The sequence below is a fragment of the Pseudomonas sp. IT-347P genome (assembly GCF_949768005.1).
Lineage (GTDB): Bacteria > Pseudomonadota > Gammaproteobacteria > Pseudomonadales > Pseudomonadaceae > Aquipseudomonas.
Genome location: NZ_CATKPQ010000011.1, coordinates 747907 through 978592, shown reverse-complemented (window position 1 = coordinate 978592; position 230686 = coordinate 747907). Strand labels below are relative to the sequence as shown.

At 59.7% G+C, this 230686-nt stretch carries 207 protein-coding genes, 2 tRNA genes and 6 pseudogenes (2 of these 215 running past the window's edge); 118 read left to right on the top strand and 97 right to left on the bottom strand.

Translation table 11 applies throughout. The features are described 5' to 3' along the window. From treZ to ACM6IV_RS08270, 12 genes are all read left to right on the top strand, one after another. Positions 1-868, top strand: partial view of a malto-oligosyltrehalose trehalohydrolase gene (treZ, locus tag ACM6IV_RS08325; protein WP_414869538.1) — the 3' end only. 932 nt of this gene lie to the left of the window's left edge; only the last 868 of its 1800 coding nucleotides appear in the window; its start codon lies off the left edge, out of view; its stop codon occupies positions 866-868. Next, a complete protein-coding gene (gene malQ / locus ACM6IV_RS08320; RefSeq protein WP_414869537.1) occupies positions 865-2943 on the top strand; it encodes a 4-alpha-glucanotransferase in 2079 nt (692 codons plus the stop codon). Before treZ ends, malQ begins: the two co-directional genes overlap by 4 nt. Next, a complete protein-coding gene (locus tag ACM6IV_RS08315; RefSeq protein ID WP_414869536.1) occupies positions 2940-5714 on the top strand; it encodes a malto-oligosyltrehalose synthase in 2775 nt (924 codons plus the stop codon). The genes malQ and ACM6IV_RS08315 overlap by 4 nt, the downstream gene beginning before the upstream one ends. 21 nt (positions 5715-5735) lie before the next feature. Then, positions 5736-6050, top strand: a complete 315-nt coding sequence (locus ACM6IV_RS08310) for a DUF2934 domain-containing protein (RefSeq protein WP_414869535.1) — start codon at positions 5736-5738, stop codon at positions 6048-6050. Positions 6051-6275: 225 nt separating this feature from the next. Continuing rightward, positions 6276-8435 (top strand): glycogen debranching protein GlgX, encoded by a 2160-nt coding sequence (gene glgX / locus ACM6IV_RS08305; protein ID WP_414869534.1) that lies wholly within the window; start codon positions 6276-6278, stop codon positions 8433-8435. A 1-nt stretch (position 8436) separates the two neighbouring features. Further along, positions 8437-9435, top strand: a complete 999-nt coding sequence (locus ACM6IV_RS08300) for an acyl-CoA dehydrogenase (protein ID WP_414869533.1) — start codon at positions 8437-8439, stop codon at positions 9433-9435. Next, positions 9432-10190 carry a PIG-L deacetylase family protein gene (locus ACM6IV_RS08295; RefSeq protein ID WP_414869532.1) on the top strand — a complete coding sequence of 253 codons (759 nt, stop codon included), beginning with the start codon at positions 9432-9434 and terminating at the stop codon, positions 10188-10190. The genes ACM6IV_RS08300 and ACM6IV_RS08295 overlap by 4 nt, the downstream gene beginning before the upstream one ends. Continuing rightward, positions 10187-10786 carry an SAM-dependent methyltransferase gene (locus ACM6IV_RS08290; RefSeq protein ID WP_414869531.1) on the top strand — a complete coding sequence of 200 codons (600 nt, stop codon included), beginning with the start codon at positions 10187-10189 and terminating at the stop codon, positions 10784-10786. Before ACM6IV_RS08295 ends, ACM6IV_RS08290 begins: the two co-directional genes overlap by 4 nt. Further along, complete coding sequence (locus ACM6IV_RS08285) at positions 10783-11469, top strand: glycosyltransferase (protein WP_414869530.1); 687 nt, start codon at positions 10783-10785, stop codon at positions 11467-11469. Before ACM6IV_RS08290 ends, ACM6IV_RS08285 begins: the two co-directional genes overlap by 4 nt. A 156-nt stretch (positions 11470-11625) precedes the next feature. Beyond that, complete coding sequence (locus ACM6IV_RS08280; RefSeq protein ID WP_414869529.1) at positions 11626-12384, top strand: PIG-L deacetylase family protein; 759 nt, start codon at positions 11626-11628, stop codon at positions 12382-12384. A gap of 198 nt (positions 12385-12582) precedes the next feature. Continuing rightward, a complete protein-coding gene (locus ACM6IV_RS08275; RefSeq protein WP_123450083.1) occupies positions 12583-13365 on the top strand; it encodes an endonuclease/exonuclease/phosphatase family protein in 783 nt (260 codons plus the stop codon). Positions 13366-13754: 389 nt separating this feature from the next. Beyond that, on the top strand, positions 13755-14822 hold the full coding sequence (locus tag ACM6IV_RS08270) for an autotransporter domain-containing protein (protein ID WP_414869528.1): 1068 nt from the start codon (positions 13755-13757) through the stop codon (positions 14820-14822). A gap of 129 nt (positions 14823-14951) precedes the next feature. On the opposite strand, the gene glgB is transcribed toward ACM6IV_RS08270, so the two are convergent. The 3 genes from glgB to ACM6IV_RS08255 all read right to left on the bottom strand — a co-directional run bounded on the left by glgB (position 14952) and on the right by ACM6IV_RS08255 (position 22691). Next, on the bottom strand, positions 14952-17183 hold the full coding sequence (glgB, locus tag ACM6IV_RS08265) for a 1,4-alpha-glucan branching protein GlgB (RefSeq protein ID WP_414869527.1): 2232 nt from the start codon (positions 17181-17183) through the stop codon (positions 14952-14954). Between the two features lie 2 nt (positions 17184-17185). Next, entirely contained in the window at positions 17186-20527 is a 3342-nt protein-coding gene (treS, locus tag ACM6IV_RS08260) for a maltose alpha-D-glucosyltransferase (RefSeq protein ID WP_414869526.1), read from the bottom strand. A 169-nt stretch (positions 20528-20696) separates the two neighbouring features. Continuing rightward, on the bottom strand, positions 20697-22691 hold the full coding sequence (locus tag ACM6IV_RS08255; RefSeq protein ID WP_414869525.1) for an alpha-1,4-glucan--maltose-1-phosphate maltosyltransferase: 1995 nt from the start codon (positions 22689-22691) through the stop codon (positions 20697-20699). Between the two features lie 217 nt (positions 22692-22908). On the opposite strand from ACM6IV_RS08255, the gene ACM6IV_RS08250 reads away from it, so the two are divergent. After that, the gene (locus ACM6IV_RS08250) at positions 22909-23067 is read left to right on the top strand and encodes a hypothetical protein (protein WP_414869524.1); all 159 of its coding nucleotides are present in this window, start codon (positions 22909-22911) and stop codon (positions 23065-23067) included. Between the two features lie 43 nt (positions 23068-23110). Here ACM6IV_RS08250 and ACM6IV_RS08245 read toward each other — a convergent pair whose 3' ends face one another. Beyond that, a complete protein-coding gene (locus ACM6IV_RS08245; protein WP_414869523.1) occupies positions 23111-23623 on the bottom strand; it encodes an MgtC/SapB family protein in 513 nt (170 codons plus the stop codon). A gap of 124 nt (positions 23624-23747) precedes the next feature. Between ACM6IV_RS08245 and ACM6IV_RS08240 the strand changes: the two genes are divergently transcribed. The 3 genes from ACM6IV_RS08240 (at position 23748) to mapR (ending at position 27285) form a co-directional block, all read left to right on the top strand. After that, positions 23748-23996, top strand: a complete 249-nt coding sequence (locus tag ACM6IV_RS08240; RefSeq protein ID WP_414869522.1) for a DUF3203 family protein — start codon at positions 23748-23750, stop codon at positions 23994-23996. Between the two features lie 195 nt (positions 23997-24191). Further along, positions 24192-25634 (top strand): cytochrome c oxidase accessory protein CcoG, encoded by a 1443-nt coding sequence (ccoG, locus tag ACM6IV_RS08235; RefSeq protein WP_414869521.1) that lies wholly within the window; start codon positions 24192-24194, stop codon positions 25632-25634. 241 nt (positions 25635-25875) lie between these two features. Continuing rightward, positions 25876-27285 (top strand): GntR family transcriptional regulator MpaR, encoded by a 1410-nt coding sequence (mapR, locus tag ACM6IV_RS08230; RefSeq protein ID WP_016985121.1) that lies wholly within the window; start codon positions 25876-25878, stop codon positions 27283-27285. Positions 27286-27419: 134 nt separating this feature from the next. Here the strand turns inward: mapR and ACM6IV_RS08225 are convergent, their stop codons facing one another. From ACM6IV_RS08225 to tpx, 7 genes are all read right to left on the bottom strand, one after another. Continuing rightward, positions 27420-28166 (bottom strand): SDR family oxidoreductase, encoded by a 747-nt coding sequence (locus tag ACM6IV_RS08225; protein ID WP_414869520.1) that lies wholly within the window; start codon positions 28164-28166, stop codon positions 27420-27422. 189 nt (positions 28167-28355) lie between these two features. Next, the gene (locus tag ACM6IV_RS08220) at positions 28356-30437 is read right to left on the bottom strand and encodes a putative bifunctional diguanylate cyclase/phosphodiesterase (RefSeq protein ID WP_414869519.1); all 2082 of its coding nucleotides are present in this window, start codon (positions 30435-30437) and stop codon (positions 28356-28358) included. 295 nt (positions 30438-30732) lie between these two features. Next, complete coding sequence (locus tag ACM6IV_RS08215) at positions 30733-32202, bottom strand: efflux transporter outer membrane subunit (protein ID WP_414869518.1); 1470 nt, start codon at positions 32200-32202, stop codon at positions 30733-30735. Continuing rightward, positions 32199-35306, bottom strand: a complete 3108-nt coding sequence (locus ACM6IV_RS08210) for an efflux RND transporter permease subunit (protein WP_414869517.1) — start codon at positions 35304-35306, stop codon at positions 32199-32201. Before ACM6IV_RS08210 ends, ACM6IV_RS08215 begins: the two co-directional genes overlap by 4 nt. 142 nt (positions 35307-35448) lie before the next feature. Then, positions 35449-38550, bottom strand: a complete 3102-nt coding sequence (locus tag ACM6IV_RS08205) for an MdtB/MuxB family multidrug efflux RND transporter permease subunit (protein WP_414869516.1) — start codon at positions 38548-38550, stop codon at positions 35449-35451. Continuing rightward, on the bottom strand, positions 38547-39854 hold the full coding sequence (locus ACM6IV_RS08200) for an MdtA/MuxA family multidrug efflux RND transporter periplasmic adaptor subunit (protein WP_414869515.1): 1308 nt from the start codon (positions 39852-39854) through the stop codon (positions 38547-38549). Before ACM6IV_RS08200 ends, ACM6IV_RS08205 begins: the two co-directional genes overlap by 4 nt. Positions 39855-40029: 175 nt before the next feature. Beyond that, complete coding sequence (gene tpx, locus ACM6IV_RS08195; RefSeq protein WP_414869514.1) at positions 40030-40530, bottom strand: thiol peroxidase; 501 nt, start codon at positions 40528-40530, stop codon at positions 40030-40032. 344 nt (positions 40531-40874) lie between these two features. On the opposite strand from tpx, the gene ACM6IV_RS08190 reads away from it, so the two are divergent. After that, positions 40875-41300, top strand: coding sequence for a YciI family protein (locus tag ACM6IV_RS08190; RefSeq protein ID WP_414869513.1), 426 nt, complete (start codon positions 40875-40877; stop codon positions 41298-41300). A 103-nt stretch (positions 41301-41403) separates the two neighbouring features. On the opposite strand, the gene ACM6IV_RS08185 is transcribed toward ACM6IV_RS08190, so the two are convergent. Together ACM6IV_RS08185 and ACM6IV_RS08180 are read right to left on the bottom strand one after the other, a co-directional pair. Next, the gene (locus ACM6IV_RS08185; RefSeq protein ID WP_414869512.1) at positions 41404-41880 is read right to left on the bottom strand and encodes a hypothetical protein; all 477 of its coding nucleotides are present in this window, start codon (positions 41878-41880) and stop codon (positions 41404-41406) included. Between the two features lie 136 nt (positions 41881-42016). Continuing rightward, the gene (locus ACM6IV_RS08180; RefSeq protein WP_414869511.1) at positions 42017-42385 is read right to left on the bottom strand and encodes a DUF6124 family protein; all 369 of its coding nucleotides are present in this window, start codon (positions 42383-42385) and stop codon (positions 42017-42019) included. 585 nt (positions 42386-42970) lie between these two features. On the opposite strand from ACM6IV_RS08180, the pseudogene ACM6IV_RS08175 reads away from it, so the two are divergent. From ACM6IV_RS08175 to ACM6IV_RS08110, 14 genes and pseudogenes are all read left to right on the top strand, one after another. Further along, positions 42971-43266, top strand: a pseudogene (locus ACM6IV_RS08175) (hypothetical protein); the annotation flags it as partial. A gap of 41 nt (positions 43267-43307) precedes the next feature. After that, the gene (locus ACM6IV_RS08170; protein ID WP_414869510.1) at positions 43308-43508 is read left to right on the top strand and encodes a hypothetical protein; all 201 of its coding nucleotides are present in this window, start codon (positions 43308-43310) and stop codon (positions 43506-43508) included. 12 nt (positions 43509-43520) lie between these two features. Next, positions 43521-44471 (top strand): transporter, encoded by a 951-nt coding sequence (locus ACM6IV_RS08165; protein WP_414869509.1) that lies wholly within the window; start codon positions 43521-43523, stop codon positions 44469-44471. A gap of 22 nt (positions 44472-44493) precedes the next feature. Further along, the gene (locus tag ACM6IV_RS08160) at positions 44494-45474 is read left to right on the top strand and encodes an AAA family ATPase (protein WP_414869508.1); all 981 of its coding nucleotides are present in this window, start codon (positions 44494-44496) and stop codon (positions 45472-45474) included. After that, positions 45471-46406, top strand: coding sequence for a DUF58 domain-containing protein (locus ACM6IV_RS08155; RefSeq protein ID WP_414869507.1), 936 nt, complete (start codon positions 45471-45473; stop codon positions 46404-46406). The genes ACM6IV_RS08160 and ACM6IV_RS08155 overlap by 4 nt, the downstream gene beginning before the upstream one ends. Next, a complete protein-coding gene (locus tag ACM6IV_RS08150) occupies positions 46403-47005 on the top strand; it encodes a DUF4381 domain-containing protein (protein WP_414869506.1) in 603 nt (200 codons plus the stop codon). The genes ACM6IV_RS08155 and ACM6IV_RS08150 overlap by 4 nt, the downstream gene beginning before the upstream one ends. Continuing rightward, positions 46992-47984, top strand: coding sequence for a vWA domain-containing protein (locus ACM6IV_RS08145; RefSeq protein ID WP_414869505.1), 993 nt, complete (start codon positions 46992-46994; stop codon positions 47982-47984). The genes ACM6IV_RS08150 and ACM6IV_RS08145 overlap by 14 nt, the downstream gene beginning before the upstream one ends. Position 47985: 1 nt before the next feature. After that, entirely contained in the window at positions 47986-49566 is a 1581-nt protein-coding gene (locus tag ACM6IV_RS08140; RefSeq protein ID WP_414869504.1) for a VWA domain-containing protein, read from the top strand. Next, complete coding sequence (locus ACM6IV_RS08135; RefSeq protein WP_414869503.1) at positions 49563-50987, top strand: hypothetical protein; 1425 nt, start codon at positions 49563-49565, stop codon at positions 50985-50987. Before ACM6IV_RS08140 ends, ACM6IV_RS08135 begins: the two co-directional genes overlap by 4 nt. Further along, positions 50984-52006: an HAD family hydrolase gene (locus ACM6IV_RS08130; protein ID WP_414869502.1), complete on the top strand. Its 1023-nt coding sequence runs from the start codon at positions 50984-50986 to the stop codon at positions 52004-52006. Before ACM6IV_RS08135 ends, ACM6IV_RS08130 begins: the two co-directional genes overlap by 4 nt. A gap of 69 nt (positions 52007-52075) precedes the next feature. Next, positions 52076-53650 (top strand): arylsulfatase, encoded by a 1575-nt coding sequence (locus tag ACM6IV_RS08125; protein ID WP_414869501.1) that lies wholly within the window; start codon positions 52076-52078, stop codon positions 53648-53650. A 191-nt stretch (positions 53651-53841) separates the two neighbouring features. After that, entirely contained in the window at positions 53842-56346 is a 2505-nt protein-coding gene (locus ACM6IV_RS08120; RefSeq protein ID WP_414869500.1) for a fused MFS/spermidine synthase, read from the top strand. 100 nt (positions 56347-56446) lie between these two features. Continuing rightward, positions 56447-58075, top strand: coding sequence for a J domain-containing protein (locus ACM6IV_RS08115; RefSeq protein ID WP_414869499.1), 1629 nt, complete (start codon positions 56447-56449; stop codon positions 58073-58075). After that, the gene (locus ACM6IV_RS08110; protein ID WP_414869498.1) at positions 58072-59067 is read left to right on the top strand and encodes a DUF3829 domain-containing protein; all 996 of its coding nucleotides are present in this window, start codon (positions 58072-58074) and stop codon (positions 59065-59067) included. Before ACM6IV_RS08115 ends, ACM6IV_RS08110 begins: the two co-directional genes overlap by 4 nt. Positions 59068-59116: 49 nt before the next feature. Here ACM6IV_RS08110 and ACM6IV_RS08105 read toward each other — a convergent pair whose 3' ends face one another. Beyond that, entirely contained in the window at positions 59117-59791 is a 675-nt protein-coding gene (locus ACM6IV_RS08105) for a DUF3313 domain-containing protein (protein ID WP_414869497.1), read from the bottom strand. 211 nt (positions 59792-60002) lie between these two features. Between ACM6IV_RS08105 and ACM6IV_RS08100 the strand changes: the two genes are divergently transcribed. Continuing rightward, positions 60003-62363 carry a tetratricopeptide repeat protein gene (locus tag ACM6IV_RS08100; protein ID WP_414869496.1) on the top strand — a complete coding sequence of 787 codons (2361 nt, stop codon included), beginning with the start codon at positions 60003-60005 and terminating at the stop codon, positions 62361-62363. A gap of 228 nt (positions 62364-62591) precedes the next feature. Here the strand turns inward: ACM6IV_RS08100 and ACM6IV_RS08095 are convergent, their stop codons facing one another. Continuing rightward, the gene (locus ACM6IV_RS08095) at positions 62592-63566 is read right to left on the bottom strand and encodes a hypothetical protein (protein WP_414869495.1); all 975 of its coding nucleotides are present in this window, start codon (positions 63564-63566) and stop codon (positions 62592-62594) included. 370 nt (positions 63567-63936) lie between these two features. On the opposite strand from ACM6IV_RS08095, the gene ccoN reads away from it, so the two are divergent. Both ccoN and ACM6IV_RS08085 read left to right on the top strand, forming a co-directional pair. Beyond that, positions 63937-65364, top strand: coding sequence for a cytochrome-c oxidase, cbb3-type subunit I (ccoN, locus tag ACM6IV_RS08090; protein WP_414869494.1), 1428 nt, complete (start codon positions 63937-63939; stop codon positions 65362-65364). Between the two features lie 18 nt (positions 65365-65382). Continuing rightward, positions 65383-65601 (top strand): cbb3-type cytochrome c oxidase subunit 3, encoded by a 219-nt coding sequence (locus ACM6IV_RS08085; RefSeq protein WP_414869493.1) that lies wholly within the window; start codon positions 65383-65385, stop codon positions 65599-65601. A gap of 192 nt (positions 65602-65793) precedes the next feature. Here the strand turns inward: ACM6IV_RS08085 and ACM6IV_RS08080 are convergent, their stop codons facing one another. Next, positions 65794-66285: a hypothetical protein gene (locus ACM6IV_RS08080; RefSeq protein ID WP_414869492.1), complete on the bottom strand. Its 492-nt coding sequence runs from the start codon at positions 66283-66285 to the stop codon at positions 65794-65796. Positions 66286-66497: 212 nt separating this feature from the next. Between ACM6IV_RS08080 and ACM6IV_RS08075 the strand changes: the two genes are divergently transcribed. Then, positions 66498-67190, top strand: a complete 693-nt coding sequence (locus ACM6IV_RS08075) for an aspartate/glutamate racemase family protein (protein ID WP_414869491.1) — start codon at positions 66498-66500, stop codon at positions 67188-67190. Position 67191: 1 nt separating this feature from the next. Here the strand turns inward: ACM6IV_RS08075 and ACM6IV_RS08070 are convergent, their stop codons facing one another. From ACM6IV_RS08070 to ACM6IV_RS08005, 14 genes are all read right to left on the bottom strand, one after another. Then, positions 67192-67710, bottom strand: a complete 519-nt coding sequence (locus ACM6IV_RS08070; RefSeq protein WP_414869490.1) for a GNAT family N-acetyltransferase — start codon at positions 67708-67710, stop codon at positions 67192-67194. A 194-nt stretch (positions 67711-67904) separates the two neighbouring features. After that, entirely contained in the window at positions 67905-68885 is a 981-nt protein-coding gene (locus ACM6IV_RS08065) for a substrate-binding domain-containing protein (protein WP_414869489.1), read from the bottom strand. Between the two features lie 162 nt (positions 68886-69047). After that, the gene (locus ACM6IV_RS08060; RefSeq protein ID WP_414869488.1) at positions 69048-69995 is read right to left on the bottom strand and encodes a peptidylprolyl isomerase; all 948 of its coding nucleotides are present in this window, start codon (positions 69993-69995) and stop codon (positions 69048-69050) included. Then, complete coding sequence (locus ACM6IV_RS08055; RefSeq protein WP_414869487.1) at positions 69992-70462, bottom strand: YbjN domain-containing protein; 471 nt, start codon at positions 70460-70462, stop codon at positions 69992-69994. The genes ACM6IV_RS08060 and ACM6IV_RS08055 overlap by 4 nt, the downstream gene beginning before the upstream one ends. Positions 70463-70479: 17 nt before the next feature. Continuing rightward, positions 70480-71109, bottom strand: coding sequence for a DNA repair protein (locus tag ACM6IV_RS08050; protein WP_414869486.1), 630 nt, complete (start codon positions 71107-71109; stop codon positions 70480-70482). Between the two features lie 17 nt (positions 71110-71126). Beyond that, positions 71127-72824 (bottom strand): putative porin, encoded by a 1698-nt coding sequence (locus ACM6IV_RS08045; RefSeq protein WP_414869485.1) that lies wholly within the window; start codon positions 72822-72824, stop codon positions 71127-71129. Between the two features lie 37 nt (positions 72825-72861). Further along, positions 72862-73566, bottom strand: a complete 705-nt coding sequence (locus ACM6IV_RS08040) for an energy transducer TonB family protein (RefSeq protein ID WP_414869484.1) — start codon at positions 73564-73566, stop codon at positions 72862-72864. Between the two features lie 3 nt (positions 73567-73569). After that, on the bottom strand, positions 73570-73995 hold the full coding sequence (locus tag ACM6IV_RS08035; RefSeq protein ID WP_053150914.1) for an ExbD/TolR family protein: 426 nt from the start codon (positions 73993-73995) through the stop codon (positions 73570-73572). Positions 73996-74006: 11 nt separating this feature from the next. After that, on the bottom strand, positions 74007-75803 hold the full coding sequence (locus ACM6IV_RS08030; protein ID WP_414869483.1) for a DUF2341 domain-containing protein: 1797 nt from the start codon (positions 75801-75803) through the stop codon (positions 74007-74009). 14 nt (positions 75804-75817) lie between these two features. Beyond that, positions 75818-77416, bottom strand: coding sequence for a ShlB/FhaC/HecB family hemolysin secretion/activation protein (locus tag ACM6IV_RS08025; RefSeq protein WP_414869482.1), 1599 nt, complete (start codon positions 77414-77416; stop codon positions 75818-75820). 59 nt (positions 77417-77475) lie between these two features. Beyond that, the gene (locus ACM6IV_RS08020) at positions 77476-78087 is read right to left on the bottom strand and encodes a transposase (RefSeq protein ID WP_414869481.1); all 612 of its coding nucleotides are present in this window, start codon (positions 78085-78087) and stop codon (positions 77476-77478) included. 271 nt (positions 78088-78358) lie between these two features. Further along, entirely contained in the window at positions 78359-79642 is a 1284-nt protein-coding gene (locus tag ACM6IV_RS08015) for a DSD1 family PLP-dependent enzyme (RefSeq protein WP_414869480.1), read from the bottom strand. Continuing rightward, positions 79642-80970, bottom strand: coding sequence for a D-arabinono-1,4-lactone oxidase (locus ACM6IV_RS08010; protein WP_414869614.1), 1329 nt, complete (start codon positions 80968-80970; stop codon positions 79642-79644). Before ACM6IV_RS08010 ends, ACM6IV_RS08015 begins: the two co-directional genes overlap by 1 nt. A gap of 76 nt (positions 80971-81046) precedes the next feature. Continuing rightward, positions 81047-81400, bottom strand: a complete 354-nt coding sequence (locus tag ACM6IV_RS08005) for a c-type cytochrome (RefSeq protein ID WP_414869479.1) — start codon at positions 81398-81400, stop codon at positions 81047-81049. A 359-nt stretch (positions 81401-81759) separates the two neighbouring features. Between ACM6IV_RS08005 and ACM6IV_RS08000 the strand changes: the two genes are divergently transcribed. The 4 genes from ACM6IV_RS08000 (at position 81760) to ACM6IV_RS07985 (ending at position 85933) form a co-directional block, all read left to right on the top strand. Next, positions 81760-83385: an NADP-dependent glyceraldehyde-3-phosphate dehydrogenase gene (locus ACM6IV_RS08000; RefSeq protein WP_414869478.1), complete on the top strand. Its 1626-nt coding sequence runs from the start codon at positions 81760-81762 to the stop codon at positions 83383-83385. A 130-nt stretch (positions 83386-83515) separates the two neighbouring features. Then, positions 83516-83866 carry a DUF3302 domain-containing protein gene (locus ACM6IV_RS07995; protein WP_414869477.1) on the top strand — a complete coding sequence of 117 codons (351 nt, stop codon included), beginning with the start codon at positions 83516-83518 and terminating at the stop codon, positions 83864-83866. Positions 83867-83871: 5 nt separating this feature from the next. Continuing rightward, on the top strand, positions 83872-84831 hold the full coding sequence (locus ACM6IV_RS07990; RefSeq protein ID WP_414869476.1) for an HlyD family secretion protein: 960 nt from the start codon (positions 83872-83874) through the stop codon (positions 84829-84831). Positions 84832-84892: 61 nt separating this feature from the next. Further along, entirely contained in the window at positions 84893-85933 is a 1041-nt protein-coding gene (locus ACM6IV_RS07985) for an FUSC family protein (RefSeq protein ID WP_414869475.1), read from the top strand. A 2-nt stretch (positions 85934-85935) separates the two neighbouring features. Here the strand turns inward: ACM6IV_RS07985 and ACM6IV_RS07980 are convergent, their stop codons facing one another. Next, positions 85936-86829, bottom strand: coding sequence for a DMT family transporter (locus ACM6IV_RS07980; protein ID WP_414869474.1), 894 nt, complete (start codon positions 86827-86829; stop codon positions 85936-85938). Between the two features lie 150 nt (positions 86830-86979). Here ACM6IV_RS07980 and ACM6IV_RS07975 point away from each other — a divergent pair, with 150 nt between their 5' ends. Continuing rightward, positions 86980-87417 (top strand): Lrp/AsnC family transcriptional regulator, encoded by a 438-nt coding sequence (locus tag ACM6IV_RS07975; RefSeq protein ID WP_414869473.1) that lies wholly within the window; start codon positions 86980-86982, stop codon positions 87415-87417. Positions 87418-87551: 134 nt separating this feature from the next. On the opposite strand, the gene ACM6IV_RS07970 is transcribed toward ACM6IV_RS07975, so the two are convergent. After that, positions 87552-88223: a Bax inhibitor-1/YccA family protein gene (locus ACM6IV_RS07970; protein ID WP_008081508.1), complete on the bottom strand. Its 672-nt coding sequence runs from the start codon at positions 88221-88223 to the stop codon at positions 87552-87554. 122 nt (positions 88224-88345) lie between these two features. On the opposite strand from ACM6IV_RS07970, the gene ACM6IV_RS07965 reads away from it, so the two are divergent. Then, positions 88346-88433, top strand: a tRNA-Ser gene (locus tag ACM6IV_RS07965). A 152-nt stretch (positions 88434-88585) separates the two neighbouring features. Here the strand turns inward: ACM6IV_RS07965 and ACM6IV_RS07960 are convergent. Further along, a complete protein-coding gene (locus tag ACM6IV_RS07960; protein ID WP_414869472.1) occupies positions 88586-88966 on the bottom strand; it encodes a hypothetical protein in 381 nt (126 codons plus the stop codon). A 509-nt stretch (positions 88967-89475) separates the two neighbouring features. Between ACM6IV_RS07960 and ACM6IV_RS07955 the strand changes: the two genes are divergently transcribed. From ACM6IV_RS07955 to ACM6IV_RS07925, 7 genes are read left to right on the top strand one after another with little or no spacing between them, the layout of a single operon-like run. Beyond that, positions 89476-90156, top strand: a complete 681-nt coding sequence (locus tag ACM6IV_RS07955; RefSeq protein WP_414869471.1) for a class I SAM-dependent methyltransferase — start codon at positions 89476-89478, stop codon at positions 90154-90156. 32 nt (positions 90157-90188) lie between these two features. After that, positions 90189-91730, top strand: a complete 1542-nt coding sequence (locus tag ACM6IV_RS07950) for a class I adenylate-forming enzyme family protein (protein WP_414869470.1) — start codon at positions 90189-90191, stop codon at positions 91728-91730. 15 nt (positions 91731-91745) lie between these two features. After that, on the top strand, positions 91746-92780 hold the full coding sequence (locus tag ACM6IV_RS07945) for a class I SAM-dependent methyltransferase (RefSeq protein WP_414869469.1): 1035 nt from the start codon (positions 91746-91748) through the stop codon (positions 92778-92780). Next, a complete protein-coding gene (locus tag ACM6IV_RS07940) occupies positions 92773-93933 on the top strand; it encodes an acyl-CoA dehydrogenase family protein (RefSeq protein WP_414869468.1) in 1161 nt (386 codons plus the stop codon). Before ACM6IV_RS07945 ends, ACM6IV_RS07940 begins: the two co-directional genes overlap by 8 nt. Before the next feature lie 35 nt (positions 93934-93968). Next, positions 93969-94355 (top strand): ectoine synthase, encoded by a 387-nt coding sequence (locus ACM6IV_RS07935; RefSeq protein ID WP_034155877.1) that lies wholly within the window; start codon positions 93969-93971, stop codon positions 94353-94355. Positions 94356-94402: 47 nt separating this feature from the next. Beyond that, positions 94403-95614, top strand: coding sequence for an MFS transporter (locus ACM6IV_RS07930; RefSeq protein ID WP_414869467.1), 1212 nt, complete (start codon positions 94403-94405; stop codon positions 95612-95614). Next, on the top strand, positions 95589-95798 hold the full coding sequence (locus tag ACM6IV_RS07925) for a hypothetical protein (RefSeq protein ID WP_414869466.1): 210 nt from the start codon (positions 95589-95591) through the stop codon (positions 95796-95798). The genes ACM6IV_RS07930 and ACM6IV_RS07925 overlap by 26 nt, the downstream gene beginning before the upstream one ends. Before the next feature lie 8 nt (positions 95799-95806). Here ACM6IV_RS07925 and ACM6IV_RS07920 read toward each other — a convergent pair whose 3' ends face one another. Together ACM6IV_RS07920 and ACM6IV_RS07915 are read right to left on the bottom strand one after the other, a co-directional pair. Next, complete coding sequence (locus ACM6IV_RS07920) at positions 95807-96220, bottom strand: cupin domain-containing protein (protein ID WP_414869465.1); 414 nt, start codon at positions 96218-96220, stop codon at positions 95807-95809. 123 nt (positions 96221-96343) lie between these two features. Further along, positions 96344-97243 carry a transcriptional regulator GcvA gene (locus ACM6IV_RS07915; RefSeq protein ID WP_414869464.1) on the bottom strand — a complete coding sequence of 300 codons (900 nt, stop codon included), beginning with the start codon at positions 97241-97243 and terminating at the stop codon, positions 96344-96346. Between the two features lie 107 nt (positions 97244-97350). Between ACM6IV_RS07915 and gstA the strand changes: the two genes are divergently transcribed. The 3 genes from gstA (at position 97351) to ACM6IV_RS07900 (ending at position 100629) form a co-directional block, all read left to right on the top strand. After that, positions 97351-97962, top strand: coding sequence for a glutathione transferase GstA (gene gstA / locus ACM6IV_RS07910; protein WP_414869613.1), 612 nt, complete (start codon positions 97351-97353; stop codon positions 97960-97962). Between the two features lie 86 nt (positions 97963-98048). Next, positions 98049-98429, top strand: coding sequence for a RidA family protein (locus ACM6IV_RS07905; protein WP_414869463.1), 381 nt, complete (start codon positions 98049-98051; stop codon positions 98427-98429). Between the two features lie 211 nt (positions 98430-98640). After that, a complete protein-coding gene (locus ACM6IV_RS07900; RefSeq protein ID WP_414869462.1) occupies positions 98641-100629 on the top strand; it encodes a peptidase U32 family protein in 1989 nt (662 codons plus the stop codon). Positions 100630-100742: 113 nt separating this feature from the next. Here the strand turns inward: ACM6IV_RS07900 and ACM6IV_RS07895 are convergent. Then, positions 100743-100817: transfer RNA gene (locus ACM6IV_RS07895), tRNA-Gln, on the bottom strand. Between the two features lie 317 nt (positions 100818-101134). Here ACM6IV_RS07895 and ACM6IV_RS07890 point away from each other — a divergent pair. Beyond that, positions 101135-102169, top strand: a complete 1035-nt coding sequence (locus ACM6IV_RS07890; RefSeq protein ID WP_414869461.1) for an alpha/beta fold hydrolase — start codon at positions 101135-101137, stop codon at positions 102167-102169. A gap of 55 nt (positions 102170-102224) precedes the next feature. Here the strand turns inward: ACM6IV_RS07890 and ACM6IV_RS07885 are convergent. The 4 genes and pseudogenes from ACM6IV_RS07885 to ACM6IV_RS07870 all read right to left on the bottom strand — a co-directional run. Continuing rightward, a pseudogene (locus ACM6IV_RS07885) lies at positions 102225-102476 on the bottom strand (DUF6124 family protein); the annotation flags it as partial. A 193-nt stretch (positions 102477-102669) separates the two neighbouring features. Next, on the bottom strand, positions 102670-103035 hold the full coding sequence (locus ACM6IV_RS07880; protein ID WP_414869612.1) for a DUF6124 family protein: 366 nt from the start codon (positions 103033-103035) through the stop codon (positions 102670-102672). A 594-nt stretch (positions 103036-103629) separates the two neighbouring features. Beyond that, a complete protein-coding gene (locus ACM6IV_RS07875) occupies positions 103630-104655 on the bottom strand; it encodes a GlxA family transcriptional regulator (RefSeq protein WP_414869460.1) in 1026 nt (341 codons plus the stop codon). Between the two features lie 44 nt (positions 104656-104699). After that, the gene (locus ACM6IV_RS07870; RefSeq protein WP_414869459.1) at positions 104700-105644 is read right to left on the bottom strand and encodes a LysR substrate-binding domain-containing protein; all 945 of its coding nucleotides are present in this window, start codon (positions 105642-105644) and stop codon (positions 104700-104702) included. A 114-nt stretch (positions 105645-105758) separates the two neighbouring features. On the opposite strand from ACM6IV_RS07870, the gene ACM6IV_RS07865 reads away from it, so the two are divergent. The 9 genes from ACM6IV_RS07865 to ACM6IV_RS07825 all read left to right on the top strand — a co-directional run bounded on the left by ACM6IV_RS07865 (position 105759) and on the right by ACM6IV_RS07825 (position 113074). After that, the gene (locus tag ACM6IV_RS07865) at positions 105759-106160 is read left to right on the top strand and encodes a RidA family protein (RefSeq protein ID WP_414869458.1); all 402 of its coding nucleotides are present in this window, start codon (positions 105759-105761) and stop codon (positions 106158-106160) included. A 72-nt stretch (positions 106161-106232) separates the two neighbouring features. Beyond that, positions 106233-106790, top strand: coding sequence for a helix-turn-helix domain-containing protein (locus ACM6IV_RS07860; protein ID WP_414869457.1), 558 nt, complete (start codon positions 106233-106235; stop codon positions 106788-106790). Positions 106791-106865: 75 nt separating this feature from the next. Beyond that, complete coding sequence (locus ACM6IV_RS07855; RefSeq protein ID WP_414869456.1) at positions 106866-107438, top strand: HD domain-containing protein; 573 nt, start codon at positions 106866-106868, stop codon at positions 107436-107438. A gap of 192 nt (positions 107439-107630) precedes the next feature. Next, on the top strand, positions 107631-108494 hold the full coding sequence (locus ACM6IV_RS07850) for a putative selenate ABC transporter substrate-binding protein (RefSeq protein ID WP_414869455.1): 864 nt from the start codon (positions 107631-107633) through the stop codon (positions 108492-108494). After that, positions 108491-109291 (top strand): phosphonate ABC transporter ATP-binding protein, encoded by an 801-nt coding sequence (locus ACM6IV_RS07845; RefSeq protein ID WP_414869454.1) that lies wholly within the window; start codon positions 108491-108493, stop codon positions 109289-109291. The genes ACM6IV_RS07850 and ACM6IV_RS07845 overlap by 4 nt, the downstream gene beginning before the upstream one ends. Continuing rightward, positions 109285-110109: a PhnE/PtxC family ABC transporter permease gene (locus tag ACM6IV_RS07840; protein WP_414869453.1), complete on the top strand. Its 825-nt coding sequence runs from the start codon at positions 109285-109287 to the stop codon at positions 110107-110109. Before ACM6IV_RS07845 ends, ACM6IV_RS07840 begins: the two co-directional genes overlap by 7 nt. Further along, on the top strand, positions 110106-110873 hold the full coding sequence (phnE, locus tag ACM6IV_RS07835) for a phosphonate ABC transporter, permease protein PhnE (protein WP_414869452.1): 768 nt from the start codon (positions 110106-110108) through the stop codon (positions 110871-110873). Before ACM6IV_RS07840 ends, phnE begins: the two co-directional genes overlap by 4 nt. A 188-nt stretch (positions 110874-111061) precedes the next feature. Beyond that, entirely contained in the window at positions 111062-112741 is a 1680-nt protein-coding gene (locus tag ACM6IV_RS07830; RefSeq protein ID WP_414869451.1) for an MFS transporter, read from the top strand. Between the two features lie 117 nt (positions 112742-112858). After that, complete coding sequence (locus ACM6IV_RS07825; protein WP_414869450.1) at positions 112859-113074, top strand: hypothetical protein; 216 nt, start codon at positions 112859-112861, stop codon at positions 113072-113074. A 394-nt stretch (positions 113075-113468) separates the two neighbouring features. Here the strand turns inward: ACM6IV_RS07825 and ACM6IV_RS07820 are convergent, their stop codons facing one another. Further along, positions 113469-114239, bottom strand: coding sequence for a DUF72 domain-containing protein (locus ACM6IV_RS07820; RefSeq protein ID WP_414869449.1), 771 nt, complete (start codon positions 114237-114239; stop codon positions 113469-113471). Between the two features lie 114 nt (positions 114240-114353). After that, the gene (locus ACM6IV_RS07815; protein WP_414869448.1) at positions 114354-116141 is read right to left on the bottom strand and encodes a thiamine pyrophosphate-requiring protein; all 1788 of its coding nucleotides are present in this window, start codon (positions 116139-116141) and stop codon (positions 114354-114356) included. Between the two features lie 184 nt (positions 116142-116325). Between ACM6IV_RS07815 and ACM6IV_RS07810 the strand changes: the two genes are divergently transcribed. Further along, the gene (locus ACM6IV_RS07810) at positions 116326-116550 is read left to right on the top strand and encodes a hypothetical protein (protein ID WP_414869447.1); all 225 of its coding nucleotides are present in this window, start codon (positions 116326-116328) and stop codon (positions 116548-116550) included. 124 nt (positions 116551-116674) lie between these two features. Then, positions 116675-117181, top strand: coding sequence for a cupin domain-containing protein (locus ACM6IV_RS07805; RefSeq protein ID WP_414869446.1), 507 nt, complete (start codon positions 116675-116677; stop codon positions 117179-117181). A gap of 3 nt (positions 117182-117184) precedes the next feature. Here ACM6IV_RS07805 and ACM6IV_RS07800 read toward each other — a convergent pair whose 3' ends face one another. Then, positions 117185-117460 carry a DUF2798 domain-containing protein gene (locus tag ACM6IV_RS07800; RefSeq protein ID WP_414869445.1) on the bottom strand — a complete coding sequence of 92 codons (276 nt, stop codon included), beginning with the start codon at positions 117458-117460 and terminating at the stop codon, positions 117185-117187. Between the two features lie 124 nt (positions 117461-117584). On the opposite strand from ACM6IV_RS07800, the gene ACM6IV_RS07795 reads away from it, so the two are divergent. From ACM6IV_RS07795 to ACM6IV_RS07770, 6 genes are all read left to right on the top strand, one after another. Further along, positions 117585-118511 carry a LysR family transcriptional regulator gene (locus ACM6IV_RS07795; protein ID WP_414869444.1) on the top strand — a complete coding sequence of 309 codons (927 nt, stop codon included), beginning with the start codon at positions 117585-117587 and terminating at the stop codon, positions 118509-118511. Positions 118512-118599: 88 nt separating this feature from the next. After that, positions 118600-119676, top strand: coding sequence for an alpha/beta hydrolase family protein (locus tag ACM6IV_RS07790; protein ID WP_414869443.1), 1077 nt, complete (start codon positions 118600-118602; stop codon positions 119674-119676). Between the two features lie 2 nt (positions 119677-119678). Beyond that, positions 119679-120089, top strand: coding sequence for a GFA family protein (locus ACM6IV_RS07785; protein ID WP_414869442.1), 411 nt, complete (start codon positions 119679-119681; stop codon positions 120087-120089). A gap of 77 nt (positions 120090-120166) precedes the next feature. Beyond that, positions 120167-121006 carry a glutathione-dependent disulfide-bond oxidoreductase gene (gene yghU, locus ACM6IV_RS07780; protein WP_414869441.1) on the top strand — a complete coding sequence of 280 codons (840 nt, stop codon included), beginning with the start codon at positions 120167-120169 and terminating at the stop codon, positions 121004-121006. 256 nt (positions 121007-121262) lie between these two features. After that, entirely contained in the window at positions 121263-123440 is a 2178-nt protein-coding gene (locus ACM6IV_RS07775; RefSeq protein WP_414869440.1) for a TonB-dependent siderophore receptor, read from the top strand. 138 nt (positions 123441-123578) lie between these two features. Then, positions 123579-124772: an ATP-binding protein gene (locus ACM6IV_RS07770; RefSeq protein ID WP_414869439.1), complete on the top strand. Its 1194-nt coding sequence runs from the start codon at positions 123579-123581 to the stop codon at positions 124770-124772. A 1431-nt stretch (positions 124773-126203) separates the two neighbouring features. On the opposite strand, the gene ACM6IV_RS07765 is transcribed toward ACM6IV_RS07770, so the two are convergent. After that, on the bottom strand, positions 126204-126545 hold the full coding sequence (locus tag ACM6IV_RS07765; protein WP_414869438.1) for a hypothetical protein: 342 nt from the start codon (positions 126543-126545) through the stop codon (positions 126204-126206). 86 nt (positions 126546-126631) lie between these two features. Continuing rightward, complete coding sequence (locus ACM6IV_RS07760) at positions 126632-127276, bottom strand: ATPase (protein ID WP_414869437.1); 645 nt, start codon at positions 127274-127276, stop codon at positions 126632-126634. Between the two features lie 169 nt (positions 127277-127445). Between ACM6IV_RS07760 and ACM6IV_RS07755 the strand changes: the two genes are divergently transcribed. The 3 genes from ACM6IV_RS07755 (at position 127446) to ACM6IV_RS07745 (ending at position 129523) form a co-directional block, all read left to right on the top strand. Next, entirely contained in the window at positions 127446-127694 is a 249-nt protein-coding gene (locus tag ACM6IV_RS07755; protein WP_414869436.1) for a hypothetical protein, read from the top strand. 147 nt (positions 127695-127841) lie between these two features. Further along, positions 127842-128999, top strand: a complete 1158-nt coding sequence (locus tag ACM6IV_RS07750; RefSeq protein ID WP_414869435.1) for a GGDEF domain-containing protein — start codon at positions 127842-127844, stop codon at positions 128997-128999. An 8-nt stretch (positions 129000-129007) separates the two neighbouring features. Beyond that, a complete protein-coding gene (locus tag ACM6IV_RS07745) occupies positions 129008-129523 on the top strand; it encodes a PaaI family thioesterase (protein ID WP_414869434.1) in 516 nt (171 codons plus the stop codon). Between the two features lie 154 nt (positions 129524-129677). On the opposite strand, the gene ACM6IV_RS07740 is transcribed toward ACM6IV_RS07745, so the two are convergent. Then, entirely contained in the window at positions 129678-131876 is a 2199-nt protein-coding gene (locus ACM6IV_RS07740; protein WP_414869433.1) for an OsmC domain/YcaO domain-containing protein, read from the bottom strand. A gap of 221 nt (positions 131877-132097) precedes the next feature. Between ACM6IV_RS07740 and ACM6IV_RS07735 the strand changes: the two genes are divergently transcribed. Then, positions 132098-134710: an EAL domain-containing protein gene (locus tag ACM6IV_RS07735; protein WP_414869432.1), complete on the top strand. Its 2613-nt coding sequence runs from the start codon at positions 132098-132100 to the stop codon at positions 134708-134710. Between the two features lie 44 nt (positions 134711-134754). On the opposite strand, the gene ACM6IV_RS07730 is transcribed toward ACM6IV_RS07735, so the two are convergent. Both ACM6IV_RS07730 and ppk2 read right to left on the bottom strand, forming a co-directional pair. Beyond that, positions 134755-134970, bottom strand: coding sequence for a hypothetical protein (locus ACM6IV_RS07730; RefSeq protein ID WP_414869431.1), 216 nt, complete (start codon positions 134968-134970; stop codon positions 134755-134757). A 268-nt stretch (positions 134971-135238) separates the two neighbouring features. Then, positions 135239-136054: a polyphosphate kinase 2 gene (gene ppk2, locus ACM6IV_RS07725; protein WP_414869430.1), complete on the bottom strand. Its 816-nt coding sequence runs from the start codon at positions 136052-136054 to the stop codon at positions 135239-135241. A 188-nt stretch (positions 136055-136242) separates the two neighbouring features. Here ppk2 and ACM6IV_RS07720 point away from each other — a divergent pair, with 188 nt between their 5' ends. From ACM6IV_RS07720 to ACM6IV_RS07710, 3 genes are all read left to right on the top strand, one after another. Continuing rightward, positions 136243-138369: a TonB-dependent receptor family protein gene (locus ACM6IV_RS07720; protein WP_414869429.1), complete on the top strand. Its 2127-nt coding sequence runs from the start codon at positions 136243-136245 to the stop codon at positions 138367-138369. Positions 138370-138428: 59 nt separating this feature from the next. Next, positions 138429-139220 (top strand): enhanced serine sensitivity protein SseB, encoded by a 792-nt coding sequence (sseB, locus tag ACM6IV_RS07715; protein WP_110718711.1) that lies wholly within the window; start codon positions 138429-138431, stop codon positions 139218-139220. Positions 139221-139324: 104 nt separating this feature from the next. After that, entirely contained in the window at positions 139325-139786 is a 462-nt protein-coding gene (locus ACM6IV_RS07710; protein WP_414869428.1) for a hypothetical protein, read from the top strand. Positions 139787-139913: 127 nt separating this feature from the next. Here ACM6IV_RS07710 and ACM6IV_RS07705 read toward each other — a convergent pair whose 3' ends face one another. Both ACM6IV_RS07705 and msrA read right to left on the bottom strand, forming a co-directional pair. Further along, the gene (locus ACM6IV_RS07705) at positions 139914-140144 is read right to left on the bottom strand and encodes a hypothetical protein (protein WP_414869427.1); all 231 of its coding nucleotides are present in this window, start codon (positions 140142-140144) and stop codon (positions 139914-139916) included. A 34-nt stretch (positions 140145-140178) separates the two neighbouring features. Beyond that, entirely contained in the window at positions 140179-140685 is a 507-nt protein-coding gene (msrA, locus tag ACM6IV_RS07700) for a peptide-methionine (S)-S-oxide reductase MsrA (protein WP_414869426.1), read from the bottom strand. Between the two features lie 92 nt (positions 140686-140777). Between msrA and ACM6IV_RS07695 the strand changes: the two genes are divergently transcribed. Together ACM6IV_RS07695 and ACM6IV_RS07690 are read left to right on the top strand one after the other, a co-directional pair. After that, positions 140778-141155, top strand: a complete 378-nt coding sequence (locus tag ACM6IV_RS07695) for a hypothetical protein (RefSeq protein ID WP_414869425.1) — start codon at positions 140778-140780, stop codon at positions 141153-141155. 145 nt (positions 141156-141300) lie between these two features. Then, positions 141301-141768: a hypothetical protein gene (locus ACM6IV_RS07690; RefSeq protein WP_414869424.1), complete on the top strand. Its 468-nt coding sequence runs from the start codon at positions 141301-141303 to the stop codon at positions 141766-141768. Positions 141769-141821: 53 nt separating this feature from the next. On the opposite strand, the gene ACM6IV_RS07685 is transcribed toward ACM6IV_RS07690, so the two are convergent. Then, entirely contained in the window at positions 141822-143039 is a 1218-nt protein-coding gene (locus tag ACM6IV_RS07685) for an MFS transporter (protein ID WP_414869423.1), read from the bottom strand. 131 nt (positions 143040-143170) lie between these two features. Here ACM6IV_RS07685 and ACM6IV_RS07680 point away from each other — a divergent pair, with 131 nt between their 5' ends. The 4 genes from ACM6IV_RS07680 (at position 143171) to ACM6IV_RS07665 (ending at position 146181) form a co-directional block, all read left to right on the top strand. Then, on the top strand, positions 143171-143785 hold the full coding sequence (locus tag ACM6IV_RS07680) for a TetR/AcrR family transcriptional regulator (RefSeq protein ID WP_414869422.1): 615 nt from the start codon (positions 143171-143173) through the stop codon (positions 143783-143785). A gap of 561 nt (positions 143786-144346) precedes the next feature. Further along, a complete protein-coding gene (locus ACM6IV_RS07675) occupies positions 144347-144709 on the top strand; it encodes a DUF6124 family protein (protein ID WP_414869421.1) in 363 nt (120 codons plus the stop codon). Between the two features lie 201 nt (positions 144710-144910). Continuing rightward, complete coding sequence (locus ACM6IV_RS07670; RefSeq protein ID WP_080762066.1) at positions 144911-145453, top strand: PAAR domain-containing protein; 543 nt, start codon at positions 144911-144913, stop codon at positions 145451-145453. Further along, positions 145453-146181, top strand: coding sequence for an N-acetylmuramoyl-L-alanine amidase (locus tag ACM6IV_RS07665; protein WP_414869420.1), 729 nt, complete (start codon positions 145453-145455; stop codon positions 146179-146181). The genes ACM6IV_RS07670 and ACM6IV_RS07665 overlap by 1 nt, the downstream gene beginning before the upstream one ends. A gap of 476 nt (positions 146182-146657) precedes the next feature. On the opposite strand, the gene ACM6IV_RS07660 is transcribed toward ACM6IV_RS07665, so the two are convergent. The 3 genes from ACM6IV_RS07660 to ACM6IV_RS07650 all read right to left on the bottom strand — a co-directional run bounded on the left by ACM6IV_RS07660 (position 146658) and on the right by ACM6IV_RS07650 (position 149029). After that, positions 146658-147185, bottom strand: coding sequence for a hypothetical protein (locus ACM6IV_RS07660; RefSeq protein WP_414869419.1), 528 nt, complete (start codon positions 147183-147185; stop codon positions 146658-146660). A gap of 155 nt (positions 147186-147340) precedes the next feature. Further along, entirely contained in the window at positions 147341-147979 is a 639-nt protein-coding gene (locus ACM6IV_RS07655) for a hypothetical protein (protein WP_414869418.1), read from the bottom strand. 246 nt (positions 147980-148225) lie between these two features. Further along, the gene (locus tag ACM6IV_RS07650) at positions 148226-149029 is read right to left on the bottom strand and encodes a 2OG-Fe(II) oxygenase (RefSeq protein WP_414869417.1); all 804 of its coding nucleotides are present in this window, start codon (positions 149027-149029) and stop codon (positions 148226-148228) included. Between the two features lie 206 nt (positions 149030-149235). Between ACM6IV_RS07650 and ACM6IV_RS07645 the strand changes: the two genes are divergently transcribed. Next, positions 149236-150207: a helix-turn-helix domain-containing protein gene (locus ACM6IV_RS07645; protein WP_414869416.1), complete on the top strand. Its 972-nt coding sequence runs from the start codon at positions 149236-149238 to the stop codon at positions 150205-150207. A gap of 128 nt (positions 150208-150335) precedes the next feature. Here ACM6IV_RS07645 and ACM6IV_RS07640 read toward each other — a convergent pair whose 3' ends face one another. Next, entirely contained in the window at positions 150336-152255 is a 1920-nt protein-coding gene (locus ACM6IV_RS07640) for a tyrosine-protein phosphatase (RefSeq protein ID WP_414869415.1), read from the bottom strand. Between the two features lie 247 nt (positions 152256-152502). Here ACM6IV_RS07640 and ACM6IV_RS07635 point away from each other — a divergent pair, with 247 nt between their 5' ends. Then, positions 152503-152979: a hypothetical protein gene (locus ACM6IV_RS07635; protein ID WP_414869414.1), complete on the top strand. Its 477-nt coding sequence runs from the start codon at positions 152503-152505 to the stop codon at positions 152977-152979. Between the two features lie 47 nt (positions 152980-153026). Here ACM6IV_RS07635 and ACM6IV_RS07630 read toward each other — a convergent pair whose 3' ends face one another. Beyond that, positions 153027-153263, bottom strand: a complete 237-nt coding sequence (locus tag ACM6IV_RS07630) for a hypothetical protein (RefSeq protein WP_414869413.1) — start codon at positions 153261-153263, stop codon at positions 153027-153029. Positions 153264-153437: 174 nt separating this feature from the next. Between ACM6IV_RS07630 and tspO the strand changes: the two genes are divergently transcribed. Together tspO and ACM6IV_RS07620 are read left to right on the top strand one after the other, a co-directional pair. Beyond that, on the top strand, positions 153438-153878 hold the full coding sequence (gene tspO / locus ACM6IV_RS07625) for a tryptophan-rich sensory protein TspO (RefSeq protein ID WP_414869412.1): 441 nt from the start codon (positions 153438-153440) through the stop codon (positions 153876-153878). Then, positions 153878-154879, top strand: coding sequence for an alpha/beta hydrolase (locus ACM6IV_RS07620; RefSeq protein ID WP_414869411.1), 1002 nt, complete (start codon positions 153878-153880; stop codon positions 154877-154879). The genes tspO and ACM6IV_RS07620 overlap by 1 nt, the downstream gene beginning before the upstream one ends. A gap of 299 nt (positions 154880-155178) precedes the next feature. Here the strand turns inward: ACM6IV_RS07620 and ACM6IV_RS07615 are convergent, their stop codons facing one another. Both ACM6IV_RS07615 and ACM6IV_RS07610 read right to left on the bottom strand, forming a co-directional pair. After that, on the bottom strand, positions 155179-155487 hold the full coding sequence (locus ACM6IV_RS07615; protein ID WP_414869410.1) for a hypothetical protein: 309 nt from the start codon (positions 155485-155487) through the stop codon (positions 155179-155181). 39 nt (positions 155488-155526) lie between these two features. After that, complete coding sequence (locus ACM6IV_RS07610) at positions 155527-155721, bottom strand: hypothetical protein (protein WP_414869409.1); 195 nt, start codon at positions 155719-155721, stop codon at positions 155527-155529. Between the two features lie 234 nt (positions 155722-155955). Between ACM6IV_RS07610 and ACM6IV_RS07605 the strand changes: the two genes are divergently transcribed. Continuing rightward, positions 155956-157815 (top strand): ABC transporter ATP-binding protein, encoded by a 1860-nt coding sequence (locus ACM6IV_RS07605; protein ID WP_414869408.1) that lies wholly within the window; start codon positions 155956-155958, stop codon positions 157813-157815. A gap of 432 nt (positions 157816-158247) precedes the next feature. After that, entirely contained in the window at positions 158248-159231 is a 984-nt protein-coding gene (locus ACM6IV_RS07600; RefSeq protein WP_043862986.1) for an LLM class oxidoreductase, read from the top strand. 38 nt (positions 159232-159269) lie between these two features. Here the strand turns inward: ACM6IV_RS07600 and ACM6IV_RS07595 are convergent. The 5 genes and pseudogenes from ACM6IV_RS07595 to ACM6IV_RS07575 form a co-directional block, all read right to left on the bottom strand. Further along, positions 159270-159452 (bottom strand): annotated as a pseudogene (locus tag ACM6IV_RS07595) (potassium transporter); the annotation flags it as partial. A 191-nt stretch (positions 159453-159643) separates the two neighbouring features. Next, complete coding sequence (locus ACM6IV_RS07590; protein WP_414869407.1) at positions 159644-159946, bottom strand: putative quinol monooxygenase; 303 nt, start codon at positions 159944-159946, stop codon at positions 159644-159646. A 226-nt stretch (positions 159947-160172) separates the two neighbouring features. Continuing rightward, on the bottom strand, positions 160173-161273 hold the full coding sequence (locus tag ACM6IV_RS07585) for a low temperature requirement protein A (protein ID WP_414869406.1): 1101 nt from the start codon (positions 161271-161273) through the stop codon (positions 160173-160175). 98 nt (positions 161274-161371) lie between these two features. Further along, complete coding sequence (locus ACM6IV_RS07580; protein ID WP_414869405.1) at positions 161372-161911, bottom strand: DsbA family protein; 540 nt, start codon at positions 161909-161911, stop codon at positions 161372-161374. Between the two features lie 11 nt (positions 161912-161922). Next, a complete protein-coding gene (locus ACM6IV_RS07575; RefSeq protein WP_414869404.1) occupies positions 161923-162465 on the bottom strand; it encodes a redoxin domain-containing protein in 543 nt (180 codons plus the stop codon). Positions 162466-162976: 511 nt separating this feature from the next. On the opposite strand from ACM6IV_RS07575, the pseudogene ACM6IV_RS07570 reads away from it, so the two are divergent. Beyond that, positions 162977-163096: pseudogene (locus ACM6IV_RS07570) on the top strand (FAD-dependent oxidoreductase); the annotation flags it as partial. A 266-nt stretch (positions 163097-163362) separates the two neighbouring features. On the opposite strand, the gene ACM6IV_RS07565 reads toward ACM6IV_RS07570, so the two are convergent. The 6 genes from ACM6IV_RS07565 to ACM6IV_RS07540 form a co-directional block, all read right to left on the bottom strand. Further along, entirely contained in the window at positions 163363-163776 is a 414-nt protein-coding gene (locus tag ACM6IV_RS07565) for a PaaI family thioesterase (protein ID WP_414869403.1), read from the bottom strand. Between the two features lie 128 nt (positions 163777-163904). Beyond that, entirely contained in the window at positions 163905-165005 is a 1101-nt protein-coding gene (locus ACM6IV_RS07560) for a GlxA family transcriptional regulator (protein WP_414869402.1), read from the bottom strand. An 87-nt stretch (positions 165006-165092) separates the two neighbouring features. Continuing rightward, positions 165093-166493 carry a GABA permease gene (gene gabP / locus ACM6IV_RS07555; protein ID WP_414869401.1) on the bottom strand — a complete coding sequence of 467 codons (1401 nt, stop codon included), beginning with the start codon at positions 166491-166493 and terminating at the stop codon, positions 165093-165095. A 418-nt stretch (positions 166494-166911) separates the two neighbouring features. Next, the gene (locus ACM6IV_RS07550; RefSeq protein WP_414869400.1) at positions 166912-172395 is read right to left on the bottom strand and encodes an AAA family ATPase; all 5484 of its coding nucleotides are present in this window, start codon (positions 172393-172395) and stop codon (positions 166912-166914) included. 47 nt (positions 172396-172442) lie between these two features. Further along, positions 172443-173114, bottom strand: coding sequence for a response regulator transcription factor (locus tag ACM6IV_RS07545; RefSeq protein ID WP_414869399.1), 672 nt, complete (start codon positions 173112-173114; stop codon positions 172443-172445). A 50-nt stretch (positions 173115-173164) separates the two neighbouring features. Beyond that, positions 173165-173326, bottom strand: coding sequence for a hypothetical protein (locus ACM6IV_RS07540; RefSeq protein WP_414869616.1), 162 nt, complete (start codon positions 173324-173326; stop codon positions 173165-173167). On the opposite strand from ACM6IV_RS07540, the gene ACM6IV_RS07535 reads away from it, so the two are divergent. The 5 genes from ACM6IV_RS07535 to ACM6IV_RS07515 all read left to right on the top strand — a co-directional run bounded on the left by ACM6IV_RS07535 (position 173314) and on the right by ACM6IV_RS07515 (position 177504). Beyond that, entirely contained in the window at positions 173314-174330 is a 1017-nt protein-coding gene (locus ACM6IV_RS07535; RefSeq protein ID WP_414869398.1) for a GlxA family transcriptional regulator, read from the top strand. The genes ACM6IV_RS07540 and ACM6IV_RS07535 overlap by 13 nt on opposite strands. Before the next feature lie 36 nt (positions 174331-174366). Next, positions 174367-174504, top strand: coding sequence for a hypothetical protein (locus tag ACM6IV_RS07530; RefSeq protein WP_414869397.1), 138 nt, complete (start codon positions 174367-174369; stop codon positions 174502-174504). A 177-nt stretch (positions 174505-174681) separates the two neighbouring features. After that, positions 174682-175884: an NAD(P)/FAD-dependent oxidoreductase gene (locus ACM6IV_RS07525; RefSeq protein ID WP_414869396.1), complete on the top strand. Its 1203-nt coding sequence runs from the start codon at positions 174682-174684 to the stop codon at positions 175882-175884. Positions 175885-175935: 51 nt separating this feature from the next. Continuing rightward, on the top strand, positions 175936-176865 hold the full coding sequence (locus ACM6IV_RS07520) for an MBL fold metallo-hydrolase (protein ID WP_414869395.1): 930 nt from the start codon (positions 175936-175938) through the stop codon (positions 176863-176865). A 6-nt stretch (positions 176866-176871) separates the two neighbouring features. Beyond that, the gene (locus ACM6IV_RS07515) at positions 176872-177504 is read left to right on the top strand and encodes a short chain dehydrogenase (protein WP_414869394.1); all 633 of its coding nucleotides are present in this window, start codon (positions 176872-176874) and stop codon (positions 177502-177504) included. Between the two features lie 77 nt (positions 177505-177581). On the opposite strand, the gene ACM6IV_RS07510 is transcribed toward ACM6IV_RS07515, so the two are convergent. From ACM6IV_RS07510 to ACM6IV_RS07495, 4 genes and pseudogenes are all read right to left on the bottom strand, one after another. Beyond that, the gene (locus ACM6IV_RS07510; protein ID WP_414869393.1) at positions 177582-177731 is read right to left on the bottom strand and encodes a hypothetical protein; all 150 of its coding nucleotides are present in this window, start codon (positions 177729-177731) and stop codon (positions 177582-177584) included. Between the two features lie 23 nt (positions 177732-177754). Continuing rightward, positions 177755-178186 (bottom strand): DNA methylase, encoded by a 432-nt coding sequence (locus ACM6IV_RS07505; protein WP_414869392.1) that lies wholly within the window; start codon positions 178184-178186, stop codon positions 177755-177757. A gap of 99 nt (positions 178187-178285) precedes the next feature. Further along, positions 178286-178366 (bottom strand): annotated as a pseudogene (locus ACM6IV_RS07500) (KGG domain-containing protein); the annotation flags it as partial. Between the two features lie 183 nt (positions 178367-178549). Then, positions 178550-178711: pseudogene (locus tag ACM6IV_RS07495) on the bottom strand (general stress protein); the annotation flags it as partial. 263 nt (positions 178712-178974) lie between these two features. Here ACM6IV_RS07495 and ACM6IV_RS07490 point away from each other — a divergent pair. After that, complete coding sequence (locus ACM6IV_RS07490) at positions 178975-179532, top strand: ATP-dependent Clp protease proteolytic subunit (protein ID WP_414869391.1); 558 nt, start codon at positions 178975-178977, stop codon at positions 179530-179532. 30 nt (positions 179533-179562) lie between these two features. On the opposite strand, the gene ACM6IV_RS07485 is transcribed toward ACM6IV_RS07490, so the two are convergent. Then, the gene (locus tag ACM6IV_RS07485) at positions 179563-180438 is read right to left on the bottom strand and encodes a ZIP family metal transporter (protein WP_414869390.1); all 876 of its coding nucleotides are present in this window, start codon (positions 180436-180438) and stop codon (positions 179563-179565) included. A gap of 216 nt (positions 180439-180654) precedes the next feature. Here ACM6IV_RS07485 and ACM6IV_RS07480 point away from each other — a divergent pair, with 216 nt between their 5' ends. Both ACM6IV_RS07480 and ACM6IV_RS07475 read left to right on the top strand, forming a co-directional pair. Next, on the top strand, positions 180655-180903 hold the full coding sequence (locus ACM6IV_RS07480) for a DUF6555 family protein (protein WP_414869389.1): 249 nt from the start codon (positions 180655-180657) through the stop codon (positions 180901-180903). Positions 180904-180905: 2 nt separating this feature from the next. Further along, a complete protein-coding gene (locus ACM6IV_RS07475) occupies positions 180906-181298 on the top strand; it encodes a GFA family protein (protein ID WP_414869388.1) in 393 nt (130 codons plus the stop codon). Positions 181299-181316: 18 nt separating this feature from the next. Here the strand turns inward: ACM6IV_RS07475 and ACM6IV_RS07470 are convergent, their stop codons facing one another. Continuing rightward, entirely contained in the window at positions 181317-182324 is a 1008-nt protein-coding gene (locus ACM6IV_RS07470) for an NAD(P)-dependent oxidoreductase (protein WP_414869387.1), read from the bottom strand. 495 nt (positions 182325-182819) lie between these two features. On the opposite strand from ACM6IV_RS07470, the gene ACM6IV_RS07465 reads away from it, so the two are divergent. The 5 genes from ACM6IV_RS07465 to ACM6IV_RS07445 all read left to right on the top strand — a co-directional run bounded on the left by ACM6IV_RS07465 (position 182820) and on the right by ACM6IV_RS07445 (position 186351). After that, complete coding sequence (locus ACM6IV_RS07465; RefSeq protein ID WP_414869386.1) at positions 182820-183182, top strand: DUF6124 family protein; 363 nt, start codon at positions 182820-182822, stop codon at positions 183180-183182. 245 nt (positions 183183-183427) lie between these two features. Beyond that, positions 183428-184561 (top strand): polymorphic toxin type 44 domain-containing protein, encoded by a 1134-nt coding sequence (locus ACM6IV_RS07460; RefSeq protein ID WP_414869385.1) that lies wholly within the window; start codon positions 183428-183430, stop codon positions 184559-184561. Next, entirely contained in the window at positions 184542-184934 is a 393-nt protein-coding gene (locus tag ACM6IV_RS07455; protein ID WP_414869384.1) for a hypothetical protein, read from the top strand. Before ACM6IV_RS07460 ends, ACM6IV_RS07455 begins: the two co-directional genes overlap by 20 nt. Before the next feature lie 508 nt (positions 184935-185442). Then, positions 185443-185805: a DUF6124 family protein gene (locus ACM6IV_RS07450; RefSeq protein WP_414869383.1), complete on the top strand. Its 363-nt coding sequence runs from the start codon at positions 185443-185445 to the stop codon at positions 185803-185805. A 231-nt stretch (positions 185806-186036) separates the two neighbouring features. Further along, positions 186037-186351 (top strand): DUF6966 domain-containing protein, encoded by a 315-nt coding sequence (locus tag ACM6IV_RS07445; protein ID WP_414869382.1) that lies wholly within the window; start codon positions 186037-186039, stop codon positions 186349-186351. A 632-nt stretch (positions 186352-186983) separates the two neighbouring features. Here the strand turns inward: ACM6IV_RS07445 and ACM6IV_RS07440 are convergent. Continuing rightward, positions 186984-187346, bottom strand: a complete 363-nt coding sequence (locus tag ACM6IV_RS07440) for a hypothetical protein (protein WP_414869381.1) — start codon at positions 187344-187346, stop codon at positions 186984-186986. A 164-nt stretch (positions 187347-187510) separates the two neighbouring features. Between ACM6IV_RS07440 and ACM6IV_RS07435 the strand changes: the two genes are divergently transcribed. Further along, on the top strand, positions 187511-187972 hold the full coding sequence (locus ACM6IV_RS07435; RefSeq protein WP_414869380.1) for a thiol-disulfide oxidoreductase DCC family protein: 462 nt from the start codon (positions 187511-187513) through the stop codon (positions 187970-187972). Here ACM6IV_RS07435 and ACM6IV_RS07430 read toward each other — a convergent pair. The 5 genes from ACM6IV_RS07430 to ACM6IV_RS07410 all read right to left on the bottom strand — a co-directional run bounded on the left by ACM6IV_RS07430 (position 187956) and on the right by ACM6IV_RS07410 (position 195281). Next, complete coding sequence (locus ACM6IV_RS07430) at positions 187956-188447, bottom strand: DUF2269 family protein (RefSeq protein ID WP_414869379.1); 492 nt, start codon at positions 188445-188447, stop codon at positions 187956-187958. The two genes, ACM6IV_RS07435 and ACM6IV_RS07430, sit on opposite strands and share 17 nt — an antisense overlap. Before the next feature lies 1 nt (position 188448). Further along, positions 188449-189576, bottom strand: a complete 1128-nt coding sequence (locus tag ACM6IV_RS07425) for a saccharopine dehydrogenase family protein (RefSeq protein WP_414869378.1) — start codon at positions 189574-189576, stop codon at positions 188449-188451. A 235-nt stretch (positions 189577-189811) separates the two neighbouring features. Beyond that, positions 189812-193666, bottom strand: a complete 3855-nt coding sequence (locus ACM6IV_RS07420) for an autotransporter outer membrane beta-barrel domain-containing protein (protein ID WP_414869377.1) — start codon at positions 193664-193666, stop codon at positions 189812-189814. Between the two features lie 182 nt (positions 193667-193848). Next, the gene (locus tag ACM6IV_RS07415) at positions 193849-194772 is read right to left on the bottom strand and encodes an NADP-dependent oxidoreductase (protein ID WP_414869376.1); all 924 of its coding nucleotides are present in this window, start codon (positions 194770-194772) and stop codon (positions 193849-193851) included. A 68-nt stretch (positions 194773-194840) separates the two neighbouring features. Next, on the bottom strand, positions 194841-195281 hold the full coding sequence (locus ACM6IV_RS07410) for a DoxX family protein (RefSeq protein WP_414869375.1): 441 nt from the start codon (positions 195279-195281) through the stop codon (positions 194841-194843). Positions 195282-195460: 179 nt separating this feature from the next. On the opposite strand from ACM6IV_RS07410, the gene ACM6IV_RS07405 reads away from it, so the two are divergent. Beyond that, positions 195461-196414 carry a LysR family transcriptional regulator gene (locus ACM6IV_RS07405; protein ID WP_414869374.1) on the top strand — a complete coding sequence of 318 codons (954 nt, stop codon included), beginning with the start codon at positions 195461-195463 and terminating at the stop codon, positions 196412-196414. 54 nt (positions 196415-196468) lie between these two features. Beyond that, positions 196469-196672, top strand: coding sequence for a PLD nuclease N-terminal domain-containing protein (locus ACM6IV_RS07400; RefSeq protein ID WP_007916127.1), 204 nt, complete (start codon positions 196469-196471; stop codon positions 196670-196672). Positions 196673-196733: 61 nt separating this feature from the next. Here the strand turns inward: ACM6IV_RS07400 and ACM6IV_RS07395 are convergent, their stop codons facing one another. From ACM6IV_RS07395 to ACM6IV_RS07385, 3 genes are all read right to left on the bottom strand, one after another. Further along, entirely contained in the window at positions 196734-197960 is a 1227-nt protein-coding gene (locus ACM6IV_RS07395) for a zinc-dependent alcohol dehydrogenase (protein WP_414869373.1), read from the bottom strand. Between the two features lie 96 nt (positions 197961-198056). Next, entirely contained in the window at positions 198057-199067 is a 1011-nt protein-coding gene (cydB, locus tag ACM6IV_RS07390; RefSeq protein ID WP_414869372.1) for a cytochrome d ubiquinol oxidase subunit II, read from the bottom strand. Beyond that, positions 199057-200454, bottom strand: coding sequence for a cytochrome ubiquinol oxidase subunit I (locus tag ACM6IV_RS07385; protein WP_414869371.1), 1398 nt, complete (start codon positions 200452-200454; stop codon positions 199057-199059). The genes cydB and ACM6IV_RS07385 overlap by 11 nt, the downstream gene beginning before the upstream one ends. 328 nt (positions 200455-200782) lie before the next feature. Between ACM6IV_RS07385 and ACM6IV_RS07380 the strand changes: the two genes are divergently transcribed. The 4 genes from ACM6IV_RS07380 (at position 200783) to ACM6IV_RS07365 (ending at position 204765) form a co-directional block, all read left to right on the top strand. Beyond that, the gene (locus ACM6IV_RS07380) at positions 200783-201259 is read left to right on the top strand and encodes a hemerythrin domain-containing protein (protein WP_414869370.1); all 477 of its coding nucleotides are present in this window, start codon (positions 200783-200785) and stop codon (positions 201257-201259) included. A 103-nt stretch (positions 201260-201362) separates the two neighbouring features. Beyond that, positions 201363-202427 (top strand): NAD(P)/FAD-dependent oxidoreductase, encoded by a 1065-nt coding sequence (locus tag ACM6IV_RS07375; RefSeq protein ID WP_414869369.1) that lies wholly within the window; start codon positions 201363-201365, stop codon positions 202425-202427. Positions 202428-202572: 145 nt separating this feature from the next. Next, positions 202573-203055 (top strand): GNAT family N-acetyltransferase, encoded by a 483-nt coding sequence (locus ACM6IV_RS07370; protein WP_414869368.1) that lies wholly within the window; start codon positions 202573-202575, stop codon positions 203053-203055. A gap of 168 nt (positions 203056-203223) precedes the next feature. Beyond that, complete coding sequence (locus tag ACM6IV_RS07365) at positions 203224-204765, top strand: class I SAM-dependent methyltransferase (RefSeq protein WP_414869367.1); 1542 nt, start codon at positions 203224-203226, stop codon at positions 204763-204765. A gap of 193 nt (positions 204766-204958) precedes the next feature. On the opposite strand, the gene ACM6IV_RS07360 is transcribed toward ACM6IV_RS07365, so the two are convergent. Next, positions 204959-205441, bottom strand: coding sequence for an anti-virulence regulator CigR family protein (locus ACM6IV_RS07360; RefSeq protein ID WP_414869611.1), 483 nt, complete (start codon positions 205439-205441; stop codon positions 204959-204961). A gap of 271 nt (positions 205442-205712) precedes the next feature. Here ACM6IV_RS07360 and ACM6IV_RS07355 point away from each other — a divergent pair, with 271 nt between their 5' ends. Then, a complete protein-coding gene (locus ACM6IV_RS07355; protein WP_414869366.1) occupies positions 205713-205871 on the top strand; it encodes a DUF2986 domain-containing protein in 159 nt (52 codons plus the stop codon). A gap of 115 nt (positions 205872-205986) precedes the next feature. On the opposite strand, the gene argG is transcribed toward ACM6IV_RS07355, so the two are convergent. Next, positions 205987-207318, bottom strand: a complete 1332-nt coding sequence (gene argG / locus ACM6IV_RS07350; RefSeq protein ID WP_414869365.1) for an argininosuccinate synthase — start codon at positions 207316-207318, stop codon at positions 205987-205989. A gap of 438 nt (positions 207319-207756) precedes the next feature. Between argG and ACM6IV_RS07345 the strand changes: the two genes are divergently transcribed. The 5 genes from ACM6IV_RS07345 (at position 207757) to ACM6IV_RS07325 (ending at position 214786) form a co-directional block, all read left to right on the top strand. Continuing rightward, positions 207757-209043, top strand: coding sequence for a lysine N(6)-hydroxylase/L-ornithine N(5)-oxygenase family protein (locus tag ACM6IV_RS07345; protein WP_414869364.1), 1287 nt, complete (start codon positions 207757-207759; stop codon positions 209041-209043). 53 nt (positions 209044-209096) lie between these two features. After that, positions 209097-210383, top strand: coding sequence for an ATP-grasp domain-containing protein (locus tag ACM6IV_RS07340; RefSeq protein WP_414869363.1), 1287 nt, complete (start codon positions 209097-209099; stop codon positions 210381-210383). Between the two features lie 108 nt (positions 210384-210491). Continuing rightward, on the top strand, positions 210492-212402 hold the full coding sequence (locus ACM6IV_RS07335; protein ID WP_414869362.1) for a class I tRNA ligase family protein: 1911 nt from the start codon (positions 210492-210494) through the stop codon (positions 212400-212402). Next, the gene (locus ACM6IV_RS07330; protein WP_414869361.1) at positions 212399-213565 is read left to right on the top strand and encodes a saccharopine dehydrogenase C-terminal domain-containing protein; all 1167 of its coding nucleotides are present in this window, start codon (positions 212399-212401) and stop codon (positions 213563-213565) included. The genes ACM6IV_RS07335 and ACM6IV_RS07330 overlap by 4 nt, the downstream gene beginning before the upstream one ends. Before the next feature lie 24 nt (positions 213566-213589). After that, positions 213590-214786, top strand: a complete 1197-nt coding sequence (locus ACM6IV_RS07325; protein ID WP_414869360.1) for a multidrug effflux MFS transporter — start codon at positions 213590-213592, stop codon at positions 214784-214786. Between the two features lie 39 nt (positions 214787-214825). Here ACM6IV_RS07325 and ACM6IV_RS07320 read toward each other — a convergent pair whose 3' ends face one another. Beyond that, the gene (locus tag ACM6IV_RS07320; RefSeq protein ID WP_414869359.1) at positions 214826-215533 is read right to left on the bottom strand and encodes a class I SAM-dependent methyltransferase; all 708 of its coding nucleotides are present in this window, start codon (positions 215531-215533) and stop codon (positions 214826-214828) included. 217 nt (positions 215534-215750) lie between these two features. Between ACM6IV_RS07320 and ACM6IV_RS07315 the strand changes: the two genes are divergently transcribed. From ACM6IV_RS07315 to ACM6IV_RS07305, 3 genes are all read left to right on the top strand, one after another. Next, on the top strand, positions 215751-216164 hold the full coding sequence (locus tag ACM6IV_RS07315; RefSeq protein WP_414869358.1) for a hypothetical protein: 414 nt from the start codon (positions 215751-215753) through the stop codon (positions 216162-216164). A gap of 166 nt (positions 216165-216330) precedes the next feature. Next, positions 216331-218715 (top strand): DUF3772 domain-containing protein, encoded by a 2385-nt coding sequence (locus ACM6IV_RS07310; RefSeq protein WP_414869357.1) that lies wholly within the window; start codon positions 216331-216333, stop codon positions 218713-218715. A 190-nt stretch (positions 218716-218905) separates the two neighbouring features. After that, the gene (locus ACM6IV_RS07305; protein WP_414869356.1) at positions 218906-219367 is read left to right on the top strand and encodes a DUF3574 domain-containing protein; all 462 of its coding nucleotides are present in this window, start codon (positions 218906-218908) and stop codon (positions 219365-219367) included. A gap of 162 nt (positions 219368-219529) precedes the next feature. On the opposite strand, the gene ACM6IV_RS07300 is transcribed toward ACM6IV_RS07305, so the two are convergent. From ACM6IV_RS07300 to ACM6IV_RS07255, 10 genes are all read right to left on the bottom strand, one after another. Next, positions 219530-220930: an APC family permease gene (locus ACM6IV_RS07300; RefSeq protein WP_414869355.1), complete on the bottom strand. Its 1401-nt coding sequence runs from the start codon at positions 220928-220930 to the stop codon at positions 219530-219532. Next, on the bottom strand, positions 220920-223307 hold the full coding sequence (locus tag ACM6IV_RS07295; RefSeq protein WP_414869354.1) for a TonB-dependent receptor plug domain-containing protein: 2388 nt from the start codon (positions 223305-223307) through the stop codon (positions 220920-220922). The genes ACM6IV_RS07300 and ACM6IV_RS07295 overlap by 11 nt, the downstream gene beginning before the upstream one ends. Before the next feature lie 452 nt (positions 223308-223759). Continuing rightward, a complete protein-coding gene (locus ACM6IV_RS07290; RefSeq protein ID WP_414869353.1) occupies positions 223760-224425 on the bottom strand; it encodes a sulfite oxidase-like oxidoreductase in 666 nt (221 codons plus the stop codon). 158 nt (positions 224426-224583) lie between these two features. Next, a complete protein-coding gene (locus ACM6IV_RS07285; protein ID WP_414869352.1) occupies positions 224584-225639 on the bottom strand; it encodes a substrate-binding domain-containing protein in 1056 nt (351 codons plus the stop codon). Positions 225640-225662: 23 nt separating this feature from the next. Further along, complete coding sequence (locus ACM6IV_RS07280) at positions 225663-226688, bottom strand: ABC transporter permease (RefSeq protein ID WP_414869351.1); 1026 nt, start codon at positions 226686-226688, stop codon at positions 225663-225665. Next, positions 226681-228237, bottom strand: a complete 1557-nt coding sequence (locus ACM6IV_RS07275) for a sugar ABC transporter ATP-binding protein (protein ID WP_414869350.1) — start codon at positions 228235-228237, stop codon at positions 226681-226683. Before ACM6IV_RS07275 ends, ACM6IV_RS07280 begins: the two co-directional genes overlap by 8 nt. 8 nt (positions 228238-228245) lie before the next feature. Continuing rightward, positions 228246-228917, bottom strand: coding sequence for a methionine ABC transporter permease (locus ACM6IV_RS07270; protein ID WP_316916576.1), 672 nt, complete (start codon positions 228915-228917; stop codon positions 228246-228248). After that, a complete protein-coding gene (locus ACM6IV_RS07265; RefSeq protein ID WP_116029694.1) occupies positions 228914-229714 on the bottom strand; it encodes a methionine ABC transporter ATP-binding protein in 801 nt (266 codons plus the stop codon). The genes ACM6IV_RS07270 and ACM6IV_RS07265 overlap by 4 nt, the downstream gene beginning before the upstream one ends. Next, positions 229711-230520 (bottom strand): MetQ/NlpA family ABC transporter substrate-binding protein, encoded by an 810-nt coding sequence (locus ACM6IV_RS07260; RefSeq protein ID WP_414869349.1) that lies wholly within the window; start codon positions 230518-230520, stop codon positions 229711-229713. The genes ACM6IV_RS07265 and ACM6IV_RS07260 overlap by 4 nt, the downstream gene beginning before the upstream one ends. A gap of 27 nt (positions 230521-230547) precedes the next feature. After that, on the bottom strand, positions 230548-230686 hold the final stretch of the coding sequence (locus ACM6IV_RS07255) for an isopenicillin N synthase family dioxygenase (RefSeq protein WP_414869348.1). The gene runs 908 nt beyond the window's last position; only the last 139 of its 1047 coding nucleotides appear in the window; its start codon lies off the right edge, out of view — the gene reads right to left on this strand; the stop codon is at positions 230548-230550.

Genomic DNA, 230686 nt, shown 5'->3' with positions numbered 1-230686 from the left:
CGATGGCCATAACGCCCTGCACGTGCTGCTGACCGGCGAAACCGATGCCTATTACGCCGATTACGCCCTGCAACCGACCGAGCAACTGGTGCGCTGCCTGAGCCAGGGCTTCGTGTTCCAGGGCCACATTACCCGCCACGGCGAGCCGCGTGGTGAACCGAGCGAACATCTACCGTCAACCGCGTTTGTGCTGTTCCTGCAGAACCATGATCAGATCGGCAATCGTGCTTTTGGTGAGCGCCTGCATCAACTCGCCGACCCGCGTGCGGTGCATGCGGCAACCGTGCTGTTGCTGCTGTCACCGATGATTCCGCTGATGTTCATGGGCGATGAGTTTGCCGCCGAGCAGCCGTTCCTGTTTTTCACCAGCCACCACGGCGAGCTGGCGGAGCTGGTGCGCGAAGGCCGACGCAACGAATTTGCCGCGTTCAGCGCCTTCACCGATCCGCACAAACGCGAACAGATTCCCGACCCGAATGCCGAGCAGACCTTCCACGCCTCGCAACCACGCTTGAGCGGCAGCGGCTCTGCGTTGCAACAGCAAACCCTGGCGCTATACCGGCAACTGCTGCAATTGCGCCATCAGTACATCATTCCAAACCTGTCCGGGACCCAAGCGCTCGGCGCGCACATGCTCGGCCAAGGCGCGGTCAGTGCACGCTGGCGCCTGGGCAATGGCAGTGAGCTGCGAATTGACCTGAACCTCAGCGACACGCCAGTGGTCAACCCTGCACAGACCGATGCCGTGTGGCTGTTTCAGCAGCCGCCCGCCGTCGCCTCGGATTCGGGCTTGTTGCCCGCGTATTGCGCGCTTGTCAGCCTCACGGCCGCAACCCCTTTGCAACCTCTGGATGGAGAGCGCCTATGAGCGATGCGCAACTGGAAATTCTTGCAAGCCGCGCCGGCCTGGCCGTCGACTGGATCGACGCCAACGGCCGCCCGCAAAAAGTCGCCCCGGCGGTACTGCGCAATGTTCTGATCGGACTCGGCCACCCCGCCAGCACCGCACAGGAAATCGACGCCAGCCTGTTGGAACTGCAAGCGGCACAACAAGACCGCCACTTGCCACCGCTACTGACCAGCGATGTTGGCGTCGGCCTCGATCTGGGGCGCTATTTCGCCCCTGAAACGCCGTGCGAAGTTCACCTTGAAGATGGCTCGCGGCTGAATCTCAAACTCGATTCCGAAGCGATATTGCCGGGGCTGATCCCGGTCGGCTATCAACAGGTGCATATCGGCGATCAGTATTTCACCCTGGCCGTGGCCCCGGAGCGCTGCTTCAGCGTCGGCGATGCGGTGGATAATCCGATTCCCCGCGCATGGGGTCTGAGTGCGCAGCTGTATTCGCTGCGCCGCCCCGGCGACGGCGGTTTCGGCGACACCCAAGCGCTGGAAGACCTGGTCCGCGTGGCCGGTGAACGCGGCGCCGATGCGCTGGCGATCAGCCCGCTGCACGCCATGTTCAGCGCCGATAACGGGCGTTACAGCCCTTATTCGCCGTCCAGTCGGCTGTTCCTCAATCCCCTGTACGCGGCACCCGGCGCAATTCTTGGGGAACGCGCCTTGCGTGATGCCATCGACACGACCGGCCTGGCCGAGCAGTTCGCGCAACTGGAAGACCTGACACTGATCGACTGGCCGAGCGCCGCCGAGGCCAAGCAAAAACTCCTGCAGGCGTTGTATGAAGGTTTCATCGCCGGTGAGCATCCACTGCACGCGGACTTCGCCAGTTTCCGCCACGCCGGTGGCGAGGCCCTGGAAAACCACTGCCGTTTCGAAGCAATTCAGGAAATGCGCGCCGCCCGTGGTGAAAACCTCGACTGGCGGCAGTGGCCGGAACACTGGCACGACCCACGCGGCGCGGCGCTCGAAGCGTTCGCCGAGGAATATGCCGAACGCATCGGCTACTTTGCCTTTTGCCAATGGCTGATCCATCGTTGTCTGGAGCGTGCGCAAACCGCCGCACGCAGTGCCGGCATGGGCATCGGCCTGATCGCCGATCTCGCGGTGGGTGCCGATGGCGCCGGCAGTCAGGCGTGGAGCTTTCAGGATGAACTGCTCGCCTCGCTGACCGTTGGCGCGCCGCCGGACATTCTCAATCGCTCGGGCCAGGGTTGGGGCATTTCCGCGTTTTCCCCGGAAGGTCTCATCCGTAATGGCTTCCGCGCCTTCATCGACATGCTGCGCGCCAACTTCGCCCACGCCGGCGGCTTGCGCATCGACCATGTCATGGGCCTGCAACGCTTGTGGGTGATCCCCAACGGCGCCGCCCCGGCCGATGGCGCGTACCTGTATTACCCGGTCGATGACTTGCTGCGCCTGCTGACCCTTGAGTCCCACCGCCACCAGGCCATTGTCCTCGGTGAAGACCTCGGCACCGTGCCCGATGGCTTGCGGGAAAAGCTTATCGCCCGTTCCATGCTTGGGATGCGCGTGCTGCTGTTCGAGCAGGACAACACCTTTTTCAAGCCGATTCTCGACTGGCCGGACAACGCATTGGCGACCACCAGCACCCACGATCTGCCGACGCTCAACGGTTGGTGGCATGGCCGCGATATCGACTGGAATGCCCGCTTGGGCTTTGTCGATGCCAACGGCGAAATCGAATGGCGCCATCACCGTCAGCGTGAGCGCGAAGGCTTGCGCAGCGCTTTGAGCCAGGACCCGCAAAACTTCCGCGAGGAATCCCACGAGGCCGATCAGGTGGTCGATGCCGCTGTGCGTTTCCTCGGCCACACCCGTGCACCGTTGGTGCTGTTGCCGCTGGAGGATGCCCTGGGCATAAACGAACAGGCCAATCTGCCCGGCACCGTCGACACCCATCCGAACTGGTCACGGCGCTTGCCCGGTACCAGTGAGGCGCTGCTCGATGGCGCGGACGCGGCGCGACGTCTGGAATTGCTCGCGTGCGCGCGTCTGCAGGCAGCCGAGCGTGACCAATGAACCAGACGCTCATCCAACCTCTGCGCGCGACATTGCGCCTGCAGTTTCATAAAGGTTTTACCCTCGAACACGCTGTGCCATTGGTGCCGTATTTTGCCCGGCTCGGTATCAGCCACATCTACGCCTCGCCGTTGCTTGCGGCGCGAGCCGGCTCCATGCACGGCTACGACGTGGTCGACCCGACTCAGGTCAACCCGGAACTTGGCGGCGAAGCGGCGTTACGGCGCCTGGTCAGCACCCTGCGCGAACACAACATGGGGTTGATCCTCGACATTGTCTCCAACCATATGGCGGTCGGTGGCAGCGACAATCCGTGGTGGCTGGATCTGCTGGAATGGGGCCGACTCAGCCCTTATGGCGAGTTCTTCGACATTCAGTGGCACTCGCCGGACCCGCTGATGGAAGGCCAGTTGCTCCTGCCGTTTCTCGGCAGCGATTACGGAGTGGCCTTGCAGGAAGGCACGCTGAAGCTGCATTTCAATGCGCAGACCGGCGGCTTCCATGTCGCGCATTACGACCACCACTTCCCGATCTGCCCGAATGATTACGGTGAGCTGCTGAAGTCCGAGGAAGCGCTCAAGCCGCTCGCCGATCGTTTCAGCGCCCTCAGTTATCAGACCGATGCCCATTCCTTGGCGATGCCGCTGAAACAAGAACTGCGGCAATTGGCGAGTGATCCGCAGATTCTCGAAGCGATCCGGAACAACCTGCAGCACTACGATTCGACCACGGAAGAAGGCTTCCACAAGCTGCATCAGTTGCTGGAGCGTCAGAGCTATCGCCTCGCGAGTTGGCGCACGGCAGCGGACGACATCAACTGGCGACGTTTTTTCGACATCAACGAACTCGGTGGGCTACGGGTCGAGCGCCCGGCAGTGTTCGAAGCCACCCACGGCAAAATCTTCCAGTTGATTGCCGAAGGGCTGATCGACGGCTTGCGCATCGACCACATCGACGGCCTCGCCGACCCGCGCGGCTACTGCCGCAAACTGCGGCGCCGGGTTGATCTGCTGGCACCGGGCAGGCATTTGCCGATCTACGTCGAGAAGATCTTCGGCGCCGGCGAAACCCTGCACCGCGACTGGGCGGTGGACGGCACCACCGGTTATGAATTCATGAACCAGTTGTCGCTGCTGCAACACGACCCGGACGGCGAACACGTGCTCGGTGACCTCTGGCAACGGCGCACCGAACGCCCGGCCGCGTTCATCGAGGAAGCGCAACTGGCGCGTCAGCAGATCCTCAACGGCTCGCTGGCCAGTGATTGCGAAAGCGTCGCCCAGGCCCTGCTGCAAGTCGCCCGCGATGACCTGATGACCCGCGACCTGACCCTCGGCGCGATCCGCCGCGTGTTGCAGGCGCTGATCGTGCACTTCCCGGTGTATCGCACTTATATCAGCGCGATGGGCCGCTCCGCGCAGGATGAAAAGTTCTTCCAGCACGCCATGGACGGCGCCCGGCAGAGCCTCAGCGAGGGCGATTGGCCGGTGCTCGACTGTGTCGCCGCCTGGCTTGGCGGCTCGCCGTGGCGGCATAAACCGCGCGGCCGCTCGCGCAAGATCCTCAAGCATGCCTGCGTGCGCTTTCAGCAACTGACCTCCCCGGCAGCGGCCAAAGCCGTGGAAGACACCGCGCTGTATCGCTCGGCGGTGCTGCTGTCGCGCAACGACGTGGGCTACAACACCGAGCAGTTCAGCGCCCCGCTCAGCGACTTCCATGCAGTCAATCAGCAACGGCTCAATGAGTTCCCCGACAACTTGCTGGCCACCGCGACCCACGATCACAAACGTGGTGAAGATACCCGCGCGCGCCTGGCCGTACTCAGTGAGCGCAGCCATTGGTACGCCGAGCAGATCGAGTTGTGGCGCGCCCTCGCCCGCCCGGTGCGCGTCGACGATCAAATGCCATCGACCGGTGACGAACTGATCCTCTATCAAGCGCTGCTCGGCAGTTGGCCGCTGCAACTGCGCGATGACGATCACGCCGGGTTCGCCGATTACGCCAAGCGTATCTGGCAATGGCAACAAAAAGCCCTGCGCGAGGCCAAGCTGCAAAGCAGTTGGAGCGCACCCAGCGAAAGCTACGAAAACGCCGCGCAGGCGTTCACCGAAAAACTCCTCACCGGCGAAGCAGGCGAACTGCTGCGCGCCGCGCTGAGCAAGACTGTCAACAGCATCGCCGCCGCCGGCGCGCTCAATGGCTTGGCGCAAACCTTGCTGCGCATGACCGTGCCGGGGGTGCCGGATCTGTATCAGGGCAATGAGTTCTGGGACTTCAGCCTGGTCGATCCGGACAATCGCCGGCCGGTGGATTACGCCGCTCGCGAACAGGCCTTGCAGGAGCCATTGCCCCCTGTGGAATTGCTGGCGAACTGGCGTGACGGGCGCATCAAGCAAGCCTTGATCGCCGAAGTGCTGAACCTGCGCGTCGAGCACGCCGAGCTGTTCCGCCGTGGCAGCTACCAGGCCCTGGAAGTGCTCGGCAGTCAGGCGCACAACGTGCTTGCGTTTGCCCGTGAGCACGAGGGCAAGCAGGCCATCGTGATTGTGCCGGTCCGTTGCGCGCCCCTGCTGGAAAACAGTGCTGTACCTCAGGTCGATGCGCTGCGCTGGGGCAACACGCGAGTGGTTTTACCGTTCGCCGCCTCTGAGACAAACCTGAAGGGACTTTTTTCAAGCCGCGCAGTCACAAAAAACAGGGAGCTGAATATCAGCGACGCGCTGGGGGATGTCCCGGTCAATCTCTTTATCCAACACTTAACACAAGCATGAGTTCAGTTCAGGAGCATTGCGATGAGTACCGACGATAAACGCATTCGCGAATTCGCCTATCAAATCTGGGAATCGGAAGGCAAGCCTGAAGGTCAGGAAGACCGCCACTGGGAAATGGCGCGCAAGCTCGCCGAAGCGGAAGCCCTGGCGCCGAAGAAACCGCCAAAGGCCAACGGTAGCAAAGCCGCAGGCAAGACTGCTGAGGCCAAGGCCCCGGCCGCCAAACCGAAACCGCCGGCCAAAGCCAAACCGGCCACCGCCGCAAAAGTGATTCCCCCGGGCGAAAAAGCCGCCGAGAAAAAGCCTCGGGCTCCGAAGAAGCCTTCGGCGATCTGACGCTAAACGGATTATTGAACTGAATGACTGTGTGGCGGGTTTGCTCGCCACCGTGGGCTGACTCGCCCTGAAGAAATACACAAATCCCTTGTGGGAGCGAGCTTGCTCGCGAATGCGATCTGCCATTCAACATTGAAGTCGACTGACACTCCGCCTTCGCGAGCAAGCTCGCTCCCACAGGGGATCAGTGTCAACTGAACCATCCCGTTTTTTGCAGGAGCAATCATGACCCGTCCAACGAAAGCCGAACCCACCGCGCACGCCGAGCCGTCGAGAATCCGTGAAGGTCTGCCCTTCCCGCTCGGTGCGACCTGGGACGGGCTGGGGGTGAACTTTGCCCTGTTCTCCGCCAACGCCACCAAGGTCGAACTGTGCATCTTCGACGATGCCGGCGAAGTCGAACTCGAACGCATCGAACTGCCGGAATACACCGATGAGATCTACCACGGCTACCTGCCCGATGCGCATCCGGGCCTGATCTACGGCTACCGCGTCTACGGCCCGTATGACCCGGCCAACGGTCACCGTTTCAACCACAACAAATTGCTCATCGACCCGTACGCCAAGCAACTGGTCGGCCAGCTGAAATGGTCGGAAGCGCTGTTCGGCTACACCATCGGCCATCCCGACGCCGACCTCAGTTTCGATGAGCGCGACAGCGCGCCGTTCGTGCCCAAGTGCAAAGTCATCGACCCGGCGCACACCTGGGGCAATGACCACCGCGTCAGCGTGCCGTGGGACAAGACCATCATTTATGAAACCCATGTGCGCGGCATCAGCATGCGTCACCCGTCGGTGCCGGAGAACGTGCGCGGCACCTTTGCCGGGCTGATGGTCGACGATGTGCTCGAGCACATTCGCAAGCTTGGCGTTTCCACCGTCGAGCTGTTGCCCATTCACGCCTTCGTCAACGATCAGCATCTGCTGCACAAGGGCATGACCAATTACTGGGGTTACAACAGCATCGCCTTCTTCGCCCCGGACCCGCGCTATCTGGCCAGCGGCAAGATTGCCGAGTTCAAGGAGATGGTCGCGCATCTGCACGAAGCCAACCTCGAAGTGATTCTCGACGTGGTCTACAACCACACCGCCGAGGGTAACGAGCAGGGTCCGACCCTGTCCATGCGTGGCATCGATAACGCCTCGTACTACCGCTTGATGCCCGATGACAAGCGCTACTACATCAACGATTCCGGCACCGGCAATACCCTCGACCTGAGCCACCCATGCGTGCTGCAAATGGTCACCGACTCGCTGCGTTATTGGGCCAGCGAGATGCACGTCGACGGTTTCCGTTTCGATCTGGCGACCATTCTCGGCCGCTATCACGATGGTTTTGACGAACGTCACAGCTTCCTCGTCGCCTGCCGCCAGGACCCGGTGCTGCGTCAGGTGAAAATGATTGCGGAGCCGTGGGACTGCGGCCCCGGCGGCTATCAGGTGGGTAACTTCCCACCGGGCTGGGTCGAATGGAACGATAAGTTCCGCGACACCGTTCGTGCGTTCTGGAAAGGTGACGACAGCCAGGTCGCCGATTTCGCCGCCCGCATGACCGCGTCCGGTGAGATGTTCAACCAGCGCGGGCGACGTCCGTACTCGTCGGTGAACTTCATCACCGCCCATGACGGTTTCACCCTCAACGATCTGGTGTCGTACAACGACAAGCACAACGAAGCCAACGACGAGAACAATCAGGACGGCAGCAACAACAACCTGTCGTGGAACCACGGCGTCGAAGGCCCGACCGACGATCCCGAGATCAACGCCCTGCGTCATCGGCAGATGCGCAATTTCTTCGCCACCCTGCTGCTTGCCCAAGGCACGCCGATGATCGTCGCCGGTGATGAATTCGCCCGCACCCAGGACGGCAACAACAACGCTTATTGCCAGGACAGCGAAATCGGCTGGGTCAACTGGGACTTGAGCGAGGACGGCAAGGCGCTGCTGAAATTCGTCAAACGCCTGATCAAGCTGCGCCTGGCTTATCCGATCCTGCGACGCGGACGCTTTCTGGTTGGCGAGTACAACGAGGACATCGGCGTCAAGGACGTCACCTGGCTGGCCCCGGATGCCACCGAGATGACCACCGAGCACTGGCATGATGCGCACAACCGCTGCCTGGGCATGTTGCTCGACGGCCGTGCGCAGGAAACCGGGATTCGCCGCAAGGGCGCGGATGCGACGCTGCTGCTGGTGGTCAACGCCCATCATGACATCGTCAATTTCACCTTGCCGGAAGTGCCGGAAGGCAGCTTCTGGACCTGCATGATCGACACCAATCAGCCGTCGATCCGCGGTCAGGAGCGCTTCGATTTCGGTCATGAATACTCGGTCACCGGTCGCTCGCTGCTGCTGTTCGAACTGCAACGTGATGAAGAAGACTGATATGGATCTGCACTGTTATCTGAGCCGGCGCCCAGCGGATTATCCGCACACCGTAGCCCTCGGCGATTGCCTGCGGGCACTGGTCGAGGCCGGACTGGATCGCCTGCCGTTGCCGGGCAGTGGCCGCACACTGGAGCGTTTTCAGCGGCTGGCGGAAGTCGGTGGGCATGACTTGGGTTTGTGCAAATTGTTCGAAGGCCACACCGACGCACTGGCGATCATTGAGCAACTGGGCGGCTCGCCGACACCGGGCAGTACCTGGGGCATGTGGGCAGCGGAACCGCCGCAGGCACGAGTGAAAGTCAGCCCGGCCGGGCACATGGTCGCACTGCACGGACGCAAAGCATGGTGCTCCGGCGCCGCGGTGCTCAGCCATGCCTTGCTCACCGCGTGGGATGCCGATGATCAGCAACAACTGGTCGCCGTCGCCCTCGACCAACCGGGCGTCACCGTGACCGGGCAAGGCTGGCAAGCGGTCGGCATGGCCGCCACCGGTAGCGTCGAAGTGCTGTTTGACGGCGCCGAAGCACAAGCCATCGGCAACCCCGGTGACTATCTGCAACGTCCGGGTTTCTGGCAGGGCGGGATCGGTATCGCGGCATGCTGGTACGGTGCCGCGCGGCAAATCGCCGAAGCGTTACGCAACCACTGTGAGCAACGTCCGGAACCGCACGCCCTCGCTCATCTCGGCGCGGTCGACAGCGCTTTGCAGGCGGCGGCGGATGTGTTGCGTTTCAGCGCGCTGCACATCGATGCCCATCCCGAGGACCACGCCGAACTGCTCGCCCGGCGTGCCCGTGCGGTGGTCGAGCAGTCGGCCGAACAGGTGATGCGTGAGGTCGGTCGCGCGCTCGGTGCGGGACCGTTTTGCAAGGATCGGCACTTTGCCCGGCTCTCTGCCGATCTGCCGGTGTTCCTGCGCCAGAGTCACGCCGAACGGGATCTGGCGGCGCTCGGGCAATTAGTCGCCGGGCAGTCTGCGGAGGCATGGGCACTATGAAAACCAATCCGATTGTGGGCCAAGGCACGACCCTGCATCAGTGGCAGGCCTCGCGGCACCTGGCGGAGCTGGATAGCATCGACATCCTCAGTCTTGTGCCTCCGAGCGCGCGAGCGGTGATTGTCGCGCCGCACCCGGACGACGAAGTGCTTGGTTGTGGTGGTTTGCTGCAACTGCTCGCCGCTGCCGGTCGACCTCTGCAATTGATTTCGGTCACCGACGGCAGCGCCAGTCACCCCGGCTCCAATCGGTGGCCGGTGGAACGTCTGAGCGTGGTGCGTCCGCAAGAGTCGGCTGAAGCGCTGCGCCGCCTCGGTCTGCCGATGCATCGGGTGAAGTGGCTGCGCGGCGGTTTCACCGACACGCAGGTCGCCGCTCAGGAAGCTGAGCTGGTGGATTTCATCGAGCGTCATCTGCGTCCCGATGATGTGCTCTTCACCACCTGGAGCGAGGACGGACATTGCGACCATGAGGCCGTCGGCCGCGCCAGTGCCGAGGCGGCGCGCCGGGTCGGTGCTACTTGCCATGAGCTGCCGGTGTGGACCTGGCACTGGGCGACGCCGGAAGATGCCTTCGTACCGTGGCAACGAGCGCGCAAGATTCTTCTGACGCCAGCGCAAGTCGCGCGCAAACGTCACGCGGTGCACGCCTTTGCCAGTCAGCTGGAGGGCGATCCTGACGCAGGCCTCGGCCCGGTGCTCGCGCCGTATGTGCTCGATCGCCTGCTGCAGCCCTTCGAGGTGGTGTTTCTATGAGTGTCGAGGATCGCTATTTCGACGGTTTGTTTGCTGGCAACGACGACCCGTGGGCGTTCCGCGAGCGTTGGTACGAGCAGCGCAAACGCGCGATCACCCTCGCCGCCCTGCCACGTCCGCACTATCGGGCCATCTTCGAACCGGGTTGCGCCAACGGCGAGCTGAGCGCCGAACTGGCCGCACGTTGCGACCGCTTGTTGTGTTGTGACACGGCCAGTGCAGCGGTGACATTGGCGCGCACCCGGCTGAGCCTGTTCGATCACGCTGAAGTGCGGCAAAACCGTCTTCCCGGCGACTGGCCGGAGGAAAAATTCGACCTGATCGTATTTAGCGAGATCGGCTACTACCTCGATGGCGCAGATCTGACAGAAGTGATCCGGCGGGCCAGTGATTGCCTGACTGCCGACGGCCAGTTCCTCGCCTGTCACTGGCGTCCGCCCATCGACGGCTGCCCGCTGAATGCGCGACAGGTTCACGACTTGATTCACGAAAAACTGCATCTGCCCCGACTGGTCCTGCATCAGGAAGCGGACTTCATCCTTGAGGTGTGGAGCCGTGAACCACGCTCGGTGGCGGCACTGGAGGGCTTGCGATGATCGGCATACTGATCCCGGCACACAACGAGGAAGACCTGCTCGACGACTGCCTGAGTGCAGCCATGCGCGCCAGCCGCCACAGTTTGCTGGCCGGCGAACGGGTTGAAGTGTTGGTGGTGCTCGACAGTTGCACCGACCGCTCGGCGCAAATTGTCAGCCGTTATCCGGTGCTCAGCCTGCACATCGACGCACGCAATGTCGGTCAGGCCCGGGCGGCCGGCGCCCGTCTATTGCTGGAGCGTGGAGCGCGCTGGATATCCTGCTCCGACGCCGACAGCCGCGTGGCCGACGACTGGCTGGTGGCGCAACTGGGGTTGGGCGCGGACGCCGTATGCGGTACCGTCACCGTCGAACGCTGGCACGAGTCGTTCGATGAGGCGGCGCAAATCCGCTATCACCGACATTACCGTGCCTGCGATGGCCACCGGCATATCCACGGCGCCAACCTCGGCATCAGCGCCGACGCCTATCGCTGGGCCGGCGGCTTTAAACCGCTGGCCTGCGATGAGGATGTGCAGTTGGTACGCGAGCTGGAACTGGACGGCGCCAACATCGCCTGGAGCCATCGCCCGCAAGTGCTCACCAGTGCGCGGTTCGACAGCCGTGCACGCGGTGGTTTTGGTGACTATCTGCGAAATCTGGCACAGATGGAGCAAAAAAAAGCGGATCAGATTGATCTGTGACGCGACGAATTTCGCTTCATGAGCAATACTCAGCTGCGCGGCAATCCAGGGTTCGGAGCGTCGCGGGGCATTCAACCAGCCTTCACGGGTGGCTAGCGACTGGCAATCACCGCCATACGCGCCACTGAGGGCGAAACAACACAAGGACGTCACACCATGAAACCGTTATCCCTCAGTGACAGCAGTCTGCCGGCGCAAATCTGGAACAGCGCCCCGCAACTGGACAACATTCCCGTCATCAATACCCTGAGCCTCGTTCCAGCCGGCGCCCGCGCCGTGGTCATCGCGCCACACCCAGGCGATGAAGTGGTCACCTGCGGCGGCCTGCTGCAACTGCTCTCCGGTCTCGGTCATCCACTGCAATTGCTCTCGATCACCGATGGCAGCGCCAGTCATCCGGGATCCCGACAATGGTCGGAAAAACGCCTCAGCGTGTTCCGCCCGCAGGAAAGCGTCGAAGCCCTGCGCCGCCTCGGCCTGCCGATGCACAGCCTGAAATGGGTGCGCGGCGGATTTACCGACAACGCCCTGTGCGATCAGCAAGCGCAAGTCACCGCATTCATCAGCCGTTACCTGCGCCCCGGCGATGTGGTGTTCAGTACCTGGCGCGGTGATGGCAACGATGATCACGAAGCGGTGGGCCGGGCCAGCGCCCAGGCGGCGGAACAAGCCGGGGCCATTTTTCACGATGTACCGGTCTGGGCCTGGCACTGGCACGAGCGCGATCAGCAACTGATCCCTTGGGAGCGCGCCCGCAAATTGCGCCTCGACACCTGGACCGTGGCACGCAAGAGCCACGCCACCCATGCCTACGCCACCCAGCTCAAGGGCGAACCGGCGATCGGCATTGCGCCGATGCTGCCGCCGGTGATCCTCGAAAGAATGCGCCTGCCCTACGAAATCGTGTTTGTCTGAATCTCTACGACACTGCCTTGCTCTTTGTAGGAGTGAGCCTGCTCGCGATAGCGGTGTGTCATTTGCGCAAATGTTGATTGATCCACCGCAATCGCGAGCAGGCTCACGCCTACAGGGTTTTGTGGATTGATCAAAAGGAACTGCCGCCCCTTCCTATCAGTCGCATGAATAAGCGGCCCGCAATCCAGAGGAGTGAACGTGTCCAGCGATCCCAAGCGTCATGTTGTCGACGCGCCCGTCATCCATCGTTTAAGGGTGCTGACGGTCAACACCCACAAGGGCTTTACCGCGCTCAATCGGCGATTCATCCTGCCGGAACTGCGCGAAGCCGTACGCAGCACGGCGGCTGACCTGGTGTTTCTGCAAGAAGTGGTGGGTGAACACGAGCGACATTCGAACCGTTACAACGAATGGCCGCAGACCTCGCAATACGAATTTCTCGCCGACAGCATGTGGAGCGATTTCGCCTACGGGCGCAACGCCGTCTATCCGGACGGGCATCACGGCAACGCCCTGTTGTCGAAATACCCGATCCGTGAATACCGCAACCTCGATGTGTCGATCACCGGCCCCGAACGCCGAGGCCTGCTGCACTGCGTACTCGATGTGCCCGGTCACGCCGAGGTGCATGCGATCTGCGTGCATCTGAGTCTGCTGGAAAGCCATCGACAATTGCAGCTGCAACTGCTCTGCCAGCTGCTCGAATCCTTGCCCGACGACGCGCCGGTGATCATTGCCGGCGACTTTAACGACTGGCAGTTACAGGGTAACGCCGCCCTCGCCCGTCGTGACTACCTGCACGAAGCCTTTGAGCGCCATCACGGGCGCCCGGCCAAGACCTACCCGGCGCGGTTTCCGTTGCTGCGGCTGGACCGGATCTATCTGCGCAATGCCAGCAGCCATGACCCACAGATCCTCGGCAACAAGCCGTGGACGCATTTGTCCGACCATCTACCGTTGGCGGTAGAGGTGCATCTTTAGCCGCATTATTGACAGCAATGCTATACGCGGCAGTCTCACAACCCTCATACCGTTTCAGTGCCGGCAGACCTTCTGTCGGTAACTGAATGCCTCTGGGACGAACCTTTTGCTGCGTTTTTCCATGCAAACAACCACTTAGTTATGTACAGAAAAACAAACGCTTGCAAAGTCTGTTTTGCCACTACCGCTCATCGTTCAATTTCTTGACGGGCAGGCTCGACTCTTCTTATCTCTACCTTACTACCCCCGGAATCACTACCCGGGACGAACCTTCGGCCACTCGCGAAATCGAGCGGTCGCGGTTCGCCCCGCTCCATTCGGTCGCCCCTCGTTCGGGGTAGGAGAGACGCCACACAGAGAGAATGCATGCGCCTGCAAGGTAGACCTCCATGAAAACTTCAAAAACCTCACGCGAGATCAAAATCACTTTATGCACAGTGTCGAGTTCAATCTTGCTGTGCTCGTCCATGGAGGCGCAGGCCGGTTCTGCGGCGGATGAAATCACCCCGTGGTATCGCGCGGACGTGCCGGTGCTGACGTTGCCAGCCACTGTCATCACTCCCGGTCCGCAACGCTTCAGCCCACGGCCCGACCTGCAGGGCACACGCTTGATGACCGAAGACCTCGCACCGTCTGCCTGGGATGAGCTGTACGGCCGAAGCGCGCGGCAGGCGCAAACCGATGTGCTGTCATCAGGCTATGCGGTGCCCGGCAGCGGCGACTTCAAAGGGCCGGCCGTGCTCACCGTGAAAGGCAGCGGGCATACCCAGACCGTAGGCCTCATCGGCGGCGTCAACCAGATTCAAGCCAATGGCAACGGCGTACTCACCAGTCGCGCTTTGGCCGACCCGAACAGCGCTACCCTGAATCTGCAAGGCCAGAGCCTGGGTGCTTATTACAGCCTTACCGGCGCCCAAGGCTGGCACGTGGATTTATCGGCCAGCGGTGGCCGCGTCAGCGGCTTCAGTCGCAACGGCCAGGGCGCCCGCCAAGCCACCGAAGGCAGCGCCATGACGTTCTCGGTGGAAGGCGGTTATCCAATTGGCTTGAGCGACAACTGGGTTGTGGAACCGCAAGCGCAATTGATCAACCAGCGCATCACCCTCGATACCCCGTACGCCGGCTCGGGCAATGCGTCATCCACTGATCTGACGGCCTGGAGCGGTCGCGTCGGCGCACGTTTGAAAGGCAGTTACGATTTGAATGGTCTGCCGGTGGAACCCTACGTGCGCACCAACCTCTGGCACACCGTTTACACCGGCAATACGGTGACGCTGGATCAAGTCGACAAGATCAGCAGCAGCCGCAAGTCCTCCACCGTTGAGTTGGGTCTGGGCCTGGTGGCCCGGGTGACGCCAGCGGTGAGTCTGTATGTCAGTGCCGATTACAGCAGTGATGTGGATGACAATGATTTGAATGGGATAATCGGCAGCCTTGGGGTGCGGATGCGTTGGTGATCTTCAGGCTACCGAAGGTCCCTGTGGGAGCGAGCTTGCTCGCGAAGCGGTGTAACGTTCAACATCATTGTTGATTGACACATCGCCTTCGCGAGCAAGCTCGCTCCCACAGGTTTTGCGGTGCCTGGATCAACCCTCCGGTTTGAGGATCAACACCGCCAACGGCGGCAGATTCAGCTCCAGTGACAACGACTGGCCATGGCTCGGCACGTCTTCGGTAAACGCCTCGCCGCCATTGCCGTAATTGGAACCGGCATAGGTGTCGGCATCGCTGTTGAGCAATTCGCTCCAGCGCCCGGCAAACGGCACACCCACGCGATAGGCCTGACGCGGCACCGGCGTGAAGTTGGCCACCACCAGTACCGGTTTGCCTTCCTTGCTCCAGCGCAGCCAGGCATAAACACTGTTGATCGCATCGTCACCGATCAGCCACTGGAAGCCTTGCGGTGCGTCATCCTGATCGTGTAGCGCCGGTTCTTCGCGATACAGCCGATTAAGATCGCCGACCAGTTTCTGCACGCCTTTGTGCTCGGAATATTGCAGCAGATACCAATCCAGCTGTTGATCATGATTCCACTCGCGCCACTGGCCAAATTCGCAGCCCATGAACAACAGCTTCTTGCCAGGATGCGTCCACATGAAACTCAGATACGCGCGCAGGTTGGCAAACTTCTGCCAGCGATCGCCGGGCATCTTGTCGATCAGCGAATGTTTGCCGTGCACCACTTCATCGTGGGAGATCGGCAGGATGAACCGCTCGGACCAGGCGTAAACCAGACCAAAACTCAATTCGTTGTGATGGTGTGCGCGGTACACCGGATCCTGCTGGATGTAATGCAGCGAATCGTGCATCCAGCCCATGTTCCATTTGTAGGCGAAACCCAGACCGCCCTGCTGCGTGCTCTGGCTGACACCCGGCCACGCGGTGGACTCTTCGGCGATCACCAGCGCACCCGGTGCTTCCAGTTCGACCACGTCATTCAAATGACGGAGGAAGTCGATGGCTTCCAGATTCTCCCGGCCGCCATGGCGGTTAGGCACCCATTCACCGGCCTTGCGCGAATAATCGCGATAGAGCATCGACGCCACCGCATCGACGCGCAAACCGTCGACATGGAAATGCTTCAGCCAGTGCAGCCCCGAAGCCAGCATGTAGCCGTGCACTTCGGTGCGGCCGAGGTTGTAGATCAGCGTGTCCCAATCCTGATGGAAACCTTCCAGCGGGTTGCCATATTCATACAGCGCCGTGCCGTCGAATTGCGCCAGACCATGGGTGTCGGTGGGAAAATGCGCCGGCACCCAGTCGAGAATCACGCCGATCTCCGCACGGTGGCAGGCGTCGACGAATTCGGCAAATTGCGCCGGCGAGCCGTAGCGCGCACTCGGGGCGAACTGCGACAACAATTGATAACCCCAGGAGCCGCCAAACGGGTGCTCCATGATCGGCATCAGTTCGATGTGGGTGAAACCCAGTTCCTTGACGTAGGGAATCAAGCGTTCGGCCAGTTCCGGCCAGGTGTACTGGCGCGCGACTTCGCCGAGATCATCCAGTTCGCATTGCCATGAACCGGCGTGCAGTTCGTAGATCGACAGCGGCGCCGAATGTTTCTGGCGGTCACGGCGGCTGCTCATCCAGTCGTGATCCTGCCAGTCGATTTGCAGCGGCTCGGCGACTTTCGACGCGGTATCCGGTGGCAGGCTGGTGGCCAGTGCCATCGGGTCCGCCTTGAGCGGCAGAATGCCGTGGGCACCGAGAATTTCGTATTTGTACAACTCGCCCGCTTGCAGGCGCGGGATGAACAACTCCCAGACCCCGGAAGGATGACGCAGGCGCATCGGATGGCGGCGCCCGTCCCAGACGTTGAAATCACCGACTACCGACACGCGTCGGGCATTTGGCGCCCACACGGCGAAACGCACACCGTCAACGCCATCGACGGTTTTCAGTTGCGCGCCGAGACAGGCACTGAGGTCGCGGTGGTTACCCTCGGCAAACAGATAAAGATCCATTTCGCCGAGCAACTGACCGAAGCTGTAGGGATCCTCCGCAACCTGCTCGCCACCGGCCCAACGCGTGCGCAGCAGATAAGGCCGCGCGTGATCGAAGTGGCCGACAAACAGCCCCGGCGTGTCAGCCTGCTCCAGCGGACCAAGTTCTTCGCCGGAATTCTTGTCCAGCACGACAACGCTCAGTGCACCGGGTAAATAGGCGCGGATGAATTGCCCGCCGACACCATCGCCGTGCGGGCCAAGAATGGAAAACGGATCTTGATGTTCCGCTCGCACCAACGCGTCGATGTCCTTCGGCGTCGGCAGTAGCGCTTCTTTAACCGCACCCTGTTCCTTGTTCGAGAAACTCATGACTACTCTCCACCAAGATCGGAAAAGGGTTTAAGCCCCGTCAATAACCCATACAAACCGTGCAACGGCACGGGCAGCCACGTCGGGCGATTTTCGGCCTCATAGGCCACTTCATAGGCCGCCTTCTCCAGGCCGAACAACGCCAGCGCGGCGTCGGCACCTTCAGGACCTTGCCAGGCATGATCAAGACTAGCTGCCGCACGGCGATATGCCTGAACAAATGCCTCGCGAGCCTCACGCAGATAGCGCTGAGCTACCAGACGTCGCGCGGTTTCAGACTCGGCGCTGTGATCAACGTTGTGCACGTTGATCGTCATCGCCGCCGCGTAATCGAAGGAGCGCAGCACCCCGCTGACATCCTTGTACGGACTGTGTTTGCCACGGCGTTCGGCCAATGGCCGCGCCGGTTCACCCTCGAAGTCGATCAGATAGGCATCGCCCTTGATCACCAGCACCTGGCCCAAATGCAGATCGCCGTGGACACGAATGCGCAAACCGCCGATGGCTTTTTTCGCCAGATCCTGCACGTGCGTGAGGATGGTTTTCTTCTCGTCGATCAGGCGCTTGACCAGTTTCTGATCCGCCGCATTGAGTTCGCCCTGATGCTGCTTGAGCAGTTTCAAGGCGTGCTCGACCTGTGCCACGACATCCTTGCCGGTGGCCTGCATATCCTTGGCCGTCGACACCTGCGGCGCGAAGTCGGCATTGTCGGTGGGCGCGGCAAGCACCTTGTGCATCTCGCCCAGACGCTGACCGAGCATGCCGGCAAAATCCCTCAACTCACCGAGGGCGTTGTAATGCTGCTCCTGCTCGGACATGGCATCGGCCAGTTCATCGCGCAACGCCCGCTCGAGGTTGTTCTGCGTCCATTCCCAGGCATCGCCCTGATTGCTCAAATAACCCTGAGCGATCATCAACAGATTGTCTTCGCCCTGAACATCGCGGCGAATCACCGAGCCGAGCAGCGGAGAGATATTGGCAAATCCGGCCTCGGTCAGGTAAGCGCTCATCTCCAGTTCCGGGTGTACGCCAGAAGCGACTTTGCGTATCAGCTTGAGCACCAGACTATTGCCGATCACCACCGAACTGTTCGATTGCTCGGCAGACAGATAACGCACTTCGGATTCGGCACCCAGGCCGAGTTTTTCCAGATGCGGCGTCGGTGTGAAGCGGATTTCACCCTCGCTCGACTCCAGCACCGTACCGTTCTGCATGCCTTGCAGCACCGCACGCACAAACGCTTCAAGGCTGAACGCGTCAGTGATCAAACCGACTTGTCGTACACGGCGTACACGGGACAAAGCCAATTGCTGCGGCAATGCCGGGCCGACCTGGTCTTCGGAAATAAAGCCGAACGGCAGTTGATAGCGACTGGTCTGCCCGCCGCTGGTGACTTCGATTTCGCTGAGCAGCACCGGATGCTGGGCGTCGCCGAAACGCACGCCGTAGGCCAGATGCACCTTGTCGATGGCCGTGTCCTTGCCGGCGAACCAGCGCCGGTTCTGCAGCCAGCTCGGCAGAATGCTTTGCTCCAGCGTCGTGCGCGACGGCGCTTCGAGCAGTTCTTCCATGCGCTTTTTCAGCACCAGCGTGGTGAAGTCCGGCAGGCTTTGCGCCGGTTCCACGTGCCAACTCGGCATCTGGTTTTCCGCGGCCAGAGCGAACCAATAGAAACCGTATGGCGCGAGAGTCAGGAGGAAATTCAACTGGCCGATCGGCGGGAATGCATTACCGCCGAGCATCTCTACCGGCACCATGCCGACGTAGGCCGACAGGTCCAGCTCCACCGCTTGCGCACTGCGTGAAACGTTGGCCACACACAGAATGATTTCGTGCTTGCCATCGGCATCGGTGAATTCGCGGGTGTAAGCCAGCACGCGACGGTTATTCGGCGAGAGCATTTTCAATGTGCCACGGCCAAACGCCTTGGACTGTTTGCGCACGGCGAGCAAGCGTCGGGTCCAGTTCAACAGCGAATGCGGATCGCCGGATTGGGTTTCGACGTTGACCGACAGATAGCCGTACTGCGGATCCATGATCGGCGGCAGCACCAGACTCGCCGGATCGGCGCGGGAGAAGCCGCCATTACGGTCGATCGACCACTGCATCGGCGTCCGCACACCATCGCGGTCACCGAGGTAGATGTTGTCGCCCATGCCGATCTCATCGCCGTAATACAAGGTCGGCGTACCGGGCATCGACAGCAGCAGACTGTTGAGCAATTCGATGCGGCGACGATCACGCTCCATCAACGGTGCCAAACGCCGGCGAATGCCAAGGTTGATCCGCGCGCGACGGTCGGCGGCGTAGTAATTCCACAGATAGTCACGCTCTTTGTCGGTGACCATTTCCAGAGTCAGTTCATCGTGGTTGCGCAGGAAGATCGCCCACTGGCAGTTGGCGGGAATTTCCGGGGTCTGGCGCAGAATATCGGTGATCGGGAAGCGATCCTCCTGCGCGAGTGCCATGTACATGCGCGGCATCAGCGGGAAGTGAAAGGCCATGTGGCATTCGTCACCGTTGACGCCCTCAGCATCGGTGTCACCGAAGTACAACTGCGTGTCCTCAGGCCATTGGTTGGCCTCGGCGAGCAGCATGCGATCCGGGTAATTGGCGTCGATCTCGGCGCGGATCTGCTTGAGGACGTCGTGGGTTTCCGGCAGGTTTTCGTTGTTGGTGCCGTCGCGCTCGATCAGATAAGGGATCGCATCAAGGCGCAGGCCGTCGATGCCCATGTCCAGCCAGTAGCGCATCACCGACAACACGGCTTTCATCACCTGCGGGTTGTCAAAATTCAGATCCGGCTGGTGCGAATAGAAGCGGTGCCAGAAGTATTGGCCGGCAACCGGGTCCCAGGTCCAGTTGGATTTTTCCGTGTCGAGAAAAATGATCCGCGTGCCGTCGTATTTCTGGTCGTCATCCGACCACACATAAAAGTCTCGCGCCGCTGAGCCGGGCTTGGCCTTGCGTGCACGCTGAAACCACGGGTGCTGGTCAGAGGTGTGGTTGATGACCAACTCGGTGATCACTCGCAAGCCGCGCTTGTGCGCTTCGGCGATAAAGCGCTTGGCGTCGGCCATGGTCCCGTAATCGCTGTGCACGCCACGGTATTCGGCAATGTCGTAGCCGTCATCGCGGCGTGGCGAGGGATAGAACGGCAACAGCCAGATGGTATTGACGCCGAGGTCGGCGATGTAATCTAGTTTGGCGATCAGGCCGGGAAAGTCGCCGATCCCGTCATTGTTGGAGTCGAAAAACGATTTGACGTGAACTTGATAGATCACCGCATCCTTGTACCAGAGCGGGTCTTTGATAAAGGTGGCTGCCTTGGGTTTCTTCGCCATGTGAAACTCCTGTTCAATTCTAGAAAAGCCGTGAGTCGATCACCTGACTCCAACTCAATGAGCAACCTGTGGGAGCGAGCCTGCTCGCGAATGCGGATTAACATTCAGCAAAAATGTCGCCTGCAAAATTGCTTTCGCGAGCAGGCTCGCTCCCACATTGCATCTGTGTTCAGGCAGTGATTCTCCAGATGCCAAACGGCTGATACGCCGGGTCTATGCGCATGAACTGATACTTGCCATGCCAGTCCCAGCGATGCCCGTTCATCAAGTCCTCGCCGTGGGTCGTCGCATCATCGGGCAGGCCCATTTCCCACAGCGGCAGTTCGAAATTCGCTTCCTGCACGTTATGCGGATCAAGGCTGACCGCCACCAGAATGAAATTGCTGCCGTCGAAGCTGCGCTTGCCGAAATACAGAATGTTGTCGTTCCAGGCGTTGTAGACCTTCAGGCCCAGATGCGTGTGCAGCGCCGGGTTCTGCCGGCGGATGCGGTTGAGCTGGGCGATCTCGGCGATGATATTGCCCGGCGCGGTGAAGTCGCGGACACGGATCTCGTACTTCTCCGAATCCAGGTATTCCTCTTTGCCCGGCGCCGGCGCCGACTCGCACAACTCGAACCCGGAATACATGCCCCACAGGCCCGAACCCATGGTCGCCAGCGCTGCACGGATCAGAAATCCCGGACGCCCGGATTCGTGGAGGAACGCCGGGTTGATGTCCGGGGTGTTGACGAAGAAGTTCGGCCGGTAGCATTCGCGCCACGGCGATTCATTCAGCTCAGTGAAATACGTTGCCAGTTCAGCCTTGGTATTGCGCCAGGTGAAATAGGTGTAGCTCTGGGTGTAACCGACCTTGCCCAGCCGCGCCATCATTGCCGGCGTGGTAAAGGCCTCAGCAAGGAAGATCACTTCCGGATACAGAGCGCGAACATCAGCGATCAGCCATTGCCAGAACGGCAGCGGTTTGGTGTGTGGATTGTCGACACGGAAGATCTTCACGCCCTCCTCGACCCAACCGATGACGATGTCGCGCAACTCGACCCACAGGCTCGGAATCGCATCCGGCGCGTAGAAATCGACGTTGACGATGTCCTGATATTTTTTCGGTGGATTCTCGGCGTATTTGATCGTGCCGTCGGGGCGCCAGTTGAACCAGCCCGGATGCTGCTTGAGCCACGGGTGATCCTGGGAACACTGAATGGCGAAGTCGAGGGCGATTTCCAGACCGTGATCGGCAGCAGCGGCCACCAGTCGGCGGAAGTCTTCGCGGGTGCCAAGCTGCGAGTGGATCGCCTCATGACCGCCCTCCTCACTGCCTATGGCATAAGGGCTGCCCGGATCATCCGGGCTGGCGGTCAGGGAATTGTTGCGTCCCTTGCGATGCGCGCGGCCGATCGGGTGGATCGGCGTGAAGTACAGCACGTCGAAGCCCATGTCCTGAATCATCGGCAGACGTGAGTGCACGTCATTAAAGGTGCCGTGGCGCCGTGGATCATCAGTGATCGAGCGCGGAAACAGTTCGTACCAACTGGCAAACTCGGCCAGTTGCCGCTCGACGTCCACCGGGAATTCAGGACTGACACTCAGGTAGGCACGGTGATCGGCTTCCGCCATCAATTGCGCGCTGCGCGAGTGCAGAAACAGCGCGACCTGCTCGGTTTCGAGCAGCCCGGACAATTCGTGATGCAAAGCGGCAAGCTGTTCGCTGAGCTGACCTTCGCTGCGTTCGGCGGCCTGTTGCACCATGGTCCGGCCTTCCTGCAACTCCAGCGAAACGGGAACAGCGGCGTTGTGTTTCTTCTCCAGCTCATACTGAAAACTGGCGAACTGGTCGATCCACGCCTCGATGCAATACACAAAGCGCCCCTGATGCTCAGGGCGGAACTGGCCTTGCCAGCCATTATTGCCCTGATCGGACATGACTTCAGTCTGCCAGGTTTCCTCACCTTCCTCGCGCCAGCGGATGCGCACCGCGAGTTTGTCGTGGCCGTCGGCAAACACCTTGCTGGTAACCACCACTTCACGGCCGGCAATCGACTTCACGGCGAATTGCCCGCCCTCCAGAGTCGGCATGGTGCTTTCGATGGCAATGCGCGGCAGCAGCAACGCCTGCGACAGCGGCATGTGCGGGTTGTAGCTCAGTTCAGAAGGTCTTTCAGCAGTCATTGAGCATCTCTCCTTAACGCCCCAAGGACGCTCTTGTGCCGGATCAGTATTCACAACGAAGCACCTGCCCCGAAATGAACTCACTTAGGTTCCGAGCGACCGGCGCCGGGAAAAGTTCAGATGAAATTGCCGTGTCAGAAAAGCGGATCGAATTGCGTGCAGGGTGGTCAATCCACTTAAGCACGTCTCACGCCATGTGCCACACGGAGGTCATCAGATGAACATCCCGATCCCGGCCGAAACGCCTGATCCGAATATCGACAAACCCACGCTACCCGAGACCGAGCCAGAGCCGATTCCGGAGCAGGAACCGCCCGGCACTACGCCACCGCCCAAAGAAGAACCGCCGAGCACGATGCCCCCAGTGATCGTCTGAGTTCCCTTGTTGATCGTTCTCACGCTCTGCGCGGGGACGATCATTAGTGATCATCCGTTTTCTGCTCGTCTGTTTCGAAAAACTTCACGATGCGCGGCATCACGCTGAAGATGCCTAGCGCGAGAAAAGTGCTGAGCACCGCAGTTGCCTCTTTGCCCAACCCCGCCGCGACACCAATGGCCGCAGTCATCCACAGCCCTGCAGCGGTTGTCAGGCCTTTGACATGCCCCTCATCGCCTTCATGGTTTTTCAGAATCGTCCCGGCACCGAGAAAGCCGATCCCGGCAATCACCCCCTGCACCACGCGACTCATCGCGTCCGACTCTGCCCCTGACGTCTGCGGCACCAGCACAAACAGCGCGGCACCCAGCGCCACCAGCATATGCGTACGCACCCCGGCAGCCTTGCCCTTGTGTTCGCGCTCAAAACCGAGAATCCCGCCCAGCACCGCTGCCATCACCAGGCGCACGGTAATACGCGTCAGTTGCGATGCATCGCCGATATCAGCGAATTCCGTCTGCAGGGCTTCCCACACTTCATGCCACCACGCGTTCATCGTGCAGTCCTTATCATTGGCTCGATAGACGATGGACAGCGGCGACCATTAATCAGTTGCGCAGAACGATCGGCCAAGCGTGCGCCCTAACCTTTAAGACCCCCCCTGAAAAAGGACTGCCCTCATGCCCGTTCGAGTCGATGAATCCAATCCCGAACACAAAGTGTGTTTTTTCACCGTCGAGAATGGCGAGGAAATCCGCATTTGCGACACGCTGGAAGTGCGCACGGATAGCGACAAAGCCATGTCGTTCGTGGAAATAGAAGGCAAGCGCGTTTACGTTACCGAAGCAGAAGCCGATGCGTTGACCGTTGCAGGCGCCCGTGACGGTCGTAAACATCTGAAGGCCGACGACAGTGATTCGGTGGTTTGACTGACCTTGATCAACACCCCGCGCAAACGCCTGTTATAGGCGTTTGCGCCTTTGTTCACGGGCTGCTTCAAGTTGTCGCAGACGCTGTGCAAAATCGCATCTGATCCGCTTTTTATTGAAATAGCTGAGTCTGTTATGCAAACAGATCGGCGCTCATAGTGCTCTGGCCTGATGGAGGCTGATGAGCGAATGACCATGAGCGAACAAATCCCCGTCCGAACCGTAGAAGCATCCCCGACCATAGCGCCTCATATAAAGAAGGTGCCCGCACGCCCAATGAAGGCGACGACCAGATCCAGCGACAATCAGATCCACACCCGCAGTTTCACTGGCCTGTTCCGCACTTTGCGCATGAGCGGCGCGGGTTTTCTGTTTCTGCTGTTTTTCGGCACCGTGTGGCTGAATTGGGGCGGACGTCAGGCGGTGCTCTGGGACCTATCAGAAAGCAAATTTCATATCTTCGGCGCGACGTTCTGGCCGCAGGATTTCATTCTGCTGTCCGCGCTGCTGATCATCGCCGCGTTCGGCCTGTTCGCCATCACCGTGTTCGCCGGCCGGGTCTGGTGCGGCTACACCTGCCCGCAGAGTTCGTGGACATGGATCTTCATGTGGTGCGAGAAGATCACCGAAGGCGAGCGCAACCAGCGCATCAGGCTGCAAGCCGCGCCATGGAGCCTGAACAAACTGGCGCGGCGCGCGGCCAAGCACACCCTGTGGCTGGCGATCAGTGTGCTGACCGGTCTGACCTTCGTCGGCTACTTCACGCCGATCCGGCCGCTGGCCGAAGAACTGCTGACCCTGCAAATCGGCGGCGTCAGCCTGTTCTGGGTGCTGTTTTTCACCGCTGCCACGTACATCAACGCCGGTTGGCTGCGTGAAGCCGTTTGCATGCACATGTGCCCGTATGCGCGATTCCAGAGTGTGATGTTCGACAAGGACACCCTGACCATCGCCTATGACGTCGCCCGTGGCGAAAACCGTGGCCCGCGCAAGCGCGATGTGAAACCGCTTGAAGCCGGCCTGGGCGATTGCATCGATTGCCAGTTGTGCGTGCAGGTCTGCCCGACCGGCATCGACATCCGCGACGGCTTGCAGATGGAATGCATTGGCTGCGCGGCGTGCATCGACGCCTGTGACTCGATCATGGACAAGATGAATTATCCGCGCGGCTTGATCCGCTACAGTTCCGAGCGTGAATTGCAGGGTGGCAAAACCCACCTGCTGCGCCCGCGCCTCATCGGCTACACCGTGGTACTGGTGGCGATGATCGGCGCATTGGCACTGGCGCTGGTCGAACGGCCAATGGTCTCGCTGGACGTGACCAAGGACCGCGGTCTTTTCCGCGAAAATGGTCAGGGCCAGATTGAAAACATCTACACCCTCAAAGTCATCAACAAGACTCAACAGCAGCAGGACTACATTCTGAGCCTGGTCGACGGCGACGGCTTCCTGTTGCAAGGCAAGACCGCGCTGAGCCTGGCGCCGGGCGAGATTGTCGATGTACCGGTGTCGGTGGCGCTGACCACGGAGCGCCCGGCCAGCAGCTCGCAAACCTTGAGTTTCAAGATTGCCGACAGCGATGAACCAGAAGTTTACAGCGTGGCGAACAGCAGGTTTGTCGCGCCGATGAATCGCTGAGCCGTTAGAATCGTCCCCCCTCACCCCAGCCCTCCCGAAACGTCGGACCGCCCCCGAGGGGGCGAGGGGGAAAGGGAGCCGATCTCCAGGCTGTTCAGATCCGGAGTTCGACACTGAAATTTCAAGTCGGCGTACTTCAAACATGCAACTCGGTCAGTCCCCTCTCCCTCTGGGAGAGGGTTAGGGTGAGGGCTTTTTCCTCGCTGACACAACTCATCATCAACCAGCACCAAGGCACTCGATGAAACGCTACGAAAAATTCGCCGACGACATCGCTGAACTGATCCGCTCCGGCGTCCTGGGCCCCGGCCAGCGCGTGCCTTCGGTGCGTTACGCCAGCCAGACCTACGGCGTCAGCCCATCCACGGTGTTCCAGGCCTATTACCTGCTCGAACGCCGTGGCCTGATCCGCGCCCGACCGCGCTCCGGCTACTTCGTCAACACGCACGCGCCGAGCCCGTTTTCCGAGCCAGTGATCAGCAGCCACGTCAACGATTCCACCGAGGTCGACGTCAGCGAACTGGTGTTCTCGGTCCTGGATTCGATCAAGGACCCTAGCACCGTGCCGTTCGGTTCGGCGTTTCCCAGTCCGACCCTGTTCCCGCTGCAACGCCTGTCGCGCTCGCTGGCCAGCGCCGCCCGCGAGATGGATCCGCGCATGGTCGTCACCGACATGTCGCCGGGCAACCCGCAACTGCGCCGGCAAATCGCCCTGCGCTACATGGTCGGCGGCCTGATGCTGCCGATGGAAGAGTTGTTGATCACCAACGGCGCTCTCGAAGCGCTGAACCTGTGCCTGCAAGCAGTGACCGAACCGGGCGATCTGGTGGCCATCGAAGCCCCGGCGTTCTATGCGAGCCTGCAAGTGCTCGAACGGCTGAAGCTCAAAGCCGTGGAAATCCCCGTGCATCCACGCGACGGCATTGATCTGGGTGTACTCGCGCAAACCCTGGAACGTCATCCGATCAAGGCTTGCTGGTGCATGACCAGTTTTCAGAACCCGATGGGCGCGACCATGCCCGAGGCGAAGAAGCAGGAATTGGTGGAACTACTGCGTCACCATCAGGTGCCGCTGATCGAAGACGACGTCTACGCCGAACTCTATTACGGTCAACAGGCGCCGAAACCGGCCAAAGCGTTCGACACTGAAGGTCTGGTCATGCACTGCGGCTCATTCGCCAAGAGCCTGGCCCCCGGCTACCGCATCGGCTGGGTTGCTGCCGGGCGTTATGCGCAGAAAATCGAACGGCTGAAACTGATGACTTCGCTGTGCGCTTCGATGCCGGCGCAAGCGGCGATCGCCGACTATCTGCAACACGGTGGTTACGACCGGCACCTGCGCAAATTGCGCTACGCACTGGAAGAACAGCAAAGTGCGATGCTTGCGGCGATCGCCCGATACTTCCCGGCACAGACCCGGGTCAGCCAACCGGCGGGCGGCTATTTTTTGTGGCTGGAACTGCCGCCGCAGATGGATTCGCTGAAATTGTTTCAAATGGCATTGGCGCAGGGCATCAGCATTGCGCCGGGACCGATTTTTTCGCCGACACAGCGGTTCAGGAATTGTATTCGGTTGAACTATGGCAGCCCTTGGACCGAGGATTCGGAAAAGGCCATGGAGACGTTGGGGCGGATCGTGCGGTCGTTCTGACAGATAGATGGCGTTTATTTTGGCCTCTTCGCGAGCAAGCTCGCTCCCACATGGGTTCTGTGTCATTCACACATCCAATGTGGGAGCGAGCTTGCTCGCGAAGGGGGCGGTACTATCGAAGCAAATCCGAGCGATTAGCGCCCGCCCCCTAAATCAACAAACGTACCCGTCGCATACGAAGCCTTGTCCGACAACAGCCAGACAATCGCCTCAGCCACCTCATCCGGGCGGCCGCCGCGGGCCATCGGGATTGCCGACTCGAGCTTGCTGACCCGATCCGGGTCGCCGCTCAACGCGTGGAAATCGGTGTAGATGTAACCCGGTCGCACCGCGTTGACCCGAATCCCCTCGCCCGCCACTTCCTTGGACAAGCCGATGGTGAAGGTGTCGAGCGCGCCTTTCGACGCGGCGTAATCGACGTATTCGTTCGGCGAGCCAAGACGCGCGGCCACCGACGAGACATTGACGATGCTGCCGCCCTGCCCGCCGTGCTTGGGCGACATGCGCAGGATCGCGTGCTTGGCGCAGAGAATCGGCGCCAGGACATTGGTTTTCATGATTTTGAGGATACGGAATTCGGACATTTCGTCGACCCGCGACTTTTGCCCGACGGTGCCGGCGTTGTTCACCAGCGCGGTGACCCGGCCCAACTCGGTGTCGACGCGATGGAATAATGCAATCACTTCGTCTTCGATACTGACGTCGGCACGCACCGCGATGGCCTGAGCGCCCAATGCGCGGACTTGCTCCAGCACGCTTTGTGCGGCCTGTTCATCCGACTGATAGTTGATGCAGATCCGATAGCCCTGCTCGGCAGCCAACAGCGCCGTAGCGGCGCCAATCCCGCGCCCGCCACCGGTGATCACAATGACTTTATCCATGCTGGCCTTTCCCCCAAATGCACACGTAACAGTCGGGGGGAAGAATAACTGCCATTCACGGGTTTTGCATGGAGTCTGTGGTGTCTGGGCAGACGCCTTCGCGAGCAAGCTCGCTCCCACAGCGTTCTGCGTCGTTCACACCGTCAATGTGGGAGCGAGCTTGCTCGCAAAGAACGATAACGCGGTCGATCAGAACGCCGCCGCCTGCTGACTCCGCGCAATATCCTGCATGAACTTCTCCGCCGGCATCGGATGCCCCAACAGATACCCCTGCAACGAATCGCACCCCAGTTCAGTCAGAAACGCCTGCTGCACCCCGGTTTCCACGCCTTCGGCAACAATGCGCAAACCGAGCGCCTGTCCCAACGCGACAATCGCCGAGACAATCGCCGCGTCGTCGCTGTCATGCTCCAGATCGCGCACAAAACCACGATCAATCTTCAGTTCGTTGGCCGGCAGCCGCTTGAGGTACATCAGGCTGGAATAACCGGTGCCGAAGTCATCGATCGACAGATCGACGCCCATGTCCGACAGTTCCTGCAACACCGTCATGCTCGCATCGGCATCGCTCATCGCCGTGGTTTCGGTGATTTCCAGGGTCAGGCTGTTGGCCGGCAAGTGGTGAGTGGCCAACGCCTTGGCCACGCTGCGCACCAAACCGGTGTGGCAGAACTGCAGCGCCGACAGGTTCACGGCGATGCGCCAATCGGTGTAACCGAGCACGTACCATTCGCGCATCTGGCGGCAGGCTTCGTTGAGGACCCAGTCACCGATCGGGATGATCAGACCGGATTTCTCGGCCAGGTCGATGAATTTGTCCGGCATCAGCATGCCGTGGCTCGGATGTTGCCAGCGCAACAGCGCTTCGGCACCGACCGGGCGGCCGTTGGCGGCGTCGAACTTGGGTTGGTAATGCAAGCTGAACTGACGGTGTTCCAGCGCCGCGCGCAGGTCCTGCAACAACTGCAGTTGCTTGCGCGCATTGTTGTTCATTGATGCATCGAAAAAGCTGTAACCGTTCTTGCCGCCGCCCTTGGCGTGGTACATCGCCGCGTCGGCGTTCATCAGCAGTTCCTGCGCGGTCAGGCCATTGCCCGGGTACAGGGCGATGCCAACGCTGGCGGAAATCTGCAAGTCATGCTCGGCGACACGGAACGACTGTGCGATCAGGCCGACCTGACGTGCCGCCAAGCCCAGCGCATCATTGGGTTCGCTCAGACGCACAAGCAGCACGAATTCATCGCCGCCGATCCGCGCCAATGTGTCCTGGCCGCGCAAATCTTCCCGCAAACGCACGCCCACTTCGCGCAACAACTGATCGCCCATGTGGTGACCGAACGCGTCGTTGACCGGTTTGAAACCGTCCAGATCGATGAACATCAAGGCAAAGCAGCCGCCCTGCTCCTGGACCTTTTTCATCGCCTGATTGATCCGGTCGTCGAGCAACATGCGGTTCGGCAGACCGGTCAGGGTGTCGTGCAGGGCCAGTTGCGTAAGTTCACGGTTGGCGACGGTCAACGAATGCGCCAGATCGGCGGTGCGTGCTTCAAGCCGTGCGTCGAGGATCGAGGTGAGCAAGGCAATCGACAGCACTGCCAATGTGGTGATCAACACCAGACTGTCGAGGCCGTTACCCTTCAGACCGTTGACGGTGGCACCGCAGAAACTGCCATCAGGAAAGTGCGCGGCAGCCATGCCGGTGTAGTGCATGCCGACGATGGCGATGCCCATGATGATCGCCGCGCCGGCACGGATCAGGCGCACGTACGGCGAGTGCTGACGCAGGCGGAAGGCGATCCACAGCGCCGCCGCCGACGCGCCGACCGCAATCAGCAATGACGCACCAAACAGCGTCGGGTCGTAGTCGATCCCCGGTGTCATGCGCATCGCCGCCATGCCGGTATAGTGCATGGCGCTGATTCCGGCGCCCATGATCAGCGCACCAAAAGCCAGTTGCAGAATCGGCAGTTTCGGCTGACTGACCAGCCACAAGGCGAAGCCGCAGGACAACACGGCGATAAACAGCGACAGCGCGGTCAGGGCGATGTCGTAGCCCAGATCGATCGGCAGTTTGAAGGCGAGCATGCCGATGAAATGCATCGACCAGACGCCAATGCCCATGGCAAACGCGCCACCGGCGGTCCAGAAATGCACCGCACGGCCCTTGGCCGTGGCAATACGACCGGTCAGGTCGAGCGCGGTGTAGGAAGCGAGAATCGCCACGCACAACGAAATGAAAACCAGGGTGGAGGAATAACTACCGATGAGCATGGGATTTCTCGTGGCCACCCAACGCGGATCGCGTCCATTCTCGGTCGGGCAAATGCGGCGATTGTACTGATTACGCAGAAGAACGCACTGACAAAGTAATCAATTGGCCATCAAGCCGATGAAACGCTTGTTTGATCATCCGGGATACCTCTGGAATGGGGCTTTCTGCACCTTGCACGATCATTGTGGGAGCGAGCCTGCTCGCGAATAGGCTCCCTGATTCAAAACAATCAGTGACTGCATTGACGCCTTCGCGAGCAGGTTCGCCCCCACAGGTTCTCGACCATGGCGAGATTTATTGGGCGTCACCGACATCCAGTTGCCCATCCCAACCGCCACCCAGCGCCGCAATCAGTTGCACGCTGGCAATCAAGCGGCTTTGCAGAATGTTCAGCACGCTGCGCTCGTTGCTCAATGCCGTCGCTTGCACCACCACCACATCGATGTAAGCAATCAACCCGGCCTTGTACTGGTTCTCCGTCAAACGCAGGGAATCACGCGCCGCATCGAGCGCTTCCTGGCGCACCGCCGCTTCGTCTTCATACACCTTGAGCTGCACCAGATAGTTTTCCACCTCACGGAAACCGTCGAGCACGGTCTGGCGGTATTTGGCCACGGTCTGGTCATACACCGCCTCGGTACGGTCGACTTCTGCCGAACGAATGCCACCGTCAAACAGCGGCAGCGCCAGCTTCGGCCCGACCGACCAGAAACGGTTCGGCAGGCTAACCAGATTCTGCGAAGTGCTGCTGCTGTAGCCACCGCTCAGGCTCAAAGTCAGATCCGGGTAATACGCCGCTTTGGCCACGCCGATATTGGCGTTGGCGGCAATCACCGAGCGCTCGGCCGAGGCGATGTCCGGTCGCCGTTCCAGCAGCTGCGAGGGCAGGCTCAACGGCACCTGCGGCAACGTTGGAATGGTCTGCACTTCGGCAATGTTGAAGTCCGCCGGCGCTTGCCCGGTCAACACGGCAATCGCGTTTTCGAACTGCGCACGCTGCCAGATCAGATCGACCAGATCGGCCTGGGTGCTTTTCAGCTGGGTCTGCGCCTGCGCCACCGCATCGCGCCCGGAAACCCCGGCGCGGTATTGGTTCTGGGTCATTTTCAGCGAACGTTCGTAAGCGGCGACCGTGGCTTCGAGCAGGCGTTTCTGCTGATCGATCACCCGCAGCTGAAGGTAGTTCTGCACCAGCTCCGACTGCTGACTCAGACGCATGGCGGCCAAGTCGGCAAAACTGGCCTGAGCGCTGGCCTCATCGGCTTCCAGTCCACGGCGCAGCTTGCCCCACACGTCCGCTTCCCAACTGACGCCCAGTTCGGCGTTATAGGTGTCGCGGATACCGCTGGAAGAACTGCTCAGACTCGAACTGCTGCTGCCAGTGCCCTGACTGGAGCGGGTCTTGCCGAGGCTCAAGTCTACTTTGGGATAAAACGCGCCACGGGCACTGCGCACCAACGCCTGAGCCTGACGGTACTGGGCTTCCGACTGCGCGACGGTCTGGTTGGAATTGTTGAGTTTCTCGATCAAGCCGTTGAGCTGCTGATCGCCATACAACTCCCACCAGGCCCCACGGGCCAGTGAATCGCTCGGGTTGGCCTGGGTCCAGCCCTCGGCCTCCTTGTACTGGGCGATTTCCGCAGTTTGCGGCCGTTGGTAGTCCGGGCCGACGGCGCAGGCACTGAGCATCGCCACGCACAGCGACAGGCTCAGCAGACGCGAGCCGCGAACGGTGGCCAGATTGAAAAGCGAACGGTCAGTCATAGCGGAGTTTCCAGAGCGGCGTCAGTACGCACGCCACGCCACTTGTTGAAACGATGGCGCAGCTTGTCGAGATAGAGGTAAACCACAGGCGTGGTGTAAAGCGTCAGCACCTGGCTGAAAACCAGCCCGCCGATGATGGTCAGGCCCAGCGGCTGGCGCATTTCCGCGCCTTCGGCCCGGCCGAGCAGCAACGGCAAGGCACCGAGAATCGCCGCCAACGTGGTCATCAGAATCGGCCGTAGCCGTTGCAGACAAGCGCTGCGGATCGACTCCAGCGGCGACAGGCCCTGATGACGTTCCAGTTGCAGCGCAAGGTCGATCATCAGAATGGCGTTTTTCTTCACCACGCCAATCAGCAGGAACAATCCGAGCAACGAAATAAGGCTGAACTCACCGCCCAGCGCATAGATCGACAGCAACGCGCCGACCCCGGCCGACGGCAGCGTCGACAGAATCGTCAGTGGATGGATGTAACTTTCATACAGCACGCCCAGCACCAGATACACCGCCAGCAGCGCGCCGAGAATCATGAACGGTTGACTCTTCTGCGTCGCCGCGAAGGCGTCGGCAGTACCGGCCATTTTCGCGATTACGTCTTCCGGCAGTCCGACCTTGGCAATCGCCCGCTCGATGGCTGCACCGCCTTGCTCCACCGTCACGCCTTCGGCCATGTCAAAAGCGATGCTTTCGGAGGCGAACTGCCCCTCGTGGCTGACGCGGTCGTCTTCCAGGCTGTTTTCATAATGAGCGAACGTCGACAGCGGCACCCGAGCACCGTCAGCGGTGATCACCTGCACTTGCTTGAGCGTCACCGGATCCTGAGCGTATTTCGGATTGACTTCCATCACCACCTGATACTGGTTGAGGCTATCGTAGATCGTCGAAATCTGCCGCTGGCTGTAGGCGTTGTTGAGCACCGCCGTGACCATGTCCATGTCGACACCGAGGCGCTTGGCCTGATCGCGGTCGACAATCAGCGTCACTTGTTGCGCCCCGGCGCCTTCGCGGGCATCGATGGCGGTCAGTTCGGGCAAGGCTCGCAATGCCGCAACCACTTTCGGGAACCATTTACGCAACTCGCCGAGGTCGCCGCTTTGCAGGATGTAGCTGTATTGCGAACTGGTCTGTTCGCGACCGCCGCCAAACTGCAGATCCTGGTCGGCCATCAGCATCAACTGCGCACCGGGTACCTTGGGCATTTCCTTGCGCAGGCGTTCGATGACTTTCTGCGCCGACAGTTGACGTTCCTTGATCGGCTTCAGACGCACGATCATGAACGCGTTGTTGGTACCGTTACTGCCGCCAATGAACCCGGCCACGCTTTCCACCGCATCGTCCTTGAGCACGGCGCGGCGGAAGGTTTCCATTTTCGGCTGCATCACGCTGAACGACAGGCCGTCGTCGCCGCGCACAAAACCGATCAACTGGCCGGTGTCCTGTTGCGGCATAAAGGTTTTTGGCACCACGACGTACAACGCAATGTTGACGCCCACGGTGATCAGCAGGCTGAGCAAGGTCAGACGGCGGTGACGCAGGACCCAATCGAGACTGGTAGCGTACTTACCGACCATCCAGTCGTTGGTGCGCCGACTCCAGCGTTGCAGGCGGTTTTCCTGCCCCGGTGTGTGCGGCTTTAACCAACGGGCGCAAAGCATCGGCGTCAATGTCAGCGAGACCACCAGCGATACGACAATGGCCGCCGCCAGGGTGATGGAAAATTCGCGGAACAGGCTTTCGACAATCCCGCCCATGAACAGGATCGAGAGGAACACCGCCACCAGCGAGACGTTCATCGACAACAAAGTGAAACCGACTTCCTTGGCCCCAAGGTACGCGGCCTGCATCGGTTTGACGCCTTCGTCGATGTGCCGCGAGATGTTCTCCAGCACCACGATGGCATCGTCCACCACCAGGCCCGTGGCCAGAATCAGCGCCATCAGCGACAGGTTGTTCAGCGAGAAACCGTAGAGGTACATCACCGCAAAAGTGCCGACCAGCGACACCGGCACGGCCAAGGTCGGAATCAGCGAGGCGCGGAAGTTACCGAGGAACAGGAACACCACCAGAATCACCAGCGCCACGGCAATCAGCAGGGTCATCTCCGCTTCGTGCAACGTCGCTTTGATCACCGGCGAGCGGTCCATGGCCAGATTCAGCTTCACGCTGGCCGGCAACACCGCTTGCAAGGCCGGCAGTTGCGCCTTGATCTCGTTGACCGTCTCAATGATGTTGGCGCCGGCCTGGCGGTTGATCACCAGCAGCACGGCGGCGTCATCGTTGAAGAAGCCGCTGTTGTAGCGGTCTTCAACGCCGTCGCTGACCCTGGCCACATCCTTGAGGCGCAGCGCGGCGCCATCGGCGTAGTGGATGATCAGTGATTCGTAGTCCTTGGCTTTTTCCAGCTGGTCATTGGCCTGGATCTGCCACAGGCGTTGATCGTCCTCGACCGAACCCTTCGGCCGGCGCACGTTGGCATCGGCGATGGTCTTGCGCACATCGTCGAGCGCCACGCCGTACTGGTTCAGCGCCTGCGGTTCGAGTTCGATGCGCACCGCCGGCAGCGAACTGCCGCCGATCTGCACTTCACCAACACCCTGCACTTGCGACAGGCTCTGGGAAAGAATGGTCGAGGCCAAATCGTAGAGCTGGCCTTTTTCCAGCACATCGGAGGTCAGCGACAGCACCATGATCGGCGCCTGCGACGGATTGACCTTCTTGTAGGTCGGCATGCTGCGCATACCGCTCGGCAACAGGTTGCGCGAAGCGTTGATCGCCGCCTGCACTTCCCGCGCGGCGCCATTGATGTCGCGGTCCAGGTCGAATTGCAGGATGACCCGCGTCGAACCCTGACTGGAACGGCTGCTCATGGTGTTGACGCCGGCGATCGCGCCGAATGAGCGCTCCAGCGGCGTGGCCACGGTGGACGCCATGACCTCCGGGCTGGCACCGGGCAGACTGGCCTGCACGACGATCACCGGGAAGTCCATCTGCGGCAACGGCGACACCGGCAACAGACCGAAGCTGACACCGCCGAGCAACATGATCGCCAGGCTCAGCAGCATGGTCGCGACCGGGCGCTTGATGAAAGGACCGGAGAGGTTCATCGAACGCAATCCCCGCCTTCACCGCAGATCCCTGTGGGAGCGGGCTTGCTCGCGAAGAGGCCGGCACATCCAACATGTGTAGCGGCTGACACGCCGCTTTCGCGAGCGAGCCCGCTCCCACAAGGGGAATGTGTCCGGACAGTCATACCGACACCTCTTCGCTATCGGTATCGGTCTTGCCAAAGCGCCGACCGAGGCGGTCGAAGTACAGGTAAATCACCGGCGTGGTGAACAGCGTCAGCACCTGACTCACCAGCAGGCCGCCGACCATCACCAGACCCAGCGGCTGACGCAACTCAGCCCCGGAACCGGTGGCGAGCATCAACGGCACCGCACCAAACAGCGCCGCCAGCGTGGTCATCAGAATCGGCCGGAAGCGCAGCAGCGCCGCCTGATAGATCGCCTGCTCCGGCGCCATGCCTTGCGTGCGTTCAGCATCTAGGGCGAAGTCGATCATCATGATCGCGTTCTTTTTCACGATACCGATCAACAGGATGATGCCGATGATCGCGATCATGCCCAGGTCATTGCCGCTGAGCAGCAACGCCAGCAACGCGCCGACCGCCGCAGACGGCAGGGTCGAGAGGATGGTGATCGGGTGGATGTAGCTCTCGTACAGCACGCCGAGCACGATGTACATGGTCACCACCGCCGCCAGAATCAGCAGCAAGGTGCTCGACAGCGACGCCTGGAACGCTTCGGCCGCGCCCTGGAACTGGGTCTGCACGCCGACCGGCATGCCGATGTCCTTCTGCACTTGTTCGATAATGTCGACCGCATGCCCCAGCGCCACGCCGGGCGCGAGGTTGAACGACATCATCACCGCCGGGAACTGGCCGATATGGGTGATCGCCAGTTGCGCCTGCCGCTCTTCGACATGGGCCAGACTCGACAGACGCACCTGCGCGCCGTCGGTGGTCTTCACGTGAATCTGGTCCAGCGCCTGCGGGCCGATCTTCTCTCCGGCCTGCGCCTGCAGCACCACGCGGTACTGGCTGGCCTGGGTGTAGATGGTCGAAATCTGCCGCTGGCCGAAGGCGTCGTACAGCGCATCGGTGATGTTCGCCACCGAGACGCCAAGGCGTGAAGCGGCATCGCGGTCGATCACCAGATAGACCTGCAAGCCCTTGTCCTGCAAATCACTCGCGACGTCGGTCAGTTCGGGCTGCCGGGCCAACGCTTCGACCAGACGGCTGCTCCACTGGCTGAGCAGTTCGGCGTCCGGCGAGGACATGCTGAATTGATACTGCGTGCGACTGACGCGGTCCTCGATGGTCAGATCCTGCACCGGCTGCATGAACAGACGGATGCCGACCAGTTTGTCCAGTTGCGGTTGCAGGCGCGCAATCACTTCAGTGGCGCTGAGATCGCGCTCACCATGGGGTTTGAGATTGATCAGCAAGCGACCGCTGTTGAGCGTGGCGTTGTCGCCGTCGACACCGATATAGGACGACAGGCTCTGCACCGCCGGATCTTCCAGAATGATCTTCGCCAGTTGCTGCTGGCGCTCGCCCATTGCCGCGAAGGAAATCGACTGCGGCGCCTCGGAAATGCCCTGAATCACCCCGGTGTCCTGCACCGGGAAGAAGCCTTTCGGCACAACCATATAGAGGAACACGGTCAACGCCAGGGTGCCGACGGCCACCAGCAGCGTCAGCGGCTGGTGCTTGAGCACCCACTGCAACTTGCGCCCGTAGGCGGCGATCATCCAGTCGATGACTGCCCCACTGGCGCGGTAGAAACGGCCCTGCTCATGCTCTTCCGGCTCACGCTTGAGCAGTCGCGCGCACATCATCGGCGTCAGGGTCAGCGAGACCACCAGCGAAATCAGGATCGCCACCGCCAGGGTGATGGCGAATTCACGGAACAAGCGCCCGACCACGTCGGCCATGAACAACAGCGGAATCAGCACTGCGATCAGCGACAGGGTCAGGGAAATCAGGGTGAAGCCGATCTGCTTCGCGCCTTTGAGCGCGGCCTGCATCGGGCTGTCGCCCTCTTCGATGAAACGCGCGATGTTCTCGAGCATGACGATGGCGTCATCGACCACAAAACCGGTGGCAATGGTCAGCGCCATCAGGGTCAGGTTATTCACCGAAAAACCGGCCAGGTACATCACGCCGAAGGTGCCGATCAGCGACAGCGGCACGGCCACCGACGGAATGATCGTGGCACTGGCGCGGCGCAGGAACAGGAACGTCACCATCACCACCAGGGCGATGGCGATGAGCAATTCGTGCTGCACATCGGTGACCGAGGCGCGAATGGTCTGCGTGCGATCCGTCAGTACCGTGACATCTAGGCCGGCCGGCAGGTTGTCGGTGATGCTCGGCAGCAATGCCTTGATACGGTCGACCACCTCGATCACGTTGGCGCCTGGCTGACGCTGGATGTTCAGCAACACGGCCTGATTCTGGTTGGCCCATGCAGCGAGGCGTTCGTTCTCGGCGCCATCGACGATTTCCGCCACGTCCTTGAGCCGCAACGGTGCGCCGTTCTTGTAGGCGAGGATCAGGTTGGCGTAGTCCTTGGGCGAGGTCAGCTGGTCGTTGGCGTCGAGCATCGACACTCGCGTCGGGCCGTCGAAGTTACCTTTTGGCTGGTTGACGTTGGAGGCGCCGATCAAGGTGCGCACGTCCGCCAGGTTCAGGCTGTTGGCCGCCAGCGCTTCAGGATTGACCTTGATGCGCACGGCCTGACGCTGCCCGCCGGCAATGCTGACCATGCCGACGCCGCTGATCTGAGCGATTTTCTGCGCCATGCGCGTATCGACCAGGTCATTGAGCTTGGGCAACAGCATGGTTTTTGAAGTAATAGCCAGGGTCAGCACCGGGGTGTCCGCCGGGTTGACCTTGTTGTACACCGGGGGCGCCGGCAAATCGCTCGGCAGCAGGTTGGTCGCGGCGTTAATCGCGGCTTGCACCTGCTGTTCGGCGACGTCCATGTTGATGTCGAGGCTGAAACGCAGGGTCAGTACCGACGCACCGCCGGAACTGGTCGAGGCCATTTGCGTCAGGCCCGGCATCTGCCCGAACTGGCGCTCGAGCGGCGCCGTCACGGCACTGGTCATCACATCCGGACTGGCGCCGGGATACAGCGTCATGACGCGGATGGTCGGGTAATCGACCTGTGGCAGCGCCGACACCGGCAGCAGGCGATAAGCAATCAGGCCGGCCAGCACGATGGCCAGCATGCTCAGAGTGGTGGCTACCGGTCGGAGGATGAACAGCCGCGAAATGTTCATGCGCCCTTCTTGGCCTTGTCAGTGACAGCAGCGTCTGGGGTCTGGGCGGCGGACTTGCCTTGCAGGTGTTCGGTCGGTGTGGTCGGGACTTGATTGCTGTCGTTGACCACTTCCACTTCGCTGCCTTCCTTCAGTCGGTCGGTGCCTTCCAGCACCACGCGGTCGCCGGCAGCCAGGCCTTCGGTGACCACGGTGTTTTCGCCATCACTGGCGCCGATCTTCAACTGGCGAATGGTGACTTTCTTGTCGCCGTCCAGCGCATAGACGAAGGTACCGTTGGTGCCGAACTGAATCGCTGCCGACGGTGCCAGCACCACACCTTTCAGTGTGTCAGCCAGCAAGTGCACGTTGACGAACTGATTGGGGAACAGCGCCTGATCGCGGTTTTCGTAGCGGGCCTTGAACTTCAGGGTGCCGGTGGCGACGTCGATCTGGTTGTCGAGGCTTTGCAGAACGCCGGTGGCTTGCAGCTTGGTGTCGCCGCGATCCCACGCTTCAGCCGGTAGTTTGGCCCCACTGCGATAACGGGCGAGCACGGTTTCCAGGCTGTTTTCCGGCAAGGTGAAAGCGACGCTGATCGGTTGCGTCTGAGTGATCACTGCGAGGAAGGTGGTGTCATTGGCGGTGACGAGGTTACCCACGTCGACCTGGCGCAGACCAACACGGCCGGCAATCGGCGCGCGGATCTTGGTGAATTCGAGATTGAGTTTGGCGTCGTTGACCGCCGCCTGATTGGTCTTGACCGTGCCCAGATACTGACCGACCAGCGCTTCGGCGGTGTCGAGCGTCTGTTTGGCGATGCTGTCCTCTTTGTACAGGCCGCGATAACGCTCGACGTCGACCTGAGCATTCTTCAGTTGCGCCTGATTCTGCAGCAAGGTGCCTTCAGCCTGCAGCAAGGCGTTCTGGTACGGGCGCGGGTCGATTTCGGCCAACAGGTCACCGGCCTTGACCATCTGCCCTTCTTCGAAATTGATCTTGACCAGCTCGCCACCCACCCGGCTGCGCACGTTGATGGTGTTGAGCGCGGTCACCGTACCCAGCGCCTTGTAGTACAGCGGGAAATCGCCGGTGACCGCCGGCGCCACGCGCACTGGAATCGGCCCGGTGCCGCCGCCGAAGCCCGGCCGCATCATCCCCGAACGCCCGGTGTGTCCGGCCGCAGCCTTGTCGGCCCCCTCTTTGTGGGCTGAACCGGCGGGCCAGAATTTCCAGCACAGGACGGCAATGACCAACAAAACAAGCAGGCTGATCAGCCAGCGGCGGGCAGTACGGGGGGACGATTGCATGGAGTGATTAACCATTGGGCGCGTGGGCTTCTTTTACGGGAGGCTGAACGATAAGCACTGGTGGGGATTTAGCAAAGCAGCTTTACCGGCAATTTACCTTCAACTTACGTTTCAAGGTGTGAGGCAAAACACTGATACACAAATGAAAACGGCCTGGACAGGGCCAGGCCGTTAACAATTGTAAAAGCGCTTACTTGAGAACGGACAGTGCCGCTTCGTAGTTAGGCTCTTCGGCAATTTCCTTGACCAGTTCGCTGTGCAGCACGTTGTCGTTTTCATCCAGTACCACGACGGCGCGAGCGGTCAGGCCTTTCAGCGGGCCGTCAGCGATCGCCACACCGTAGTTCTCGATGAATTCGCTACCGCGCAGGGTCGACAGGTTCTGTACGTTTTCCAGACCTTCGGCGCCGCAGAAACGTGCCTGGGCGAACGGCAAGTCAGCGGAAATGCACAGCACTACGGTGTTGGCGATGTCATTGGCCTGGGCGTTGAACTTGCGCACCGAAGTGGCGCAGGTCGGGGTGTCGACGCTTGGGAAGATGTTGAGGATTTTGCGCTTGCCGGCAAAGTCTTTCAGGGTGACGTCGGACAGATTGCCGGCAACCAGAGAAAAGGCTGGCGCCTTGGAACCGGCTTGTGGCAACTGGCCGTTGACTTGAACCGGATTGCCTTTGAGGGTGACTTGAGCCATGACTTGAGTCCTTCTGATGTTTTGATTGGAAAGCATGCAAGAGGCCGAAGTTAACCACGAAATTGGCCGACGACCTATGCCCTGACTGAAATTGTTAGGTGCCAGCGCGAAAAGTTGTATACAAAACCACACCCGCTCGCCTGTAGGAGTGAGCCTGCTCGCGATAGCGGTCTGTCAGTCAATATCTGCGCATATGACCCACCGCCATCGCGAGCAGGCGAAGGCCTACAATTAGATCTGCGGTGTGACAGATTCTCCGCATCTTTTACCAGAGACCCTGTCGATTCAAGCCCGGCCCGTTCGACTAAGCAGTGAATCCGCCCACACTCCACGGAGTCACCGCCATGCGCTTCATGATCCTTGTAAAAGCCACTGCCGACTCGGAAGCCGGCATCATGCCCAGCGAAGAACTTATCACCGCAATGGGCAACTTCAACGAAGAACTGGTCAAGGCCGGCATTCTCATCGACTGCGACGGCCTGCACCCCAGCAGCAAAGGCGCCCGCGTGCGCTTTTCCGGCAACCAGCGCACGGTGATCGACGGACCGTTTATCGAGACCAAAGAATTGGTGGCGGGTTACTGGATCTGGGAAGTGCAGTCGAAAGAAGAAGCCATCGAATGGGTCAAGCGCTGCCCTAACCCGATGCCCGGCGAGTCTGAAATCGAAATCCGCCAGATATTCTCCGCCGAAGACTTCGGCGCCGAATTCACCCCCGAAGCACGTGCGCAGGAAGAACGCGTTCGCGAACAGGCCAAGAAAAACGGCTAAATCGGATATCACCTGTAAGAGCTGCCGAAGGCTGCGATCTTTTGATCTTGAAAAGCAATGTCGAAGGATCGCAGCCTTGTTTAATTCACATCTGCAGAATCGGTCAGTCGGGCATCGATCGGAGGATGTCGGCCAGATCATCCTTGGTTATTTCATTGGCCTTGATCGCAGCGGCGACATCTGTTTTGGAAAGCGGAAAACGTTTGAAGATTTCTTTCAAGGTTTCCTCATTTACATTGGCCAGCCAGAGCGGATCGATAAATGAGCCGCCATACTCAGGCTTCATGGCCACGTCTTCGTGTGCAATTGCACCTTTATGGTTGAGATACACCACATAACGGTCATGCCCTTCAGGAAAACGTTTATCGAGATAAAGCGTGGTTCCCAAAGGCAGGACATAGTTGTTCTCGTCGCTATTTGGCCCTTCAATCAGTAACGGCTCTTTGGTTTTGATCATTTTTCTGTCGTGCCCTTTCCCGAAATCACCAAAAATCAGAAAAGCCAAAAAAACCGCATTGACGGATAAAACTGCCGCCAGCCATAGGCTCAGTCGCCTATTTGTAAATGTTTTTCCTATCAAGCCTTGCTCCTGCAATTGTCACGGTTATTCCCAACCGTCTTTCAAGGGATGCTCTGCGTTCCAGCTTGCGGATCAGACGCAGAGCATCAAGGGCTGCATTCCCACGCAGAGCGTGGGACCGATCATTCAAGAGCGATCAGTTCTTGAGTTCGACGTGATCCAAGGCCTGGTTGACGGCCAGCTCACCCAGCATGACGACCTGTGCGATCCCCAGTGCAGTCTTGCGCTGAGAGGTTTCCAGCGAGGCGGCGAAGTTCATCAGCATTTCGCTGGCCGAACCGAGGGTTTCGCTGGCGTTGGCGAGCAGGGATTCGGTGTTGTAGCTGGGGTTGGCGAGGTACATGGGTTCCGGCTCGTTAACGCTGGACATGATGCCGACGGCGGGATTGAGGTAGTAGTCGAGCGCGCGGTCGGCGGCTTCGTGAAGTTTCTTAATGTCGACTGAGGCGTAGGGGGATGTGCTGTCGGCGTCTGATTCTGGGGGATTGGGTGTTGGCTTTTTCATAGTGTTTTCTCTATCCAAGCGGTGAAGCTGGTCCATTCGGCTTCCGGTCGAATGGGTGGCAGCTGTACGCAGGCTGGAAACCCGGGGGATAGAGAAACCCGGACGACCCGAAGGTCCCCCACGCACAGCCGCCATAACAAAGTACGCACCAAAAAAGGTGCGCAAGCATACGTCATGAACGGTGCTGTTGCGTTCAGTTTTCCCCCGGGGTTTCCAGTCCCGGTCGCTGATTTGGCAGCGACGAACACAGGCTAGAGACCCGACGTCCGACGGACAACCTGAAAACCTTGTGGGAACGTTCCGCAAAATCAAAACAACCTTTAAACATCCCGAATTGAAATACGCACAGGCAGGAGCAGCCTCGTTTGACTCGACAGCTCCTACACCATGAGCAATGAAATAGTTATTACACAATCACCTGCGAACCCGTACACAAAACCAAAGAATTAATCCCTTCGGCTGGCTAACTCCTGATTAGCTGCTAGCGTCATTCAGACGTGTCCTACAGGCTTGATAAGAAAGGGATTACGCAGTAACGGCCGCGAAGTGCCAAGTTATCCAGAAGCCACCAGGGAATCGGGGATGATGGTCAATCGAGTGGGGAAGACTCTTTTTCTGGCGAGTTCGCTGGCGGCTGCGTGTGGCGCGCAGGCGGATAACGCCGAAGATTCGAACAAAAACAACAACCCGCTCAACGTCGCGCCCGGCGCGAATCTGCAGGACTACTACCCCCCAGACTCTACGACAGCAACGCGCACACCCATGACGTGTGCACCTTGCCGATTGCGCCCAACGAGTTCATCGGTGTGCCGCAACTGGTTCGCGCAACGCTCCCGATCAGCACCCGCCCCGATCCACACAACGCCGCAGTTCGTGGTGTACACCGGAATCAATGTGACATTCGGCAAATAAGGAAAACGCCATGCACGCTGCTTTCAGAGTCACGGCATACGGCCTGATGATCATGTTTGTCAGCTGTGGCGTTGGCGCCCGGCAGCCCAACTGCCCGCCGACACCAAACGGCTCGGCACAGGGGATTTTTCGCCTTGATATGCCAAAAACGGAAGTCGCCAGTGGTGAATGGAAAATGCCGTTGCTCAACCCGACCCTTTCAAAACAATAAGCGGAGTTTTTGATGATCAAGCCCAATGTAGTGCGCCCGCTGTTGGCGCTGTGCATGATCGGCAGTCCGCTGCTGTATGCCGCTGAAGGCGGGGTCGGTCGACCGATCACCGGCCAGCAGGTTTTTTCCAATGCCGGGATCGTCCCACCCGAGCCGGGGTGGATCATGTCGCTGACCAGTATCTGGTACGACGGCTCGCTGAAGGGCAGCAAGGGTGCACCGATTTCCGGCGCAGTCAGCGGCGGGATCGACATGAAAGTTTCCTACACCATGGGCAACTTCACCCATGTGTGGGACACCGGCAAAGGCCCGTGGAATTATGCCTCGGCGATCGGCGTGCCGGTGCAATACACCGACATCAAGGCCAGCATCACCGGCCCGCGCGGACGCACCTTGGGTGACAGCGATTCCGGCACGCAATTCGCCGACGCCTTGATCACGCCGATTGCCGCCGGCTACCACTTCGATGAGCTGAACCACATCTCGTTTTCGCTACCGATCTACGTGCCCACCGGCGCTTACAACAAGGATCGTCTGGCCAACCCGGGGCAGAACAACTACACCTTCATACCCACGGTGGCGTTCACACATCTTGACGGCAAGGGTGGCGAACTCAGCCTGATGAGTGCGTTCGAGCGCTATACCGAAAACGATGCCACTGATTACCGCAACGGCAATATCTTCCGCCTCGACGCGCTCTGGACCTTCGGTTTCGGTGACGGCTGGAACGCGGGTGTTGCCGCCGGCTACATCCAGCAACTGACCGACGACAAAGGCCAGACCGCCGACACTTTCAATGGGTATCGCGGGCGCTCGGTAGGCGCCGGCCCCGTTGTGGGCTGGATCGGCAAATTTGCCGACGCCCAAGCCAACATCAGCGCGCGCTGGGTCCCGGAGTTCGACACCAAAAACCGCCCTGAAGGCAACGGCTTCAGCGTCAACCTGACCCTGGCCTTTTTCTAGACCGGACACAAAGGACTGCCCCATGACTGCGCTTACCGACCTCAACGCCCTGCAAGCCAGCATTGCCGAAGCCGTACTCGGCCAGGATCAGGTGATCCGCCAGATTCTCCTTGGCCTGTTGGCTAACGGTCACTTGTTGCTGGAAAGCCTGCCGGGGCTGGCCAAGACGCGCACGGTCAAGGCGCTGGCCAAACATCTGGACGCGAAGATGAGCCGCATCCAGTTCACCCCGGATCTGCTGCCCTCGGACATCACCGGCGCCGAGGTGCTGCATCAGGTCGAAGGCAAAAACGAAATCCGCTTTCAGCCGGGGCCGTTGTTCGGCAATCTGATTCTTGCCGACGAGATCAACCGCGCCCCTGCGAAAGTGCAAGCGGCGTTGCTTGAGGCAATGGAAGAACGGCAGATCACGGTAGCCGGCAACAGCCATGCCCTGCCCGATCTGTTTATTGTGGTAGCGACACAAAACCCGATCGAACAGGAAGGCACCTATCCGCTGCCGGAAGCGCAGATGGACCGTTTTCTGATGAAGGTATTGCTCGACTACCCGAGCGCGGAAAACGAAAGCCAGGTCCTGCGCCTGCTGCGCAACGAAGAATTCGCCCAAGGCGCCAGCACTACGTCTGCCAAGGGTTTCAGCATGCCGCAGGACGTGATCTTCGCCGCACGCAAGGAAGTCAGCGCAGTACACGTGTCGCCGGCGATCGACAGCTACCTGATCGACCTGATCAACGCTACCCGCCACCCCGCCGATTACGACGAAGACCTTGCGCGCTGGATTGCCATCGGCGCCAGTCCGCGTGGCGGCATCGGCCTGGATCGTTGCGCGCGCGCCGATGCCTGGTTGCAGGGTCAGGACTTCGTTTCGCCGGACAACGTGCGCGCAGTGGTGCACCCGGTACTGCGCCATCGCCTGCAATTAAGCTACGACGCGGTGGCCGACGGCGTCAGCGCCGATCAGGTGCTCGACCGCATTCTCGATAAAGTGGCGATTCCGGCATGAACGATGAAGGCCTGGTCTACGTCTCTCTCGCGCAATTGATGGCGTTGGAGTTCAAGGCCCGTGACCTGAGTTTTCTGGCGCGACAGCCCCGGGGCAGCATCCTCGCGGGCAACCATGCTTCACGCTTGCGCGGACGTGGCTTGAATTTCGATGAATTGCGCCGCTATCAGCCGGGCGACGATTTGCGCCACCTCGACTGGCGCGCCTCGCTGCGCACCGGCAAACCGGTGGTGCGTACCTTCACCGAAGAGCGCGACCGCCCGGCGTTGATCGTGGTCGATCAGCGCATGTCGATGTTCTTCGGCTCGCAACGCAGCTTCAAATCCGCCCTCGGCGCTGAACTCGCAGCACTGGCGGCATGGATGGTGTTCAACGCTGGCGATCGGGTCGGCGGGCTGGTGTTCAATGATCAGCGGATCGACAGCATTGCGCCGCTGCGCAGCCGCAAACGCGTGGAAGCCTTGCTCAGTCGTATCGCCGAGCAGAACCAGGCACTGAGTGCAGCCAACCCGGACGCCGAAGACGAAGATCAACTGGACAAGGTCCTGCAGCGCTGCCTGGCCCTGGCGGGTCACGACCATTTGATCTGCATCGTCAGCGACTTTGCCGGGGCTGGCGAACGGACCTTGCAACGGATGCGACAACTGTCGGCGCACAACGACGTGATTGCGCTGCAGGTCTATGACCCGCTGGCGATGAAGCTGCCAAGCAATGGTCGCCTGCTGGTCACTCAGGGCGAGTTGCAAGTGGAGCTGGCGGTGGAAAAACGCAACGTGCACCAACCGCTGGGGGATTTTCTCAGCGGCCGGCTGAAAGATGTCGCCACCCTGCTGCGTCGCAGTCAGGTGCCGTTGATGATGTTCAGCACCGCCGAAGAAGCCCATGCACAACTGCGCGCCGAACTGGGTAAAAGCGCCGGAGCACAGCGGTGAATCCGAATATTCCCAGCATCGAACAGCTTAAAGAGCTGGGCTTGCCCGCGCCGGTCAGCTATGCACCGCAGACGTGGGGGTGGTGGGTCTTGCTCGCCATTCTGATATTGGCCGCGCTGTTGATCGGCATTCGGCGCTATGTGCAATGGCGCAGGAATGCTTATCGACGTGAAGGCCTGGCGCGTCTGGCGCAGTTGCGTGGTCGCAGCGATGACCTCAATGCGTTGCGCGAACTGCCGGAACTGCTCAAACGTGTGGCGCTCTCGATGCCCATGCACAAACCTCTTCGGTGGAATGCAAACCCTGTGGGAGCGAGCTTGCTCGCGAAGAGGCCGGCACATTCAACATCTGTGGTGTCTGACACACCGCTTTCGCGAGCAAGCTCGCTCCCACAGGGGGTTGCAGCGCTTGGGCGGGAGGATTGGCAAGTCTTTTTGCAACAACACTGTAGGCAACAGCTGCCGGCAGACTTCAGTACGCAACTCGCACAACTCGCCTACGCCCCCGACGACACCCTGCGTGCCCTCCCCGCGCCGCAACGTCGGGCACTGTTCGAGACCTGCCAATACTGGATGGAACATCACCATGTGGCAGCTTGATTACCCCTGGCTGTTGCTCCTGCTGCCATTACCTTGGCTGGCTTACCGCTATCTGCCTGCCTACAACGAGGCCCGCAGCGCCGTGCGCGTGCCGTTTTTCGCAGCGATGAGCCGCGCCGTCGGTGAAGCACCCGGCATCATCGGCAACCGCCGCAATCATTGGCAACTGCTGCTGAACTTCCTTGTCTGGACGCTGATTCTGTTGGCGGCCGCACGCCCGGTATTCGTGGAAAAACCCATCGAGCGGCAGCAACCGGTACGCGACCTGATGCTCGCCATCGACCTCTCGCAGTCTATGGAAACCGAAGACTTCACCAACGCCAACGGCGAAAAGATCAATCGCCTCGCCGCCGTCAAAGAGGTGGTGCAAGGCTTTATCGACAAGCGCAAGGACGACCGCCTCGGCCTGATCGTGTTCGGCACCGGCGCCTACCCGCAGGCGCCGCTGACCCTCGATCACGCCAGCCTCACTCTGTTGCTGGTCGACACGGGTATCGGCATGGCCGGCCCCAACACGGCGATCGGTGACGCGATCGGTTTGAGCCTGAAGCTGCTGGACAAGGCTCACGAACAGGAAAAAGTGCTGATCCTGCTCACCGACGGCAACGACACCAGCAGCGCGATCACCCCGGATCACGCGGCAGAAATGGCCGCCAACAAAGGTGTGATCATTCACACCATCGGCATCGGCGATCCGAATGCGTCCGGTGAAGCCAAAGTCAACCTGTCGACGCTGCAACAGATCGCCAAAACCACCGGTGGGCAATTCTTCCGCGCCGAAGATCGCAACGCACTGGATCAGGTCTACGCCACCCTCGATCGCCTCACGCCGCACCAGGTGAAAACCCTCAGTCATCAACCGCAGCGGGAGTTGTTCTTCTGGCCGCTGAGCGCGGCGATTGCCCTGCTGGCCCTGTATCACTTCGGCGCGATGCTGCGCGTGCGCCTGGCCTTTGCACGTCAGCGGCAGGAGGCTTGAGATGGAAATCAACCTCAGCGATTTCCATTTTCTTCGCCCTCTTTGGCTGCTGCTCGCACTGTTCGGTGCCGTGCTGCCGTTGCTCTGGCGACGTGGTCGCGACCTGCAACGACGGCTGCGCGGCAATATTGCCGAGCACCTGTTACCGCACCTGCTGGTAACCCCGCAGGATCATCAGCGCCTGCTTCCGGTGCATCTGCTGTGCGCACTGTTGATCCTCGGCGCCGTCGCCGCAGCCGGGCCAACCTGGGAACAGGATCGACCGGACTTCCTCGAAAATCGTGCGCCGCTGATTGTCGCCGTGGATCTATCGCCGTCAATGGACGCCAGCGATGTGCAGCCGAGCCGACTGGAAGCGGCGAAACACAAACTGCACGACCTGATCCAGCGCCGCGCCGGTGCCCGTACCGCGTTGATCGCCTACGCCGGCAGCGCCCATCTGGTGTTGCCGCCGACCGATGATCCCGCGTTGCTCGACACGTTCATTCAAGCCTTGGGCAGCGGGTTGATCGACAAACCGGGCAAAGACGTCGGCGCCGTGATCGATCAGGCAAAACGCTTGCTCAACGCTGAAAAAACGCCCGGCAGCCTGCTGCTGATCACCGACGGCGCTGACACCACACAACTCGACGGCCTCGCTAAACGTGTGGGCGACAGCTCATTGCAAGTGTTGGTGCTGGCGGTCGGCAGTGTAGACGGCGGCATCATTCACGATGCCAACGGCCAACCGCGCAGCGATGCCAACGGGCGTCCGGCACTCGGCCGTTTCGATCCGGCAGCAATCAAGCAACTAGCCTCCGCTGTCGATGCGCCACTGGGCAGCCTGACTGTCAATGACGATGACCTGGACTGGATCGAACTGCACGCGCAACAGCACTTCCAGAGCGCCAGTGCCGAGCAGCGCGAATTGCACTGGAAAGACGCCGGTTACTGGCTGTGCTGGCCGCTGTTGCTGTTGGCGCTGTTCAACGTGCGCAAGGGCTGGAGCGTCAACTGGATGCCCGCGCTGGCTCTGGCGATTGGTTTGGGCTGGCCGGCGGCACCGGCGCAGGCCAACGCGCTGACCGATGCCTTTTTCACCCGCGATCAGCAAGGTCGCTGGGCCTTTGAACATGAACACCTGCCGCAGGCCGCCGCGCTGTTTGTCGACCCGTACTGGAAAGGTATTGCGGCGTATCACGCGGCCGATTACGACCTTGCGCTGGCAACCTTTGCGCGGCTGGACACGCCGCAGGCGTATTTCTATCTGGGCAATATTTATGTGCGTCGCTTCAAGTTCGATGAAGCCATCGCCGCGTATACCCAGGCCTTGAAGCTGCAACCGCAATTCCCCGAAGCCACGGCCAATCTGGCGCTCGCGCAAGCGTTGCTCAAGGACACCGAAAGCGCCGAGAAAAACGCCCCGGAGACCAAACCCGACGAGGTGAAATTCGACAAGGCGCCGGGCAAGGGTCAGAGCAAAAAGGTCGAGACCGAGCAGGCTGCGTCCGATGCCTTGTGGCTGCAGAACCTGACCACCTCGCCGGCGAAGTTTCTCAAGCAGAAGTTCAGCTTGCAGGATCAGGTAGGGGCCAAGCCATGAAGCTTCCAAACCCTCCTGCCGCCTTCGCGAGCAAGCTCGCTCCCACAGTGGACTTGTGTACACCGCAGCCCCCCTGTGGGAGCGAGCTTGCTCGCGAAGGGGCCCGCCGGATCACCACAGCTCTGCTGATAGGTCTAGCTAGTGGCCTGTTCACACTTCAGGCCTTTGCCGCTGACCCCCAACTCAAAGTCCAGGCCCACCTGCAACCCGCCGAAGGCGCCATGGTCGGCGGCCTGGTTGAACTGCAAATCGACGTCCTCACCGACACCTGGTTCACCAGCGCCGCCACCCTGCCCGACCTGAAGCTCGACGGCGCCCTGATCATGCCGCCAGACGGTCAGGCGCAGCACCTCAATCAGACCCTCGACGGCCAGGCCTTCAGCGGTTTGCGCTACAGCTATCTGATTACCCCGAACGTCGCCCGTACGTTCGATATCCCGGCGCTGACCGTGCGCGCCACACCCGGTCAGGCCACCGCTGAAATCAGTGCGCAGAGCCAACCGCTGCAATTCAGCGCCGCCCAGCCACCGGGCTTCCAGCCTGGAGAAACACCGTTGGTGGCCAGCGGTTTGCGTTTCACCCAAACCCTCATCAACTCGTCGACGCCATTGAAAACCGGCGACAGCATCACCCGCCAACTGACCCTGCAAGCGGATGGTGCACTGGCGATGGCCCTGCCGATTCCGACGCTGAGTGATGTCCCCGGTCTGAGCCGCTACGCAAAAACCCCGCAAGTCACCGCGCTTGACGACGGACGTGGAGACATCCTCGGCGGTCAGCGCATCGACAGTGTCACCTACCGCATCGACAAGGCCGGTTCATACACCCTGCCCGCTATCGAAGTGAAATGGTGGGACGCCAGCACTCGAGAATCACGCATCGCGCAAGTGCCGGCGGTGACATTCGACGCAGCCGCTGGCAGCGCCTACAAACCGGTGTTTTCGATCAGCGAAGACCTCAAGCAGTTGGGCCAGAATCGCCTGCATTTCTCCACCCGCTGGCTGGGGTGGCTGACCTTGCTCATGGTTGTCGTCGGTGCCGCTTACTTGCTGCGCCCTGCACTCATCCGCGCCAGAAAAAACTGGCAAGCACGTAGGCAAGCGCAACAACGAGCATGGCAGCAATCACCTGATTTCGCCTGGCAGCAAGTCAACGCGCAACTGCAGGCGAGACCGGCGCAATTGAGCGCGCTGTACCTGTGGCTGCGCCGCAGTCGGCTGGGCTTGAAACTGGTGGATGCCGGTCCGCGCCTGCAAGGCCTGTTACGCGGGCTTTACGGTCGTCAGCCCAGTACCGAGCAAACACTCGTTCAACTGCGCGAATCATTGACTACGCTTCACAGTCAGGCCGCACAGCAGCGGGCAAAACCGGCCTCGGCCCTGCGCCCGCTCAACCCCGTTCACGAGAAGGATTGCCCATGACGACCGCGCTATGGCACCGCCAACGTTTCGGAATCGCCCTGTTGTTTGGCCTCGCCCTGCCGCTGCTGGCTCAGGCCAACGAGCCGCTGCCGTCGTGGAATGACGGCCCGGCGAAGAAGAGCATTATCGAATTCGTGCAAACGGTGACTGACCAGACCAGCAAGGACTTCGTCAGACCGGCCGACCGCATCGCCGTGTTCGACAACGACGGCACCTTGTGGAGCGAGCAACCGGCCTATTTCGAATTGCTGTTCGCCTTTGAAGAGGTCAAGCGCACCGCTGCACAGCATCCGGAATGGAAAACCACCCAGCCGTTCAAAGCCGTACTGGAAAACGATCACAAAGCGTTGGCCGCTTCCGGCATGGACGGCCTGCTGAAAATCGTCGGCGCGACCCACACCGGCATGACCACCGAGGCTTTCGATGACTACGCCAAGACCTGGCTCAGTCAGGCGCGCCATCCGAAAACCGGCAAGCCGTACACCGAGATGATCTTTCAGCCGATGCTGGAAATGCTCGACTACCTGCGCAGCCAGGACTTCAAGACCTACATCGTCTCCGGTGGCGACACCGGGTTCATGCGCGCCTTCGCCGAAAAGGTCTATGGCATCCCTCCGGAACAGGTGATCGGCACCACGTTCATCACTTCATTTCAATACAAGGACGGCAAGGCCTCGATCGTACGCACGCCAAAACTGGCGCACAACGACGATGGCCCCGGCAAACCGGAAAGCATCGACGCGGTGATCGGCAAACGGCCGATCCTCGCCTTCGGCAACTCCGACGGCGACCTGCAGATGCTGCAGTGGACAGCCGCCGGTTCCGGCAAGCGTTTCATGGGCCTGGTGCACCACACCGACGCCAAACGCGAGTGGGCCTATGACCGCCAATCCGATATCGGCCGGCTCGACAAGGCCCTCGACGAAGCCAATTCCCGTGGCTGGACCGTGGTCGACATGGCGTCGGAGTGGCGCCGGATCTACCCGTTCGAGCCACCGGTCACCGGGCAGGTGCAATAAGAAAGCGTGATGCAGGACTGCAATAAACGTTAGTCGCAAAAACGACCCCCGCGAAAAGGAGCAAGTCAGATGACTCGCATACGCAAATGGCTACCGAAACTCGCCCTCGTGGCGACTTCGGTCATGGCGCTGTCGGCAACGGCCACGGCGGCTGAAAAACCCAACATTCTGGTGATCTTCGGCGATGACATCGGCCAGACCAATATCAGCGCCTATTCGATGGGGGTGGTTGGCTACAAGACCCCGAACATCGACCGCATCGCCAAAGAAGGCATGATGTTCACCGACTACTATGCGGAGAACAGTTGCACGGCTGGACGATCTTCGTTCATCACCGGCCAGACACCGCTGCGTACCGGTTTGTCGAAAGTCGGCATGCCTGGCGTGCCAGTCGGCTTGCAGCCCCGCGATATAACCATCGCCCAAGCATTGAAAGCACAAGGCTACGCAACGGGCCAGTTCGGTAAAAACCACCTCGGTGATAAAGACGAATATCTGCCGACCAACCATGGTTTCGACGAGTTCTTCGGCAACCTCTATCACCTCAATGCCGAAGAAGAACCGGAGCGTCCGTACTGGCCCAAGAATGATGCCGAGTTCGTCAAGGCAGCCTCTCCGCGTGGGGTGATCCACAGTTTTGCCGATGGCAAGATCGAAGACACCGGCGCGTTGACCAAAAAACGCATGGAGACCATCGACGACGAAACCACTGCGGCAGCTCAGGCATTCATCGAGAAGCAATCGAAGGCGAACAAACCGTTCTTCGTCTGGATGAACACCACCCGCATGCACGCGTTCACTCACGTGCGCGAATCGATGCAGGGTCAAAGCGGCATGATCGGCAACGAGTATGCCGATGGCATGATCGAGCACGACGGCGATGTCGGCAAATTGCTCAAGACGCTCGATGACCTGAAGCTGACCGACAACACCATCGTGGTCTACACCACCGATAACGGCCCTAACCAATGGTCATGGCCGGATGCGGCAACCACGCCGTTCCGCAACGAGAAGAACTCCAACTGGGAGGGTGCGTATCGTGTGCCTGCGATGATTCGCTGGCCGGGTAAAGTCAAGGCGGGTGAAGTTTCGACGCAAATGTTCTCAGGTCTGGACTGGTTCCCGACGCTGTTGGCTGCGGTCGGCGACACCGATATCAAGGATCGCCTGCTCAAAGGCGCCGACGTCGGCGGCAAGAACTTCAAGGTGCATCTGGACGGTTACAACCAACTGGATTACCTGACCGGTAAAACCGACAAGAGTGCGCGTGACGAGTTCTATTACTTCAACGATGACGGCGTGCTGGTTGGCATGCGCTTCAACGATTGGAAAATCGTCTTCTGCGAACAACGTGCCCCTGGCGGCCTGCAGGTGTGGAGCGAACCATTCGTGTGTCTGCGTGTGCCGAAAATGTTCAACCTGCGCATGGACCCGTATGAACGTGCCGATGTCGTGTCAGACCAGTACTACGATTGGCTGACCAAAAACGACTACCTGATCTTCGACGGTACTCGTCGTTCTGCGAAGTTCCTGCAGACCTTCGTCGACTATCCACCGAGTCAACGTCCGGCGAGCTTCAGCATCGACCAGATCCGTGAGGACGTGGATCGCCGCATCGAAGAGAAAATGAAGAAAGCCCAGTAATACCGCTCGACTGCCGCTCGCCTTCACCGGCGGGCGGCTCTTTTTTTGACGTGGGACCGTGTCGGCCCCATTCGCGAGCAGGCTCGCTCCCACAGTTTTATGTTGTAAACGCAATCCCTGTAGGAGTGAGCCTGCTCGCGATGAGAGCCTCACGGCCGCCAATCTATTTGAACTGGAACAAGGCATCCGCAATGTCCTCACGTATCGCCAGCAAGCCGTCGGCCATACCCGCCTCGCACACCGCCGCTCCCGCGCTGCTGATCCCCGCCCTGCTGCTGTGCATCTCCGGCGCGGCGGCGCTGGTCTATCAGGTACTGTGGATCAAACAACTGTCGCTGGTGGTTGGCGTCGAGGTCTATGCAATCACCACCGGCATCAGTGCGTTTTTCGCCGGTCTGGCTATCGGTGGCTGGCTGTTCGGGCGCTGGGCCGATCGCTTGCAGCAACCGGTGTTGCTGTATGCCGGGCTGGAAGTGCTGGTGGCGCTATTGGCGGTCGGTGCGACGGTGGCCATGAGTCTGGCGGCCAGCCCGTTTGCCTGGTTGCAGGAACACGTCGGCCTGTTGGCGTGGCTGCTGCCCTTCGCTCTGGTTGGCCTGCCGGCGGTGTTGATGGGCGGCACGCTGCCGGTGCTGGTGCGCTCGCTGGCCGCTGATCCTGGCAAGGCCGGTGGTCAGTTGTATGCCGCCAATACACTGGGCGCGATTGTCGGCACGTTGCTCGCCGCGTTTGTGTTGGTCGCCACCCTTGGCGTACGCGGCAGCGCGCTGTTTGCAGCCATGCTCAATCTGCTGGCCGCCGTCGGCGCGTTGTGGTTCGCCCGTCAGTATCCCGCACCGCTTGCCGCGCCGGTGAAGCATCACGCAGACAAGGTCCCGGATAGAACCGCGCTGTGGCTGTATTCCATCGCCGGTGGCGTAGCACTGGGTTATGAAGTGGTCTGGTCGCAGTCGATCGTGCAGTTCATGAGCACCCGCACCTACGCATTTGCCGTGGTGCTGGCGACGTATCTGAGCGGGCTGTTTATCGGCAGCGCCCTGCTCGCGCGCCGGGTCGAGCGCATCCGTGACCCGTGGGGCGTGTTCGGTTTGCTGATTGCCGGCGCCGGGCTGGTCGCGCTGCTGGAAATCGCCATGCTCGGGCGCTGGCTGGTGATCGCGCAGAGTCAGGCGGAAATGTGGCTGTTGAGCCTCGGTGCCAGTGAGCTGGCCGGCATGAGCGCACGCTTTGCAGTGGCAGCATTGAGCATCGTGTTTGTGCCGACGCTGTTGCTCGGTGCCGCGTTTCCACTGGCACTGCGCTTGAGCGTTGGTCCAGAGCGCGTCGGCCGTGATGTCGGCGCCGTGGTGGCGTTCAACACTCTCGGCGGGATTGTCGGGGTGATGTTCTGCGGCTTTCTGCTGATCCCGCTGCTGGGGTTGGTGCGCACCTTGGGCCTGCTGGCGATCATCGCCGCCGGCATCGGTTACTTCGCGGTGCGCAAGGGTCATCACGTGAAGAAAGGCCGGCGTCAGGCGGTGGTCGCTCTCGCTCTGGCCTCGGTTGTCGTGGCCGTGTTCACCCCGGTCGACAAACTCGCCAGCCTGTTACCCGGCGCGCGCAACGGCAGTCTGTCGTTCTACGAAGAAGGCCGGGGCGGTACGGTGGCGGTGGTTGCGCAAGGGCGTGGCGAGAACACCTTCCACCGTTTGTACATTCAAGGCGTGTCGAACACCGGCGATGCCATGCCATCGCTGCGCTACATGCGCGTACAGGCACTGTTGCCGCTGCTGATTCACAACGGCGAACCGCGTTCGACCCTGGTCATCGGTTTTGGCACCGGCATTACCGCTGGCGCGATGTTGCGCTATCCGGGGCTGGACCATCGAGTGGTCGCCGAGCTGCTGCCGTCGGTGGTCAAAGCCGCGCCGCTGTTCAAAGGCAACTTCAATGCCGCCAGCGATCCCGGCGTCGATGTGCGTCTGCGCGATGGTCGCCAGGAACTGCTGCGCAGTGCGCAAACCTATGACGTGATTACCCTCGAACCGCCACCGCCCTCTGCCGCTGGTGTGGTCAATCTATACTCGCGGAACTTTTACCAGTTGGCGGCAAGTCGCTTGGAAAACCACGGCATCGTCGCGCAGTGGCTGCCGTTGCCGACGCAGAACATCGACGACTCGCGTTCACTGGTGCGCAGCTTCCTAGACGTGTTTCCGTATGCCTCGCTGTGGACCAGCGAGCTCCATGAGATGTTGCTGGTCGGCTCCATGCAGCCAATGGAACTGGACGCCGCGAAAATCACCGCGCGTTTCCAGCAGGACAGCGTGCGCAGCACCTTGCAGGATGTCGGCATCGGCTCGGCCGCTGCCCTGCTCGCGACTTGGGTCACCGATCGCGCGGGGCTTGAACGCTTTGCTGCCGACGCACCGGCAGTAACCGACGATCAACCGCGCATCGAATATGCGCCATGGGTGCGCAGCAAGGAGATCACCCGCGTACTGCCGGCGCTGCTCGACCTGTATCAGGCGCCGCAGCTGTTGAATGCCGATGCCGGGTTCATTGAGCGCATGGATGCCCATCGCCAGCGCCTGATGCAGTTCTATCGCGCCAGCCTGCATGCCTATGACGGCGACCGCGATGCCTGGGCGCGGGACATCGGTGACGTGCTGCGCGGCGACGGAGGCAACCCGTATTTCCGCTGGTTCGTCGGCAAATAAGCCGCGGCTGAGGACTTTTCGACGCGAAACAGGTAGGGTGCGCAAAATCAAAGTGCCATCACTGGGCCGCGTCGCAGGTTTTCATGGAGTTGTACACGCAATGAGTTGCTGGACCGTCCTTGGCCTCACGGCCGACGCCGATACGCGCAGTATCAAACGCCAATACGCCGCCCTGCTCAAACAGACCCGCCCTGACGAAGATCCTGAGGGATTTCAGCGTCTGCGTGACGCCTATGAACAAGCTCTGCATTACAAGGAATGGGCGCAGGCCAGCGAGGACCACCAGGTTGATGAAGAAGCCTGGGACTTGACCGGGCTGACCGTGGTCGAAGTCGATGCCTTGCAGCAGGCAACCCGCTCGCTGGCCGACACCAGCCTTGCGCAATTGCAACAGCGCCACGCCCTCGCCGTTGAACAGGGTTGCGCGCATATACTCGAAGAGACTCTGCTGCAGCATTGCATCGAACACCCGCAAACATCAGCGCCGATGGTCGATTGGGCGGTGCAGACCTATCACTGGTTCAGCGCCTGGCAACGGCTGGAACTGGATGAGGAATCGATCGAGCATTTGCTGACGCAACAACGCCAGCGCATCACTCGACCGCTGGCTGACGCTCTCGAACACGAAGACAGCGAGGCCTTTTTCCAGGCCTACGCCCAATGCGGCCAATGCCGATGGCTCGACGCTGAAGTGCACCAGCAGTGGTTCAACCTGTTCCTGAGCCGCTTGCTGCTGGACAGCGATTACTGGTCATCCGAACTTTTCGCACAGGTGTGTGCTGGCCAAGGCTGGCATTCCGGGCTGTCCAACCGCTGCCCTGGCGATGAATGGAAGCGTCTGACCGCTCGCCATGAGGCACCGCTTTTTCTCGCGCAGCAGCGCCAGCTCGCCGAAGAGTCGCCCGCCTCTGCCGAACACCGTGCTGCGCGCCTGTTGCTCGGTAGCGGCCCGTTCAGCCAGCGCCGCGCACTGGCCCGGCGGCTGCGCGAAAAGGATTGGGCGCAATGCCGCCAATTGAGTTCGGCGCTGTATGCCAATCATCCGAAGGTCTGCGCAGAGTTGCCCGGTGGCACCGCGTTTTTCTGGCGCGACTGGGAGCTGAGCCGTGGCGAGTGGCCGACGTACCTTGGCGTGGTGCTGGCTTGCCTGATCGGTGCGTTTACTCATTTTATCCCGCTGGGGCTGCGCGTCACCGGCCTGATCAATATCGTCATGACCGCAACGATCGTGTTTGGCGTGATCGCTGCGGGCATCAACTGGCTGACTCACCAACTGGCGCACACCCATTGGCTGCTGGATGACCGCCTCAGCGCACGGTTGTGGCCGGGTTTCGCCAAGGACGCTGCACCGTTCGGCATACTGCGTGACGTGATTCCATGCGCATTGATGATGGCCGGGCTGAGCTGGTTTTTCGGCCCCATCGCTGGCGGCGTCTATGCCGCCACACTGGCCTGCGTGGGTTTGATCCGTCGCCGTCAGGTCAAGCCACACATGTCCTGGGAAAAGACCAACCTGCCGGTGAAAATCGGCGTGACGCTACTCGGGGTTGTCGCCCTGGTGCTGGTGCTGGGCGTGTTCAAAGTGGCCGCCAGCCAAGGCACGGTCAATCGCAATCAGGGTTTGCAACCCTGGGCCGAGCGCTTGTGCAGTCGGCTGCCGGCAAGTTCTTTCGACTGTGGCGCGCCCGCCACCCGTGAACAGTGGTATCCGGCGGAGGCACGACCATGACCTCAAGATTCATGTTTGTCAGCGGCGTAGTGGTCGTTCTGGTGGTGATGGGGCTGTCGAGCGCGACCCGGCCGTTCCTGAAACTCGACCTGTGGCTTGATCAGCGCGAATCCCCCGTGACCGCGCAGGCGAACGCGTTGAGCCCGATCATCGCCTGCGTCAACCGCGTCGATGTGCACTGGCGCAACGCCTACGACAAAATCGAGAGTCCGCGACCATCAAGTGATGCATTCGGGAAGTATATTGCTGAGGCACGAGATTTCGACAACACGGATGCGTACACCGTACATGACATCCAAAAGGATCTCTGCCTCAGTCATATCAACGAAAAACTGGAACTCCTGGGCTACCAGCCAGTGCTTTCGCAAAAAGTTCGTGACTACGCGCAAGCGCTGCAGGAGGCAGCGGTGATCTTTACCCCGACACGACTCGATAGAAGCGCGAATTTTTATGCCACGCCGCTCGCCCGGTTGCCCCAGGTCGCGGGGCAAATCCAGGCTGCCAGCAATGCCTACATCAACGCATCGACAGCCTTGAGAAAGGAACTCCTGCCAATGGATGTGGCGCAGCGCCCCGCACAGCTCGAACGGCTGGAAGCGCGTGTCGGCAAGGAGATCCACTGGTCGTTGCTGGCGTACATGATTCAAGCCCGAGCGACACTGGAATTGCTGGAAGACGGGATGAAGCAGCGCACGCTGACCCCACAAGCAGTGGCCGACACCACCGCTGATCTACAGCAGGCGTGGAATCGCCGTCAGTCTTTCATCGGGCTACGCGAGGGTGGATTTCGAAACAAGGACGATGACGCGCGGGAGCTGTGGCAACACATCAGTGAGCCATCGAAAAACTACCTCGACGCGCTGAACACCCTGCACAAGGACTGGCAGAACCACGCCGAACCGCAACGTTTGAGCGACGACTACTACGCCGTCACCCGTGGTTATGACGTCCTGCTCAGCCACTACAACCGTCAGGCACGCGCCAACTTCTGATGAGCAGCACCGGCCGGACCGTCCTCGCGGACACTCCGGCCGGCTGCGTTTATTTGCCTGCCTTGAGCTTCAGATACGACTGACGCAGGTCTGAGGCCCAGCCGTCGATCACCGGTTTGACGTCATTGGCCGTCATCGCCTGCGAATCATTTGCCAATGGCTTACCGGTGCCTTTGCGCACCACTTGCGCGACGACCTTGTTGCTCGCGCCATCGAGAAACACCGCTTCAGTGGCCAGGGTGGTTTCCTGATCGCGGATACCGCTGGCGGTGCTGACCGCAGCCGCGACCAGGGCGATCGGAATCACTTCATACGCATGCAGGCCTTCGGTCTTGCTGCTCACGGCGGTGATCGCCGCACGTACCACCACCACGCCCGGGCCGGGGCCGGTGGCCAACGGCAAGTCTTTGCCAATCTCGCGTTTAAGCGCCTGATCGTAGTAGGAGGTAATGCCGTTGAGGGTCTGCTGGGAGATCTTTGCGGTCGGTTGCGGTTGCGGGTAGAGCTGGGTCGGTTCGATGTACACACTGGTGAATTTCTTGAAGTCCACCTTCGGATCGATCCAGCGCATCACCTCGGCACCGGACGGCGACTTGGCCTCCTTGAGCTGGCTGTAGTCCTGGAGGAAGCCTGAGTACTCTTTGGGGTCGACGGTTTTGCTGGAACAACCCACCACTGCGAGGGTGGCAAAACACAGTGTGCCCATCATCACTGCTAGCTTCATGCTGTAACTCCTGTCAGAAGGCCAAAACTTTGCCTGGGGGAGTTACAGGTATAGCTAAAACCTCAGTAATTGCGATTGCAAAGCACAATATTCACGCAAGGCTGCGCGGCGGATCACAGCCGTCATTTGACAGACGCCGAGCATCCGGCAAAGCTGCATCGAGCTTGAACGCACGCCAGACGGCAAATGCACCTGGACTACGGAAGTCGCAATGCCCAAGCATAAAAATAAAACAGCACGACCTGACCCTGATTCGCCGCAACCTTCCATTTCAAAATATCTGTTCCCGATCACCATCGCTGTGCTGCTCGCAGCCGTGGCGGGCATCGGCTGGTTTCTGTTCAGCCCTGCACCGCCGCCCGTGAAACCGGCACCGATCAGCGCGCCTGTCGCATCGCCCGCCAAGCCGCAACCCGTGCTGGCGAGCAAACCGGCAACGATGGTCGATGAGCAACAATGCCAGGGCTGCCACACCACGCAGGTCAAGGACTGGCAAGGTTCGCATCACCAATTGGCGATGCAACCGGCGAACGCCGAAACCATGCTCGGCGACTTCAACAACATCACCTTCAAAGCCGAAAACGAGATCACCCGTTTTGCGCGCAAGGGTGATGAGTTCTGGGTCAATACGCCCGGCATCGACGGCAAGAACGCCGACTTCAAAGTCGCCTACACCTTCGGTATCGCGCCGCTGCAGCAGTACCTGATCGAAGTCGGCGAGGGTCGCTTGCAAGCGCTCGGCGTGGCTTGGGATACCGAGAAACATCGCTGGTTCCACCTCTACCCCGGCCAAGGCGTGAACTTCAAGAATCCGCTGCACTGGAGCAAGCCGAGCCAGAACGCCAACTTCATGTGCGTCGAGTGCCACACCACCGGCTTCAAGCGCCATTTCGATGCGGCCAGCAACACTTTCAACAGTCACTGGAACAGCCTCGGGGTCGGCTGTCAGGCGTGCCACGGCCCGGCCTCGAATCACCTGGAATGGACGCAGAAAAAAACCGATCTGCTCCATCAGGGCTTTGACGTCGATCTCAAGGACAAGAATGCCACCGTCGAAATCGAAACCTGCGCCCGCTGCCACGCGCGTCGAGCGCCGTTGGGCGATGGCTACACCGTCGGCAAACGTCTGATGGACGATTACCTGCCAAGCACCCTCACCCGCGAACTGTATGCGCTGGACGGCAAGATCAAGGACGAGGTGTTCGAACACGGCTCGTTCCTGCAAAGCAAAATGTTCGACAAGGGCGTGCGTTGCAGCAATTGCCACAACCCCCACAGCACCGAATTGAAAGCGCCGGGCAACGCGGTGTGCCTGCAATGCCACAACACGGCCGGCAAGACCTCTATCGAGGGTGTCGACGGCAAGGGCTTGCAAGCGAAGAACTACGACTCCATCGAACACACCCGCCACACCATGGGCCAACCCGGCTCGCAATGCGTGGATTGCCACATGCCCGGCAAGTTCTACATGGGCAACGACTTCCGGCATGACCACAGCTTCAGCATTCCCAACCCGGAGCGGGCACAAAAGCTGGGTACGCCGGACGCCTGTCTGACCTGCCATCAAGGCAAGGCTGGGGACAAGGTCACTGCACAGTTCAAGTTGTGGAACGCCGCCGCCACACCGCAGGCACCGCGTTATGACGAAAGCCTGTGGCTGATCCGCAATGGCCAGCCGGGTGCCGCTGATGCGCTGTATGAGCAGTTGCAGCGCAGTAACCTGCCAGCGATTCAACGGGCGACCTTACTTGCGGAGCTGCCGCTGTATCCGAGTGAGCAAGCATTGAAGCTAGCGACGCAGGATCTGCACAACCCGGCGCCGCAAGTGCGTGAAAGTGCGGTGCGTGCGATCAGCGCGTTCCTGCCGCCGCCAGAGCGTGCGCCGTTGTTGGCGCCGTTGCTGGGCGATCCGGTGAAAGCCGTGCGCATCGTTGCCGCGCGGGATCTTCTCAGTGTGGCGCGCAACAACGGTCTCAGCGCGGCGCAAGCCAATTGGGACGCGGCGATTGCCGAATACGAAGCGGTGCAGAAGAGTCTGCTGGAACGTGCCGAGGCCAATCTGAATCTGGCGATGTTGTATCAGGCCAGCGGCCGTGGTTCGGAAGTCGAAGGCCTGCTGCGCTCGGCACTCAAACGCGACCCGGATTTCTACCCGGCGCTGGTGACGCTGGTGCAATGGCTGGAGGCCAATGGTCGTGTTGCCGAAGCGCGAACGTTGTTGGATGACAGTCTCAAGCAACACCCGGACGCGGCGCTGTTGCAGCACACCCGAGGTCTGTCGCTGATTCGTGCCGGCAAAGCGGCCGAAGCCATGGCCCCCCTGAAGAAAGCCGCACAACTGGAGCCAGAGAACGCGCAGTACGGTTATGTGCTGGCGGTGGCGTTGCATGAGCGCGGCAAGGTCGATGACGCCTGCGCAGTGCTGGAGGGTTTGCTCAAGGTGCAACCGGCGAACCGCAATGCGCGGTTGTCGCTGATTCAGTGGTATCTCGACAGCGGGCAGGAGCCGAAGGCGCAGGTGCTGTTGCAGGGGTGGAAGAAGATGAACATGGGCGATCCGGCGCTTAAGTGATTGGCTGGAGATTGTTGGCCCTCACCCTAGCCCTCCCGAGACGTCGGACCGCCCAGAGGTAGAGGGGACCGATTGGGGGATATTCAAGAAATACACCGACTTGAGCGATTGGCGTTGAATCCATAATCGACTCGGTTTTTCACGTCGGTGTCACTCGCCAGACAACTCGGTCAGTCCCCTCTCCCTCTGGGAGAGGGTTAGGGTGAGGGGCTTTTCAGGGTTCACCCATTACCAGGACGAAGTCTCGCCACTGCGCAGCGCCATCTCCCGCCGGCTATTGATGTGCATCGCCTTGATCAACGACACCGTGCCCACCAGCAAAATCGCCGCCCCCAACAGAAAATCGATGTTGTACAACTGGAAGTCCTGCACCGGCCCGATCAGCAATACCCGCACGATCGCCGCGCCCAACAGGGTGGCGAGGAAGTCGATACCCGGCTCATTACGGTAAAACACCAGCAGCAGCGGCAGGCACAACACCAACAGCAGCAACAACACCACCACCTTGAACGAACCTTTGCGCTCAACGCTGAAGGCACATTCGTGCGGCCCGTAAGCCTTGTAATCCTCGTCGCGAATCATCGAGGTTTTCTCGTTGATGTAATCGACGCGGTTGTACTTCTGGACCGGTGTGAAGGTGTTGGACATCTCCATCAGTGTGGTGATGTTCTTGAAGCGCAGGTCGACGCGTTCGCTGCCCTTGAGGTAATAGAGCACCGGTTTATAGCCGTAGCGATAGGTGTCGAACGGGAACTCAGTGACCTGACCCTGCACGCCGATCGGACGCGGTTCAAGCTCGGCGTAGGCACTTTTGTTGGTGGCCGAAAGATTGCGGCTCAGCGGCTGCACTTTGACCTGCTCAAGGAAAATCGGCGTGACGCCGTAGGACCACTGCAACGGTTCCAGACGCAGGCGCAGTTCGTTGCGGCTCAGGTCGTAGCGGTTGAAGGTGCGTTCCGAAATCACCAGGGAACCGCTGAGCATGAACTCGCCGCGCAGGTTGTTGGTAACGCGCAGGGTCAGTTGATCCTTGCCCAGCAACGCCGCTTCCGTGGACGGCGGCGTGCCGCACCATGCAGTGCTTTCGCCGACACTGCCGAGCTGACCGCTGCGGTTTTCCTTGAATACGTAAAAGTAGCTGGCCCACAGCGTTACCATTAAAAGCAACGCTGTGAGGCCGAGGATTTTTTTGCCCGGACTCACTGATCAGACTCCCTTCTTCGGTTCCATCGTCCAGCCGAAAACCCGCTGGCGACGGCGACTCTACCAAAAGGCCACCATCGACCCAAGGGAAAATGCCTGATTGGCCAAGGTTCTAAGGGTTTCCCCGGTAGCAGGCTCACTCCTATAGGAATTGCCAGCACTATGGCCTTACGACGCAGCACGTTACAGATTCACCTGAACGCTTAAAAACCATATCAGGGCGCGGCAGAACGCCGCAGCTAGTTACTTAATCTGATCCGCACAAATGAAAGATTCCTGAGCCTGTTTTGGTTCTGGCGAGGTTTCTACAGTGCAGCTCATGCCGGACCGGGTGGCCTGGCAAGACTTTGCAACCGTGGATGAACTGACCATGAGCACAGCAACAATCGGACAGGCTTACAACTACAAGGTCGTCCGCCAATTCGTCATTGCGACGATTTTCTGGGGTGTGGTGGGCATGGCGATGGGTGTTTTTATCGCCTCCCAACTGGTGTGGCCAGAGATGAACCTGGACCTGCCATGGACCACCTTCGGCCGTCTGAGACCGCTGCACACCAGCCTGGTGATTTTCGGTTTCGCCGGCAGCGCGCAATTCGCCGCCAGTTACTACGCGGTGCAGCGTACCTGCCAGGTGCGGCTGTACTCGGACACCCTCGCCGCCTTTACCTTCTGGGGCTGGCAATCGGTGATCGTGATCATGCTGATCACCCTGCCGCTGGGCTACACCACCACCAAGGAATACGCCGAGATCGAGTTCTCCGGCGCGGTGTGGATGGCCGTCGTCTGGGTCGCTTACGCCGTGGTGTTTTTTACCACCGTGGTGCAGCGCAAGACCAAACACATTTATGTCGGCAACTGGTTTTTCGGCGCGTTCATTCTGGTGATCGCCATGCTGCACGTGGTCAATCACTTGTCGATCCCGGTGGACTGGTTCAAATCCTATCCGGTGTATTCCGGCGCTACCGACGCGATGGTGCAATGGTGGTACGGGCACAACGCGGTGGGTTTCTTCCTGACGACGGGCTTCCTCGGGATGATGTATTACTTTGTGCCGAAACAGGTCAATCGGCCGGTGTATTCGTATCGCTTGTCGATTGTGCATTTCTGGGCGCTGATTACCTTGTATATCTGGGCCGGCCCGCACCATTTGCATTACACCGCGCTGCCGGACTGGGCGCAGTCGCTGGGCATGGCGATGTCGCTGATCCTGCTGGCGCCAAGCTGGGGCGGGATGATCAACGGCATGATGACCCTGTCCGGTGCCTGGCATAAGTTGCGCACCGACCCGATTCTGCGCTTCCTCGTGCTGTCGCTGGCGTTCTACGGCATGTCGACGTTCGAAGGGCCGATGATGGCGATCAAAACTGTCAATGCCCTCTCCCATTACACCGACTGGACCATCGGCCATGTCCACGCCGGGGCGTTGGGCTGGGTGGCGATGATTACCTTCGGCGCGACCTATCACATGGTGCCGAAAGTCTTTGGCCGCGAGCAGATGTACAGCACGCCGCTGATCAACCTGCACTTCTGGCTGGCGACCATCGGCACGGTGCTCTACATCGCTTCGATGTGGGTCAACGGCATCACCCAGGGCCTGATGTGGCGGGCGATCAACGAGGACGGCACGCTGACCTATTCGTTCGTCGAGGCGCTGCAGGCCAGCCATCCGGGATTCATCGTGCGCTTCGCCGGCGGGGTGTTCTTCCTCACCGGGATGTTGCTGATGGCTTACAACGTGTGGCGCACGGTACGGGTGGCCGACGTCGCGCTGGCGCGCCGCGAAGCGCAGATCGCCTGAGGCAGGGAGCCGCTCGTGATGGAGATTTTCTTTGATGTGTTGGGCGTGGTGTTTCTGTGGCTGGCGGTGGAGTACTGCTTGCGGCCGGAGGCGACGGACAGTCTGGATGAAGCGAGCATGGTGCCGTTTGCCGACGACCCGGAGGTGGCGCGGCGGGTGGAGCTGGCCACTGGCAAGACTGTGAAAGCGGTGGCGCCGGAGGTGACGAAGCCGGGGTGGGTCAATCTCGATATGTGAGGGGTGACAGTCGGGCTGCCCTCACCCTAGCCCTCTCCCAGAGGGAGAGGGGACTGACCGAGTGGTTTATTCGAGTTACGCCGACCTGAAGTATCGAAAGTGAATGCAATCTTAAATACAACGAAGATCGGCTCCCTTTCCCCCTCGCCCCCTTGGGGGAGAGGGCTGGGGTGAGGGGGTAAGCCCTTGATCTTAACCGCGGTCGCGCGGAATCAAACTCTGCAACTGCTGAGCAAGGAAGTTGGCGTCGAAAGCAAACGTATCCGGATCCTTCAACCCATTGGTCTTGCGCCACTGCCACGCGCCGTCCGGCAATCCGACCAGCGAAATGCTGCCGTAACGCGCCGCTGTCAGCCCCATCACCGCCAGGGAAATCTGCCCGCCACTGCCCATCACATCCGGCACGAACTCCACCGGTTTGCCGGCAATCACGATGCTCAACTTCTCCGTCTTGAAGGTCGAGGTTTCCACCGGCGTACTCGGCCCGAACGCGACATACGCCTCGCGACTCACTTCCAGCAGATTCGGCGCCTGCACCGGTTCCAGCCATTGCTGAATATCACCGAACAATGCGGTAATCCGTGCGGCCCACGCCACTGATTGCGTCTCGAACAATTGCTTCTTGTGCGCTTCGCTTTCGGCGTAGTGACGAAGCATCTCGCCCAATTGTTGTACGTCGTCCATAGCGGTGTTCCTCGGAAAGGACTTGCAATGCTCGATAGTGGCAGATACCAGCCGCTGCGTACGATTAAGCTACAGCCAGCCCGATGAAGCACCATGACACTTGCGCAAAAGATCAGCGGTACAGTCACTTGTTGCTGGCATCGGACCGTGAACAGCAGGACACTCCGGGCAAACCTGAACCTTTGAAACTGCCATTTGCCTGAGGACATCCAATGCGCACCATCGGCCTGATCGGCGGCATGAGCTGGGAATCCAGCGCTGAATACTATCGACTCATCAATCAGCAAGTCCGTGATCGTCTCGGCCCGCTGCGTTCGGCGCAGTTGCTGATGCACAGCGTCGACTTCGGCCCGGTCGAACAGGCCCAGCACGCCGGGCGCTGGGACGATGCGGCGGCAATTCTGGTGGATGCGGCGCGCCGGCTCGAAGCCGGCGGCGCCGAATGCGTGGTGCTGTGTACCAACACCATGCACAAGGTCGCCGAGCAGATTCAGGCAGCGATCAACATTCCGTTTTTGCACATTGCCGAGCCGGCGGCGCGGGCCGCGCTGGAGATCGATGCGCGCACGGTCGGGTTGCTCGGCACGGCGTTCACCATGGAGCAGGACTTCCTCAAGCAACGCCTGATTGCCCAGGGTTTGACGGTGCTGGTGCCGAATGACGCCGAGCGCAAGGACGTGCACCGGATCATCTATGACGAACTCTGTGTTGGCGTGATCAGCGACTCATCGCGCCAAACCTACCAGCGGGTGATCGAATCCCTGACCGCACGCGGCGCCCAGGCGATCATCCTCGGCTGCACGGAAATCGGCATGTTGGTCAAACCCGAACACAGCGCCCTGCCCCTGCTCGACACCACCGAGCTGCATGCACAGTCGGCGGTGGCGTTCGCCCTGGGCGACTGAGTCAGGTTTTCGATGTGTTGCGCAGGCGGGCCATGCTCAGGGTGTCGACCCATTGCCCGTCGCGCACGGCGTAGTCGCGGAACAGGCCTTCGGTCTCGAAACCGAATTTGCGGTAGAGCGCGATGGCGGCCTCGTTGTCGGCGTAAACCGAGAGTTCGACGCGGTGCAGATTCATCCAGTTGTCGGCGACGTCGAGTGCTGCCGCCAACAGTTTTGAACCGACGCCTTTGCCCTGCCACGCGACCGCGACTGCCATACCGACGCTGCCGGCGTGGCTGCGACGAATCCGCGAATAGTTTTCCAGCCCCAAATGGCCGATGACCACGCCCTGATGCAGTGCTACCAGCTTCAACACCCGTTCATTTTCCGCCAGCAGCCGTTGGCGCCAGACGTCGACGGACTGGAACGGCATCTGCAACACCTGCCGGGTGACAGCCCGCTCGTTGTAGAGCGCAGTGACAGCCTCGAGGTGCGACTCGCTGAAGCGTTCGATGTGAATGGCGGCGTTGTGGTCGGGCATGGCGGATCCTTCCTGGATCGATGTGTGGCTGATCACTCTAAACCGATAAACACGACATCAGCCATAGGTAAATACTTGTAGGAGTGAGCCTGCTCGCGATAGCGGTGTGTCAGTCAACATTGATCAATCTGACACACCGCTATCGCGATCAGGCTCACTCCTACAAGGGGAATGTGGGGTGCAGAGGGAAGAGGTCAGCCCTGGAACCACTCCTGGCGTTCGTTGAAGGTGTGGTGGATAAGGTCGACCAGGGTTTGCACCTCGGCCAGCGCTTGGGAATCGGCGTTGACCGCCAGCCACGCCTGCAATTGCATCGGTTCCTCGAACAGCCCCGGCAGTGCGATCAGGCCACGGTCGAAGCGGCTCATGTACGCCGGCAATAAACCGATGCACGCACTGCAACGGATCATCTCCAGCATCAGTTCATAGGACTGCATCTGTACCACCCCGGCCAGACGCTGCTCGACCAGCTCATTCCACGGTCGGAAGCTGTCGATCTGCCGGTCGTGCTGCCATTGCACCAGCATGAAATCCGCGAGGTCATCGGGGCTGTCCGGGCGGGCGGTGACGCGGGAATAGCGTTTGGCGATGTGTGGCAGGTAGTCGAGGCGCGCCAGCGGTTGCGGTTCGCTGGTGGCAAAGGTCGGGCCGGGGTGCGGGGTTTCGCCGTGGGCGAGCCAGAGGACGATGTCGGCGCTGACCGCACGCAGGGACAGTTCACTGTCCAGCGCGATGATTTCCAGGCGCACGCTGGCGTTGCGGCGCAGCAGTGCGATGAGGTCGCGGCCGAGAATGTCGTGGAGAATCGATTCGGCGACGGCGAGGCGAATCAGCGGTTGTTCGATGACCGGGAGTTTGCGTTCGTTGGCCAGCACGACCAGTCTGGCCTGCAGTTGCTGGCCTTCGCGGGTAAGGCTCAGGGCGCTGCCCTGGAAGCTGAACAGGGTGTGTTGCAGTTGTTGTTCAAGCTGTGCCAGTTGTTTGCGCAGCAGGGTCGAACGCACGTTGAGGCTGCGCGCCGCTTGCATGAAGCAACCGCAGCGGGCACTGACCAGGAAGTACTGCGCGACGTCGCTATCGATGGTGGCGGCATGCGCGAGCCACGGTTCGCTGTTGTCGTGTGGCCAATGGTAATCGGTATTGCCCGGTCGTCCTGCGGGTTCGGTGAATGACATCGATGACTCCCTGTCGATCTTTGTATTTGTCTTGAGTGCACCATAGATCTCTGTGGGAGCGAGCTTGCTCGCGAAAGCGGAGTGTCAGTCAGCAAATATGTTGAATGTGCTGACGCTTTCGCGAGCAAGCTCGCTCCCACAGGGTTAGCGGTGGAACTGGGACTAGTGTTTTTCCTCGAGGACTTTGTTGAGTTCGGCACCGTCGATGCTCAGTGTTGCGGTGTTGAGCATGCCGTCCAGATACGCCTGGGCAATCTGCTCCTGCCGTTGCGCACGCAAGGCCTGAGTCAGTTGATCACGCAGTTCATCAAGCGTCGCGGCGCGCGCCGGTTGTTGCTCGGTGAGTTTGATCACGTGGAACCCGGCGGCGCTTTGGACGGGATCGGAAACGGCACCAACCTTGAGCCGCGCCACGGCGCCACGCACCTCTGGCACCAGTTGCTGCAACGGTTGCAGACCGGTATCGCCGCCGCGTTCAGCGCTGACGCGATCCTGTGAATATTGAGTCGCCAGCGCGGCAAATTCTGCCGGCGTCGCTTGGGCTTTTTTGCTCAGTTCGAGCGCCTGCTTGCGCACCGATTCAAGATTCTGCGGATCATTCACCCCAAGGAAAATCTGACTGACCCGATACAACGCCGGTGTCTGCCAACTCGCCTTCCCAGCGTCATAGGCCTGCTGCAACTCGGCCGCACTCGGGTAATCCGCCGGCACTTGGCTGACCGAACGCAAATAATCGCGGAAGACAATCTGCTCAGTCGCCGCACGAGTCTGCCGCGCAACTTCCGGACGCTGCGCCCAACCCTGCGCATCAGCCTGCTCCAGCACCGCTTTCTCGGCCAGGCGCGTGCGAAGCCAGCGCTCCAGCGCCTCACGATTGCCGCGTAATTGTTCGCGGCTCTCTGGCGGAACCGTCGCCAGCAACGCCTGCAATTCCTCCGCAGACACCTGCTGATTACCCAACCGCGCCACTGCCAGCCCTGCAGCAACCGTCGCCACCGACGACGATTGCTGGGCGGCGACCGGATCACTGCCCGGCCGCACCACCAGCGCCACGGCCACCACCAGCAGCGCCACTGCCGCAGCGCTGATCACCATGGCAGGCTTTTTCACAGCGCGACTTCCTCTTGTTCAGCGACTGCTACTTTCCCGGTAGAGGCCTGTGCGGCTTGGGTGAAATCGCGCAGATAAACGATGAACTCCTGCAGCAGGCGATCCCACAATTCCAGGTTGCCGCGCAGGTGATCGTTGCTCACGCCCGCCGCCACGACCACGTCCATCTCCATCACCAGAAACTCGCCCTGCAACGACAACCGCGCAAAACGACGGCTGGCATTCCACTGCTCGGCCACACCCTGCGGCAACTCACCCTGCACGCGCAGCGCACAGCTGAAGGTGAAGTCGACGTAGCTGCCCTGCTCCACCGCCGGGTTGCCGAAACGCACAGCGTAACCAATGCCCTGGCTGGCGCTGAGCAACTGGACGATACCGTTCTGCTCGGTTTCGTTGACGCGATAACCCGCAGCTTGCAGGACTTCGGTCAGAGATTTTGGCGATACGTGGCTGATCAATTGAGTCATTACTTCTTCCTTGTCTATCAGTGCGTGAGCGCGGCTTGCGGCGCGTCGAATTGAGTCTTGTAAAGCTCGTCACCGAACCCCTGGGCCAGTTCATCGAACTTGACCCGGGCGCTGCCCGCGAAGGGCTGACGGATCTTCATCACCTCGGCCACGTCGATGTTTTCGTAGGCGCTGAGGATCTGCTTGGCGACGCCGTACATCTGCTGATTCTTGACTGAACATTGCTGCACTTGTGTGTCACGTTCAGTCAATTGCGCTTGAAGCTTAGACCGTTCTGCCTCTTTGGCACGGGCCATGACCAGCAACTCGTCATAGGCCTTTTTGAACTTGCCGGTCTGCTCGGCGCTGGCCGCCACTTGTGCCTGCGCCTGGCTGTGCAGGCTCTGTTGCTGCCCGGCCAGTTGCTCGGCAACGCCTTTGGCCTTGGCCAGTTCAGCGCTCAATTGCTTGATTTGCGCCTGCGCAGCCTTGGCTTCGTTCTGCGCCGCCAGTTGCGCGGCGCTGGCCTGGGCCTGCTGAATTTGCAGGGCCTGCAACTGTTGCGTAGTGCTGCGCAATTGCGTGCGCAGGCGTTCTTCCATGCCTTCAGCACTGGCCCCAGTGGCGATTAACAGCCCGAGCCCGAGCCACACAAATCGCGTTTTCATAACCCTCTCCCGGCGCCTTAGAAGCGCGTGTTGATCTCGAGCTGCAAGACGTCGATGTCGAACGGCGCGCCGTACACCGCTTCGGTGCTCATCCAGCGACCGGTGGCGTAAACGTTTTTCGCCAGACCGTAATTGCCACCGAGGAAATAACCCTTGGCGTTGGTGCCACCGAGGTGGAACGACGAGTCGTTGAAGCCGTCCGGCAAGGCATCCGGCTGGATGTACTTGTAGCCGGCGAACATGTTCCAGTCGCCCTGCTTTTTCAGGTCCAGTGCGCTGCCGAGGGTGAACTGCACCATCCACGCATTGGCGCCGCTTTCGATGTCGCCGTTGCTGTCGAGGTTGTTGACGATCTGCCCGGCCGAGCGCTTGCGCATGTCGCCTTCGTCGTACGCGAGGTTGTGGATGTAGTTGCCCTGACTGCGCAGTTTGAAATCTTCTGGCAGGTCGGCGTCCCACACCACGTTCAGATCAAGCAGGTTGAATTCCGAAGCAAGGCCAACAAACTGCGGCTGTGGTGTGGTGGTCGGGTTGAGCGGATTCGGCGTGATGTCGCGCAGCAGGAACACGCTGTTGCCCTTCTGCATGAACGCCGCGCGGCTGCCGTCGCTGTCGCAGCCCGGTGCGCCGGCCCACGGTTCGCAAGGGCTGGAGCGCTGGCCTTGAATGTCATCGAAGCGGTAGTAAGCCAGTGCACCTTTCAAGCGGTTGTTGCTGTTGATCGCCCATTTGGCGCCGATCTGCGCGCCGTACAGCCACTTGTTGTCGCTCTCTTCCTTGTCGAAGCCGTTGCTGCTGGCGGTGTCGTTGGTGTAATCCACCGGAAACGCGCCGACGGTGCCGAACACGCCCCAATCGCGGTTGAGCTTATGGTCGAAAATCGCTGCCACGCCGTCGAAATTCAGGTCGTTGGAATAGAGCATGTCTGTGGACATGAACGGGTTGGCGAAGCGCCCACCGGTCAGGGTCAATTCATCCGTAGGCTTCCAGTTCAGGTAACCCTGATCGAGCCAGATGTCCTTCTTGGCGAAACCGCCGCCGAGGTTTTGCGTGGTCGACACCGGGTTGTTGTCCGAACCGGTGCCGATACGAATGCCGGCGCTCCATTGCGGCGAGATCTCCGCTTTCATGCCCAGTCGAGCACGGATGCGGAACTGGTTGGTGCGGTCTTCGCGGGTGTTGAGCAGCGGTGGCAGACTGGTGCTGCTGTTCGGGTTTACGTCATACGGGCCGTTGTTGTTGAGCTTGGCGAAGTCGACGATCTCGTTGCTGTTGCTGTCCGAGTAGTAGCGCGACTCGTTGCGCAAGCGAATGTCGCCGTCGAAACTGATGCGCGCCGCCCATTCCGGGAAGCTGTTGGGCGCCGCCCAGTTTTCCTGTTTGGCGGTGGCCATGACTTCGGCTTTGACCTGATCACGGATCTGGTCCCGCACTGCGGCCGGCACGTATTGCACGCGGACATCACCCGGCGCCGCCACTGGCCCGGCGGCGACGGCGGTGGATGCCGCAGCCTGTTTGGCCTGCGCCGCTTCGTTCTGCGCCTGAGCGATCAGTGCGTCGGCCTTGTCCTGCTTCAGAATGCCTTGCTCGACCAGCAAGCGGATCAGATTGATCGTGGCGTTCTCCGAGGGCGCAGGCGCTGCCGCGGCCTGACCGACCAGGGTCGCAATGACCATGCCGACCGCCAGAGACAATCGATTCACGTTGGAAATCATCTGCACACAACTCCTTTTGCCGAAGCTTGAAAATGGGTTAGCCCGGACGCCGCCCTTGCAGGGACAGGCGCACAGGTAAAGTGATAGAGGCCGGAGGCCGTTCGCTGAGGGCCGGCGCACCGCGTAAAGCGGCCAGCACCTGGGTATCGATTTGCGGGTTGCCGCTGGACTTGATCAGCTCGACACGGGTGATCTCGCCGACGCTGCTCAGCCAGACATCGGCCTGCAGCGAGAACGCGAGGTTGCGCAGGTCGGGGTTCTCACGCAGCAAACGCTGGAAGGTGAACGCCAGAAACTGGCTGTACGTCCCCGTACCCAACCGCCCGCCGCCGGCACCGGCCATACCGCCGCCCTTGCCTGCGCCGATGTTGAAGGCGTCGCTGCCGGACTGCGCATCGCCGTCCATTTGCATCGGGTTGGCCAGATCGTCCGCCGGCGATGGCGGCGCTTCTTCCTCGGGCTTGACCTCTTCCGGTTCCGGCGCTGGCTCAGGCTCGACGACTTTTTCTTCCACCGGGGTTTCCGGCTCCGGTGGTTTTTCCGGCGGCGGAGGTGGCGGTGGCGGCAACGGAATGATCGTCGGCACCTTCGGCGCTTCGCGGCGGATGCCGCTCATGTCGTTGGCCCACTGCCAGAGAAACCAAGCGGCGAGCGCGCCGATCAGCAATCCGGCGCCCCACTTCGCATAACGCAGCGCGGGCTTTTTCACCGGCAGCGGCTCGATCGGGAGTTGTGCGGTCATGACTCAGCCCTGACTCGGTTTGCCGGTGACGAGACCGACCTGGGACAGTTCGAGCCGGCGCAACAGATCCAGCACTTCGATGACTTTCTGGTACTGCACCGTGGCGTCACCGCGCACGATCACCGGGAAATCCGGGTTTTGCGCTTTCTCGATGCGCAGGCGTTCTTCCAGTTCGGCCAGGGTCACCGGGTAGGCATCGAGAAACACCTGGCCGCCGTCGTTGACCGAAATCGCCTTGGTCTTGGCCTCGGACAGCGACACCGAAGCGCTGGCCTTGGGCAGGTTGATCTGGATCCCGGAGACCTGCGCGGTGGCGGTGAGGATGAACATCACCAGCACCACCATCAGCACGTCGACCAGCGGGGTGATGTTGATGCTGTCCACCGCGGCATCGTCGTCATCGTCGTGGGAGGCATTTACAGACGCCATGTCAGTGCTCCTCAGGCCGGTACGGAGTGGTTGGCGTGATGGCCGCGATGCGCCGACTCACTGAACTGACTCTCGCCGTGCATTTCCGCCAGACGGGTGATGAACTCGTCGACGAACACGCGCATGTCGGCGCTGACTTCCTTGTTGCGGGTAATCAGGCGGTTGTAACCAAACAGCGCCGGGATCGCGACGAACAGGCCCATGGCGGTGGCGAGCAACGCGGCAGCCATACCCGGAGCGATGGCATTGATGTTGACGTCGCCGGCCATCGCCGTGCCGAGGAACACCACCATGATCCCCAATACCGTGCCGAGCAGGCCGATGTACGGGCCGCCGGCGATGGCGTTGGACAAGGTCGAGAGTTTCGAACTCAGTTGCTGGTTTTCCCGGGTGCGCACGCCGTCCATCGAGCAGCGGATCGCTTCAATGGTTGCCGCCGAAACGGACGAGGTGTCGGCGCCCTGCTCGCGCCGGGTGCGGATCTCTTTGACCGCCACCAGGTACAGGCGCCACAGCGACGAGTGCTGCAATCGCTGGGCGAGTTGCGCGTCGTCGGCGAACATCTCCAGACGTGTGCCGACCTTGGCGAACTGCATGCGGAAGTCTTCGTTGGCAGCCGTCACGCGGCTGAGGGTGCGGTTCTTACGCAGCATGATGATCCACGACTGGAACATCATCAGCACCAGCACGGCAATGATCACCCAGGCGTCGATCGGCACCGCATTGAGCAGGAAACCGAGACTGCCGAAACCGAAACCGGATTGTTCTTCATCGACGCCGTAAGCCACCAGTTTCGACTCGGCACCTTGTGAAGTCGCGTCGGCCAGCAACAGCGGCGCGGGACGGGCGACTTTCGACAGACGCAGTTCGTCGATGGCGCCCACGAATGGCTGGAATGGGCCTTCATGCAGATCGGCACCGATGGCCATGACCGAGTTGAAGGCCGGCATCGCCTGAGCGAGCGTCGCGCCTTCGCGGCCATTGATGTACAGCGTGACTTTGGAACCCTCAGCGGTCAGCGCAAGGTGCTGCCATTGGCCGGGATTCAGTGCTTGCGTGGCGACAGCACGTTGACCATCGATCTCAACGAATGGCACACCTTGGTTTGCACCGATCAGCAGACTGTTGGCGCCGTCACGACGGGCGAGAATCAGTTGCTCGCCACTGGCCTGATCCAGACGCAGCCAGGCACTGAAGGTGAACGCACTGCCGGCGTTGTGTTGCAACGAGGGGCTGGCCGGCAGCAACAACGGCTGGCCGCTGAACTGCAAAGCGCGCCCTACTACACCGTCAGTCGCCGCGCCGGTCGCGCTCTGCGCGGTATTGCCGTAGGCCGTGGTGTCTTTGGCCGGGGTGCCGGTGGCGCCGTCGAAGTGATAGAGCGCGGTGTAATTCGGGTCGAAGGTCAGTTGGCCGTTGCCGGTCGCCGGCGCCTTCTCATTGCCGTAGTACATCCAGATGTCCTGACGCTGTCCGCCCTCGACATTCGGCACATCGACCCAGATCAGCGCCATGCCCATCAGTGCATCAAAACTTTCGATCTGGTGGTTGAGCACGGTTTTGTCATCGGCGGCGACAAAGCGCAGGTCCGAGCCGTCCTCTTTCACACCGTCGAAGGTGAAGTTGCCGGTGTGCAGACGCACCAACAACGCAGTGCGGCCGAGGGCCTGATTGATCGCCGCGCCTTGTGGCGTGGTGTCGACGGCAATCTGTTTGCGGTAGTGCCAGTCGTCCTGCCACCAGGCCTGAGCCGTGGCCGGGAGCACGAAGCCCAGGCAGATCAACAACGAAAGAAAGAGGCGCTGCATGAACGTGCTCCTTGTCAGAAAGTGGCTTGAAGGTTGAAGTGCAGGCGCGATTCCTGCTTCGAGGTGTTCGGCCCTTCGAGTAGCGGATAGCCCCAGTCGAGGCTGCCGGACAGCCATTTGCTCAGGCTGGCGCGGGTGCCGAGGCCGACGCTGGCCAGGGCGTAATTGGCGTCCTGATCCGGCAGTTCGTCGCGCAGATACAGTTGCGCGCCCTCGGCGAAGGCGTAGAAACGCCAGTCCTGCATCCATGTGCCGGCGTACTTGGCCAGCGACGGCGTGCGCAGTTCCTGGCTGAGCAGCAAGCCGTCATCGCCGGTGCGTTCGGCAGCCAGATAGCCGCGCACCGAAGTGGCGCCGCCGGCGGAGAACTGTTCGTTGGAAACCAGTGGCCCCGAGGCCAACTGGAACGCGGCTTTGCTTGCGCTCTGCCAGTCGCTGTCGAAGGTCCAGGTGTAATGGGTATCGCCCTTGAGCACGGCGAAACTCGGTTTGGCGCGGTAGCGTTTGTAGTCGAAATCTTCGTCGGAACTGCCGTAGCCGAAAATGCTACGGGTGGCGGCGACCAGACTCAGGCCGAGGCCGAGCTGGCTCTTCTCGCTGTAGCGATAGCCGTTGTAGGCGAAGGTGAACGGCGCGTATTGCAGGGGGACTTTGTCGCTTTCGCCGGAGAGGGTCAGGCGTTCATCGAAGTCCTTGAAGTCGATGCCGGCCGACAGCGAATTCGACCAATTACCGCTGGAGGGCAGCGTGTAGATCGCCGACACACCGTAGCTGTGGCCCTTGCCGAGCACGTTACTGCCGCCGATGGTGGCGACATTGCTGTCGGACTGGTAACCGGAAAACTGCACGCTCCAGCGCTCCGTCAGTGGCGCGGTGTAGGAGCCCGACCAGACCTTGGCGTTGTCGGTTTCCTGCGGTGCGGTGAAAAACGTCAGGTTGACGCTATGGCCGAGCTGCCAGAGGTTGTTGTAGCCGAGGCTGGTGACGGTGCGCAGCTTTTCCGTGTCGGCGCTGTAGTCGTTGTTGAGGCCAACGCTGGCGGTCCACGGGTTCTGGTCTTCGACCTGCAAATCGACGTCCATGGTGCCGGGGCGCTGACCCTCGCGCACCAGCGGCATCACCTGGCGGCCCGGGGTCTTGTTGAGCTGTGCCAGTTCGCCCTGGACCTTGGCGAAGTCCGGTACCTCGCCTTCCTTCAGCGCCGGGACGTTGTCGCGGATATCCAGCGGCGAATAGTGTTTGGCGCCGACCACACGCACCCGGCCGACCTTGGTTTCGCTGACTTGCAGATAAACAATGCCGTCGGCCACCGCCTGCTCCGGCAGTTCGACAAATACCGATTGATAGCCGCGTTCCTGATAGGCCTTCTGCAAGGCGTCGCGCGCACCTTCGATGTCGCTCAGGGCTTTTTGCGGGCCGAGAAACGGGTACACCGCTTCTTCGATCGCCCGCGCATCGAGCACAGTGTTACCGCGCACGAAGTATTCGTTGACGTCGACCAGACGCTGGGACGCTGCGTTCTCGGCGACCTCCTCGGCCAATGCCGGCTGCGCGCCCGCCGTCACCAGCAGCCAGCCCCACAGCGCCAGCCGTGACTTGAAAATCGGTTCCACACTACCCCCTGAATTCGCGATGACCTGTTGGCGCCTCGGCGCCTTGTGTGTTGCCGCTGTCAATTGCCGACGTGCGGGGCGCAGGCGTGTTTGCCCAGCCACGTGTGCAAAAGCGCGAAGTTCAAGGAGAACTCGGGCATTTGCAGCAACGCGCCGCAGAACACTTCGCCGATGATTTTTTGAATGAGCAGCACCGCCCGTGGCTCGTTGAGCAGTGTGGCGATGTCGCGACTGAGGGCGTTGAAGCTCCAGACTTTCTGGTTCAGGCCCAGACCGACGAACCAGCGGAACAGCAAGTTGTAATTGAGCTGTTCATACAGCTGTTGCTCGCTGGGCACCGAATAGAGCAGTTGCAGGAGCAGGATGTGCATGACCGTTTGCGCGGGAATCAGCATGCCCGGCTCGCCATTGAGGTCGTGCAGGAGGTCGCGGTGGGCATCAAGCAAGTCGTCGATCTGCGGGCGCAGCAACACCAGCGAATGGCCCGGCGGAATGTAGCTGGAGACCTCTTTCAAGGCGCCCTGCCAGTCATCCTGCGAGACGATCCAGACCCACGGCGCACCGTAGCGATACACCGAAACCGGTTTCTTGCGCGCGGCTTCGACGATCTTCGACAGGCGTTGATCGAGTTCCTGCATGCCCACTTTCGAGTAGCGTTCCATAGTCCCCATTGCCTCACTCCCGGCGTCCCGCCTCGGCTTGTGAAAAGCGCCCCGTTGGGCCCCTCAAGCGCGTTACATAGGCATGACCGGACTGGCGATGTGCTACCGAACTTTTGTCATAAAAGCTTCATTACAGAATTGATCGGGATTTAACAGACACCACAAAAACCTGTGGGAGCGAGCTTGCTCGCGAAAGCGGTGTGCCAGTCAATTAGAAGGTGACTGACCGGACGCCTTCGCGAGCAAGCTCGCTCCCACAGGGGATTGGTGGTGATGCGGGTCAGGAGTAGACGGGCCAAGTCTCGACGATTTTGCCGCCGCGCACCGCCAGCAAATCGCCGAACTGCAGGAGCACGGCCTCGGTCTGGGTCGGGCGCAGGAAGACTTGATCTTCTATCGTCAGGCCGACGACGTTGGAGCCATTGACCATCTCTTGATTGGAGCTGCGTCCGTAGACGCTGTTGCTCTGTAAACCCTGGGGCGATTCGAACTCGGCCATCCAGTTACCGCCGTAGATGAAATAGGTCTGGCGCTGATTCTGATCCCACCACGAAAACAACTTCGACTTGCCATCCAGCGCCGGAATATTCGCCGCACCAGTACTTTTCAACACGGGCGTAGCGATGTAGGTCGCGGACAAATGCTCACTCAGCGAAGGCAAATCATAGTGCGTCGGTTTGAGCATCGCCGTCCCCACCGAAACTTCAGTGCTGAGCTTTTCGTTTTCATGAATGCGATAACTCGGACTGCCTGCGGTATTCAGGCACAAACCGTCATGCCACAACGCGGGAAACTGCTGGCGGGTGAAGTCGACACAGCGCTGATAAATCACCATGACCTTGGCGAACAGTTCTTCCGGCGAGCCGAGAATCCCCGGCACGCCCATGCCCACGAACGGGTCGTAACCCATGAACCCGGCGAACTCCAGATGCTGCGGGTTGGCGCTGATCAGCGCGAGCATTTGCCCCAGCGTATTCACATCACTGACGCCGCCGCGATGCAGACCGACGTCCAGCTCAATGTTGATGCGCATCCGTGTGCCCAGTCCTTGAGCCAGCGCAAGGTATTGCTGCAAACGTTCAGGACCGTCGAGCAGCCATTGCAGTTGCTTCGCGGGATCGAACGAGCCTTTGTGGGATTGATAAAACAGCTCTGCCGAGCGCACTGGCAATGGTTTGCCCAGCAGAATGTCGGACTGCGCAAATACCTGCGCATCGTGATTGAGAAACGGCTGATGGAACGACATCAATTTTTGCGTCCCGGCACGTTGGGCGATGTAGCTCAACAGTCCCGGTGACGGCAGCGACTTCTCTACCAGCCGCAGGTGTTTGCCGCCGCGCTTGACCGATTGCATCACCACGTCGATGTTGTGATCGAGACGATCAAGGTCGATCAGCAGCACCGGGCGCATCGGACCGTTTTCCTTCAGTTCTTTATTCAGTGCGCGGAAATAATCGCTGTACGGCGCGCCATGATCGCCCGGTCGTAGCCATGCTCCAGCCCCCACCAGCAAAGCGCCAACCCCCAACGCACCAAACAGAAAATTGCGTCGATTGACTGCCATCAGCTCACCCCCAGAATCGACGACAAATGCGCATTGAGAAACCGCCCGCTGGGGTCCAGCGCCTGACGCACGTCGACAAATTCGCGCCATCGCGGGTACAGCGGTTGCAGGGTTCGCGCATTCAGCGTGTGCAACTTGCCCCAATGCGGCCGGCCGTTGTACTTCCAGAAAATCGGCTCCACCGCCGCAAAGAAATTGTGATGATCCATCTGATAATGCTGATGCACCGAGATCGAACAGCTGTCGCGGCCCTCGAACATGCTCAGCGGAATATCGTCGGCCTTGACGTAGCGGTACTCGATGGGAAACCAGGTGCGCAGATCCTTATCCTGAATCAGCTTGAGGATTTCGCGCAGGCACGCCGGGCCGTGCTCAGCCGGCACCGAGTATTCCATCTCGTTGAAACGCACGGTACGTACATTGGCATAGATGTCGAACGAGTCGCCCACGCGGTCATCGAAACTGGCCAGATGGCGCAGGTTATTGAGCAGCGTGCGACGCAGGTCGGGGAAGTCGCTGCCGTACTTGTCGATCTTTTCGATCAGGGTGACGAACTCGTTGCCGCCCTCTTCTTCCGGGCTGATCGGCGGTGTGGCCGGGTCGTCGGTTTCATTGAGGGCGATGGACAAAGCGTAGTCGGAATGGGTGACGACGAGCATTTCCCAGTGCTGGTTTTCACGGGTGTTGTTGTCGATATCTTCCAGCAGCTCTTCAGTCTTGGCGATCCATTGGCGTTCGCGCAAGCGGTATGCCGGGCGGTTTTGCAGGCGAATTTTCGTGGCGACGCCGAGCGCACCAAGGGAGACGCGTGCGGCGTTGAATACTTCCGGATGGCGTTGGCTGTCGCAGTCCAACACTTCGCCATTGGCCGTCACCAGTTGCAGGCCGCAGACATGCGCCGAGCAGGACTGGAAGTTTTTGCCGGTGCCGTGGGTCGACGTGGCAATGGCACCGGCCAGAGTCTGGTAATCGATATCAGCCATGTTCTGCAGGGCCTGCCCGATGTCTTTGAGCGGCACGCCCATGCGCGACATCGGTGTGCCGGCGGCGAATTCGGCTTGCAGGGTTTTCGCGTCATGGTCGAGCAGACCGTTGAAGTAGCTCAGCGACAACAACGTGCCGTCGGTGGGCACCAACGCGCTGAAGGAATGCGCCGAGCCGACCGGTCGTATCTTGCCTTGCGCCTGCTGGATAACCGTCACCAGTTCATCGAGAGTCTTCGGTGCCAGTCGCGCTGCCGGCACGCAACTCTGCCCGCCCGACCAGTTGCGCCAGGGAATCAGCCGTGGCGCACGCATCAATTGGCCCAATGCCGGATGACTCGCCAATGCGCTGAAAGCGCCGACGATGCTTGCCCGTTGCAACAACTGACGCCGTGTCAGATCCATGGTCATGACAGGCCCCTTATTGTTGGAGCGGCTGGTCGGCCATGAAGCCGATCAGTTGCAGGAATTGTTCTTCGCTGCACTCGACGCACTGGCCCATCGGCGGCATGCCGTTGTAGCCGTTGATGGCGTGGTCGAGCAGCGTGTCCGCGCCCTGCTGGAGGCGCGGTTCCCAGGCTTTGCGATCACCGGTCAGCGGCGCGTTGGCGGCCGGATTGGCGTGGCAGAGCTGGCAGCTGTTGGCATAAATCTGCGCCAGTGCCGGGTCTTTGGGGGTGGCGTTATGGGTGGTGGCCGGGGGTTTGGGATCATCGCCGCAGCCAGACAGCGCCATGACCAAGGCCAGCAGTAAAGAGAGTCGGGTTACCCGCATGACAGCCTCGCTTGTTGTTATGACCACACCTTAAGGCAGCGACACCCGCGGGTTGAGGGCATTGCGGGACAGTGAGGGGGGCAAACGGGGCCAGGCAGGATCTACCTTGGCATCGGCTACAAATTGTGGGAGCTGGCTTGCCAGCGATAGCGGCGTGTCAGGCAATGAACGTATTGAAAGTACCGGCCACATCGCTGGCAAGCCAGCTCCCACAAAGTTTGCGGTGTTGCGGCCCGCTCTGCTGTGCGCCTTTACGTGACATTCGCGTGACATTTGCGGGTTTAAATTCCGGCGCATTCAGGCGTATAACCTGTGAAGACTTTTTGATTTGCATATGGACATCAACTCGGGGTAGCGACATGACCACAGCAAACATCCTTGGCAATCTGTTCCCTTCTGTCAGCGACATCCCGGAAAAATACCGCCTCGAAGGTCAGGTCGAGCAACGCGAATACCTCGTCGACGGCCAGTTGCGCCGTTGGGACGGCCCGCTCGCTACCGTGCGCAGCCCGGTCTATCTGAAAGGTGATAACGGCGACGAACAAGTGATACTCGGCAGCACGCCGCTGCTCGATGCCGAGACCGCCCTCACCGCCCTTGACGCCGCCGTGCGTGCCTATGATCGCGGCCAGGGCCTGTGGCCGACCATGCGCGTGGCCGAACGCATCCAGCACGTCGAAGCTTTCCTCGGTCGCATGCGCCAGCAGCGCGACGCGGTGGTGAAATTGCTGATGTGGGAAATCGGCAAGAACCTCAAGGACTCGGAAAAAGAGTTCGACCGCACCTGCGACTACATCGTCGACACCATCAATGCGCTCAAGGAACTCGACCGCCGCTCCAGCCGTTTTGAGCTGGAACAGGACACCCTCGGGCAGATCCGCCGCGTACCGCTCGGCGTCGCCCTGTGCATGGGCCCTTACAACTATCCGCTGAATGAAACCTTCACCACGCTGATTCCGGCGCTGATCATGGGCAACACCGTGGTGTTCAAACCGGCCAAACTCGGCGTGCTGCTGATCCGTCCGTTGCTCGAAGCGTTCCGCGACAGCTTCCCCACCGGCGTGATCAACGTGATCTATGGCAGCGGTCGTGAAACCGTCAGCGCGCTGATGGCCAGCGGCAAGATCGACATTTTCGCCTTCATCGGCACCAACAAAGCCGCCAGCGACCTGAAGAAACTGCATCCCAAACCGCATCGTTTGCGTGCTGCGCTGGGGCTGGATGCGAAAAACCCCGGCATCGTCTTGCCGGAAGTCGATCTCGACAATGCTGTCAGTGAAGCGGTCACCGGTTCGCTGTCGTTCAATGGTCAGCGCTGCACCGCGCTGAAAATCCTTTTCGTCCACGAAGATGTGGTCGACAGCTTTATCGAAAAATTCAACGCCAGACTGGCCACGCTGAAACCCGGCATGCCATGGGACAGCGGCGTGTCGCTGACGCCGCTGCCGGAGTCGGGCAAGGTTGATTATCTGCACGGACTGGTGGCGGATGCGCGCAGCAAGGGCGCCGAAGTGGTCAACCCCAATGGCGGTGAATCCCGCGAGTCGTTCTTCTACCCGGCAGTGCTGTACCCGGTGAATCCGCAGATGCGCGTCTATCAGGAAGAGCAATTCGGCCCGGTTGTGCCGATCGTCCCGTACCGCCATCTCGATACCGTCATCGACTACGTGCTGGAGTCGGACTTCGGCCAGCAGTTGAGCATCTTCGGCACCAACCCGGTGGCGGTCGGCCGTCTGGTCGACACCTTTGCCAACCAGGTCGGGCGGATCAACCTCAACGCGCAATGCCAGCGCGGGCCGGACACTTACCCGTTCAACGGCCGCAAGAATTCCGCCGAAGGTACGCTGTCGGTGCACGATGCATTGCGGGTGTTCTCGATCCGTACGCTGGTGGCGACCAAGTTCCAGGACAGCAACAAGGACCTGATCAGCGAGATCATTCGCGGCCGTGATTCGAGCTTCCTGACCACCGATTACATCTTCTGAGCAACTGTCACCCGGATCGTGAATAAGCAAGAAAGCGGGCGCGTGCGGTTCTGATCCAAAGTCGTCAGGCGCCCGGCAAATCAGTGTCTACACTGATGCCAGCACTGTGCTGGATGCCGGGAGCTTGCTCATGCTCGATTACTTCGCTTTAGGCGTGTTGGTGTTTGTCGGGCTCGTGCTGTTTTACGGGATCATCGTGTTGCACGACATTCCCTACGAAATTGCCGTCCATCGTAACCACCCGCATCAGGATGCGATCCATGCCACGGGCTGGGTCAGTCTGTTCACGCTGCATGCGCTCTGGCCTTTTTTGTGGATCTGGGCGATGGCCTATCGAGAAGATCGCGGCTGGGGCTTCGGTGATGGCAAATCCGTGCAAAACCACGTCGTTCGCCTGGAGCAACAGGTGGTCGAACTGCAAGGTCGCCTCGAGCGACTCGAAGCGCTGAACACCACTGCCCCCCACAACAGGGAGGGCTGAACGCCATGGATCTGCTGCTAATCCTGACTTACGCCGCGTTCTGCGTCGCACTGTTCAAGATCTTTCGCATCCCGTTGAACAAATGGACGGTGCCCACAGCCGTGCTCGGCGGCATCCTGCTGATTGGCGCCTTGATTTTCACCATGAACTACAACCACCCCTACTCCGAGGTGGCGCGCACTTACTTCGTTTCAGTGCCGGTGATTCCCGTCGTCAGCGGTCAGGTGATCGAAGTACCGGTGAAGGGTAACGAGCCGCTGGAAAAAGGTGATGTGCTGTTTCGCATCGACCCCACGCCGTTTGAAAACCGGGTGAAATCGCTGAAAGCGCAACTGGTAGCAGCCAAGGGTGATCGCTATCGCATCACCGAGTTGATCCGCCGCAACTTCGGTACCCAACGTGAACTGGATGCCGCCATTGCCCGCACCGATGATCTGCAGGCGCAACTGGATAACGCCCAGTTCGAACTGGACAACACCACCGTCCGCGCGCCGAGCAAAGGCTTCGTCACCCATGTTTCGTTGCGGCCGGGGATGATGGCGAGCAAGTTACCATTGCGTCCGTCAATGGTGTTCATTCCCGAGGAGGGTCAATACTTTGCCGCGTGGATGCGCCAGAACAGCCTGCTGCGCCTGACCGTCGGCGATGAGGCGGAAGTTGCGTTCGACGGTATTCCCGGCAAGGTCTTCGCCGGTCGGGTGAAGAATGTCATCGGTGTGATTGCCGAAGGTCAGGTGCAACCTTCCGGCACCCTGATCGGCTATACCGGTTCACCGCCGGCCGGGCGCGTGCCGGTGATCATTGAAATCACCGATCCGGACTTTGCCCGGTACAGCAAGCTGATGCCCGGCGGTGCCTACGGGCAGGCCGCTTTGTACAGTCAGCACTTTCACCATATCGGCGCGATGCGCAAAATTCTTCTGCGCATGGCAGCCTGGATGAATTACATTTTTCCTTTCCATTGACCTGATCCGCCATCACGAGAGGCCCGCACTGAGTACTTACAGCACCCATCGACTTCCGCCCTTGCTGCGCCGCGTCCTGCGACCATTGCTTGATCCCTATCGACGCTACCGGCACGCGCGCCTGATTCATGCGGTGCGCGTGGCTCTTGGGCTGCTGGCAACCATCCTGCTGACCACCGGCATCAACCTGCCACACGGCGAATGGGCTTCGGTGACCATGCTGGTGGTGATTGGCGGTTTGCAGCACCACGGCAACATTGGCAAAAAAGCCGCCGAACGCGCCATCGGTACCTTGATCGGTGCAGGCGTCGGCTTGTTGCTGGTGGCACAGCAGGCGTGGCTCGGCATGCCGTGGCTGACGTATTTTGCGATGGCGGTGGTCTGCGGTTTTTTCTCTTATCACGCGATCGGCAAAGGGGGTTATACCGCCCTGCTCTCGGCGATCACCGTGTTCATTGTCGCCGGGCATGGCGACAATCCGATCACCGACGGCTTGTGGCGCGGGGTCGATATTCTCATCGGCATCGCCCTCGCGCTGGCCTTCTCGTTCGCCCTGCCGCTCTACGCGGTGTATTCGTGGCGCTACAACCTCGCCGATGCCCTGCGCGATTGCGCCACGGTGTACGGACGGATCATCAGCGGCCAGCCGGTCAGCGCCGATGAGCACTTGAAATTGATGGGCCGACTCGGCGCGGTGATGGTGCAACTGCGCTCATTGATGCCGTCGGTGTCCAAGGAAGTGAAGGTGTCCATGACCGAGCTCGATGCGATCCAGCGCAATTTGCGCATGTGCATCAGCACCCTGGAGATCCTCGGCAACACGCGACCGGATGCCAACAACCCCGAGGCCATGGCGCATTTGCAAACGGCGCTGAAAGCCGAGCACCGGCAGATTCGCGTGCAGCTGATCGGCATGGCCCGGGCATTGAAAACCGGCGCCTCGCAACGCCTGGAGCGGCCCCTGGAGTTGTCTGAAGGCAGCCTCGATGCGCCGGTTTACAGCGCGCTGGATGGCTACCGTTTGTTGACCCGACAACTGGCGGCGAACATCAGCGAGATGCGCCAGCGCCTGGCAAAAACCGCCCCGCGCTGGAACATCTGAGATTACTGTGTGGCCAGCCGCCGAGCCTTCAGACCCCAGCCCTGTTGCATACCGGCGGCGGCCAGCAGGATAGCGGCCACGCCGACCCATTGCAGGGTCTCCAGACGATGGCCGAACGCGAACCAGTCAACGAAGATCGCGGCAATCGGGTAGATGAACGACAGCGCGCCGGTCAACGCGGTCGGCAATTTCTGTATCGCGCCGTACAGCAACACATACATCAGACCGGTGTGGACGATGCCCAGCGTGATCAGACTGGCCCAGGCGCTCGGCGCTTGCGGCAACGCACTGAAATGCGCAAATGGCGCCAGCAGCAGAACCCCGGTGCAGACCTGGATCAGCGCGATCAGATGCGGTGGCGTGCCGGTCAGGCGCTTGATGATCAGCGCTGCAATCGCATACAGAAACGCCGCACCCAACGCCAGCGCGATGCCCATCAGATAGTCGTTGCCGCTCTCACCCTGAGTGCCGTGAGCACTGACGATGGCCAACATGCCCATGAACGAAATCGCCAGCCAGAACAGCTTTTGCAGGGTGATTTTCTCGCCAAGAAACAACGCCGCCAGGCCGACCAGCATGAACGGTTGCACGTTATACACCGCCGTACCGATGGCAATCGACGCCCTTGAATAAGAGGCAAACAACAGCACCCAGTTACCGACAATCGCCATTCCGCTCAGCACCGCGAGCAGGAAGGTCGTGCGGGTCAGGATGCCCGGCCGGAGAAAGCCGAAAGCCGCGCAAATCAGCAGCAAGGTGCCGGCACCGAACACGCAGCGCCAGAACACCACGTCCAGCACTGGCTGCCCGGACACCAGCACGAACCAGCCGATCGTCCCGGATATCAGCATGGCGGCGGTCATTTCAAATGTGCCGCGACGCAGTGTGTTGTCCATCATCTATCTCCCTGAGCATTTGGCGAAAGCGTGGCAAAAGTATGCCAAGTCGACCGCACACCTCTCCAGCGCAAAAAGCAGGCTAAAATCGATAAATGCCTTTTTTATCGAGGGTGATCATTTGAAATCGCCTAATTCAGGAGTTGCCGCATGACCGACGATATTGATCAGATCCTGATCAGCGCCTTGATGGAAGATTCACGGCGATCACTCAAGGCCTTGGCGCAAATCAGTGGTTTGTCCTCGCCGAGCGTGGCCGAACGCTTGCGTCGGCTCGAAGAGCGCGGCGTTCTCAAGGGTTACACAGTGGAGATCGACCCGAAGTGTTTCGGCTATCAATTGCAGGCAATCGTCCGCGTGCGCCCGCTGCCGGGGCAGTTGCAGGAGGTGGAGCGGCAGATCCTGGCGATTCCCGAGTTTACCGAGTGCGACAAGGTGACCGGTGAGGATTGTTTTATCGCGCGCCTGCATGTGCGCTCGATGGAACAGCTGGACACCCTGCTCGACCGGCTCAATATCCTGGCGGAAACCAACACGGCCATCGTCAAGAAGACCCCGGTCAAACGTCGGTTGCCGCCCATGGCTTGAATAGTTTTTGTGCGGATTCGGCGTAAACACTGCCATTTGCATCGTGTTGATCGACGCAGCCGACTATGGCGCGCTTTCCTGCAGGCAACAAAAAACCCGCCGAAGCGGGTTTTTCGTTATTTCACCAATCGTTATCAGTCGTCGCGGCTCATGATGCCGAAGATCTGCAACAAGCTGATGAACAGGTTGTAGATCGATACATACAGGCTGATGGTCGCCATGATGTAGTTGCGCTCGCCGCCGTGGATGATGGCGCTGGTCTGGAACAGGATGCACACCGACGAGAACAGCACGAAACCTGCGCTGATCGCCAGTTGCAGGCCGCTGATCTGGAAGAAGAAGCTCGCCAGCGTTGCACCCAGCAGGACGAAGAAGCCAGCGGTGATGAAGCCACCGAGGAAGCTCATGTCCTTGCGGGTGATCAACACGTAGGCCGACAGACCACCGAACACCAGCGCGGTCATCGCGAACGCCGAGCTGACCACTTCAGCGCCGCCCTGCATGCCCAGGTAACGGTTGAGGATCGGGCCGAGCAGGAAACCCATGAAACCGGTCAGCGCAAAAGCGGACACCAGGCCCCACGCGGAGTCACGGAGTTTGTTGGTGAGGAAGAACAGCCCGTAGAAGCCGATCAGCACCACGAAAATGTTCGGGTAGCCAACGCGCATCTGCTGAGCGACGAAAGCCATGACGCCGCTGAATGCGAGGGTCAGAGCCAGTAGGCCGTAAGTGTTGCGCAGGACGCGGCTAACCTCTAGCTGCTCAGCCTGCACGCTGTTATTAACTGCGTAATCCTGTTCGCGCATGGCGACACTCCTGTTGGTTTGAAACGTTCAGTCGCAAAGATCATAACAGACGCTCTGTAACAAGCCATGCAGAGAGTTTGACAGTGTGTTTCATTCAGGTATTATGGCGCCCGCAACGCAACGGAGGTGTGGCCGAGTGGTTTAAGGCAACGGTCTTGAAAACCGTCGACTGTAACAGGTCCATGAGTTCGAATCCCATCGCCTCCGCCATATTCTGTACCGACAAAGCCCTGATTATTCAGGGCTTTGTCGTTTCCGGGGTTCGCGAAAGTTTCTGCCCTGCTCAAGGTGCTCCCTGCGCTTGATGGACGAACAGAAGATCCCACGGAGCACCCAACGAGTTTTCTTCTCAGAACCGGCTATCACTGCGCCGAACGCCGCATCTCCTCCCGAGTAGGCATGCTCCAGTCCGAGGCGCGCCTTTCATAAATAGAGTCGGGCTTTTGCTCTTCGTAGCCAAACATCAACAGGTAAAGCCCCAGCGCCAGCGCTGCCAATAGTGCCCTGCCGACCGGATCTGCATCCTTCGGCAGTCCACCGGGCCCGATTGCGACCCAGCCACCGCGAAGGTACGCAAACACGGCTTGGGTGAACCATGCCTGCGCCCCTACACAGGTCCAAAACTGACTCCACCCGCCTGTAAAGCGCCAAAAAGCGCTGACCAGGGAGGCGATGACCATGACAGCCAGGATCAAGTAACGAAAACGCTTGAGAATCCTCAGCGCACGGCTTTCCTGCTCCATATTTGCCCTGATTTCACTTAATAATTAACCGTCGATACTCCAGGTATCGGCCGATGTGGACCCAACATTAATACCAGCAAATCTTCCTCCTCTCCCGTCAGAATCAGTGGTTACTCAGGACTGGCGTACAATCGAAATAATTTCACGAGCAAAATTCAGCCCTGATACTTCTCAACCTCCACAACTACAACAAATTCTTTTTACCTGAACAATGTAACTACACCGTGACAAAAAACATACATCCCTCGCCCTGTTTCGCCTTGACAGGGTAAACCGCGCGATGGAAATATCCCTCCGCTATCGAGTCATTCGAAGTCTCGACAGTCATGGATAACTCGCAAAAATAAAAAATGAAAAGGAGTTTCATTATGTCTTGCCCTCGCCTGCACTCTCTTCTCCCCCTCTCTACCTTTTCATTTCTTCCAGGATATTTCTGATCGCACTCGACCGCACATTTTCAACTGCGCGAATTCCCGTGTGCTCACGTATATCGATGGCAGAGAATAACTATGAGAGTAGTCAACAGTTCCGTCCTGAAAGAATGGTATGACAGGGAATACAGCGCCAGCGACAACGGCGCCCTCTTCGGTGAATTGCGCGGTGAACTGAAACAGTTTCTGGATGACCTGCCCGCGGGTCCCGGCCAGGCTCTGGAGCTGGGCTGCGGCGACGGACGCAACCTTACCGCCCTGGCCCGCAAAGGCTACAGCGTGAGCGGCGTCGACATGGTCGACAGCACGGTGCAGAGTCGCAAGCACAATCCCTGGTTGCGCGAGTTGAAGTTCGAGCAGGCCGACATTCTCGATTACCTTCCGGCCGCCGATGCTTACGATGTACTGGTGTGTTCCGAAGTCCTGCACTTTTTCACTCCGGTCGAACTTCAACAGGTAATGCCGAAAATAATCGGTGCAGTCAAACCGGGCGGCTTTATATTCCTCGATCTACTGTCCGACTTGACGCGTTATTTCCAGGCAACGGGCGAACCGTTTATCTGGGACAAGGAAGCCGGATTATCCATTCTGCAAAGCGAAGGCTTCTTTGATCTCTGGCTTAGCGATTTCGAGATCTTTGCGTTCAATCATTTCTTCGACAAACAAAGTTGGCCATTGAGCAACTCGGATAACTTGCCAATTGACCCTTACACCTGGCAAGGCACCTATGTTTCGGTGTGCGCAAGAAAACGCAAGTAACCCTCAGGTCGTGCTTGAAAGGATATTGAGCGATGCAACTTTTTCATCAGGTTATCGCGAACAACGCGAGCTTATACCCGACAAAACCGGCGATCGTCCTGGATGGGGTGGCGACAACTTATCAGCAACTGCAGCAGCGAGCGGATGACCTCGCTGCCCTGCTGCCAACGCTGGGCGTCGAACCGGGTGATCGCGTAGGTTTTTACGCCCCCATCAGCGTTGACCTGACCGCCGCTTATCTGGGCGTACTGCAAGCCGGGGCGATCACTGCCGCTACCCATCACACCCTTAGCCGCGCCAAACTGATTCATCAACTCAAACATTCGGGTGCACGGCTATTGATCACCGACTGCACCGACGACCTGCCAGGTCTGATGGAAGCGGCCGGTCTGGATCTGATCCTGCTCACCGTCGCCGGGCCAAGGCTCTCAGCGCGTATTCGCCTCCTGGCCGAAGCCATCGCCACGAACCGCAAACACAACACGCGTGCCGCGCCAACACTGGCCGCCGACCCCGAGCGCAGCACTTCGATCTTTTACACCTCAGGCTCGACGTTCAATCCCAAGGGCGTGCTGGTCAATCACCGGATCATGGTGGCGGCCTCCAGCCGAGTCACCGCTTACCTGCAGAATACCCCCGACGACCGCGTCCTCAGCTACTCGACGCTGGCGTCCGACTATGGTGTCTATAACGTGATGATGCCGTTGTTCGTCGGCGCTACCAGTGTCATCGAGAGCCGGCCCGCCAGCAGCGCCGACGATGTGCTGGCGGTGGTCGAGCGCGAAGCGGTAACCGCCATGCATGTGTTTCCCCCGGTGTTTTTCCTGCTGGCCAATACCGACCCGCACTGGCAGGCACGGATCCCCAGCCTGCGCTACATCTCGAGCAGCGGCCAGGCCCTGCACACCCGGCATATCCGGCAAATCCGCCAGGCGTTGCCTCAGGTGCGAATCTTCTCCAATTACGGGCTCACCGAATGTAAACGCGTCAGTTACCTGCCGCCCGAGGAGATTGACCAGCGCCCGACCTCGGTGGGCAAACCCCTGCCCGGCGTGAGCGTTTATCTGGTGGACGACCAGGGACGGGCCATCGACCAGCCTGACCAGGTCGGTGAACTGCTGGTGACCAGTGATTACCTGATGCTGGAGTACTGGGACATGCCCGAGGCCAATGCCAAGGCGTTCGTCTACGAGGCCTTCGGTCATTCGCGGCTGTACCGCACCGGGGATTTGTTCAAACGCGACGCCGAGGGCTATCTGTATTACGTCGCCCGCAAGGACGATGTCTTCGCGCGCAACATCTGGAACGTCAATCCACGGGAAATCGAGCAATGCCTGGCCTCGCATCCGGCGGTCGCCGAAGTGCTGGTGGTGCCGGTCGCCGACGAATCGGCCGGTCATGTGCCCAAGGCCTGCATCGTCCTTGCGCCACGCCATGAGCAGACCAGCGAACAGGCCCTGCTCGATTACTGCAAGACGCGTCTGGACTGGCACATGGTGCCGGCTCATTGCGTATTCCTCGACGCCTTGCCGAAAACCGACTCGGGCAAGTTCACCACCAAAGGACTGATCTGACAGCAGGAGCTACCCATGAATAGTTGCCAGCCACCGCTACAGGATGACGCCAGCCTGGACCACGACCTGCAACAAAGCGCGATGCTGAAACTGGCCGGGCATTTCCACAGCCTCGCCACTGGTGCCAGTCAGGTGCCCCTGCAGTCGTTGCACAGCCACCTGCGGTCGCAGATCGCCGACCCGCGGATGCTCGATTACCACGATCGGCTGATCGAGGGAGCAGGCCCGTTGTTTTCCCACTTTCTGGCAAGCGTGCCCTACATACTGGAAGAACTGTCCAGAGTCGGCGTGGCTTTGACCCGGCTGTCTCAGGCCAGTGTCCGCGAGCCCGGCCAGACGTTCAGTCTGTTTGAAGTGGATGCCTTCGACGGCAGCAACGGCCGCGCCCTGGCCGGCCATTCGGAAGGCCTGATACGCAGCTTCACTTCATCACCCAATCAGGCTAATCAGATGGCCTTCGACCGGCACGCCAACCGGACTCTGTCACGCTTTTTTCCGCAATCGGTGTTCAAGGTCAGCCCCGCCGTTTTGCAAAGCGACGAATACCGGGACTTCGAGCAAGGCTTCGATTACATCTATGAAATGGCCGCGTTCCAGTTCTATAGCCGCGACCGCGAGCGCCAGATCGCGCATCTCCAGCAGTTCCTCAAGCCGGGGGGACTGGTGTTTTTCCTTGAGAAGCTCAATCACCCCGAACCCCAGGAATACTTGCGACGCGAGCGCGTCAAGGACGAAGTGTTCAAGACCCGCTACTTCAGCGAAGAAGAAATCAGTTGGAAACGCCAGCAAATGCTTGAGCAAATGCAAAACGGGCAGGTCACTCTGGAAGAGTTGGCAAGCGCCCTGTCGGCTCGCTTCAAGCACGTTCACCTGCTCTGGAACAGCAGTAATTTCTGCGAGTTCGTTGCCTCGGATGATCCTGCACAGCTTGAGCGCTTTCTTGGGTTTTTGGGGCCAGTGGTGCAACCCGCAGAATTCTGTTTCGAGGGTTCGCGACTGGGCGCGTTGTCACCCGTGCCTCAAGGTGTCAAGGAACCCGCCAATGTCTGACACTCTGGAACAGCTGTACCATCCTGCCGCCCTGCCCGCCTACTGCGAGCGCGCTTTGCAGCACATTGCGGATTGGCGGGACCGGGCCAGTGCCGCAGAAAAAAACCGTCGTTTGAGCGGCAGTACTTTTGACGAGCTGTTTGCTGGCGGCTGGCTGGATCTGCTGGCACCGCGCGCGCCGGTCACTCGCAACGGACACTGGCCGACCCTGGTGGAAAGTGCACGCATCGCGGCCAGGGCGTGCGCCTCCACCGGCTGGATGATGGCGCTGGTGGGCGGTCACGGTTGCATCGCCCGGCGCCTGCCACCTTCCTTTCAGGATCGGCTGTACGCAGAGGGTTCCCGGCAACTGTTCGCTTCAGCCTCCAGCAGCGCCGACAGCCAGCTATCTCTGGAAGCCGCGGGCATGCGCGTGAATGGGCGCTGGCGCTTCAGCTCCGGTATCGAGGACGCCACGTGGCTGATGCTCAATGCGCCCTGCCCCAACCATCCGGACGCAGCGCGCACGCCACGCTTCCTCGTGCTGATGGCCGCGCAGGAGGTTCACAGGCTCGACAGCTGGGACAGTTGCGGCATGGCTGCGACCGGCTCCCACGATGTATTGACCCGGAACGTGTTGGTCCCCCACGAACATGTTTTCGCACTGCAGGAAGTGTTTGCCGAGTCGCCTGCCATGACCGGCACCGACTACATCGACCGGTTGCCGCTGGTGCCCTATCTCACGACCTCGATCATCGGCCCGCTGCTGGGTTGTGCCGAGGGAGCCCATGCGGAGTATCTGCGGTCGCTGGCCGGTTCGCCACTGAGCAGCGAGCCCAGGATCATCGAACAGATTGCTCATTCGGCTGCGCAGTTGTACAGCGCACGGCTGCTGTATGAATCGCTGATTTCGCGGCTGCACGACGCCGGCGTGCAAGCGCGCGCCCTCGACGCTCGGCAGTTGCTCCAGCTCAAGCGTGACCGCGCCTATCTGGCACAGCAATGCGTGCAAGTGGTCCATCGCCTGGTGGAGCGACTCGGCGCCTCTTCGCTGGTGGCAGCCAACTCACTTCAGCGTCACTGGCGTGATGTCCAGGCCATGGCCGCACACCGCGACCTGGTCTGGCACGACGCGATGCAGTCCTACGGCGAGGCGGTCCTGAGACCGCTCTGAGATTTTCCAACCAGCACTTTTGTAGAGAGGTTCATATGTTCATTCGCAACAAATCCGACGTTGAACAAACACCGTACTTCGTCGAATGGGGTGCGGGCACCAGCCATCGCCTGCTCACCGAGCGCGATGCCATGGGTTTTACGTTGTGTCACACCGTCGTGCGTGCCGGTACCGAATCGTTGTTGCACTATCGCAATCACCTGGAGGCATGCTATTGCATTGCCGGAGAAGGCGAAGTCGAAGACATGCAGGGCAATGTGTTCCCGATTCGGCCCGGCGACGTGTATGTACTCGACCAGCATGACCGTCATTACCTGCGCGGCGGCAAGGAGCAGGACCTGATCCTGGTCAGCGTATTCAACCCGCCGCTGCGCGGAGACGAGCGGCATAATCTCAACGACAGCCAGGGATCGGCGTACTGAAGCACGGCTGGCCACGCGGCCAGACCGTCGACAAAAAGGAGCTTATTTTGCGCAAGGACTACCTGGCATTTTTCACCTCGTTGTTTCTGTCACGGCTGGCAGATCAGATCCTGCTGTTCATCGTCCCGCTGGTGGTGTTCCAGACTACCAACAGTGCGTCCTGGGCCGGTTTGGCGTTTTTCGTCGAATCGCTGCCGCGTTTTCTGGCTTTTCCATTGTGCGGCGCCTTGTGCGACAAGTTTTCGCCCATCCGCATCCTGCACATCAGTCAGGTCTACCGCGCGCTGCTGTGTCTGCTGGCGGTGGGCCTGTTTGCCCTCTTCGGTGGCATCGCCTGGGTCGTGGTGTTGTCGGCGTTGTGCGGCGTGCTGACCACCCAGGGCATCATGGCCCGCGAGGTGCTGATGCCCCACATTTTCCAGCACTACAGTTACACCAAGACCTTGTCCTATTCGCAGATCGCCGATCAGACCGGGCTGGTGCTCGGGCCACTGGTGGCTGCACTGCTGCTGGAAATCTGGGCTTGGCATTGGGTGGTGCTGTGGGTCGCCGGTCTCTTCCTGCTGGCGGACCTGAGCATGCTGGTCTGGCAACGTTTCAGTCGTATCACGCTGGAGGTATTCGAACAGCATCAGGACATCTGGCTGCAACCGCTGCGTATCGCTTTCAAGCATATAAGCGAGCTGGCGGAGCTGAAAAAAATCATCCTGTTAGCCGTCGGCGTCAATCTGATCGTCGGCGTCACCCTGGCGACATCGGCGGCGATGGTGATCGGCGAGTACAGTGCCGGCAAAGATGCGTATGCCGGCCTGCAGGCGGCAGGCGCGGTTACCACCATCGTGATTCTGTTCTTCCTCGCCCGGGTCGAAATCCCGCAGCGGTTATTGGGCGGGGTCGCTTACTCGATGATCGCTGCCGGCGCCCTTATCAGTGCCCTGAGTCCGAACCTGACCGGCTACGTGGTGGGTTTCCTGCTGATCGTCGGCTTCGACAAAATGTTCAACATCTACATGCGCAGCATCCGCCAGCGGGTGATTCCGGCCAAGGATTTCGGCAAGACCGTGGGCGTGATCACGTTGCTCAACAACCTGTCGCAACCGTTGGCGGGTTTGCTGGTGGCGCTGCTGGCCACGAGCGTGGGTACGCAAGGCGTGATCCTGATTCTGGCCGTGCTGACTATGCTGCTGGGCGCCGCAGCGGTATGGTGGTTTGCCGTCAGCAGAGGAACCCTGAATGCCGAAGAAACCACCGGCCCCTGAGAAGAACGCCAGCGCCGCAGACATCGAGCGCTCGATCCAGGCCTTGAACAAAATGGCCGAGCGCCTCTGGGGTGAAGGTCGAGAAGCAGAGGCCAAAGCGCTGCTCGATGCGCTCGACGCGTTGAACCGGGCGCTGGACAGGATCAGGATTGGCGAGAGTCGCCGAGCGGCGACTCTTCACTGACCTGCGCACTATGGCTTGAGAATCAGCACCGGCTCACCCTTCTTGACGATGTAAGTCGCCAGTTCCGACCCCTTCTCCGCACCGACGTTTTTGGCGACATGCGCCACACCCTCAGGGATGAACAACGACTCCCCGGCTTTCAATGTCACGGGCGCCCGGCCTTCCAGTTGATATTCGAAGGTGCCACTGATCACGTAGGCGACTTCGACGCCGGGATGCGCATGCCGGGGCGAGGTCACGCCCGGTTCGAAATCGACGCGCGCCTGAATCACTTCGCGCTCGGCAGCACCAAGATCCTGGCGAACCAGATCGGTGCGGCTCAAGCCTTGTTGCCAGCTCTTGGCCGGTGCTTCAGCCGCGTGGGCAATACCAATCATTGAAGCGAGTAGCGCAGCGCTGGCCAGTAACAGTGGACGATGCATGATGTTGCCCTCTCAAACACAGTGGTGGTGTGACCGCTACTTTGAGAGCTGCGTGTATGGCTGATGTGTCGTAAACCCCGGGTTTATTGTTCGCGTGTGTCTGCGCGGCAACTTGATACACGCTTATACAAAGGTGTCTTGGCCGGGTGGCAGTGCCAACAGCCATGTCCTGAGCGCCACGATCTTCTTTGATTGCGCCGTTTCATGGGGCATGACCAGATAAAAGCCCTGCTCATCTTTCAAGCGCAGATCGAACGGCACCACCAGACGGCCGGCCTGCAGATCGTCCTCGACATAGGTCGATCGGCCAATGCACACACCCTGCCCGTCAACGGCGGCTTGTACCGCCATCATCGCCAGGTCAAAGGTCAGGCGCGGGCCTTCTGCCAATTGCGCGGGTTGACCGGCAGCATGCAGCCAGGCGCTCCAGTCACCGGCCGTTGCGCCACTGACTTGCAGCAATGTGTGACTGGCCAGGTCGGCGGGCGTGCTCAACGTCCTCGCCAGTGCCGGACTGCAAACCGGAAAAATTTCGTCGGACTTCAAAAAATCGGCACGCAAGCCCTTCCAGTCGCCGCGCCCGTAGCGAATGGCCGCATCGACAGTGCCCTTGCGAAAATCGACCAGCTCAGTCGACGCGCTGATTCGCACATCGATAGCGGGAAACGCCTGCTGAAAGGACGGCAACCGCGGCAACAGCCACTTCGATGCGACGGACACCAAGGTACTGATGGTCAGCACGCTGTTATCGCGAGACTCGAGCAACTGTTCAGTCGAATACCGCAGTTCCTGAAACGCCGCACGCACACCGGGCAAGTAAGCCTGGCCGTCTTCACTCAGTGCCAAACCCTCGTTGAGCCGCAGAAACAGCGGCACGCCCAGCTCCGCTTCGAGTCGGCGGATCTGGTGGCTGACAGCGGTCTGGGTAACGTTGAGCTCTTCGGCAGCCTTGGTGAAGCTCATGTGTCGGGCGACCGTTTCAAAAGCACGCAATCCATTAAGCGAGGGAAGCCGGACGGGCATGATGGTTATGACTCATGAGATTTTGTCATACGCTAACACCGCAAATGACCTTTGCGAAAGCTGCTTGGGCAATGGAATCTGGCGCCTTCTCTCAGCAAGGAAAAGCCATGAAACTGTATTTTGCCCCCATGACCTGCTCGCTTTCCCCGCACATTGTGCTGCGGGAACTGGGCTTGCCTTTCGAACTGGTTCGCGTCAACAACCAGAGCAAACGCACCGCCGACGGCCATGACTTTCGTGAGATCAATCCGAAGGGATACGTGGCGGCTCTGGTTCTGGACAACGGCGAAGTACTGACGGAAGGGCCAGCGATCCTGCAGTTTCTGGTTGATCAGGCGCCGGGCAACACATTGGCGCCACCACCAGGTTCATGGGCGCGGGTGCGTCTGCAGGAACATCTGAACTTCATCAGTGCGGAAATTCACGGCGGCAGTGCACCGCTCTTCAATGCGCAGATTCCGGAATCGGTCAAAACGATTTTCCGCCACACACTGTTCAAGCGCCTCGATTACCTGAATCAGCGACTGTCGGCTGAGGACTACCTGATGGGCCACTTCGGCGTCGCCGATGCTTATCTGTTTACGGTACTGAGGTGGCTGCCGACCTTTGCCATCGACATACAAGACTGGCCGGCACTTGCCAGCTACCTGCAGCGCATCGGCGCCCGCCCCAGCGTTGTTGCAGCCCTTGCGACGGAGGCGGCGACGCAGCCTGTCTGACCGACCGCTGTCGCCATGGAACGGGCCATGTCGACGCTGTATCTGTAAACTGCGGCCATCTTCACTCGATCAATCAAAGGATCAGCATGGCTAACCACGACATCACCTTCACTCCAGATCCGGACGCCGACTCGATTTCCTCGGACGTCACCACGTTCAACGGCATCATGATGTCCACGCAAATCCCGACCCGTGCCGACGGCAGCCTGGAACTGGGCGATATTACCGCGCAAAGCGAATGCACCCTGCAAGCGCTGAAAGTTGCGCTGGAACGCGCCGGCAGCTCGATGGATCGGGTGATGCACCTGACGATCTACCTCACCGACATGGCGGATCGCGCGGCATTCAACGAGGTTTACAAACGCTTCTTCGCCAAGCCGTGGCCAGTGCGTGCCGCCGTCGGCGTCGCATCCCTCGCCGTTGAAGGCATGCGTGTAGAAGTGACCGCGATGGCCGCCAAGGCCTGAGACTCACTGCACAACCCATTGTGGGAGCCAGCTTGCTCGCGAAGGCGGCAGGGCATTCAACATCAATGGAGACTGAACTGACGCTTTCGCGAGCAAGCTCGCTCCCACAGGGTTGTGCAGTCTCAGCTGCCATCGGGCAGCACGGGCGTGCCGGGCGCGCGTTTCACGGGTAGAATGCGCGCCTAACCGTGACAGCCTGACTAAAAAAACTATGTCCTTGCCCAAGCATCACCTGGAATTGCTCAGCCCTGCCCGCGATGTCGCCATCGCCCGTGAGGCGATCCTGCACGGCGCCGACGCCGTGTACATCGGCGGCCCGAGCTTCGGTGCCCGCCACAACGCCTGCAACGAAGTCAGCGAAATCGCCGAACTGGTGGAATTCGCCCGCAAGTATCACGCGCGCATCTTCACCACCATCAACACCATCCTGCACGACAACGAACTGGAGCCGGCACGCAAGCTGATCCATCAGTTGTACGACGCCGGTGTCGACGCGCTGATCGTTCAGGATCTGGGCGTGATGGAGCTGGACATTCCGCCGATCGAGCTGCACGCCTCGACCCAGACCGACATTCGGACGCTGGAGCGGGCCAAGTTCCTCGATCAGGCCGGTTTCTCGCAGCTGGTCTTGGCCCGCGAGCTGAACCTGCAGGAAATCCGCGCAATCGCCGACGAAACCGACGCTGCCATCGAATTCTTCATTCATGGCGCGTTGTGCGTGGCCTTCTCCGGCCAGTGCAATATTTCCCATGCGCAAACCGGGCGCAGTGCCAACCGTGGTGACTGCTCCCAGGCTTGCCGCTTGCCGTACACCCTTAAAGATGAAAAGGGTGGCGTGATCGCCTACGAAAAACACCTGCTGTCGATGAAAGACAACAACCAGAGCGCCAACATTCGCGCCTTGGTTGAAGCCGGGGTGCGTTCGTTCAAGATCGAAGGTCGCTACAAGGACATGGGCTATGTGAAGAACATCACCGCCTATTACCGCCAGCGCCTCGACGACGTGCTCGAGGATCGCCCGGACCTGGCCCGCGCTTCCAGCGGCCGCACCGCGCACTTCTTCCTGCCTGACCCGGAAAAAACCTTCCACCGTGGCAGCACCGATTACTTCGTCACCGATCGCAAGATCGACATCGGCGCGTTCGACTCGCCGACCTTCACCGGTTTGCCGGTGGGTACGGTGGAGAAAGTCGGCAAGCGTGACATGCAGGTTGTCACCCACGAACCGCTGTCCAACGGTGATGGCCTCAACGTGCTGGTCAAACGCGAAGTGGTCGGTTTCCGCGCCAACATCGCCGAAGCCAAAGGCGAGTTCGAAGAAGACGGCGAGAAGCGCTATCGCTACCGCGTCGAGCCGAACGAAATGCCGGAAGGCCTGTACAAGCTGCGCCCGAACCATCCGCTCAATCGCAACCTCGATCACAACTGGCAACAGGCGCTGCAGAAGACCTCGTCCGAGCGTCGCGTGGCCTTGAGTTGGGTCGCACGTCTGCGTGAAGAACAGCTGGAAGTGACCGCTACCAGTGAAGAAGGCATCAGTGCCAGCGTCACCCTGAACGGCCCGTTCGGTGTGGCCAACAAGCCTGAGCAAGCACTGGAACAGTTGCGCGATCTGCTCGGCCAGCTCGGCACCACGCAGTACCACGCCACCGACATCAAGCTGGATGCGCCACAGGCGTTCTTCATTCCGAACTCGCAGCTCAAGTCCCTGCGCCGTGAAGTGATCGAGGCCCTGACCGCCGCCCGTGTCGCCGCGCACCCGCGTGGCAGCCGCAAGGCCGAAACCAGTCCGCCGCCGGTGTACCCGGATTCGCACCTGACGTTCCTCGCCAATGTCTACAACCAGAAGGCCCGCGACTTCTACCACCGTCACGGCGTCAAGCTGATCGACGCGGCGTATGAAGCCCACGAAGAGCCGGGCGAAGTGCCGGTGATGATCACCAAGCACTGCCTGCGCTTCTCCTTCAACCTGTGCCCGAAACAGGCCAAAGGCGTGACCGGTGTGCGCACCAAAGTCGCGCCGATGCAGTTGATTCATGGCGATGAAGTGCTGACGCTGAAGTTCGACTGCAAGCCGTGCGAGATGCACATCATCGGCAAGATGAAAGGCCACATCCTCAACCTGCCGCAGCCGGGCAGCGTGGTCGGCCACATCAGCCCCGAAGACCTGATGAAAACCATCCCGCGCGCACCGCACTGAGTGGACGGCGTGCGCGGTGCTTCGGCGCCGCGCACGCCTGCCCTGCTTTGCCTGGTCAAATCGCAGGCATAAAAAAACGCCAACTTCTTGCGAAGTTGGCGTTTTCTCGAATATGGCAGGGGCGGCTGGATTCGAACCAACGCATGGCAGGATCAAAACCTGCTGCCTTACCGCTTGGCGACGCCCCTATTGCTCTTTCCAGCTACTCCGTTAGGTTCGCTGTGAGAACGGGGCGCAATTTACCAAGGTTTTTTTGCTTTGGGAAGCGCGAAGTGAAATATTTTTTGTTTTAAAACAGCGACTTATTATTTTGGCTTGAATCCAGCCAATGTTCGCTGGATTTATCGCTGTGTATCACAGTGTGTACGAACCCCGCCGCGACACATCGCCTTGCAACAAAGCCGTTCTTCGACACAGCCCGGATACGTCCCGACGCTCAAATGCACTCAAGGTTTCACGGGTTCATTCAGACCCTTGACCAAAGGCTCGCACAGGAGACGTTCCCATGAAGATGGCACTGCACACCCGCAAAACCGCTACCACACTCGGCTTGTCGATGATGGCTGTGGCGCTGCTCGGCGCCTTTGGCAGCGCTCAGGCGCAAACCGCTGAACCGGCCGCTGTCAGCCATTCCGCACCCTCGCCTTTCGGCCCACTCAAACATGTGAAGGCTGGCGTGCTCGACGTTGCCTACGCCGAAACCGGCCCCGCCGGTGGCCCGGTGGTGATCCTGCTGCACGGCTGGCCCTACGACATTCAAAGCTACGACGAAGTCGCGCCGTTGCTGGCCGCCAAGGGTTATCGGGTGTTGATGCCGTATGCGCGGGGTTATGGCGACACGCAGTTCCTCTCCAAAGACACCCTGCGCAATGGCCAACCGGCGGCGCTGGCCAGTGATGTGATCGACTTCATGGATGCGCTGAAGATCAAGCAAGCCGTGCTCGGTGGCTATGACTGGGGCGCACGTTCGGCGGACATCGTTTCGGCATTGTGGCCGGAACGGGTGAAAGCGCTGGTGTCGGTCAGTGGCTATTTGATCGGCAATCAGGCCGCCGGGCAGAACCCGCTGCCGCCCAAAGCTGAATTGCAGTGGTGGTATCAGTTCTACTTCGCCACCGACCGTGGCCGCGCGGGTTATGAGAAAAACACCCACGATTTCGCCAAATTGATCTGGCAACTGGCCTCACCGCAGTGGAAATTCGACGACGCTACGTTCGACCGCAGTGCCAAGGCACTGGAGAACCCGGATCACGTCAATATCACCGTGTTCAACTACCGCTGGCGTCTGGGCCTGGTACAGGGCGAAGCGAAGTACGCCGCGCTGGAGCAGAAGCTCGCCACCGCGCCGTCGATCAGCGTGCCGACCATTACCCTTGAGGGCGACGCCAACGGTGCACCGCACCCGGCGCCGGAGGATTACGCCAAACGTTTTACCGGCAAGTATCAGTTCCGCTTGATCAACGGCGGGATCGGGCACAACCTGCCGCAAGAAGATCCGCAGGCGTTTGCCAAGGCTGTGATTGATGCTGACCACCTGTAAAAACAAAAAAGCAGCCAGCCGTTAAGGCTGACTGCTTGATTATCAACGGCTGCGACTACTCGGTTGGCGCAACCAGATCCAACGCCTTGTTCACCGCCAACTCCCCCAACATGACCACTTGCGCAATGCCCAGCAGCGTGTGGCGGTCTGCACCTTGCAGCACCCCGGCAAAATTACCGAGCATGACCGACGCGGACGCCAACGACCCGCAAGCATTGGTCAGCAACGCCTCGGTGTCGGCTTGCGGGTTGGTCATGAACAGCGCGTTGGGCGTATAGGCTGTGGCCATGATCGCGGCAGGCGCGACGCCCATGAGCACCGACGATCAAGGGTGGGAGTGGGCTTGCTCACGAAGGGGCCGGTACATCCAGCATGGATATCGGCTGACCTGACGCCTTCGCGAGCAAGCCCGCTCCCACAGGGGATGGTCGGTGGATGAAGAACATGGAGTGGGGCTTTGCATTGGGGGGGCAAATGCCCCTCACCTATCTGCTCCGCAACTAGTGCGGCAAGCGCTGGTTATCCAGGACTCGTCCGACCACCAGCTCACTGAGCATGATCACCTGTTGCAGGATCAGCATCTTTTTGCGCTGTGAAGGGTCGATCGAATCGGCGAGTTCACGGGCCATGTCATTGGCTGAGGACAAGGTTTCAGTCGCTTCGACGAGCAGCGTTTCGTTATCCACCGTGGGGTCGATGAGGTAGATTTTGCCGGTCTTGCGGGTGGGTATTGAAGTCTTCAGCGCGGAGGGATTGAGGTAGAAATTGATCGCGCGGTCGGTGGCCTCTTTGATGTTTTGAGGTTCGAGCGCAGCGTCGTAGGGGATTGGATCGGTTTCAGGCGGGTTTGGCGTAATTTTGAACATAGATGACACTCGCTTAACAAAAAAATAAGGAGTCATCACTCACGCTACCAAACGAGGGTGGTGACCATTGCGCAGGTTGGTAGACCGGTCTAAGCGAGTAAACCCCGGCGCTCCCGAAGGAGCCCCACGCATGGCCACCATATAAAACCGAGCCCCGAAAAGAGACTGCATATAGCGGCGCATTACGCTTAGAGGACGGGCTACCAAACCCGATCACTGTTTTGCAGTGACAGGGAAACGATACAGCCCGCCTCAAGACGCGTAAGCCGGCGGATTCTGGCGTACGCGTAGGTAACGGCGCAAGGTGTTGTAGCCGTTATGGCGTAACAGTGCGTGTAAGTTACACGTGTGTGGGTGCTGGTGTTTAAAAGCCCCTCACCCTAGCCCTCTCCCCGAGGGAGAGGGAACTGACCGGGGTGTTTGGGGGAGGTACGCCGACGTGGGATATCGAGGTGAACTCTGGTGAGGAAGCGGTTGGTGCCGCCTGCAAATTCCCTCACCCCAGCCCTCTCCCAGAGGGAGAGGGCTGGGGTGTTTGGGCGAGGTACGCCGACGTGGGATACCGAGGTGAACTCAGGTGGGAAACGGCTGGTGCTATTTGACCAGCCGTTTTTCTTTGGAAGGTCTGTAGCCGAAATATGAGCTGTAGCACTTGCTGAAATGGCTCGGCGAGACGAACCCGCAGGCCACCAGCACTTCCACCTGCGACAGTTCGGTGTGTTGCAACAAGCGTCGCGCTTCGGTGATGCGCAGTTCCAGGTAATAGCGCTGCGGCGTCGTGCCCAGCTGTTCCTTGAACAAGCGCTCCAACTGCCGACGAGAACGACCGGCATACACCGCCAGTTGCTCCAGCTCCAGCGGTTCCTCCAGATTGGCATCCATCAGCTTCACCACCTCACGCAGCGGTGCACTGACGCAGAGGTTTTCATCCGGTTTGATTCGCCGGTAGCGCGATTCCTCGAACGCCAGAATGTCTTCAATGCCCTCGACCAACGCTTTGCCGTGCAAGCCCTTGATCCAGTCCAGCGCCATATGGAAAGCCCCGGACGGGCTCGATGCGGTGAGGCGATCACGATCAATTACATAGGGTTCGCTGCTGACGTGGGTAGTTTTGGCAATTTCGGTCAGCGCCGGACGATGTTCCGGGTGGATGGCGCAACGGTAGCCATCGAGCAGCCCGGCACGGCCGAGAAACCACGAGCCATTCCACAGCCCGGCGAGAGTGATACCGCGCTCCGCTGCAGATTTCAGCAAGCCGATAAACTCGTCACTCGCCCGCAGCTCGGTGCGATAACCACCGCACACCACCAGCAAATCCAGCTGCTGAAGCGCGGCCAAATCCAGACGTGCATCAGGCCGGATGACCAGGCCCAGATCACTGATCACCTCGCCATCGCCCAGCCCGAAGGTGCGCGAGGAAAACAATCCAGGGCGCAACAGGTTGGTGGTGACAACGGTGTCCAGCGCCTGGGTGAAGGCCGGCAATGAAAAGTGTTCGAGCAGCAGAAAACCGGTGCGGGTCAGGCGCGTGTCATCCGTGCCTTGCTCATTCAGATAGCGGAGGTTTTTCCCCTTCATGCCTCCGCTGAATTGGCGTCGTTCGATCAAGTTATGGTCCATCGGTCGTTGTTATGCGCCGATAGTTGGCTCGAATGGCGTCAGAGTCAATCACCTGTCGTTGCTCGCAATCGCGGCCGATCGATCACCGGGTCATGCTGCGCCATTACCTCGACAACCCAGTCGATGAACACCCGCAGTTTGAGACTCACATGCCGGTTCGGCGGATACGCAATATAGAGCGGCATCGGGTCGAGCTGCCAGCCTTCGAACAGCTGAACCAATTCTCCAGACTTTTCGTGTTTTTTTGACATGTACTTGGGTAACCACAGCACGCCCATGCCCGCTAAACCTGCCGCGAGGTAGGCGTTGCCGTCGTCGACCGCAAGCACATGGCGGCCCTTGATGTGCAACTGCTCGACATCGTTGTGCAAGGCGTAGGGCACTGGTTTGCCAGTGCGCGCCCAGAGGAAGGCGACCACGCGATGCCGAGAGTTTTCCAGTTCGCGCGGATGGGCAGGCCTCCCTTCGCGAGCCAAATAGGCAGGCGCGGCAAATACACCTAATGGCAGATCGGCGATCTTGCGCGCCATCAACGACTGGTCGAGCAACTCGCCGCCGCGCACCACGCAATCAACATTCTCATCGATGATGTCGACGATGCGATCGCTGACGCCCATGTCGATCTGGATGTCCGGGTAACGCGCATGAAACTGCGGCAATGCCGGCACCAGAATCAGCCGAGCGAACGGGCTCGGTACGTCAATGCGTAAACGCCCGCGTGGCATTGAAGCCGCGCCGGGCAAGCTGGTTTCCGCATCGTCCATGTCGGCCAACAGTTTGATCACCCGCTCGTAATAAACCGCGCCGTCGGCGGTGACGTTGACCTTGCGCGTGGTGCGGTTGAGCAGCTTGACCCGCAGCCGCGCCTCCAGTTGTTGCACGAGTTGGGTGACGGTGGTCTTGCTCATGTGCAGGGTTTCGGCGGCTTTGGTGAAACTCCCGGCCTCGACCACCCGGGCGAATGCCTGCATTGCATCAAATCGGTCCACGATTGAGCCTCTGATTGTTTGGGATTCGCAAACAGTGAACGCCAAGCTTGCGCGTTTATCGCCCGGCTGCAAATACCTAAAGTGGCTTCATCAACTCACTGATGGAGACACCCCATGACCCAGCGCGATGTTGTTTTCCCGCCTGCCCGCCGCGCCCTTTACGAGCGTCATCGTTATTCGCCGGCGGTGCGTTCCAACGGCTTTCTGTTTGTCTCGGGACAAGTCGGCAGTACCGAGGACGGCACGCCTGAGCCGGACCTGCAAACCCAGGTGCGCCAGGCGTTCAGCAACCTCAATGCAATCCTCCATGAGGCCGGTTGCACGTTCGACGACGTGGTCGACGTCACCGTGTTCATCGTGGATCCGCAATCGACGTTCGAAACGATCTGGAATCTGGTGCTGACCGAATTCTGGGGTGAGGCGCCGCATCCGACCGCCACCGCGGTGGGTGTGACGTGGCTGTATGGCTTTGATTTCGAGATCAAGGTGATCGCCAGACTGCCCGAAGCGGCCTGATCGTCAGGTGGATTTGCAGCGTGGGCCGACTGTCTTCAGACTGTCGGCCCTTCAGTCTTTGCGGCATCCGTCATGCCTGAGTCATTGCTCAAACCTGCCCTGCCCGGCATCGCCCTGCGTCGTTGGCGCCTGTTGCATCGCGTCAAGCAAAGCCATGCCGCCGAGATGTTCAACGTCACCCAATCGACCATTTCCCGCTGGGAAAGCGGCGTGCTGGCGCTGGATCCGGCTGCGCATTTACAGCTTGAGCAACTGTTGGCCGCGCGTCTGGATACAGCGGCCGATCATGCCCTCGCCCGCCTGGTGCGCGAAAATGCACGACCGGTGCATCTGGTCTGTGACCTCAGCCACCGCTTGCTGGCCTGCTCCCCGGCCCGCGCCGCGCAGTTCGCCAGTCCGCTGAGCGAATGGCTCGGGCAATCGCTATGGCGTTTCGTGACGCCGGAAATTGCCAGCAAAGAACGGGCGCTCGACACCCTCGGCTGGCGCGAACTGCAGGCGCCACCGGCGCTGGAATTTGTCACCGGCAATAACGACTCCGACCTTGTGCCGATCCGCCAGAGTCTGTGCCGCTGGACACGTATTGCGCTGTCCGACGGCACGGCCGCCCGGCTGGTCGAGACGCTCTGAACGCATATTTTATGCGTGGACGCTTTGTCGCCTCGGCTCTAGGCTTGCTCCTCGGTTCCACCACCGGGCAAGTTTATGGACCTCGAAAAAATCAGCGGACGCCTTGAATTCCTCCGCGAAGCAGAAAGGCTAAAGGACGTTCTCAGAAGCGCACACACCTCAAATGGCCGCAACGAAAGCACCGCCGAACACAGCTGGCGCCTGTGCCTGATGGCGATGGTCTTCGCCGATGAACTGGTCGGGCTCGATCTGCTGAAAGTGCTGAAGATGTGCGTGATTCACGACTTGGGCGAAGCGCTCAATGGTGACATCCCTGCGGTCGATCAGGCTGCTTTTCCGGACAAGAGCAAGCAGGAGCGCCACGACCTTTTGCTGCTGACCCGCACACTCGATGACGCCCTGAGCAACGAGATTCTTGCGTTGTGGGACGATTACGAAAATGCCCGGTCTGCCGAAGCCAAAGCGGTCAAGGCACTGGATAAGCTGGAGACCCTGTTGCAACACACTCAGGGCCAGAATCCGGCGGATTTTGACTACCGCTTCAATCTGACCTACGGCAAAAAGCACACCAGTGCCGCACCGATTTTCGCCGCCCTGCGCGCGCTCATCGATCAGGACACTCAGGCAAAAATGGAACAAGCGAAGTGAACTCGTCGCGTCCGCCATCGCTCGCGCCCAGGCGAACAATGTGATCAACGCTTGGCTGGCTTACAAATCCACATCTGTTGATGCTGGTCTTTGATGCCTTGAATGCGTATAACCTCGCCGTTTCGTCTACCCTGAGTTTGCGCCTCACGTCGCCACTTCAGCCCTTTTGATGCTCACGAAACGGAGAATTCCATGCTCAAACGAACCCTGGCACTGACCGCCGGCCTGGCGCTGTCCTTTTCTACCTTGATGGTACAAGCCGCTGACGTGTTGCGCGTCAGCGCGATTCCTGATGAAGCGCCGACCGAACTGCTGCGCAAATTCGAACCGCTGGGTGCTTATCTGGAACAGCAACTGGGTATGAAAGTGCAGTTCGTGCCAGTGGCTGACTACCCGGCCGTGGTGGAAGCACTGGCGACAGATCGTCTTGATATGGCTTGGCTCGGCGGCTTCACTTTTGTGCAGGCACGCTTGAAGACTGACGCGACGACGCCGGTGATCCCGTTGGTACAACGCGAACAGGATGCGCAGTTCACCAGCAAATTCATCACCGCTGACCCGAACGTGAAGAGCCTCGCCGACTTGAAGGGCAAGACCTTCGCTTTCGGTTCGGTGTCGTCGACCTCCGGCAGCCTGATGCCGCGTTACTTCATGCTGAAGAACGACGGCATCAAGCCTGAAGCCTATTTCAGCCGAGTCGCCTACTCCGGCGCGCACGATGCCACCGTCGCCTGGGTGCAGGCCGGCAAGGTCGACGCCGGTGTGCTGAACGCCAGCGTCTGGCAGAAACTGGTCGACGCCGGCAAGGTCGACACCAATAAGGTCAAAGTCTTCGCCACCACCCCGACCTACTTTGATTACAACTGGACGGTGCGCGGCACCCTCGACCCGGCACTGGCAGCGAAGATCAAAAAAGCCTTCCTCGATCTAGACCCGGCCAACCCTGAGCAGAAGAAGATCCTCGATCTGCAAGCCGCCAGCCGCTTCATCGACACCAAGCCCGAGAACTACAAGGGCATCGAGGAAGCCGCCCGCGCTGCCGAACTGCTGAAATGATCCTACGCCTCAGCCAGGGCAGCCTGCGCCACGCCAATGGAGTCGACGCCCTGCGCGGTGTCGACTTGCAGATTGGCGTCGGCGAACAGGTCGCCATCATTGGCCCGTCCGGGGCCGGTAAATCGAGTTTGCTCAACCTGCTGGTCACCGCACTGCGGCCCAGCAGCGGCGAGATCGAAGTGCTCGGCGAACGTGCCTGGCACTTGTCCGCCCGTCAACGCCAGCGTTTGCGCGCGCGCATTGGCCTGGTGCATCAGGCCCCGCCGCTGCCACCGCGTCAGCGCGTAATTACAGCCGTGCTGGCCGGCAAACTCGGTCAGTGGAGTCTGGGTAAAAGTCTTCTGAACCTGTTGCATCCACTGGATGTGGCCGGTGCGCGAGCAGCGTTGGCGCGGCTGGACCTGGGCGACAAACTGTTCGCGCATTGTCAGCAATTGTCGGGCGGGCAGTTGCAGCGCGTCGGCATTGCCCGTGTGTTGTATCAGGCGCCGGAAATTCTCCTGGCCGATGAACCCGTATCAGCCATGGACCCGGTGATGGCCGGGCACACGTTGTCGATCCTCTCGCGGCATGCCCGCGAGCATAACGTCACGCTGGTGGCGAGCCTGCATGCTGTGGATCTGGCGCTGTCGCACTTCCCACGGATCATCGGTCTGCGCGACGGGCAGATTCTGTTCGACAGCCCTTCCGGTCAAGTCAGCCACGAGATGCTCGACGCACTGTACGCCAACGAAAAACTGCAATCACCGACCGTTGCCGCGGTGCCTTCTTTGACTGTGCAGATTCCACGATGCTGAAAGGCGATTCACGCGATCCCGCTGCATGGCCACGTCTGTTGCTGACGCTGCTGGCAATTGCCTTGCTGTGGCCGGGCATTCAGCTCAGCGAGTTGAATCTGGGCGTGTTGCTGCCCGACAGCCAGAATGAAATGGGCCGTTTTGTTGCGCAGTTCTGGCCGCCTGCGCACGACGAAGCGTTTCTGCAGTTACTGCTCAAAGCCACCCTGCAAACCCTGGCCATCGCCACCGCCGGCATGGCTTTGGCGTTATTGCTGGCGATACCGGCGGGCCTGATTGCCAGTCGTGCACTGTCGCTGTCGGCCGCTTCACGCGGTGGCGTACCAAGCCGATTGGGGCGTCTGCTGCGCTGGCCGGTGCGTGGCTTACTGATTTTTTTGCGCAGCGTGCCGGAGATCGTCTGGGCGTTGTTGTTTGTGCGTGCCGTCGGATTAGGCCCGGCAGCCGGTGTGCTGGCGATCGCAATCACATACAGCGGCATGCTCGGCAAGGTCTACGCGGAGATTTTCGAATCGACGGACCAGCGTCCGGCGCATGCACTGTTGCAGGCTGGCAGTGGTCGACTGGCGGCGTTTGCCTACGGCACGTTGCCCAATGTCGCGGCGGAGCTGCTTTCCTACACGGTCTATCGCTGGGAATGCGCGATCCGCGCCTCGGTGGTGATGGGGTTTGTCGGTGCCGGCGGCCTCGGCCAGCAAATCGATTTGTCGATCCGCATGTTCGCCGGCGGTGAAGTCGCCAGTATTCTGCTGTCCTTCCTGGTGCTGGTCTTGGCCGCCGACCAACTCAGCCGTTTGCTGCGCTGGAGGCTGACATGAATCGGCTGGTCAACCTACTGCTGATCGCCGGCATTGCGCTGGCGGTCATCGCCTCCTTTGCTTATCTGGAACTCGATCTCGGCGAACTGGGCAGCGCGACCAGTCTCAAGCAGATGGGCGCGTATGTGCAGCGTTTTCTCAGCCCGGATCTGAGTGCGCAGTACCTGAAAGCAATCTTGCACGGCGCGATGGAAACCCTGGCCATGTCGGCCCTCGGCACCCTGCTCGCCGCGGTGTTCGGCATTCTTCTCGCCCTGCCTGCCGCCGGGCGTTTCGGCTGGCCGCTGCAAAGCGCCTCGCGCCTGCTGCTCAATGCCTTGCGGGCGATTCCGGAACTGGTCTGGGCGGCGCTGATGGTGCTCGCCGCCGGCCTCGGCCCGAACGCCGGCACCCTCGCCCTCGCCCTGCACACCACCGGCGTGCTTGGCCGGTTGTTTGCCGAAGCTCTGGAAAATACGCCGCCGCAACCCGCCGAAGCCATTCGGTTGCAGGGCGGCAATCCGCTCCTTGCCTTCTGTTATGGCACGCTGCCGAACCTTGCGCCGCAACTGCTCGCCTACATTCTGTATCGCTGGGAAAACAACATCCGCATGGCCAGCGTGCTGGGTTTTGTCGGTGCCGGCGGGCTTGGGCAGATGCTCTATGTGAGCCTCAGCCTGTTCCAGGAAGCGCAGGCCAGCACGGTGATTCTGGCGATGCTGGTGCTGGTGTTTGTGGTCGACTGGCTGAGTGCGTGGAGTCGTCAGCGCTGGGTCAAGGCCTAGTAGGCAGGCCGACGGCTGGATATCTGGCAAAAGCTGATTATGCTTCAGGAAACCTTGCAGCGATGCGAGGCGGTCAGACTGTGCAAGTTTCACGCGAGAGCAATGGCGGCATTTGCCACAAGGCCAGAGTGCGATAAGCGGTAACGGGGGACTCCGGCCTACAACAATAAGCACGACGGAGAACACCCATGGCCACAATCGACACAGCATCCACCGGCAGTCCACCGCGCAGCGGCGGCATCACCAAGGAGGAGCGCAAGGTCATCTTTGCCTCGTCCCTCGGCACGGTTTTCGAGTGGTACGACTTTTACCTGTACGGCTCACTCGCGGCGATCATCGCCAAACACTTCTTTGCCGGCGTCAATGAAACCACCGCGTTTATCTTTGCCCTGCTGGCGTTTGCGGCGGGGTTTGCGGTACGGCCATTCGGCGCGATTGTGTTCGGCCGGCTCGGCGACATGATCGGGCGCAAACATACTTTCCTCATCACTATCGTCATCATGGGCGTCTCGACCGCGATTGTCGGTATTTTGCCCGGCTACGCGACCATCGGTGTCGCTGCCCCCGTCATCCTGATTACCCTGCGTTTGCTGCAAGGGCTGGCACTGGGCGGTGAGTATGGCGGCGCAGCGACCTACGTGGCCGAACACGCGCCTCGCAACAAGCGCGGCTTCTTCACCTCGTGGATTCAAACCACTGCAACCCTCGGCCTGTTTCTGTCGCTGCTGGTGATTCTCGCCTGCCGCACGGCGCTGGGCACTGAAGCCTTTGAGGCGTGGGGCTGGCGGATTCCGTTTCTGCTGTCGATCCTGCTGTTGATTGTGTCGGTGTACATCCGCCTGCAACTGAGCGAGTCACCGGTATTCCAGAAAATGAAGGCTGAAGGCAAGGCGTCGAAGGCGCCGCTGACCGAGTCATTCGCGCGCTGGGACAACCTCAAAGTGGTGATCATGGCGCTGCTCGGCGGCACGGCCGGGCAAGCGGTGGTCTGGTACACCGGGCAGTTCTACGCACTGTTCTTCCTGCTGCAGACGCTGAAGATCGACCCGCAGACCGCCAACCTGCTGATCGCCGGCTCATTGCTGATCGGTACGCCGTTCTTCGTGATCTTCGGCAGCCTTTCCGACCGTATCGGGCGCAAGCCGATCATCATGGCCGGGTGCATTCTGGCCGCGTTGACCTACTTCCCGATCTTCCACGCGCTGACCCAGTACGGTAACCCTGACGTGTTCATCGCCCAGGAGAAAAACCCGGTCAAAGTGATCGCTAACCCTGACCAGTGCTCGTTCCAGTTCGACCCGGTGGGCAAGGCCAAATTCACCAGTTCCTGCGACCTGGCAAAGACCCTGTTGGCAAAACGGGCGATTCCATATGAGAACGTGGTTGCAGAACCTGGCACGGTCGCGCAAGTGCGCATTGGTGACAAAGTCGTCGAGAGCTTCGAAGGCAGTGCCCTGCCCGCCGCCGACTTCAAGACTCGCAACGATGCCTTCACCGCCAGTCTGGGCACAGCCTTGAAAGAAGCCGGTTACCCGGAAAAAGCCGACCCGGCGAAAACCAACTATCCGATGGTCCTGCTCCTGCTGACCGTACTGGTGATTTACGTGACCATGGTCTACGGGCCGATTGCCGCGTGGCTGGTCGAGCTGTTCCCGACCCGCATCCGCTACACCTCGATGTCGCTGCCGTATCACATCGGCAACGGCTGGTTCGGCGGCTTCCTGCCGACGGTGGCATTTGCCATGGTCGCCGCGACCGGGGATATCTACTACGGCTTGTGGTACCCGATCGTGATCGCGGTGATGACGGCGGTCCTCGGCACATTCTTCCTGCCGGAAACCAAGGATCGCGACATTCTCAAGGACTGAAAACCGTTAGCGCGCCCTCTCCATCGCGGGAGGGCGCCATTCGGCATAACCTGGCAAAAATATCGAACGCCTGCCGCATGCCTACCTCCAATGTTTACACCAATGGAGGTCAACAACATGAACAGCGACGATAAAACCCCGAACGCCCCGCCCACCGATACGTCCGGCAAACCGGTGAACGTAGTCGAGCGCGATCTTGAAGACCGAGATGATGACACCGAAACCGTGGATGAAGTCATCACGCCTTCGTCCACCAGAGTGAAGGAGCAGGACGCCGAGACGCTGCAGCGCAAGATCGATGAGATCGAGCGCAAAGTGGCCGACGGAAATTAGTGGTTTGCAGGCGATCGCAACGGTCTGCTGGATCTCCCCCCTCACCCCAGCCCTCTCCCCCAAGGGGCGAGGGGGAAAGGGAGCCGATCTGTGGGCTTTTCAGAGTTTGAGTTCACCTTAGTCTTTCAGGTCGGCGTCATTTGCATGCACACCTCGATCAGTCCCCTCTCCCCCAGGCGCGAGGGGGGAAGTAAGCCGGGCTTTTCAGAGCCTGAGTTCACCTCAGTCTTCCAGGTCGGCGTCATTTGCATGAACACCTCGATCAGTCCCCTCTCCCCCAGGCACGAGGGGGGAAGTAAGCCGGGCTTTTCAGAGCCTGAGTTCACCTCAGTCTTTCAGGTCGGCGTCATTTGCATGAACACCTCGATCAGTCCCCTCTCCCTCTGGGAGAGGGCTAGGGTGAGGGCTTCTTCGCCGGGTTGAGTTTCACGGCCGTACATATCGGCTCCCAATCGGCCGTCAGTGTGGCCAGCGTCAAAGCGTTGCTCAGTGCTGCGCCGCTGGCGGTGTTGTCGAAAATGCACCAGGTCGCCGCACCTGCTGCAGCCGCTGACTGCAAGGCTTGTGCGAGATTATGCAGGTAAGGTGCATCGTAGGCGCTGTGGTAAATGCGCGGCGAGCCGTGCAGGCGCCAATATTGGGTTCCCGCCCAGCCACTGGGCGCAGCATCACTGCTGATGCGCGAGGGATCGACGGCCGCTTGAGCGATCTGACAAGCCTTCAGCATTGGCTCAGCGCTGACCCACGATGCATGCCGTGGCTCAAGCACCACAGCGCCGCAGAAGCGCTGGCGCAATGTCACGAAGAAGGCTTCGGCGATGGTTTCGTCGAATGCCAGCGATGGCGGCAATTGCACGAGCAGGCAACCCAGGCGCTCGCCCAGACCGCCGCATTCAGCAAGAAATTTATCCAGCGCCGCCTCGCAACCCGCCAGGCGTAAATCATGGGTGATGTGTTTGGGTATTTTCACCGAAAAGCGGAAAGCCTCCGGTACGCCGTCGGCCCAACGCTCATAGGTTTGCCGACGATGCGGACGGTAGAACGAGCTGTTGATTTCCACGCAGTTGAGGCGCGAAGCGTAGCGCTGCAAGTGCGTACCGTCAGCCGCAAATGCCGGCCAGTGCTCGCGCCCCAGACTCCAGCCTGCGCAGCCAATAAAAATCAAAAAAGCACCTCCTGATCTGTACGCGCTGATCGTTCCCCCGCTCTGCGTAGGAATGCCTCAAGGGCTGCATTCCTTTGCTGCGCGAGGGAACGATCAAACCTCCGCGTTAAGCGGTTATTTTTTCCCGGGCAACACCGCCCCGAGCACTTGCTTGGCAGTCTGCACGATCACCCCGGCCTCATCCGGATCGCCCTTGAGCAATGTCGTGGCGAATTTCTTCGCCTGTTCAAGCTTGATGTGCGGCGGCAAGGGCGGCACGTTCGGGTCGGTCTTGAACTCGATCAACACTGGGACCTCCGAGGCCAGTGCCTGCTCCCAGGCAGCAGCGACGTCTTCTTCGCGATCGACAAAGATGCCTTTCAGGCCAATGGAAATGGCGAACAAGTGATAAGGCACATCGGGAATGCTCTGCGAAGCTTCGAACTTCGGGTCGCCCTCCATTACCCGCTGTTCCCAGGTGACCTGATTGAGGTCCTCGTTGTTGAACACCGCGCAGATCCATTTCGGACTCGCCCACTGCCGCCAGTATTTGGCGACGGTGATCAGTTCGGCCATGTTGTTCATCTGCATCGCGCCATCACCCACCAGCGCAATCACCGAACGCTCGGGATAAGCAAACTTGGCGGCAATCGCGTAAGGCACAGCGGCGCCCATGGACGCGAGGCCACCGGACAACGAACACTGCATGCCACGGCGGATCTTCAGATCGCGGGCAAACCAGTTGGCGCAGGAGCCGGAGTCGCTGGTGATGATGGCCTCATCGGGCAGGCGCGGCGACAGCTCGTATACCACCCTTTGCGGATTGACCGGGTCAGCCTTGGCCATGGCGCGTTTCTCCAGGGTTTTCTCCCAGCTGCCACGCCAGCCTTCGACTTTCTTGCGCCACTTGTTGGAGGTTTTCTGTTCGAGCAGTGGCAACAGCGCGGCAAGGGTTTCTGCCGAATCGCCGACCAGATTGACCTCCATCGGGTAGCGCAGGCTGAGCATGTCGGGCTGCAAATCGATCTGCACGCCGCGTGCCTGTCCTTCCTTGGGCAGAAACTCCGAGTACGGGAAACCCGAACCGATCATCAGCAAGGTGTCGCATTCGCTCATCAGCTTGTAGCTCGGTTCGGTGCCGAGCAGGCCGATGCTGCCGGTGACCCACGGCAGATCATCCGGCAACGCGGCTTTGCCCAACAGCGCCTTGGCGACGCCGGCACCAAGTTTTTCGGCCACCGCGATGACTTGATCGGTCGCCTGCAACGCCCCCGCGCCGACCAGAATCGCGACCTTCTCTCCCGCATTCAACACGTCGGCGGCACGCTGCAGATCGACGTCATACGGCAACACTTTGGGTTTCGTGTAACCGACACCGGAATGCGCGGTGCCATGGGCGCGCGCCGGTGCTTCGTATTTCAGGTCCTGCAAATCGTTGGGCAGAATCAGCGCGGTCACCCGGCGTTCGCCCACGGCCGTACGCACCGCTCGATCGAGCAAATGTCGCACCTGTGAAGGCGCGGACGCCTGCTGCACAAACGCCCCGGCGACATCCTTGAACATCGACACCAGATCCAGCTCTTGCTGATAGTGGCTGCCGAGCGCAGTGCGCGCCTGCTGACCAACGATGGCCAGCACGGGCATGTGGTCCATGCGCGCGTCGTAGAGGCCAGTGATCAGGTGCGAGGCACCCGGGCCGGAGGTGGCGATGCAGACGCCCAACTCGCCGGTGAACTTGGCGTGTGCCGAGGCCATGAACGCGGCCATTTCTTCATGCCGCGCCTGGACGAATTCAATCTTTCCCTTGGCCCGACTGAGCGCGCCGAAAACGCCGTTGATGCCGTCCCCCGGATAGCCAAAAATCCGCGTAACGCCCCATTCGCTGAGCCGCTCAACCAGAAAATCTCCCACTGTCATCGTCATCTTGATCCTCGTCTTTCTCCGCTGCATGGAGCTGTCCGCCAGAACTTCCGCCGGGCGCTGTAAGGGTCTGGACAGTGAGCTTGTCGGCGAAGTTTCGATGGATTTCCCTGAGCCGGTTGTTGTTTGCGGACAAAACCGTCAGGACGGCACAACGCGCGCATCGATAATCGCAAGGAGCAAAGACATGGATTTCCCAGCAGCATGGCGCAGCCAGTTTGCCGGTGCAGCCATCGAACAGCAGACCATTGGTGAATCGCGCGCTGATGTCTGGCGGATCACACCTGCTGAGGCGGCGCCGCAATTCGTCAAAACCGAGGCGTGGAGCCGGATCAGCAGCGAATCGCCTTTTATCAACTGCTCGACGAGTTTTTCTGAGGCAAGTGCGTACCCTGGCTGTCTACCTTGTTGAATAAGCGGCGAGCTCATTCGCCAGCAGGTTCGCTCCCACATTTGCAATGCAATCCCCTGTGGGAGCGAGCTTGCTCGCGAAGACGCCAGGACAGTCAATACAGATGCCGGATCAGGAGAACAGCATGCCCACGCCCATACAAACCTTGCTGCTGAAACGCAACGACTGGGTACCGAACAACCCGCGTCTGCCGGTGTTGATCTATCCGCAAGCCATTGAACTCCAGGGCAACGACCCCGCCGCCCTGTTCGAGCACACCTTCAGCGCCAACGGTTGGCCGCCGCAATGGCGCTACGGGATCTATGACTTTCACCACTATCACACCGAAGGCCATGAAGTGCTGGGCGTTGCGGCGGGTCGTGCGGAATTGATGCTCGGCGGGCCTGACGGTCAAGTTGTGCAGGTCAGCGCCGGTGACGTGTTGCTGCTGCCGGCCGGCACCGGCCATTGCAACCTGAGTTGCAGCGAGGACTTTCTGGTGGTCGGTGCCTATCCACCTGGCCAGCATGCCGACATCTGCCGCGAGGCGCCCAGCCATCAGCAACTGGAAACCATCGCGAAGCTGCCGTTCCCGCAGACCGATCCCGTGCAGGGAATGCAGGGGGCTGTCAGTCAATACTGGCGCGAATGACCCTCAACGATGCGGATGCACCGTCCACGCCACCAGTTTGATCACGATCGGCCGCACGACGAGGATGCACAGGAACGCCACGGGCATCGCCAGCTTGTAGGCGTGCAAGGCATTGCTCAGGTAGTCGTTATCAATGCCGGAGTTGGCGGCGGTGATTACCAGCGACATCAGAAACGCCATGATCGTCGCCATGTACAGCGCAAACACATACGGCGTGGCACGCGGCGACAGCTTGCGGCGGCTAATGATCAAGGCTTCGGAACTTGTCGGTTGATTCATATGGCTTTTCCATCCATTGACAGGGAGAGCGCACGTTAACAACGCTGTTGCCGCGTAACTAGACGCTCGACCGCAGGTACTTTATAAAGCAGAACTTACGAATCACCCCTCAACGGCACGATGAATGAATCTGTTAGCGGCGATTGCCAGTTTTATCAAAGTCGTTGAAGCCGGCTCGATTGTCGGCGCCGCCAAGACTCTCGGCGTCAGTGCGGCAGCGGTCAGCCAGACGCTCAATCGGCTGGAAGCGCACCTCGGTGTGCGCCTGTTGCAACGCACCACGCGCAGCATGGCGCTGACCGAAAACGGCGCGGTGTACTACGAGAAAGTCCGATGCATTGCGGCGGATCTGGAATCGGCACAAAGCGCGATCAGCAGCGATGAAACCGAGTTGCAGGGCCGGCTGAGCATCGCCTCGACCTCTGCGTTCGGCCGCCATGTTTTGGCGTCGCTGATCGCCGGTTTCGCCGCACAGCACCCGCGCCTGCTCATCGAACTCTCGACCACCAACGGCAAGATCAACCACATCCAGGACCGCATCGATCTGAGCCTGCGGATCCAGCCGCAACTGGAGGATGGCATCGTCGCGCGCAAGATCGTTTCCCTGCCGTTCATCATGTGCGCGGCGCCGGCCTATTTGCAGCGCGCCGGTTACCCGCAGTCTCCAGATGACTTGCAGAACCACGCCTGCCTGGCCTTTCGTTATCCCTTGGACGGGCGGTTTCTGCGCTGGAGCTTTGTCTGCGACGGCCAGCGTTTCGACGCTCCTATCAATGCCACTGCCATCAGTGACGACATCGATGCATTGGCGCAAATGGCAGTCAACGGCGCCGGCATCACTCGACTGGCGGAGTTCGTCGCCGCGCCCTATCTCGCGAGCGGGCAACTGGTGCCGCTGTTCGAGCACAGCGAGGCAACGCACTCCGTTGTCGAACCGATGGACATATACGCCTGCGTACAGGAGCGCGCGGCGATGACGCCGAAGGTCAAAGCGTTTGTGGATTACCTGACGGCGCATCTGGCCACGAGATGGCCGATGGAAAATGTTTAAGACGCAGAGTTCAAAGAGGCTCGCTGAAGGAAGCGAATTCGGGCAAAGTCCACCTCGCCCGTCCGGCCCATCACGGAAGATAACAACAATGAAAAAGTCTCTCGGCGCTCTGCTGCTGATCTGCGTGAGCAACTACGTGTTGGCTGACACGCAACCCGTCGGTTTCCAATACGCCACACTGGCGGATCCGCGCAATGAGCGCCCGGTGGAAATGGTTGTCTGGTACCCGAGTGCGACCACCGATGCGACGCCACAATTGTTCGGCGACAACCCGGTCTTCGTCGGCGCCCCCGCTGTGCTCGACGCCCCTGCCGCGAAGGGCGAGCATCCATTGGTGGTGATTTCCCACGGCAATGGTGGAAGCTGGATCAACCAGACGTGGCTGGCCAGCGCGCTGGCCCATCAGGGTTACATCGTCGCGGCGGTCAACCATCCCGGCACCACCAGCCGTGACCGCAGCCCGCTAGCCGCGGCGCAGTTGTGGCAACGCCCCGTCGACCTCAGCCGCGCCGTAGATGCGGTGACCGCGCAACCGGAAAAATTCGGCGCAGTGGCCAGGGATCGCATTGCCATTGTCGGCCATTCTCTCGGCGGCTGGACGGTGCTTGAGGCCGGCGGCGCACGCTTCGACCCCGAGCGGTTTGCGCAGGACTGCAAAGCCCACGCACAATTGGCCAGTTGCACCGTTTACCAACAGATAAACCCCGCCAGCACTGCGCACTCGCAAGCCCGGATGGCGGCAGACTGGCGTGACAAACGCGTCTCTGCCGTGGTGTCACTGGACCTGGGATTGTCGCGCGGGATGACCGATACAAGCCTTGCCGCTTATCCCGTGCCTATCCTGGTGATCGCTGCCGGCGCACCGTCGAAAGACCTGCCCGCTGAACTGGAATCCGCCGACCTCGCCAAACGCCTGCCAAAAACCTCATCGCGTTACGTCGAGATCAGCGACGCCAGTCACTTCAGTTTCATGGCAATCTGCAAGCCTGGCGCCGTGGCCATGCTCGACGAGGATGTGCCGGGCGACAGCATCATCTGCACCGACGGCGAGGGCGGCCGACCACGCGCCGAGATTCAGCAGCAAGTGATTACCCTGATCAGCGGGTTTCTGGCGCAGTCACCTGGCAGCCTGAAACCCGCCCTCACCTACCAGGAACCCCAATAACAATGCTGACGCCCGCCCCTCAGACCTTCCGTGGCAGTTGCCTGTGCGGAGCGGTGAAATACCAGATCCGCTCACGGCCCAAGGCACTTTCGCATTGCCATTGCAGCCAATGCCGCAAAAGCCATGGTGCAGCGTTTGCCAGCTATGGCAGCGTGCTACGGCAGAATCTGGAATTGCTGGAGGGCGCTGATCAGCTCAAGTCCTATCAGTCTTCCGAATCGGTGCAGCGCCAGTTCTGCTCGCACTGCGGCTCGTCACTGTTCTGGGCGAGCAATCAGGGTGATTACGGCGGCTGGATTTCGGTGGCGCTGGGTACGCTGGACACGACGTTTACCACGGAAAAACAGCAACACGTGGAAGTGACCTCGAAGGCGCCGTGGTTTGAAATCAAGGATCAATGGCCGCAGCGTTGAGCCTGACCCTGTTTCTGTGGTGTGCTGTCTATTCTCAGCAGACATTTTTTTCACTTGCCAACGAAGAGGCCCCTTAGATGAGCAAAGCCCCGTACGTTCCGCCCAAGGTCTGGACAAACGAAGCCCCGTCCGGTGGCCAGTTCGCCAGCATCAATCGACCGATTGCCGGGCCGACCCATGACAAGACCCTGCCGGTCGGCAAACATCCGCTGCAGCTGTACTCGCTGGCCACGCCCAACGGGGTGAAGGTGACCATTCTGCTCGAAGAGCTGTTGGCGCTGGGGCACCGCGATGCCGAGTACGATGCGTGGCTGATCCGCATTGGCGAGGGCGATCAGTTCTCCAGCGGCTTTGTCGAGATCAACCCCAACTCGAAAATCCCGGCGTTGCTGGATCGCAGTGTCGAGCCACCAATCCGCGTATTCGAGTCGGGTTCGATCCTGCTGTATCTGGCGGAAAAATTTGCTGCCTTCCTGCCGACAGATCCGGCGGGGCGCACCGAAACCTTGAACTGGTTGTTCTGGCAGATGGGCGCGGCGCCCTATCTGGGCGGCGGTTTCGGGCATTTCTATGCGTATGCGCCGGAGAAAATGGAATACCCGATCAATCGCTTCACCATGGAGGCCAAGCGGCAACTGGATGTGCTCGATCGGCGCTTGGCTGAGAGCGCCTATCTGGCTGGCGACAGCTACACCATCGCCGATATCGCGGTCTGGCCGTGGTACGGGCAATTGGTGCGCAACAACGTTTATTCAGCGGCGGAGTTTCTCGCGGCTCACGAGTACACCCATGTGCAGCGCTGGGCCGAGACCATCGCCCAGCGGCCGGCGGTCATTCGCGGGCAACGCGTCAATCGCACCTGGGGTGATGAAGCGACTCAAGTGCCCGAGCGTCATCAGGCTGAAGATTTGAGCTGACAGCCCTTCTTTCCGAGCCACCAGCGGGCCGCTCACAAGCGTTTGTGATCGGCCCGTTTCGCGTCCTCTCGTCCCCGATAAAACCACGACTCTGCGCCAACCCGCGACGCAGAGCGCCCGGCCGATTGTGAAAAAATCGTTAACTAACTGAGCCGTACGTCTTTCTTCGCCCGGAATGATCTGACACACTAATGCGAATAATTCCTACACGCACTCGCACTGGATTCGTTTTCGTATCATTTGGGGAAGCAGATTGATGTCGTTTCGCACCATTCACCGCCGCTCAAACCGTTCACCGAACCTGCTGGCACTGGCCATTTGCATGGCCAGCGTCGCACCAGCGCTGGCCGACGAGGCTACACCCGCCACGCCTGAAACCGCCGCGCCGGCCACGCTGGAACTGGACGCCACGGAAATCGGCGCCACCCAGATGAGCAGCACCACTGAAGACAGCCAGTCCTACACCACCGGCCCGATGCGGACGGCGACCAAGCTCTCGCTGACCATGCGCGAAACGCCGCAAGCGGTGACGGTGATCACCCGTCAGCGCATGGACGACCAGAACATGACCAGCATCAACGACGTGGTGAAAGGCACGCCGGGGCTGTTCCTCAGTCAGGCCAGCGGCCCGGGTCGGCAGACCTACAGCTCACGCGGGTTCGATATTGACACCATCATGTACGACGGCCTGCCGAGTTCGTACTCGCCGTTCTCGATGGCGGTGCAACCGAACCTGGCGATGTTCGACCGCGTTGAAATCGTCCGTGGCGCGACCGGCCTGGTTACCGGTGCTGGCAACCCTTCGGCGGCGATCAACCTGGTGCGCAAACGCCCGACTGCCGATCAGCGCGTAACCCTCACTGGCGCCGCCGGCAGTTGGGATGACTACCGTGGCGAGATCGACGCCTCCAGCCCGTTGAACGAAAGCGGCACCCTGCGTGGTCGCGTGGTCAGTTCCTATCAGGGCGCCGACAGCTTCCGCGACAAGGAAGAAAACGACCATGGCCTGTTCTACGCCATCGGTGAAGCCGACCTGAGCGACAGCACCACCGCAACCCTCGGCTTCTCACGCCAGAACGAACAGACCAACTATTTTTGGGGCGGCCTGCCGATCGGCACCAACGGCCACCACCTCGACCTGCCCCGCTCCACCTATCCCGGCACCGACTGGGAAAACCGCAAGCTGCAGATCGACACCGTGTTCGGCGAAGTCGAGCATCGTTTCGACAACGACTGGAAGCTGCACGTCGCCGGCTCGACCTCGACCCTCGACGGCGAGTTTTCCGGGACTTACCTGTCGCGCTACGCCGGCCCGCTGGAAACCACGGCCTACCAGTCGCACCACACCGACAAGCAGCGCTCGCTCGACGTGTTCGCCAGTGGCCCGTTCGAAGCCTTCGGCCGCAGCCACGAACTGGTGGTCGGCGCCAGCAACCGGGTGTATGACGCAACCACCAAGGAATACGACCCGTACACCACGGCCTGGCCAATCGGCGCGCCCAAGCCTGATTTCGTCCGTGACGGCAAAACCCGCAACGTCACCACCCAGGACGCCGTGTACCTGACCACCCGCCTGAGCCTGGCCGATCCGCTGACGCTGATCCTCGGCGGGCGTCTCGACTGGTACGACTACGATGACCGCACTGCCGACGGCGATTACAAAGTCACCCGTAACGTCACGCGCTATGCCGGCCTGATCTACAAACTCGACGACCACCATTCGCTGTACGCCAGTTACACCGACATCTTCACCCCGCAAACCCAGAAGGACCTCGGCGGCAAAGTGCTCGAACCGATCGTCGGTGAAAACTACGAGGTGGGCATCAAGGGCGAGTACTTCGATGGCGCCCTCAACGCCAGTCTGGCGGTGTTCCAGATGGACCAGACCGGACGCGCCACGATGGCCGACAATCAGTTCGGTTGCCCGGTTCTGACCTGCTACGGGTCATCGGGCAAGGTGCGCAGCCAGGGCGTGGACATGGAACTGCAAGGCGCGCTGACTGAAAACTGGCAGGTCGGCGCCGGCTATACCTACACCCGCGCGCACTACATCAAGGACGAAAACCCGGCCAACAACAATCAGCGTTTCGAAACCGACACGCCTGAGCATCTGTTCAAAGTGTCCACCGTGTACCGCTTCCAGGGTCCGCTGCAGCACCTGCGCGTGGGCGGCAACGTCTACTGGCAGAGCCGCATGTACAACGACATCGCCCTGGCCAATAACGGTAGCTATCGCCTCGAACAGGGTGGCTACGCGGTCACCGACCTGATGGCCGGGTACGAGGTCAACAAACACCTGGATCTTCAGGTTAACGCGAATAATATCTTTGACCGCGTGTATTACTCCGCCATCGGCTCCAATGTCACGTGGGGTTCCAACGACAACTACGGCAACCCGCGCAGTTACATGCTGACGGCCAAGTACAAGTTCTGAGTCGCTGAGGTTCTAATCAGCATTGCAAAAAAGGGCGCCGGGGAAATCCACGGCGCCCTTGTCGTTTCCGGCCTCTTCATTAGTCATGAGCCGCAATAACCGTTAGTCTCGCAGCGAACTCTTCACGAAGCATCGCCCATGACCAACCCGGCCTTCACCCCCGACATCGACGCTATCCGCAGCATTGACGCGGTGCCGGTCATCCTGAGCATGGTCAAGCACCTCACGGGCATGCGCTTCGCCGCGGTGGCCCGAGTCACGGAACGCAATTGGGTGGCATGCGCCGTTGATGACTCCATTGATTTCGGGCTCAAACCCGGTGGCGAGCTGGTGCTCGAATCGACCATCTGCCACGAGATCCGCCAGCATCAGCAGCCGGTCATCTTCGGCCACGCCAGTGCGCACCCGGTCTTTTCGTTACACCACACGCCGAAAACCTATGGGCTGGAAAGCTACATCTCCATTCCCATCGTCAAAGCCAACGGCGACTTCTTTGGCACGCTGTGCGCCATCGACTCAGTGCCGGCCAACCTCGACGAACCGGCCATTGCCAAGACGCTGGCGCTATTCGCCCAACTGATTGCCATGAGTCTGGACACGCAAAGCCGTCTGGAAGCCACCAAAGTCGAACTGAATAACGCCAATGAACTCGGGCGCCTGCGCGAGCAGTTCATCGCCGTACTCGGCCACGACCTGCGCACACCACTGAGCGCGGTGCGCATGAGCGCCGACTTGCTGGAATGCAAAACCGAAGACAAGCGCTCGCTCAACCTGATCGCGGCGATTCGCAATAGTTCGGTGCGCATGGGCGTGTTGATCGAAAACATCCTCGACTTTGCCCGAGGACGCCTGGGCGGCGGGATTCCGGTGCAGCGCAAGTTGGTGGACGACTTGCAGCACACCCTGCAACTGACCCTGGCCGAGGTACAAACCTCCCATCCCCAGGCCATTTTTATCGACGAGCTTGAGGTGCCGACGGGCATCTATTGCGATGCACTGCGCATCAGCCAATTACTCTCCAATCTGCTGGGCAACGCGGTGACCCATGGCTCGCAAAACACGCCGATCGTCCTCAAGGCGTATGCAGAAAACGATGAACTGGTGATCGCTCTGACCAACCAGGGCACACCGATTTCCGCCGAACTAATGCCACTGCTGTTCGAACCGTTCTCCCGGGCCGAAGCCGGGCAACGTTGCGAAGGTCTGGGTCTGGGGCTGTATATCGCCTCGCAGATAGCCATGGCGCACAACGGCACCTTGAGCGTGACCTCAAGCACCGAGTCAGGCACCTGCTTCGTGGCAAGATTCCCGGCGCGGTTCAAATGGCTTTAAGCCGCCTGCAGGCGCATCGTCAGAATCGCCGCCCCCCAGCCGATAAAGTCGAACCGACCACAAGACTGACCCAACGGGGCAAGGCAGGATCGTCAGTGACCATTGTGAAGGTCCATATCGAGTAAGAATCCATTTTCCTGCATAGCCCAGATCAAAAGCCCCTCACCCTAGCCCTCTCCCGGAGGGAGAGGGAACTGACCGAGGCGATTGGCAGAGCTACGCCGACTTGAAATACCGAGCCGTACTCGAACACCAAGAAAATCAAAAGCCCCTCACCCTAGCCCTCTCCCGGAGGGAGAGGGAACTGACCGAGGTGAATGCGAGAGATACGCCGACTTGAAATACCGAGCCGTACTCGAACACCAAGAAAATCAAAAGCCCCTCACCCTAACCCTCTCCCGGAGGGAGAAGGAACTGAACGAGGTGATTGCGAGAGATACGCCGACTTGAAATACCGAGCCGTACTCGAATACCAAGAAAATCAAAAGCCCCTCACCCTAACCCTCTCCCGGAGGGAGAGGGAACTGAACGAGGTGATTGCGAGAGATATGCCGATTTGAAATACCTAGCCGTACTCGAACACCAAGAAAATCAAAAGCCCCTCACCCTAGCCCTCTCCCGTAGGGAGAAGGAACTGACCGAGGTGAATGCGGGAGATACGCCGACTTGAAATACCTAGCCGTACTCGAACACCAAGAAAATCAAAAGCCCCTCACCCTACCCCTCTCCCGGAGGGAGAAGGAACTGACCGAGGTGATTGCGAGAGATACGCCGACTTGAAATACCGAGCCGTACTCGAATACCAAGAAAATCAAAAGCCCCTCACCCTAGCCCTCTCCCGGAGGGAGAGGGAACTGACAGAGGTGATTGCGAGAGATACGCCGACGTGAAATACCGAGTTGAACTCAGTTCTGAAAAGCCCCGCATCATCCAAAGCCATACACCCGCTTCTCACCACTCAACAGGATGAGCGCAAGCTCGGCTACCGCTCTTGATCTTGCCGTGCTGGCCCCTTCGGCAGGCTGAGTGGAGGGATTTATCCGGGGGTGGGAGCGCAGCGACCGTTTGGCGAAGCCAAACACATCGAGAGGAGGTGCAGCGAAGCAAACCGTAGGCGATGCCCCCGGATAGATCCCGTAACGAAGGAACCCCGAGCCCCAGCGAGCGGGCCGAACGCCGGGGCCCAGCCTTTTGGTTACTTTTTGGCGTCTGAAAAAGTGACCCGCTGTAAGAGCGGAACCGCCAGCCGCAGCACCCAAAAAAACGGATATACACCCAAAACCCCCAGAGCATGGTCGGCCCAAAGGCCGCCAAGCCCAAACAAACAAACAAACAAAAAAAAGCCCCGCAACCACATAAAGGTGCGAGGCAAAAAATTGGTTGGTTGCGGCCAACCAAAGGAGCTCAGTCAAATACGCACAACAGGCAAAATCAGATGCAATCCTGAGCCGCCCGCTCAAAACTCGAAGGCAAAAGATTCGAAGCCAACAAATGCCGCTCGTAGATAAACACCTTGCCGCCATTACCCGCCTTGTACGCCTCCAGCACGTTGTCAGCCGAAATCTTGCTCGGCACCACAATCCGGTAGCTACGCTGAGTCTGCGAAACCGTCGGGTTCAACGCACTGCCCTGCAACTTCGGCACCACGCAATCGGCGTACTGCGCAGGCGTCTTGCTGGTCTGCAACGTCAGGCTCGGATTGTTCGGCGCCGAAGCGCAACCGGTAAGCAACAAAGAGGCAAAGGCCAGAGCAGGGACGAATAAAAGACGCATCGGTGTCATCCTGAAAATAAAGGTTCGGTTCAACCGGCAACGGTTCAGCCTCACGGAGCCGCCGTCGCCATTTATGTTTTAAATGTTCAGCTCGACGCCACCAGCGCCTTGAGCGATACATCGAACTGCTTCAAGGCGCTGAGTTGCAGGTCACGCTGTTTGTCGATCTGTGCAGCAATGGCCGGCGCCGCCTGGTTGTGTACCCAGACCGAAGGCAACTGTTTCTCGACGGCACCTTCTGCCTTGCCGATGTACTGCAGATCGGCGTCGTAGAAGCGTGCGGTGAAACGCGCTTCGACCACGCTGTTCTGCTGCGTCAGCAAGCGGTTGAAGGTATCGAGCTTCACCACCACGTCTGGATGCGCCTGCACCAGAGCATCAAGGTTGTCGTAAACGGTCACCGACAAGAACTGCTGTTGCAGGGAACTCACCAGCCAGTCGATGGCCAGTTCCGGATCGGAACTGCTGACAAAGGCTTCGCGAATCCGCGAGTCGAGCGCATCTTTCGCGCCGTTGACCGCCATGTCGTGGTAACGCTCAAGGTATTGCAGGTTGTCCAGGGTGTTCTCGCTGAGCAACACGCCCACGGTTTGCGAATGCTGCAACGTGGCGCTACTGCCGGTGATGGTCTGGAAATGACACGACCCGGCGTCGGCTGCGAAAGTCGGGGCTGTGAACAGTGCGCCGCTTGTCAGCAGGGCGACCAAAGCCAGTCGGGTCAGTGTGTTCATCGCGCAAATTCCTTGAGCTGCGTGTTCGATGGAGGCGATTTTCCGCCGATTGCCGACAAAGCAGAACTTGCGTTTCTTGATGGTCACTATTACTTCTAGCAATAGTTGCGCGACATGCAGCCTGATACACACTCAATACAAGTAGAAAAAGACCAATGAGGAACCTTCCTTGAGAACGTTTGACCTGATCCGAGACGCCGTTCTGCCCGACTTCCGCGAGCGCGTAGCCGAGTACCTCGTGCAGTACGAAAGCGTGTTACTGGACAAAAACGCCGATGACCAGCAGCTCATCAAAGACACCGCCAATCAGTTGCGCGGTTACCTGCGCGGGCTCAACACCACGCGAGTGCTGGGTATGGCTTATTGGGAAGAACTGGATCGTCGGGTCGTCGACACTTGGCTCACGCCCGAGCAATGACCGATCGGCACGGTGATCAGGGCGGCGGCCAGCAACCGCACCCTCCCCGCTGCCAGTGGTCTGCGCGGCAACACGACCGCTGCGAAAAAACCGCCCGAACGCTTACAATCGCCGGTCTCACTGCCACTCAGACAGGCTCAGCAAGAAATGCCGCTCGACCCACCTACGATGCTGACCATTTCCGTCGCCCTCGCAGCCGCTGCCGCGCTGTACCTGGCGATCGAATGGCGCAGCATTCGTGAGCCTTCGCTGCTGTTCTGGAGCGCCGGTTTCGCCACCATCACCGTCGGTTCCACCCTGGCCCTGCTGCGCAGCAGCGGTTTTTTGCTGATCGGCATCTGGTTCGCCAACGGCCTGCTGGTGACCGCGCATTTCCTGTTTATGCTCGGCGTGGCGCGCTTCACTCAGATTCGGCTATCGCCGGCCTGGTACCTGATCTTCGTCACCTGGCTGGTCATGCTGCTGTTGCCGGACGGGCCGTTGTGGTCGAAGGTCATGCTGGCGGCCAATTCGTTGCTGGTGGCGCTGTCGACCCTCAAGGCCAGTTCACTGCTGCGCCCCCACGGCAAGTCGCTGAGCGTCGGCGCAGTGCAGTTGCGTTATGTTTTGCTCGGCCACGGGATCTTCTATGTGGCCAAAGCCCTGACCGTGGTGATCCCCGGTACGCTGATCGATCTGGCGGCATTTCGCGGCGAGATCATTCAGATTTCCTTGGTTGAAGGCGCGATGGCGATCATGTTGATCGCCCTGTCGATGACCGGCACCGAGCGATATCGCCGGGAAAAACAGATCGCCCGCCTCGCCGAGCGCGACCCGTTGACCGCCCTGTACAACCGCCGCGCCCTGGAAAAACGTGCGCCACGCCTGCTCGAAGACGTTTCGCCGGCGCATCCCGGCGCCTTGCTGCTGATCGACATCGACAATTTCAAACTGGTCAACGACCAGTACGGCCACACCGCCGGCGATCGTTTGTTGATCGCCTTGAGCGAGATGATCCGCTCGCTGCTGCCACGTAATGCGCTGACGGCGCGTTTGGGCGGTGACGAGTTTGTCATTTTGCTCAGCAGCACATCGGCTGAGCGCGTCATGGAACTGGGCAACGCGTTGCGCGAGCAGTTTCTGAACATGACCTCCCAGACATTCCCCACCACCGCCGCCGTGACCCTGAGCATCGGCGCCAGCCTGTTCGACACCCCGCCCAGCCACCTGACGGCGCTGATCGAACAAGGCGACGCCGCCCTCTACGAATCGAAACGCGGCGGTCGCGATCGCTTGCGCCTGACCGGACTCACCACAGCAGGATAATAAAAACCATGTCCAGCCTCGATACTCCCCTGCAAGACCTCGCCGCTCCCGAAGGCATTTGCTACGGCTGTGGCGGCCGTAACCCGCACGGCCTGCACGTCAAAAGCCGCTGGCACGAAGACGGCGTGCACGTCATCGCCGAACACCTGCCGGAAGCCAAATATTGTGGCTGGCCGGATCTGGTCTACGGGGGACTGATTGCGATGCTGGTCGACTGCCATTCCAACTGGACGGCCATGGCGTACCACTACCGCGCCGAAAACCGCGAACCCGGCAATCAGCCGCGCATCGACTGCGTCACTGGCAACCTCGGCATCAAGTTCATCAAACCGACACCGATGGGCGTGCCGCTGGTTTTACGGGCGAAGGTCGAGGGTGACGTCGGGCGCAAGACCCAGGTGATCTGTGAGGTGTATGCGGGGGAAGTGCTGACGGCGGTGGGCGATTCGGTGTTTGTGCGGGTGGATACAGGGCAATTGGCGGATGCGGCGCATGGGCGTAAAAGCCAAAGCCCCTCACCCTAGCCCTCTCCCAAAGGGAGAGGGGACTGACCGAATACGCCGACCTGTGATATCGATCTAACCCGGTTTTTGAAAAGCTCACCGATCAGCTCCCTCTCCTGGGGGAGAGGGCTGGGGTGAGGGGTGAATTCACCACCGAACCCAATGTGAAACCGGCCTAGACCTGTTGCACATTCGCCCGCGCCGAATGCAGCTTCTTGTAGCTCTCAATCAAGCGCAAATGCCGATCCAGCCCTTCCAGCTTCATGCTGGTCGGCGTCAATCCGTAGAAACGCACGCTGCCGTTGACCGAGCCAATCGCCGCGTCCATGCGCTCGTCGCCGAACATGCGGCGGAAGTTGGCTTCGTAGTCTTCCAGTTCCAGATCCTCGTCCAGTTCCATTTCCAGCACCACGTTGACCGCTTGATAGAACAAGCCGCGCTCCACGGTGTTGTCGTTGTATTGCAGGAAGGCTTCGACCAGGTCTTTGGCCTGCTCGTACTTCTGCAGGGCGAGGTAGATCAGCAGGCGCAGTTCCAGAATGGTCAACTTGCCCCACGGCGTGTTGTCGTCGAACTCGATACCGATCAGCGTGGTGATGTCGGTGTAATCGTCCTGTTCGCTGTTCTCCAGACCCTGAGCGAGGTTGCGCAGGCCGACTTTGCTCAGGTTGTGCAGGTTGAGGATGTCAGCACGGAATTGCAGGGCTTTGTTGGTGTTGTCCCAGATCAGGTCTTCGACCGGGTAGATCTCCGAGTAGTCCGGCACGAGGATGCGGCAGGCCTTGGCGCCGATGTGCTCATAGACCGCCATGTAGACTTCCTTGCCCATGTCTTCGAGGATGCCGAACAGGGTGGCGGCTTCTTCGGCGTTGGAGTTTTCACCTTGGCCGGAAAAGTCCCACTCGACGAACTCGAAGTCCGGTTTGGCACTGAAGAAACGCCACGACACCACACCGCTGGAATCAATGAAGTGCTCAACGAAGTTGTTCGGCTCGGTCACCGCCTGGCCGGAGAAGGTCGGCTGTGGCAAGTCGTTCAAACCTTCGAAACTGCGGCCCTGCAGCAATTCGGTGAGGCTGCGTTCCAGCGCCACTTCCAGGCTCGGGTGCGCGCCGAACGAAGCAAACACACCACCGGTGCGCGGGTTCATCAGGGTCACGCACATCACCGGGAATTCGCCGCCCAGCGACGCATCCTTGACCAGCACCGGGAAGCCCTGCTCTTCCAGGCCTTTGATGCCGGCAAGGATGCTCGGGTACTTCTCCAGGACCTCTTGCGGCACATCTGGCAGAGCCATTTCGCCTTCGAGGATTTCGCGTTTGACCGCGCGCTCGAAGATCTCCGACAAGCACTGCACTTGCGCTTCGGCCAAGGTGTTGCCAGCGCTCATGCCGTTGCTCAGGTAAAGGTTTTCGATCAGGTTGGACGGGAAGTACACCACCTCGTTGTCCGACTGGCGCACAAACGGCAGCGAGCAGATGCCGCGCTGGGTGTTGCCGGAGTTGGTGTCGAACAGATTCGAACCGCGCAACTCGCCGTCACGGTTGTAAATCTTCAGGGTGTAGTCGTCGAGAATTTCGCTCGGCAATTCGTCCTTCGGCCCAGGTTTGAACCACTTCTCGTCCGGGTAATGCACGAATTCGGCGTTGGCGATCTCTTCGCCCCAGAATTGGTCGTTGTAAAAGAAGTTGCAGTTCAAGCGCTCGATGAACTCGCCCAGCGCCGAGGCCAGTGCGCCTTCTTTGGTCGCGCCCTTGCCGTTGGTGAAGCACATCGGCGAGTGCGCATCGCGGATGTGCAGCGACCAGACGTTGGGCACGATGTTGCGCCACGAAGCGATTTCGATCTTCATCCCCAAATCAGCGAGAATGCCCGACATGTTGGCGATGGTCTGCTCCAGCGGCAGGTCTTTGCCGGCAATGAACGTGCCCGCGTCCGAACTGGCCACCGGCATCAACAGGGCCTGGGCATCGGCGTCGAGGTTTTCGACTTCTTCGATGATGAACTCCGGCCCGGTCTGTACGACCTTCTTTACCGTGCAGCGATCGATGGAACGCAGGATGCCCAAACGGTCTTTCTCGGAGATGTCCGCCGGCAATTCCACCTGGATCTTGAAGATCTGGTTGTAGCGGTTTTCCGGGTCGACGATGTTGTTCTGCGACAGGCGAATGTGTTCCGTGGGGATGTTGCGCGTGTCGCAGTACAACTTCACAAAGTACGCCGCACACAACGCCGACGACGCCAGAAAGTAGTCGAACGGCCCCGGTGCCGAGCCATCGCCCTTGTAGCGGATGGGCTGATCGGCGATCACCGTGAAGTCGTCGAACTTGGCTTCAAGTCGAAGGTTGTCGAGAAAATTGACCTTGATTTCCATGCGGGATTACCAGAATACGGCTAAACGAATGGCGGCCATTATCCGGTTTTTGCGCGGGAAGTCTTGCCCTTTCGGGATTCGCCGCTGGCCGGCCATGCTGGAAATTCCGGCAGATTCGCTACACTTTCAACAAATCCAGGCAATGCCATATAACAACAATCTGAACATTGTGGCCGCCCCATTGTTCTAGATTCAGAAGACACCGGATCAAGGACGAGCACATGGCCGTTAACCTCGCTGCGCCGCCAATCCCCACCCCGCAACGCGCTGTGACCCGCCGCTTGGCGATTGCCATCGGTGGCCTGTTTGTCGCGGGGGTCGTCGCCGCGATCAGCACCCTGCTCGGTATCGCCAATTCCCTCGACGCCAAGGATCTTGAACAGAACCAGTTCTATTCCGCGCGAGCCGTGGAAAACCGCATCACCACATCAAAAAATTACATCACCAGTTACGCTTACTGGACCACAGCCTATGAGGCCCTGAGCGGGCCGGTCGATATCAACTGGGCCTACACCGAGCAGAACATGGGCAAGACCCTGTTCACCAGCGACGGTTATGACGGCGTGTTCGTGCTAGATCGCAACCGCACCAAATACGCGGTCATTCGCGGGCAAATGGTCGACACCGACGTGTCCACGGTCTTGCAAGCGTCCGCCTCGGCGCTGGTCGAGCAGGTACTGGCTCAGCCCGACCTGACCAAACCGATCAGCAGCTATTCGCTGTTCGAAGGCTGGCCGGCATTGATCACTGCGGCGGCAATTATTCCCAACGATGAACGGCCACTCGACGAGTTGAAAAACACTTCGGTACTGGTGTTTGTCGACAAACTGACCCCGACCAAACTGCGCAAGATCGGCAGCGGCTATGGCCTGACCAACCTGACCCTGGCGCCGGATGCCACCATCGAAACGGGTCAGCCCCGCGTGCCACTCGATAGCACCGGCTACAGCCTGATCGCCGACCTGCAGCGCCCCGGCCAGCAACTGTTATGGTCGTTGGTGCCGCCGCTCGGCGCGACGTTCCTGGTGTTGATGTTGCTCACGGCGTACTTTTTCCGCCACGCGCTGCGCTCGTCGCAATACGTCGACAACAGCATTGACGCGATGCAGGCCTCGAATCTGGCACTCGAAGCGGCCAACCATGCGCTTGAAGCCAGCGAGGAACGCTTTCGCGCGGTCGCCGAGGCCGCGTCGGACTGGATCTGGGAAGTTGACGGGCAACTGTCGCTAACCTATCTCTCAGCCCGTTTCAGCGAAGTCACCGGCTACCCGCAAGCCCTGTGGCTGGGCCAGAACATCGGTGAGTTACTGACGTGCGACACCACCCCGCTGGAGCTGTGGCTGCGCAAACTCAGCGACGAAAACAGCGCCGGCGATTTGCGCTGCACTTACCGCGACCACTCCGGGCAGCCGCGTCATTGCCGGCTCTCCGCGCGACCGATTTTCGCCAAGGACAGCGTCGTCGGGTATCGCGGCACCGCCAGCGACATCACCGACGAGGTCGCCGCCCATGCGCAGATCCAGCACCTGTCGATGCACGACGCTCTGACCGGCCTGCCCAACCGCAACAAACTGGCCCGTTACCTGGATGAAGTACTGTTGCTGAAGGAACACGCGCCACCGCTGTCGCTGTTGATGATTGATCTGGACAATTTCAAACCGATCAACGATTCCCTCGGTCACCCGGCCGGCGACGCGGTGCTGCAGGAAGTCGCCGCCCGTCTGCGCGAATGTACCCGCGAACACGACATCGTCGCCCGCCTCGGTGGTGATGAATTCGTCGTGGTGCTCAACGGCATGGACAGTCACAACGAAATCGATAAATTCTGCACGCGGCTGATCGGCAGTCTGCATCAACCGATTCTTTACGAGCAGCATCCGCTGCACATCGGTGCCAGTCTCGGCATCGCGCTCAGCCGTCGCCACGGTTTCGTCGCCAGCGATCTGATCCGCTATGCCGACATCGCGCTGTATCAGGCCAAGTCCGAGGGCAAGAACACCTGGTGCTATTTCGAAGCGCACATGAGCGACCAGATCCAGACGCGCCGACAGATGGAAGATGACCTGCGTCATGCGCTCAAGCACAACGAGTTCGTCCTGCACTATCAGCCGCGCTACAAGGTCGATGGCAAACAGATTGTTTCAGTGGAGGCGCTGGTGCGCTGGCAGCACCCGACCAAAGGTTTACTGGGGCCGGACGTGTTTATTCCGCTGGCCGAGCAGACCGACCTGATCGTGCCGTTGGGGCGCTGGGTGTTGCGCGAAGCCTGCGAAACCGCGCTGGGCTGGCCGGAGGACATCCTGCTCTCGGTCAATCTGTCGCCCGCGCAGTTTGCCCTCAGCGATGTGGTCGAGGATGTACGTGAGGTGCTGGTGCAAACCCGCTTCCCGGCCAGTCGTCTGGAACTGGAAATCACCGAGAACGTAATGCTCAACGACACCGACGGCGCACTGACCACCATGAACGCCCTGAAGGAGTTGGGCGTACGCCTGAACATGGACGACTTCGGCACCGGTTACTCGTCGCTCGGCTACCTGCGCGCCTACCCGTTCGACGGGATCAAGATCGACAAACGCTTTATCGCCTCGATCAGCAGCGGCACCAATGATCGCGCGGTGGTGCAGGCAATCATCGGCCTGGGCAAGGCCATGGGCCTGACCGTGACCGCCGAAGGCGTCGAGACCGAAGAGCAGCTGGATATTCTCGGGGTCGATCAATGCAATGAGGTGCAGGGTTACTTCATGAGCCGGCCGATCGACAAAGCAGCATTTGCGCGGTTACTGCACGATTCCAGAGGCGCACAACTGAAGTCGAAGAAAGGTCGTGTGACCTGAACGGCTATAGCGCCGAGCAAGCGCTGTAGCCGTTCGCGGTGCCTTCAATCGTGTGTTGGACTTGAGTCATTGGTAAACACATTGCCCGCATCCCGCACCAGCTGCCGCCACTCGGCGCTGGTGATCAGCCCCTCCTCCTCCATTTCATCGGCTGCCTTGAGCAGTTCGTCGTACTGCTGCTCCGGGTCCAGACGCATCTGCGCTTGTGTCGCCAGTTTTCGCCATGCCGCCAGTCTTTGTTGTTTGTGCTGATCGACCATAGGGGATCTCTCGTGAAGGACTCTCTTGATAGAAAGAAACGAGATCGCAGTCGTTCAGCGCAGTCGACGGATGGACTGCTGACTTCTAAAGGCTTGGACTAAAGGGGATCCGCAATGATGGATAATCACCGAACACTGCAGGAGTGAGCCTGCTCGCGATAGCGGTGTGTCTGTCGCGGACGTGTTGGCTGACACACCGCTATCGCGAGCAGGCTCACTCCTACAGGGATTGGTGCTGGCCAGCCTCCATTGTGTCTGGTGCAACTGTTCAGAACTTTTCCGCTACGCGTTTATACGGATAATCCGGATCCCGGTACTTGCCCGGTTTTTGCCGTTTGGGCAGCTCGATGTTCTCGCGCTTGACCTCCTGATACGGAATGCGGCTGAGCACATCGGAGATGATGTTCAGCCGTGCGCGGCGCTTGTCGTTGGAGTCGGCCACCCGCCACGGCGCGTGTTCGGTATCGGAGTATTTGAACATTTCATCCCGCGCCCGTGAGTAGTCGTACCAGCGGCTGTAGGATTTCAGGTCCATCGTTGTCAGTTTCCAGGTCTTGCGACCGTCGTTGATTCGCGCCTCGAGCCGCCGGGTCTGTTCTTCGGGGCTGACTTCCAGCCAGTACTTGAGCAGGATCACCCCGGACTCGACGATCGCGTTTTCAACCCACGGAATCGATTTGAGGAATTTATCTGCCTGTTCGTCGGTGCAGAAGCCCATCACCCGTTCGACACCCGCGCGGTTGTACCAACTGCGATCGAAGATCACCACTTCGCCCGCCGCCGGTAGATGAGGCAAATAACGCTGCACATGCATCTGGCTTTTCTCGCGATCGGTCGGTGCCGGCAACGCCACTACGCGGAAGACACGCGGGCTGACACGCTCGGTCAACGCCTTGATCGTGCCGCCCTTGCCCGCGCCGTCGCGGCCTTCGAAAACGATGCAGACCTTGACGCCCTCGGCGATCACCCATTCCTGCAACTTGACCAGCTCGACGTGCAGCTTGCGCAACTGCTCGAGGTAATCCTTGTTTTTCAGCTTCGGACGTTCGGGCGCCTTGGCGACCTTCTTTTTGTCTTTTGCCATGACCAAGCCCTCTCCAATGAACGCGGCAACACAATGTTGATTGACGGGAAAACCCAGACACGTGAGGTTAGTTCAGGACCTGCCGTTTGCCATTGCCGGGGGAAAAGCACAATTGCCATGTGTTTCCTTCGTTCTTTATGACGTCGCACTGTTCATTGCCCTGCCCTTGTTTGCCTGGAGTTTTCTCGATGCCCGCGTCCAAATCCCTGCCTGCCGCCCTGCTGGGCATTGCCCTCGCCTGCCCGGCGCTGGCCGAGACTCAAGGTCTGGAACTGGGGCAAGTGCTGATTTCGGCTGACGAGCAAAGCGGCTCAGACGCGAGCATCGAAGAAGCCAAAACACGTCTCGAACAAGTCCCCGGCGGCACCAACGTGGTCGACATGCGTCAGCCGTTGCAGGGCCGCGTGGCGAGCAATCAGGATGTACTGGCGTATCAGCCCGGGGTTTATGCGCAGTCGGCGGGCAACGAAGGCGTGAAGATTTCGGTGCGTGGCTCGGGCATCAACCGCGCGCCGGGCGCCCATGCGTCGGGGCTGTACACCATGCTCGACGGCCTGCCGCTGACCGGACCGGGCGGCACGCCGTATGAATTGCTCGAGCCGCTGTGGGTCGATCACGTTGAAGTACTGCGCGGTGCCAACGGCTTTGATCGCGGTTCGCTGGCGCTGGGCGGTGCCATCGATTACGTCAGCCGCACCGGTTACACCGCGCCGAAGCTGCAAGTGCGCTACGCCACCGGCAGCCACGGCTATCAGCAGCGTCAGGTCAGTTCCGGGCAAGTACTCGGCGACTTCGATTACTACGTGTCGCTCACCGACTCCAACGCCGACGGCTATCAGGATCACACCGCCAGCGAGAGCAAAGGCGTGATCGCCAATTTCGGTTATCGCTTCAACCCGAACCTGGAAACCCGCTTCTATATCCGCTACCGCGAGACCGACAACGACCTCGCCGGCCGCGTGACCAAGCACTCCATCGAACACTCACCTCGTGTGGCCAACCCATCCTATGTGGCACGCGACGACAGCCGCAAACAGCCGGGCAGCACGTTCATCGGCAACAAGACCACCTGGTACATCGACGACGATTCGAGCATCCAGACCGGCCTCGTCTACCACGACTACCCGATGGACCTGCGCGAAGGCCCGAACCGTTTAAAAGTCGCCTACACCGACGTCAGCGGCACTTTCGACTACAAACGCCGCGACACGATTTTCGGCATGGAAAGTCGCAGTAACGTCGGCCTGCGTGTGACCAAACATCTGCCCAACGACGGCGCCAGCGAGTTTGTGCGCATCCCCACCGGCAACACCGCCGGCTACGCGCCAGGCACACGCATGCGCAACTTCACCTATCAGGGTTCGGACACCGTACTGCACTTCGGCAATGACCTGGAAATCGCCGACGACCTGTGGCTGACCACCGGCCTCGCCGCCATCTACACCCGCCGCGAAAGCGCCGTGACCTACCCGCAAAGCGGCGGCAAGACCAGCATGAACGACTGGGACTACGCGCCACGCCTCGGCCTGCGCTACCAGCTCACCCCGGACCTGCAAGTGTTCGGCAACCTCAGCCGCTCGGTTGAAGCGCCGCACCCGTGGTCGCTGATCTACAGCTCCAACGTGCGTTTCCCGACCGGCAACGGCGCGGCGACCGGCACGCAAAAAGACCCGATCAACCTGCAGAACCAGACCGCGACGACGCTGGAACTCGGCGGCCGGGGTGACAGCGCCGTCGGCGAATGGAGTCTGGCGTGGTACTACGCGCAAGTACGGCATGAGTTGTTGTCGGTGTTGCCGGATGCCAACGCCGTCACGCCTTACGAACTCAACGCCAGTCCGACCGTGCACCAAGGCGTCGAAGCGAGCCTCAACAGTCAACTCTGGTCGGCCGCCGATGGTCGCCAGTTGAGCCTGCGTCAGGCGTATACCTTCAGCGATTTCCACTATCGCGACGATGATCGTTTTGGCGATAATCGCCTGCCCGGCTTGCCGATGCATTACTACCAGGGCGAGTTGCGCTACGACTGGCCTCAGGGCTTCTTCGCCGCGGTCAACACGCAACTGGTGTCGAAAGTTGCCGTGGATTACGCCAACAGCTACTACGCCGACCCTTACGCGCTGTTCGGCGCGACACTCGGCTACAACGCGCCGAAAGGTGACTGGCAGACGTGGCTGGACATGCGCAATCTGAGCAACAAGCACTACGCCGCCACGGTGACACCGGGGTATGACGACAAAGGTCTGGACGCGGCGCGATCGACACCGGGTGAAGGGATGGGTGTGTATGTCGGGGTGTCGTGGAGTCTGCTCTGACACGAGCCGGTGGCGAAAACCCAAGTCAGCAATTTTCTAGCGTGTCACGGATGGACATCATGGATAACCGGCAAGAAAACCCACTGGAAAAATCGCTCAGGCTGGCCGCCGACGAGCCCGCGCACCGGCCTGAGTTCTTCACGACACTGCTGAACTCGCCGGTTTACATCCTCGGCACGACGGGCACGGCAGACGGCGTGGTCAATCTCGAAGCCGGCAGCAATATCAGCATCGCGCACTGGGAAAAACCGGATGGCACCTCGGTCATTCCGTTTTTTTCGTCGCTGCAAACCCTGCAACAGTCGATCAACGGTGAAGAGACTTATCTGGAGTTGCCGGCCAGGTCGCTGTTCGAGATGACGCTGGGCACGCCTCTTTTTCTCAACCCGAAGTCGCCTTATGGCAAAGAGTTCTTCCCGCAGGAAGTGGCCAATCTGCTCTCCGATGAAGTCGGCCAGACAGCCACCTCGCGCACCGTCGAAAAAGAAACCAAAGTCCTGCTCGGCCAGCCTTCGCAATACCCGACACAAATGATCCATTCGCTGACGCAGTTACTCGCCAAACATCGCAACGTTAAACGCGGTTTTCTCGCGTTGATGCACGACACTTCGGTGGACGAAAAACCGCACTTGATCGTCGGGATCGAGGCGGACGGCGATGTTCAGCGGGTCATGCGTGAAGCCGGCAATGTCGCCGGGGACACGGCGCCGTCGGGCGAACCCGTTGACCTGTACCGCGTCTGCGAAGGTGAGTCGGGGCTGAGCGATTACTTTCTCAAGCAAACGACGCCCTTCTATGAGCGCAGTTGGGGCAGCAAGCTGCGTTCACTGTTTGGCTTGGGCAAGGCTTGAGCGCTGGCGCTCTGTTGGCAAACACCCGCTCGCAATCAGCAAATCAACAACGTCAGACGCCCGTCTGATCATGAATCAACTTTGAGTAAAAACAGGTTTTATCAATGAAAAAGATTGTCCCTCCCTTGATCATGGCGCTGTTGGGCCTGCAAGGTTGCGCAGAAATGCCGGCGTACTCCAACGTCGGCGTCACCACCGCAGCAGACGAGTCGCGCTACACCGTGGTCGAAACCGACACCTATGCCGGTCGGCCCCAGCGGCACTTTGCCGATCTTCAGCCGAACCTGAACATCATCCGGATCAACGATGAAAAAGTCGGCAATATCCCGTTCTCCACGTACTACTACAAGAACGATTCGCCGCAGCGCGCGGTGCTGAAACCGGGCACCTATACGATTCAGCTGGAATACCGACTGCCGCAACATTTCATGTATGCGGATCTGAAGTTCGATGGCAAGCCGGGCCAGAAAATCATGGCACGCTCGCAATACGTTGGCCTCAATCGTCTGCAAGTCTGGCTGGAAGACACCGCCACCGGGGAAGTCGTGAGTACGCGTGTGAATTGAACACCGTTGCCGCTCCACTCGGGCGCCATCCTGAAACAGATGGCCCCGAAAAGAGCGCTTCAGCCCAGTTGCATCGACAGCTCAATGTCAGTGCTTATGTGCTGGCGCTGGATGCGCGACAGGACTCTCAGCCCAGGTCTCTGTAGGACGTCTTGTCTTGTTCGAGAAAGTCGGTCCGGTACTCGCCCCACTGCATGTGCGCATAGTACTTGGTCATCGCTTCGAAATGACTGTCAGCCTCCACCTCCCAAACAAGCTTCGCGTCCGAATCCATAAGTGCACGCGCACTATCACCTTGAGCACCGGCCAGACAAAAGGTCTGACAGCCATCAGGGTCCAGCCAAAGTTCATGAATCATATTCGAGGTTCTGGTGGTTAAGGACGTTTTGGACTCACGCGCGTTTCGGCAGCTTCCAGTTCGGCCGAATGAAATGGCAGGTGTAGCCATTCGGAATACGCTCGAGGTAATCCTGATGCTCCGGCTCCGCTTCCCAAAACGGTCCCGCCGGTTCGATTTCGGTGACTACTCCGCCTGGCCACAGTCCGGAAGCGTCGACATCAGCGGCGGTCTCCTTCGCGACATCGCGCTGTTCTTCGCTGAGGTAGTAAATCGCCGAGCGATAGCTGCGACCGAGGTCGTTGCCCTGACGGTTTGGCGTGCTCGGGTCGTGGATCTGGAAGAAAAACTCAAGGATCTGTCGGTAGCTGATCACGGCAGGATCGAAGGTGATTTCGATGGCCTCGGCATGGTCGCCATGGTTGCGATAGGTGGCATTCGGTACATCGCCTCCGGTGTAACCGACGCGGGTTTTCAACACGCCGGGATAACGCCGCAGCAAATCCTGCATGCCCCAGAAGCAGCCGCCGGCGAGGATGGCGGTTTCGGTTTGAGTGGTCATGGCTTGTGGTCCTCTCGGAAGTAATACGCGAGTGTACTTTTACAAATGAGCGATGAGTAACATAGGTGAAGAATCAAGACCAAGGAAATGATATGCCGCTGCTCACATGGGATCCTTTCGACCTGGTTGCTGCGCTAGGCGTGATCCCTGATCACGATAAGGATGAAACATCCCACCAGTACTTGATCGAACAAGGCTCCATCAGCCTGAAGCTGACGATCTGGCAATACGATTCGGATGTAGAGATTCAGGTGTGGGAAAGATCGTTACCCAACCCCATTATCAAATACACATTGCTCGCTTGCCCCGGTATCCGAGTGGTTGATGATAAACGAGGAAAATTTGTCGAATTTGCCGCGTCAAACACCTTCACCGGGCGATATGACGGGTACTCAGTGATTCCCTATGGCCTTAGGTTATGGGTCGATCCACAGATTTTTCTGGAGCCGTTCAGCTATCCAGCGGCTTAGGTTCAACAGCGTTTAAATGGGGCTGTCGCGAAGTGGGCCTTCAGCGTCCCACAAGGCTGGCGATAACCTGTTCGCTGGTTCAGTCAGTCGTGAGTAATATCGCACTGATCCACCCGCCAATCTTCTATTTATAATGGACTCTCCAATGCTTCACCGTATCCACGCCGATTATCACCAGGCGAAATGCAACCGTAGCGCCTGCGCCTGGCTGTTTATCGACGACATCCCCATCGAGCAATGGCTCAACGAGCATCTCGAATATCCCGACCTCGACTTGAATGGTCTGTCGTTGATGTGGTTGCTGGACGAGGAAGAAGACGCCCTCGCCCAACGCCGTTTCGCGCCTGCAGAACACGGTTCGTCCACGCTTGTACCGCTGCTGGTCTGCAGCGATGACATGAACTTCGATTGCTTTGTGCTGATGACCGAACAGGTGATCGATGGCGACACTTTGCACTGGCGTCGGTTTGGTTTGAGCGTTTCCAGCGGCCTGGAAGTCGGCATCAGCACGCGGTGGGACGCCGATAGCCGCCCGGCCAGTTTTTCCCTGGCACAGTTTCGCGGCGCGCTGGAGGATTTTTACAGGCTGATGAAAGCCGGGGGCGCCGAGTAACGGCTGGGGCTTGCCAGCCTTTCTGCGTCACCACCTTTCAACCCATCCGGGCATTAGTGCCCGGCAACCGCTGCCGCTCCAGCATTACGCGGTCCCGACTTGAACCCATGCACCCGCGCGCCGAAGGCGATGACAAACCCCACGCTCACCAGCACCACCATGGCCCACGGAAACGAGGCGACACCCCAGCGGTCGAGCAACACCCCGCCGACCACACCGCTGCCGGCAATCGCGCTATTCCACGCCACCACATTCAACGAAAGCGCCACATCCGCGCCATCACCGGCGGCATCCGCCAACGCCGTTTGCAACAAGGTCGCCGCGCCGCCAAAACTCAATCCCCACACCAACACGCCGAGGTATATCACCTGCGGCACACGCCCGAAAAAGCCAAACACCACGCAAACCAATGCAAACGTCGCCAGGCTCACCAGCACAGTCTTGCGCAACAGCGGCTCAACCAGTTTCGCTGTCAGCCAGATCCCCGCCAGCGCCGCGATGCCGAACACCAGCAACACCAGATCCACGCGATCCGCCAGCCCCGCCGGCGCCACAAACGGGGCGATGTAGGTGTAGAGAATGTTGTGCGCCAGCATCCAGCTGAGCACCACTGCCAGCACCGGTCGGACGCCCGGCGTCGTCAGCACCTCGCGCAGCGACAGGCGCTGATGCGCAGGCTGCGGCGGATAGTCCGGCACCTTCACCACCACCCAAACGATCAGGATTAAGGTCAGGGCCGACATCAACCCGAACGTCGTGCGCCAGCCGACCAGACCGCCGAGCCATGTGCCGAGCGGCACGCCCAGTGACAAGGCAATCGGCGTACCGACCATGGCCAGCGCCAAAGCTTTGCCTTGTTGATCGGGCTCGACCATGCGCCGCGCATAACCGGCCAACAAACTCCACGCCAACCCTGCCGCAACCCCCGCAAAGAAGCGCGCCACTAGCGTCACACCATAGTGCGACGACAGCGCTGTGATCGAGTTGAACAGCAGAAAACCCACGATGGTCAGCAACAACACGTTGCGCCGACGCCAGCCGCGAGTGGCGATGGTCATCGGAATCACTGCCAGCACTGAGCCCAGCGCATACGCGGTGACCATCTGCCCGGCCATGGAAGGTGAAATCGCCAGGCCGTCGCTGATCAGCGGCAACAGCCCGGCGGGCAAGGTTTCGGTGACAATGCAGATGAATCCGGTCATGGCCAGCGCCAGCAAGGCGCCAATGGGCAGGCGTTTGGTCGCAGCCGTTAGAGTCATTGAGGGTGTCACGGGAAACTCCTTGAGTTTGAAAAATCAGACTTGCATACCGATCGATATAAAATACTGGCGGCAGCCGAGGCACGTTGTCAACGACTTATGTATCGACTAGTATCCAAATCACTTTCCGAGGAGTTTCAGCTATGGCCAGAACCGGCCGCCCCCGCGCATTCGATCGCGACGATGCCGTCGACCAGGCCATGCAATTGTTCTGGCAACACGGCTACGACTCGACATCCCTTTCACTGTTGAAGGCCGAACTGGGCGGCGGCATTTCCGCGCCGAGTTTCTACGCTGCGTTCGGCTCCAAAGAAGCTCTGTTCGACGAATGCGTGCAGCGTTACCTGACGACCTTCGCCCAAGTCACCGAATGCCTGTGGGACGAAAACCTGCCGCCACGCCAAGCCATCGAAACCGCACTGCGCCAGTCGGCCCGCATGCAATGCGAAGATGGCCACCCGAAAGGCTGCATGGTTACCCTCGGCGTCATGAGCGCACCGAGTCCGGAAAATGCCCACGTCGCTCAAGCCCTCACCCGCTCCCGCGCCCGAACCCGCGCAGGGATTGTTGCGTGCGTCGAGCGTGGTGTGAGGGAAGGACTGTTAGCGGACGATACGAACGCAGCCGCCATGGCGACGGTGTTCGACAGTTTCCTGCAGGGGATTTCCATCCTTGCTCGGGATGACACGCCGATTGAAAGCATTGATGCGGCGATTACGCAGGTGATGCGGACGTGGAACGTAGCGGCGGTGAGTTAGACTTCATTGGATTTGCAGTGATTGAAAGGCTCGCGTAGCAAAAAACCGGACGCTGATTTATATGCCGATCAATGTGATCGACACACTTGTTTCACTGGCGAATTGAATTCCCCTGTAGCGACGGGACGTGCTCCGATGGATCGCGAAACGCCTCGCGCTCCTCCAGTCCACAAAGACATCGCAAAAACAGCTCGAACTGCCCTGTTGAAGCAATTCCTGAGCTTTGTTTAAAGACACCCCAAGTTACGTCATCCCAACCTACAACGCCTTGCGCCGTTGCCTACGACTACGCCAGAATCCGCCGGCTTGTGCGCCTTGGATGCGGGTTCTATTGTGGTTCGGTCACTGAATAGCAGTGATCGGGTTTGGTAGCCCGGCATACCTGTCGCATCGCAAATCTATTTGCACGGACGTCTTCGTCCGCTGTTTATGGTGGCCATGCGTAGGGCGTCTTCGGACGCGCCGGGTATCCAGGTGACCGGTCTACCAACCTGCGTTTGGCCACCACCCTCGTTTGGTAGCGAAAGTGATGGCTCCACTTTTCATCCTGGAGTTTCATCTATGTTCAAAATAACGCCGAATCCGCCCGAAACAGATCCGATCGCGGGCGACGAAGCCCCCGACGCAAAGAAATTCAACGAAGCCGTCGACCGCGCCCTCTCCCACTACCTCGGTCCCGCACCAGAAATCATGAGCACCCCGTACCAAACCAACACGATGTTTATCGCCAATCCGAAAACCAAGACTGAAGAACTGCTGGTGAATGCCAGTGAATCGCTCGGCTCGGCTTCGGTGATGCTCGGGGATGTTATCGGGCTGGTGCAAGGACCGGCACGCAAGACACTGCAAGGCATTGCGCAGGTGGTGATGTTAGGAGAATTGGCGGTGAATCGCGCGTTGGATAACGTAGTTCCGGTGGAGTAACGAAGTCCCCTCCATTGCGTCGCTGATGTGTCGTCATGGAGGGATCAACCAGAAAAGAGAATGGGTGATGTTGATGCGTTCTTGCGAATCATCACACGTTCAGCGGCCTCGTCCTGCTAGCTCCCCTTTCATTCCATATGGTCCGTGCTCTGCCTTTTATGCCAAACTTCGACTAACGTAATTTCTACAAGGATGTTTGAGATGTCGGGAAAACCTGCAGCTCGTATTACCGATCCCACTTCCTGCCCTCTGCCTGGGCATGGGGTCAATCCAATAGCCTCTGGATCTCCAGATGTTTTCTTCGACGGCTTAGCTGCCGCACGTCAAACAGACAAAAGCGCATGCGGAAGCGCAATTGTCGGAGACGTCGCCTCTACGGTTCTCATCAATGGCTTGCCTGCCGCAACCTTGGGTAGCACCGGCGCCCACGGCAACAATGTCATCGGCGGTTCCGGCACAATCGTAATCGGCAACTCCCACACGCCCGCTCCATTTACACCACCACTGCCATTAGTCCTGCCAAATACCTTCGGTCAATCATTCAGCGTTCTTAACAGCGAAACGGGCGAGCCATTGGCGCTTAGGGATTATGTTGCCACCGTTGACGGAGTGACGATTACCGGCGTGACGGACGCGAGTGGCGTCGCTCATATAAAAGCCCCATCGAAAGACTCAAAAATCTCACTGCATATCAAATTCAGTGCGCCAGCAAGAACGCTTGACGAACTATCGGAGGGGCAGTAATGGCCGAAAATTTTTCAACGAAAGCAACTGCTCAAAAAATAAAGCCCGGTGAGTTCATGTGCCCCATCCCCGTGAAAGTGGATGATCGAGCGGCGACACGGGAAGCCATTATGAAAAACATCCGCTCATCGGGAGGCACCTTTACTGAACGCTCAAGCTGGGGAGCAGCCAAGGCCAAGCCTGACATGGAGATGGATTGGGATTACTCAATGATTGCTCTGCATCATGCAGGCCGCTCATACGAATGCACTCCCGGCGGCGCCGAGCAAATGAAAGGTGTTCAATCTCATCACATGGGCAACGGATTTGATGACATTGGCTATCACTATGCGATTGCTTGTGACGGAACGGTTCTTGAAGGACGTGACATCAGATTTTTAGGATCAAACGTTCATCTCTTCAATACAGGTGTAATCGGCATTGTACTTTTGGAAAACCTGACTACTGCAGAGGAAGGCGGGGACATCGTAGCGAAAGGAAGGGAAACACTGGAGTACTTCGGGGTCAGCACAACAAACGTCATTCCTGCAACACAAATTGATTCGTTGCTGCGCTTGATCAATGTTTTAAAGGGGGTTTTTGTTATTAAGAATTTTGGTGGCCACCGTGAGTACCCTGGCCAAGTGAGCGAAGGGAAAATCTGCCCCGGCAATATTGGCATGGAGCTTGTTAGAAACATCCGAACTAAGACCGGACTTTTACCGCCACCTAAGCCAGGTGCGGAATGAAATATTTCATACTCGCTACTCTAACGTCGCTGCTACTCATTCTAAATATTGGTTTCTACAATGAAGTCTCAGACGCCGAGATCAATAGGATATTCTTCATTAAAAAGCATCCAACTTTTCGAGTGCAGTTTTTTAACATTCACGCTAATGACGGCAATCATCGACGTATAGAAAAATTAACGAACGAGCAGAGACAGGACATCATAGACTATTGCAAATACAGATTAGGTATTGATTCAGAAGTTATGACCCAAGCCGATATCGAAATGTGCGCAAAAAGGTAAGACGAAAAAAAATGAGGGTCAAGGAAATACGGGAGGACAGCCCAATTTAGACAAATTATGAACTGACCCCTTTATTTTCCCGCTATTAGAAAAAGTGGTCTGGCCCTACTTTTCTCAGCGTTGATCCCATGGCCCTAACGTTTGATATGAGAGACGGCTGGCTTGCCGGACGCCTCTCCTTTGATGGAAGGGCTAGGCGTACTTCGCCGCCGTCTTCAGGAACTTGCCAAACGCAAAGAGAGCCATGTCAACTTTCCTCTGTTCCATCCCACCGAAGGCTTTGAAGAAAGGGATGTACTCTTGTTGGTAGGTCTCGTACTTTCGCTTGCTTGTTCCTGGAATCTCTTCAATTTTCCCCGTCTTCATATAGCGCATGGCTCTGAAGACATGTTGATCGAAAATTGGCCACTCGCGTGGCGATAAGCAATGGAGGTAGAAAATATTCCAGATCGCGCTACCGCTTTGCTTGTGATCGAGGTAGCGCGTTACCGGATCGTCGTTGAAGGATGTGGTGTAGTTTTCTGCAATGCTTAGAAGCTTCCGTCCCGCGATTTTTTCGATTCCATTTTTCCATTCGAAGAGTTGCCGCAATGACTCCTCGGTCAACGGACTTCCAATGTTATCCGTGTACTTTTCTTCGCCTTTATATTTGTACTTTGACGACCAGTGATCCAAAAAGCGAGGCAAGTCTTGAAACTGGATTTGAAAGGAAAGATGCATTTCTGTCACCTCAAAAGCGCCGAACGATTAATCTAACGGACAGACAAGTGCGCCGCTTTTTGCTGTCCCACGAGTGAGTGAGCAACGGCTGAGCGCATTGTTAGGTGATCATTCGCCAAAAGCTGTAGGGCGGACGCCATAACGCCACTACGTGATTATGCCACCAGACCCGCCTTCAGAAACAGCTGACAGAGTTTGGTCGGGAGAATGGCACCGCCATCAAGGCCGCCATTGTTCATTCCCAGACCGGCGTTCACAAATGCAAGCAGAAGAGACTCATCCATTTTGACTGCATCTTCGATTTTCGCCCTAGAAAATTGACCAACTTTGTCAATGTCAAAGGACGGGATTCGCTCAAGAGCGAATAGGATGCGGCTAAGCTCTTCAAACGAAATTTCTTCTCTGGCATAAGCCGCAAAACATTTTGCTGCCAATTCAGGCTTTTTTGCGCTCTCCATTCTTTCCAGAATTTCGATTATTGTCTCACCTACTCTTCCCGCGAACTTGTCGTTTTCTCCAAGCTTGCGAAGCATTTCATTTCGCTTTTCTTCTGAAATCTCGGAAAGCTCGCTGAGAAAACGAAGAAGCTTGCCGCCGAAAATGTGATCCCTGATAGATAGTGTCGCGCTGAAGATACCGGCTATGGTGCTAACAACCGGGATTGATTTCGCAGCCTCAGAGGCAAGCAAGGCATCTATTCCGAGCTCGACATATTCCTTTGCTGCGTCTCCCATTGCGCCAGATCGTATTACTTTCGCGAGTTCTGAACCACGCGGTGTGTCTTTCTTGTCCATGAGTTCCCCCCTATTTTCACGTCAAAATTACCAGGATGCTTATCCGCAATGCTCGGTTCGCTTGGACTCGATCGAGGAGCAGGAGCGCGTGAGCGAAGGCTCTTGGGGCATCGACGGTGTATGCGGCTAACTGTACCGCCTTAATATTGCGAACGCCAAATGTCCGCCTTTGCCAAAATCTGAACTAGCACCATCTGCTCACCACCCAGTCCAAAAAACGGCTGCGTCCCTGATTACGCAGCCCCCTCACCCCTTCTTCTTAAACAATTTATTCAAGTAATACTTCAAACTGACACGATCCTTCGGCCTAGGCTTATAGTGCGTTTTATTCCTCTGCCCCTGCTCGCCACCCACCCCACTCGCCGTGTAGTAATAAAGCGCAATCGACCGCCGGGTGATATGTTCCGGCGTAGTCAACGGCTCCGGATGCCCGTGATTACTATCCTTATCCGTATTAAAAATCACACACCGGTTATAAACCGGTAGCACCTTCTTCAGGCACTTCTTCATCCCCACATCCCAAAGCTCCAGGTTGCCGCCGTACGCCTCCTGCCAGTCCTCGGTCAGGTAAATGATCACGTTCAGCCGCCGCTCGACATTGAGCTTTTTGTTCAGCCGGAAATCCGAATGCACGCCCAGGAAGCCGCCGGTTTTGGTTTCGTGCAGGCCGCCGCCGGCGAAATAAGGGTCGGGGATCAGCCCTTGAATGCCGGTGAGTTTTTCGAGGAATTGCAGCATCGGCGCGGAGTTTAAGGTGTTGAAGACGTTTTTCAGGTACGGACTGCAGGCGTTGGGGCTTATCTGGCGTTTGAGTTGGCCTTTGTAGCCGCGCTCGTAGGTCTGTTCGTTATTGGTCGGTTCGACCGGGAACTGTTCGCGGATGCTGGCGATGACGTCGGCTTGCAGGAAGTTGTCGATGACAATGTGCGGGAAAGGCGTGGCCTGGGTGTATTCGTGGGTCAGTGATTCGCCGAAGGCGCTGGCGGCGTTTTGGTCGAAGTCGAGTTCCGGGGTCAAGGTGATGGGGAGTGTTTGTGTGTTGGCTTGCATTGCCGCTCCAATGATCCGCTGAATACAGTTGCGAGCAGGTTGCCATGTCGGCCATGGCCTGCCGAGTGTCCTTCGCTTAAACGCGGTGCGGCGGTGTTACGACATGTTTCCGCATGTCACAAACCCGTCATATTGCCTCTGCTAATCTCCTCGGCGCCCTGCCCTATACCCCAGTCCTAGAGCCCCCCAACCGAAGGAGCCGCCAAGTGTTTCCGACTCCCGCTCGCCAGCAAATCATCCTGCGCTCCGACAATCTGCGTTCCGACGACTTCGGTGCACTTTTCTCGAAGTTGTTTGGCAATCGCTATGCCGACAATCCGCCGCTGCCGTCGAACATCATCATCGGCGGCGTTTATGGTCGGCACGATGGCGTGAGTTTTCGGCGGATGCATTATCACGGTGATTTCACCGTGTCCTTCCCCGATCCACAGGATGAAATCACGTTCGTCATCCCCACTGCCGGCAAGATCGTGTTCAACCATGCCACCGAGTCCATCGGTGTGTCGCACGTGGGTCTGGCGATCGATAAGGCGGATATCCGATCGATGCGCTTCGCTGATGATCACGCCCATCACGGCATGTCGATCAATCGCCACCAGCTCACCGAGCGGTTATCGATGCTGTTGGATAAACCGATTCTGGAGAAGATCGTCTTTCAACCCAGCGTGGATCTGAATTCGGCAGCGTTTCAGGGGATCAAGGCGTTGATCGATCTCGCGACAGGAACGGAGTTTGATCTGTTGCTCAACAGCGGGACGTTGATGCCGTCGCGGTTGCGCGAGATGTTGATTGATGCGGTCCTGGAGGCATGGCCGCATAGCTTTTCCGAGGCGATGCGGCGGCCGACGTCGATGGTTGCACCGCGGCATGTGAAGTTGGCGGTGGAGTTTATTCAGGCGCATCCGGAGCAGTTGGTCAGTGGTGTGGATCTGGCGCGGTTAAGTCATGTGAGTCAGCGCGCATTGCAGGAGGGGTTTCGGCGGTTTGTCGGGATGTCGATTGTGGCGTATCAGCGGCAGGTGCGGCTGGAGCGGGCTTATGAGGTTTTGAAGCGGCGGGAGTCGGGGTCAGTGACGGAGGTTGCGTTGCGGTTCGGGTTTAGTAATGTGGGGCGGTTTTGTCGGTATTTTCAGGGGGCTTATGGGGTGAGTCCGGCGGATTTGCGCGGGCGGGATTGATCGGTTCTTAAGCTGGAACGCTAATTGCGGGAGCGAGCTTGCTCGCGAAGGCGGTGGGCCAGTCAACACTGATGTTGTCTGGTCTGACGCTTTCGCGAGCAGGCTCGCTCCTACAGTTTTTTTGTTTTTTAGAACGCGTAGCTGGCCTTGAGGCCGCCGTTGAAGCCGTGGCTGTCGCCGCCTCCATTGGCGCCGACTTCTGCGCCCAGGGTCAGGGCGCCGAGGCTAGCCATGACGTTAACGCCACCACTGAACTGGTCGCGATTATCGAAAGCCGCGCGTTGTTCGATGTCGAGACCCAGCAGGTGGCTTTGGCTGTCGACCTGGTTGTCGCCCAGTGTGCGTTCGTAACCGACTTGCACGCCCGGCACCAGTTGCCATGCGCCCATCGTCACCGGGGCGAAACCTACGTTGAGGTTGGCGACGGCGCTGCGGCGGGTGGCGGTGTTGTCGTCGACGTCGAGTGACAGTTCGCTGCCCTTCTCTTGGAAGCCGTTGAGCTCGAGGTGGCTGATACGGAAACCGAGGCTAGGCTCGAAGGTCATGCCGTTGACTGGCGCGCGGTAGCCCAACGCAAGCGTGGCGCCGGTGAGGTTGCCGTGGGTGTCGCCCTTCGCCGTGCCGAGGCCACCGCCGAGGTCGCGTTTGCTGTCGTAATCGACGTAGCCGGCGCTGGCATTGGCGTCGAGGAACAGGCCTTGTTCCAGGCTGGTGAAGCCGTAGCGGGCGCCGACGTTGAGGAAGGTGAAGTCGGTGTCGGCTTCGCCCCCCGCGCCGCCGACCGTACCTTTGCTGTAGCCGAAACCGCCGCGTGCACTGAGTTGTTCGCTGAAGCGTTGGGTGATGCCGACCATCAGGCCTTGGCTGTGTTCGTTGCTGCTGTCGGCGTGGGCCGAGCCGTCGGTGCCGAGGTAACCGGCGAGCGCGGTGGTCCAGAGGCGATATTGGCCAACTTTGAGGTCGCTGCCGCTGGCGAACGGTGCGGCGGCTTGTTCGATCATCGCGTTCTGCCGCAGCAGGTGGCTGGCGGCGTCGGCGTGAACCTGGCCGCCAACTTGCGACTCGACACCGCCGAGGGTGCCGGCGTCGATGGCCGATTGCAGGTAATAGTTGTAGGCGCTGTAGGTGCCGGACAGGCGGGTGTTCTGCAACTCGCGGAGCAATTCGGCGCCGGCAGCGGCGTTGCCGATCAGCCCGGCCTGACCCGGCAGGCTGTTGTATTCGACCAGTTTGCCACGCAGCACATAAACGGTTTCCTGCGACAGGCCGAGGCCTTGCTTGAGGTAGTTGTCCATGCTGCCGTATTCGGCGGTGACTTCGTCGAGGCCAGCCTGCAAGTAGCTGGCCTGCACACCAAGCAGCGGCTCGTAAATAGCGGCCATGCTCGGTGGCAGTGCCTTCAACGTGGCGGCGACGCGGGCGGCGGTGTAGTCGTTGGTCGCCAGGTAGTTGGCCATGATCGTCGCGTTGTCGACACCGGCGATGCTTTGCAACACGGCGGCCGTCCAGCCGGTGCGGTCCTTGCCGGCGGTGCAGTGGAACAGTTGCGCCGCGTCGACGCTGGCCAGTTCATTGAACAGCTTGCCGAATTGGCCGCGCATGCCAGCGTCACTGACGAACGCGCGGTTGGTCTGCTCCATCATGGCGATGGCGTCGGCGGCGCTTTTGAAAGAGATATTGGTGATGTTCGCGCCGGAGGTGGTGCTGCCGATAATGTCGATGTTCTGATAGGTCGCCCCGCTGATGAGCGTGTCGGGCGTTGCGGCGATTTCGCTGGGGGTGCGCAAGTCGTAAATGGTTTTGATGCCGAGACTGTTGAGGGTCGCCAGGTCGCTGGCCGTTGGCGTCAGCGCGCTGGAGCGATAGAACACGCCGCTGCGCATCGTGCCGTCGTGGGCCGTTGTGTACGCAGTGGTGGTGCCGGCGATGTCACGGAAATTGTCGATGCCCTGCAGGCGCGGCGTGTCGAGCGGCACGGGCTCGACAGCGTGGGCGGTGGCGATGGACAGGCTCAGTACGGACAGCGAACACAGAAGACGTTGAAACACAGTGCAGCCTCATTGTTTAAGCGTTGGGCTGGTCACTATGGTCAGGCAAGTGATACTGAATATGACAGTTTCGGTTTGAATGGAAATGGCTGCGCGATTGGGCCGTGGGGTGCGTGATTGGTCCGTAGCAGTGCCTGCGCAAACAGTAGGCAAAGGCCTACATTTTTTGGGGGGGTGTACGGGGTTCTCGGCCGTCGCTGATCCGTCCATAATCCCATCCCCGGTTTGGCTGCCACAGGACGTGTGAATGGATACTCATCAATGGCTAGGCTTGTTTGAACGAGCCTTTAACGGCATGGAAAAAAGCCTGGAGCAAGTGCTGCAACTCAACAGTTGCCGCGAACACTGGATTCAGGCGGAAATCAGTCTTCGCGCCTGGTTCGAGGACGAGGTCGAAATCTGGACTGACCTGCCGATAGGCGATCGGCGCAAAGCCGACCTGTACGCAGTAGACGACAGTGGCGCGACAACGATGGTCGCTGAAATCAAATGCCTGGGTGACGTCTCACAAGCCAAGTGCCTGGAGGGCGATTGGTCGGTGCGCGCCGATGTTGACCGCTTGCGATCCTTCGAATGCCCGACCCGTCTTTTCGTTCTGGTGATCGCCAAAGGGGAACGCGAAACCAATACCGGACGCCGTCTGCGTGAAGACGAATGGGTGGATGGCCGGGACTGTGTCACGGTTGAGCTGCAGTTCGCGGTCATTCGGATGTGGGCATTGTAAGGCAGCATGCGATGGATCACGGCCGCCACGAACGCATGCATCACGCTTCAGTTGGTTTGGCTTACAACCTTGATATCGGTGATCCCCACCCGCTCGGCCTGTTCGAGGATTTGTTCGGGTGTTGAGTCTGCTGTGGGCATGATCAAACTGTTTTCCGCGTCACCCAGATGCAGTTGCAGCAGATGCATCGCGGCGTCGTGCTCGGCCAAGTGCTGGTCCTTGAGTTCCAGCAGAAAAGTCCGAGGCTCGCCGTTGAACCGGTATTCGATGTGATAGGTGTACATGAGGTCATCCGCGTCAGTAGGGAAAGGGCAACTGATTATCCTGACGCAGTGGTCAGCTTTTAGTTCAACTTGAATCGTTCCTCAGACCATTTTGTATTTGAAGGCAAACTTTTCGCTCACCGGGGCGTCCCTTTCTTAAACCCCCAACCGGCTGATATCAGCCAAGGACTGGCGATGACCTTTTTTATTTTTCTTCTGGCCTGCGCAGCCGCTGCAACCACCGGCGTGATGTTCAAACCGGGGCCGTGGTATGAAGGGCTGAACAAGCCCGGGTTCACTCCGCCCAACTGGGCGTTCCCGGTGGCGTGGACAATCATCTATCTGCTGCTGGCCTGGGCCGGCTACCGTTTGAGCCTGATGCCCGGCAGCCAGACCGTGCTGGCGCTATGGGCGGCGCAGATTGCGCTAAACACGCTATGGACGCCGGTGTTCTTTGGCGCGCATCAGGTGCTGGCGGCGATGGTGATTCTCACCGTGTTGTGGCTGGTGGTCGCGGCGATGGTGGTGCTGGCGATACAACTGGACCTGATTACGGGTTTGATCCTGTTTCCTTATCTGGCGTGGCTGTGCGTGGCGGCGGCGTTGAATTTTTCCATCCTGATCAAGAACCGCTGATGAGCAATGCCAATTGGGGTGGTGCAACACCGTGGCCGCAGGGCGAGCGCGAGTTGGCGCAAGTACGCGCCTTCAACAAAAAACTTGCCTGGCTGCCGCGTTTCAAGATCCGCAATCGCCTGACGCCACGCTTAATTCAAGCGCTGTTGCGCGTCAGCCAGATCGGTGGCTCGGGCGTGTTGCGCAAGTTTGGCCTGACAACTGAGCGCAGGCTGATCGATAAGGTCCCGGTGCGGATCATCCGTCCCAAAGGTCTAGCAAAAGGTGTGGTGCTGGATTTTCACGGTGGCGGCTGGGTGATCGGCAATGCGCAGATGAACGACAACTTCAACGCGGCCATTGTCGACAGTTGCCAAGTAACCGTGGTTTCGGTGGATTATCGACTGGCCGTCTCCACGCCCATCGAAGGCCTGCTGGAGGATTGCCTCTGCGCCACTCGCTGGTTACTGAATGACGATGAGTTCGCCGGTCTGCCCGTCGTGGTGGTCGGTGAATCGGCGGGCGGTCATCTGGCGGCGGCGACATTGCTGGCGCTGAAACAATGGCCCGATCTGCTGCAAAGAATCAGCGGCGCCTTGCTGTATTACGGCGTCTACGACCTGACCGGCACGCCAAGCGTGCGCAACGCGCCAGCAGACACGCTGGTGCTGGACGGCCCCGGCATGGTCGAGGCGTTGCGCTTGCTCATGCCGGAGCTGACCGACGAACAGCGCCGTCAGCCACCGCTGTCTCCGCTGTACGGCGACTTCAACGGCTTCCCGCCGGCGCTGCTGTTTGCCGGCGAACTCGATCCGCTGCGCGACGACACCCTCGACATCGCCACGCGCTGGGCGCAATCGGCACCGGTCGAGATGTACCTGCTGCCCTCCTCGCCCCACGGTTTTATTCACTTTCCCACGGCCATCGCTCAAGGTGTGCTGGCCTACAGTCGCAAGTGGATTTCAGCGCGCGTCGCGGCCGCTGGATCGCCACAACCGCGAGAAGCGTCACCGCCTCGTTGAATGAGCCGCTTCGGCGTGATGATTCGGGTTTTCAGGCAAAGACAGCCAGGATCAAAAGCCCTGCCGCTATTGCCATCCCGCCGATAACTCTCGCGGCACCTGCCCACTGATAATACCGGCGCTTCCCTCTCTGCTCCCTGGTCAGCAACGGTGCGGATTTCAGTTGCGCCCGCTCGGCCTTTACGGACTTGGAATACCCGAACATATCGGACACATACAAAATCAGCCCCACGCCTATCACCAACAGTGCGGCCCCTAAACTCACCATATCGACCACCTCTATCAAAACGAACCCGCGCCTAACGGAATTTCCCGCTCCAGCGTTTGAACGCGCGCCGCCCACGCCAGACACCCGAGCACAACCACAGCCCCGCGCCAGTCGCGGCAATGAAAACGACGATGGTCATCAGCAGATAAAAACCGAAGCGCCACGGCTGTCGATCGAAGACCAAGTGCTCCCGGACCTTGGAAACGCCCCTCCCCGTCGTCACGTCGAACTGCCAGAGGGTCGCGGCGTTGTATAACTGTTCAGCGCAGGCCCACGCCACAATCAGACAAAACAGCGCGGCGATGAAACAGTAGAAGCGAATTCGATAATTCGGGATCACGTATGTTTCCTCTCCCTGGAAGACCGACAATCGCCACGCTCAGGCGATGTAGAAGAAGTACAGCGCCAGACCTAACAACTGCATGAGCAGCAGGATGGAAAGAAGATGATTGCAGCCCTTCCACGTTTTGCTCACTGGTTTGTTTTTGGCCACTCGGTAACGCAGATAACTGTCGAGTGAAAGCGACGCCGTGGGGATCAGCACGAACAGAAACGTCAAAAAGAAATTAAACATTTCCCTTGTCCATCGACTCCCAACATGAAACCGGATTTGTTCGCTGCATCGTTCGCTGCTCAAGTCATCTGAGTAAACAGCTTAGCTGATCGGCATGCGCCCGGAATCCGTGGGGTTGGGCGACACGGTAATGCGGGCGTTAACACTGGGTGGGGACAAGCCGTTGACGTGCACCCCCTCAACGCCGCCATTCAATGGCAGAATCCCCTGACCCTGATCATTTCGGAGACCACAATGCTTCGCGTGTTTGAACAACGGCTCGACCCATTCCCACCCGACGAAGCCCCTCCTCCGCCCGTCGGCCTGATGCGGTTCCTGTGGGCCTGCACCCGTGGCGCGCGCGGTTATATCCTCGCGCTGGCGCTGCTCAGTGCCGGCGTTTCGATCTACGAAGCGTGGCTGTTTTCCTTTCTCGGGCAGGTCGTGGATCTGCTCTCGACGTGGCAGGCCGGTGGTGGTGTCAACGCGCAGGAAAGTCGTGTGCTGTGGGGCATCGGCATTGTGTTGTTTATCAGCATCGGTCTGGTGGCGCTGCGCACCATGGTTCAGCATCAGGTACTGGCGATCAATCTGCCGTTGCGGCTGCGCTGGGACTTCCATCGGTTGATGCTGCGGCAAAGCCTTTCGTTCTTTTCCGATGAGTTCTCCGGGCGGGTCACGACCAAAGTCATGCAAACCGCTTTGGCCGTACGCGAAGTGTTGTTCACCTTGATCGAAATCGCACCGGGCATTGGCGTTTACTTCATTGCGATCATCGCGTTGGCCGGCGGCTTTGCCCTGAAACTGATGCTGCCGTTCATTATCTGGGTCGCGTTGTTCGGACTGGCCATGGTGTATTTTGTGCCGCGCCTGGGGCAAGTCGGTCAGGAACAGGCCGATGCGCGCTCGTCGATGACCGGGCGCATTGCCGATGCTTACACCAACATCACCACGGTAAAACTGTTCTCGCACTCCAAGCGCGAAGCGCACTTCGCCCGCGCGGCGATGGAGGATTTCAAGCTCACCGGTTTTCGCCAGATGCGGCTGGTCAGCCAGTTCGAAATCGTCAATCAGGCACTGGTGGTCGGACTGATTATCGGCGCTGGCGGCTATGCCCTGTGGCTGTGGCATCTGGGCCAGGTCGGCACCGGTGCGGTGGCGGCGATCACCGCCATGGCGCTGCGCATCAACGGCATGTCGCACTGGATCATGTGGCAGATGACGTCGCTGTTCGAAAACATCGGCACGGTGCAGGACGGCATGGCCACCCTCACCCGCGGCCCTAAAGTGCAGGATGCGCCGAACGCCGGCGTACTGGTGCCGGCTGGCGGCGCGGTGACGTTCGACAAGGTCAATTTCAACTACAACGGCGAACGTCAGGTCCTCGACAACCTGAGCCTGAACATCCGCGCCGGGGAAAAAATCGGTCTGGTCGGCCGCTCCGGTGCGGGCAAATCGACGCTGATCAATCTGCTGCTGCGTTTCTATGATGTCGACAGTGGCGAGATTCGCATCGACGGGCAGAACATCGCACAGGTGACTCAAGACAGTCTGCGCAGCGCGATCGGCATGGTCACCCAGGACACGTCCCTGCTGCACCGTTCGATTCGCGACAACATCGCCTATGGCCGCCCGGACGCCACCGACGAAGACATCCGCCGCGCCGCCGCCAATGCGCAGGCCGACGGTTTCATCAGCCAACTGAGCGACAAGCAAGGCCACAGCGGCTACGACACGCTGGTCGGCGAACGCGGCATCAAGCTGTCCGGCGGCCAACGCCAACGCATCGCCATCGCCCGGGTGATGCTGAAGAACGCGCCAATCCTGCTGCTCGACGAAGCCACCAGCGCGCTGGACTCGGAAGTCGAAGTCGCCATCCAGGAAAGTCTTGATGAAATGATGCAGGGGAAGACCGTGATCGCTATTGCGCATCGGTTGTCGACGATTGCGGCGATGGATCGACTGATTGTCATGGATGAGGGGCGGATTATCGAGCAAGGCACGCACACTGAGTTGCTCAACAGAAACGGCATTTATGCGCGGCTCTGGCAGCATCAGAGTGGCGGGTTTCTGGGTGAAGATCAGGGGGTGGCGACGGCGATGGATCAGGCTTGATAGGACGGATTTGGCAGCAGTCGCGTATGGGCGACTGCTATCGGCCAATAGCGGCCGTTTTGGAATGGCAGGAAACGACCGATAACTCCCTTCGATACGCGACTTTCGCCCGCCAGCGGCTCGATTGTTAGAATATGGCGGAGAGCTGCAAAACCGCCTACGCTTATAGAATGATTCCTCGAACGCCTTGCCCATCTGGTGGTATAGAGCCGAGAGATCTGACTTCCTTTGACGGTCCGCTTAACACCCACCCGGACCAACCCGCGCTTGTCGCCAGCAACGGCCCCCTGAGTCCGGTCCACACGACCAGCAGTACGGCGCAACGGGTAAAAGCCAGACCCAGTCCCCCCACCTGCCGTTCAAAAGCGACCGATGCTGCAGCACCTCTGGAAACGGGGGCGCTGTTCACGTTCTGCCATGAGGTCAATCCGTATGTATCGGCCGAGCACGATTCCTTACCAGCAGCATCGAGGGTTCAGCCGAACCTTCACTCAGGGGCATTTGAGCCTTGGATTATTCTTTCCCATGGAGGCGTTCGACGGGGACACTCCGAGCATGCTCAACCAGGTCACACTGGCTAAACAAGCCGAGGCGCTGGGCTTCTGCGCGCTCTGGTTTCGCGACGTGCCGCTTCGCGACCCTGGCTTCGGCGATGTCGGCCAAGTCTTCGACCCCTGGGTTTACCTGGGTTATATGGCCGCCCATACCTCGGAGATTGCACTTGGCACCGCCTCCATCGCCATCCCGCTGCACCATCCCCTGCACACGGCCAAGGCGTCAGCCAGCGTCGATCAGTTGAGCACTGGTCGCTTGATTCTGGGGGTTGCTTCGGGAGATCGGCCAGTGGAGTTTTCGGCGTTTGGCGTCGATCCCGAAAGGCGTGGAGAGATCTTTCGAGAACACTACGAAGTGATTCGCCGCGCCCACAGCACCAGTTTTGAGCCCATCCACTGGAGCACTGGTGAAATGCAAGGCGCAGACCTGATTCCGAAACCTACCACCCAATTCATTCCAATGCTCGTGACCGGCAACAGTCGCCAGTCACTGGATTGGATCGCGCGTGAGAGCAACGGATGGATCAACTATCCACGCATTCCGAACATGCAGCGGCTGGTCGTGGAAGATTGGCGGCTGGAGGTCACGAAACAATGTGGTTCTGTGTATAAACCCTTTACTCAGTCGCTGTACATCGATCTCGATGAGAATCCGTCAACGCCACCCACACGTATCCATTTGGGGTTCAGACTTGGACGTTACCATCTACGATTTTTACTGGAGTCGCTTGAGGAAATCGGCGTGGACCACGTCATTCTCAATCTCAAATACGGCAAGCGCCCTGCGGTGGAAGTTATTGAGGAATTGGGTACGCACATCGTTGCGCAGTTCGGAGTGCAGCCGCGTCAGGCAGCTCATTGAACATCGGTCACTGCTACGCCGACGAATGCTCACTTGACGAAACCATAAGGTGTCACGGCGCGGATGACCTCCGGTTCTATATCAATGATGGAGATCTTCGCGCCATGAGCGACCGGTGCCCGGCAAACAATCTACCCTACCCAGCCTAAACCCGTGATGAGCACGTTGCCTTGCAGATTCTGTGCGGCTTCCACGCCGTCCCTGGACACGATTTGCGCGCGTATCCTTTCACTTATACCGAGCGCGCAAGCATGGCATGAATCCTGGACACGGCACTTTAGCCATGACATTTATCTTCACAAGTGTTTTGATTGATCATCGCCCGGAACAGCAGCAGGCCCAGGCTATCCTGATTTTCACAAAATACATCGTGGGCCTCCCTGTACTGACTGGAGCTTCCTATTGGGTTTGCTTAGCCGGGTAGCTTGGCCGCAAGGACGTCAACCTTCTCGATTGATGGCGCTTCGGCAAATAGCTCGGCAGCGTTTGCCATAAGCGCCGCCGCGACCTTGCCCGAAAGATGAGCCTGCCGGCCCGCTTCATCCGGGAATGCGTCAAAGATGCCAAAGGTGGACGGCCCCAAGCGGATTCCAAACCAGGCTGTAGTGGCTGGCTCCTCCTCCACTAAAGGAAGGCCGCTCAAGAGAAAGCGCTCCACCTCTTTCTCTTTCCCAGGTTTTGCTTCCAGACGAACCAACAACGCTACTTTGACCATGACGTGGCTCCTGTTGTTACGATGCGGCTGGTGCTATCTGGTCGCAATAGCTAAAAGGGGCATTCGGCTATTAACTATGGTCGACGACACCAGGATTACAAACCCAAAGAGACCAAGGGTAGCGACGCATGTCGCTCGGACACTGAGAATGACGTTGTGGGCAACGCGCAAGCCGCAGACCAGCCGCTTGATCACTTTTCCCGAGCTGTGACCTGATAATCAAGACTCAACGATATCTGAAATTCAGGAGAACATAACAGATCATGGTTACTGTCAGGCCGACCAATATGTACTCGACACGCGGTAGAAATATAACTAACCCACCTAAAGAAAACACGATCAAGGTGTTTTGCAGTATGTATTTCCTTATCCGACTCACGGCTATGAAATAGCCATATTGCTTCCCCAGGAAAAATAATGCCATGCCGATGATCGACATGATCTGGAAATCGCGCATCGCAATGTCATTCAGGATCGCATGCCTGATTAAATTCGCCAGGAGTGCCAGCCCGATAAAAAGAAAAAGGTGCGAGTAGATCAAGGCGTGCCCACTCATACTGCTGTGATGTTTGCTCAGCAGGTAAAAGCTATCAAAATAGATCCACCAGATACTGCAAATCATGATGAATCCGGTGATTGCCGCCGTCACATTATAACGATCCCATTGAATGTTAGATAAACCCCCAGAAAGACTGATCACTGACTCACCCAACAAGATGATGGTGAGCAAGCCTATGCGTTCAACCAAGTGTTCTGTATGGGCTGGCAGTGACTTGAGTTTAGTCCAGAAAAATACAGGAAACAGAATGTCGAGAACAATTCCAACATAAGCGACAAGGTAACGCACAGGCGGGTCAAAAAGAACCGATGAGAGACTAATGACTGCGCTAATTAACAGGGCGAAGCCGAGCCTGGAGGAGAGCTCGCCGCGGGAATCGAATTTACTTATGGACGAAATGTACATGATACTGATGATGGCACGTATGCCAAAATAGCAGGCAATAATAAGCGGGTAGTTCACTTCCAGGTCTTCCCCGATCCGTGCCGATAGCACAATGAGCAGGAGCATTATGAATAATGTTGCCAAACGGTGAAGATTGCTGTCTGTATCAAACCTGTTGGAGTAAATCGTGTGACTAGACCAGATCCACCACAACGGTACAAAAAGCAATAAGAATGTCCATAATTGCTTATGTTCAAAGTGGCCTTCATGAACATGTCCGAGAGTATGCGTAACCTGGCCTATCGTAACAACGAAAGTCAGGTCGAAAAACAACTCCAACCATGTGGCGTGTCGATTTTTTTCATAATACTTCAAAGATTTCATTAGCTACCGGCTCCGAGTGCACCTCTTAAATGTAGAAGGAAGCTAACGCTGGTTTGCCCTCGGCTCTGGTGTGGGTGATGCCAGGCCGATGTGGCTATCTAGCGATTTCGTCCGCGAACTAACAGAAGCTCGATTATCTGACTCATCTCGTTGAACTCTGGGACCCCGTCATAGCGAAGCCCGTCAAAGTAAAACGCCGGGGTACCGTTCACGCCGCTGCGTACACCGCCATTGAAGTCGGATTGTATTTTGGGGATGTAAGTGTCCTCTCGCATGGCAACGTCGAGTTCCTCGCTGGAAAGGCCGTGTTTTAGAACAATGGCGCGATACAGCGGCAGACCCAATCGATCCTGATTTTCATACAATTCGTCGTGACCCTCCCAGAAGAACCCTCGACTCCCGGCATACTCCGCGGTAACCGCTGCACCCAGCGCATGCGGGTGAGCGGTGGTCAGAGGAAAGTTACGGAACACGAACAGCAAATCATCGCGAAAATGCTGTTGCAGATTCTTGACCATCCAATACGCTTCACCGCAATAGGGACATTCATAGTCGCCAAATTCCACCAAGGTGACCTTGGCATGCGCACTCCCCTGGCGATGGTCGTTGGCACTTACCGGGACTTTGAGAGTGGCCATGTAATCACCTGTTAATTTTTGGTTGGCGTGCTTTGTGGCGAATTTGCCAGAGCATCCAGCGCATCCAGAATGCCGTCCGCCCCAGGGTTAATTGCCATTGGTGAGACGTAGCTCCAGGCGACCACCCCCTCCTTGTCAATCACGAACAGTGCCCTCTTACAAACTCCGAGCTGGGACTCGTACGCTCCATACTGACGTGCCACCGCCCCTTTGGGCTCAAAATCGGCCAGCAGGCTGAAGTGGAAATTTCGATCTTTGGCAAAGGCCTGATGACACCAGGCGCTGTCAACCGAGATACCCAATAGCACCGCACCGTATTCTCTGAAGGTGGGTAACAACTGGTTGTACAAGGTCAGTTGGTCACCACACACCGAAGTCCAGTCAGCGGGATAAAACGCCAGTATCACGGGGTTCCCCTTTAACTCGCGCAGCGACAACTGTTGATCAGGGGTTGCGTGAAGAGTGAAGTCGGGCGCGATAGTGCCGGCCGGCAGCGGACCCTGAACCAGGTCGCCATTGGTTTTTTGTGCATCATCGAACTCTAAAGTATTCATTGCTTGAGCCTTGATAGATGGGTGGTTGGGACGTGCTCAGTGGGATGCGACGTGCCCGGTGGGATAACTCCATCCACCATCAAAGGGTTCAAAAAAAAGACAACGCTGCCTCGATCTCAGCCTGAGCCTGAGTGATTTCGGCAGCGAAACGTTCACGTTCCGCATCAAGGAACACAAGAAGATCCGCCGTGTAATCGCGGAATTGGATTAGGCCAGATTGGCAGGGGAATGGTCAGATTCGCTCTGGCTCACCAATCACTATAGTCGTTGATGACGCTTACCGTAGTAGCTGAAAGATTTTTCGCTACCCTCCAGTGCCAACAACACTCACGCGCTTATCTTGCTGCCATTTCAGGCGGCGTTTTAACACGATGATTTTGGCAGCTATTTCGCCACTTCAGACAAATTTACATCTGCTTTCTGGACGACAACTGCTGCCCCTTACGACAAGCAGAAATCGACCAGAGGCAGACACTGAAACCGCCTTCAGGTCTACAGAATGAAGGTTGATATGGGAAATGCTCTGGACAAACGAGTCGTTGTCATTAGTGCCGGCATCGTGGGCGCTTCGCTGGCGTATCACCTTGCTGATAAAGGCGCGAATATCACCTTGGTTGAGGCTGAAGGTATTCAAAGATGCGGCTCGTGCAGCGATGGTGCTGTACCTAACGAATAGTCGAGATCGGTCTTCGGGAAGCTGAGCGATAGCCTTTGCGAATATTGTCACTGACCGCTTTTGGCCGGGAGCAGTAGTTCCCGGATGTCCGCTAATGGCCGAAAGCAGTCGTTCGTGAGCGGACATCAGCCCGAAACAATCATCCAAGACATGGAATCACTCACCCGCTAATCCTCAAGACGCAGTCTATCGCCGCCCCGCCTCTCGATGAGCACACATCCTCAACCCATCGGCACCGCAAACACCGCACTGGCCCGCGCTACCGTGCGCTCTCCGACATGCAGACTGACGGCAGCAAACGCCAGTTGCCGGCCTTTTTTCGAGTGCTCGAGACGCACTTCCAGCCACTCGTTCATCTGCACGGCGCCGAGATAATCCAGGGTCATGCTTGCGGTGATCAATGGCTGCGGAGGGTCGCTGGCAAAGGCCATGGCGTAGCCCATTCCTACATCGGCCAATGTCGCCAGGACACCGCCATGCAAGGTGCCACGGCCATTGGCATGGCGGGAGTCGGTCAATAAGCCCAGTTCCAGTTGCAGCCCGCTGCCTCGCGCGTAGATCGGGCCCAGCAAATCCAGCAACGGACTGCTGCGGGTGAACGGGATGAAACCTTCGGGAATTGCCGTGGCGTTCATGATCCCTCCGCGTGCCGGCGATCACCGGCGTCATTGACCTGAACAGAGGGTTTATTGGCCATCCCATAATGGAGCAAGCACTATACGTGGGCGGAATCTCAGGTGATCAACCGTCGAGGCCCGGACGATCATCCTGTGGACGCCAGCTCGACATGCTCCATCATGCGAACGCTGGCAAACGTCGATTCGTTGCGCGCCTGATCGAGCGTTGTCAGCGGTTGGATCGCTGACGGTTGCGTTGCCGGTTTACGGCTCATTTCAGAACCGGAACGCTCGTCGCTCGGCGGTACGCCAAAGTGCTCGCGATAGCATTTTGAAAAATGCGGCGTGGAGACGAAACCGCAGACATACGCCAGCTCCACGATCGACAAGTTGGTTTGCTTGAGCAATTGGCGCGCGCGAATCAGCCGCAGCCGCAGGTAGTAGCGCGACGGTGTGCATTGCAGGTACTTCTGAAACAGCCGCTCCAGCTGCCGCCGTGACAGGTCGACGTATTCGGCCAGGTTGTCCAGGTCGATCGGCTCTTCGAGATTAGCCTCCATCAGCGCCACCACTTCCTGCAGCTTGGGCTGGTGCGTGCCGACCACGTGTTTGAGCGGTACGCGCTGATGGTCTTGTTCGTTGCGAATGCGTTCGTAAACAAACATCTCGGAGATGGCGGTGGACAGTTCACGACCATGATCGCGGGCAATCAGGTGCAGCATCATGTCCAGCGGCGCGGTGCCTCCAGAACTGGTGAAGCGGTTGCGATCGAGGGTAAAGAGGCTGGTGCTGACGCTCACGCGCGGGAAAGCTTCCTGCATGGCCGCCAGAAATTCCCAGTGCACGCTGCACTCATAGCCATCGAGCAGCCCGGCCTTGGCCAGCGCCCAACTGCCGGTGCACACCCCGCCCAAGCGTTTCGATTGACGCGCCAGGGCTTGCAGCCACGTCGTGTGCTCGCGGGTAATTGCACTCTGGATGCCGACCCCACCGCAGACGATGACCGTGTCCGCCACGGAGGGATTGCTCCACGACCCGTCCGGCGTGATCGGCACACCGTCGCTGGCCCAGACCGCCGCCCCATTGGGACTGAAGGTATGCCAGCGATACAGCGTTCGCCCGGTCAGTTGATTGGCCATGCGCAATGGCTCGACGGCAGACGCCAGCGACATCAGGGTGAATTTGTCCAGCAGCAGAAAACCAACGGTTTGAGTCGTACCGTCAGCTATGGAAGGGGTCGATGACATCATGTCCTCATAAGATCGGTCTGCGACGCAGGCGTCTGTCGTTCCCTCCGACATGCCTGAAGGGAGTATCGGGATCGGTGTAAACACCTACCCCACCGACGTCGCCCTTGCCACCGGCGCAGGATGACGCGACGTCGCCAGACCAATCAGAGCAATCGCCAACGCCAGGCCAATGGTCGTGGTGACTTCAGTGCGGTGTTGCGGGGTAATCATCATCACCGCCAGCGCTGCGCAGATGAACACGATCACCAGCCAAGTCAACCAGGGAAACAGCCACATGCGAAAGGTCAGCTCGACGTTGCGCTGTTGCAATATCCGCCGCATGCGCAGCTGCGACACCGCGATGGCCAGGTACACCAGCAAGGCAATCGCCCCGGAACTGGCCAGCAGGAATTCAAACAACCCGGCGGGCATGAAGTAGCTCCACACGGTGATCGACGCACCCAGCACGGTGCTGGCGATAACCGCGGCGCGTGGCACGCCTTCCGAAGAAGTCGCCTTCAGCGCTTTTGGCGCATCGCCACGCCGGCCCAGCGAATAGAGCATGCGCGAGGCAATGTAGATCGAGGAGTTCATGCAACTGGCCACGGCGATCAGGACGACGACGTCGACCATGAACTTGGCGTGGGGGATGTTCATGATTTCCAGGGCACGCTGGTAAGAGCCGACCGAGGCCAGCAATGGGTCATTCCACGGCACCACGGAGATCACCACGAAGATCGACAGCAGGTAAAACACACCAATGCGCCAGATTACCGAACGCGTGGCTTTGGCGATGTTTCGCGAAGGGTCATTCGATTCGGCGGCGGCGATGGTCACCGCTTCGGTGCCGATGAAGCTGAACATGATGGTGATGAAAGCGCCAACCACCGCTGATAAGCCGTTGGGCGCAAACCCGCCATGCTCGGCCATCAGCCCGCTCAACCCGCTGACTTCCCTGTCGGGAATCCAGCCCATCAACACGGCGAAACCAACGCCGATAAAACCGATGATCGCCACGACTTTGGCCATGGCGAACCAAAACTCGAACTCGCCGTACTTGGACACGCTGAACAGGTTGGTCACCACCAGCGCAATGATCGAGCCCAAGGCGAACAGCCAGGCATCGACCTGCGGAAACCATTGGTTCAGTACATGCCCGGCGGCCAGCGCTTCGATAGGAATCACCAGCACCCAGAACCACCAGTACAGCCAGCCGATGGTGAAGCCGGCCCAGCGCCCGATAGCCTGATCGGCGTAGGTGGAGAACGAGCCGGTGTCCGGATTGGCCACCGCCATCTCACCGAGCATGCGCATGACCAGCACGACGAGCAAACCCGAGAACAGATAAGCCAGGAGAACCGCCGGCCCCGCCGCCGCGATGGCGTGCCCTGAGCCGACGAACAAACCGGCGCCGATAATCCCGGCGATGGACAGCATAGTGACGTGACGAGGCTTGAAGCCCTGCGCCAATTGGCTACTCGAATCCATGGAGTTCGGGCTGATCATTGGTTTTTTTATTCTCTGCTGAACGACATTTAAGCAAGTTGACGTGGCAAACGAGCACGATCGTTGCCTGCTGACTTCCCGAAAGAAGCCCGTTCAACCGCCGCAGTTCTTATCAACCCCATGATCTTGATGGGGTTATTTTGATGTGAAGACGCGTCACCTTACCCGGCCTGTCAGATGATTCAATAGCCTGATTGCGCCATGGTTGTGTCTGATATCGACATGCGAAGACCAAACGGTCGAGATGGGTACCTATCAGTCAGCGAGAAGCCTCAGTAAATCTTTCGGGTTCTTTGGGCCTTCTTCCAACAATCACCCAAACGCGATACGCAGATCTTTGATGACTTGTTCAATGGGGGCAATTTCCATGTGCCGAATGTCCTGGAGCAAATGAGGCCCCAGAGTAACAAAGGGTTCTTCAGGATGCCTGCGCAGAGTCCACACACCCCGGCAACGTAAACATCACCCGTGCCCCACACGGCGCGTTCGCCTCGGCCCACAAGCGCCCGCCGTGAGCCTCGATGATCGACCGGCAGATCGACAGCCCCATCCCGAGGCCGGTGGCTTTGGTGGTGTAGAACGCGGTGAAGACCTCTTCCACCCGATCGCAGGCAAAGCCCGGCCCGGAGTCGCTGACGATCATGCGCACGTCTTCGCCGACGGACTCGCTGGCAATCAATAGCCGACGCTCGCCCTCCTCCCTCACCGTCATGGCCTCCAGAGCGTTGACGATCAGGTTGAGCAGGACCTGCTGCAGTTCGACCCGGTCGGCCAGTACGGCGGGCAAGTCGATGGCGAGTTGTGTGGTGACCACTGCTGCGTAGCGGGCCGCTTCACCGCGGGTAAACCCGACCATCTCGCTCACCACCGCGTTGAGGTCGGTCGCCTGGCGTTGCGGTGGCGTCTTGCGGATCAGGGCGCGGATGCGCCCGAGCACGTCGGCTGCGCGATTACCATCGTTGATGATGCGTCTGAGGCCTTGCTCGACTTCTTCAGTGTTCGGCGGTTGCGCGCCGAGCCAGCGCAGCGCCGCGTTGGCATTGGTCACGGTGGCGGCAATCGGCTGGTTGACCTCATGGGCAATGGACGCTGCCAACTGCCCCATGGTCGCCACGCGGTTGGCATGGGCCAGTTCAGCGTGTACCTGGCGATAACGGCGCTCACCTTCGCGCACTTGCTCTTCGGCCTGTTTGCGTTCGCTGAGGTCGAGCACGAAGGCCACGCCCTGCTGCTGACTGGCTTCGAACGCCGCCAGACCGACGATCACCGGCAGCCGGCTGCCGTCTTTGCGCAGGTATTCCTTCTCGAACGGCTGGGCGCGCCCGGTGCGGATCGCGGTGGCCAGCGCGGCTTCACTGGCCGTGCGCAGCGGGGCTGGGGTCATGTCGCGCCAATGCACCCGGCCCGACAGCAAATCGTCGCGCTCGTAACCGACCATGCGCAGAAAAGCGTCGTTGGCTTCGATGATTTCCCCTGCGACATTCCAGACAATGATGCCGATGATGTTGGCGTCGACCAGGCGGCGAATCTTTGCTTCGCGCTCGGCGACATCGCGATACAGCCGCGCATTGTCCAAAGAGATCGCCGCCTGCGAAGCCACCAGTCGCAGCACGGCCATTCGCGCCGGGCTGAAGACGCCGGCAGACAGGTTGTTCTCCAGGTACAGCGCTCCGGCGACCCGCGCCTGATTCATCAGCGGCAGGCACAGGATCGAGCGCGCGCTACGCTGGTGAATATACAGATCATCGGCAAACGCCGGATCGGCGACGGCATCGTCCAGGCACAGATTTTCGCCGGTACGCAGGGTCTGGTAGAGCACGGATTCGGCCAGCGCTGATGAACTCACCGGCTCATTGCACAGCCGCGTGCTGTCTTCGCCAACACTGGCTTTGGCGGCGATATACGGCGCCTCACCCTCGCTCAGAATCAGCAGGCCGTGCTCGGCGCCGGCCTGTTCGATGGCGGTGCGCATGACCATTTCGATCAGCCGCTCCAGCACGATCTCGCCGGAAACGGCCTGGGACACCTTGAGTACCGTGGCCAGATCCAGATGCTCGACCGGGGTGATGATGGTCGACGTCGGGCCGGGCGCCGGCTCTTCATTGCGCAAATGGCGGTGATGGCGCTCCAGTTGCCGCACCTTTCCCTCAGCCCCCCAGCGCAAGTAACCGTAGCGCGCATCTTGCAGGTACAGGCGGGCGATTTTGTGCAAACCGCGGGTACTGTAGAACCGTGCGGCGAGTTCGTTGGCCAACGCTTCGACATGCACAAAACCGTTATCCTGAGCCAGTTGAATCGCTTGCTCGTACAGGCTCTCGGCTTCGATGAAATGCCCGCTCGCCCGGGCGATTTCGGCAGCGACCAGCGCCGTCTGACTGGCAAACGTTTCCGCACACTGTTGCGCCCAGGTTTGCAGTTGCTCGTGGTGTGCACTCAAGCGTTGTAACTGATCAGCATCAGCCTCGACGCGAGCGGCCAGGGTCAGCGCCGCGTAGAAGTGATATTCGGCCTCCTCGAAAAAAGACGAAATCACCCACAACAGTTCGCTGGCCCGCGCCGCACAGTCGGCGGCCGCCGCGTAATCCCCGGCCAGATAACGCGCCTGCAGCTTGCGCACCCAATACTTGCCGCGAGCCAGTGCCAGATCCGGCGCGGCAAGGTTCGCCTCGAAGCTTGCCTCGTCGAATTGTTCATCGTTGAAACTGCCGAACACCGGAGTCTGCCCGCGCAGCATGCGGATCAGGGCCCGTTGGCACCGCATGAAACCGATCACCAGACCGAAGCGGATCTTCTGCGCATAGGCCAGCCCCGCCTCGGCCTGAACCTGCACTTGCGCCAGTGGCTCGCCAATAAACAACAAATCGGAAATCAGGCTGTTGCCGGCATAGGCGGCATAAGGCAAATCGCCGGTGCGGTTGCCGGCGCTGAGCGCACGGCGCAGCAATTCGCGGCACTCGCGCACCGGGCGCATCCAGCGCACGACGAAAATCGAGAAGCACAGGTAGGTACTCGCCTCGTATCGCGTCAGGCCACGGCGGTCGACCAGGTCGCACCCCAAACGGCCGAAGCGGTAACCGGCGGCATAGTCGCCAAAGCGTCGCCCGGCGACTCGCGCAACGTTGGCGTAGAGCACGCACGAGGCGTCACAGTTGCCGTGTTCCAGACTCAGGCTGACGGCCTTGCAAATAGTCAGGCAGGCAAGGTTCGCATCGGACTGCAACGCCGGAGCAAAGAGTTTGCTCAGTGCATCCAGCGTCACCAGCGAAGCCGGATCCTCCATCAGTGGCAGGTCGATCAACTGCTCGATACTGCGCTCACCCAGTTGTGTCCAGATCTGTTGGTATTCGTCGCGTACTTGCTGATCGTCCGGATGCGCTGTCCAGTCGATGCCGACCTGGCGCAAATAGGTCAGGCACACATTCACCGCACGGTCACTGCGATCAAGCAGCAAACAGACATCCATCAACAAACAGGTGACCGCCGCCCGCTCTACCGTGGTCACGACGCGCTCCGCCAGGGCCGTCAGGCGCGCATCGGCCAGCGCCAGTTGTCCGGTGAGAAATTCGCACTCGGCGCGGTTCAGCTCCAAAGCGAAACCCAGTTCATGGCGACTGTCATCACCGTGTTCGCCGAGCAACGCCGCACCCGCGCCCAAGTAGCTCAATGCCGAGGTGTAAGCGGTCGAAGCCTTGGCGCGCTGACCGGCGAGCAGGTTGAATTCGGCCAGTTGCTCGCGTTCGGCCCGGGCGCTGATCAGGCTGGCGCCGCGATTGAGCTGGCCGACGATTTCGAAGATCGCGTCTTCGCGCCCCTGCGCCGGCGTCTGCAGGGCGAGCAAACGGCCGATGCGCAGATGGGTCCGGGCACGCTCAGCGTCGGCGATCAGCGAATACGCCGCCTCGTGAATGCGGTCGTGGGCGAACGCGCAGGCGCCCTCGTGAAGCGCCACCAGTTCCTGGCGCACCGCCGGCCACAACACCGCGTGCACCCGCGCCTGCGGCAGGTCGAGCACGGTGGCCAGCGTATCGATGCGTGCCACGTTGCCCAGACAGGCCAGTTGTTGCAACGCCTCGCGGGTGTCCAGCGGCAGGCGCGCCAGTTTGTCGACCATCAGATCGACCACGTTGTCGGTGTAGCCCTTGGCATTGATCAGTGCCAGATCCCAGCGCCAACGGCCGGTCTGATGGTCGTAAACCAACAGCTCTTCCTCAACCAGGGCCTGAAGAAACTGGATGACGAAAAACGGATTGCCACCGGTCTTGTCCATCACCAGCCGCGCCAGGGCAACGATGCTCGCCGGTGGGCAGCGCAGGGATTCGGCGATCAACTGTTCGATGTGTACGCCGGCCAGCGAAGCGAGGTGGATCTCATCAATGTGGACCCCGGCGTGGCGCAGGGCCTTGAGTTTGCCGTTGAGCGGGTGATCGGCATCGACCTCGTTATTGCGGTAAGCGCCCACCAGCAGCAGATGCCCAAGCTCCGAGCGGGTCAGCAGATCTTCCAGCAGATCAAGGGTCGCGGCGTCGAGCCATTGCAGGTCATCGAGAAACAGCGCCAATGGATGTTCCGGGCGAGCAAACACACCGATAAAGCGCTGCAACACCCCCATGAAGCGCTGCTGCGCCTGTTGCGGTTCAAGTTCTGGCACCGCGGGCGGCTCACCGATAATCAGCTTGAGTTCCGGAATCAAGTCGGTCATCAACCGCGCATTCGGTGACAGTGCCTGCAACAACGCCGCGCGCCATTCAGCGAGCCTCTGGCGGGGCTTGCCCAGCAGCGTGCGCACCAGCCCCTGAAAGGCCTGGACCAGCGTCGCATAGGGAATGTCGCGCTTGTACTGGTCGAACTTGCCGGCAGCGAACAACCCCCGCGACGGCACCAGCACTTTGTGCAGTTCACTGACCACCGAAGACTTGCCAATACCGGAGTAACCCGACACCAGCACCAGTTTCGGCGAAGAGGTTTGCACCACTTGGGCGAAAGCGTCGATCAGCGTTTGCACTTCGCGTTCACGACCGTAAAGTTTTTCCGGGATCAGCAAGCGATCGATCGCGCCCTGCTCGTTCAGCGTGAACACATCGATCTGCCGCGCCCGACGCCAATCGGCCAGGCAACGGCGCAAGTCATGTTCGACGCCGGCCGCGGTTTGATAGCGCTCCTCGGCGGTCTTGGCGAGGAGCTTCATGACCAGCCGCGACAGCATCACCGGCACCGTGGCCACCCGCTCGCACGCGGGCATCGGCTGCCGTGCGATATGGCAATGCACCCACTCCATCGGCTCATTGGCGCTGAACGGCAGCGAGCCGGTGAGCATCTGGTACAGCGTGACGCCAAACGCATACAAGTCGCTGCGCGAATCGATCGAACGATTCATCCGCCCGGTTTGTTCGGGCGCCATGTAAGCCAGGGTGCCGGCGATGGTTTCCGGTGGAGCCGGTGCCTGACGTTCGCGCGGCAGACGCGAGGCCAGACCGAACCCTGTCAAACGCGCCTGGCCGTCGTGACAATTGACCAGGATGTGTTGCGGCTTGAGATCCTTGTGCACCAGCCCGCACTGGTGCAGCCGGCCGAGCGCCACGGCAATGTTGATGGCGTGCAACAGGCAGGTTTCAGTGTCCAGCGGCGCGATCAGCAAGCGCAACAGTGGCTCGCCGCCGGGATCGTCAAACAGCAGGCGCGTGGTGCCGCTCTCGCGTTCCAGGGCTTGCGGTTGCAGGGCCCAGTCATTGTGCAGAGCGTCTCTGAGGCTGTATTCATGTACCAGCCGGTCGAGTGTTGCAGGCAATGGTTGAGCGAGTGCCGGACGTACCATCAGCACGCTGGCACTGCCCTTCCCCTGACCCCGTTTGCGGGAGAGCACCCGCTCGCCGTCGTCCCACAAAATCTGTTGTTTGCTGGCCATCGGAGTCGACACCGTCAAGGGGTTTGTGCCACACGCTGAGATTCAGTTCAATTTGTCCGCCGCGCCGGTTCAATGCCCAGCGATTCAGCGATACGCACCAGGTCGGCCAGCGAACGTGCAGTGAGTTTCCTCATGACCTGACCACGATGGACTTTCACGGTCACTTCGCTGAGATTGAGTTGCGCGGCGATCTGCTTGTTCATCAGCCCGGCGATGACAAAACCGAGCACCTCGCGCTCACGGGCCGTCAGCGTTTCATAGGCCTGACGCAACGCCGCGCCGGATTGTTCGGCGAGCAGCCGCGCTTTGTCGCGGGCCAAGGCGCTGGCCACCGCGTCAAGCATGTCCTGATCACGAAACGGTTTGGCCAGAAAATCCACCGCCCCGGCCTTCATCGCCTTCACGCTCATGGCGATGTCGCCGTGGCCGGTCATGAACACGACGGGAATGCGCAGACCGTTTTTTTCCATCTGCTCCTGAAAGGTCAGGCCACTTTCGCCGCGCAAACGCACATCGAGCACCAGACAACCGGGCGCGTCGCGTTTTGCCGAAGTGAGGAAGTCCTGCGAGGTTTCGAATGTCTGTACCTGCAGGCCGATCGAGCGCAGCAAACCGTCGAGGGCCTGACGCATGGAGGCGTCGTCGTCGACCACATAAACCACCGGTTCCCGCAACACGGGCGGGGTTGCGCTGGGGCTGGAATGCGACCACAGAGTCATCGTGTGTCCTCGGCGAGATCGCAACGCGTGCGATGTGCAGGTGATTAAATCTAGTCCATGATGGCGAACGCAACCAGGCCAGCCAAACGCTCGCGCAGCAGGCTAGCAGCCGGCACACATTGCCGACAGGCCAGAAACCCCTGAAAATCGGCCAGGCCGCCGCCACCCCATTTCAATCGTTTGAACAGGCACGATCTCGATGTCCAGCGCATCCAACTCGCCTCGCACGTCTACCTCAGAACCACGTGACGTGGCATTCATCGCCTACCCGCGAATGAGCCTGCTCGACCTCAGTGGCGCGCAAACGGTGTTCTGGGCGGCAAGCAAAGCCTTGGCCGAGCGTGGCCAGCCTGGCTATCGACTGCACACCACCAGCCTTGAAGGCGGATTAGTCAACACCGTTGAAGGCCTGGCCGTGGACACCCAAGCGCTGCGCGCGCTCGACACCGCTGCGCTGGACACTCTGGTCGTGCCCGGCGCACCCGATATCTGCCAGACCCTCGACGAGCATGCCGAACTCACCACATGGCTGCGGCACGAAGCCCCCGCCGCGCGGCGGGTGGTGTCGGTGTGCAGCGGCGCGTTTCTGTTGGCCCAGGCCGGTTTGCTCGACGGCTGCCGCGCCGCCACGCACTGGGCCATGTGCGACACCCTGCGCGAGCGCTTCCCGGCGATCGACGTGGATGCGGATGCGATCTTCATCCAGCAAGGCGCGATCTGGACATCGGCAGGTGTCACGGCCGGCATCGATCTGGCCCTGGCGCTGGTCGAGGCCGATGGCGGCCGAGACGTGGCGCTGCAGGTCGCCCGCGAACTGGTGGTGTACCTCAAGCGCCCCGGTGGACAAACGCAATACAGCACGTTGCTGCAATCGCAGGTGCAGGACACGCCGCAGTTCGAGCCCTTGCATCTGTGGCTGATGGACCACCTCGCCGATCCGAAACTGACGGTGGAGCGCCTCGCCGAACAGGCAAAAATGAGCCTGCGCAATTTCACTCGCGTCTACAAGCAGAGCACCGGGCGCACGCCGTCGAAAGCCATCGAGCTGTTCCGCCTCGAAGCGGCCAAGCGACTGCTTGAGAACTCGGCGCACAACATCGACAAGGTCGCGCGGCTCTGCGGCTTTGGTGATGAAGAGCGTTTGCGCGCCTGCTTCCAGCGTCATCTGTCGATTTCCCCGCGCGACTATCGCAGCCGCTTCAGCCGCGAAGGCTGATGCCGGTAATCGCTGACGACGACGAGGCCATTCGCAATGCGCGGCAACGCTTGCCTGGCCAAGCCCTTCCTGCCCGAAGAATTGCTCAGTCATATCCAGCAAGCCCTGAATAAAACACTTCCCGTGCAGGACCTGCCCGATACCTTCGTATACCTCCCTTCGACCCATGCGTAATCCACCCGCCCCGATGGACAACTGCGCCCGCCACCTCCCGCGCCATAGCATTGCTTTCGACAGCGGGCGATTAAGCGCCAGCCAGTTCGGCAAGCCGTTTTGCAGCGGCCGGTGATCGTCACGCCAGGGTCGAAAACGACCCGGGTTTATCCACTCATCAGCGTCAGGGAGCACGTTATGAAACAGCAATTATTGGTCATCGGTGCAGGGTTTGGCGGGCTGTGGAGTGCCTTGAGCGCCGCGCGTTTGCTGGATATGCATGACCGTCACGATGTGGAGATCACACTGCTCGCCCCTCAAGCCGAGCTACGCATCCGTCCGCGCTTTTACGAACCCGATGTCCACAACATGTATGCGCCGCTCGACGCGCTGTTCGATGCCGTCGGCGTACGCTTCGTCAAAGGCACCGCTGAGAGCATCGATGGCCAGGGTAGCCGTATCGGTTATCGCGATGAGTCCGGTCGCCCCGGTGAGCTGACTTACGATCGCCTGGTGCTGGCCAGCGGTAGCCAACTGGCGCGCCCTCCGGTACCTGGCCTGAAAGAACATGCCTTCGACGTCGACCAGATCGAATCGGCGGCTCGCCTGGAACGTCACCTGCACGCGCTGGCCAGCCAACCGGCCAGCATCGCGCGCAACACTGTGGTCATCGCTGGCGGCGGCTTCACCGGTATCGAAACCGCGACCGAAATGCCGAGTCGCCTGCGCGCCATTCTCGGCGACGAGCAAAACGTTCGGGTGATCATCGTTGATCGCAGCAAAGACATCGCCGCGACCATGGGTGACGGCATCCGTCCGTCCATCATCGAGGCGTCGAAAGAACTGGGTATCGAATGGATCGTCGACGCCACGGTCGCCGGCGTGGATGCCAACGGCGTCACCCTCGCCGATGGCCGCCACATCGAGAGCAACACCGTGATCTGGACCGTGGGTTTCCGTGCCAGCTCTCTGACTGAACAGCTCAGTGCCGAGCGCGATGGCCAGGGTCGTCTGCACGTCGACGGCAACCTCAAAGTGCAAGGTCTTGAGCACGTGTTCGCCGCTGGCGATGTCGCTCGCGCGGCCACGGACGACGTCGGCAACTTCTCGGTGATGTCTTGCCAGCACGCCATCAGCCTCGGTCGTTTCGCCGGCAACAACGCCGTCGCCGATCTGCTCGGCGTCGCGCCGTCCACCTACCGTCAGCCGAAGTACGTGACCTGTCTGGACTTGGGTAGCTGGGGCGCGGTGTACACCGAAGGTTGGGATCGCCAGTTGAAACTGGTGAAAGCCGAAGCCAAGGAACTGAAGACGCAGATCAACAGCGTGTGGATCTACCCGCCGGCCGCTGATCGTCGCACCGCCCTCGCCGCTGCCGACCCAATGATTCCGGTGGCCTGATCCCCCGAGCGTCCGAGAACCGATGTCTTGCCTGAGAAAAAGGAGCACACCATGACCCTGCACCTCGATTCCTTCACCGCCAGCAGCGCCACCCTGCAAACCCCGACCGAAGAACTGGTGCCGTCGCGCTATGCACTGCGCCTCGGCGACATCGACGTGATGGTGATCAGCGACGGCGTTCTACCGCTGCCGACCCAGACCATGTCGACCAACGCCGATCCCGCCGACCGCGCCGCCTGGTTCAAAGAGATGTACCTGGGACCCGACGCGTTCGACTGGGCGCTCAACGTGTTGGTGGTACGCAGCGGCGAACAGATCATCCTCGTCGACGCCGGCCTCGGCGGCCAGTTCCCCGGTTTCCCCCGCGCGGGGCAGTTTCCCAAACGCCTCGCGGCCGCCGGGATCGACCTCGCGGAGGTCACCGATATCGTCATCACCCACATGCACATGGACCACATCGGCGGTCTGCTCGTCGACTCGGTGAGAAACCGCCTGCGCAACGACGTGCGCATCCATGTTACCGCCACCGAAGTCAACTTCTGGAGCTCGCCGGACTTCACCAGCACCGACATGCCCGCGCCCGTGCCGGACGTGTTGCGTTCCACCGCCAACGCCTTCATCGAGCAATACCAAAGCAAACTGCGCATCTTCGAGGACGCGTTCGAAGTCGCCCCCGGCGTGATCGCCAAACTCACCGGCGGGCATACTCCAGGCCACTGCGTGGTCTACGTGACGTCCGGCAACGAGCGCCTGACATTCGCCGGCGATGCTCTGTTTCCGGTGGCCTTCGACCACCCGGACTGGCACAACGGCTTCGAGCATGACCCCGATGAAGCGGTGCGTGTCCGCGTGCGCCTGCTGCAGGAAGCCGCGGCCAGCGGCGAACTGTTTGTTGCCACACACCTGCCCTTCCCGTCGGTCGGTCGCGTTGCCGTCAATGGCGAGGCGTTTCGCTGGATTCCGGCGATCTGGGATTACTGATTACGCTTGCGCAATACACCTTTGCCCGGCCGGTGCCGGGCGAAGGCACACCGCAAACGCCCGACATTTGTTTCACCACTGCGCAACGACACCGACCTTTCCTCAATTGCATGGAACCCTGCCGGATCTGCGTTCTCTATCGCAAAACCAACCGAGGAGGGATTCACCATGATTGCCCCTGAAACCGGTATGAAACCGGGTGAGCGTTACAGCATTGAAAGCGTCGAGCGCGCGCCGCAATTTTCTGGATTTTTCCTCGACGGAAAATATTACCTGGGCCCCGAATTGCAGACGGCCGTGGGCTGGCTCGAAGGACAGAACTTCGTGTATGACCAACTCGATCCCAATGGCGAGCCGGTTTATCCGAACAGAATTGTCGGCACCATCGACGGACTGATCCTGGAATTGGGCGATGGTCTGCGCCTGAATATCGAAGAATTGCCCTACCAGGCGGAAGTGGTTACGCCATCCACGCTGCTGGACGCTACAACCTCTCTGACCCGCCCTTCGGCGACACCTCTGCGACGTAAAAGCATGGGCAAACCGATACAGCCTTCTGCGCTACTGGTTGCAGGCGCCGCATTGCTGGTAGGGGTTTGCCTGTTGGCGCTCAATCGTGCTCGGGGTCGCGCCAGATAGTTTTCGACGACGCGGACAGTGAGCGGGGTTGGCTCACTGTCCGTGACTAGCGGCAGAACACAGCGGACGATTTCGGGCTATTTGCTTTCGTCCGTCTTGCCTTGCTGCATCTGCAACGAGGCCTTGCTTTTGTCCCCGTCCTTGTTGGGTGAGTCGTGGGAGCTTTCAAAACAACCCTGCAACAGCAACATTGAGCAAAGCCCCAGGCAGGCGCACAGCGTTTTCATAATGTTCTCCTTTTACTTCCACGTTAAAAAAGCACAGTACCGGCATCGCGCATGAAGATTTCCACGGTTTTCGGACCGATGCCGTCAAACTCCTTCAAACGCTGCTCGAAAGCTCGGCGATCGGTGCTGGCCTCGACCATATGGCTGACCTTGCCGGCATATTCGTCGTTGAGCTTGCGAGCCAGCGCCCGCAAACGCTCAGCGGTCGTCTCGTCATAACGCACGTAATGCGCTTGTCCGAGCATCGCGACCAATTCACGGTGGGTGCAATGAGCAAGCTTGCGAGGTGTATCGCGCCCATGGGTGTCGACGATCACCCGATAGGCTTGAGCGGCGATCTCGGCCTGAATGCGTTTGCCCATCAGGAAACTGGCCAGCAACCATTTGAACAGTGCGCCGTCATTATGGCGCTCAAGGCGGATATTGAGGTCGGTTGCGCTGATCGTCTTGTTCACCGCGCCTCTCCCGGACTGAATGGTTGGCGTTGGTCTGGGCGGTTCGTCACGCAAAACAAGCCCCGAAAAAAGATCGGGGCTTGTTGAGAGCGATGGACATCAAGATTTACGCTGCCCGCCGCCGCTATGCTCGCCACCTTTGCGACCGGCCTCGGAGGCTTTCTCCCGATCATCGGCAAAATTGCCACCTTTACCGCTTCCCTGCCCGCCCATCGACTGACTGGCATCATTGGACTGACGCCCGCCAGAAGCCTGGCCGCCCTTTTGGCCAGTGTTAGAACCCTGTTCTTCATCGTCAGCAAATTCACCGCCTCGGTTGGCTTGACCACCTCCTGACATCCGATCGGAACGTTGCGACTGTTGGCCGCCTGAAGCCTGTCCGCCTTTCTGGCCGGCCTCGGAAGCGCGTTGTGGATCATTGGCAAAATTGCCGCCAGAGGCTTCTCCGCCCTTCTTGCCGGCGTCAGATGCCTTCTCCCGATCATTACTGAAATTGCCGGGATTGTTGTTTCCTGTATTGGCCATTTCTGTTCACCTCTACATGGTTTGCACGAGCATTGGCTCGTTTAATTCGGAGGGTGACCAAGCCTTGAAAGTTTGAACCAAATGCACTGGCGCGCGACGAGCGGAGCCGGACCATTGGTTCCAATTAAAATGCGCAGAGGCGACTGACGGGGACGCCCTGCGAACAAGCGTTTTTCGGCCATTTTCTTTAAGAACACGGGATCGTTGCCTAAACTCTAAATCTCATCTCATGACTACCGGCACTGGACAAGCGAGGTCAGTCGATGACCGAACACATCATCCATTTTCACTGCCAGATCGATCAGGCGACCACTGAACGGTTCAGGGATTGTTGCCTGGACGCGATCAAGGAAGGCGCCACTTCACTGCTGTTGAATCTCTCGACCAGCGGTGGCAGCACCAGTTTCGGCTTCACGCTGTATACCTTTCTCAAGTCGTTGCCGGTGCCGCTTTGCGCGATCAATGCCGGTAACATCGAGTCGATGGGCATCATCATGTTTCTCGCCGCCGGCAGGCGCATAACCTCGCCCCATTCCAGATTTCTGATACACCCGATGAACTGGTATTTCAGCCAGAAATCGGTCGACCACCAGCGCTTGCGCGAGTACTTGTCGAGCCTCGATAACGACCTCGCGCGCTATGTGCAGATCTACGCGCTGGAAACCGCGGCGGCGCCCACCCAACTGGATATTTTTCACTGTCTGTCGGCAGAGGAAAAAGTCATTGCTGCCCATGAATCGATTGCCTATGGCATTGCCCACGAGATGAAGCAAATGGTGTTTGCCGATGACGTGAAGCACTGGAAGGTCAGTGGCAGTTGAGCCTGCCGGCCGACCCTGTCCAAGACAGTTCTATCCCAGCGCAGTGTCGAGGAACATCATGACCCCAAAGCCCAGCATCAGGCCCAGCGTGGCGGGCGTTTCATGGCCGTTGCGATGCGTTTCGGGAATGACCTCATGGGACACCACAAAGATCATCGCGCCGGCAGCAAGACCCAGGGCAATGGGGTAGCCCAAGGCGAATGCACTGGAAATCCCCAGACCTACCAGCGCACCAAACGGCTCCATCAAACCGGATCCGACGGCAATCAGTGCCGCGCGCAGTGGCGAAATGCCGGTCACCCGCAACGCCAATGCGACGGCCAACCCTTCGGGTATGTCCTGAATGGCAATCGCGGTGGTCAACGGTATGCCGACCTGCATATCCCCCGTCGCGAAGCTGACCCCGATCGCCATTCCTTCCGGCAGGTTATGCAGGGTGATCGCCAGAACGAACAACCATACCCGGTTGATGCGTTTGGCTTCGGGCCCGCGTCGGCCGCTCTTTTCATGTTCATGCGGAACGAAGCGATCCAGTCCGATCATCAATGCCACGCCGAGCGCCAAACCCAGCACCACGATGCCGGCCGCCAACACGTTGCTGCCACTCAGCGCCCGAGCCGCCTCGATACCGGGCAGGATCAGCGAGAAGGAACTGGCCGCCAACATCATCCCGGCAGCAAAACCGAGCATGATGTCCTGAGTGCGCGCGGCAATGTTGCGCAAGACAATGGCCGCCAGCGCGCCGATGGCAGTCGCGGCAAAACCAGACAAACCGCCGAGCAACGCCAGGCGCAGATTGTCCTTGTTGTTGCCGACGAAAGCGCCATACCCGCTCACCATCAGCAACGCCGTCACGCAGACCAGGACCAGCCAGAACACCCGAGCGCCCCAACCGGATCGGGTCATTTGAGTAAACCAGGCACGCAAAGGTGCGGTGAGTGAGCTTGAAGGTAGCGACATGAAGGCCTCTTATCGGCTTGGCGAACGGTTGATCGTTAGGCTCACGACCGCGCTGAGTGTTCAAAACAAAACGCCAGCTCAGTGCCTGAAACAAACCCCGAAAATCCTTTGAATTTTTTTGGTCGGCAAAACTCATTTGCGTATGAGCGTAAGGAGGAACGCATGAGTAACGTCGACATCTTCGTCATCGAATACAAACTTCACGGCCAGCCAAAATCATTCGTCATCCGCGCAAAGAGCATGCGCAATGTTGACGCATGGCATTGGGCGAGTTGCGACGCCGGCATTGCGCCGATTCCCAAACCCGGTAAACCACCGTTGAAAGTCATCTCTAAACCCCAGGCCGAGCGGTATGGCATCACCGAGGTGAAATGGCGCGAGACGGCGACGGTGGACTGGACGGAGGCTTGATCATGCTCAAACAGATCGGCAATACGCTGATCCGCCGTGACCACCGCGCCAGTTGTCACTGCGGCGCGGTCATTCTCGAAATCCACTTGCCCGACGGCCTGCCGGCGCCGCATCGCTGCGACTGCTCTTTCTGCAAACGCCGAGGCGCCGTCGTTGCGGCGGTGCCGGCGGCGGACCTGAAAGTGATCCGTGGCCAGTCTGCACTGTTGAAGTACAGCTTTGGCCAGCAAGTGGCCGAGCACTTTTTCTGCGGCAACTGCGGGATCTACACCCATCATCGACGCAGCACCAATCCGCATGAATTCGGCTTCAATGTCGGCTGCCTCGAGGGGATCAATCCTTATGATCTGGGTGAGGTGCCGGTGGCGGATGGTGGGGTTTGGCAGTCGCCGTGAGGGCAAAGGCGACTGGCTTTATTCCCCGTGCAGTTCCACCAGCTCACCCCCCTCGTTGCTCAGACGCTGCAGATAGGCACCGGCGTCGAGCAGCTGATAGGGAAAGTAAAGACCTGCCGGTGTCGGCGGCTGACCATCCAGCCCGAGTAATCGCTCAAGCAACATGGCGACGCTCAGGCCCGTCAACGCTGCAGCGCCTGCCGTGTGAACGAGGGCATGCCGGGTGTGCAACGGTCGCCCTTGATGATCCTCACCCAGCAGTTCGATGAGGATCTCGGTCGACATCGGCCGACCCGCGCGCCGTGAAGAACTCACTCCGCTGGCGAGATTGAACTGCACATTCGGCGCATCGGTCGCCGCCGCCAACCCGGTGACATCGATGGAGGAGAAACCGCTGGCTTGCATCGGCGTACCGTCCAGCGCACGGAAGCTGACGTTCTTGTCCTCCCCTTCACGCCAGATGTAATCGCCTTCGCACCGAGTCAGGGCGGCGGGCAGCATCTTGTTCAAGTGTTCGAAATCCTTGGCCACGGTGGGCCCGCCACCGTCCTCCTCGTCGACCAACGCATCAATGCGAATATCGCGCACCCGGGCAAAAGCCTCGGCAAGGTGCAACGCCGCCACCGTCGTCGCGCCCACCATCCACTCGTAACCCAGCACGATGGGGGACGCCTCAGGGCGATGGATGAAGCTCGCGATTTGCGGCGCCATCTCGAAAATGCCGGAGGAAATGCTCAGGTGCGGCACCTTGCGCCTCTGCGCGAAACGCAGCCCGGCAAGGGAATGATCCATATAGAAAACCGCCACGGCACTGACCGGGCGCTCACCCAGCCCCAGGTCCTCGGCAGCCAGGTCAATGACCACGCCCTGCGCCCCACCCATTTCCTCGGCGGCTTGCTCAGCCTTGGCCAGGTCTCGCCCGCCGATCAGCAACGGGACGTCGGGGTGGGCGGCGCGCAAGGCTTTTGCAGAACGGTGGCCGATGGCGCCGGAGCCACCCAGAAACAAAATCGGATGAACTGACATGGGTATCCTTCCTCGTCTTTTTTGGGTTGCAACCTAGTGTTGGTGCATGCCCTGTCGTGAGGGTTCCCCGCCATTGCCCGAGCCGGAGGGTGGACCGACGAATGTCATTTTGAACGGGGTGTTGATTGAGCGTGTTTAGGCGTTTTTCGTGGCTGTTTAAAGGACACGTCGCGTTACCTGCTTGAGGCTACAACGTCTTGCGCCATTGCCTACGACTACGCCAGAATCCGCCGGCTTGTGCGTCTGGGACGCGGGTTTTATCGTTTCCGGGTCACTGAAAAACAGTGATCGGGTTTGGTAGCCCGCTCTCATATGACGCATAACGTCACCGTTCGGCGATGCTTCTCAGCATCTGTCTTATGGTGGCCATGCGCAGGGCGTCCTCGGGCGCGCCGGATTTTCCATATGGGCCGGTCTACCAACCTTCGTATGGCCACCACCTTTCGTTTGGTAGCGAAGGTGATGGCTCCTTTAATCCCATATGGAGTTTCATCTATGTTCAAACCAACGCCGAATCCCCCAGAATCCGATCCAGTCTCACCCTACAAATTCCCAGACTCGCGAACACTTAACGACGCCGCTGAACGCGCCCTTGATTACTACCTCACGCCAACCCAGCGCATCATGGGCAGCGATCGGAAACACGCTCCCATGTTTCTGGCCAACGCCGACTACGACAGCGAGTCCCTGCTCGTTAACGCCAGCGAGTCCCTCAGCTCAGCCACCGAAATGCTCAGCAACTTCGCCGCCATCCTGGACCCAGGCCACCGCAAAACTGCGCTGGGCATTGCGCAAGTGGTGATGCTGGGGGAATTGGCGGTGAATCAAGCGCTGGATAATGTTGTGCCGGTGGATTGAAGGGTAATCCCTTTGTGGCGGCAGTCAGGTCGCCGCCACGGTGGGGAAGGAGTATTTAACGCGTCTACTGTCGGCCAAGGACTGCGACTCCTGACCGATAGTTTTCGGATAAAACCAGCCGGCAATAAACACAAACTAAGATCGCTCTTAGAGACTCGCCTCAGCCGGTGCGTTAATCTTCCGAAGTGTGAAAAACACTTTCAGTCTCACGCTTTGACATTTTTATTGCACGACAAGGATGCCGTATGACCCCCTCTGCTCGATTGGGTGACAAGCATGTCTGCCCAATGCCTGGTCACGCCACTACACCCATTGCTTCCGCCAGTGGCGACGTAAACATTAACTCTATGGGCTCTGCTCGCGTTGGCGATACCTGTGGCTGTGGAGCTGTAATCACCACAGGATTCCCCTCTATTCAAGTGAACGGGCGCCCGATGGCCCATTTGGGCAGTCCAACCAGCCACGGCGGAACGATCATTTCCGGGTCAGGCGATGTGGGTGGTGGTTTTGTCATGGGTGATGCGGGTGGTGCAACCATCATCAACTTCATGGCGCTCGGAGCATTCCGTCCGAATGGATCTGTGGACGATGAGAGAATGGCCACGCTGCTTGCTGACCCGAAGTTGAAAGAGAAAGCAGTAGCCGCAAACGCTCTTGTAACGCCCAAACCCATCCCGAAAAAGTCAGACGCAACGCCTGAACCGAAAGCTGCCCTCACATGCAAAGATCCCGACATGATGGAACAGGTGGCCAGCTATATCGCCGGGGAGATGAACCGCAACATCACCCACCCGTCCGTACTAAAAATGAAGAAGCTGATGAGCTTCGACGCGGCAGCCGAAAATGCAAAATTTCAGAAGTTACCTTGGTATGCACGCCTTTCACCACCCAATTTCCAAGCAATGGCGCTTGGTAACACGGCTACTGCAATGGCCCTATGGGCTGAACGAGTTGGCCAAAACCGGCCTTGGGATCATAAGGTGACAATTGGGCAACGCTTTGGTGGTGCCTGGCAGAAGCAAGGCCAGATCGACTACTTCTATGACATCTGGTCGAACATCCATTATGGCTACGTGGGGCGCTACGGTGGACTTTCTGAAGAAGTTCTTCTGGACGGCGCCGGGCTTGAGCAGGTGGCATCGGATTCCCTTCGGAAAATTCAGAAATGGAACGAACGAAAAGGTCCTCACCGCTCCGCAGACATTGAAGGCATGCGGGCTTGGGACGACATAGGCGACCGAGTCTCGATCAGCATTGGCATCAAACTCAACAAGCAGCATCCCAACGGGGGAATTACGGCAAAGATGGTTATGGGCGAAGTTTTAGCACTACCACGTTCAAGCTGGGGAGACGGCACACGTGACCACGTCTGCAAGTAAACCGAAACTTTATTTCTGGCGCTGGATGGCGGCGTTAATAGTCGCCCCCATCGTCTTTTGGTATGTCGCCACACCTCAAGTGAGCTTCCACTTCTCTGACAAGGGACAGGGGCGCCTCGGTTACATTTTGAATGTTCAACACGACATCTCAAAGGGCGAGATCTATCCGGGTGAAGTCACTGGGGGCGCAGGACATATTTTCCCGAACAGCCAGTTTTTTATGGAGTTCGACTGGAACAACGGTGGGAAATCACATTGCATCCGGGTTAAACCGAAATGGCCGAATACTACTGTGTACATCGGGGAGGATGGCGCTATCGATAGCCGAACTGATGACAAAGCGATTGAAGCCTGTGGGCCGTTTCCAGAGTAGGAAAAGTCGAAAGATCATGCGGGACTAGACCACGTATCTACTTGTGGTCTATCTCAAATCCTTACCCAGGTTCAAGAAATCAAACCTACTGTTTTTTTACTGCAGGACAGACTGAAGAGCGTCAATTTGAACAGCGTGTCGATGAGACGTGTTTAGACGCTTCCTCTACTGTTTAAAAAACACGTCGCGTTACCTGCTTGAGGCTACAACGTCTTGCGCCATTGCCTACGACTACGCCAGAATCCGCCGGCTTGTGCGCCTCAAGGGCCACCGGTAACTTGGTTCGCGTCACTGATTCCCAGTGATCGGGTTTAGTAGCCCGTGGTAAATGAAAGTGCACAAGCGTCCGTCAAAAGGTATTCACGTACCTGCACTTGATGGCGGCTGTGCGTAGGGCGCCCTCGGGCGCGCCGGCTTTCTTCTTTTCCCCGGTCTACTAACCTGCGTACAGCTGCCACCCCCTGTTTAGTAGCTCGGAGCGGCGGCCACCCAACAGGAAAAAGAAGAAATGTTCAAGATCACGTCAAATCCGCCGGAAACAGATCCGGCCTCCCCGTATGAATCATCCGATTCAAAGAAATTCCACGAAGCCGCCGAGCGCGCCCTCGACCACTACCTGAAACCGGCCGACCAGATAATGGCCACGCCGTACCAACCCAGCACCATGTTCCTGGCCAACCCGAAAACTGCGACAGAGGAATTACTGGTCAACGCCAGTGAATCGCTGGGTTCTGCTTCGGTGATGTTGGGCAACGTAATTGGAATGGTGGAAGGACCGGCGCGCAAGACGCTTCAGGGCATTGCGCAAGTGGTGATGCTGGGGGAATTGGCGGTGAATCAAGCGCTGGATAATGTTGTGCCGGTGGATTGAAGGGGTGACCCCTTTGTGGCGGTGGTCTGGCTGCTGTCACGAAGGGATCAAGATTGTATTTGGCGTCTGCTTTCGGCCAACTGCTGCCCTTCGCGGCAGGCAGAAATCGGCCAAGAGCGCCCCTTGGACAACCTGATGGCGAAACAGTAGTTTATGCAGCGAGACAGGCAAGAAACACTCTGTAGCGGGACTAACTTCCCATATCGTGTTGCACTTGAAGGATGTTAAGAAATGGGACCGAAAACCGAAGAGCTGATCTGCGTCCTTGATCAGCTTGCAGCAATGCTTGAGAGCGATGGAGATACTCACTGGAGTCTGTGGATGCGTAAGGCAAGAGCACGCTTAATGGATTCTGATTACTCCGGAATTGAGTACCTACAGTCAGCCTATGGCGGAATGGGTTCATTCAATGATCTCATTCTTGGTCAAAGCCATGACAATGGCGTCCTTTGCTGGAAGCCGGGCCATGTTGAGCTAAACGAAAGATTCGATGAGTTACGCAATAAAGCCGCGAAACTCTCCGATTTCATAAAGCGAAATACATAAGGGTCGCGGTTATCAAACTACGTCATTCAAAGGGGTCAGGCCGGCCACCGGCGCATCTCACTTTGATCAGCTCCGTAGACTCAGTAACGGGCGATTTGGTGTTTGCCTACACGGAAGTCGGGGAGTACAGAGTGCATTACACATCACGTGTCGAGCTGTTGTGCATGCTCAACATCCTTTTGCGTCAGCGAGTGCCCATTGCTGTCGGAGGCATGCTCCCGGGACCTGCCGACGAAGTCGATATGTTAATAGCGAACGAACTACTTGAAGGCCCCTACATAGAACTGTCCTGGTCCGGCCCCCAGCAATGGACTCTGCGCGAAATCGACTCCACCACTGCTGAATGGCAGCCAGTACCTAGTGCTCAAAGTATGGCAAATGTGACATTCGATCCGAAGTCCCTGAAACGCTCTGGCGGAATTGGCTAAGAAATTAATACAGATTCGGGCGGTTCTTCGCTTCTGGCCGCAATCGCCTGCGGTCGCAATAGGCAGCTATGGGTCGGTGGCTGCCCTTCGTGAAAGGCAGAAATCGGCCAAAAGCAGCCGCTCGCGAATAACCGCTTTCGACTTAAGCGGACATACCTAATGACCACCATTCGCCGTGTTCAACCGCCGGACAGGCCTGCATAATCAGGGCGCTGCTGGATAGAACTCACCATCATCACCCTGAACTCTCGCGTTCAAACTGCGTGCAATCTCTTCGAGTTTTGAGATCGCCTTGTCAGTCGGATTTTTTGTATACAGCTCACCAAGATCTGAGCGATACCAGAGCGGAAATGATTCTCCAGGTATGGAGACCATAAAGTCTTGTGGGCTATTGGCAACATCCCTGATGACCTCTGGGTCGGTTTTCAAATGTTCTTGCCATTCCTCGAAGGTGATTTTGGAACCGAAGTCGTCAGCCCAAAAATCCTTGCGACTGATATGTAGATCGTAACCGGCGACCGCAAAGGTGCTAACACCCATGAGAAGCACTGAAAGAAAACTACGCATATGTCCCTATTTGAGGATGTCTGTGGGATTTATGCTGACGTCCCAGGACTTTCCTTACAAGGGGAACCTGCTACAAAAGTCCGCTTTTGGCCGAGTGCAGTCATTCGCGCTCAACTGCATCCAGCGCTATGATCGCAACACTCCACCTATTGAACACAAACCCCATGCCCACCGCGAAAACCCGCCCAACCCCCGCCCCGCTCCTCAACCCCGGCGAATCCGTGGTCCTGTTCGACGGCGTGTGCAAACTCTGCAATGGTTGGGCGCGGTTCCTGATTCGCCACGATCATCAACATCGCGTGCGCCTGGCTGCGGTGCAGTCGCCAGAGGGACAGGCCTTGCTGGCGTGGGCAGGTTTGCCCATCGATCAATTCGACACCATGGCCGTCATCCGCGACCGCCATTACTGGGAACGTTCCGATGCGTTCTTCGAAGTCATCAGCCAACTACCCGCCCGCTGGCAGCCATTGCGACTGTTCCGCGTAGTCCCGCGCAGCCTGCGCGATTGGGCCTACGACCGTATCGCGCTGAACCGCTACCGACTGTTCGGCAAGTATGACACCTGCCTGTTGCCGAACCCTGATCATGAACAGCGCTTTCTGAAAACAACTACGCCAGAAAGCTGATCAACTGAACCGGTGTCATCTTCGTGACCATCATCAGCACGATCACAAACATCCCGGTAAAACCCGTCACCCCCATCCAGAACCACTTTCGGTAAACGGCTGGATACTGCTCATCAAGCCTCGCCCCCGCCTCGCTCGCACTCGACGCCATCACATAAAGCCGCTTCTGCAGAAGCAACACCGGCAGCCACAGCGAACCGACGCAGATGAATATGATCAGCGAGGTCAGCACCCACTCGGTGCTCATCGACAACCCCGAAAGCCGCATCAACAGATAACCGCTGATGATCTGCACGAAACCGGCCGGTGTGGTGATCCAGGTGTCGAAGCGCACCACCATGCGCGCAACGTGGGCAATCACTTGTGGGTTGTGCGTGCGGCTGGCGGCGATCAGGTAAAGGTAGGAGCCCATGCCGAACCCGAACAGGAAGATCGCGGCGATGATGTGCAGGTACTTCAGGCACAGGTAGAGCATGTCAGCGCTGCCCGTCCGAGAAGTGTACGGCCAGGCTCAGGTTATCCGGGTCGTTGATCGCGGCCATGTATTCGGCGACGCTGATTTCGCCCACGCACGGTCGGGCGCCGGCGGTTGGCACGTAGCCCTGGGCCATTTTTGTGGCGAGGGCTACGGCGGCGCAGCTGGGAATCTCCGGGCCTTTGTCGTTGAGGGCAGTGAGTTGCGCGGTCATCGACAGCGGTTTGCCGTCAACGCCAAGGCCTCGCACGTCGATGTACATCGCGCTTTTGCCATCGCCGAAACGCTCGAAACGCGTGCCCAGGCGATGTAATCTGCCGGCCCACAAGGCGTGGTCGCGCACCAGCCCGACTTTCAGTGCCTGAGCAAGGAGACCGTTGGCGATGCCGCCGAGTTTGAGACCGGCGCCGGCCTTGAAGCTCAAGGTCTGTGCGCCATAACGCGCGGCGAATATGTCCATGTCGGGGACATCAACGTTGGCCAGCAATCGGGTGCCCATTTGCGGCATTTGGCGCAAGGTCAGGTCCAGCCAACCCGAGACTTCATGCACCTTGCCGTTCTTCAGTTGTTTGATCGGTTTGCCGGCGTAAGCGAGCACGCCTTCGATGGTCGACAGCCCCGGCATTTTCGCCGAGGAGGAAATGCCATGCTCGATCGAGTCGATGCGCGAAAATTGCTGGCGCTGCTCATCGATGATCGCCGACGACAGGGTCGGCACCGAGCTGCAACCACTGAGAAGCACCACGCCTGCTTGCTTCGCCTGCGCATCAAGTACGTCGATGCCGTTAACGAAAGTGCGACAGTCCGCCAAGTCGCAATAGTTCACGCCGGCATCGATGCAACGCTGCGCAACCGCATAGGATTGCCCCTGAAACGGCCCGCCGGTGTGGACGACCAACTGAATGTTCAGCGCGCGTAGAGCGGCTTCGAACTCCGCGCCCATGGCATCGCCGCACCAGCCTTCGCAGACATTGCCCGATTGATTGTTCAGCTCATCGACTTTGCGCTGCAACTTGCGTGGATCACGGCCCGACAACACCAGCCCGATGTCTGGCATCAGCGCCAGATGCCTGCACACAATGCTGCCGAAGTTTCCGTAACCACCGACCACCATCACCCTGAACGGCATGCAATTCTTCCCTAATTCAATCCTTCAAACAGGCGTGAAGGATATAGGTCTGAGCGTCAGCAAGCCATTCAAGTGTCTGGCGTAAAGGATGTACACGGGTTTTATGCATACCACGAAATCCTGTGGGAGCTGGCTTGCCAGCGATGGAGCCAGATCAGCCAACAATGATGGTGGCTGACCCACCGCTATCGCTGGCAAGCCAGCTCCCACAGGGTTCTTTGGTGTATGCAGAGGACTAGAAATTGATCTTGAACCCCAACATTGCGTCATACCCATGGCTGTCGCCATCGAAGCCCTGACGATACCCGGCCGAAGCCGTGAACGTGGTGCGCCGGTTGGCCTGGTAGTCCACTCCCACATTGACCTCGCCCCACGTGCCCTGGATGTCGGATTCGAACGGGATGTAGCCCGACTCGGAGGAAAATTCGGTTTTGGGTTGTCCCTTGAATTCATGCCAGACGCTCGGCCGGATCCAGGCGTTAGTGCGCCGCGCCGTTTTGTCGACGCCTTCGGTGTCCCAATCCTTGGCGATCCGCACGCCGGCGCGACCGACCAGTGAGTCCACGTCCTTGAAGCGAATCTTCGCGCCGGCGTCATCGCTGCTGTCCAGATCCACCGAGCTGTAGATCGCCTGCAATTGCGGTTCGATGTACCAGTCTTTGTCGACTTCGAACGGGTAACCGTTTTCCAGTGAGGCGGTGTAACCCCAGCCGCGGGTTTTCAGCTTGGCCATGTCGTTGGGTTTGGCTTCGATGTCGAAGCGATTGACTTGCAACACGCCGTCCAGATACCAGCCCGAGGGTCCGAAGTGCGTCCAGTACGCACCGATGCCGTATGCGCGCAGGGTGTCTTCGCCGGCGGCGCGCCGGGTGTAGTGGCTGACGCCGGCGTCGATGGTCCCGGCGGACAACGACAACCCGGCCTGATCGTGACTTCCATCGGGCCGGTCCTTGCGGTAAAGGTCGGTGCCGACCTGGAATGCCGTGAGGTCATAGTTGTATTCGGGCGTGTTGCCCAAGGCATTTTTGCGATCGCCATCCTGTTTGCCGCTGCGGTAAATCACCCGGCCCCAGCCCATCGACGGCGCCAAGGTGGATTCATCTTCCTTGGGCAACGGATCACCACGATTCAGGCGTTCCTCGCCGACTCGCTCGTGAAGGGTGTCGACCATTGTCCGGCCGTAAACCAGCGCCAGCGCGGGGACGGCACCGTACAGCGACACTTCCGGACGGTAATTGGGTACCGGGGAAGGATCGGGTGTCGGATCAGGAGCCGGATCGGGATCGGGCGTCGGGTCCGGGCCTGGAGGACCGTCCGGCGGCACCGCGTCCGAGCGCAGATACCAGGTGTCCTTGCCGCTACCATTCTCGGCACCTTGCTGCAGACGATATTCGTAGGGACCGGCGACGACACGCCGGGCCAGTTGAAAGGCATTGGCGTCGCTCGCGGCTTCGGCTTTATTGAGCAGTTCGACCACCGCGATGCCGTTGCCCTGAGTCAGCTCGCCCTGCCCGCCGACATTGCTCACGATGACGCCAGTCGCGCCACCGCTGGCGGTGGTGGTCGAATCCACCACCAGCATGTCGGAAAGACTGTTCGCGCCGCCGCCGTTCAACGTGGTGTTGAGCAACAGTCGACCGCCATTGGACACGTACACACCGCCGCCATTGGCACCGGCGGTGTTGGCAGCGCTGATCAGCAGCACATTACCGACGGTGTTGCTGCCAGCGGCAAGGTCGAGCGTGCCGCCATTGGTGAATCGGTTTACACCAAGCAACTGCCCTTGCACGGCACCGCCCAGCGTTGGGGTGTTGGCCGTTTGCCCCAAAGGCAGATAAGCGCCGCCGGCATTGAAGTTGACGATGCCCGTCGCCGGTTGCGCCGCCAGTTGGATCACTCCACTGTTATCCATGCTGTTGGCGCCCGATGTGCCGAGATCACTGACGGCAACGCCCCAGGTATCACGACTGCCACTGCCGCTGCTGTCGGTAAAATTGCGCAGCGTCCAAGTGCCGCTGTTGGCCACCGTGCTGGCCGCGCTGACGGCATTCACGGCGCCGGTCATTTGTCCGGTGTTGTTGAGCGCAAACGTCGTGCCCGGCGTGGTTGCATCGGCGCGCACCGCCACATCGCTCAGCGCACTGATTGCGCCTGCGTTGTTCAGCGTCTGGCTCGCACCGCCAAGGGCGATGCCGCGGCTATCGGCCCACCCGCCCTGAAGCGTTGCGCTGTTGCTGACGTTGACGCTGCCGCCCTCGGTCAAGGCATCTATGGCCGACGAGCCAACGCCTCGAGTAGTGATCGCGCCGCTGTTGCTGACGGACAAATCCGCTGCACCCGAGGCCTGGGCGAGAATGCCCTGACTGTCGCTGGCACCGAACGTCTGGATCGCCCCGCTGTTGACCACGTTCTGCGCGCCAGTGACCGACAACGTCCGGATACCACGCTGTTGATTGCCCCGCGCAATCAACTCGCCGCTGTTGCTCACACTCAACGTGCCTATCCCGCTGCCCGAGTTGAAGGCATTGCCGGCGAGAATCGCCGCGCCCTGGCCGTTGACGTCTATTAAAGGGCCGTTGAACACAACGCCCACATCACCGCCCATGGTCAGCGCCTGGATACCAAAGGCGCCAATGCCCGTGCCGTCGCCCGAGCCGGCGTTCGAGTGAGTGATGATCGTGCCGCCGGAATTGACGTTGACCGTGCCCGCCGGCGACTGCGTCGAGGCATAGATACCATTGGCGTTGCTGTGCAGGGTTTCGATGCGATCGCCACGATAGTTGACCTGGACATTGCCGCCGGTCGAGTCGACCCGGATGCCGCCCGCGCCAAACCCGCTGGCGAACAGATCGCCCGAGTAATCGACCAGCACATTGTTGTTTTCGGCGCTGACGATGATCGCGTAAGCCCGGGTGGTGTTGGTTCCACCGAGCACGTTGATGTTGCCGCTGCCGGTGACTGCGACATCACCGGTGCCGCGCTTGATGACGTAGATCGCCCGCGAACCGGCGGTATTGGCCGTGCTGCCGACGTTGATGGCGGCATTGTTCTCGATGCTGATCGAACCGCTGCCGCCGACGTTGTCGTTGGCATAGATACCGTGGGCGCCGCCACCCGTGGTGGTGATCGCGCCGTCGTTGACGATGGCGATGCTGCCGACGGTCGAGAACGAACGAATGCCAAAACCGTTGAGGCCGTTGGTGTTCAGGGTGCCGCTGTTGGTCAGGCGGGTATTGCCTGTGCCGCCCTCGGTGAACAAGCCAAAGGCGTTCATGCCGATGCTTTGCACATTTGCGGCATTGATCAGGGTGGTGTTGCCATTGATCGCACGGGTGTGCACGCCCGCGTGGTTGCCGATGCCGGCGGTGGGCAAGGTGTCGTCAAGAATCGGCGGCCCGGCCGAGAGTGCATCATCGTTGTTGACCAGAATATTCACGCCACTGCCGACGTTGACGTTGGTCTCGCCACTGCCCGTGGCTTTGGTCCAGATGCCGTTGCCGCCGAGCAACGTGATCTGGCCATTACCCTGATGGTTCAGGTTGATCGCCCCGCCGCCGCTGGCATTGATATCGATGCCATCGTGTTCATTGCCGACCACGGTATTGAGGATGTTCAGCGTGGTGCCGCTACTCACCGAAAACGTCGACGAACCGGCGCCGGCATTGGTGATCGCCAGGGCGTCCAGACCACTGCCGCCGACATTGACCGTGTTGGTCCCGCCATTGACGCTCAGGTTCGCGTTACCGGTGGTGCCGATGACATTGGCAAACACTGCGTTGGCGGCCGTCGGTGGCGTGCTGTTCACCGTGGTGCCGCTGAGGGTCAGCGTGGTGTTGGCATTGTTGCCGCGGCTGTTCAGCGAGGAACCGGCGGTGGTGGTGATGGTGGTGCCCGGCTGAGTGCTGATCGACGCATCAACGCCGGCCACCGGCAAGCAGGTTTGCGAGACGTTGTAGGCACCCGCCGCCAAAGGCCCGCACGCGGCCTGCGCGTCTGCGAGCATCAGGGTGTTGGCCATGGCCACCAGTAACGCATTGCGCATGAAATGCGGGACGTGCCCGCCGTGAGGATGGCCGCTGGCACTGTGCATGAGAACCTCCCTGTTTCCCGTGATTCGCCGCCGGGCTGGCGACCATCGGCTACGCCCGTTACTGCGGAATCATTAGTGCTTTAGACCATAGTCGATATTCATCAATTGGAAAGACACGGATCAGTTGCCCGTGTCCCAAGGCTGCGTATCCTTCGTGCACGAGAGGGCTTGTGCCCCCTCTGTTACCGCGAAGTGTCGAGAACAAGGCGACCGCGCAAGTGTCGTCCCATGCTTTTCTCGAGCGCGGATTTCGCCTCGCTCAAGGCATAAGCTTCGATGTCCACGCTTAGATGCCCCTTGTCGAACAACTCGGCAATCAGCGCAAGCTGGCGACCGTCAGAACGAGTGGCAAAGTTTTTCGGCGTGACCGCGTAGTCGTTGGCCAGGGACACATTTGGCGCACTCACGGGTGAGACCAGCACGCCGAATTTCTTCAGAACCGCAAATGACCGGTTTTGCGTTTCACCTCCCACCAGATCCAGTACCACATCCATGCCCGAAACCAAGGTCTCGAATGCCTGCGTGGTGTAGTCGATGGTGTAATCGGCACCCAAGGCTTTGAGGTAGGCATGATGCCCGGCAGACGCCGTGGCGTAGACCTCTGCCCCCAGATATTTGGCAATCTGCACGGCCATGCTGCCCACGCCTCCGGCTGCCGCGTGAATCAACACTTTCTGCCGACGTTGCAGGCCGGCGTGCTCGGTCAATGCTTGCCACGCGGTCAGCGCGGAGGCCGGCACGGCTGCGGCTTGAAGCAGGCTTAGCGAACGCGGTTTAAGCGTGAGCTTTGTCACTGGCGCGACCGCTTTGCTGGCGTAACCACCGACGATGTTGATGAAACCGAACACCTCATCGCCAGGCTTGAATTCGGTCACGCCGGCGCCCAGCGCGACAACCGTGCCGGCAACTTCAACGCCCGGTGTGAACGGCAGCGGCAACGGAATAAACGCTTGCATCGCTCCGGAAAGCACCTTCCAGTCAATCGGATTGACGCCTGCAGCGGCGACCTCGATCAGCACCTCACCGGCACCCGCCACCGGGTCGGCAATTTCTTCCAGACGTAAAACTTCAGTATCGCCGTAAGCGTAGGCGCGTATGGCTTTCATGTTGACCTCGACAATGGAATACACAAGGAAGATTTCACGCGGCGGGCACCTGCCTCGCCGCGCGTCGATCAACGACGGCGAGCGTCGAGGCTGAAACGACCGGCACCGAACGCGACGACTTGCAACAAGCCACCGGCCATCGCGATGTTTTTGAAGAAGTGAATGAACTGATTCTGATCACCCAGCGCGTTATGGAAAGCCAGCGCGGTGGCCACGCTGAACAGTGCCAGGATCGCGGCGACGGTACGGGTACGGTAGCCGGCGATCAGCGCCAGACCACCACCGATTTCAACAATGATCGCCACTGCCAGCGCCACTTGCGGCAACGGCAGGCCTACGGAACCGATGTAGCCAATCATCATGGCCGGCGCAGCCAGTTTGGAAAAACCGGAGAGGATGAAAATCGCGCTGAGCAATAAGCGACCGACCAACGAGGCGGTGGCCTGGGTCACGTCGTTGCGGGATTGTTCAGTGGTGTTGGCTGAAGCGATGTTGGCGGAAGTGCTCATGCGGTATTTCCTTCAAAGGGAGCGGCGATTCGGGGTGAAGCGCCCTGTTGGAGAAAATATTGCGCCTTACCGACTCACCTGAATAGCTGACTAATTTAGATCATCATGTTCGAATAAATAGACAAGCTATCAGCGTCGTTTTCAGTAATATCTGCGTAATCGCATCTAAGGAAACCTGCATGATCTCTGACCCGGGCACCCCGACACTGGACCAATTGCGCGTCTTTCTGACGGTCGTCGAGGTTGGCAGTTTTGCCGGCGCGGCACGCAAACTGCACCGCGCCACCTCGGTGGTCAGCTATTCGATTGCCAATCTGGAAATGCAACTGGGCGTCTCGCTGTTTGACCGCCAGACCACCCGCAAACCGCAACTTACCGAGGCCGGGCGCACGGTGCTGGCCGAAGCCAGAACCATTGCCAATGGCGTGCATGGCCTGCGGGCTAAAGTGAAAGGGTTGTTGCAAGGCCTGGAGGCCGAAGTTCATGTGGTGCTCGATGTGATGCTGCCCCCCGAGCGCGTGGTCGACGCCCTCAAATCCTTTCGCGAAGCCTTTCCCACGGTCGCCCTGCACTTACACATGGAAGCACTCGGGGCGGTCACGGAGCTGGTGCTCAATCGCCACGCCATCATCGGTGTCAGCGGCCATCTGAGCCGCGACATCGACGGCATCGAGCGCATGGCAGCCGGCAGCGTCGAGCTGATTCCAGTGGCCTCCGCCGATCATCCACTGGCGTCGGACACGGCGAACATGCCGGGTGCCAGCCGCGAGTACACGCAGTTGGTGCTGTCGGATCGTTCACAGTTGACCAAAGGCAAGGATTTCGCCGTGCTCGGCAATCGGACCTGGCGCCTGGCCGACCTGGGGGCCAAGCATATGCTCCTGCGTGAAGGCATCGGCTGGGGCAACATGCCCCTGCCGATGGTCGAAGAAGACCTGCGCAGCGGTCGCCTGGTGCACCTGAACCTCGCGGAATTCCGCAGCGGGACTTACACCTTTGATGTCATTCACCGCACGGATCTGCCACCAGGTCCCGCTGCCCGCTGGTTGATCGAACGTTTCCTGCAACAGGCAGACAAGCAGGAGGCGCAACAAGTCCGGCAACGGTCTGGCCGGCTTCCCAAACAAAAATAAATGAACCCGCCGCCCCCTGCGCCACCTAACGAACAGACCATCAGGAGGTAGCCAATGCAAATCGAAACCGTGTGGATCGTACTGGCGGCAGTTCTTCTGCTTATTGAACTCTGGGCCATCAATCGGGTGCGCAAGAGCGAGGGGAAAGCGAGCAACAAAGGCGTATGGATCGTACTGATCGTGTTTGTGCCGTTGTTCGGGCTGATCGCCTGGGCGTTGGCGGGGCCAAAACACGTCAGTCAGCATTCGGCGTCGTAAGCGGTCTCTTTAGCCTTCGTGCGGGGCTTGCCATCGGCATCGCCCCGCTGTTCAAGGTTGATCAACTGGCGGGCACCAACGGCGGCAACTCTTCCATTTGCGCCAGTGGCACGTCACTGCTGCCGGGGGTCAGAATGACCTTGCGGCAGTTTTCCTGTTTCTTGTCGAAAATCCTGTAGCCCTCGGCGGCCTGCTCAAGCGACAACCGGTGGGTGATGATCGCGTCGGGTTGCAAGGCACCGGTTTCGATGTATCCGAGCAGTTCCGGCAAATAACGCTGCACATGGGTCTGGCCCATTTTGAACGTCAGGCCCTTGTCGAAGGCATCGCCGAACAGAAAACCATGGATAAATCCGGCATACACGCCTGGCACGCTGACCACCCCACCGCGACGGACCGCAGCAATGCACTGACGTAAAGCCTTGCCGCTGCTGCCTTCAAGTTTAAGCGTGGCCAGTACCGTTTCCGTGGTGCTGCCCTTGGCTTCGAACCCCACCGCATCGATTACCGCATCAACGCCACGACTGCCCGGCGTCTGGCGAATGATGGTGTCCGCCGGATCATCGTCGTCATCGAAGTTGATCGGTATGACGCCGTAGGTGCGTTGCGCGTACTCCAGCCGATAGGGGTGATGGTCGACCATGAAGATACGTTCAGCACCGAGCATTTTCGCGCACGCCGCGCTGAGCAGCCCCACCGGGCCGGCGCCATAAATCGCCACGCTCGACCCTTGGCCGACCTGCCCATTGATGACCGCTTGCCAGGCGGTCGGCAGAATGTCGGAGAGGAACAGGACTTTCTCGTCCGCCAGCGTGCCTGGCACTTTGAAGGGGCCAGTGTTGGCCTTGGGCACCCGCACCAACTCTGCCTGACCGCCGGGAATGCCGCCGTACATGCGGCTATAGCCGAACAACGCGGCCGGCGGCGGAATGATTTTTTTGTTCATGGCCGCCCCCGTGCCGGCGTTGGTGGTCTCGCAAGCGGCATAGAGTTCCTGCTGACAGAAGAAACAGTCACCACAAGCGATCACGAAAGGGATAACCACCCGATCGCCCGGTTGTACGGCCGTCACCTCAGATCCGGTTTCTTCGACAACGCCCATGAACTCGTGGCCGAAGATATCGCCATGCTCGACCGTCGGTATCTTGCCCCGGTACAGGTGCAGGTCCGAGCCGCAAATGGCGGTCGCGGTGACGCGCAGAATAATATCGTCGGGCGCTTCGATTTTCGGATCAGGCACGGTCTCGACTCTCACATCGTGAGCGCCGTGGTAGGTCATTGCTCGCATGGCTTTAGCCCTCGCACTGATGGATGAATTGGCTGCTGCTTCCAATACGGCAGGACAGCGTCAGAACGAGTTCAGTGAGATTTTGCGGAAATCGGATCAGCGGGAACCACCCTCCCCGCGCACACGGACTTTTCCGCTGAAGACTCGAAAGCCGAAGGTGTTGTAGATCAATGTCACCGGAATCAGAACGGCAAAGCCGATCAGCATGAACAGCTGGCTTTTCGGGCTGGACGTGGCGGCTTGCAGGGTCAGGCTTGGCGGGATGATCAGCGGATACAACGCCACCAGCATCAAGGCGAAGGCCAGTACAAAAACGCCCAGCGCGGCGAACAACGGCAGAAAATCAAAGCGTGCGGCGAACCCGCAGAAGAACACCAGCAGACAGAAGCCGAGCAGCGCTGCGGCGGGGATCCAGACGCGAGGGTCAGTCAATCGCTGCGCGTACTGCACGTGCAACGTTGCGCTCCAGAAGACCAGCACCACCAAGGCCAGAACGGTCAACAAAGCCAGGCCTCGTGCCTGTCGCGCGGAGCGCCGTTGCAGTTCATCGACGGTTCGCCAATACAGCCAGCAGGTGCCCAGCCACGCGTAGCCCAACACCAGCACCAGGCCACAAAACCACGGAAACGCGCGCAACCATTCGCTGCCATTGCCAATGTATTGACCGCCCTGGTGCGGCACGCCTTGCATCAACGTACCGAGCACGACGCCCTGGATCGCGCCGGTCAATAACGACCCGCTCATCAACACACGATCGACCCAGCGCTTGCTGCGTTCGCCGGGAGCGTGGTCGCGAAACTCCAGCGCCAGCGCCCTGAGCATCAACGCCAGAAACATCAGAATGAACGGCAGGTACAGCGCGGGCAGCAAAATCGCGTAAGCCAATGGAAACAACGCCAGCAGACCACCGCCGCCCAGCACCAGCCAGGTCTCGTTGGCGTCCCAGATCGGCAGAATGGTCACCGCCATGGCGCGCCGATCGTCGCTGCACGGCGTCAATCCCATCAAGACACCGACACCCAGGTCCGTGCCATCGAGCAGCACATAGTTCAGCACCGAAAAACCAAGGGCCGCGGCGCACAGCAGGGTTATCCAGTCAGTGTCCATGCGTCCGCTCCTCGGCGTGCCCGGTTTCTTCGGCCAGCGTCGGTTGCGGGCCGGGTTCGTCTTCATGCGCAGGCTCACGCAACAAGCGCAACAGAACCCAGAGTCCGATGCCGAAGACCAACAGATAAAACGCCAGAATCAGCACAGTCGACACCAGCACCTGTTCACGCGAGACCGGCGACAGACTGTCCGCCGTGCGTAACAGTCCGTAGACGGTATAGGGCTGACGGCCGACCTCGGTGACCGTCCAGCCACTGAGCATCGCGAGGAACCCGGCCGGTGCCATCAGTACGCAGCCCCACAACCAGCGGCGCGCGACGTAGAGGCGTTGTCTGCGCCGCAACACCAGACTGATCACGCCCTGCCCCAGCATCAGCAGCCCCAGTCCGACCATCAGGCGAAAGGCAAAGAACACCGGGGCCACCGGCGGAATGTCTTGCGCTGCAAACTCGTCCAGCGCGGCGATGGTGCCGCTCAGATCGTGCCGCAAGTACAGGGAACCGATGCGCGGAATGGCGATTTCCCAGTGATTGCGCCGGTCGCTCATGTCAGGCCATGCAAACAGACGCAAAGGTTCGCCGGCACCTTCCGGTGGGCGTGTCCAACTGCCCTCGATGGCCGCCACTTTTTGCGGCTGGACCTTCAGGCTGTGCTGACCATGCAGATCACCGACCACCATTTGCATCGGCGCCAATACCACAATGGCCCAGAGCGCCATGGAGAACTGCAAGCGTGCCCGCGGATTGTCAGACGCCTTCAACAGTTGCCACGCGCCGGCACCGGCCACCAGCGTCGCCGTACCGAGCAACGTCGCCAGCGTCATATGCACCAGCCGATAGGGAAAGGAAGGATTGAAAATGATCGCCCACCAGTCCTCAGCCATAAAGCGGCCATCGGCGGCGATCGAATAGCCGGTCGGCGTGTGCATCCAGGAATTGGCCGAGAGAATCCAGAACGCGCTGATCAAGGAGCCCGCCGCGACGGCACAGGTGGCAAAAAAATGCAGACGCGGGCCGACCTTTTTCAGCCCGAACAGCATGATGCCGAGAAAGCCTGCCTCAAGAAAAAATGCCGCGAGCACTTCGTAGAACATCAGCGGGCCGAGGATATCCCCGGCCTGCACGGAAAGCCGCGACCAGTTCAGGCCGAACTGGTACTCAAGGATCAGCCCGGACGCTGTACCCACCGCGACATTCAGTGCAAAGACTTTGAGCCAGTAACGATAGACATCCAGATACACCTTGCGTCCGGTGCGTAACCAGAGCGCCTCAAGGATCATCAGAAAATTCGCCAGGCCGATGGTGAGCGCCGCGAGCACGATATGAAAACTGATGGTGATCGCAAACTGCGCGCGGGCCGCCATCAGCGCGGAATCAGTGGCGTCCATGCCACTGGCTCAGTGACAAAACCAGTCTCTGACCGTTGGCGTCGATCAGTCTCTTGCTCAGCATGACGTTCACCTCGAAGGATTCCCGGATGCGTGTTGGACAGCGACGCCGGCACGCAAATTCAGCCGAGGCTGTGAACTGCAATGCTCCCACGACGCCGGTCATGCAGGCTGCACGAAAGCAGTTTGACGCTGGCGCTGTAAGCCTTTGAAGCAACGGCATTTTTCCGGATCGATGAATTGGCATGGCAAATGCCACTGATACAGGGCATTCACAGCGCCGTGGGACAACGGCCTGTGTTCACCCCGTGACAGCCGAGGAACCATAATGAACGCCATCGACCTTCTCAAAGCCGATCATGCAAAAGTCAAAGACATCCTCAGCCAGCTCAGCGACTCGACGGAGCGAGCGTTGAAAAAGCGCGTGGAACTGTTGGGCAAACTGGAAATGGAAATCACCATCCATACCCGTCTCGAAGAAGAGATCCTCTATCCCGCATTCAAGGCCGCCGGCAGCAAAGAACAGGACGTCATGTATTTCGAAGCCAAGGAAGAACACCGCACCGTCGACTCGCTGGTGCTGCCGGATCTGAAACAGACCGATCCGAGAACCCCGGAGTTTTCCGGTCGGGTGAAAGTGGTCAAGGAACTGCTCGAGCACCATATCGAAGAGGAAGAAACGGAAATGTTTCCTCAAGCGAAAAAACTCTTGGGCAAAGCCAAACTGGACGAGTTAGGCGCGCAGATGGAAGCCATGAAGGCCAGTTACAAGAAGGAAATGGCTGCCGGAAATATGGCCGCATAAACCGTTGCTCGTGCCCAGGCCCGGCTTCGGCCGGGCTTTTTTCTGCTTGCTCGAATCCCTTGCGCTGCTGCACGATCAGCTGTCGCCAACAGGGAATGTTGAAATGGAACAGAAAGCGCCTCAGCGAATCGTGGTGATTGGTGCCGGCATCGTCGGCGCGTCCCTTGCGTATCACCTCTCACGCAAAGGGGCACACGTCACATTGATCGAGGCCGGCGAGATCGCGAGCGGCGTGACCGGACGCTCCTTCGCCTGGATCACTACTACGCACGCCGGCGCTGATCCTGTTGCGCCGTTGCGCGCCGGCGCCATTGAAGAATACCGACGTCTGGAAGCCGAGTTACCCGATCTGCAGATTCGCTGGACCGGAGCGTTGACGTACGACAAATCGGCAGAGGCGTCTGCCTCGACGGCGGTAGTATCTGCCGCCGAGATTCTTGTTCGCGAACCCAACCTGAAGCATCCCCCCGCTCATGCGTTGTTTCGCGCGCAAGAAGGCGCGCTCGACGCGGTGCGCGCCACTCACGCCTTGATTGCCGGCGCCCAAGCGTTGGGGGCAGAGCTGCTCACGCACACCCGAATAACGGGTTTCAAAACCTGCGGTACAACCGTCACCGGTGTCGAAACCGCAACGGCCACGATCAATGCCGATCTGGTGGTGCTGGCCGCAGGGACCGGCATCAGACCGTTAGCGCAGATGCTCAACGTTTCCCTGCCCATCGAGGCCTCGCCGGCGATTTTCATCCGCTACCAGACGCAACCGGACCTTGTGAAAGGCATTATCTCCAGCCCTGAAATGGAGGTGCGACAAAGCGCCGACGGCGCATTGCTGGCCGCTGAAGACTATCTGGGAGAGGAGCCAGGCAACTCGCCGACAGAGATCGCCTGGCGTACCGCCGAAGCCATACAAAACCAACTTTCTGGTGTTGTTTCAATTGAGCCGCAAACCGTCGCTGTCGGGTTCCGGCCCATACCCGCTGATGGCATCCCCATTGTTGGCTTGCTGCCCGGCATCGGCGCGGTTTACGTGTGCGCGATGCATCCCGGTGTGACGCTGGCAGCGATTGTCGGGCGACTCGCCAGCGAAGAAATCCTTGGATGCCAGGCATCCGCCGCCCTCGGGCCGTGCCGCCCTCAGCGCTTTTTTCAGCACGCCTGCAACGCTTGATCCAGACTTGCCGAGGTCTCGCAGCAACGATTGGCGCATGCGACGGATTCAACGATCGATTTTGATCACCGCTAACCACTCGAAACGGTCCGAGAGACACCCTGACGCAACGCTACTATTCCCAAACATCACAGGAGCGCTATTCATGGAAGAAGTCATTACCTACCGAACCGCCACCGCCGACGATGCTCTGGCGATGTGCGAGCTGGGCCAGTTGCTCAACTCGGTACACCACGCCGCCCGCCCTGATATCTACGCCGCCGCGACCGACGATTTCGCCCGCGATTTGCCGCACTGGGCCGGGGTCTTCGAAAAGCCCGGCCAGATCGTCTTCATCGCCAACGCGGGTGCCCGGCCCGTCGCGTTCATTACCGCCACCCTGTCCGCCAGTTCCGGCCCGCTGATGCAGCCGCAGAACGTGGTGCGCATCGGCTCGGTGTGTGTCGCCGAGGTGTTCTGGGGCAAAGGCATTGGTCGTGCGCTGATTCAACGCGTCAAGGACTGGGCCATCGAGCACGACGCGCAGGATTTGCGTTTAACGGTATGGCCCTTCAACGAGCGTGCCGCGCGTATGTACGCGGAATTTGGCTTTGAGACCCGGGCATTCGAGATGGGCCTGCGTTTGTAAGTGGCGGCCAACGCCGATCATCAATAACTCCGGCGAAATATCATCACGAACCCTATCGAATGATTCGATCCTGCCGACAAACTCCTGTGTGGACACCGAGAGTCTTTCACGACGCGGTTCCACCTCCTGCAAAAGCCACTTTCCATTACGATTCAAGAGGCTGCACCCATGAGCAATGCCTGGAACGAAGGTTATTTCACGGACGAAGGCTACACCTACAGCTATAGCCGGGAAATCAATCCGGTATTCCAGCGTTACTGCCTGTTGTTGCGCGGCTTTGCCGGTCTGGACAATCCCGACGGTTATCACTGCGAACTCGGCTTTGGTCAGGGGGTGTCGATCAATATTCACGCCACGGCCAACCCTGGCGGCTTCGTCGGTACAGACTTCCACCCCGGCCAGGCGGCCCATGCCATCGAACTCGCAGCGCTCAGCAATAACGGTGCGCAGCTGTATGACGACAGCTTCGAGCAACTGCTGGCGCGTCATGATTTGCCGCAGTTCGACAGCATCAGCCTGCATGGCATCTGGACCTGGGTCAGCCGTGACAACCAGCAACTGATTGTCGAATTCGCCCGCCGTCACCTCAAACCGGGTGGTCATCTGTACGTCAGTTACAACGCATTCCCGGGCTGGTCACCGGCTGCGCCGTTGCGCCAATTGTTCAGCCTGCACGACCGCTTTGCCCATCACTCGACGCGGCCGGATCAACGCATCGATGCCGCGTTGCAATTTTCCGAAGCGTTGCTGGCGGCCAACCCCAAGTACGCCATCGCCGCGCCGAGTCTGGGCGCTCGCCTGCAGACCATCAAAGGCCAGGACCGCCAATACGTCGCCCACGAATATTTCAATCGTGACTGGAACTGCATGTACTTCGCCGACATGGTGGATGCTCTGGCCCCGGCCAAGCTCGATTACGTCACGACGGCAGTGCCGCTGGATTCGGTCGATGCACTCAACCTGAGCGCCGAAGGCCTGGCCTTTCTCGACGGTATCGAGCATCCGGTGATGCGCGAGCAAGCGCGTGACTACTTCGTCAACCAGGCTTTCCGCCGCGATCTGTACGTGCGCGGTGCCAACCGACTCTGCGCCGCCGAGCGTCGGTCGCGCATGCTCAATACCCGATTTATCCTGATGCAACCGGCAGAAAACGTAGCGTCCAGCGTCACCGGCCCCGCTGGTGTCGCCTCACTGCAAGCGGAAATCTACGGCCCGGTGCTCAACGCGCTCGCCGGTCAGACGTACGACGCGAAAACGATGCAGCAGTTGCTCGATGCGGTGTCGCCAATCGCCTATGACGATCTGGAACAGGCCATTGCCATCCTGGTCAGCATGGGCGCCGTTGCCCCTTGCCAGAGCGAAGCCGCCGAGACGCTGGTGTACGAACGCTGCGCCGCGTTCAACCTGCAACTGTGCAAACGCGCGCTGTTCAACGCTGACATTCAAGTGCTGAGCAGCCCGGTTACCGGCGGTGGCGTCACCGTCAGCCGCTTTCAGCAACTGTTCCTGATTGCCATCCGCCAGGGCAAACAGCATCCGGCAGAGTGGGCGCAATTGGCGTGGAGCGTCATCGCCGATCAAAACGAAGTGCTGGTCAAGGACGGTCAACCGCTGACCACCGCCGAAGCCAATATCGCCGCGCTGACCGAACAGGCTCAGGCCTTTGCCGAGCAATCGCTGATCGTGCTCAGTGCCTTGAAAATCGTTTGATTGAAGTGGATGGCGCGCAGCGGCTCGGCTCAGGCAGAAAAGCTGCGCAAACCCTCATCCACCAGTCGCCTGCGGATACGTGGACTTCAACAAATACTGCGCGGTGATGCCCTTGCCGAACAAGAGCCTCGTTTTGCAGCAATCTCAGCGCATGCCGGCCTGACATGCGGCAACATTATTCGTACGATGCGGCTTAATCGAACGCCCCGTTCAGCACCTCATAAATCAGGCCGGTGGCCAGCGCCACCAGTATCAGGTCCGTGCCCACCTGCTGCCATTCATAGCCTTCGTAATGCGGCAGATGACCGAGCAGGCGTCCGTCGAGCTTCTTCGCAATACCGGGCGGCAGCGGTTTGCCGCGGGCGAGGTTCTTTTGAATGCCCGGTGGCAACGATGGGCCCGGACTCCAGTAGTCGCGATAGCCGCCGACAATCCCGAGCACACTGCCGCGATTGATGCTTGGACCATGACTCCAGTCGCCACCGGAGCTGCCTTTGTTGCCACCGCCCTTCTGGTTGCCATTGCCTTTCTGGTTGCCGTGGCCCTGCATGTTCTGCGGATTGCCCTTGCCATTGCCCTGCCCCTTGCCGTTCCCAGGATCAGCCAGGGCCATCGCCGAGCTGAACACCAGCGCAAGGGAAGAAATCATTGCAATCAACCTGCGTGAGTTGATCATGCGGCGTGCCTTCATGGTGGTTGGCTCCTGTGTCATCGTGACGTTACACATCAGCGTAGTTTATTCCGCCTGGATAATCGTGCGATGTGAAGACTGGGCATTGCCTTGACCCGTAGCTTGGGTCAGGATTCGCTCCTTTTTGAGCGCAGGCGCAAACGTGGCGCGTCTTTTCTGCAGGGAACCGGCGCTGGCCGGGGCCGCACACCGCTTGACGCATACGTTCAAGCCCTTCGCCAATCGATATTCAAACTTGCAGGCCGGATAGAAAAACATGAATCGTCAAAAGAAACTGCAGCAGCTGTTCAAGGAAAAAGCCAAAAAGGCCAGCGCCAAACTGGCGCCGAAAAAGCCCAAGTACATCAGCAAGGCTGACCGGGCAAAACTGGCGGCTGAGGCGGCTGCGGAATCAATTGATCACAGCGAGAGCTGATTACCGCGTCGTAAACACGCTGCGGTTCCAGCCACCACGTCCACAGTGGCGACACCGGGGACGTGGCTGTTCAGCCGAACACTTGATGGCGTCGAACGAGACCCGGGGCGGACGCTCAGTCGCTGCCTTTCGAGTCCGCCAAAACGGAGGCGTTGTCCGCCGTGAGCAAGCCGGCTTCGGAGTAGATTCGCAACTTGTCGAGGGTGTCGGCGATGTCCAGATTGCGCATCGTCAATTGGCCGATCCGGTCGCGTGGCGAGAACGTCGAAACGACCTTTTCCATCGACAGGCGTTCAGGGTGGTACGTCAGGTTCGGTGACCGGGTCGCCACAATCGAATAATCATTGCCGCGACGCAATTCGATCGTCACTTCGCCTGTAATTGCCGCTGCGACCCAGCGTTGCGCGGTTTCCCGCAACATGATCGCCTGCGGGTCGAACCAGCGCCCCTGATACAGGAAACGCCCCAGCCGGCGGCCGTTTTCGCGGTACAGCTCCATCGTGTCTTCGTTGTGGATGCCGGTCACCAGACGCTCGTACGCAATGTGCAGCAAGGCGAGGCCCGGCGCTTCATAAATGCCGCGACTCTTCGCTTCGATGATCCGGTTTTCGATCTGATCGCTCATGCCAAGGCCATGACGACCGCCAATGCGATTGGCTTCAAGCATCAGCTCGACAGCATCGGTGTAGGTCGTGCCGTTCAGGGCCACGGGATGCCCTTGCTCGAAGCGGATCGTCACGCGTTCTTTTTCGATCCGGACATCATCGCGCCAAAACGCGACGCCCATGATCGGATTGACGATGTCGATGCCGCTCTCGAGGCTTTCAAGGTCTTTGGCTTCGTGCGTCGCGCCCAGCAGATTGGAGTCGGTGGAGTAGGCTTTTTCCGCCGACATCTTGTAGGCGAAGCCTGCCTGATGCATGAACTCGGACATCTCGGCGCGGCCGCCCAGCTCGTCGATGAATTGCTCGTCGAGCCAGGGCTTGTAAATCTTCAGCTCGGGATTCACCAGCAGGCCGTAACGGTAAAAACGCTCGATGTCGTTGCCCTTGTAGGTGCTGCCATCCCCCCAGATATTGACGCCGTCCGCCTTCATCGCCGCCACCAGCATGGTGCCGGTCACGGCCCGGCCGAGCGGCGTCGTGTTGAAGTAGGTCGCGCCTGCCGTCGTGATGTGAAATGCACCGCACTGCAACGCGGCGATGCCTTCCGCCACCAGTTGGGCGCGGCAATCGATCAGGCGCGCATCTTCAGCGCCGTACTCCAGGGCGCGGCGCGGGATCGACTGATAGTCGTCCTCGTCCGGTTGCCCGATATCTGCGGTGTACGCGTAAGGGACGGCGCCCTTGATGCGCATCCAGTGCAGTGCCGCACTGGTATCCAGCCCGCCGGAGAAGGCAATACCGACCTTCTGACCCTGCGGAAGGTTCTCAAGAATGTTGCTCATGACTCGGGTCCTTGTAGTCGGGGGGGAAAGGAGAATACCGCGATTTTCGACGTTGTATAGGCCCCCGACAGCGCCCTTTACCGTGATCATTTTCACCGCGGACTAATTTTTAAATACGTCGTGAATGGGCGTTGACGGTTGAAAAACCGTCGTCCATATTGGATCCAATCAATCGCCTATACATATCCAAAATAACAACACAAGGATGCGTGTATTTCAAATGATTACAAGAAGCCATCGCGCCCCGCCAAAGCATGCCTCCCGGTCATCTCGGAACACAAAACCCTGACCGGAACTCTTCTATTTGCCTGCAACTGAAAAATTCAAATCGGCTGAACGTCAAGAGAGACCTGCAAAGGCCTTCTCGAGATCGAGCACGCTTATTGATTGCGAAAGTTCTCATCCGCACGACGCGGTGAGCCAATGGAGAAGGCTGACATGGAAAACGAGATATACGACTGCGTGGGAATCGGCTGCGGGCCGTCGAATCTCAGTATTGCCGCGCAACTGTATGGGTTACGTGAAGTGCGCAATATATTCTTCGAGAAAAAGTCAGAGTTTTCCTGGCACAGCGGCATGATGCTGCCGGATGCCTGCCTGCAAGTCTCGATGTTCAAGGACCTCGTCACACTGACCGAGCCGACCAATCCGTTTTCGTTTGTCTCTTACTTGCATCAGCATGGTCGCCTGCTGCCGTTCCTCAATGCCCAGTTTGCGCAGATCTCCCGCCTCGAGTTCGCCGCTTATCTCAAATGGGCAGCGCACACCAATGAAAACGTGCACTTTGGCGAAGACGTCCAGGGTGTCGATTTCGATGGCGCGCACTTTGTTGTACAGACTTCAAAACGCCAGGTGCTGTGCAAACACGTCATCGTCGGTGTCGGTATCCAGCCTTATCTGCCTGAATTTGCCCGCCCCCATATCGACAACGACAGCCACTTTCATATCTATGAGTTCGCCAATCAGCCACGCCGGTTAGGTGGCAAGCGCGTGGTGGTCGTCGGTGGCGGCCAGTCCGGTGCGGAGGTCGTGCTCGAGTTGCTGCGGCGTACTGGCGACGAGGCGCCGAGTCAGGTCTCCTGGGTGTCGCGCCGGGAGAACTTCTCGCCTATCGATGACTCACCATTTGCCAATGATCTGTTTACCCCCGCCCATTCGAACTACTTCTATGGTCAGGACGAGAACTTTCGAGAGGCGTTTCTCAAGCGTAATGAACTCGCCAGCGATGGCATTTCCGAGCACACCTTACGCAGTATCTATCAGCGCATTTACACCCTGCGCTACATCGAACACTCACCGATGATCGTACGGTTGATGCCTTCGCGCAGTGTCACTGAAGTATGGCGTGAAGAAGGAGCATGGAAGCTCGCCGCGCAACATGCGGGCAGTCATGCCCAGGAACTCCAGGAAGCCGACGTGCTGGTGTGGGCCACCGGTTTCCGCTCCGCCGCGCATCCTTTCATGGGCGCTGTGGAAAGTCGCCTCGAACGCGAAGGCGGTGAGATTCGCGTGGACCGCGATTACGCGGCGATTTGGGCAGGTCCGGCCGACCGGAACATCTTCATGCTCAACGCGACGCGACGTCAGCGCGGCCTAGCCGACCCGAACCTGAGCCTCATGGCCTGGCGCGGCCAAATCGTCATCGACCGGATACTCAACCGGCCACGCAACACCAAGCCTGGCGAGGACGGCTTCGTCAATTGGCAAACCCTGGCGACCGGCTGAGCCGATGTCGTTGTGCAACTGCAATCACCTCATTCAATAACAAGGAACCCATTGTGAGCCGATTATTCAACAAGGACGTCATCGTTATCGTCGGTGGACTGTCGAGCGGGCGCCACATAGCACCGCTATTCAAAGGACTGGGGTTCAGTTGCATTCACGTGTGCACCGTGGACGCGATCGAGCATCCGATCCTCAAGCCTACGTTCAACCCGCTTGATTACGCCGAAAACCATGTGCTGGCGTCCGAGGATGAGGCCGAGGACTTCGTGAAGGCGATGAAGGGACGTCATATCAAGGCCGTTATCGCCGGATGCGAACCGTGCGTGCTGTTTGCGGACAAGCTGGCCGAAATGTTCGACGCACCACGCAACCTTGGCGCACTGAGCACGGCGCGCCGAAGCAAATACCTCATGCACGAAACACTGCGGCGCCATGCGTTGAAATCGGCCCGCCAGTTGCTGACCGATGACTTGCAGCAAATCTATGCCTTCCACGATGAGATCGGTGCGCAGATCGTGCTGAAACCCGAAGCAGGCGCCAACACCGACGGTGTGCATTACTGCAATACGCGCCAGCAGATCGCCGATGCATTTGACGCCATCCTCGGCGCCAAAAGCCTCTTCGACGACTTCAGCGAAACGTACAGCAAGGTACTGGTTCAAGAGTACCTCGACGGCAAACAGTACCTGGTCAATACCTGTTCTTCGGATGGTCATCACTACGTCTGCGATGCGTGGGGCGAAACGCGAGAAAACGACGATGCGCCCTCCAATGACAGCCATGCCGACCTGGTGAGCCGCGATTCTGCGCTTCATCAATCACTGTCGGACTATGTCGGCCGGGTCTGCGATGCGCTTGGCATTCGTTATGGCACCGCGCATTTCGAACTGCGCATGACCGATGAGGGCCCCTGCCTGATCGAAGTGGCCGCACGGATGTCGGGGAATGTGGATTTTTCCGTTCTGTACGACACCCACAGCCTGACGCAACTGTCGTTGCTGGCCGATGCGATGCTCGACACGCCGGCCTTCGTGACGCGCACCCGTGCCGTGTACCCGAAGAGCAAAGCGGCGCGCAAGGTGTACTTGTCGTCCGACCTGACGGGCGATGTACAACGCGAACCGGATCTGAATCTGCTGCTCGATATCGAAACCGTGCGCAGCGTACTGTTCCGCGTTACCAACGGCACCCGGCTGTACAAGACCGATCGCTCCCAAGGCCACGACCGGCCCGGTCATCTCTATATGGTGAGCGAAGACCCCGAGCACATTGAACGCGACTACCTGCGCGTGCGGCGCAACGAGCGCCTGCTCTACGAGACCATGCTCTTGCGCCCCTGAAGCCATCGGCACGACTCGATAAACCACGCCATTGCCCGCCTCTTCCCGTCGAAGACCGACAGGACGGGCCATGGCTGCGCCGCAACCTCCATTCAGGTATGCAGACCCATGAAAATCACCCGCACTTTCCCGCAGTCCTTTGCCCCGCAATACGGGCAGATCAACGTTCGCGACATCACCGTGGCGCCTTTGCAGAAGACCAACATTCACAATCACCATGACCGCGAATGCTGGTCCGTCCTGAGTGGTGAAGGCGTGCTGACGTCGGGCGCGCAACGCGTGACCCTGCGCGCCGGAGATCATGTGGTGTTCATGCCATTCGAAGAGCACACGGTCGAAAACCAGGGCGCCGAGGATTTGCGATTCACCTCGCGCTGGTTCGTCGACTGGAGCGCGGTCGCCGATGAAAGCGAGTCCACGGCGTCAGTCAAGGAACACGTGCTGATCGAGACCGCCTTTCCGACCCCCAACGGCCCCTTGCATCTGGGACATCTGTCGGGCGCGTATCTGATGGCGGACATCCTCAAGCGTTGCTGCGAATTGACCGGTACCGACGCGTTTGCCTATTGCGGAACCTACGGTCACACCAATCACATCGACAAAACGGCGGCCGCCAAAGGCTTGACCTATGACGACCTCGTGGCGAGTTGCGAGAGCGTCATCGGTAATGACCTGGCCATGTTTCAGATCGAGTACGACGCGTTCCTGCCGCATGTCCCGACATCGGAGGCGTTCGCCAGCGCGACGTCGACATTCATCGAGCTGCTGCACAAGTCTGATTGTCTCGTCGAACGCACGGTCGACCACCCCTACAGCGAAGCGTCACAGCAATTCGTTTGCGAGAGCTACGTCACCGGCCAATGCCCGCATTGCGCGAGCAGCACCATCGCCATGGAGTGCGAAAACTGCGGGCTCTATCAGGACGAATGCAGCCTGATCGACCCGGTTCATTCGCTGACAAAAGAAAAGCTCGTGCATCGCAAAGTCGAACGTCTGTATCTGCGGCTCGATCGCACGCTGCTCGAGGCCATAGCGGCGAACCTGTACAGCCACAACACCGCTGCCAGCCGAATGTGCTACGACCGTTTGCGCCAATACATGGATGCCGGCGCTCTGCGCGACATACCGGTGTCATCCTTGCGCGGCCGGGGTGTACCGGTAAAAGGCGAGCAAGTACTGAGCGTGGTGATGGAACGCGCGCTGCGCTCGTTCTTTGGTCTGTCGCTGTATCCGGATACCACGCGGCATCTGTTTTTCTGCGGTTTCGACAACCTCTGCGGTTCGGGGATCCTGCTGCCGTACGTGTTGAAAACGCTCGGCATTGCCGATGCGCAACTGCCGGTCGCGGCGATCAATCACTTCAGTCTGCTGGACAACCGGAAGTTTTCGACCGGCGCCAATCATGCCATCTGGGCCAACGCATTTTTGCAGACGTATCCCGCCGATCTCGCGCGTATCTATCTGTGCCACATTCACAACCCGACCGGTGAAAGCAACTTCCGCCTCGAAGCATTTGGCGATTACTCGAGGCAGTTCGTGCAAGCGCTGATCGATGTTTTCACCAATGGCCGCGAGCTTGTCGCCCATTTTGCCAACGGCCCCATTGAGGCCGGCCCCTGGTTGAAGCAGGACATTGCGTTTTACCGTGAATTGAACGGCGCCATGGATTACTGCCTCGACCACTACGCTCACCACTCGCCGAGTGTGGCGGTCGACAGAGTCGGCTACCTGCTCGAGATGATCACCCGCTACATCGGGCAAGCGTATGCCTACCGTGATGATCGCAATCTGTTGCGAACCAAAGTCGCGTTAATCCTGCACGCCTATCAATGCCTGGCCTACTGCCTGTTTCCGGCCATGCCGGCCCTGGCGACGCAGCTCTTCACCTGCCTCGGCGCAGAGCGCGCGCAGTGGCACGCCGAGCGGCGCGTGGTCCGTATTACGGAGCAGGCCCGGAACGGCATCGACACCCTTGTCGAGACATTGAGCGGCATGAAGCAAAAGGTGGAGCACGTATGAACAGGACAATCGCCCTCATCGGTTGCGGCAATCTCGGTTATCCGCTGGCCCTGCACATCGGCCAACTCGGTTTCGATACCTTGCATGTCCACGATCTGGATGCGCGCAAAGCGGCCCGACTCAAGCACGACATTCAGCAGGTCTACCCGGCGCTACAGGTCGTGGATCATCTCGACACCCATGATCTGGACGTGGTGTTGCTGGCCCTCAGCGGGCCGGCGACGATTGCCTTCGTTACCGATGAGCGCAATCACGCGCTGTTCAAGGGCCGCGCGATCTTCGTCAGTCTCGGCCGCCCCAGCTATGACGACATGGCGGCGCACGACACGCTGCATCGCTACTTACTGGAACGTAACGCTACCCTGCTCTTCGGCTTCGGCCTGGAGCCGGGCCTCGTCGAGGTGTTGATGCACGATCTCGCCTCGCGCCATGCGCCGGGCATCGTGAGGAGTCTGAGCGCTTTTTGCGGCGGTGTTCCGCAACAGCCGACGCCCCCCCTGAACTACGACCTGTTGTTTGGTGATCGCCTGCCCGCGCTCAATCGAAAAGCGCTGATGAAGCTCGATGGCAACCTAGGGCACTGCCTGCGTTTCGATATGAAAGAAACACGCTTCATTGAAGAGGTGGGCATGCTGGACGTCTACCATGACGGTCTATCGCCTTACCTGCTGCGCTCGCCGTATCTGGAGGCCATTCCCACGATCAAGCAACAGACGGCCCGCTGGCCCGGTTTTTTTGACAGCGTGCGCAGCCTGATCGCGCTGGGTCTGCTCGATGAACAGCCATTACCGGGCGCGACGGCGTCACCGAGCGATCTGGTGCATGACGTCCTCGTGCGCAATGGCAGACTCGCCCGCAATCGTCCGGATATCAGCTTCGTCGAAGTGGTTGCCGAGCTGATCTCGGGCGAGCACATTTCCTTGCGCATCATTTCCAGGTTCGACGACAGCACAGGGTTGACCGGCATGGCGCAATTGACCAGTTTTCTCGCGGCCTGGACCGCGCGACAAGTGACGCAAACCCCGGCGCTGTGCAAGCCCGGGCTGACCCTCAGCCACGAGTTTTACGACAGTGAATCGACGTGCGAACTGCTGACGGCGTACCAGAAATACGTGCGCTGCTCCGTGCACGCGTCCGCTCAGCTTCACAGCGCCTCTCTCTAACCCAATACTTTCGACAGGACGTCCATGAGCGCAACCATTCCTATTCCGTTGACCCGGCCCGAACTGAAAGTCGTGACCATCGTCACCCTGTTGCTACTGGTGGGGTTGCTCGGCACCGACATCCATCTCTCCGCCTTGCCGCGAATGATGCAGGACATGCATACCACCCAGTCGCTGATGCAATCATCGATTTCGGTGTTCCTGTTCGGGATCGGCCTCAGTGCGCTGGTTTACGGCCCGCTCAGTGATGTGTATGGCCGCAAGCCGGTGGTGCTGACCGGGCTGGTCATCGCCATTGCGGGCAATCTGCTGGGCGCCGTGCTTTCCGAGATCGGACCGTTCCTTGGCGCGCGTTTCATTCAGGGGGTCGGCAGTGGGGTATGCCTGGCGCTTTCGCGCATCGTGCTCTCGGACATCGTGCGTGGCGATCGCTATGCGATCACCAGTTCTTACATTACGTTGTTCACGGGATTGTCGATCGTGCTCGGCCCGGTGATCGGCAGTTTTATCGAAATGTGGTTTGGCTGGCGCGCCAACTTTATCGCCCTGGCCATCCTGCTGGCAGGGATGCTGACGGTGTACGCCACGCAATGTCCGGAAACCAACATTTATCGCAACAAGAGCATGCGCATCGGGGATGTCATCGCGAATTACAGGTTCGTTCTGCAAAACCCGACCTTCGTTTGCGCCGCCACGCTGGCGGGCATCGGTATGTCCTGTTTCGTGATGTATACCGCTACCAGCCCGTTCGTGTTGCAGCAACAGTTCGGTTTTTCGCCAACGCTCTACGGCTGGATCACGGCCCTGGTCAGCGCCGGACTGCTTGTGAGTCGTTCGTTGTTGCCGCGCCTTATCCGCCAGTATGGAATGATGAAAATCATCCGCCTGGGGCTGTTCATTCTGCTCGCGTGCGGCACTTCGCTGCTGATGCTGAGCAGGCTCTGGGGCCTGTCGACATTTTCGTTTCTGGTGAGTGTCTCGGGGGTGTTTTTCAGCTACACGTTTATCGTTCTGTGCGCGTCGGCGATTTCAATGACCCCGTTTTCCGACAAGCGCGGCGCTGCCGGGGCCGTCTATTCCTGTTCGCAAATGGTCCTGGCCTTTGCGGTCAACTCGATCGTTTCGTCATTCTCCGGCAGTGAAGTGGTGCTGCTTGGCGTGACCTTTATCGTGTTGCCGGCCATAGGCCTTTTACTCTGCCGACGCATGCAGGTCGAATAGGCCGGGCACCGTTTTCAAACCAGTGCCGGGCCGGTACTTTTACAGACTGGTTTTGCTCGCCAACCAGGCTCCCCAGAACAAACTGCTGAAAAACCGCGTCGCTTCGCCAAACCCGGCCTCGTGCAACAGCGCCTGAACCGCCGCTTCGGAATGCGGCGGGTCGGCGCCTTGCAGAATCTTGCCCAGTTTGGCTTTCACCTCCTGCGCACTGGCACCCTGCTGTCGCCAACGCTGTCCCCACGCCTCGAGCAACAAGGGTTGACTGGCATAGGCGTAATGATTGCCCGCAACAATCAGCGGCGCGCCCGGTTTGAGACGCGCCTGAATCGCTTGCAGGATCTGACGTTTGGGTTCATCACCGTTCAGATGATGGAGCACGCCGATCAGCGTTGCCGCATCGAATGAGGCATCGGCCGGCAGGTCCTCGACATGCCCGAGATACACCTGAGTTCGGTGCAGCAAATCGTTGGCCCGCAACTGTGCAGTCGCGGTTTCCAGCATCGGCACGGAAGGATCGACTGCGGTGAACTGCCATTGCAGCTCCAGCGTTGCCATCGCAATGATTTCCTGCGCCGTGCCGCCAGCGCCGACCACCAGAATATTGGCTGGGCGCGAGCCAAGGCTGGCCGCCAACATGCAGGCTGCCAGATCGTGGCAGGCGTCATAGCCGGCCAGGGCGATGCGGCTTTGCCGGGCGTATTCGCTGGCGCGCAAGGTGTCGAATTTTTTTGCGGGATCGGGATTCACGGCGAGGCTCCTTGTCTCTTGCGGCAAAAACTACGCGGTGAAACGGGATAAGAAAAATTGATTAATTTTATGCCCTGCATTCCTCAGAGGAATGCAGGGCCGCAAACCAACCATTAACTGCGTCAATAACAATCATTAATTCAATGAAGTTCTCTTATCAGTGGCGCGGCGTAAGATCGGCTCCAGACCCAACCACTACACCACGGAGCACACACTCATGAAACGCCAAGCCCTTCTCAGCATCGCTTTCTCGTTCTTCGCCCTGAATGCTGTTGCCGCCCCTGCCCAGCCGCTGATCGCCGAGGGTGGTGCTGATCGCCTCCTGGAGCAACGTCGAGTGGCGGACGCGTCTGATCGTCTGTTCAGCGATGCCGTTGCTGCCGCGACTCAAACCGATCCTCTGTTCAGCGATGCCGTTGCTGCCGCGACTCAGACCGACCCACTGTTCAGCGATGCCGTTGCTGCCGCGACTCAAACCGACCCACTGTTCAGCGATGCCGTTGCCGCTGCCACCGAAACCGACCCACTGTTCAGCGATGCCGTTGCCGCTGCCACCGAAACCGACCCATTGTTCAGCGACGCCGTTGCCGAAGGTGGTTCCGACCGTCTGCTCGAACGTCGCGCCGTCTGAATGCCGCGTTTCACCGCAGTCACCGAAGAAAGGCCCGACCTCACCCGTCGGGCTTTTTGCATCTGCAGGCGCCGCTCACCTGCCCTGCTCTGCCGGAAACTTTTCCTCGCCAAACGCCTTGATCACCTAACCTCATAGACTGTGTGATCAATTCGGGCCGGCCCCCATGCGCAACCCATTGAAGTCGTTGTTTTTTGTCGCGGTCATGCTGCTGGTTGGCGGCAGCCCGACGCTATTGGCTGCCGACTTGCCGGCGCCGGCAACCACCGCCGCTTCGCCGCTGCCGGTGATTTCGCAAAGCGAACTGCAGGCGCTGCAACAACGCCTCGACGGCCTCAAACAACAGATTTCTGCGGCGAACAATTACAACCAGCTCGAAGGTCCGCAGGATCGGGTGCAGGCGTTCATTCTGGATGTGGATCGGTTGTCGGCAGGCTTGTTGCCACAGCAGGCGCAGTTGGCGGTGCAGTTAGGCGTACTCGGCGCAGCACCGGGGGCTGACGTCGCAGCGGAGCAAGCGGATATCGTCGCGCAACGGGCGGCGCTGGCGGAGCAGAAAAGCAAGGTCGACGGCACGCTGAAGAGCCTGGCAGCGTTGAAGCAGAGCGCGGCGGATCTGATTACGCAGATCGCCGGCATACGCCGCACGTTGCTCGAGAGCGAGCTGACCTTGGGCACTGACAGTGTGTTGAGTCCGCACTTCTGGTCGCCGCTGGTGAGTCCGAGCGTGGATGATCGTCAGCGCTTGCGCTTTTTCGTCGCTCAGGTGCGCGACACCTGGGCCACGGTGTGGGCGCCGGGGGAGCGCTTCTTTACCAGTGTCTTGGGGTTATTGGCGCTGATCGTCTGGACCTTCGGCCGCAAGCTGGCCGAACGCGGGCTGACCTGGGTGTGCATTCACCGCATGCCGGAGGGTCGCCTGCGCCGCAGTGCGCTGGCGTTCGCCTCGGCGCTGGCGACCATCGCCACCACCGCCATTGCCCTGCAATTGCTGTTTTACGCCTGCACCCGTCATCAACTGTTGCCGCCCGTGCTGGAGACCTTCTCCGAAGAGTTCGAGAAGGTCGTGTATGCCTGCGTGTTGCTCACCGGATTGAGCCGCGCGCTGCTCTCGACCGAGCATCCATCGTGGCGTTTGCCGGCGATTGCCGATCCAGTGGCGCACGCACTCAAACCCTACCCGCGCATTCTGTCCTGCGCGTTACTGGTGCTGGTGACGCTGGTGCAGGTGGGCAATGCGACCGGCATGAGTAGCCAGATCGTGATTGCCGGGCGCGGGGTGATTTCGCTCGTCGTGCTGGCGATTGTGACGACCCTGCTGCTGCGCGTCGGCAAGGTGCGCAAAGCGCTGGTCGCGGCCAATGATGCGGCAGCGGCGAACAGTACCTTTGCCGGGGTGATTTACACCGTCGCCAGCGTGTCGATGTTTGTCTCGGCGCTTGCCCTGCTCGCGGGCTATGTGTCACTGGCGCGGTTCATCAGTTACGAGTTGGTGTGGGCGTACATCGTCCTTTCGGGTTTCTATCTGCTGATCCAGTTGATCAAGGACGTTTGCGAGCACGTTTTTTCCCCTCGGCACGCGAGCGGCAAGGCGCTCAAACAGCTACTGGGCATCGGTGATCGGCGCCTCGATCAAATCTCGATTCTGCTGTCCGGTTTCAGTCGCGCCGCGCTGTTGCTGCTGGCGGTCATCGCCCTGTTTGTCGGCGGCATCGGCACCACGCTGGGGCAACTGGCGAGCAACATCATGGCGATCCTCGGCGGCGCCGGGTTGCGCAAGCTGAACATCGTCCCGGGCCATCTGCTCAATGCCGTGCTGGCGCTGATGATCGGCATCTGGCTGATCCGTGCCCTGAGTCGCTGGCTCGACAACGAGTTTCTGCCCAAGACCGACATGGACCCGGGCATGTGCGCCTCGCTGAGCACGCTGTTTTCCAACATCGGTTACGCCTTCGTGATTCTGCTGACGCTGTCGTCACTGGGCGTGCAGTGGACCAACCTGGCGTGGATCGTCAGTGCGTTGTCGGTGGGCATCGGCTTCGGTTTGCAGGAGATCGTGAAAAACTTCGTCTCGGGACTGATTCTGCTGACGGAACGACCGGTAAAGGTCGGCGACTTGATCAGCATCAGCGGCGTCGAAGGCGACATCCGCCGCATCAACGTACGGGCCACGGAAATCCAGCTAAGCGACCGCTCGATCGTCATCGTGCCCAACTCGCAACTGATCTCGCAAAACCTGCGCAACGTCACCCTGGGCGGCAGCGCGCAAGGCGTGGCATCGCTGGAGCTGGTGTTCCCGCTGGACATCGATCCTGAAGAGGTCAAAGAGCTGTTGCTCACAACCTACCGGGAAAACGAAACCATCCTCGATAAACCGGCACCGTTCGTGCGCTTCAGCAAGTTGTCGCCAGACGGGATTACCTTGACGGTCACAGGTTATGTGGGCAGCCCGCGGATTGTCGGGGTGACCAAAAGTGATTTGCTGTTCGAGATTCTCAAGCGGCTGGGTGCAGCAGAGATTGCGTTGGCGAAACCACCGGCGAGTGCGTAATAAATCGGTGAGGCTGTGGCATTTTCGGCGTCTGAAAAATCGCTTTCGCGAGCAGGCTCGCTCCCACAAATTTTGCGCGGTGAAGGGTTATACCCGAAGCGCCTAAATACCTGCATTTCAGGTCTTTATTGGCCGGTAAACCGCAACCTTATACTCGTGCGGTTCACCTAACGATCAATAAGGATGTTCCATGCCTCAACGTCTTTTACTGGCGGCCTTGTTTCTGGCCGTCGCCGGTTGTGCCAGCCCTCCTCCTGCGTCCGTTCACACCCATGATCCCGCCAGCTCGACCCTGCAAGGCGATGCTTCGCGGCCGGCGCAGGCACAGTGGATTCGCACCGAGTTGTACTTTTCGGTGGGTTCGATTGATGGCAAGGAAGGTGCGGTGAGTCCGGCGCGCTGGCGCGAGTTTCTTGATCAGGAAGTCACGTCACGGTTTCCTGATGGTTTCAGTGTGTTCGATGCTTATGGGCAGTGGCGGGATAAGGGCGCTCAGGCGCCTGAGCGCTTGAGTACCAAGGTGATTGTGATCTTGCATGAAAACAGTGCGAAGAATGGGGCCAGCATCGAAGCGATTCGTTTGGCTTACAAGCGTATTACAGGGGATTTGTCGGTGCTGCGGTTGTCGCAGCCGGCGGAGGTGTCCTTCTAGAAGCCCCTCACCCTAGCCCTCCCGAAACGTCGGACCGCCCAAAGGAAGAGGGAACCGATCCGGGGATATTGGAGAAGTGCGCCGACCTGAACGTGCCTCACTGAATCCACAATCGACCTCGACCTGTATTTGCCTCACCGAATCCATAATCGATTCGGTCTTTCAGGTCGATGTATCACGCAAGACACCTCGGTCGGCCCCCTCTCCCTCCGGGAGAGGGCTGGGGTGAGGGCTTGGCGTCAGTCGGCTCAATACTGCCAGTATCACCGCCCCCACCAACAACACCGCAATCCCGAAAAACGCCCCATATCCCACCACCGTCACGCTGGAATACAGCATGTACACGCACAACCCAAAAAACAGCAACGGCAACAGCGGATACAACGGCACCTTCACCGGCCTCGGCACCTCGGGAAAACGCGACCGCAGAATAATCAGCGCCACGCTGCTCAAACTCAGAAACAGCCAATAAACCGGAGTCAGGTACTCAACCATGGTGTTGAAACCGCTCTGGGTGAAACTGCCGAACAGCACCAGCAACAACGCCACCGCACCTTCCGCCAGCAGCGCTTTGCGCGGTACACCATGGCGGTCGTCCCAATCGCCGAAACTGCGCAGTTGCGGCACATCACGCGCAGCCGCGTAAGTGGTGCGAGCGCCGACCAGCAGGGTCGAGTTGATGGTCGCGATCGCGGCGATACCGACCATCAGCAAAATCAGCAGAACACCCGGTGCGCCGAATGCGCGGTTCAATAGCTCCACGGCCGGGGCATTGCTGGCGGCCAGACCGGTGAATCCCAAGCCCACGACGAACGCCCAGTTCAGCGCCAGATAGATCGCCATCAAAACGCTCAGCGCACCGAGCATGGCAATGAAAATCCCTCGTCGGCCATCGCGCACTTCTGCCGATAACGTCGCCGCGTCACTCCAGCCGCCGAACGCCAGAAAGACAAAAATCATCGCCGCCGAGAAGCCGGCCATGCCAGTGTTTTGCGCAATGGGCGGGACACTCGGCGCAGGTGGACCGATGCCTTGCCAGGCCAAAAAAACGCCCGCGCTGGCTATGCTCAAAAAACCCAACGCCAACAAACCTACCAGCAAGGTCTGGGTGATAAAGCCGATGTGCTTGCCGGTGAGATTGAGCAGCACCAACGCTGCAATCACCGCCCCGGCAAACAGCCCGGAGCCGTACTGCCCCAACGGCACCACCGCATCGACGTAATCAGCAAACATGAACGCCGACAAGGCAATCCACCCGGTGTGCGTTACCGAGAACCGCGACCAGGCGAACAAGAATCCCATACGCTCACCATACGCCGTGCGCAGAAAATGATAGTCACCACCCGGGTGCGGAAACGCCGTGGCCATCTCGGCGAAACACAGCGCACCGATCATTGATGCGACACCGCCAAGCACCCAAACCCAATAGAAATGCTCCGGCCCGACGTTGAGCGCTACGGTCGGCGCGGTTTTCAGGATGTCGGTGGTGATCACCATGCCCAGCGTGATCAGCAACGCCTGAAAAACCGGCAGATGGCGCCCCGGCCCTGCGTCAGAAACCATAGGTGGCGCGGGCGTAATAGTAAGCGCCGTTGGTGCCGATTGGCGAAAGCACGTCGTACGGCAGGTTGCCGCCGTAGTTGATCGCCGAGCCGGAACGTTCCGGGTAGTTGTCGGTGAGGTTGTTACCGCCCACCGCGATGTTGAATTTCGGCGTGAATTTGTAAGCCACTTCGGCATCCAGTTGCCACACGGCGCCGTAGGTTTGCTCCGGTTGCGAGTCACCGAAATCGAATACGCGAGTGGTCTCGCCCTGGCGCGTCAAGCGTCCGAGCAGGCCCCAGTGTTCGCTGGCCCAGTTGGCGGAAAAGATGAAGCGATCCTTCGGCGCAGCATCGGTCAGGGTGTTGGTTTCTTCAACGCCAACGAGGGCGTCGTTGCCAATGCCCAACGCCGTCAGTTGCGATGGCGTGCCTTTGGTGCTGGTGACTTTGGTGTGGTTGTAGGTATACGCGGTGGTCAGGCCCAGTTGCCCTTCGTAGAACGGCTGATGGTAGTTGAGCACCAGTTCGGCGCCGTGCGTGCTGGTGTCGGCGGCGTTGGTGAAGAAGTTGACGTCGTGCACACCGGCGACGCCGAAGTTGTCGTTGATGTAGTTTTCCAGGGCATCGCTGCCAATGCGTTGCGACAGGGTGATGCGGTCTTTGACGTCGATGCGGAACACGTCCAGCGAGGCGTCGAAGCGCTCGTTCAACTGGAAAGTCAGGCCGAGGCTGAAGTTTGTCGAAGTTTCCGGATCAAGCTTTTCCGCACCCAGCGCACGGGCGATCGGGTCGTTGACCGAGAGCACACGAATATCGGTCAGCGTGCCGCCATCGCCAAAGTTGCTGGTGGTGTTCTGGAAGCCACTCTGGGCCAGAGACGGTGCACGGAAGTTGTTCGACACCGCGCCACGCAAGGCCCATTGCTCGGTGAGCTTGTAGCGACCGCTGAGTTTGCCGGTGAGTTTGCTGCCGGCGTCATCGTAATGCTCCCAGCGCGTGGCGGCGTCGACGAACAAGCGATCAGTGAGATCGCCGGACAACTCGGCGTAGGTGCCGAACACGTTGCGATCCAGATCCGACTCTTCGCTCGGGCGCAGGCCGTTGGCGCCGTCGGCTCCGGCGCCGATGTAAGAGGCCTCGTCACCGGCGTAGGTCAGGTAGTTTTCGTAGCGGTATTCGCCGCCCACCGCGAGTACGAACGAGCGCTCGCCGAGACGCAGCTCACGGCTGAAATCGAGGTTGGTGGTGGTCTGGCGCAGCTCGTAATCGCCGGTGTCGAACTTCGTCGGCGAGTCTTCGCCGAGGCTGACGTTAAGTGTTCGCCGGGTCGAGCCATCGAAGCGATTGCGACCGTGGGTGACGCTGCTGTCGAAGTCCCACTCGTCACCGAGCAGTCCTTTGAAACCGGCGGTGGCGGAGACGTCTTTGTTGTCACCGAGCGATTGCGGCAAATAGCCGTTGGGGTAGAACTGCGGCTGTTCATACGGATAACGATAGAACTCGGCGCCAGTGGTGTGGCGCTGGTTGTAAGTGCCAAAGCTGTAAGCCTTGCCGCCGGCCAGCGGCAATTCGCTGTTGAACCAGAGGTTCACATCGCGCGCGACGCCGTCGCCCATCACATAGTTGCGCTGGCCGGGGGTATCGGCAAAACCGTCAAAACCGGCGCGGTTGGTCGGGTTGCGATCCTTGTATTCGGTACCGCCGCGGATAAACCCGCCCTCCTCACCGAGGCGCGTACCGATCTTCGCGGTGGTGACGCTGTTCTGGCCGTCGGTGGTGGTCTTGCCGATGGCGTCCTGACGGGTGTGATAAACGCCATAACTGGTCGACACTTCGCCGCCCTCGGGGGCGTCATCAAGGATGATGTTGATCACCCCGGCAATCGCGTCGGAGCCGTACTGCGCGCCGGCGCCATCGCGCAGCACTTCGATGCGTTTGATCGCGCTGAGCGGGATAGAGTTGAAGTCGACCGGCGCGGTACCACGACCGATCTTCGAGGAGTCGTTGACTACCGCCGACGTGTGGCGGCGCTTGCCATTGACCAGCACCAGCACCTGATCCGGACTCATGCCACGCAGTTGCGCTGCACGCACATGGTCGGCGCCACCGGAGTTGGATTGACGCGGCAGGCTGAAGGATGGCAACAGCGTCTGCAACGCCGCGCCCAGTTCACCATCAGCGGCGCCGGCAGATTTGAGGTCTTCGGCGGTGAGCACATCGACCGGTACCGGCGAATCAAGCACGGTGCGTGAAGTGCCACGGGTGCCGGTGACCAACACGGTGCCAAGTCGGGATTCGCTGTCGGCACTTGCCGAAGTTTCTTCGGCGTTGACCGGAAGTTGCCAGATAGCGGACACGACAGCAGCCGCCAGTAATGAACGGGAACGGTAATGCATATAACAGCTCCTTGAATCGCAGTTAATACCCGGCCGTTGCCGACAATAAAAGTGCGGCAATCATTGCGCGGTAATGTCTGCTGTAGTTTTGGATTTCTGGAAGGCAGTGAAGGCTTTTTTAGGATGAGTTGCAGTTTCCCCAGTGTGAGACGTTTCCCCTTGAAAGCCGATGCTAGACGAGCTTCAGTTGATCGCAAAAGAACCAATAACGCTTAGGTTAGATCGCTCTACAGGAGTGTTCTTAGTTCAGCATAAGTGTTGCTGAGCCAACACCTGAACCAACTAACCTACAACTAAGCAAGGTGCGGAATACCCCCCCTTTGGGAGCGAGCCTGCTCGCGAAAGCGCTGGATCAGTCACCAAAAAGGCAACTGGCCCGGCCCCTTCGCGAGCAGGCTCGCTCCCACAGGTTGATCGTATTTCAATGTTTGAACAGGCTGCGTCCTGGAGACTTAATCGAACTCTTTATCCAGCCAGGCATCCTCGGCAATATCCAGTTCATCGCCACTGAATCGCTGCTCGGCAAACGGATCAGCGTGCAGGTGAAAGCCGTTCTGCTCCCAGAACCCCGGTTGTTCCTGATCGACAAATTCAAGCCCGCGCAGCCACTTCGCACTCTTCCAGAAATACCGGCCTGCCACTACCAGCCGCAGTGGCCAGCCGTGTTGCGCAGTCAGCGGTTGGCCGGCGTAATGAGTGGCCAGCAGACTGTCGGGGAGCAACAGATCGTCGAGTCGCAAGTTGGTCTGGTAATCGTGGTCGGCATGGGCCATGACGAACGCCGAGGCTGGCTGGATATCAAACGCCTGCAACAAATCCTGCAGATGCACCCCGCTCCACTCGGTGTCGAATTTCGACCAGCGTGTCACGCAATGGATGTCACAACGCAGTTGTCGTTGCGGCAGTGCCTGCAGATCGGCGTAACGTAATTCGATTGGCCGTGCGAGCGTGCCGGACAAGCGCAGCGACCAGTTGGCGAGGTCATATTCCGGTACTTCGCCTTCGTGGAGGATTGGCAATCGCTCCGTCAGCACTTGGCCTGGGGGTAGTCGTTCACCGAATGCTGGATTCGCTGTCGGAGAACGGCTTTTGCGTAAGCGGTCAGCTTTGTTGTGCATGTAAGCTCCGGAACTCCCTCAGTTTGCGCAACTACGCATTACCCCTGTGGGAGCGAGCCTGCTCGCGAAAGCGCTGGGTCAGTCAACAGAGTTATCGACTGATCGGGCCTCTTCGCGAGCAGGCTCGCTCCCACATGGGCGATGTCGTGGCAAATGTTCTAGTTAGCCACCGGAATCCACGCCGCCCGCGCAACATTCGCGGTATCACCAAAGCCCGGGAGCTTCTGCGCCAGATCTCGAACGTTTTTCACGTCCAGATCGAGCAACTGCTGACGAGTAATCAGCGTCGGTGGCACCAGCACCTGATGCCCCGGATTTTCCCCGGCAATCAACATCGCCAGACTGCGCACGCTGATCGCCCCGGCCACTTGCGGATTGACCGCCGCCGTCGCCGCCCAAGCGCTGTCCGCTTCTTTCATGATCTGAATATCGGCGGTGGAAATATCGGCGCTGTAGATCTTCACCTTGCTCGTCAACCCTGCCTCATCGACGGCGATTTTCGCGCCTTTGGCAAACTCATCGAACGGCGCAAAAATCACGCTGATGCCCGGGTTGGCGCGAAGTACGGCACTGGCCTGATCCGCCACCGAGTTGGCGATCGGTGGATTCAACGTGCCGAAGCGCGCCTTCTCGACGATCCCCGGATTGGCCTTCTTCACCTGACTCCAGATTTCGTCGCGGCGCTCCATCGGCGTAAAGCCGCTGATGTACACATAGCCGGCATCAAACTGCGTGCCGTTGTCCTTGACGGCTTGATCCAGCGCCAGACGCGCCAGCGCATGGTGATCCTGCTCGACCTGGGTCACTTGCGGCGTGTTCAGATCGACGTCGAAAGCAACCACTTTGATGCCTTTGGCAATCGCCCGATCGATCGGTGCTTTCAGGGTTTCAGCCAAGCCGAGCTGGACGATAATGCCGTCCACGCCCAGATCAATCGCCTGATCGATCATCTCGCCCTGACTCGCCGCCTGCTGCCGGGCATCGAATACGCGCAGGTTGGCACCGAGCGCTTCGGTCTGTTTTTCCACGCCACGCAAGTACGCCTCGGGGAAGTCCCCAGAGAACGAGTAACCGACCAATGCGATCTGCACCTGACCTTTGTCGAATGGCGCCGGTGCACCGGGCAAGGCTTTGGCCTGAGCGTTCAGCGCCATTGCAGAAAACAACGCGCCAGCGAGGCAATGACGGGCAAATTGTTTGATTGAACCGTGCATACAACTTCCTTGAATGAAGCGGCTCAACGCGCCCGATGCGCGAGGCCGAACGTGAACATCAGGGCCAGCACCAGCACCAGTCCCTTGACGAAATCCTGCGCGTAATACGGCGCGTTGAGCATGGTCAGGCCATTGAGCAACGCCGCCACCAGCAGCGCGCCGACCAGCGTGCCGAATGCGTTAGGCATTTTCGCGCCGAGTACGGCAAAGCCGATCAGCGCCGCACCGAGGGCATCCAGCACCAAGCCATTGCCCGAGCTGACGTCGCCACGACCCAGGCGCGCCGCCAGCAACAAACCGCCAAGCGACGCCAGCAATGCCGAGAGCACGTAAGCCAACAACTTGAAGCGCTGCACCGGCGCACCGGCCAGTCGCGCCGCTTGCTCATTGCCGCCGATGGCATAGAACAAACGACCAATGCGCGTGCGTTCGAGAAACAGCCACACGGCCAAGGCGACCACGGCGGTAATCAGCACCGGAATCGGTACCACCTCCCACAACCGCCCACGTCCCAGCGCAAGAAACGCGGCACTGAACGTACCTTCGGTTTCCTCGCCACTGGGCAAGGTCATGCCGACTGCAATCGAGCGTCCACCGGTGGGAATCAGTTGCACGCCGATCACCAGAAACATGCTGCCCAGCGTCGCGAGAATATCCGGCACGCGCAGTTTGACGATCAGCCAGCCGTTGAGCAGGCCGACCAGCGCGCCGCCCGCCAGACTGATCAACACCGCCGGCACCGCGCCCCAGCCGAGCACGACCATCACGTAACTGGCGATCATCAGGCTCATCGCCGCCACCGCGCCAATCGACAGATCGAGTCCGCCGACGGCCATGGTCAGCGTGACGCCCAGCGCCAGCAGCGCGACAATCGACACCGATTGCAGGATGCTGAACAGGTTGCCGACACGCAGGAATGCCGGCTCGGCCACGCTGAAAAACACCACGATCAGCGCCAGTAGCCACAACAGGCCGTAGCGGATCAGCACTTGAAGCAGACGTTCGGCGCGTGCCGGCTCGGTCGATAACAGTGAACTTGAATCAGGCACTCGCTCTGCTCCTTGGCGTCGCTTGAGGGGAATGTTCGGTGACGTCGCTGCCGGCCAATGCGGCCACCAGATCAGCGCGATTCAGTTCGGCACGCGGGTACTCGGCCACCACGGCGTGATCGCGCACCAGCAGGATGCGGTCGGCAATTTCCAGGGCTTCATCGACATCGGCGCAAATCACTAGAGTCGCCCGGCCCTTGGCGCTGTCACGCAGCAGTTGGCCGATGTCGCGGCGGGCACGCACGTCGACGCCTTGAAACGGTTCATCGAGGATCAACACCCGCCCTTCGCCGAGCAGCCAGCGGCCGAGCACGACTTTCTGTTGATTGCCGCCCGACAGTGCGGTCATCGGCACATCGATGCCGGTGGTCTTGATCCCCAGCGCCGCCACTTGGGCCTCGACCGCCGTGGCCTCGGCACGGTTGCGGATGAAGCCGCCACGGGTGAAACGCTCGAGAAACGGCAAGGTCAGGGTTCGACGCAGAGAGAAATCCGCCACCAGCGATTGACTGGCGCGATCCTCGGCCGCGAAGAAGACCCCGCTTTGGATAGCCTTGCGCGGTGAGTCTGCACGCCAGTCGACCCCGTCCAGTTGCACGCTGCCCGAGGTCGCTTTACGCAGGCCGAACAGCACCTCGACGATTTCACTTTTGCCGGCGCCCAACAGTCCGGTCAGTACCACCACTTCGTTCTCGTGCAGGGTCAGATCGAACGCGGCGGATCGCGGCAGAATTTGCAGGGCGTTGAGTTTCAACACCTCGCGCCCGGCCGCACGCGGTTGGTAGACATGCTCGGCCAGCACCTGCCCGAGCATGGCGCTCACCGCTTCCGGCAATTGCCGCGCCGTGAACTCGCCCGCGAGTCGCCCGTCACGCAGAACGATGGCGCGATCCGCCACGCGTTGCAGGTCGGAGAGTCGATGGGAAATGTACAGAATCGCCACACCGCGACTGCGCAAAGTGTCGATCAATCCAAACAACCGTTGCGCCTCGGCATCGGAGAGCGCCGCTGTCGGCTCATCAAGAATCAGCAGACGCGGCTGCAACGCCAACGCGCGAGCGAGCACCACCAGTTGCCGTTCGGCCTGACCGAGATGCTCGATCGGCTGCTCCAGCGGCAACACCAAGCCCAGTCCGGCGGCGATGCTCGCAGCACGCTCCAGCAGGCGTTTGCGATTGAGCCAGAAGTCCGCGTCCGGCTTGCACAGCTCATCGAGCAGCAGGTTCTCCGCAACGCTCAAACCGGGTGCGATGCCTTCGTTGATCTGCTGATGCACCGCGACAATCCCGACCCGTCGTGCCGACAACGGCGAAGCGAAATGTCGCGGCTCACCGTTCACATGAATTTCCCCAGCATCGGCAGTCTGGCTGCCCGCGAGAATCTTCACCAAGGTCGACTTACCCGCGCCATTGGCACCGAGCAGCGCCACCACTTCGGCGGGATAGATGTCCAGGCTGACGGCATCCAGCGCCCGACTCGCGCCAAATATCTTGCTCAACTCACGCAGACGAATCAGCGGCTCGCGGACTACGGCAACCGGCACACTCATACAATTCCTTAGCGGCGATGCGCCAGCGAACGAACCAACCGATCGCCCAGGCTTTGCACGCCCTGAACGAGGATCACCAACACCACCACCGTGGCAACCATCACTTCATTGTTAAAACGCTGATAACCGTAACGGATCGCCAGATCACCGAGCCCGCCACCGCCGATCACCCCGGCCATCGAGGAAAAACCGATCAGCATCACCAGCGTCAAGGTGATCCCGGCCAGCAACGCCGGCAGCGCTTCGGGCAACAACACTTTGAAAATCACATGACCGATGTCGCCGCCCATCGCGAGGATCGCTTCGATGCGGCCCTTGTCGACTTCGTCCAAGGCGTTTTCGACGATGCGGGCGAAAAACGGAAATGCACCGATGGTGATCGGCACCACGGCGGCGGTGCTGCCCAGCGTTGTGCCGACCACCAGCCGGGTCAGCGGGATCAGGGCGATCAGCATCACCACGAAGGGCAGTGAACGGCCGAGGTTGACCACGCCTCCCAGCGCGGCATTCAAGCGTGGCATCGGCAGCAGTCCGTCGCGACGACTGATAAACAGCAACACGCCCAGCGGCAAACCGATCAGCAGCGTGAACAGCCCTGCGAGCAGGACCATGTACAGGGTTTCACCGGTGGCGTTGAACACCAGTTGCAGGATTTCATCCCAATTGACCGTGCGGTTCATGAGTGCGCCGCCCTTACGCCGTATTGCTTGAGAAAGCTCAGGCCCGGCTCAGCGTGGCCCAGGGGCAAGCCGCAGGTCGGGCGCAGCGAAGCGCCGAGTTGCGATTGCGCATCGGCCAGCAGCCGTGGCACCGGCCCGGCCTCGACCAGACGTCCGTTGGCCATGAACGCGGCGTGATCGCAGATCGACTTGACCACCTCCAGCTCATGGGTAATCAGCACAATGGTCACGCCCAGTTGCCGATTGATGTCGCGCAGCAGCTCAAGGATCGAAGCGGTGGTTTCCGGGTCGAGTGCGCTGGTGGCTTCATCCGATAACAGATAGGCCGGCTCCGCAGCGAGGGCGCGGGCAATCCCGACGCGCTGTTTCTGGCCGCCGGACAATTGCGAGGGAAAGGCTTGCGCCTTGTCACTCAAGCCGACCAGTTCCAGCAATTCGCGCACCCGCACATGGCGCCACGGCTTGCCCACCTTGGCGATCTCCAGCGGTACCGCGATATTGTCGAACACCGTGCGTGAATGCAGCAGATTGAAGCCCTGGAAGATCATGCCGATGCGCTGGCGCTGCTGGCGCAGTTCGCTGACCGAAAGCGTCGTCAGGTCGACGCCATCCAGCAGAATCCGCCCGCTGTCCGGTCGTTCAAGCAGATTGAGGCAGCGCAACAGCGTCGACTTGCCCGCGCCGCTGCGGCCGAGAATCCCATACACGGCGCCGTCGGGAATGCTCAGCGAGACCTGATCGAGTGCCGGTTGCGCGGCCGACGGGTAGGTCTTGCTCAACTGCTCGACGGCGATCATGGCTTGCCGCCCGCCACTGGAATCACCGAGCCGGCGAAGTTGTCGGTGATGTATTTGGCGACCTCTGGCGACGTCAGGTCCTTGGCCAGTTGCGCGATACGCGGGTCGTGTTCGAGCTTGGGCGTGGTCACCAGAATGTTGGCGTAAGGATTGTGCTCCGCTTTTTCCAGGCCCAAAGCATCCTTGGCCGGTACCAGGCCTGCGTCGAGCGCGTAGTTGCCGTTGATCACGGCCAGATCAACGTCGTCCAGCGAGCGTGGAATCTGCGGCGATTCGATTTCCAGGATCTTCAGCTGTTTCGGGTTTTCGGCGATGTCTTTGGGCGTTGCCTGATCCGCCGCCGGGTCGTTGAAGCCGGGTTTGAGTTTGATCAGGCCATTGTCCTGCAACAGGTACAGCGCGCGGCTCAGGTTGGTGACGTTATTGGGCACGGCGACGGTGCCTTTTACCGGCACGTCGGCGAAGCTTTTGTGCCGGTGCGAATAAATGCCCAAGGGTTCGATATGCACCGTGGCCGCCACCGCGAGTTTTTCGCCGAGCGCCTGCTCCTGGGATTGCAGGTACGGCAGGTGCTGAAAGTAATTGGCGTCGACGTCACCGTGGACCAGCAGCTCGTTGGAGTTCACCCCGTTGGGGATCTCGATGACTTTGAGATTCAGCTGTGGATCGATTTTCTGGATGTACGCGAGAATCTGCGCGTGCGGCACCGGGTCGGCAGCGACCCGCAACGGCTCCAGCGCCTGGGCACCGAACGACGTCACCAGCGCGCTGAGCACGGCCAGGGCCAAACCTGCTTTGTTGATCATGTGCGGAGTCCTTGAGCGAGTGGTGAGTCAGGCGGATTGACGAACCGCTGGTGGCGGCAGCAGCGCATCGGCGTAGAAGCGTTGTGCGACATCCGGATGCGAGCGCAAGCGACCCTTGAGGTAGTTCCGGCCGACATCGCGAAACAGTGGATTGAGCGGATCACTC

Coding starts and splice junctions, on each gene's coding strand:
- ACM6IV_RS07815 (WP_414869448.1), bottom strand. CDS start 116,141: ATGACGATGACAGTGGGAGATTTTCTGGTTGAGCGGCTCAGCGAATGG.
- ACM6IV_RS07520 (WP_414869395.1), top strand. CDS start 175,936: ATGACCCTGCACCTCGATTCCTTCACCGCCAGCAGCGCCACCCTGCAA.
- ACM6IV_RS07710 (WP_414869428.1), top strand. CDS start 139,325: ATGAAAAAGATTGTCCCTCCCTTGATCATGGCGCTGTTGGGCCTGCAA.
- ACM6IV_RS07745 (WP_414869434.1), top strand. CDS start 129,008: ATGTCCAGCCTCGATACTCCCCTGCAAGACCTCGCCGCTCCCGAAGGC.
- ACM6IV_RS07480 (WP_414869389.1), top strand. CDS start 180,655: ATGAGTAACGTCGACATCTTCGTCATCGAATACAAACTTCACGGCCAG.
- ACM6IV_RS08205 (WP_414869516.1), bottom strand. CDS start 38,550: ATGAACATTTCGCGGCTGTTCATCCTCCGACCGGTAGCCACCACTCTG.
- ACM6IV_RS07415 (WP_414869376.1), bottom strand. CDS start 194,772: ATGAAAGCCATACGCGCCTACGCTTACGGCGATACTGAAGTTTTACGT.
- ACM6IV_RS07670 (WP_080762066.1), top strand. CDS start 144,911: ATGTCGGGAAAACCTGCAGCTCGTATTACCGATCCCACTTCCTGCCCT.
- ACM6IV_RS07315 (WP_414869358.1), top strand. CDS start 215,751: ATGAAACGCCAAGCCCTTCTCAGCATCGCTTTCTCGTTCTTCGCCCTG.
- ACM6IV_RS07690 (WP_414869424.1), top strand. CDS start 141,301: ATGCTTCACCGTATCCACGCCGATTATCACCAGGCGAAATGCAACCGT.
- ACM6IV_RS07785 (WP_414869442.1), top strand. CDS start 119,679: ATGCTGACGCCCGCCCCTCAGACCTTCCGTGGCAGTTGCCTGTGCGGA.
- ACM6IV_RS07830 (WP_414869451.1), top strand. CDS start 111,062: ATGGCCACAATCGACACAGCATCCACCGGCAGTCCACCGCGCAGCGGC.
- ACM6IV_RS07310 (WP_414869357.1), top strand. CDS start 216,331: ATGCGCAACCCATTGAAGTCGTTGTTTTTTGTCGCGGTCATGCTGCTG.
- ACM6IV_RS08240 (WP_414869522.1), top strand. CDS start 23,748: ATGCCCGTTCGAGTCGATGAATCCAATCCCGAACACAAAGTGTGTTTT.
- ACM6IV_RS08035 (WP_053150914.1), bottom strand. CDS start 73,995: ATGGCGTCTGTAAATGCCTCCCACGACGATGACGACGATGCCGCGGTG.
- ACM6IV_RS08045 (WP_414869485.1), bottom strand. CDS start 72,824: ATGATTTCCAACGTGAATCGATTGTCTCTGGCGGTCGGCATGGTCATT.
- yghU (WP_414869441.1), top strand. CDS start 120,167: ATGAGCAAAGCCCCGTACGTTCCGCCCAAGGTCTGGACAAACGAAGCC.
- ACM6IV_RS08075 (WP_414869491.1), top strand. CDS start 66,498: ATGCGCACCATCGGCCTGATCGGCGGCATGAGCTGGGAATCCAGCGCT.
- ACM6IV_RS08255 (WP_414869525.1), bottom strand. CDS start 22,691: ATGACTGCTGAAAGACCTTCTGAACTGAGCTACAACCCGCACATGCCG.
- ACM6IV_RS07660 (WP_414869419.1), bottom strand. CDS start 147,185: ATGCATCTTTCCTTTCAAATCCAGTTTCAAGACTTGCCTCGCTTTTTG.
- ACM6IV_RS07850 (WP_414869455.1), top strand. CDS start 107,631: ATGCTCAAACGAACCCTGGCACTGACCGCCGGCCTGGCGCTGTCCTTT.
- ACM6IV_RS07300 (WP_414869355.1), bottom strand. CDS start 220,930: ATGGTTTCTGACGCAGGGCCGGGGCGCCATCTGCCGGTTTTTCAGGCG.
- gstA (WP_414869613.1), top strand. CDS start 97,351: ATGAAACTGTATTTTGCCCCCATGACCTGCTCGCTTTCCCCGCACATT.
- ACM6IV_RS08055 (WP_414869487.1), bottom strand. CDS start 70,462: ATGACTCAATTGATCAGCCACGTATCGCCAAAATCTCTGACCGAAGTC.
- ACM6IV_RS07265 (WP_116029694.1), bottom strand. CDS start 229,714: ATGATCGCCGTCGAGCAGTTGAGCAAGACCTACCCGTCGGCCGCGCAA.
- ACM6IV_RS07275 (WP_414869350.1), bottom strand. CDS start 228,237: ATGAGTGTGCCGGTTGCCGTAGTCCGCGAGCCGCTGATTCGTCTGCGT.
- ACM6IV_RS07365 (WP_414869367.1), top strand. CDS start 203,224: ATGAGCAATGCCTGGAACGAAGGTTATTTCACGGACGAAGGCTACACC.
- ACM6IV_RS07580 (WP_414869405.1), bottom strand. CDS start 161,911: ATGGCCACTCTCAAAGTCCCGGTAAGTGCCAACGACCATCGCCAGGGG.
- ACM6IV_RS07430 (WP_414869379.1), bottom strand. CDS start 188,447: ATGCTCTACCTGTGCCTGAAGTACCTGCACATCATCGCCGCGATCTTC.
- ACM6IV_RS07800 (WP_414869445.1), bottom strand. CDS start 117,460: ATGAATCAACCGACAAGTTCCGAAGCCTTGATCATTAGCCGCCGCAAG.
- ACM6IV_RS08165 (WP_414869509.1), top strand. CDS start 43,521: ATGATCAAGCCCAATGTAGTGCGCCCGCTGTTGGCGCTGTGCATGATC.
- phnE (WP_414869452.1), top strand. CDS start 110,106: ATGAATCGGCTGGTCAACCTACTGCTGATCGCCGGCATTGCGCTGGCG.
- ACM6IV_RS07270 (WP_316916576.1), bottom strand. CDS start 228,917: ATGAACCGCACGGTCAATTGGGATGAAATCCTGCAACTGGTGTTCAAC.
- ACM6IV_RS07630 (WP_414869413.1), bottom strand. CDS start 153,263: ATGTACACCTATCACATCGAATACCGGTTCAACGGCGAGCCTCGGACT.
- ACM6IV_RS07610 (WP_414869409.1), bottom strand. CDS start 155,721: ATGTTTAATTTCTTTTTGACGTTTCTGTTCGTGCTGATCCCCACGGCG.
- ACM6IV_RS07680 (WP_414869422.1), top strand. CDS start 143,171: ATGGCCAGAACCGGCCGCCCCCGCGCATTCGATCGCGACGATGCCGTC.
- ACM6IV_RS07900 (WP_414869462.1), top strand. CDS start 98,641: ATGTCCTTGCCCAAGCATCACCTGGAATTGCTCAGCCCTGCCCGCGAT.
- ACM6IV_RS07465 (WP_414869386.1), top strand. CDS start 182,820: ATGTTCAAACCAACGCCGAATCCCCCAGAATCCGATCCAGTCTCACCC.
- ACM6IV_RS07635 (WP_414869414.1), top strand. CDS start 152,503: ATGGATACTCATCAATGGCTAGGCTTGTTTGAACGAGCCTTTAACGGC.
- ACM6IV_RS07740 (WP_414869433.1), bottom strand. CDS start 131,876: ATGGAAATCAAGGTCAATTTTCTCGACAACCTTCGACTTGAAGCCAAG.
- ACM6IV_RS08180 (WP_414869511.1), bottom strand. CDS start 42,385: ATGAAAAAGCCAACACCCAATCCCCCAGAATCAGACGCCGACAGCACA.
- ACM6IV_RS07865 (WP_414869458.1), top strand. CDS start 105,759: ATGACCCAGCGCGATGTTGTTTTCCCGCCTGCCCGCCGCGCCCTTTAC.
- ACM6IV_RS07860 (WP_414869457.1), top strand. CDS start 106,233: ATGCCTGAGTCATTGCTCAAACCTGCCCTGCCCGGCATCGCCCTGCGT.
- ACM6IV_RS07535 (WP_414869398.1), top strand. CDS start 173,314: ATGTCCAGCGCATCCAACTCGCCTCGCACGTCTACCTCAGAACCACGT.
- ACM6IV_RS07410 (WP_414869375.1), bottom strand. CDS start 195,281: ATGAGCACTTCCGCCAACATCGCTTCAGCCAACACCACTGAACAATCC.
- mapR (WP_016985121.1), top strand. CDS start 25,876: ATGAAACGCTACGAAAAATTCGCCGACGACATCGCTGAACTGATCCGC.
- ACM6IV_RS07375 (WP_414869369.1), top strand. CDS start 201,363: ATGGAACAGAAAGCGCCTCAGCGAATCGTGGTGATTGGTGCCGGCATC.
- ACM6IV_RS08190 (WP_414869513.1), top strand. CDS start 40,875: ATGCGCTTCATGATCCTTGTAAAAGCCACTGCCGACTCGGAAGCCGGC.
- ACM6IV_RS08215 (WP_414869518.1), bottom strand. CDS start 32,202: ATGACTGACCGTTCGCTTTTCAATCTGGCCACCGTTCGCGGCTCGCGT.
- ACM6IV_RS07975 (WP_414869473.1), top strand. CDS start 86,980: ATGACCGACGATATTGATCAGATCCTGATCAGCGCCTTGATGGAAGAT.
- ACM6IV_RS08145 (WP_414869505.1), top strand. CDS start 46,992: ATGTGGCAGCTTGATTACCCCTGGCTGTTGCTCCTGCTGCCATTACCT.
- ACM6IV_RS07890 (WP_414869461.1), top strand. CDS start 101,135: ATGAAGATGGCACTGCACACCCGCAAAACCGCTACCACACTCGGCTTG.
- ACM6IV_RS07650 (WP_414869417.1), bottom strand. CDS start 149,029: ATGCAAGCCAACACACAAACACTCCCCATCACCTTGACCCCGGAACTC.
- ACM6IV_RS08245 (WP_414869523.1), bottom strand. CDS start 23,623: ATGAACGCGTGGTGGCATGAAGTGTGGGAAGCCCTGCAGACGGAATTC.
- ACM6IV_RS08285 (WP_414869530.1), top strand. CDS start 10,783: ATGATCGGCATACTGATCCCGGCACACAACGAGGAAGACCTGCTCGAC.
- ACM6IV_RS07805 (WP_414869446.1), top strand. CDS start 116,675: ATGCCCACGCCCATACAAACCTTGCTGCTGAAACGCAACGACTGGGTA.
- ACM6IV_RS07605 (WP_414869408.1), top strand. CDS start 155,956: ATGCTTCGCGTGTTTGAACAACGGCTCGACCCATTCCCACCCGACGAA.
- ACM6IV_RS07905 (WP_414869463.1), top strand. CDS start 98,049: ATGGCTAACCACGACATCACCTTCACTCCAGATCCGGACGCCGACTCG.
- ACM6IV_RS07665 (WP_414869420.1), top strand. CDS start 145,453: ATGGCCGAAAATTTTTCAACGAAAGCAACTGCTCAAAAAATAAAGCCC.
- ACM6IV_RS08040 (WP_414869484.1), bottom strand. CDS start 73,566: ATGACCGCACAACTCCCGATCGAGCCGCTGCCGGTGAAAAAGCCCGCG.
- ACM6IV_RS07845 (WP_414869454.1), top strand. CDS start 108,491: ATGATCCTACGCCTCAGCCAGGGCAGCCTGCGCCACGCCAATGGAGTC.
- ACM6IV_RS07325 (WP_414869360.1), top strand. CDS start 213,590: ATGAGCGCAACCATTCCTATTCCGTTGACCCGGCCCGAACTGAAAGTC.
- ACM6IV_RS07305 (WP_414869356.1), top strand. CDS start 218,906: ATGCCTCAACGTCTTTTACTGGCGGCCTTGTTTCTGGCCGTCGCCGGT.
- ACM6IV_RS07920 (WP_414869465.1), bottom strand. CDS start 96,220: ATGCATCGTCCACTGTTACTGGCCAGCGCTGCGCTACTCGCTTCAATG.
- ACM6IV_RS07440 (WP_414869381.1), bottom strand. CDS start 187,346: ATGCGTAGTTTTCTTTCAGTGCTTCTCATGGGTGTTAGCACCTTTGCG.
- ACM6IV_RS08315 (WP_414869536.1), top strand. CDS start 2,940: ATGAACCAGACGCTCATCCAACCTCTGCGCGCGACATTGCGCCTGCAG.
- ACM6IV_RS08105 (WP_414869497.1), bottom strand. CDS start 59,791: ATGAAGCTAGCAGTGATGATGGGCACACTGTGTTTTGCCACCCTCGCA.
- tspO (WP_414869412.1), top strand. CDS start 153,438: ATGACCTTTTTTATTTTTCTTCTGGCCTGCGCAGCCGCTGCAACCACC.
- ACM6IV_RS08295 (WP_414869532.1), top strand. CDS start 9,432: ATGAAAACCAATCCGATTGTGGGCCAAGGCACGACCCTGCATCAGTGG.
- ACM6IV_RS07980 (WP_414869474.1), bottom strand. CDS start 86,829: ATGGACAACACACTGCGTCGCGGCACATTTGAAATGACCGCCGCCATG.
- ACM6IV_RS07730 (WP_414869431.1), bottom strand. CDS start 134,970: ATGGTCGATCAGCACAAACAACAAAGACTGGCGGCATGGCGAAAACTG.
- ACM6IV_RS08140 (WP_414869504.1), top strand. CDS start 47,986: ATGGAAATCAACCTCAGCGATTTCCATTTTCTTCGCCCTCTTTGGCTG.
- ACM6IV_RS07360 (WP_414869611.1), bottom strand. CDS start 205,441: ATGATCAACTCACGCAGGTTGATTGCAATGATTTCTTCCCTTGCGCTG.
- ACM6IV_RS07600 (WP_043862986.1), top strand. CDS start 158,248: ATGTATCGGCCGAGCACGATTCCTTACCAGCAGCATCGAGGGTTCAGC.
- ACM6IV_RS07545 (WP_414869399.1), bottom strand. CDS start 173,114: ATGACTCTGTGGTCGCATTCCAGCCCCAGCGCAACCCCGCCCGTGTTG.
- ACM6IV_RS08080 (WP_414869492.1), bottom strand. CDS start 66,285: ATGGACGACGTACAACAATTGGGCGAGATGCTTCGTCACTACGCCGAA.
- ACM6IV_RS07385 (WP_414869371.1), bottom strand. CDS start 200,454: ATGGACGCCACTGATTCCGCGCTGATGGCGGCCCGCGCGCAGTTTGCG.
- ccoG (WP_414869521.1), top strand. CDS start 24,192: ATGAGCGAACAAATCCCCGTCCGAACCGTAGAAGCATCCCCGACCATA.
- ACM6IV_RS07840 (WP_414869453.1), top strand. CDS start 109,285: ATGCTGAAAGGCGATTCACGCGATCCCGCTGCATGGCCACGTCTGTTG.
- ACM6IV_RS07915 (WP_414869464.1), bottom strand. CDS start 97,243: ATGCCCGTCCGGCTTCCCTCGCTTAATGGATTGCGTGCTTTTGAAACG.
- ACM6IV_RS07565 (WP_414869403.1), bottom strand. CDS start 163,776: ATGAACGCCACGGCAATTCCCGAAGGTTTCATCCCGTTCACCCGCAGC.
- malQ (WP_414869537.1), top strand. CDS start 865: ATGAGCGATGCGCAACTGGAAATTCTTGCAAGCCGCGCCGGCCTGGCC.
- ACM6IV_RS07990 (WP_414869476.1), top strand. CDS start 83,872: ATGGATCTGCTGCTAATCCTGACTTACGCCGCGTTCTGCGTCGCACTG.
- ACM6IV_RS07705 (WP_414869427.1), bottom strand. CDS start 140,144: ATGATTCATGAACTTTGGCTGGACCCTGATGGCTGTCAGACCTTTTGT.
- sseB (WP_110718711.1), top strand. CDS start 138,429: ATGGATAACCGGCAAGAAAACCCACTGGAAAAATCGCTCAGGCTGGCC.
- ACM6IV_RS07585 (WP_414869406.1), bottom strand. CDS start 161,273: ATGAAATCTTTGAAGTATTATGAAAAAAATCGACACGCCACATGGTTG.
- ACM6IV_RS07795 (WP_414869444.1), top strand. CDS start 117,585: ATGAATCTGTTAGCGGCGATTGCCAGTTTTATCAAAGTCGTTGAAGCC.
- ACM6IV_RS07525 (WP_414869396.1), top strand. CDS start 174,682: ATGAAACAGCAATTATTGGTCATCGGTGCAGGGTTTGGCGGGCTGTGG.
- argG (WP_414869365.1), bottom strand. CDS start 207,318: ATGAGCAACATTCTTGAGAACCTTCCGCAGGGTCAGAAGGTCGGTATT.
- ACM6IV_RS07285 (WP_414869352.1), bottom strand. CDS start 225,639: ATGCACGGTTCAATCAAACAATTTGCCCGTCATTGCCTCGCTGGCGCG.
- ACM6IV_RS07750 (WP_414869435.1), top strand. CDS start 127,842: ATGCCGCTCGACCCACCTACGATGCTGACCATTTCCGTCGCCCTCGCA.
- ACM6IV_RS08160 (WP_414869508.1), top strand. CDS start 44,494: ATGACTGCGCTTACCGACCTCAACGCCCTGCAAGCCAGCATTGCCGAA.
- ACM6IV_RS07935 (WP_034155877.1), top strand. CDS start 93,969: ATGTTCATTCGCAACAAATCCGACGTTGAACAAACACCGTACTTCGTC.
- ACM6IV_RS07575 (WP_414869404.1), bottom strand. CDS start 162,465: ATGAATACTTTAGAGTTCGATGATGCACAAAAAACCAATGGCGACCTG.
- ACM6IV_RS08125 (WP_414869501.1), top strand. CDS start 52,076: ATGACTCGCATACGCAAATGGCTACCGAAACTCGCCCTCGTGGCGACT.
- ACM6IV_RS08130 (WP_414869502.1), top strand. CDS start 50,984: ATGACGACCGCGCTATGGCACCGCCAACGTTTCGGAATCGCCCTGTTG.
- ACM6IV_RS07945 (WP_414869469.1), top strand. CDS start 91,746: ATGAATAGTTGCCAGCCACCGCTACAGGATGACGCCAGCCTGGACCAC.
- ACM6IV_RS07530 (WP_414869397.1), top strand. CDS start 174,367: ATGCGCGGCAACGCTTGCCTGGCCAAGCCCTTCCTGCCCGAAGAATTG.
- ACM6IV_RS07955 (WP_414869471.1), top strand. CDS start 89,476: ATGAGAGTAGTCAACAGTTCCGTCCTGAAAGAATGGTATGACAGGGAA.
- ACM6IV_RS07380 (WP_414869370.1), top strand. CDS start 200,783: ATGAACGCCATCGACCTTCTCAAAGCCGATCATGCAAAAGTCAAAGAC.
- ACM6IV_RS07425 (WP_414869378.1), bottom strand. CDS start 189,576: ATGCCGTTCAGGGTGATGGTGGTCGGTGGTTACGGAAACTTCGGCAGC.
- ACM6IV_RS08250 (WP_414869524.1), top strand. CDS start 22,909: ATGAACATCCCGATCCCGGCCGAAACGCCTGATCCGAATATCGACAAA.
- tpx (WP_414869514.1), bottom strand. CDS start 40,530: ATGGCTCAAGTCACCCTCAAAGGCAATCCGGTTCAAGTCAACGGCCAG.
- ACM6IV_RS07260 (WP_414869349.1), bottom strand. CDS start 230,520: ATGATCAACAAAGCAGGTTTGGCCCTGGCCGTGCTCAGCGCGCTGGTG.
- treS (WP_414869526.1), bottom strand. CDS start 20,527: ATGGCGAAGAAACCCAAGGCAGCCACCTTTATCAAAGACCCGCTCTGG.
- glgB (WP_414869527.1), bottom strand. CDS start 17,183: ATGAGTTTCTCGAACAAGGAACAGGGTGCGGTTAAAGAAGCGCTACTG.
- ACM6IV_RS07550 (WP_414869400.1), bottom strand. CDS start 172,395: ATGGCCAGCAAACAACAGATTTTGTGGGACGACGGCGAGCGGGTGCTC.
- ACM6IV_RS07450 (WP_414869383.1), top strand. CDS start 185,443: ATGTTCAAGATCACGTCAAATCCGCCGGAAACAGATCCGGCCTCCCCG.
- ACM6IV_RS08050 (WP_414869486.1), bottom strand. CDS start 71,109: ATGAAAACGCGATTTGTGTGGCTCGGGCTCGGGCTGTTAATCGCCACT.
- ACM6IV_RS08015 (WP_414869480.1), bottom strand. CDS start 79,642: ATGGCAGTCAATCGACGCAATTTTCTGTTTGGTGCGTTGGGGGTTGGC.
- ACM6IV_RS08100 (WP_414869496.1), top strand. CDS start 60,003: ATGCCCAAGCATAAAAATAAAACAGCACGACCTGACCCTGATTCGCCG.
- cydB (WP_414869372.1), bottom strand. CDS start 199,067: ATGGACACTGACTGGATAACCCTGCTGTGCGCCGCGGCCCTTGGTTTT.
- ACM6IV_RS07475 (WP_414869388.1), top strand. CDS start 180,906: ATGCTCAAACAGATCGGCAATACGCTGATCCGCCGTGACCACCGCGCC.
- ACM6IV_RS07345 (WP_414869364.1), top strand. CDS start 207,757: ATGGAAAACGAGATATACGACTGCGTGGGAATCGGCTGCGGGCCGTCG.
- gabP (WP_414869401.1), bottom strand. CDS start 166,493: ATGATCAGCCCGAACTCCATGGATTCGAGTAGCCAATTGGCGCAGGGC.
- ACM6IV_RS08310 (WP_414869535.1), top strand. CDS start 5,736: ATGAGTACCGACGATAAACGCATTCGCGAATTCGCCTATCAAATCTGG.
- ACM6IV_RS07560 (WP_414869402.1), bottom strand. CDS start 165,005: ATGTCATCGACCCCTTCCATAGCTGACGGTACGACTCAAACCGTTGGT.
- ACM6IV_RS07695 (WP_414869425.1), top strand. CDS start 140,778: ATGCCGCTGCTCACATGGGATCCTTTCGACCTGGTTGCTGCGCTAGGC.
- ACM6IV_RS07790 (WP_414869443.1), top strand. CDS start 118,600: ATGAAAAAGTCTCTCGGCGCTCTGCTGCTGATCTGCGTGAGCAACTAC.
- ACM6IV_RS07295 (WP_414869354.1), bottom strand. CDS start 223,307: ATGCATTACCGTTCCCGTTCATTACTGGCGGCTGCTGTCGTGTCCGCT.
- ACM6IV_RS07485 (WP_414869390.1), bottom strand. CDS start 180,438: ATGACCCGATCCGGTTGGGGCGCTCGGGTGTTCTGGCTGGTCCTGGTC.
- ACM6IV_RS07675 (WP_414869421.1), top strand. CDS start 144,347: ATGTTCAAAATAACGCCGAATCCGCCCGAAACAGATCCGATCGCGGGC.
- ACM6IV_RS07875 (WP_414869460.1), bottom strand. CDS start 104,655: ATGGACCATAACTTGATCGAACGACGCCAATTCAGCGGAGGCATGAAG.
- ACM6IV_RS08020 (WP_414869481.1), bottom strand. CDS start 78,087: ATGGGGACTATGGAACGCTACTCGAAAGTGGGCATGCAGGAACTCGAT.
- ACM6IV_RS07770 (WP_414869439.1), top strand. CDS start 123,579: ATGACCAACCCGGCCTTCACCCCCGACATCGACGCTATCCGCAGCATT.
- ACM6IV_RS07620 (WP_414869411.1), top strand. CDS start 153,878: ATGAGCAATGCCAATTGGGGTGGTGCAACACCGTGGCCGCAGGGCGAG.
- ACM6IV_RS08170 (WP_414869510.1), top strand. CDS start 43,308: ATGCACGCTGCTTTCAGAGTCACGGCATACGGCCTGATGATCATGTTT.
- ACM6IV_RS07590 (WP_414869407.1), bottom strand. CDS start 159,946: ATGGTCAAAGTAGCGTTGTTGGTTCGTCTGGAAGCAAAACCTGGGAAA.
- ACM6IV_RS07490 (WP_414869391.1), top strand. CDS start 178,975: ATGACCGAACACATCATCCATTTTCACTGCCAGATCGATCAGGCGACC.
- msrA (WP_414869426.1), bottom strand. CDS start 140,685: ATGACCACTCAAACCGAAACCGCCATCCTCGCCGGCGGCTGCTTCTGG.
- ACM6IV_RS08155 (WP_414869507.1), top strand. CDS start 45,471: ATGAACGATGAAGGCCTGGTCTACGTCTCTCTCGCGCAATTGATGGCG.
- ACM6IV_RS07880 (WP_414869612.1), bottom strand. CDS start 103,035: ATGTTCAAAATTACGCCAAACCCGCCTGAAACCGATCCAATCCCCTAC.
- ACM6IV_RS07355 (WP_414869366.1), top strand. CDS start 205,713: ATGAATCGTCAAAAGAAACTGCAGCAGCTGTTCAAGGAAAAAGCCAAA.
- ACM6IV_RS08110 (WP_414869498.1), top strand. CDS start 58,072: ATGACCTCAAGATTCATGTTTGTCAGCGGCGTAGTGGTCGTTCTGGTG.
- ACM6IV_RS08115 (WP_414869499.1), top strand. CDS start 56,447: ATGAGTTGCTGGACCGTCCTTGGCCTCACGGCCGACGCCGATACGCGC.
- ACM6IV_RS07435 (WP_414869380.1), top strand. CDS start 187,511: ATGCCCACCGCGAAAACCCGCCCAACCCCCGCCCCGCTCCTCAACCCC.
- ccoN (WP_414869494.1), top strand. CDS start 63,937: ATGAGCACAGCAACAATCGGACAGGCTTACAACTACAAGGTCGTCCGC.
- ACM6IV_RS07825 (WP_414869450.1), top strand. CDS start 112,859: ATGAACAGCGACGATAAAACCCCGAACGCCCCGCCCACCGATACGTCC.
- ACM6IV_RS08220 (WP_414869519.1), bottom strand. CDS start 30,437: ATGCTCATCGGTAGTTATTCCTCCACCCTGGTTTTCATTTCGTTGTGC.
- ACM6IV_RS08030 (WP_414869483.1), bottom strand. CDS start 75,803: ATGCAGCGCCTCTTTCTTTCGTTGTTGATCTGCCTGGGCTTCGTGCTC.
- ACM6IV_RS08000 (WP_414869478.1), top strand. CDS start 81,760: ATGACCACAGCAAACATCCTTGGCAATCTGTTCCCTTCTGTCAGCGAC.
- ACM6IV_RS07470 (WP_414869387.1), bottom strand. CDS start 182,324: ATGTCAGTTCATCCGATTTTGTTTCTGGGTGGCTCCGGCGCCATCGGC.
- ACM6IV_RS07400 (WP_007916127.1), top strand. CDS start 196,469: ATGCAAATCGAAACCGTGTGGATCGTACTGGCGGCAGTTCTTCTGCTT.
- ACM6IV_RS07290 (WP_414869353.1), bottom strand. CDS start 224,425: ATGCACAACAAAGCTGACCGCTTACGCAAAAGCCGTTCTCCGACAGCG.
- ACM6IV_RS08210 (WP_414869517.1), bottom strand. CDS start 35,306: ATGAACCTCTCCGGTCCTTTCATCAAGCGCCCGGTCGCGACCATGCTG.
- ACM6IV_RS07335 (WP_414869362.1), top strand. CDS start 210,492: ATGAAAATCACCCGCACTTTCCCGCAGTCCTTTGCCCCGCAATACGGG.
- ACM6IV_RS07765 (WP_414869438.1), bottom strand. CDS start 126,545: ATGCGTCTTTTATTCGTCCCTGCTCTGGCCTTTGCCTCTTTGTTGCTT.
- ACM6IV_RS07540 (WP_414869616.1), bottom strand. CDS start 173,326: ATGCGCTGGACATCGAGATCGTGCCTGTTCAAACGATTGAAATGGGGT.
- ACM6IV_RS07970 (WP_008081508.1), bottom strand. CDS start 88,223: ATGCGCGAACAGGATTACGCAGTTAATAACAGCGTGCAGGCTGAGCAG.
- ACM6IV_RS07460 (WP_414869385.1), top strand. CDS start 183,428: ATGACCCCCTCTGCTCGATTGGGTGACAAGCATGTCTGCCCAATGCCT.
- ACM6IV_RS07855 (WP_414869456.1), top strand. CDS start 106,866: ATGGACCTCGAAAAAATCAGCGGACGCCTTGAATTCCTCCGCGAAGCA.
- ACM6IV_RS07960 (WP_414869472.1), bottom strand. CDS start 88,966: ATGGAGCAGGAAAGCCGTGCGCTGAGGATTCTCAAGCGTTTTCGTTAC.
- ACM6IV_RS08225 (WP_414869520.1), bottom strand. CDS start 28,166: ATGGATAAAGTCATTGTGATCACCGGTGGCGGGCGCGGGATTGGCGCC.
- ACM6IV_RS08300 (WP_414869533.1), top strand. CDS start 8,437: ATGGATCTGCACTGTTATCTGAGCCGGCGCCCAGCGGATTATCCGCAC.
- ACM6IV_RS08290 (WP_414869531.1), top strand. CDS start 10,187: ATGAGTGTCGAGGATCGCTATTTCGACGGTTTGTTTGCTGGCAACGAC.
- ACM6IV_RS07420 (WP_414869377.1), bottom strand. CDS start 193,666: ATGCACAGTGCCAGCGGCCATCCTCACGGCGGGCACGTCCCGCATTTC.
- ACM6IV_RS07810 (WP_414869447.1), top strand. CDS start 116,326: ATGGATTTCCCAGCAGCATGGCGCAGCCAGTTTGCCGGTGCAGCCATC.
- ACM6IV_RS08200 (WP_414869515.1), bottom strand. CDS start 39,854: ATGGTTAATCACTCCATGCAATCGTCCCCCCGTACTGCCCGCCGCTGG.
- ACM6IV_RS08005 (WP_414869479.1), bottom strand. CDS start 81,400: ATGCGGGTAACCCGACTCTCTTTACTGCTGGCCTTGGTCATGGCGCTG.
- ACM6IV_RS08120 (WP_414869500.1), top strand. CDS start 53,842: ATGTCCTCACGTATCGCCAGCAAGCCGTCGGCCATACCCGCCTCGCAC.
- ACM6IV_RS07760 (WP_414869437.1), bottom strand. CDS start 127,276: ATGAACACACTGACCCGACTGGCTTTGGTCGCCCTGCTGACAAGCGGC.
- ACM6IV_RS08085 (WP_414869493.1), top strand. CDS start 65,383: ATGGAGATTTTCTTTGATGTGTTGGGCGTGGTGTTTCTGTGGCTGGCG.
- ACM6IV_RS08135 (WP_414869503.1), top strand. CDS start 49,563: ATGAAGCTTCCAAACCCTCCTGCCGCCTTCGCGAGCAAGCTCGCTCCC.
- ACM6IV_RS07720 (WP_414869429.1), top strand. CDS start 136,243: ATGCCCGCGTCCAAATCCCTGCCTGCCGCCCTGCTGGGCATTGCCCTC.
- ACM6IV_RS08065 (WP_414869489.1), bottom strand. CDS start 68,885: ATGTCATTCACCGAACCCGCAGGACGACCGGGCAATACCGATTACCAT.
- ACM6IV_RS07405 (WP_414869374.1), top strand. CDS start 195,461: ATGATCTCTGACCCGGGCACCCCGACACTGGACCAATTGCGCGTCTTT.
- ACM6IV_RS07940 (WP_414869468.1), top strand. CDS start 92,773: ATGTCTGACACTCTGGAACAGCTGTACCATCCTGCCGCCCTGCCCGCC.
- ACM6IV_RS07995 (WP_414869477.1), top strand. CDS start 83,516: ATGCTCGATTACTTCGCTTTAGGCGTGTTGGTGTTTGTCGGGCTCGTG.
- ACM6IV_RS08270 (WP_414869528.1), top strand. CDS start 13,755: ATGAAAACTTCAAAAACCTCACGCGAGATCAAAATCACTTTATGCACA.
- ACM6IV_RS07925 (WP_414869466.1), top strand. CDS start 95,589: ATGCCGAAGAAACCACCGGCCCCTGAGAAGAACGCCAGCGCCGCAGAC.
- ACM6IV_RS07950 (WP_414869470.1), top strand. CDS start 90,189: ATGCAACTTTTTCATCAGGTTATCGCGAACAACGCGAGCTTATACCCG.
- ACM6IV_RS07655 (WP_414869418.1), bottom strand. CDS start 147,979: ATGGACAAGAAAGACACACCGCGTGGTTCAGAACTCGCGAAAGTAATA.
- ACM6IV_RS07370 (WP_414869368.1), top strand. CDS start 202,573: ATGGAAGAAGTCATTACCTACCGAACCGCCACCGCCGACGATGCTCTG.
- ACM6IV_RS08070 (WP_414869490.1), bottom strand. CDS start 67,710: ATGCCCGACCACAACGCCGCCATTCACATCGAACGCTTCAGCGAGTCG.
- ACM6IV_RS07445 (WP_414869382.1), top strand. CDS start 186,037: ATGGGACCGAAAACCGAAGAGCTGATCTGCGTCCTTGATCAGCTTGCA.
- ACM6IV_RS07735 (WP_414869432.1), top strand. CDS start 132,098: ATGGCCGTTAACCTCGCTGCGCCGCCAATCCCCACCCCGCAACGCGCT.
- ACM6IV_RS07510 (WP_414869393.1), bottom strand. CDS start 177,731: ATGAAAACGCTGTGCGCCTGCCTGGGGCTTTGCTCAATGTTGCTGTTG.
- ACM6IV_RS07395 (WP_414869373.1), bottom strand. CDS start 197,960: ATGCGAGCAATGACCTACCACGGCGCTCACGATGTGAGAGTCGAGACC.
- ACM6IV_RS08280 (WP_414869529.1), top strand. CDS start 11,626: ATGAAACCGTTATCCCTCAGTGACAGCAGTCTGCCGGCGCAAATCTGG.
- glgX (WP_414869534.1), top strand. CDS start 6,276: ATGACCCGTCCAACGAAAGCCGAACCCACCGCGCACGCCGAGCCGTCG.
- ACM6IV_RS07775 (WP_414869440.1), top strand. CDS start 121,263: ATGTCGTTTCGCACCATTCACCGCCGCTCAAACCGTTCACCGAACCTG.
- ppk2 (WP_414869430.1), bottom strand. CDS start 136,054: ATGGCAAAAGACAAAAAGAAGGTCGCCAAGGCGCCCGAACGTCCGAAG.
- ACM6IV_RS07330 (WP_414869361.1), top strand. CDS start 212,399: ATGAACAGGACAATCGCCCTCATCGGTTGCGGCAATCTCGGTTATCCG.